This is a genomic window from Xanthomonas sp. NCPPB 3569 (assembly GCF_041475645.2).
GTDB classification, from domain to species: Bacteria; Pseudomonadota; Gammaproteobacteria; order Xanthomonadales; family Xanthomonadaceae; genus Xanthomonas; species Xanthomonas phaseoli.
Genome location: NZ_CM192969.1, coordinates 2799414 through 3030099 on the forward strand (window position 1 = coordinate 2799414; position 230686 = coordinate 3030099).

The following is a 230686-nucleotide window of genomic DNA, read 5'->3' on the forward strand; positions in this document are numbered from 1 at the left end:
GGCCATGCCGACAGTTTCGCGCCGATGCGCCACGATGATCCGGGTGACCTGCATTGCCTGGATTGCGCGATTGACGCGCTGCTCGTTCATCACGTCCAGATGGCTGGTCGCCTCGTCCAGCACCAGGATACGTGGCGACCTGTACAGCGCGCGTGCCAGCAAGACGCGTTGCCGCTGCCCGCCCGACAACCCGTTACCCGCCTCGCTCAACAACGAGGCGTAGCCGAGCGGCATCTGCTCCACCTCCTGATGCACGCCGGCGATGCGCGCGCAACGTTCGACCTGCGCCTGGTCCGGCTCCGGGTCGAAGAAACTGATGTTTTCGCTGACCGATCCGGTGAACAGTAGATCGTCCTGCATCACCGTGCCGACGATGGCGCGATAGTGCGTCAGCGCCGCCTCGCTCAGCGGGCGCCCGCCGATCTTTACGTGTCCGACGCTGGGTTTCAGCAGCCCGAGGATCACCTTGACCAAGGTGGTCTTGCCGCACCCGGACGCGCCGGTGATGGCCACGCATTCGCCGCTGGCGATGTGCACGCTGACGTCTTCGAGCACCGCCGGGGTATCGTCGGCGTAGCGGAAGCCGATGCCGCACAGTTCGATGGTGGTGTCGTTCCAGGCCGGCGCATCGATGCGCTGATCGGCCTCCTCGCGCGGCTGGTGGACGATGTCGGCCACCCGCTCCAGATGGACGCGCAACAGGCGGAACTCCACCAGCCGATCGATCAGCTCGGACAAGCGCATGGCGAACTGCTCGCGATAGGCCATGAATGCCAGCAGCATGCCCAGCGAAAGCTCTGCGCGCAGGATCGCGAACGCGGCGAGCCAGATCACCAGCACCCGCTCGCATCCGAACAGCAGGCGCTTGAGTGACGACTGCCAGACCTCGCCCTGCGCCAGGCGCAGTTGTGCATTGGTCTGTTCGGCCAGCAGATGGGTCCAGTCCATGCGCCGCACCTGCTGGCGCCCGAACAGCCGCACGCCCTGGATGCCGCGCACGCTCTCCAGCAGGTGGGTGTGCTGGCGCGCGTCCCACAACAACTGCTCGGCGGCGGCTTCGCGCATCCTCCGCAGCCACAGCCAGCGTGTCGCCGCATACAGCGCTACCGCCACCAGCGTGATCGCGCTGAGGCCGACGCTGTAGACCAGCATCAGGCCAAGGGTGCCGATCACCAGCACGCCATCGACCAGGGTCTGGGTGAATCCGGTCGTCAAGGTGCGTTGCACCTGCACGATCGAGGCGAAGCGCGACTGGATGCCGCCGAGGTGACGCTTCTCGAAATACGCCAATGGGAGCGCGAGCAGGTGCGCAAACACCTGCCCCATCCATTGAAAACCCAGCTGTGCCGACACGCTGGCGATCAGCCATCCGCGCAGCAGGGCGATGCAGGATTGCAGGACCACCAGCAACAGGAACCCGGCGCCAAGGACATGGATCAACCCGATGTCGGCCGACGGCACCGCCTGATCGACGATCCACTGCAGTTGGAACGGCATGCCCAGGCTGAGCACCTCGAGCGCGAATGCCAACGCAAGCACCTGCCAGACCGCACGTCCAAGTCCGTGGACACGACCGATCAACGAGGACAACGCCACTGCCGGCGCCGCAGCTTGCGGACGGAAGTCGGCGGCCGGGCTGAGTTCCAGCGCGATCCCGGAGAAATGCCGGGCGAATTCGCCCGGCGTCAGGCTCCGCGGCCCGCTGGCCGGATCGTGGATCTGCAGACGACGGGCGCCCACCCGCTTGAGCACGACGAAATGATTGAGATCCCAATGCACGATGCAGGGCAGCTGCAACTCCGGCAGCGCGTCCATTTCCAGCCGCAACGCGCGCGCCTGCAGACCGAGCGCCTGCGCGATCGCCACCAGATTGGCCAGGTTGGTGCCCTGCCGCGACAGCAGGAACCGGTGGCGCAGCTCGGCCAGGCCGATGTGGCAACCGTGATAGTGGGCGATCATGGCCATGGCGGCCAATCCGCATTCGCCGACCTGGCCCTGCAGGATCATCGGCAAGCCACGCACGGCGGACGCGCGACGCAACTGCGCCCGCCAGCGGCTCATCGCAGCGTACCGTGCAAGCTGGACAGCGGCTCGAAGGCCCACTGCGAGAAGCGCCGCCATTCCAATGCCAGCGTGCCCTGCACGCGCATACCCGGTCGCAGGACCGCGGTGCGTCCTGCACGCAGCGCGGCATCCCCGGCCAGGCGCACCCGCACGCGGTATAACGGTTCGCTCGCCGACGTGGAGTCGACACGCGGCGGTTCGGGCGCGGCGGCGATCTCGACCACCTGCCCGGCAAACTGACCGTAATGCTGGTAGGGCAAGGCGTCGAAGCGCAGTTGCACCGGCATGCCGGGCCCAATCAGCCCGGCGGCCCGGGAGGGCGCATACAACACGACCTCGGTCGCCATCGACGTCGGCAGTAGATCGGCCAGCCGTTGCCCCTGCGCGACCGCCTGCCCGCGCTGCAGCGGTCGCAGCGCCACCCGCCCGGCACGCGGCGCGCGCACTTCCCAACGCGACGCGGCCGCCTGCTCGATCGCCGCACGCCGATCCTCCTGCAGGCCGGCACCGGCCATCGCCAATTGCTGGTGCACGCTCAATGGCAGTTGCTGCACCTCGGCCTGGGCCTGCGCAAGCGCATCGGCCAAGGCCATGCGCTCGCGCTGCAGCTCCAGGGTATGCGCGCGTTGGTCGAGCACGTCGGCCTGTTTCTCATCGACGAATTGCTGGCTGACCAGGCCGCGCGTCAACGCGGTGCGGTAACGCTGCTCGATCGATTGGGTCAGTTGCTGCCAATGGCGCAGCAAGTCCAGCTCGGCGTCGATCTGCTGCAGGCGGTCGCGCAGGCCGGCCAGCGCCCGCGCAGCCGCCTGCTGCTGCACGCGCCCCTGGGCACGCAACTGCGCCATCGCCTCGACGGCCAGGCGCTGCTGTTCGGCCAGCACCGCAGCAGCGCGCTGGGTCGGCCGCCCGCGATCGTCGCGATGTTCGGCCGACAACACGAACAGCAGCTGGCCCGCAGCGACGCGCTGGCCCTGCGCGGCGCCGACCTGCACCACCACGCCCGACTGCGGTGTGGTGACGGCGATCAGTCCGCCCGCCGGGACGACCGTGCCATACAAGGTCTCGCTGCGCGCGAAGCCCAGGCGGAAGAATCCGACCAGCAGCAGGATCACGGTCGTCATCAGCAGGCCTACGCACCAACGCAGCGCGCCATGCTGGCGCAGCACCACCGGCCCGAGCCGACTGCGCTGCCGGTAGTCCACCGCCTCGCGTCGGAACAGGGTCGTCATCCGCTGGCGGCCGCCGACGCCCGCCCGTGCTGCCTGCCTGCTCGGTGCTGCCGCGTCGCCGTGTGCTGCCAAGCCACGCGCCTGCTCATACCAGCAGGGCTCCATGCGAGGGCCCGCGTTCCCAGAAGGCCAGCTCCTGCAACCGTTCGAACAGCGCCGGCGGCAACACGCTGCGCCGGGGGACGTACTGCACCCCGCGACGGACGCGATGCAGGCCCGGCATCTGCAACGCGGCATCGAAGCGTTCGGCCTCGGCCTGGACACCGGCATAGTCGTGCGCGAACGCCGGCAGTTGCAGGAAAGCGTAGACCTGCTCCATCGCCTGCGCCGGCCGTTGCGCCAGCGTGTCGTAGCGCAACAGCAGCAGTCGATCGGCATGTTCGCCGTAGAACGCCTGGCGCAGCCCATCCAGCGCATAGCCCACCACGCCGCGCGGTGCGGTCAGCAGGTCCGCGCGCATCGAGACCGAGTCTTCCGGGTCGTAGCCGAACAACGCCGACAAGCGCAGCGGCTGGGTCTGCGCCAGGCGCTCGAAGCTATCGACGACCCAGCCAACATCGCGAACGCAACAGATGACACGGCTGTGCGGAAATAGCGTCGCCAGCCCTGCCAGGCGACTGCACCAGGCGCGATTGGTGTCGAACACCGTGCCCAGCCCCTGGCGATCCTGGTAATAGGCGTCGAAGACCGAACGCAGCAGCCGTACCCGCTGTGCGTCATCGATCTGCACGTTGGAAGGATGTTCCTCGCTCATGCCCATCAGCATCGCCGCGTACAGTCGCGCGACCGGCGAGGTGACATCGGCGTGCACGTGCGGGTTCTGTCGCAGCAACGCGGCCAGCAAGGACGAGCCCGCCCGCGGCAGCCCGGAAATGAAATGGTAGTCCACCTCGCGCCTCCCCTATCCAATGCTGGTCGGCGGCGGCATGCCGGCGAGACGCATCGCCGGCCAAGCCTGCATCGCGTGCCACTGCACACGCGGACACGCTGCGCAAAGGCGCTGCGCTTTGCGAATGCCAGCGCTCCGACCGGGTGGTCGGGAGCGCTTGCCGTGACCGGCATCACATCGGCACGTGCCGGCACTCACCTGGCGGATGCGACGTTCGTTACCGCGCACACAGCGTCGTGCGCCGGCCCTGGGTCGCAACGGCACCCGCGCACGCTGGATCGCATGGTGCTGTCCCCGGCTCTGCGGTCCGGCGACCACTGTCGCCTCACCGGCCAACGGGCAGATGGCCGAGGCGGTCACGCAGTCGTCCCTTCGGGCGGCGTGACGCTGCGTACGAAGGGAAAACCCGTGAGGACGTCAACATGAATCTGTCGAAAAAATCGCCAACCAATGGTGCGCAAGCGCTGCAGCGGCCCGCCGGGGCCAAGGGCCAGCTGGAGCCCCTGGACCAGCGTCTGTGGAAGCATGTCGGCGGTGGGGACTATCCCCCGCCGGGCGCCAATACCAAGCACGATCCGCCGCCCAAGAACGGGCACCACTGATCCGCCTGCGCGGGCAGGAGCGAGCGGGCGCTGCCGTTGCCGGACCGCCCGGTAGCGGTGGGAACAGCGGCCGCTCAAACCCCGGAGGCCGGACGAGGCGACTCGCCCGGCCTCCGGCATTTCATGCCGCCGAAAAGCGTTTCGCCAAGCGGCCGGGCGCTGGCTATACTAGCCAGGCAACACGGTGGGAGAAGCGGCACTGCCGCTGCCGAAGGCGCAACAGCCCGTAATCGCTCAGGCCCGATACCATCTTCAACACAACTCTGGAGAGACCGGCCGCGGCCGGCGCCGAAGGGGCACGGAATGCAGGCAGGCCAGGTGCCATGCCGCGTTCCTAAACTCTCAGGCAAAAGGACAGAGGGGCGCGAGGAAGACCGCCGCTGCGGCAGGTCGTGGCGCGCGCATGCGCGTCAGACCGGTCGTGGTGCTTCCGACCTTTCGCATGCCCTCTGCTCCGGATGCCCGCCATGTCCCAGACCCCGTCTTCCCTGCGCGACCTCGAACACCACAGCGCGTTCGTCGAACGCCATATCGGCCCCAACGACGCGGAAATCGCCCAGATGCTGGACGTGGTCGGCCACGCCTGCCTGGATGCGCTGACCGATGCCATCGTGCCGGGCAACATCAAGTCGCCGGCGCCGCTGGCGCTGCCCGAGGCGATCACCGAAGAAGAAGCGCTGGCCAAGATCCGCGCCATCGCCGACAAGAACACCGTGTATCGCAACTTCATCGGCCAGGGCTATTACGGTACCCACACGCCGAAGGTGATCCTGCGCAACATCCTGGAGAACCCGGCCTGGTACACCGCCTACACGCCGTACCAGGCGGAAATCTCGCAAGGCCGCATGGAAGCGCTGATCAACTTCCAGACCCTGTGCGCCGACCTCACCGGCATGCAGATCGCCAACGCCTCGCTGCTGGACGAAGCCACCGCCGCGGCCGAGGCGATGACGCTGGCCAAGCGTTCGGCCAAATCCAAGTCCAACACCTTCTTCGTGCACGACGCGGTGCACCCGCAGACGCTGGAACTGCTGCGCACGCGCGCCGAGCCACTGGACATCGTGCTGCGCGTCGGCACGCCGGAAGAAGCGCTGCAGGCCGAGTGCTTCGGCGTGCTGCTGCAGTACCCGGACAGCTTCGGTCATATCGGCGATCACGCTGCACTGGCCGAGGCCGTGCACGCGCAAGGCGGCCTGGTCGCGGTGGCCACCGACCTGCTGGCGCTGACCTTGATCGCCGCCCCGGGCGAATGGGGTGCGGATATCGTGGTCGGCAACTCGCAGCGCTTCGGTGTGCCGTTCGGTTTCGGCGGCCCGCATGCCGCCTTCATGGCGTGCCGCGATGCCTACAAGCGCTCGATGCCGGGCCGCTTGATCGGCGTGTCGATCGATGCCGCCGGCAACCCGGCGTATCGCCTGACCCTGCAGACCCGCGAGCAACATATCCGCCGCGAAAAGGCCACCTCCAACATCTGCACTGCGCAGGTGCTGCTGGCGGTGATGGCGTCGATGTACGCGGTCTACCACGGCCCCGACGGCCTGACCCGCATCGCGCGCCGCACCCATCGCCTGGCGGCGATCCTGGCCGCCGCACTGCGCAGCGCCGGCGTCACCGTGGGCGAGCGCTTCTTCGACACCCTGCACGTCAAGGCGATCGATGCCGATGCCATCCACGCCCGTGCGCGTGCGGCCGGCATCAACCTGCGCGCCATCGACAGCGAAGCGGTGGGCATCAGCCTGGACGAAACCACCACCCGCGCCGACGTGGTTGCGCTGGCGCAGCTGTTCGGTGCCACGGCCGATGTGGACGCGCTGGATGCCGCCACCGCCGATGCCCTGCCGCAGGGCCTGCTGCGCACCACCCCGTTCCTGACCCACCCGGTATTCAACACCCATCACAGCGAACACGAACTGCTGCGCTACATGCGCTCGCTGGCCGACAAGGACCTGGCGATGGATCGCACCATGATCCCGCTGGGCAGCTGCACCATGAAGCTCAACGCCACCGCCGAGATGATTCCGGTGACCTGGCCGGAGTTCGGAGCGATCCATCCGCTTGCACCGGCCGAACAGTCCGCCGGCTACGCGCAGCTGATCGAAGAATTGGAAGCGATGCTGGTCGAGTGCACCGGCTACGACGCGGTGAGCCTGCAGCCCAACTCCGGCGCGCAGGGCGAATATGCCGGCCTGCTGGCGATCCGCGCCTATCACCGCGCACGCGGCGAAGGCCATCGCGACATCTGCCTGATCCCCGAGTCGGCGCACGGCACCAACCCGGCCTCCGCACAGATGTGCGGCATGACCGTGGTGGTGACCAAGTGCGATGCCAACGGCAACGTGGACGTGGACGACATCCGCGCCAAGGCGGAAAAATATTCCGATCGCCTGGCCGCACTGATGATCACCTACCCGTCCACCCACGGCGTGTTCGAAGAAGACGTGGTGGCGATCTGCGAAGCGGTGCATGCGCATGGCGGCCAGGTCTATACCGATGGCGCCAACATGAACGCGCTGGTCGGCGTGGCCAAGCCCGGCAAGTGGGGCTCGGACGTGTCGCACCTCAACCTGCACAAGACCTTCTGCATTCCGCATGGCGGCGGCGGCCCGGGCGTGGGCCCGTGTGCGGTGAAGTCGCACTTGGCCCCGTATTTGCCGAAGACGCTCGGCGGCGAAGGCGACGTCGGCATGGTCAGCGCTGCCAGTTATGGCTCGGCCTCGATCCTGCCGATCAGCTGGATGTACGTGACCATGATGGGCAGCGCCGGTCTGCGCAAGGCCACGCAAGTGGCATTGCTCAACGCCAACTACATCGCCAAGCGCCTGGCACCGCACTACAAGACGCTGTACACCGGCCGCAATGGCCTGGTCGCGCACGAATGCATCCTCGACGTACGCCCGCTGGAGAAGACCAGCGGCATCGGCGCCGAAGACATCGCCAAGCGGCTGATCGACTTCGGCTTCCACGCACCGACGCTGAGCTTTCCGGTCGCCGGCACGCTGATGGTGGAGCCGACCGAAAGCGAATCGCAGCACGAACTGGACCGCTTCATCGACGCGATGATCCAGATCCGCCAAGAGATCCGCGCCATCGAAGACGGCCGCCTGGACCGCGAGGACAACCCGCTCAAGCACGCCCCACATACCGCAACCCAGGTCTCGGCCAGCGAGTGGACGCATGCCTACCCGCGCGAACTGGCCGCCTTCCCGCTGCCCAGCCTCAAGCAGCAGAAGTACTGGCCGCCGGTGGCACGCGTGGACAACGTCTACGGCGACAAGAACGTGATGTGCGCGTGCATCCCGGTCGATGCCTACAAGGAAGACGCCGAGGCCTGATCGCCGCACCGCGACGGCCAACACAACCCAGCCGGTAACGCGGCTGGGTTTTTTATTGCGCTGCGATTGAATGCCCAGATGCCATCGCACTGCCAGCCGTTTTCCTGGCCTACACGTGCCACCAGGATGATGGCGGACGCTCTCATTCCACAGCAGACCCTGGCGCATGCGTGAACCGAACTTCCTTGCTGCCGCCCTGTTGGCAGCCTGCCTGCTGGTTGGCTGCGCACCGCGCCGCCCCGGCGAGGTACCGGCGCTGGTGCACGCGCCCGATGCGCGTGCAGAGGTGGTGCAGACGACAGCCGGCCCGGTGCGCGGGGTGGCCAGTGCACAGGGTCGCGCGTTCCTGGGCGTGCCGTTCGCAGCGCCGCCGGTAGGTGCACTGCGCTTTCGCGCACCGCAACCGCCAGCCGCATGGACCCAGGTCCGCGACGCCACCCAGGCCGGCCCGGCCGGCCTGCCGCGCTATCGCTTCGGGCAGAAGCATGTTTCCGAAGATTGCCTCACGCTCAATGTCTACGCACCGCCCGGCCCGGCACCTGCGCATCCACGCGCGGTGATGGTGTGGATCTATGGCGGCGCGCTGGAGCTGGGCAGCAATGTCGACTACGACCTGAGCGCGTTGGCTGCACGCCAGGATGTCGTTGTGGTGGCACCCAACTATCGGCTGGGCGTGTTCGGTTTCTACGCACATCCAGGCCTGCGTGACGAAGGCGAAGGCGCCTATGCATTGCTCGACCAGCAGGCGGCCTTGCGCTGGGTGCAGGGCAATATCGCCGCATTCGGCGGCGATGCGCGCAATGTCACCGTGTTCGGTGAATCGGCCGGTGCATGGAGCATCTGTTATCAGCTCGCTTCGCCCGGCGCGGCGGGATTGTTTCAACGCGCCATCCTGCAAAGCGGCAGTTGCCTGGCGAGCGATTCCAGCGTGCCGCAGCGCGAGGCAGAAAGTGGCGGCGTACGCATGGCGCAACGCGTGGGTTGCGCGCGCACGCGCGATGTGGCCGCCTGCCTGCGCGCATTGCCGGCCGAAAGGCTGGCCGATGCAGCACCCCAGCGGCGTGGCCTGACCGGCAGCGACGCGTGGGCGCCGATGTCCGGTGGCCAGGCATTGCCGCTGCCACCGGCCGCGGCAATCGCCAGCGGCCAGCATGCGCAGGTGCCGGTACTGCTCGGCACCAATCGCGACGAAGGGCGCTTGTTTGCGCAACTGCTGTCCTACATCGGCAAGCTCAACCTGCGCAGCGGATACGAAGCGCGCGTACAACGCATGCATGCCTCGCCTGCCCCGGTCCTGACGCAATATGCAGCCGTTGCCGCGCAATCGCGCTGGGAAGCGTTCGCCGACATCGTGACTGATGGCGGCTTCGCCTGCCCCGCACGCCGGCTGGGGCAGGCATTGCGCACGCATGCGCCGGTGTACGCCTACGAGTTCGACGACCCGCACGCGCCGTACGGTCTGTTACGCCTGCCGTTTTCGCCTGCATTGGGCGCTTTCCATGCCGCCGAACTGGTGTATCTGTTTCAGCGTCCGTGGGTACTCAGTGGCCAGGCGCAGTTCAGTCCGGCGCAGCACGCGTTTGCCAATACGCTGCAGGATTACTGGGGTGCATTCGCGCGCACCGGCGATCCCAACGGTAGCGGGCGGCCGCCGTGGCCGCGCTTTGATGGCGACGCGCCGCTGACGCTGTCGCCGCACAGGATCGGCGCCACGCCCGACTTCGTGCAGCGTCATCGATGTGCATTCTGGGATGCGCGTGCAGACACTGCGACAACATCGGTGCAGCCATCGTCGCAGTGACAAGGCCACCGGTGTGATGCGGCCGTCACCCATTCCAACAAGACAGGAGCCCATCATGTCCGAATCGTCTTTATCCTCCTGCGCGCAGGTGCGCCTGCGCAACGGGCGTCACGTGCCTGCGTTAGGTCTGGGCTCCTGGAACCTGGGCCAGGGCCGGCATGCGCCCGAGCAGGAAATTGAAGCGCTGCAACTCGGTCAGCAATTGGGCATGCAGCTGATCGACACTGCCGAGATGTACGGCAATGGGCGCGCCGAGCAATTGATCGGTCAGGCCATCGGCCGCACGCAACCGCCCTACGTGGTGTCCAAGGTGTTGCCCGGCAATGCCAGTGCACGCGGGATTGCCCGCGCCTGCGAAGCCAGCCTGCAACGGCTGGGCGTGCGCGCATTGGATCTGTATCTGCTGCACTGGCGTGGCGGCAGCGATCTGGCCGAAGTGGTGGATGCGTTCGAAGCGCTCCGCGATGCCGGCAAGATCCGCGATTGGGGCGTATCGAACTTCGATGTCGATGACATGGAAGAGCTCTGGGCAATCGATGGCGGCTCGCGCTGCCTGGTCAACCAGGTGCTGTATCACGCCGGCAGCCGCGGCATCGAGTTCGACCTGCTGCCATGGTGCGCCGCGCACGAGGTGGTGGTGATGGCGTATTCGCCGCTTGGCAGCCGCTCGTTGCTGGATCATCCGGTCCTGCACGCCATCGGCGAGCGTCGCGGCGTTGCAGCCACCGCGGTGGCGCTGGCGTGGGCGATCCACAGCGGCAATGTCATCGCCATTCCCGAATCTGGAACGCCGGCGCATGTGCGTGCCAACGCCGCGGCGTGCACGCTGCAATTGCACGCAGACGATCTTGCCGAGATCGATCGCGCCTTCGCGCCGCCTACGCGCAAACAGCCGCTCGATCTTCTGTAAGACTCAGCAAGGTCGCGCCCGCTTGTTTGCGCATCTGCGTGGCGACGCGCGTGGCGTGATCGATGCAACACATGCAACTGCGACGTCGCGCAATGTTTGCGACGTATGTGAGTTTTCGTTCGCAAGCAGACACATGCAATTAACAGCGCCACTCCCAGGCTTTATGGCTCAGCCCGCATCCCAAGCCCGCCACAGTGGAGTTTCCATGGCCAAGTCCCCCAGCAAATCCGCGCAGGTCCCTGCCCTTGCACCTGTCAGCGCCACCGTCGATGGGTCGCGCGGTACTGGCGATGAGTTGCACCAGAAGGCAGGCGGCACGCACCCGCAACTGACCACCAACCAGGGCATTCCTGTCGGTGACAACCAGAACTCGCTCCGCGCCACGCCGCGCGGCCCGACGTTGCTGGAAGATTTCATCCTGCGCGAAAAGATCACCCACTTCGATCACGAACGCATTCCCGAACGCATCGTGCATGCGCGCGGCAGTGCCGCGCACGGCTACTTCGAACTCACCAAGTCGTTGAGCCAGTACACCACCGCCAAGATCTTTACCGAGGTTGGCGAAAAAACTCCGTTGTTTACGCGTTTTTCCACTGTCGCAGGTGGCGCCGGCTCGGTGGATACGCCGCGCGATGTGCGCGGCTTCGCGGTGAAGTTCTACACCAAGGAAGGCAATTGGGATCTGGTCGGCAACAATATCCCGGTGTTCTTCATCCAGGATGCGATGAAATTCCCGGACCTGATTCATGCGGTGAAGATGGAGCCGGACCGTGGTTTCCCCCAGGCTGCCAGCGCGCACGACACGTTCTGGGATTTCATTTCGCTGACACCCGAATCGATGCACATGGTGATGTGGGCGATGAGCGACCGCACCATCCCGCGCTCGCTACGCATGATCGAAGGGTTCGGCATCCACAGCTTCCGGTTCCTCAATGACAAGGGCGAAAGCACCTTCGTCAAGTTCCATTGGCGCCCCAAGCTGGGCCTGCAATCGACCATCTGGGACGAGGCGGTCAAGATCGCCGGCGCCGATCAGGATTTCCACCGCCGCGACCTGTTCGAAGCGATCCAGAACGGCGATTTCCCCGAATGGGAACTCGGCGTGCAGTTGTTCACCGAAGCGCAGGCAGCAACGTTCCCGTTCGATCATCTGGATTCGACCAAGGTCATTCCCGAGGAGCTGGTGCCGTTGCAGATCGTCGGCCGCATGGTGCTCGACCGCTGGCCGGACAACTTCTTTGCCGAAACCGAGCAGGTTGCCTACTGCCCGGCCAACATCGTGCCCGGCATCGACTTCAGCAACGACCCGCTGCTGCAAGGCCGCCTGTTCTCGTATCTGGATACGCAGCTGAGCCGTCTGGGCGGGCCGAATTTCCATCAGATTCCGGTCAACGCGCCCAAGTGCCCGTTCGCCAACAACCAGCGCGATGGTCACATGCAGATGGGCGTGCCCAAGGGCCGCGTCGCCTATGAGCCCAGCTCGCTGCAGGCCGATGCGCCGCGTGAAGCGCTGCGTGGCTTCCCCAGCCACGCAACTCCTGCCGAAGAAGGTGCCAAGGGCCGCGTACGCGCAGAAAGCTTCGCCGATCACTACAGCCAGGCGCGCCTATTCTTCCGCAGCCAGACCGCACCGGAACAGGCGCATATCGCCTCGGCATTGGTGTTCGAACTGTCGAAGGTGGAGACCGCTTACGTGCGCGAGGCCATCGTGGGGCATCTGCGCCACATCGACCAGGAGCTGGCGCAGCGTGTGGCCGATGGCATGGGCATGACCGCCCTGCCGCCAGCACCGCCGGCGGCAGTGGCGCCGATCGACATGCCGCTCTCGCCTGCCTTGCAGGTCATCGGCAAGATGAAGGACACCTTGAAAGGGCGCACGGTGGGCATCCTGATTCACGATGGCTCGGACGCAGCGGCAATCAAGGCAGTTCGCAAGGCGGCCGAAGCTGCAGGCGCGACGGTCAAGATCGTTGCGCCGAAACTCGGCGGCGCCAAGCTTAGCGACGGCAAGCAGTTGGCCGCCGATGGGCAACTGGCGGGCACGCCCTCGGTGGTCTTCGATGCGGTGGCGGTGCTGCTGTCCTCGGAGGCGGCCAAACTGCTGACACGTGAATCGGCGGCATTGGATTTCGTGAGCTTTGCCTGGGCGCATCTGAAGGCCATCGCGTTCGACGAAGGCGCGCAGGTGTTGTTGAAGGCCGGCAACGTGGGCAAGGATGCGGGCGTCGTTCCCGCTGCCGATACCAAGGCATTCATCACCGCAGCAAAAACCCGCCAATGGGCACGCGAGCCGAAGGTGCGCATGCTGGCGTAACCGCACCCAGGGAAGCTCCAATAACCCGGGTTAAAACCGAGGGACGGCACACCGGCTGCACTGGAGCGCTACGTCCCTCGGCTTTCGCCGCTACCACGCGTTTGCGGAGTAGCGGCAAGTACGGCGCGCCATTCCCACGGCAGGCGTCGATTGTTTTGTTTTAGCCGAAGCTTCGATAGCGCAAGCAGCATGAGCATCCACGCGATGTTCGCGACAAGCCGCGATAGAAGGCCCTGACGCAAGCGACTTTACATGTCGCGCGCGTCCAAGGCCGCGTGTGTCGTGTCCGGATAACGTCGATGATGACGCTCGGTCGATATTCGCTTACCGGATGACGATTACGCCAAATGGAGTTGCTCGGAATTGGCCACATTGCAAAATGTGCCGCTGGTTATTGGAGCACGGTATGGAATCCCGTATCACCCCGACCTCTGGTGCAGCAAGCTTGCCGCTCCCTGCGACCGATGACGCGGCGTTACCACGCGACCCGGCAACGGCCGACGATCGGCAACATGGCACTGACGCACGATTGGCTGGACTAACGCCACGCCGCAGCATGGCTCGGGCCGGCGCAGCCCCCGCGCCCGATTGCATGACGCCGGACACCGCGTGCACCAGGAGCATACGTGCGCCTGCCTCGGCTCCCGGCGTAAACCGGCCGGATAAGCCCATATTCTCGGTTATGCGGCCTGTCGCGTTTCTCTCAACCAAGGCCGGCATTGGCGGCCATGAACCGATGCGCCTGTCTGGAAGTGCTGTCGTCTTCTCGCGCTCCAAGGCGACATTGGGAGGCAGCGATGTTGGCATGGTCGGGATGCTCGATGGCCAGGAACACCTCGTCAAAACCGGAATTTCGCGAAGCCTGCTGGGTCAAGCAGTGGCCTGTTGCGCGAAAGGGCAAGTCGAGAAGGCCACCAAGCGTTTGGGCTACATCGTTGGCTCTGCAGCCAGGCTGCTTGAAGGCGCCATAGACAAGCAGGCCACGCAGCAACGGCTGACACTGGCCTTCCATGCCTTTCTCGATACCGAAAAAGGCAAAGAAATGGCGGAAAAGGCCAAGACAGGGGCATTGGATATCGACGATGTCTGCAGGATTCACGACAGCCTGGTGGCCGCTGATCCTCGATTACGCAATCCCCTTGGCATCCCCATCCTGTTCGACGTCATCAACGTCGCTGCCGCCCAGGATCTGGTCAATGCGCTGCAGGAATGCTATCTGTCGCGGCAACACATTCCGGACTCATCGCTGCTGACACTGCCCAGCAACGCCTTGATCGCCTCGCGACTCATCCATGATGCACAGCCGCTGGACACGTTCCTGACTAAAGCGTTTCTGCCGCCTGAGGTTTCGCTTGCACAGGCCAAGCAAGCCGCTGCCCGTGTCGAAAGCGCCGCGCCCGACAGCGGTGCGCAGGCGGATGAACTGGCCGAAGACCGCGCGCTGCTTGCGCGGATTAACGATCCGGTCAATCTCCGTGCAGGCAAACAGGCATTGGTCGACACACTGCGCCACAACGGTCTGGACGGGCTGTTCGCATCGTTGCTGGTCAGGCTGACCCTGGGTGAAGCGTCTGATCTTGGCCCGGACAATATGCTGGTCGTTTCCGGGGAAGATGCACGCCACAAGGTCATCAGCATCGACGTGACCGGCTTTCGCTACGATCGGGAGCAGGATGTGCCGTCAGATCCACGCTTTCGGCATGGTTGGGGAGACGTCATTCGGGCCCCGGCAAGCGCGCTGGACGTGCTGCTTCATAAAAGCGTGATGAGCGATCGTTATGCGACAGGCCTGAAGAGCGTGCATGCCATGGTCATCCAGGCCATAGGCGAGGCGCTTGACGGGCAAGCCAGGCCCGAAGTGGAAATGGTCAAGCAGTGGTACGCCGCGCTCGACGTGAACTCCGCCACGGCGTCCTTGCGTTCGTTGGGCGATCAATTGAAAGGCATGTCTGCCGCAGGTTGGATGCCCGATGCCGCGCTGGTGAACCAGGTGTTGGCACGCAATTCTTCTTTCCTCAACAACGTGGTTCAAACATCCCGGAAATGACGGCTGCGACCAGCGCGTTCACTGGCTAGGGCGTTTTAGACCGGCTTTCTTCCTGCGAGGCATTGGCATACAAACAGACCCCAAGCTCCCCGCCTGCCGGATCGCCTCTCTCAGATGCTTACCGGTCGCAGGTCCTTGCCAGGCCCGCTGCAACTGGCCAGTCACGTTAAGTGATTCGTGCAGCTCCGAGACCTTTGCTGCGGGGATCTCTTTGCTTGGAGAGGACAGACTCAGTGCCCTTTCTACTGGTGCCCACCAGCACCAGCCACCAAAAGCTGGCCAAGCAGCTTGGAGCCGATGGTTGCCCGGTGCACCTTGGCGCCGGTATTGCCGAGGGCGCGCATCACCTCTTCCCAGCGTGCGCCTAGGTTGACCTCCCTGGCCGTCTTCAGGTGGACGGCGGTCAACTCCTTGTAGTGAAGCGCGCGCACACCAGCGGAAGTCACCGATTTGTCGGTATGTATGTGGACGAACCAGGGCGCAGGATTGTCTCCATTGGACTGCGGCGTGTGCTCGATACGCACTTCGAATAGTCTGCCACGGTCGCCACGGTCGCCCTCTGAACGAAGCAGGTTCGGCGCCGTGACGCGTGCCAGTCCATTCATGGCCAACAGGCGCTCCAGATGCAGCGCGCGTGGCTGCGGATCGGTCTTGAGCGCATCGGCTTCGCGCCGTTCGAAATCTTGCTCGATCCTCTGGAGAAGACGCAGCCGCGTGTCGAGTTGTTCGATGCGCTCGTCGCCTGCACGGAGCTTGCCTTTGAGCTGCAGCAAGCGCTCACTCGATCCGAACCAGCCCTGCATGCGGGTCCTGGCAAAATCGAAGGCCGTCGCCGCGTCATGTCTGGAGTCGCCGATGAGGCGCTCTACGTCGACGGTGTCCTTGCCAAGGCGCTTGGCAAGCGCGATGAAATCGCCGCCGAATTCTGCCACTGGCAACGTCTCCAAGCGTGTGCTTCTCAGTACCTCGTCGGCCTGCTTTTGCGCAGCGCTGCGCTCATCGACGACCCGCTGCGCGGGCGCTGCCGCCAGCTGGACACATCAGGCGTGCGCGTGCGCGTCTTACGTGACCTGCTCGATTTGCCTGCGCTCGTTGTCGGCACGCTTGTGGTGAGCGACGCCGGTCGCTGTTCGGGCGAAGCCACTGCCGCGCCAATCAGCTGTCTGTCCTGGACGGCGAACTGGCACATGTCAACGATCGCTTGGCGTTGGTCGGTTAGCGCCTGTGCAAGATCGAACATTGTTGCCCATAGATGATCCCTGGCATGCCCCCCTTCCTCGATGAGCGCGGCGGCATCCACACACAGCTGCATCCCTGCTCGGCCGCGCATCTCGGCGTAGTCGACGACCACGCTCTTGTACATGGCCAGCCTCTCCGGTGTCAGCGAGTGCCCGGTCGAGGACATGCATTCGAGATGGACCTCGACCACATGCCTGAGCGCTTCACCCACCTCGGCATGGCGAAGGCTGTCGATTTCTTCGAGCTCTCTCAGCCGGTCAATCACCTCGAACAGGCCGTACTGGTAGGCCTGATCGTAAAGTTTCTTCGAGTGTATTTCGACGAGTATCCCGCGGACGGTCTGCATCCGCTCATGGCACGACCCCATCATCGCCCTCGCGACCGGCAGATTGTTCCTGAGCGCATCGGACGGCCTCAGCCCCGTCATCGGCGACTTGACGCGCTGGCAAACCTCTTCCATGGCTGCAAGGGCATCAAGAAGATGCGCGCGCAACGCAAGCCATGGTTCCGGTTGCTGCTGACGGATGGCGTCGGCGGACAACACCACCAACTCGGCCCTTTGATTGGGGACATGGCCCAATTCCTTGATCAGTTTCCGCTCGAGCATCTGCTCGCATGAACCGTAGTGAAGGGATGCAGCCACGGCCAGATGCGACACCACGTAATTCTCATGCTCTGCGATGCCGGCAAGCGGCATACGTTTTTGGATCTTCAGCTCGGCCAGCGCCTGCAATGCTTGTCGACCCGATTCGATCGCGGACGTTCCGGACCGGAGTCTTGCTTCCAGTACCCTGATATCCGATGTTTCGGTCGGCGCTAATTCTTTGGTCAAATCGTTGAAGCGTCGCAGCCTGGACGAGGCCCTGCTCAATACCTCGAAGGGATCTGGTCTTTGCGGGACGGACGGCCCGGCAAAGAGCGCCGCCATGACGTCCTGGGCATTGGATGCCGCCGGAGGATTGGCTCTGGAGGCCCGGCCCAGTCTTTGCGGCCTGACCGCAAGCCCGCCGAGTTGCGCGGAGACCGTCACGCTATCGGCAGGCGCGCTGGTGGCCGCTCCCGAGCCCGATGGTGTCGATGCGGCTTGAATCAATTGCGCGGGATCCGGTGAGGCCTGCTTGGTCGATCCAATCTTAGGCACGGTGCATCCTCCGATATGGCCGCTCGCACACGGCATTCTGATATCCCCCCGTCACGACATCTGCATGGAACGTGAGGGTGTCGCACACCAAACCTAGCGAGCGGGCAGCGAAGCGTGTTGCCGATGCGTAGAGCAGTCGCCGCGTCACCTATGCATGGTGCGCGATCCGTCTGCCTTATCGTGCTGCATATTGCAGTGCCTGCGTCGCTCGCTGATGAAACCGATATTTTTCATCGTTCAATTACACGTGACGTGCGCAGCGAATACGTATTGCCGTTTCAACATAAGAAACTCGACCGACTCGCTTGTCGATATGCCTGACATCGCCGCCGTAGTAAACCACCGAACGCTGCGCTGTTCGCATGCCGCGCGAATGCTTGGTGACTGATACGAAGACACCCGGCTGCGCACGCCTTTATTCAATGACCAGACAACGCGATCAAGGCAGCTCCCCGATCATTTGTGCACCTATCAATACCGGTTACCGCATCCGACGCCCTTGGGAGCGTGTCATGGACTTTGAGGTGACTGCGCAGCATCCTGTGGCGCGTCGAGACGAGGCAAGGGCCTTGCATGGGCTGCCCCTTTGCAAGGCGCGCAACGCGGTATCGGCGCGCAACAGGGCGCTTGTTTGAAGCACCTCATCAGGCAGTTCAAGATAATTCAGGCTCAACTCACGTCTCGTGCAGGCACGTTGAGATTGCCCCGCATCTACACTGTTTCGGCTGAAAACTGCTGCGCATTCGCCAATGCACGATATTCGCGCGGCGTCATGCCCACCGCTTGCTTGAATTGCCGCGCGAACGCGCTTTGATCGCTGAAGCCGCACGCGTGGCCGATTTCGGTGAGGCTCTTGTTCCCGTGCAGCAGGTGCATCGCCATCTGCAGGCGCAGCTTGGCCAATACCTGTTGCGGCGTGAGCTGGAAGACCTTGCGGAACGAGCGTTGCAGCTTGGACATGGAAAACCCGGTGATCTCCACCAGAGCCTGCATGCGGACGTTCTGCGCGTAATTGGCGTTGAGATACGCCAGCGCAAGTCGCAGCTTTTCGTATTGCGATTCGTGCCCGTCCTGCGGGCCCAGATCGCGCGAGATGCCGATGATGCCCTGCACCTTGCCATTCACCACCAACGGCCGCTTGCAGGTCAGGCACCAGCCAGGCTCACGGTTGGCGAACAGGTGGAGCTCCAGCAGGTTGTCGATCACCTCGCCGGCCAGCACCTGCTCGTCCTGATTGGCGTAATTGGCGCCCAGTCCGCTGGGATAGACCTCGGCAACACGCTTGCCGATCAGGTCCTTGCGCGATTTCAGCCCCAGCCGCCGCAGCATGGTCTGGTTGACGTGGGTGTAGCGGCCCTCGCGATCCTTGACGAAGAACAACACGTCCGGCACCGCATCGAACAACGCTTCAAGATCGGCAGGATCGATGCTCTTCATGCGAGAGGGTTCATGCAGGGCAAGGTGCTCGAGACCGGGAAAAGCGCATCAAACCAGGTGTGCGATCGAAACGATCCGACCCTGCCGCGACATGATACGCCGCAGGCGCGATCGGCCTGCGGCCGGAGGACTCAGCGCGCGTTGTTGCCTGCGTCCACTGCCGCCGGTGCAGGCTTGGCATCTCCCGCCGCAGCGGTCGGGTTACCGATGCGATCCAGCGGCACCTGTCGCGCACGCCAGCTCTGCACCACCGCCGCACCGGCCTGTGAGCCCACCTGCACGCGCAGCCGCGCGCTGCCGCCGGGCGCAATGAACTCGATCTCACAGTCGCCAGCAGCCATGCAGCTATCGGCCGCAAGGGGATCCACCAGCTGCCAGCCTTGCTCCATCACTGCCTGGGCGAACGCGCGATACCCCATGCCGGATTTCAGCACGGCCGGCAATGGCACGCTCGCATCGCCGCCTAGCTCGGACGACGCAGCCGCCGCCACCGGGGCGCGCGCAGGCGCAACGGCGGGCCGCGACGCGGCGCCCAGGGCGGGACTGCAGATCAGGGCGATTGCCCACAATGCGGGGCGGAACGACGTGCGCATGCAAACGGTCCTTGCGGTCCTGGCAGGGAACTGGGAAGAGGAAGATGCGCTAGTTTGACATGCCTGTGATGCGCTGCGGCAATCGCATTTGGGATGCATTGGCCCGTGATCCGGACGGCGGCGTTGCAGCCGGTTCACGCCAAGCGTGCTCATCCAGTGCGCGTGATGTCGTTGGAACTGCCAACGCTTCAGGTCGATAGTCGTCGCCGGCATCGGTCATTGCGACCGCGGGCGGAGGCATCGATACCAGCGCGCCCACCGCCGTGCCGGTCGCCATCGTCGCACGCAAGCTGCATCATTGCGGTTTGCTCGCGGAGTTTTCGATGGCCATCGCCAACGCTTCAACCACGACGTCTTCACCGTATGCAGTCGGCCAGCTGTGGCGCTGCCGCGGGCGCAGTGCCGCCGAAACGCCGCTGTTGCTGATCAACCAGATCGATACGCATCCGCAGGGTGGCCAGATCCTGCATGTGACCATCAGCGACGTCCAGGTGCGTCATGCGGGAATGCTCAACGGGACGCTGGACACGCTGCCGCACATACCGGTCATTGCACAGACGCTGGAGCGCAGCGCTGCCGAACATGTCGGCGACAGCACGCCCAATCAGGCCTATCTGCCCGGGTATGCCGAGTGGAAGGCGGCGTTCGACGCCGGGCGTGCCGGCTCGTTCGGGATTGCGGTGTCGGAAATTCTGGACATCGTGGAAGGCCAGCTGGCCAAGCGCGGCTAGCACCGAGCAGATGTCAGGTGGGCATGGACCGCCGGGAAGAATGCAGTGCACGCACGGCAGATGGGATGTGGAATAACGGCAGCGTGCCTCTGGCAGTGCGCACAACCGCTCGCTAGCATTCCAGCCGCAACGGGCAGGATGCGACTGCCGAACGGTGACTTCGACAGCGCCCATCACCCAGAGAACGCAATCGCTCAAGCAACCGACACGCCGCGCCTGGCGGCGTGTCGGTCGTTCATCACTGGCCGATATGCTGCTTCAGCCAGCCATTGACGGTGTCATGCCACAAGATGCTGTTATCCGGCTTGAGCACCCAGTGGTTCTCGTCCGGGAAATACAGGAACTTGGAATCGATGCCCTTGCGCTGCAGCGCGGTGAACGCAGCCAGGCCCTGTTCGACCGGAATGCGGAAATCCTGCTGACCGTGGATGACCAGCATCGGCACCTTCCACTTGTCCACGTGCAGCACCGGGTTGAACTTCTCGTAACCGGCCGGGTTCTGCCACGGCGTGCCGCCGTTTTCCCACTCGCTGAACCAGAGTTCCTCGGTGGCATAGCCCATGGTGCGGTTGTCGAACACGCCGTCGTGGTCGACCAGGCACTTCCATGGTTGATTCCAGTTGCCCGCCAACCAATAGACCATGTAGCCGCCATAGCTGGCGCCCAATGCGCAGGCCTTGTCGCCGTTGAGGAAGCCGTATTGCTTCTGCGCGGCGGCCCAGCCTTTTTGCAGATCTTCCAGCGGGCGGTCGCCCCAATGCTGGCTGATGGCGTCGGTGAACTCCTGGCCGTAGCCGGTGGAGCCGTGGAAGTCGATCATCACCACCGCATAGCCCTGCCCGGCGTAGGTCTGCGGATTCCAGCGGTTGCTCCAGCCATTGCCGAAGCTGCCCTGCGGGCCGCCGTGGATCAGGAACGCCACCGGATAGGTCTTGCCCTGCTGATAGTTATACGGCTTGACCACGTAGCCATGCACGGTGTCGTTGTTCCAGCCCTTGAACTGGAACTGCTCGTAATCGCCGAACTGCACGTCGGGCAGCATTTCGCCAGCGCTCTGGCTGATCGCGCGCAGGCCCTGGCCTTGCGCATCGCTGACGAAGACCTGGTCGCCGCTCTTGAGCGAGCTGCGCGTAAACGCCAGCGTATTGCCGGCCAGCGTCGGGGCGTGCACGCTGCCCTCGCCCACCAGCTTGGTCGCCTCGCCGCTGGCGATATCGATCTTGAACAGCGGATGCTCGCCGAGATCATCGGCACTGGTGTACAGGCTGCTGCCGTCGGCGCTCAGCACGATTTCGCCGGCCGAGCGGTCCCACTTCGGCGCGATCTCGCGGGTCTTGCCGCTGGCCACATCCATCGCCATCAGGCCGAAGCGGTCGGCCTCGAAGCCCGGGCGCTTCATGGCGCGGTAGTACAGGGTCTTGCCGTCGGTGCTGAACACCGGGCCGGCATCCCAGGCCGGGTTGGCCGCGGTCAGGTTGACCGGCGCGGACTTGCCGCTCGCATCCAGGCGGTACAGATCGAAGTTGGTCTGCCAGGGCTCGTCGTTGCCGGTGGGCTTGCCGCCGGCCTTGGGGTTCTTCCCTGCTTCCGGGCCATGCGGCTGCGGAATGCGCACGCTGGCCACCACGCTGCTGCCGTCGGGCGACCAGGTGTAATCGTCGTTGCCACCGAACGGCTTAGACGGCGCGTCGCCGGCCAGCGTGGCGCTGATCGCCGATGCCCCGACCACTGCCTTCGCACCAGCCGCAGGCAACTCGGCCACGAACAAGGTATTGCGGCGACCATCGTTCCAGGTGTCCCAATGACGCACGAACAACTGGTCGTACACCACGCCGCTGACCTTGTTGTTCTTGAGCTCGCTCAGCTTCTTCTTGGTGCAGCCCAGGTCCGAACCGCAGTCCTGGAACACCCCCGCGCTGAAGGCGATGCGCTTGCCGTCCGGCGAGAGCTTGTAGCTGTCCACGTCTACTGCAAATGCGGTGAGTTGCTGCGGGGTGCCGCCGGCCATCGGCTGCGCGTAGAGCTGCTGGCTGCCGGATTTGCTGCTGAGGAAGTACACCGTCTTGCCGTCCGGCGACAACGTCGGGCTGTTGACGTTCCATCCTTCCGGGGTGAGCCGCTTGGGCGGCGCCAGATCGCGCGTACGCAGATTGCGCACCCACAGGCTGGTGGCCGGCTTGCCATTGGCGGTCTTGGCCTGGCGCTTGGCGAACAGCACCACGCTGCCATCCGGGCTGAGCGTGGGCGAGGACACCCGGTCCAGCGCCACCATGTCGCGCACATCGAAACCGCGCGCGGCGGCAAGGCTTGGCAAGGCAGCCAGCAAACACAAGGGCAATACGGCGTGACGCAGCTTCATCGAGATCTCCGGCAACGGCAAAACGTCGATGGTAGGCGTTGCTGCGGCGCACGCGCAAAGGCAGCAGGTCATGCGGCGCGACGCAGTGCGCCGCGCACGCATGCGTCCGCCCATGCCGCCTATACGCAACATGGGCGGCTGAGCGCTTTGGAGCGGCTAACAGAACGCAGCGCGCTGTCGTCAGGTGGGTGCGGACGGGGCACTCAGAACCGGAGTGTACGCGTGGCACATGCCGATTCCGAGCACCGGCCGCGCCCGCCTGGTGGCTGCGCAGCTGTTTTGTTCGCTGCCCTTAGAAGCAGTGCGACAGGCCGACGTAGACCTGCGTATCGGGCGTGCGGTCGTTGAGGCCGAAATTGGCACCCACGTCCAGCTGCAACAGCGGGTTGAGCAGATACGACGCCGCGATATCGGCCGAGTACTGCTCGACGGTCCGCGCCGGGTCGCGGTTGATCGAGGACCACAGTTCCACGGCCATCGATAACTTCGGCGTGATCGGGCGCGCGAGATTGATCACGTTGACGATGGCGACATGCTTGCCGCTGCCATCGCTGTCGGCCAACCAATCCAGCTCCGGACCGAACGTCAGCGAGAAGCTGCTGGGCAGCACGAAGTTGACCGGCAGCGCCAGGCCGCCTTCCCAGGTGTCGTTGCCCAGGCCGGTACGCGCGGTGGGTGCTTTGACGAACGGCAGCAGCGCCACGCTGGCGGTGTCGCTCTCGTACACACGCGCCTTCATGCGCAGATACAGATCGCCGCCGCCGCTCAGGCTGCTGCGCGCGCCGGTGGCGCGGTCGGTGGTCTTGACCTGCAGCTGCGGTGCCCAGTTGAGTTGCAGATCGATACGGTCGCTGACGCCGTACTTGAGCGTGGGATTGGTGAAGTACGCCGTCTCTGTGCGTGTGCCGGGCTGGCTGTCGCGCGTGTAATTGCCGATGTCGGTTTCCAGCTGCCAGTCGCCGGCCGGCACGGTGCAGGTGGCATTGGCCTTGGTCGGCCGATCGGTGCAAAGCGCCGCGTCGGTGGCGTCTTGCGCCTGCGCCTGAACTGCAAGGCTGCTCAGCGCTGCAGTAACGATGACGGCGAGCAGAGTCCTGCGGGAAGACGAGCGCGAGGTGATGGTGGGCATTGCGGTGATTCCAGGGCAAAGCGCGGCACGAATCGCATGACCGTGCAGCGTTGAAGAGTGGGATGAGTAAGGCGTTACGACGCGCGGCATGGCGGCGCTGCGCTTGGTCGGCAGTGCCGCGACTGCAGGTTTTTCAGGGCGGCGCCAGCACGGTCGCGATGCGTTAAGCACGCTTGCTGGAGAGCAGTGCGCGTGTTTGCACTGGCAGACACTTGCCTGGCGTTACGAACGTCAAGTAAAGCGCGTAAGCGCGCCACGGTTTCCAGCGTGGTTGGGATCAGGTCAGTCCAGGCATGCAGCACTCGTGGCGCACCGTTGTGCAGGAGACGGCACGATAAGGAGCGGCGGCATAAAGTCGCTATGCACGGCAGCGGCGCAGGGCGTAAAGCCGGCGCAAAGACATTGCCTGGCGATGCGGGTAGCCGGTAGCTGTGCAGGCAGCGATGCCCCGCATGCGGCAGTGCTACACGGTTCGCATGCGGTGTGACGGACGCAGTGGCCACGATGCAATCGAAACGGCGAATCGACAGCCGTCGTGCGGAGCACCTGGCGCCATTGCAGCGCTGGTGTGTAAACCATCCGTCTTAGCCGGCTAGAGGCAGTGGCCCAGCCAGCGGGTTCCCGAGCCATCAAATCTGCGCTGGATCAAGCTGCGCATGCCACCAAGCGCAGCTTGCAGATGGCGCATGCCGAGCGCATGCGCCATCGGGTATCACACTCAGGCGGCCTGTTCGCCGCGCTTGCCGACGCGATACAGCAGCCAGCCGACCAGGGCCAGAATCGCCAGACCGACCCATTGGTTGAGCTGCAGCGCGGCCGGCAATGCCAGCACATCGGCGCGGCTGGACAGTACGATCGGCACCGCAATGGCGATGCCCATCAGCGCCTCGCCGGTGATCAGGCCAGCGGCAAACAGCACGCCCGGGCGATGCACGCGGTCACGGCCGTCTTCGTCGTCGGCACGGATGTTGTGGAAGCGTTCCACCAGATGCGCGATCAGCCCGCCCAGGAAGATCGGCACCATCAGTTCCAGCGGCAGATAGATACCGATGGCCGCGGCCAGCACCGGCACGCGGAAGCGCTTGCCGGTAGCCTTCAACCATTCGTCCAGCGCGATGATGGCCGCGCCCACGCCGGCACCGATCGCGATCATGCTCCACGGCAGCTGGCCGCCGAACAGGCCCTTGGCCACCGAGGCCATCAGCGTGGCCTGCGGCGCGCCCAGCGAGTTGGGATGCTGGGGCGTGGCCGGGCCGATGCCATAGGCCTGGGCCAGCAGGTTCAGCACGGGCGCCATGATCAATGCGCACGAGAACGCGCCGATGCCCAGCATCAGCTGCTGTTTCCACGGTGTGGCACCGACCAGATAACCGGCCTTGAGATCCTGCAGGTTATCCCCGCCCACCGCCGCCGCGCAGCACACCACCGCGCCGATCATGATCGCGGCCACCGCGCCCAGCGGCGCGGCGCCGATGCCCACCGGCACCAGGCCGCTCTTGCCGAGCAGCAACACCAGCACCGCCGAGGCGAACAGGATGGTGGAGATGGTGATGCCCGACACCGGGTTGTTGGACGAACCGATCAAACCCGCCAGATAGCCCGAAACGGATACGAACAGGAAGCCGGCCACGATCATGATGATGGTCATCGGGATCGACACATGCCACTGCTGCACGATGGCCTGATACAGGCCCAGCAGCGGTAGCGTGCACAGCACCAGCGCTACCAGCATCCACTTCATCGGCAGATCGCGCTCGGTCTCTGCGACCACGCCGCCGCCACTCTTGCGCGCAGCCGCAAAACCGCTCTTGACGCCGGAAAACAGCGATTTGCGCAGCGAAAACAGGGTCCACACACCACCGATCAACATCGCGCCGACACCGAGGTAGCGGATCTTCGCGCCCCAGATGCCGAACGCTGCATCGGCAGCCGATGCACCGACCAGGCTCTGCGCCAGGGCCGGGTCCGAGCCCATGAAGAACTGCTGATACAACGGGATGGCGATGTGCCAGGACAGGATCGAACCGGACAGCACCACGATGCCCACGTTCAAACCGACGATGTAGCCCACGCCCAGCAGCGCCGGCGACAGGTTGGTGCCGATATAGCCCACCAGCCGGCTGCTGCCCAAGTAGGTGGCCTGCGCCCAGGTGTCCGGAATCACGCGCAGGCCGCTGGCCGCAGCCAGCTTGACCAGCGCACCGATAGCGCCGGAAATGGCCAGAATCTTCAGGCCCGGGCCGGGATTTTCGCCGGCTTTGAGCACTTCGGCCGCCGCCTTGCCTTCGGGGAACGGCAGCGGGTCTTCGACGATCATCGAGCGACGCAGCGGCACCGAGAACAACACGCCCAGCAGGCCGCCCATGCCGGCGATGCCCAGCACCCACCAGTACTTGAAGTCCGGCCAATAGCCCATGATCACCAGCGCGGGGATGGTGAAGATCACCCCGGCCGCGATCGACGAGCCGGCCGACGCCCCGGTCTGGACGATGTTGTTTTCCAGGATGGTGCCGCCGCCCAACAGGCGCAGCACACCCATCGACACGACGGCTGCCGGGATGGCGGTGGCGATGGTCAAGCCGGCAAACAGGCCGAGGTAGGCATTGGCGGCCGAAAGCACGACCGCCAGCACGATGGCCAGCGCGACGGCACGGAAGGTGAGCTGGCGCGGCTGCGCGTCGTGGCTCATTGGGCATTCCCCTGTAGGCAAAAAATCCGCACCACGCTAGCGCCTGTGTCCACGCGAGTCCAGCTGCGACGCGGCGTGACAGTGTGCGTGCTGTGGCGGGTGGACTTCACCGGGGCGACCCGACGCATGCGCTGCTGCCTGGGGTGCAACTGTCCAATCGCAGCGGCATCCGGCACGTTTGCTGCTAAGCGCGCGGGCACGTTTCCAAACACGTTCACCCCAGCGTCGATACATGTGCGCCGTGCCTGCCGCCTGGCGCCAGCTGCTGCGAAGCGGAGCGTAGTCGCGCTGACGCCTCCCGGAATCTGCGCCCGACGCGGCGATCACTGCATGGCAGCAGCGGGCACCGCGCGTGCAATGCAAGACGCACACGACTGCGCATGCGCCGCTGCGCCGGCAATGACGCAGCAGCGCGTCCTGCCGAGGGTCAGTGCAGCAACTCGGCAAAGGCGCGATCGGCCTCGATGACTTCCGGCAGCGCGGCGAACAACCCGTCCAGATCCACGCCCTCCATCAGCGGGCTGCGTACTGCTTCCAATGCCTCCGCGGTGGCGCCGCCATGCGCATGCAGCGCATCGCAGACCAGTACCGCCTGGGCCACCAGCAATGGCATGCGTGCACCGTCCGGGGCCGCGGCGGGCCGGACCTGGTACGCGATGGCTTCCTGGATCACCACGGGCAGCTGCCAGCGCCGTGCCAGCTCGGCTCCGACTTCCGGGTAACCGAAGCCCAGTTGCAGGGTTTCTTCGGCCGCATGACCGGCAGCGGAGGTTTCGTGATTGATGCGGCTGGCGTATTCCGGCGCACCGGACTGGATCAAGAGCTCGCCGATGTTGTGCATCATCCCGCAGGTGAAGGCCGTCTCCGGGTCCAGCCCCTGCTGGCGCGCCAGCAGGCGGCAGATGCCGGCCACTTCGAAACTGTGCCGCCAGAAGGCCTTGAGGTCGAAGCCCGGGCCGGCCCGGAACGCGCCCGTCATCGCCGACGCCAGCACCAGCGTGCGCAGCGTGTTGAAGCCCAGGCGCATGGCCGCGTCTTCCACGCTGGTGGAATCGCGCAAGCCATGGAAGCGCGCCGAATTGGCCAGCCGCAACACTTTGGCGGCAATCACCGGATCGCGCTCGATACTGTGCGCCAGCGTATCGATATCGGTCTGCGGATCGTCGAATTGACGGATCAGGTCTTGCGCCACCTTGGGCACGGTGGGCAAGGTGTGCAACTGGTCGAACAACGCCTCCAACTTCATGATCGCCTCGTGGGTGAAAGACAAGCCAGCGCGGCCGCGCGGACCTGCATGGTGTAACACGGACCGGTTCACTGCCAATGACCGACGGCAGGACGATTCACTCAGGCTTCTGGCTGGGTCTGTACAGCGCACGGCCTCACCGGCTGGCCCGGCCGACAGGGAAGGCAAGCGAACTCGGCAGTTCGACAAGGCGACCGTCTCGATGACGCTCAGTCGGCCTTGGCGCCACCCAGCGATCTGGACAGAAATGCCAGCAGCTGGGTGTAGAACGCGCGTCGATGGGGTTCGGTGTAGAAGCCGTGGCCTTCCGTGTCGAAGTACAGCGTTTCCACTGGCGTGCCGGCCTGGCGTAATGCCGCTTCCATTCGCTTGCTGTGCTGGATGGGCGCGCGCTCGTCTTCGCCCCCTGCGGCCAGGAACACCGGCACCTTGATCTGCTTGGCCAGATTGACCGGCGAACGTGCGGCCAGGGTGGCCGGATCACCCAACCACTGCTTGAGGTAGTTCTCGCCGGAACCGCGCTTCTGGATGTCGCCGCTGGTGAACATCATCGGCAAGTCGTAGACGCCCACATAACCGGCCGCGCACGCATACAGGCCCGATTCCTTTGCCGCACCCATCAAGGCTGCGTACGCACCGTAACTGGCGCCAAAGATGCAGATCTTGCGTGCATCGGCATACCCCTGGCCAATCGCCCAGCGCGTTGCGTCGGTCACATCGTCCTGCATGGTGCCGCCCCACTGACGCGCGCCGGCGTGCTGGAAGTGGCGCCCATAATTGCCAGAGCCACGGAAATTGATCTGCAGCACCGCATAGCCCGCTTGCGCCAGCAGCTGCGCATCGTCGTCGAACTGCCAGCTGTCGAAGATCTCGAAGGGACCGCCATGGGGCATCACCACCATTGGCAGCTGTTTGTCGCCCCCGCTGCGCGGCAGCGTGAGATACCCATGCAACGGCGCTCCGTCACGTGCCTGCAGCGCAATCGGCTGCACGGTGGCCGTGCGCTCGGGGTCGAACCAGTCGCGCCGACTGATCACATGCTGGGCTTTGTTCTGTTGCGTGTCGAACACGTAGAAGTCGCCAGGATTACTGCCCGAATAGGCTTCCAGCATCACGTAGCGACCGTCCTTGGTGCTGGAGGTCACGCGCACCGCATTGCCGGCGAAGGCCGCCTCCAGACTGTGATACATCCGCGCCTCGACACCATGCTCGTCGAAAAAGCGGGTGCGGGGGCGGTCGGCCATGAAAGTGGCGCCGACCGGGATGCTGGTGCCGTTGCGGTAGATGATCTCCAGTGGGTCGGCCACCGCGTCGCGCAATACCTGCTCACGGCGATCGGCCTGGATGTCCCAGCCGACGATCGCATCGGGGCCGTTGGCGCTTTGCACGCGCAAGTAGGCAATGCGCTCGTCTTGCGAAAAACCCAGCGGTGTTTCGACATGGCCACTGACCTGCTCGTCGTTGATCAGCGCCCATTCGTCGCCCGCGCCCTTGCGGTAATACAGCTTGCTCACGTTGTCCGAGCCCGCCCCCTGCGCAAAGCGCACCTGCCCATGATGGTCGGTGGTGAAACTGGCGCGCTGAATCGGCGCACGCGCCAGCGGGAGACGGCGGCCGGTGGTGACGTCGAGTTTTTCTGCGCGGGTGTAGGGATCCTGCCCCGACATCGGCCAGATCGCCACGATCACGCTGCGGTCGTCGTCGGGCAAGGGATCGGTCAGGAATGCGGCCACCGCTTCGGTCTTCTTGACCTTGATGTTGGTGCCAAGGCCGGTGCCGCGTGCGCGGTAGCCCACCAGCAACTCGACTCCGGTGCCATCGGCATTGATGGCATACAGCTCGCCGGTCGGCAGCGGCTTGTCGAGCAGGCCGTACTTCTGTGCAATGGAAATCAACACGCGGGTGTCGCTGACCCAGGCGAAATCGCTCACGTACGTGTTCTTTTCCAGCACGAAGGTGGCGCCGATGCTGTTGTCCGAACGCCGCATGATCGCAAGGGCGGTCTTGTCTTCCATCGGCACGGTCGCGGCGAAATACACGCCGCTGGGCGATAGCCTGATGTCGGCGAACTTGTCTTTCTTGATGTAGGCGCCGACATCCACCTGGGCCGTGGCAGTGCCGGCCGCCATCAGCAGCACCAGGGCCGCAGGAATGATCCATTTCCGCATGTACGACTCCGTGTTGTAGGCAAACCGAGTGCGGAATCTAGCAGCAATGCATGCACCTAAAAAGGCGTCAATGGAAATCGCGCGAGGGCAGCTGCATGTCGCCGAGCAGGTTGCTGAGGTCGTACAGGTCGCCGGCGATGAGATGCTCTACGCCGTCCACGCGTTCCCAGCGACCGCGCACGGCAAGCAGGCGCGATTCCAGCAGCGCACGGCGGCGACGCAGCGCAAGGTGCGACCAGACGATGACGTTGATCATGCCCTGCTCGTCTTCCAGGGTGACGAAGATGGTGCCCTTGGCGGTAGCCGGGCGCTGGCGCTGGGTGACCAGGCCGGCCACATGCACGCCGCTGCCGTGGCGGCGGCCCTGCAACTCGCGCAGGCCCAGGATGCGTCGCTGGCGCATCTGCGGCCGTAGCAGCGCCATTGGATGCTGGCGCAGACTCAGGCCGACCGAGCGGTAATCGGCAAGAATTTCTTCGCCCGCGCGCGGCGCCTCGAACTCCACCGGGCGCTCCTCCGGGCTGCCCGGCAACAGGGGGCGGCGCGCCTCCACACCGGCCATGGCCCAGCGCGCGGCATTGCGGTTGCCCACCATGCCTTGCAGAGCGCCGGCTTCTGCCAATGCCAGGCGTGCTTTTTCGTCGAGTGCGGCGCGCAGGCACAGATCGCCGATATCGGCGAACGCCCGCTGCGTGCGTGCGGCAACGATGCGCTGCGCCACCACTTGCGACAGTCCGGCGACCTGCCGCATGCCCAGCCGGATCGCCGGTTGTTCGCCTGGGTCTTGGTCGCTGCACCAGGGCCGGCCACCGACCAGGGTGTTGTCCCAGTCGCTGTGCAACACATCCACCGGCAGCACCTCCACACGCTCGCGCTCGGGGCTGCCGCGGCGCGCATCCTGCACGATCTGGCTGGCCGAATAGAAACCCATCGGCTGCGCGTTGAGCAGCCCGCAGGCGAAGGCAGCCGGCTCGTGGCGTTTGAGCCAGCAACTGGCATAGACGAGTTTGGCGAACGAGGCGGCGTGACTCTGCGGAAAACCGTAGGAACCGAAACCCTTGATCTGTTCGAAGATCTGGTCGATGAAGCTGGAGGCGTAGCCTTTGCCTTCCATCAATGCACGAATGCGCACGCGATGCGATTCCATATCGCCACCGCGGCGCCAGGCCGCCATCGAGCGGCGTAGCTTGTCGGCCTCGTCAGGATCGTAGCCGGCGTGGATCACCAACTCCATGACCTGCTCCTGGAACAGCGGGATCCCCAATGTCGGCCCGAGAATTTTCTCGACGCCTTCGGAGGGATAGTTGATCAGGCTCTTGTCTTTGCGACGTTGCAGGTACGGATGCACCATGTCGCCCTGGATCGGGCCAGGGCGCACGATCGCCACTTCGATGACCAGGTCGTAGAACTCTGCCGGTTTGAGCCTTGGCAGCATCGCCATCTGCGCACGAGACTCGATCTGGAACACGCCGACCGTATCGGCGCGCTGGATCATCTTGTAGGTCGCCGCATCCTCATCCGGCAAGGTGGCCAACGCATAGTCGCGATGACGGTGGCCACGCACCAGGTCCAGCGTCTTGCGAATGCAGGTCAGCATGCCCAGGGCCAGGCAATCGACCTTGAGCAACTTCATGGTTTCCAGATCGTCCTTGTCCCACTGGATGATGGTGCGGTCTGCCATCGCGGCGTTTTCCACCGGCACCAGTAGCGACAAGGGCTCGTCGGAGATGACGAACCCGCCCACGTGCTGGGACAGATGCCGTGGGTGATCGCGCAAGTGCTCTGTCACGTCCAGGATCTTGTTGATCAACGGGTTGGCCAGATCGAAGCCGGCTTCTTCGATGCGCTGTTCCATCGGTGTTTCGCCATTGCCCCAGCCATAGCAATTGGCCAGCAACGCAATCTGGTCCGGCGGCAGGCCAAAGGCCTTGGCCACATCGCGCACCGCGCTCTTGCCGCGATAGCAGATCACCGTCGCCGCCAGCGCCGCGCGTTCGCGCCCGTACTTGCTGTAGACGTACTGCAGCACTTCCTCGCGGCGTTCATGTTCGAAGTCCACGTCGATATCCGGCGGCTCATCGCGTTTTTCGGACAGGAAGCGCGCCATCAACAGACGCGTCTCGTCGGGATTGACTGCGGTGATGCCCAGCGCATAACACACCGCCGAATTGGCCGATGAGCCACGGCCCTGGCAGAGAATGTCCTGTTCGCGTGCGAAGCGCACCACATCTTGCACAGTGAGGAAGAAAGCTTCGTACTTCTTGAGCGCGATCAGCGCCAACTCTTTTTCGATGTCCTCTCGCACCTTGGCCGAGATGCCGCCCGGCCAGCGCTTGCGGATGCCGGCTTCGGTGAGCTGGCGTAGATAGCTGGTGGGCGTGTGGCCTTCCGGCACCAGTTCTCTGGGATAGGTGTAGCTGATCTTGGAAATATCGAAGGTGCAGCGTTGCGCCAGCTCCACCGTGGCCTGCAACAACGCTTCCGGGTAGATGTTCCCCAGGGCACGCCGGGTGCGCAGATGGCGCTCGCCATTGCGAAACAGGTGCGCGCCGCAGTCCGCCAGCGGCAGCGTGTGGCGGATGGCGGTCAGGGTGTCTTGCACGATGCGCTCGCGGCGCTGCGCCATATGCACATCGCCGCTAGCCAGTGCGGTCATGCCCAGTTGCTGCGCCAGCGCTTGCAGGACCTGCAGGCGTGCGACATCGTCCTGTTCGCGATGCAATTCCACTGCCAGAAATGCGCGCTCGCCGAACACCTGCTGCAACCAGGCACCTTGCTCTGCCTGCGGCTGCGCGCCGGGCAGCCACAGTGCAAACACGCCCGGCGCCACATCACGAAACTGCGCTTCCACCTCGGCCCGCCCCAAGCGATACGCGCCCTTGCTGGCCGCGCGCCGCGCGGTGGTGATCAGCGCGCACAATTGCGGATAACCGTTCGCCTCTTCCACCAGCAGCACGAAGCGGGTGCCATCGACCAGGGCGAATTCGCTACCGACGATCAGCCGCACGCCGGTGGCGCGCGACGCTTCCAGGCCACGCACGATGCCGGCCAGCGAGCATTCGTCGGTGATGGCCAAGGCGCTGTAGCCGCAGTGTTGTGCGCGCACGAACAGCTGTTCGGCGCTGGAGGCGCCACGCAGGAACGAGAAGTCCGACAGGCAGTGCAGCTCGGCATAGGCGGGCAAGCCATCGGCAACGTGCGCATGGCTGATGTCGTCATTGGCCGCGCGCAACCGTGCGGCCACATTCCAGGCGCGCGGCATGCGCCCGCCGGGCGTGTCGCGGTCTACGCCATCGATGGCGTCATCCCAGCTCATGGGCGGCTGCCTTCAACAGCGCGCTGCGCCAGACGGTTTTTGCAGTGCGCAGCAGATCGCGCCATTGAAGATGCTGCTGCGTCTTGCCTGCAGCCCTGGCATCGGCCACGCGCGCCCCAGCCGCAACCACCAGACAGTCGGTACCTGCTCCGATACCGCGCGAACATGCGCGCGCTCACGCAAACCACCCATGCAGCATCCAGCCATCTACCCGGCCAGGTGCGGCAAAGGCCCAGCCACGCCGGCCGCGCGCAGTCTCCACCACGTAGTAATCGCGACGGGCTTCATCGTCGTCCCACCAACCGCTTTCCAGCCGTTCCGGGCCGGACACGATGCGCAGGTGCGGGTCGTGCAGCGGCACCGGCTGCGGCAGCAACCAGGTGGGGCGCGGCGGACGCGGCGGCGCAGCGGCTTCGCGCACCGCATCGCCGATGGCGCGACGCCACGCGCGCTCCGGGCGCGGGTCGTCGGCCGGCAACACACGATAGACCGCGTCATCGCCAAGCCGTGCACGCAGGCGCTCGCGCAGTTGCGGCCACTCCACCGATTGTTGCGCGCGCTGATCGAACAGGTCGCGCATGGCCGGCACGAACGGTGGTAGTTGCCGTGCCAGCAAGCGCATCGCCACCACCGGCCGTGGAATCTCCACACGCTCCAGCCGGTTGCGGGCCAGCTCGAACAGCAAGGTCGGCGCGCGCTCCGGTGTGAGCAGGCCGATCTCGACATCGGTGGCGCCTTCTTCGTGCTCCAGGCGCAGCAAAAACCGCTGCACGCCGCCATCGCGAATGGACAGATACATGCACAGGTCGCCGATCAGCCGGCGCAACGGACACAGCAGCGCCGGATGCGTTTCCACCTCATAGCCCAGCTCCACGCGATGGTCGAAGTGGTCTGGCGGCGCGTAGCACTCCAGTGGGTCGTCGACCTGCCCGTAGAGGCGATCCAGATGATCGAGCAGGCCCGCACCAAACCGCCGGCGCAACCCGTCGCGCGGCAGGCCGCGCACCGCCGCGAGCGTGCGCACGCCCATGTGCTGCAGGCGCTCGCCGGCATCGTCGGGCAATGCAGCACGGCGCACAGGCACCTTGTCGAGCGTGCTGTGCAGGGCCGGCAATTGCGTCACCACCATGCCGTCGCGCAGGCCGGCCAGCACGCGCGCGGCACGCGGCGTGGGCGCCAGCGCAAGCCGGTGCTGGAAGCCCAATGCCTGCAGCTCATCGCGCAGGCGGCGCTCGAAGCGTGGCCAGGGACCGAACAGGCGAAAGCTGGCACCGGCTTCCAGCACGATGGCGCGCGACCACTGCTGGCTGACCAGCGAACTATGCCGATACGCCCAGGCCGCAAGAAAGCGCTGCGTGCGCGCTTCGTTTTGCGCGTCGTAATCGATGGTGCGCACCTGGGTCATCAAGGCATGCGCCGCCGATAGCCGCATGCCGGCCTTCAACCCAGCTGCGCCAGCGGCAGCATTGACCGAATGCAGGCTGCGCAGCTGCGCCGGGCCTTCCACCAGCGCCAGTGGCGCCTGTGGCTCTTCCAGACGCCGAAGGACGGCGTCCAGCGCCAGCTGCGGCAGCAAGATGCAGGCCCACAACATGCGCGCGGCTCAATGCGCCAGCCGCAACGGCTGCGACGGCACCTGCCCGCCGCGGCATTTGCGCACCTGCCAGGCATCGCGCTCGGGCAGGAATTCCAGCCGCAAGGCCGCTGGCGATGCATTCACCGCATGACGGCGGTCGCGCAGTGCGAACGCGCAGCAATTGCCGCTATCGGCCGCCACCTGCACCCGGCGCAGCGCACGCGCATCGCCAGTCTGCGGCCAGCCCAGTACCGCAGCGCATGCACCGCTGCGCAAGCATTGTTCGAACGCCCATAACGCGTCGCGCGGCTCGGCCTGCACCACTTCCAGATGCTCCAGCACCACCCCGCCTGCCTGCCAGGCCGGCGCGTAAGGAATGAACGGCGGTGCGACCAGCACCACCCGGCTGCTGCTGGCGGTCATGCGTGCCAGCGTGGGCAGCAACAAGGCGATTTCGCCGATGCCATGCGCAGGCAACAGCAACTCGGTCAACGCACGCCGCGGCCAGCCGCCATCGGGCAGCAACGCATCCAACGCCGCATGCCCGGTGGATTCACCGCCATTGGCGGTGGCCGTGCCCTGGCCTGCACGCCAGACGGTGCGCGCAGCCAGCAGGGCGTCCAGCGGCAGTGCCACGGCCGCATTGCCGTCCTGTCTGATGCGCGCCGGCTCCTGGCTCATCTCAGCCCTGCCGGATCAGGCCGCAGTACAGCCCTTCGATCGCGAAGTCGGCATCGGCCGCCACCACGATCGGCGCATGCGCACGATTGCGCGGCAGCAGGCGGATCCGTTCGGCGCCGCGCTCCAGGCGCTTGATGGTGATTTCGCCATCCACCCGCGCCACCACGATCTGCCCGTCGCGCGCCTCGTTGCTGCGGTGGACGCCCACCAGGTCGCCATCCAGGATGCCGTCATCGATCATCGAATCGCCCTGCACTTTCAGCAGGTAATCCGGGCGCAGCGAGAACAGCGCGCGGTCCAGCCAGAGCTGACGCTCCAGGCCGATATCCGCACCGATCGGCAGGCCCGCGGCCACCCGCCCCAGCACCGGCAAGGCCAGCAATGCATCGCGACCGGCGCCACCCGGCATGCGGATGCCACGTTTCTGATTGGGCAGCAGCTCGATCAAACCGGCGTCGGCCAGCGCCTGCACGTGCTTTTGCGCGGCATTGCGCGAGGCAAACCCGAAGGCCTGCGCGATCTCGGCCAGGCTGGGCGAGACGCCTGCGTGGGCCTGCTCCTGTAGGAACGCCAGCACGGCGGCACGTTGGGGGGAAAGCGATGGCATCGGGGCGCGGCAGCAGCAGGAGACAAGGTGTACATTTGTACACCCATCGATCGCAGCAGGCGAGACTGCCTTGCTGAGCCGCTTCAGCACGCCGCTTGCGACCGGCCAACGACAGGGTTATAACTTTCGTACCAACGTGAGAGTGCCGCCATGAAACTCAAGATCACCGCCATCGGCAATTCCGCCGGCGTCATCCTGCCCAAGGAACTGCTGGCCCGCCTGCGGCTTGGAAAGGGCGACGAACTCTATGCACTGGAAACGCCCGACGGCATCAAGCTGACCGCATTCGACCCGACGTTGGCCGCGCAGATGGATGTGGCCGAGCAGGTGATGCGTGAGGATCGCCAAGTGCTGAACAAGCTGGCCAAGTGAACACGCGCATGCTGATCTGGATCACGCATGCGCTTGCATTGGCCATCCACGAACGCCAATTGAGCGAACACGGGGGTGCAAGCGGAGTGCGCGACGAAGCGCTACTGGATTCGGCACTTGCACGCCCGCAACAACTGTTTTCGTATGGCGACCCTGCGCCCGATCTGGTGGAGCTGACGGCCAGCCTGGCGTATGGGCTCGCGCGCAATCACCCGTTCGTGGATGGCAACAAACGGACTGCCCATGTGTGCTACCGGGTCTTCTTGCTGCTCAACGGTGCCGAGCTCATCGCCTCGCAGGAAGAAAAATACGTTGCCATGATGGGGCTGGCCAATGGCGGGTGGAGCGAAGCGGCATTCGCCCAGTGGCTACGGCCGCGCGTGCGGTTGCGTGCAGACACGCATGTGCACGAACCGCAAGGTCATTACGGCTGAAGCAACCCTGGGCAGCAACGCGCCAGTATTGGCACATGAGTGCGCAAGTAGCGGATCTAAACGTCGCAACTCGGTCAGCATCGACGTCGCTGTCTAACGCATGCCCCCTTATTCGGCACGCTTGCGCGTCGCTGCCGCTTTCTTCGCGGCGGCCTTGCGTACGGCCGGACCCTTGGTCTTTGCCGCCTTCTTTGCTGCCGTCGAACGGTCGCTGGCCGTGCGCTTTTTCGCGGCACGCGTGGTCTGTTTGGACAATGCCTGTTTGCCTACCGTCTTCTTGGCGGTCGTGTCCTTGCTGGCGGTCTTGAGGGCTTTCTTGGCACCGGCCGAGCGCGTAGGCGACACCGACTTTTTGGAGGTTGCCGCGGCCTTGTCCTGCGCGGCTTTTTTCTTGGTGGCCTTGGACGCGGAACTGCGCGGGGCAACATCCACGCCATCGCGGCGCGCCTTGGATAAGCCGATCGCAATGGCCTGCTTGGTGCTTTTCACACCATGCGCGCCGTCGCGCACCTGGTCGATTTCTTCTTTGACATATTCACCGGCCTGGGTGCTGGCCGATTTTCCTTCGCGCTTGTCCTTGGCAGCAGCGCGGCGTGTCTTGGCCTGTGGCATGGCACTTCCCCTGTTGGTGGATGGCAATTCGATGTAACAAGCATGGCGTCAATGCGCAGTGGGCGTGGTGATCACCTGGCGTTGAAGCATGCCTGCCGCCTTACCAAGTCCTGCATGCGCAGTGACCGATCCACGCAACGACAGGCACCACCGCCAGCGATCAAATGCCTCACCGGCTGGCAAGGGTTCGCCTTGGGCATCGTAGGCAGGCGGGTGATAGAAATTGACCGTCTTCAGCGGTGTATTCCCCGTATTGCGAATCGCGTGGGTTTCACCGCGCTCGATGGCGATCAGGCTACCGGCCTGCAGTGCATGGGTCTGCCCCTCGATCACTGCCTCGCCGGTGCCTTCCACCACGTACAGCCATTGATCGGCACCACGGTGGCGATTGCCGGGCCCGCCTTCGCCCTGGCCCGGTGCAATCACCATTTCGGCGGCTTGCACCTGGCGCACCGAAAACAGCACCTTGAATGCGTCGGTCAATGTCAGTTGTGCAATCTGCATAAGCCACTCCTCAGGGTTGAGGCGATGCTCAGGCCCCGCACGTCAACATGCTGGCAACATGCTCAGCGGTTGCGGCAATACCAAACCCAAATGTGTTCGGGCAGATGTTGCTGCATGGAAAAATCCAATGCGCGATAGCCATCGAGTACATCGCGCAGCGCACGTTGTGCTGGCGTAGGACCGACCAAGCCATCCAGTTCGTCCGCACTCAACTGCACCGCAGCCCAGTCGTAGAGCCGATCGATACGCTGGGCCATCGCCGCCTGCAGCCAATCGCGCAACACGAACACGCGGTACCCGCCCTGCTGCAGTTGCGCGACTGCACCTTGCAATGCATCGCCCACGCCCCGAAACCATTCGGTATGCCCACCGGCCACTGCGCGGATCGCCATCGGTGCCGGTGCGTTGTGGACAAGCAGCGGGCGCCGCAGTTGCAGTTCGAGATCGCGCGCATCGCGCTCGCGTTCGGTTTCCACCAGCAGCCCGTGCTCCAGATCGAAAAAATCGAACCAGCGCGGATGCAGGCTACCGATGCGCCCCAGCGGATCACGCGAAAAACCGATCTTGCAATGGTCTTCCCATTGGCAGGGGAACACATAGGTGAAGCAACGTCCATCGATGGCCACCGGCATGCTGCCACGTGCGCGCACGCTCATCGGCGACCTGCATGCGCTTGGGTCGGCTGCGCCGTGTGCGCATCCTCCGGCGCCGGTTCCCAGCCGAACACGCTGCGCCCGCCATAGCGATGCGACTCGCGACGTTCCTGCGCGATGTAGTTTTCCACCGTCGGCCCTTGTGCACTGGCTTCGAGCCGACGCGCCTGTGCATCCAGCCGCGCAATCGCCTGCAAGCGTTCGTCGTTGCCCAGCTTGGCCTGCTGCATCGCCTGCTTGAGTACGCCGATGGTGTGATCGAGCACGCGTGTGGGCACCGGGAACGGTTGCCGGTCCTTACCGCCATGCGCAAGCGAAAAGCGTGCCGGGTCGCTGAAACGGCATGGCGTGCCATGCATCACCTCGGCCACCATCGCCAGCGAGCGCAACGTGCGCGCTCCCACGCCGGGCACCTGCAGCAACGCGGTGAAATCGCGCGGCCCGGCTTCGGCGGCGGCGGCCAGGCTGGCGTGCAGCCGTCGTGTGATCACGTTTTCGCTGCGCACGTCATGATGGTCGGGCATGCACAGATGCGGTTGTTGTGCCGGGCCCCAGGCGTGCCCGGCGAATAGATCGCCGGTGAGCGGACCTTGCGCCGCAAGCGCCGCGCCAGGCGCCTCCACATCCGCAATCCGTTGCCATTGGCGGGCCAGCCGGTCCGGCGCTGTGCTGCGCAGCAGCTCCAACTGCGCATCGCGCGAGGCAGCGGCGCGGTGGTCGGCGAGATTGACGATATTGCCTTGATGCGCGCCATCGATGGCCGCATGCGGCGCATCCACAAAGCTGCTCAGTCCTTCGGAGAGCCAGTGATACCGGCGCGCCTGCTTGCGCTGCCCGTGCATGCCTTGTTGCACCACCACCCAGCGGCCATCGTCGCTGACGATGAAGCCATGCAGGTACAGATCGAAGCCGTCCTGCACGGCAGCGCTGTCCACCTTGGCGACCAGGCGGCTGGCCTGCGCCAACGCGGCGCCGTCCAGCCCGACCGCATCGCCCACTGCCAACAATTCGGACGGCGTGGCGCGCGAATGCCGGCCGCGCCCGCCACACACATGAATGCCCAGTTCGCCGGCCAGCGGCGTCAACCCGCGCTTGAGTGCGCCGATCACGCTGGTGGTAATGCCGGACGAGTGCCAGTCCATGCCCATGACCGCACCGAACGACTGAAACCAGAACGGGTGCGCAAGCCGCCGCAACAATTCATCGCGCCCATAGCTGTGCACGATCGCCTCGCACATCACTGCGCCAAGCCGTGTCATCCGCTCACCCAACCACCGCGGAACGCGACCTCCATGCAAGGGAAGATCCGCACTGCCACCACGCCGGCTCATTGCTGCCACCTCGTCTTCATGCCGCCAGGATAACGGCGGCACGTCGCAACAGCTGGGACACCGCCGCATTGACGCGCGCGGGAAGCTGACGAATTCAGCGCAGCATGTGGCACTCCACGCGATGCCCGCCTGCGCACGCGCGCCATGCAGGCGCGAGCGTGCAGCGGTCACGACGCCGCTCCTGAATGCGCGTACGCCGCGCCGCATCGGTGCCAATCGCAGCCGTGGTCACTTTGCGTTGACCACAGCGCCGTCAAGGTGGTGGTCCTTCTCCTCAGCCATCGCCACGGGGTTCGCATGACTGCCACACCCGCCACTTCCCATGACACGGCGCCGGCCACTGCCACCACCAGTGCGCCGACCTACCCGGTCAACCTGCGCATCAACGGTCAGCCTTATCACTTGCAACTCGAAGCCTGGGTGAGCCTGCTCGACCTGCTGCGCGACCGCCTCGACCTCACCGGCACCAAGAAGGGTTGCGACCACGGCCAGTGCGGCGCTTGCACGGTGCTGGTCGATGGCCGCCGCATCAACAGCTGCCTGACCCTGGCCGTCATGCAGGACGGTGCCGACATCACCACCGTCGAAGGGCTGGCCGATGGCGATGCACTGCATCCGCTGCAACGCGCCTTCATCGCCAACGACGCATTTCAGTGCGGGTACTGCACCCCTGGGCAGCTGTGCTCGGCGGTGGGCCTGATCAACGAAGGCAAAGCGCACGATCGCGATCAGGTGCGTGAACTGATGAGCGGCAATATCTGCCGTTGCGGTGCCTATCCGCAGATCACCGATGCCGTGATGGAAGTGATGGGCAAGCCCAGCGACAGCAGCGACAGCGCGGCCACTCCGTGGACGCCCGGGACGGTGCCGGCATGATTCCGCTCACCTACACACGCCCGGACACCGTCGATGCCGCACTCGGCGCTATGGCAGCGCGCAGCGGCGACGCGCAGCCGGTGCCCTCCGAGGCACCGGTACGCTTCATCGCCGGCGGCACCAATCTGACCGACCTGATGAAACTGCAGCTGATGCGCCCCAGCAGCCTGGTGGACATCAATCGGCTGCCGCTGGACAGCATCAGCACCCAGCCCGACGGCGGCCTGCGCCTGGGCGCGCTGGCACGCAATGCCGACACCGCGTATCACCCGGAGGTGGAGACGCGGTACCCGTTGTTGAGCGCGGCGATTCTAGCCGGCGCCTCGCCGCAGATTCGCAACATGGCCAGCAATGGCGGCAACCTGCTGCAGCGCACGCGCTGCATGTATTTCTACGACCATGCCACCCCCTGCAACAAACGCGATCCGGGCACCGGCTGCTCGGCCATTGGCGGGCTGACCAAATACAACGCCATTCTCGGCACCAGCGCGCATTGCATCGCCACGCACCCATCGGACATGTGCGTGGCATTGGCGGCGCTGGATGCCGTGGTGCATGTGCAGGGCGCCAAAGGCGAGCGCGATATTCCATTCGCGCAGTTCCACCGCCTGCCTGGCGATCACCCGGAACTGGATAGCACCTTGGCGCCGGACGAACTGATCGTGCATATCGACCTGCCCGATGCGCAGCGCTTTGTCGCGCACAGTGCCTACCTCAAGATCCGCGAGCGCCTCTCCTATGCGTTCGCGCTGGTGTCGGTGGCAGCGGCCCTGGATCTGGCCGAGGACGGCAGCATTCGCCAGGTGCGTGTGGCACTAGGCGGCGTGGCGCACAAACCCTGGCGCAATGCCGAGGCAGAGGCACAGCTGGTTGGCCAGCCGGCCAATGCCGACACCTTCGGCCGTCTGGCCGATGCGCTGCTGCAGGGTACGCAACCGCAGGGCGAAAACGCCTTCAAGCTGCCGCTGGCACGCCGCGCCATCGTGCGCGCATTGAGCGTTGCGCGCGAAGGCACCATCGACAACCGCGGGCGCACCGGTGCGCTGGAGGAATCGCCATGAACGCACGTAGCACCGACCTGTCCGACAGCGAGCTGACCCCACCGGTTGCCGACAATGGCACCGGCTATCGCCCCACCGGCACCGGCGTCACGCGCATCGACGGGCGCGCAAAAGTCACCGGACAGGCACGTTATGCCGCAGAATGGCCGGTGCCGGATCTGGCCTATGGCGTGGTGGTCAACAGCAGCATTGCCAAGGGTGAAATCGTTGCCTTCCATCTGGATGCGGCACGCGCAGTTCCCGGCGTGCTGGAGATCGTCACCCACGAAAACCGCCCGCACATGCGCGGCATGGACCTGTTCTACAAGGACATGACGGCGCCGGCCGGTTCGCCTTTCCGTCCGTTGTATAACAACAAGATCCTGTACAGCGGCCAGCCCATCGCGCTGGTGGTCGCCGAGACCTTCGAAGCGGCGCGCCTTGCCGCGCATCTGGTGGAAGTGGAGCTGCTGCAGGACCCGCACGACACCAACCTGATGACCAACCTGGACCGCGCGCACACGCCCAGGCCGCTGAAGGCCGGATTTTCGCCGCCGCCCAAGGACAAGGGCGATCCGCAGAGCGCCTTCGACAATGCCGCCTGCCAGGTACAGGCCGACTACTACAGCGGCGTGGAGCACCACAACCCGATGGAGTTGTTCGCGTCCACCGTCATCCGCGATGCCGACGGCCATTTCACCATTTACGACAAAACCCAGGGCTCGCAGAACAGCCGCTGGTATGTGTCGCATGTGTTTGGGCTGAGCAAGCGCAAGGTGACCGTGCGCAACCCATATGTGGGGGGCGCGTTCGGCTCGGGGCTGCGCCCGCAGTATCAACTGCCGCTGGCGGTGATGGCGTCGATCCTGCTGGATCGCTCGGTCCGTGTGGTGCTGACGCGGCAACAGATGTTCACCTTCGGCCACCGCCCGGAAACGCTGCAGCGGCTCAAGCTCGGCGCAGACCGCGATGGCACCTTGCGCTCGGTCTGGCATGAAGCCATCGCCGAAACCTCGCGCATCGAAGACTACGTGGAGGTGGTGGTCAACTGGAGCGGGCAGTTGTATGCCTGCGACAACGTGCACCTGGGCTACAAGCTGGTGAGCCTGGACCAATACAGCCCGATCGACATGCGTGCACCCGGCGCCGCGCACGGTGTGCATGCGCTGGAAGTGGCGATGGACGAGTTGGCCTATGAGGTCGGCATCGATCCGTTGGCACTGCGCCTGAAGAATTACGCCGAGGTCAATCCGGCCGACGACAAGCCCTACTCCACCAAGGCGCTGCGCCAGTGTTACGAGCAAGGGGCAGAGCGCTTCGGTTGGGCGCAACGACCCCTGCAACCACGCGCGCGCAAGGAAGGCAGCGAGTGGGTGGGCTGGGGCATGGCCACCGGGCAATGGGATGCGATGCAGATGTTCGCGCGCGCACATGCGGCGCTGCATGCCGACGGCCGTTTGGTGGTCAGCAGCGCGGCCAGCGATATCGGCACCGGCACCTACACGGTGATGGCGATGATCGCTGCCGAAGCGCTGGGCCTGCCATTGGAGCGGGTGACGTTTCAACTTGGCGACTCCACCTTGCCGGTCGCGCCGATCGAAGGCGGCTCCTCGCACGTCACCACGGTGGGCTCGGCGGTGGATGGCGTGTGCGGCAAGCTGCGTGGCCGGTTACTACGGCTGGCACAGGCGCTGCCCGAATCGCGCTTCGCAAAAGCCAAGCCTGACGATGTGGTCTTTGCCGACGGCAAGCTGGCATTGCGGGCCGATGCCGGCAGCGCCATCGCCTTGACCGACCTGCTGCGCACTGCAGGGCTGGAACAGATCGAAGATAAGTTCCTGCTGCTGCCGAACGTACTCAAGCAACGCAAATACACCCGTGCCACGCACGGCGCCGTTTTTGTTGAGGTGCGGGTGGACGAAGAACTGGGCACGGTGCGGGTCACCCGCGTGGTCAGCGCCGTTGCCGCCGGGCGCATCCTCAATCCGATCACCGCACGCAGCCAGATCGTGGGTGGCGTGGTTTGGGGCATTGGCCAGGCGCTGCACGAGCACACCCAATCGGACCATCGCTTCGGCCGCTTCATGAATCACGACCTGGCGCTGTATCACGTCTCCGCCAACGCCGACATCCACGACATCGACGTGATCTTCGCGGACGAAGACGACCGTGTCGTCAGCAGCCTGGGGGCGAAAGGCGTTGGCGAAATCGGCCTGGTCGGCGTTTCTGCGGCAATCTGCAACGCCATCTTCCACGCGACCGGCAAGCGCATCCGCAGCACACCGATGACACCGGACAAGGTGATGGCGGACTGACCTGCGTGGCACGTTGCGCCTGTATGAATGCATGGCGCAGCGATAAGACGGGTTACGAAAACGCAGCCACGTTGCCGCTGCTCTCATGGGTCACGACGATGGGCCCAATGCATTCGGTGCACTGGGCCCATCGTGTTATCGGAGCGGTGCAGCGTCGAGTGTGAGCGGTGCAGTACATGCCAGTCGCCGCATCAGCGTCGCGCGGACTTCTTCTTGCCTGATGTCTCGCTAGCACCTATGCGCACCGTGACCACAGCTATGGTGATCTGGCAGGCAACAGCCGCCTCAAGACCAACTCGTTGTTGGCCGACGCTTTCAGGCCGGTTGGTCGCAAGCGCAGGATTTGGTCGAATCGTCGGCCGACATTCCGCGGCCCCTGCACACATGCAGGCGCAACAGCTGCACCAGGGTGTCTTCCAGCTGCCGGTAAAGCGCATCCAATGCTTCGGGCGCATGCGCGCCGCAATTGCTGACCAGTGCCGTTTTCCGAATCGACCACCGCCGCTACGGCTTCCACCACCCGTGTATCGAACTGATGCCGTAGTTCGGTCTGCAGGTCCTTTGTGTTGCGCACGCGGTTTCGGCCACTTATCAGGTCTGTTGCGCGACCAGTGGCGAAGAACGCCACCGAATGACAAACCTCGGCCTGCCGCAGGCCGCGGAGCGCTGCACCTGCGCCCACCCGCTATCCGAGCGCTGCAGACCCCAGGTAGCAGCCGGGCGCCGTGCCGACCTGGCGCTGCTGGCGCCCGGTGAGCCGCTGAGCTACTCCGGCCACACCGCCGACCTTGGAGCGGGAGCTGTTCGATATGTGGGTGACACGGCCGCCCGACGCTACCGGTTGTGTCGGCCAGTTTTGAACAGCTGCGCTGATGCACACTGCGATGACCAGCGTGCTGCGCAGGCCATCGGTACGGTCTATCTATATAATCGCTACGTCGCGATCATCCTCGGCTACACGCGCCTGGTTGACGCTCCAACCCGCAGCGCCCCGCCGCCGGTCTCGCGCCCTCCTGTCATGCAGCGCGCCCGCGCATCGCGCGTACGCCTGCGCGGTCAGGACGGCATTCAAGCGTGCCCGGCGCATCAGGCTCATTGCTCATCGGCCAGGGTGATGTCATCGCCGGCATCGGCCGCTGGCGCGGCATCGTCGCCGAAGGGTGCGCCCAACATCGCCAGCATGGCAGCCCGCGCCTTTTCACCGAGGTCGTGCGCACGTGTCATGGTTTGCCGTGCTGCACGTGTCTGTGCATCGATGTCGCCTAACGCATCTGATTCTTCAGCCAGCCTGGCGCGCACGCCGTGCGCTAACGACATCAGCGCAACGATGCGATCGCGTGTCTCTGCCGATTGCTGCTGGACCCTGCTCAGTTTCGTTTGCGCCTCTTCGAGTACCCGCACTGCCTCATCCTCGCTGGCGGTGTCGTTCGCCAACGCATCGGTGCTCGTGGCATGCATGCGCAATACCCGCAGCGCTTGGCGTCGGATGTCGGCATCGCGCTCGGCATGTTCGATAGACTGACGCTCTAGCTCAGACACGCGCTGCAGATCCGCCAGACGCTGCAACAGGTCGTTCAACCTGTCGTCCAGGTCCTGCAGTTGCGCCTCTTGCGCGTCATACGCCTCTGCAGTCTGGCGCAGAAGGTAGTCGATCGCTGCAATCAGTGACGACTCACTTTGTGCAGCCTGCCGCAGTAATTCGAACGCATGCTGAGCTACCGCAATCTCCTCCATTGCGCTGCGCCCGGCCATCAGGTGATTTAGGCGACCGTGCGCCTGGTCAAGCGCATGCTCGGCCTGTGTCACCACCTCCCTGCAGGCGTGCAACGACGCAAGCGCTTGGCGCAAGCTCCACGGCGCGATCGCCGCTTCGGTGATGTCCTGGCCTGTTGGCGCAAGTCTGGCCAACAAGCGGTCGATGCGTTCGCCTGCCTTGGCCTGTGCGAGCCCCACTGCCTCCATCAGCGCAGCGCAGTTGCGGCGCTGCGCATCAACTCCAAGCGTTTGTTCTTCCAGGCGTGCCAATTCGCGCGTCAACGCGCGTAGATGAGGACCCTCCGGCGGCGTGCCCGTCTGCAGATGCCGTTCAAATGCAAGCTCGCGCGCCTCCTGTAACCCTGGGCGCTCGGCCCGCGGGGAGACCCTGCCCGGTTGCGGCACTTGCGCACGCTGAGGTTGCCCAAGCGCCTGCACGCCGGCCTGCTGCAGACGGTCCAGGGGGCGGCGCAGCGCACGCGCACCGGCTTCGAGGACTTCCGCCCCTTCGATGCGGTCGTACAACCCGTAACGGAACTGAATCTCCGCCTCGAACAACTGGTGCGAGGCGACCGCCGTCGACACCACATTGAGCAGCGGCAGACCGACACGACTGGTGACCGGATTTTCGTCGGTATTGTGAACGGCGATGGCCGCAAGCCGGTACAGATCCGGCGATTGCTGCGCGGCAACCAGAACGTCCTGCCAGGACATCCCGTCGCTGGACACCGGCAATCCCAGTGCAGCTGCTGACTGCGCATGCTGCCTGGCGGCTAGGGCGTCGTTGATCGCCACCATCGCCTGCGGCCGCATCTCAAACACGAAACGAACCTGATTGACATACGGGATGTCCTTGAATCTGCGCAACGCCTCATCCAGCCCGGGAATCTTGCGTCGTATCTCGGCAACGTCGCGCATCTTCTCGCCCAGCGCGCAGTGGCCGATGGCATGACTGATTACCGCGTCGAGCGATTCGCGTCCGAACATGTTGATCTCTACGCGGGCGCCGGGAATCACGCGCGCCCGCTGCTGGATGGCTGCAGCGTCCTCCTGCCGCAGCTGATGCAGCATGTCGACCACTGCCGCGCGCTCGGCCGCCGTACCGCCTTTCCACAGCGATGCCGCCGCGGCACTAGTCGCTTGCGCGGCGAGCGTCCGCTGTCGCGCCAGGGCTGCTCCGCCGAGTGCCGCGCCAGCTTCGATGGCCAGCGCGTCGGGACCCTGGATACGTTCGAGCGCCTTGCGCAGCACGACACTGCGCTCTTCCGGCGTGGACGGATACTCCATCGCGCTCAGTTCGGCGCTGCTTTCTGGAAAAACGGCCGTGAGCCGTGCGCGCAACGTGTCCCATCGATGCCGCGTCACCGGCTGCGCGGCATTCGTATCCAGGGTGCGCTTGTAGCTGGCAGTGCCCAATAACGGGCCGGTGCGCGTATCGTCCAGTATTGCGTTGGTTGGCAACTGCACGTCGCTAGACGCCACTCGCACACCGGCCAGCTGCAGCGTGCCGGCACCGGTGACGGCATTGACCAGCCGTTTGAAATTGCGTCCAAGTACCGAAGTCAATGTGCCACCTGAATTGATGCCGGCATTGACCTCGGCATTAATGCCGATGCGACCCTGGAATTCCAGGCCGATGATGTCTTGCCAGGCGTGGTCCAGATGCAATTCCATCTGGCTCCATTGCACCCCGATCTGCGCCGTCATGCCGACCGGCACCGACACCGTAATCGCGCTGCGCGGACTGCCGGTGGCTGCGCCCTGTGCGGTGGGCTGTTTCGCGCCGAAGGGATGCCTGACTGCCAGGGGATTCACAGCCAGGTTGACGTTGAGCGACGCGTTGATGTTGGTTTCAAACAGATCCAGGCCGATCGCCCCATCATTCACACCTGCACGTAACAGGCAGGTGGTATCGTCGGCGTACCGGTCGAACAACAGTCTGGCAAATTCGGGGATGGTGTCCGGCGACAGGATGACTGCCGCGCCCACGCCATGTTGATAGGTCCCCCCCACGCCTAGATTGGCCGCGCCGCCCCAGGTTGCAGACACTGTTTGCCCCGGGGCGTCCACATACACATGTCCGCCGGTCCCCGGGCCCGGTTCAAGATCAATGCTCAGGCCTGCGGTTGCGGACGCGGTCGCTTTTGCGTGGCGCACGAAGAAGGCCACCAAGCCCGCGTCGCCGTCCTTCGAATCGCCGATGCGCTCGACGCCCAGCGCGTGGATGGCCTCCCCTCCCATACCGACATTGATCGGATTTACATGCATCCATTGCACCGACCCCAGCGAGCCGCGCAGCTCGGCCGAGCGCACCCGAGTCGAGAAGAAGGTGCTGCGATTGAACAGGTCCTGCAGCACATCGATCATGCGCGATGCCATTTCATCTGGGGCGCTCCCCTGCGGCAGACCAAGACTCTTGAGCAGCTGCAGCTGGCGGGCGCTGCCGGGAGTAGTGACCTCTTGCCGAAAGGTCGACACCACGTCATCGAATGCCTCCAGTTCGCGCCAGGACGACAGCCCCAGCTTGGCCAGCGCATGCAACCCGGACTGCTGCCGCCTGGCGTCGGCTGCCTCCAGCGCCTGCGCGTCGTGAACGCCCAGCAGCGCGTCGTACTCAACCAAGCCTGCGAGCAGGCAGGCGCTGCGCAGCGCATTGGGCGCATCGGCTGCGTTGGCGGCTTGCTCCTTCTGGGCCGGCAAAGCGACCTTGGCGGTCTTGAGTCGATGGACGACCTCACGCAACTCGGCAAGCAGCGCATGCTCGATGTCGCTCAGTGCCTGCGGATGTAGCGCTGCGCCACCGGCCAGCGCAGCGATGCAACGGTCAAATGAGGGCATCAGGTCATCATCCTTCTGCACCACAGCGCGAGTGACCGCAGAACGCGCCCGCCGCCAAAGTTCGGCGACGCGATAGCTGGGAGTCGAACTTGTCCGCTGGATGGAGGCCCCGTCCGCCATGGAAAAATCGGCGGCCAGCGCGCCATCGCGGAATCCGATCTTGCGCAGATCGCGCAACAGCCCGGTCAAGGCCGTTTCGCGCAAGGCCACCAGGCGCGCATTCTGTTCAGCCGAAAGCCCATCAACCGGTTGGCGCTCAGACGCCGCAGCGGCAATACGCACCTCGGCCAGGACAGGCAAACTCTCGAACAGTTCCAGCGCAAGCGACTGGGCCTGCATCGCCTCCTGGCGGACGCCGGCAAGTCGCTGTTGCTGCGGTGTGGGTGGCTGTGTCACGCCGGTCCATCCGGCCAGCGTGCGCACAGCACCTCCGACTATGTCTGTCATCACTTGCGCGAGCGCGGTGGCCTGAGCGCGACCACTCTCGACCAGGACCTGCACATTCGAGCTCAAACTTAACGGATCGGTGGACGTGGTGCCCAGCAAGGTCGTGCTGATCGCCGCGTCGTGGTCGGGCGTACTGATCCGACTTGCCTGCTGCTGGTTTATGTGGGCATTGGTACCGGACTGGGTACTGGCAGCGGCGACTTCCTCGAGTGACGGAGACGCGGCAACGCGTGCCGCCAGGAGGGTGCCATCTGCAGCCGTCATTGCTGGCAACACGGCGTGCCAGCGCGCGCCCAACTGCACCTGGAGTCGCCCGGTACGCGTACTGCGCAGCCCACGCGGTGGCGGTAGCGTCTTTGGCAAGGTGATCTGCACCGCATCCCACTGCCCGTGTTCTGCAAGCCGGTATAGCTGCACAGGCCCTTGGTGAGGGTGGTCTAACGCATACAGCACATCGTCCAACCCGACCGCGATTGCCAGCGGGCGTTGCAGCGGGGGGATGCTGCCGCGGTTGCCTTCCGCATCCACCTTGAGCAACGTTCCCGACGCCGTCATCACTACCGCGCTGCGATCTGCATGCACTGCCGCCTGGACAAGCTCTTCGTCGAAATGGGCGATTGGCTTGCAGCGCACCTCCACTACATCCGGCACCACGATGAGCGGCCCACCGGAAGGCGTGGTGGGCACCGCATCGGCCGCCAGCCAGGTGGTCCGCCCGGGAAGCGTGATGTCGACCAGTTGCGGCGGCGAAGCCAGCAACGCAAACACTGGCCGACGGTCGACGAAGCCACGCGCTCCGGTATGCAACGAGACAACGCCGGTGAGTGGAGCGCCATCGGCAAGCTTTAGCCGCTCCCATGGCTGGTCTGGCGCGGGCGAGTAGTGCAGCACCCCGTCCAAATGCCCCAGCCGGGCATGTCCATCCAGCACCACCGGCGACTGTATCGCCTCATCGGCGGGCAGCTGCAGCCCTTCGCTGCGCATCAGCAGAAGCGGACGGTCGAGCATGAACGCCGGCTGGAATCTCGCTTGTCCTGCCGGCCGTTGCAACGCGATGCGGTGCCCGGTTCTGTCTTCCAGCACAAGATGCACACCGTTGTCGGTGACAAGCCCGATGGACGTGACCGCCCATCCCTGTGAGCGCTCCAGCCGATCCGGCAAGGTCAGGCGCCGTGCAGCGATCGGCCCGGTTCCGCGCAGATCCGCCTCATACACGCGCCCCTTGTCATCGAGCATCAACGCGGTGCCGGCGTCAGGATGCGGCAGCGGCAGCACATCGACCGGCACCGCAGGCGTCGGCTCGAAGGCTGGGCCGCCAGGCACCGGACGCAACAACTCCACCATCCGGTCGGGCATATCCTCATCGCAACGCCGGAACAGGCCATCATGCAGCAGGCATGGCCTGCCATCGGCATCGAAACGAAGCACGGCGCCGTCCGGTAGATCGTCGACGCTGACGGATATCTGCTCACTGCCGGCGCGCCAGCAGTGAGCACCCGCCTGCAGATACACAGCGCCATCGGCCTGCAGGCCGAGCATGCGGATATCGGCAGCTGCACCGCACGCGGCGGGCAGCGGAACCGGTACCCAGCGCCCACGCGCATCGGCGCGATGCAGCTGGTTAGCACGACAGGTGAAACACTGACCATCGGTCGCCTGCCAGATACCGGTCAGCAGACCAATCGGCGGCTCGGCAAGCTGGCTGGCGATCTGGTCGGCGGTCGGCGCCGTGCCGGTGCGGCGTTCGACGTCCGGATGCACGGTCAACCCTGCGATCAGTAAACCTGGCGTTGTGGTGAAGAACGCCTCGTTGCGTGGCATCCGCGGATCCTTGGGATCGGCCACATAGCGCAGCAGACGTCCACCGCCGCCTAGCGCCGATTCGCTCTGGATCGCCGGCCGACGCGCAAGACAAGCGTCAATTATGCGAGCGACCTCGCGATCCGACGCGGAGGCGCCGTCGAGCTGCACGCTGGCACGTCGGCCGTGCTGCGACGGGGAACTGCGCAGGCGGACCGCGGTGGTTGAGGTGCTGGATGCGCGTCGCCTTACCGGCAAGGCGCCCGGCGCATGCGCCGGAGACTCAGGGAAAGGCGGCCGCGGTGAGACTGTGGTCGGCACCGACGTGTCTACCGAATCTGGTGCCGGCAGCGACCGAGACGCACTTGAGGAAGCGATGGAGTGTGATGTGGTCATCGAACTATCCAAAAAAATGGGATGCTCGGCGCGACGTCTGCAGGGCGACGCCTCACACGGCGTGAAGTACCGCAGATGTGCATTCCCGATCAAGACAGGCCCACGGATGCCTGACAGTGCGCGGAGCATGCGTAGGCAATCCATTCGGCTTGATCGGAAACACTCGATGGGCGCGGGCAACGCCCAGGCCCTCACTTGGCGCACCGACGCATTGCCAGTTCAGGCCAGACGGCGAGCCCGCCAGAAACGCGAGCTCACGCGGGCGCTGGCAAACTCAGGGTGTGCACGCAATTGAACACGCTCACGCCCCGAGCGTGACGCTGTTGCCTTGCTGTGATTAAGCGCATATCGTCCTGCCTCCCAGAAGAAATGACATCCGTCAGAATGTATCGCTGCGGACACGTCGGGCATTCAACGTCCCGCTGCTCACCCCCTAAAGTAGTGCGCTGAGCATCGCGCGGAATGTCGAATGCGAAGCGCCGCGCGCGATGGCGAAACGTGGCGCACTGAAATTCCGACCGTATCGATCAGTTGCGACGTGCGTCGCCTAAACGATCAACGGCGCAAGAAATGCAGCTGTTCGGCTCTTGACATATTGAGCTACCGCAGCCGGCGTGCCTGCGACAACCACGTTGCCGCCAGCGTCACCCGCGCCCGGCCCCATCTCCAGCACCCAGTCGCTGCTGGCGGCCACGCGCATATCGTGTTCGACCACGATCACCGTGTTGCCTGCGTCGACCAGCCCTTGCAGTTGGCCCATCAAGGTATCCACGTCGGACGGATGCAGGCCGGTGGTCGGCTCGTCCAGCACGTAGACGGTGTCGCGTCGCTGCGCGCGTTGCAGCTCGGTCGCCAGCTTGATGCGCTGCGCTTCGCCACCGGATAGCTCGGTGGCCGGCTGGCCAAGACGCAGATAGCCCAGCCCCACTTCGCGCAACACCTGCAACGGGCGCAGCACGCTGGCATCGTCGGCGAAGAAACCGGCTGCCTGATCCACCGTCATTTCCAGCACCTGCGCGATGTTGCGACCGCGTAGCGCAATCTCCAACGTCTTGGCGTTATAGCGTGCGCCGTGGCAGGTGGGGCACGGTGCGTAGACGCTGGGCATGAACAGCAATTCCACGTACACCGAGCCTTCGCCCTCGCAGGTGGCACAGCGGCCCTTGGCGACGTTGAAGGAGAATTGCCCCGGGTCATAACGGCGCCGGCGTGCGGCCGACGTGGCCGCAAACAGCTTGCGCACCGGGTCGAACAGGCCGGTGTAGGTGGCCAGATTGGAGCGCGGGGTGCGGCCGATGGGCTTTTGATCCACGCGCACCAGCCGGCGCACCTGATCCAACCCGGCGACAATCGCACCGCCCAACGGCACCTGCGTGCCGCGCTCCAGCGGATCCAAGGCGTCTTCGTCCTCTGCCTGCGACTGCCCCAGATGGGCGGCCAGCAGTTCTACCAGCGCCTGACTCACCAACGACGATTTGCCCAAGCCGGACACACCGGTCACGGTGGTGAAGACACCCAACGGCAGGTCCACATCCAGCGCGCGGACGTTGTTGCGGGTGATGCCGCGCAGCTGCAGCCAAGCGCTTGCCACGCGCGCATGGCGATGCACCTGCGGCGGTGCGCCGAACAGATAGCGCCGCGTGGACGAGGCCTGCACCTGCTCCAATCCTGCGGGCGGGCCGCTGTAGAGCACCTGCCCGCCCTGCACGCCGGCTGCCGGGCCGACATCCACGATCCAGTCTGCATGGCGGATCACGTCCACTTCGTGTTCGACCACGAAGACCGAGTTTCCGGCCGCCTTGAGTTGATCCAACGCACCCAGCAGCGCCTGCGCATCGGCGGGATGCAAGCCGGCCGATGGTTCGTCCATCACGTACACCACGCCGAACAACTGCGAGCGGATCTGCGTGGCCAGCCGCAGCCGTTGCAACTCGCCCGGCGACAAGGTGGGCGTGCTGCGCTCCAGGCTGAGATAGCCCAGACCCAGCGCCTGTACGACGGCAATGCGCGCGCGCAGATCCGCGGCGATGCGTTGCGCGGCGATCACCTGTTCCGGATGCTGGCGCGCCCCCTTGCGCGTACTGTTGGAGGGCGTGGCTTCGGCGGCGGGGCGCAGCAGCTCGGCCACCTCGTCCAGCGGGCGCCGCGACAGCTCCCCGATATCCAGCCCGGCAAAGGTGACCGACAAGGCCTCGCGGCGCAGGCGCTTGCCGTCGCACTGCGGGCATTGCGTGCTGAGCAAATACTGCGCCACGCGCTTTTTCATCTGCGCGCTTTGCGTGGTGGCGAAGGTGTGCAGCACATAACGCCGCGCACTGGTGAAGGTGCCCATGTAGCTGGGCTCTTCCTTGCGCTTGAGTGCGCGCTTGACCTCGGCCAAGTTGTAACCGGCATAGACCGGCACCACCGGCTGTTCGTCGCTAAACAGGATCCAGTCGCGGGTCTTCTTCGGCAGCGTGTGCCATGGCACATCCACGTCATGGCCCAGCGTGGTGAGGATGTCGCGTTGGTTCTGCCCATGCCATGCGCCCGGCCAGGCGGCGACCGCGCGCTCGCGAATGCTCAGGCTTCGGTCCGGCACCATGGTCGCTTCGGTGGCGTCATAGATGCGCCCCAGGCCGTGGCAGGTCGGGCAGGCGCCGGCCGGCGTGTTCGGCGAAAAACCGTCGGCGTAGATGATCTCCTGCCCCGGCGGATACTGGCCGGCACGCGAATACAGCATGCGCAACGAGTTGGAAAGGTGGTGACGCTGCCCACCGAAGAGCGTGCGCTGGGCGCGCCGCGCGCCTGCTGCAGGGCCACCGCCGGTGGCAGGCCATCGATGGAATCCACCTCCGGCACACCGACCTGGTCGATCAGCCGCCGCGCATACGGCGAGATCGAATCCAGATAGCGCCGCTGCGCCTCGGCAAAAATGGTGCCGAACGCCAACGACGACTTGCCCGAGCCGGAAATGCCGGTAAACACCACCAGCGCATCGCGGGGGATGTCCACATCCACGTTCTTGAGGTTGTGCTCGCGCGCGCCGCGCACGCGCACGCGCACGCGCACCAGGCCAGTGGAAGACGTCGCGTTTGACATGACTACCGAAACCAGAGATCGACAAGACGCCAGCCTAGCGTGCGCGGCATGCAGCCGGTGTCAGCGATGCTGATCGAGCGCAGGCAACACCTGAGGTGCCAGGCGCTGCAGATGGCATGCAGTGGCCAACGAGGCGCGGGGGCGCCTTCGTCAGATGGATGTGGGCAGCGCGTAGCAGTCACATCTTTTGTGTGGTCGCTGCCGCTGCCTGGCGTGAGCCGCTCGTGCCTGAGGCGCGTACCGCCCTCTCTATGCGGCGCTTAACCTAGCGCATGCGCCGGCGACACCTGCTCGCCGGTGTCGGCCAGGGCATGCATGCGCCTCACCACGCCACTGAACAGCCGCGCGGTGGCGGCATTGCGGGTACGGAAGACCTCTTCCAGCGCGGCGTAATACCACAACGTGCCTTCGCGCCCGGCGGTAAACACATTGAAGATGTCCTGACCGACCGCAGGATTTTCCAGGTCCTGCACGATGCTGCGCGCGTTATAGAGCTTGTCGCAGCCGGACACCAGCAGCGCGCGCTCGGGCGTCTTGCGCAGGTGCGCAAGATAGGCCTGCTTGCGCTCGCGCCAATCGCGTTTGCGTGCGCGCTGGCTGTTGTCCACCTCGGCCTTGTCTTCGGCAGTGGCATCGGTGCACGCCATCACGATATCGGCCACCGCATCGCCGAACTGTGCGCGGATCGAGGCCTCGTGCCCGCCGCCGCAGTCTTCCACCACATCGTGCAGCAGGCCGGCGATGGCTTGTTCCTCATCGCCGCCGCATTCCAGCACCAGCGTCGAGACGCCCAGCAAATGACTCAGGTAGGGCACCTGCGTGCCCTTGCGCACCTGCCCGGCGTGCGCGATACGCGCGTAGTCCACGGCCAGGGCATAGCGTTCGGTGAGAGCGGTCATGGGGCATCCGATGCGAGCGATGCGCCTAGTATCGCCGAGCCCGACTGCCGACAGGTGAGGACACCGCCATGAGTGATTCAGGCTCAATGCTGCGCGATCGCGGCCGATAGGTCTAGGCTGCACCTACGCCGTTCGATGACCCAACGCCATGACCACGCTTCCTGTCTGCAACGCCTGCCGCGACGGCCAAGACTTCCCCACCGCGATCACCATGGCCTTCCAGCCGATCGTGGACGTGTCCACCCGCAGCATCTACGCAGGCGAGGCGCTGGTGCGCGGCATCAACGGCGAGTCGGCCGGCAGCATCCTGGCCGCAGTGGATGAGCGCAATCGCTACGCATTCGACCAGGCCTGCCGCATCAAGGCCATCGAATGCGCTGCGCAGATTGGCCTGCCGGCGCTGCTGTCGATCAACTTCATGCCCAACGCGGTCTATAACCCCGAGCATTGCCTGCGCGCCACGCTATCGGCCACCGCGCAACACGGTTGGCCGCTCGACGCCATCATCTTCGAGGTCAGCGAGCAGGAACATCTCACCGATCCGGCGCATCTGCTCGGTATCTTGCGCACCTATCAGGCGCGTGGCATGAAGACCGCCATCGACGACTTCGGCGCCGGCTACGCCGGGCTCGGCCTGCTGGCCGAGTTCCAGCCGGATCTGCTCAAGCTGGACATCGCCCTGGTCCGCGGGATCGACACCGACCGCAGCCGCCAGGCCATCGTGCGCCATGTCACCCGCATGTGCGAAGAACTCGGCATTGCCGTCATCGCCGAGGGCATCGAACAACCCGACGAATACCGCACCCTGCGCGACCTGGGCATCCACCTGCAGCAAGGCTATCTGTTCGCCAGACCCCAGATCGGAGAACTACCGAAGGTGCATTGGCCGCAGTGAGCGTGCGGGTGTGCGCACGAACGACGCAAATCTGCGCGCCAACCAGCAAGCGCAACACGCAGGCGCAAGCGCACAACGTCCCAACCAGCGGCAATCGAACGCGCGGAAACCGCTCTTACGATTCCCCAATCCCGATCCCGATCCCGATCCCGACACCGCCTCGCAAGCCACCAGCGACCGCCGAACACCACGCGGCGCCACTCACACATACCGCGGAATCGGCCCCAGCTGCGGCGTCTGATCCGGCAGTTCCACTTCCACCTCGTCCACATAGCACCAGCCCCAGCCTTCGGGCGGGTCGTAGCCTTCGATGATGGGATGGCCGGTGGCATGGTGATGCGCGGTGGCGTGGCGATTGGGCGAGTCGTCGCAACACCCGACATGGCCGCAGCTGCGGCACAGGCGCAGATGCACCCAGACGCTGTCGATGGCCAGGCATTCTTCGCAGCCGCGCGCACTGGGCGTGACCTGATTGATTTGATCGGTATGGCGGCAGTGCTGGCTCATGCGCTGGTCGACTCCTGGGTGGCGCTGGCAAGTTCGGAGACCGGCACCGGGTTGGCCTGATGTGCGAGGTACTGGTGGATCTGCGCGACCACGGCGGCGCCCTCGCCCACTGCGGCGGCCACGCGCTTGACCGAGCCCGCACGCACGTCACCGATGGCGAACACGCCCGGGCGATTGGTTTCCAGCGGCAAGCACGCCGGCACGCCGTCGCCACGCGCGGTGCCGGTGATGACAAAGCCGCGCTTGTCGGTGTCCACGCAATCCCGCAGCCAACCGGTGTTGGGGTCGGCACCGACGAACAGGAACAGGTGCCGCAACTCCACGCGGGTGGTTGCATCGTCCTTGCGCGTGCGCAACACCGCAGCCTGCAGGCCGCGCTCGGGGTCGCCCTCCAGCGCGGCCACTTCGGTGCCGGTGTGCAGCTGCACGTTCGGCAACGCGGCGATGCGTTCGATGAGGTATTGCGACATCGAGCTTTCCAGCCCATCGCCACGAATGATCAGATGCAGTTCCTTGACCCGAGGCGCCAGGAACGCCACCGCCTGCCCCGCAGAATTGCCGCCGCCCACCAGCGCCACCACGCCGCCCTCGCACAGGCGCGCCTCCACCGGCGAGGCCCAGTACGAGACACCGTGGCCTTCGAAGCAGTCCAGCCCCTCGATCTCCGGGCGCCGGTAGCGCGCACCCGAGGCGATCACCACCGTGCTGGCCAGCACTTGTTTGCCATCGGCCAGATCCAGCTTTAGCGCGCCATCGTCGCGGCCGCATTCCAGCGTGGCCGCCTCGATCGGAATCGCCAGTTCCGCGCCGAATTTCAGCGCCTGGTTGTACGCGCGCCCGGCCAGCGCCTGCCCGGAAATGCCGGTGGGAAAGCCGAGATAATTTTCGATGCGCGCCGACGCACCGGCCTGCCCGCCGATGGCGCGCTGGTCCAGCACCAGCACCGACAAGCCTTCGGATGCGGCATACACCGCCGTCGCCAGGCCGGCAGGGCCGGCGCCCACAATCGCCACGTCGTAACGTTTGTCCGGGTCGATGTCCGGCGTCATGCCCAGGCAATGCGCGGCTTCGGCGTCGCTGGGCTGGCGCAGCACCCGCCCGCTGGGGCACACCATCACCGGCAGATCGTGTTCCTGGATGCCCAGGCGCTCCACCAACGCGCGGCCGTCGTCGTCGGAGACATCCATCACCGTGTTGGGGTAGCCGTTGCGGGTCAAAAATCCCTGCAGACGGGTCAGATGCGGATCGTTCGGCTCGCCGATCAGCACCGAACCGGAAGCATCGCCCTCGATCAGCCCGACGCGGCGCAGGATCAACGCACGCATCACCACTTCGCCCACTTCGGCCGAACTGATCATCAGCGCGCGCAGATGCGCGGTATCGAAGGGCAGCGCCAGGCAGCCGTCCGGCCCGGCACGTCCGGCCGCCAGCGACGCGCGCCCGGCCAGCTGACTCACCTCGCCGGTGAACTGGCCGGGCGTGTGCCGGGTGATCGGCTTTTCGTTGCCCAGTCCGTCGCGGCGCACCACTTCGATGGCGCCCTCCAGCACCACCCACACCGGCGCGTGGGCATCGCCAACCTCGAACACGGGATCGCCCGCGCCGAACCGTTGCGCCGGCCCGCTGGCAAATCGCCGGGTGATCGACAGCTGGCCCGCGTCCAGCTCGGGAAACATCTGATGGTGGCGGGTCTGGTCCAAAGACATGGAGGGGCGACGCGGCTAGGGGATCACATGCAAGCATGGGCAGTGGTGATGGCAATGGCAATCACCCGAAATGGTCACGCATCGCCGCGACAGCGTGCAGACACCGGGCAAGCGTACGCGAGCGCGTGCTGCGGCCGGTCAGGCGCTTGCAGCTGGTGAAGACCGCACGCGTTCGGCGTGGGGAATCCGGCGCGGCCGATACACCCGGCAAGCAATCATCCGCCAGGTGCAGACCGCGCATGGCAAACGCAGGATCCGCATGTTGCATCCCGCGCAAAGTAACCCTTGTGCGCGTCCGACAACTGCACAGGCGTTTTGTGAGCTGCCCGATCAATCGAGCCCAAGCCTGGGCACTACGACCGCACGGGCTGCCAATGTGGCCCATGCTGCCCGGCCGCCATGCGCTGGGCCGGGCGCACGCGAAACACCACACTGATGCGCTCGCCCACCGCGCCCGTGGTTTTGGCAATGCCGTGCGCGTGCGTGTGTTGCGAAGCGTGGCTCATCGCCAGCAGGCTCCCCGGTGCCAGCTCTAGCGCAACCGCCCGCGCGTTGCCGTCCTTAGCGCGCAGTTGCATCCGGCGCGGTGCACCCAGCGACAGCAGCGCGATCGGATGCGGTGCCACCAGTGTGTGCAATGCGTCGTGATGCATTGCCACGCTGTCGCGCCCATCGCGGTACAGATTCAAGCCCGCCGCGTTATACGGCGCCGGGAGCACCGCCTGCACCGCATCGAGCAAGCGCTGCAGCGGCAATCCCGCAGGCCATGTTTCATCCAACCGATACGAGGCCAGCAGGCGCGGCACCTCCACCACCCGTTCGTACATTTCGCGGCGCTGGCTGCGCCAATCGGCGCCCTCGCGCAGTGCGTCGAACGCGGCCTGCGTCAGTGCGGGCGGCAACAGCTGCGGCCAATAGCGCACGCCACCTTGCTGGTCGTGCAGCACCTGCAGCGGTGCGATGGGAGCGTTGAACAAATCCATCAACGCAATATGCGGGCGCCTGCAGCAGATTTCAGCGCCACGCCTTCGTCGCCCATGGCGCCAGCCGACCAGTTCAGCTTCACGCTGCGGTACACAAAGCGCCGCACCGTTCTCACGTACGGCGATCAAGCATGCCTGCTCGTTTTCGTGGAGAGATCGCATGCATCGCCCCCCCTCCTGCCCACGTGGTGATTTGCGGCGTGTCCAGCGGCATCGGGCAAGCACCTGGCATTGCCGCGGCATCGACGGTGGCGACCGGCGGCGCCCCGGATTGCGCGCACGCTCTCCCCGCGACAAGGTGTTGATCGGTGCCGCCGCTGCAGCAGTGGCGGGTTTGGCGGTGCTGGCGTCACGGCGCAGGGAAATGGCTGCGGTGTGCGACTGCGTTGGCGACCGTTGCGCGTTCTCGCCGGCGATTGCCTAACGCGGACCACGCGGAGAACACAGACTAACGTCCATGCAGCACGACAGCCGCCAGATGTGCCGCGGTGCGTGCCCAAGCAACCACGTCGATCACGCGCGCCTGCTCAGCGAACCCAACCATGACCACGATGGCCATCGCATCCTCTCACCTGTAGCGCGCCCGCTCAGCTGTGCTACGGTCCGGCGCTGCATCCGCCTGGAGCACTTGGCATGTCGTCTCGCTTGATCGCCCCACGTCGGGCTCGTTGGCTGGCATTGCTTGCCGCCGTCGTCGCAGTGTTCGGCAACGCGGCGCCGCGTACGCCTGCAACTGCCTTCGACGCAGTGGACCCGTTCATTGGCACCGGTGGCGAAGGCCATACCTATCCAGGTGCCACGGTACCGTTCGGCATGGTGCAGCTGAGCCCGGATACGCAAATCAAGCCGCGCAAGGACGCCTACGGCTGGGCAGCTGGCTATCGGCATAGCGACACCACCATCGTCGGGTTCTCGCATACGCATTTTTCCGGCTCCGGGCATTCGGATCTGGGCGACATCCTGCTGATGCCGCAGGCCGGCGACATCAAGCTCGAACGCGGCGACGCCAGCAAGCCGGGCAGCGGCTATACCGCGCAGTTCGACCACGCCAGCGAACAGGCGCAGCCCGGCTATTACGCAGTGACCTTGAAAGACCGCAACATCCGCGCCGAACTCACCGCCAGCGCGCGCGTGGGCGTGCATCGCTATCAGTTTCCCAAAGGCACGCCGGCGCATGTGCTCATCGACCTGCGCACCAGCCTGTACGACTACCCCGGCAAGGTGCAGTGGTCGCGGCTGCGGGTGCGCAGCGATGGCACGGTGACCGGCTTTCGCGAAACACGCGGCTGGGCGCCCGGCCGGCAGCTGTATTTCGCCATGCGCTTCTCGCGTCCGCTCACTGCCACGCAACTGCATGACACCGAGCAGGACATCCCATACAAGGGTTTCCCACCACCGGGCGAAAAGAATCCTGCGCAGCGCGCGCAGATCGAAGGCCGGCAACTGGTCGGTGTGTTCGACGTGGCCAATGACGGCACACCGCTGGTGGTGAAGGTGGCGCTCTCGCCGGTCAGCGAGGCCGGCGCCATCGCCAACCTCGACGCCGAAGTGCCTGGCTTCGATTTCGATCGCGTACGCACCGATGCACGTGCGCAATGGACGCAGGCGCTGTCGGCGATCGATGCACAAGGCACCACGCAACAACGCACCCAGCTCTACACCGCGCTCTATCACACCCTGCTGGGGCCAACGCTGTTCATGGACAGCGACGGCCGCTACCGCGGGCCGGACAATGCGGTGCATCAGGCAAATGGCTGGACCAACTACTCCACCTTCTCGCTGTGGGACACCTACCGCGCCTTGCATCCGCTGCTCACCCTGGTGCAACCGGCGCAACGCAGCAGCGACGTGGTCAATTCCCTGCTCGCCTCGCGTCGCGAAAGCGCCTACGGCATCCTGCCGATATGGGCATTCCATGGCCTGGAAACCTGGTGCATGATCGGCTACCACGCCGTCCCGGTGATTGCCGACGCGTACATGAAAGGCATCGGCGGCTTCGACGCAGAGGAAGCCCTGCAGGCCATGGTCGCCAGCGCCAACTACGGCCCGTACGATGGCATTGCGCAATACCGCGAGCTGGGCTACGTGCCCATCGACGAAGAAGGCGAAGCCGCCTCCAAGACGCTGGAATATGCCTTCGACGACTGGACCATCGCGCGCATGGCCGACAAGCTCGGCAAGCCCGCCATCGCTGCAGAATTCAACAAGCGCGCAGGCAACTGGAAGCATGCCTTCGACCCGGCCACCGGCTACATGCGCGCGCGCACCCGCGCCGGCAACTTCCGCGAGCCATTCGACCCATCTGCCAGTGGCTACGGCAGCGACTACACCGAAGGCAATGCGTGGCAATACTCCTGGTACGTGCCGCAGGACGTGGCCGGGCTGGCTGCCGCGCATGGCGGCGACGACAACTTGCTTGCCCGGCTGGATGCAGTGTTCGATGCCAAGGTGGACCCGAAGATCTTCGAGCACATGGAAGACATCACCGGCCTGATCGGCTGGTACGCGCACGGCAACGAACCCAGCCATCACGTTGCCTATCTGTATGCGTATGCCGGCCAACCGTGGCGCACGCAGGCGCGCTTGACCCAGATCATGCGCAGCCAGTATCACGCCGGGCCCGAGGGCCTGGCCGGCAACGACGATCTCGGCCAGATGTCGGCCTGGTACGTGTTCACCACGCTGGGCTTCTACCCGGTGGCGCCCGGCAGCAATCAGTACGTCATCGGCCGCCCGTTCCTGCCGCGTGCCACGCTCAACCTGCCCAATGGCAATCGTTTCTCGATCATCGCCGAAGGCGTGAGCGATGCACGCAGCTACGTCGGCAGCGCCACGCTCAACGGCAAACCGCTGACCCGCGCTTATGTGACACACGAGGAAATCCAGGCTGGCGGCGAACTGCGTTTCCGCATTCAGGCGACACCGAATCCGCGATGGGCCACCGACCCGGCGCAGCGGCCGTATTCGATGTCGGCGCAGCTGCAATGATCCAACGCCGTTGCGAGATGTAGCGCCCGGATGATCCTGCAGGGATGCATCCCGCAGGAAATGAGGTGTCTGCGCGGCTCCACCGACCGTTCGCTACATTTGGTCAGCGCCCCCCGGAGTGGCCCTGGCTAGCTGCCTCAGTCGTGGGTCCGCATGCGCAAACCGCATGCACCGCGCTCGATCAACGCTGCCGTACATCCAGCTGTGCCAGCGTCGTCGACTCCTGCGCAACGCGTGCGTTTGTCTTCCGTCAGTTTCTGAATGCGACGTCTCCGGGGCGATGGCATTGCATGCACCGCGGTCACGTATTCACACGATGCACAACTTTCGTTCACCGATACGCATCGCCCCGCTTTCCACACTGGTCGTCATCGGTACGCACGACGACTGCGTGCCTGCCCTTCCCCCAATGCAGGAGCATGTGCATGTCCAGCACCAAGAATCAGTACGAAATGCAGAACCCGTTGACCCAGTTCCCGCAACCGCAATTTCCGGAACAAACCCAGCAAGCGCCGGGCACCATCCACGAACTGCAGCCCAAGACAGACCATGGCGAGCAGAGCTACAAGGGCTTTGGTCGCTTGCAGGGTCGCAAGGCCCTGATCACCGGCGCAGATTCCGGGATCGGGCGCGCCACCGCCATCGCATTTGCACGCGAAGGTGCCGATATCGTGCTCAATTACCTGCCGGAAGAGGAACAGGACGCAGCCGAAGTCGTGCAACTGATCCAGGCAGAAGGGCGCAAAGCCATCAGCGTTCCGGGCGATCTCAAGAACGAGGAATTTTGTACCCAACTCGTGGATCGGGCGGTGAAAGAGCTTGGCGGACTGGATGTACTGGTCAACATCGCGGGTAAACAGACCGCCGTGAAAGACATCGCGGACATCACGACCGAGCAGTTCGACGCCACCTACAAGACCAACGTCTATGCGATGTTTTGGCTGTGCAAGGCGGCCATCCCGCATTTGCCGCCGGGTGCCTCCATCATCAATACCGGTTCGATCCAGTCGTATCAGCCCTCGCCTACGCTGCTCGACTACGCTTCCACCAAGGCGGCCATCGTCAACTTCACCAAGGGGCTGGCGCAGCAGATCGCCGAGAAGGGGATTCGCGTCAACGCAGTCGCGCCTGGACCGGTGTGGACGCCGCTGCAGCCCAGCGGTGGTCAGCCGCCGGAAAAGATTCCCGATTTCGGCTCTGAAACGCCGCTCAAGCGCGCTGGCCAGCCGGTGGAAATGGCGCCGCTGTATGTGATTCTTGCATCGCAGGAATCGAGCTACGTCACCGGCGAAGTGTTCGGTGCCACTGGCGGCCTGTTGCTGTCTTGAGCCATCCCGGCGCTGAGTTTCGACGCGATGCCACCGGCGCCTTGCCGATCGCCGCTTATGCGGCGATCGGTGACGGGCGCTCGGTGGCGTTATGCGGTGCAGACGGCAGCATCGATTGGTGGTGCGTGCCGAAGATGGACTCGCCGCCGTTGTTCGATCGCCTGTTGGATGCAGGCGAAGGCGGCTATTTCGCCCTTACGCCGCAACAGCTGCAGCACGTGCAGCGCAACTACCGCGATGGCAGCAATATTCTCGAAACGACCTTCAGCACCGCCACCGGCAGCGCACGCTTGACCGAGTCACTCAACAGCGGCGAAGCCGGCCGGCTGCCGTGGTCGGAACTTGCGCGACGCATCGAAGGCATCGAAGGCCGCGTTGTCTTCGACCTGATCTACCGGCCCGGCACACGTGCCGGAGAAGCCCCCCCCTGGCAAAGCGAGACGCCGAACGGACGTGTGCATCACGTCGGTTCGCTCATGACCATGTTGCGCTACGACGAGAATGCAGCGCAGCTAGTGCGGTGCGATGACCGCGGCGTGCACGTGACGCTGGCGATCCACGCAGGCGACACCCAGGTCGTAGCACTGCTGGCCGCCGAAGAAGATGCGCTGCCAGTGCCCGCGCTGGAAGACATCGGTGGGCGCATCGAGCGCAGCGACCAGGAGTGGCGCGAGTGGAGCGGCAACCTGTCTTACGACAAGAGTTACCGCGATGCGGTCGTGCGCTCTGCGCTGGCGCTCAAGTTCCTGTGGTTTTCGCCTACCGGCGCCATCGCTGCTGCAGTCACCACGTCATTGCCGGAACAGATTGGCGCAAACGGCAATTGGGATTACCGCTATGCCTGGGTCCGCGATGCCGCCTACACCACCAAGGCCTTCCTGCGCGTGGGTGCATTGGCCGATGCCAAGGCTGCGTTTAGCTGGTTGATGCGCACCATCCGCCAGCACCGGCCCGGCGTGCGCCCCTGCTACACCCTGGATGGCGCGTTGGTGCCCGACGAACGCGTGATCGACATTCCCGGCTATCGCAACACGCGCCCGGTGCGCGTGGGCAACACCGCCAACACCCAGCTGCAGCTGTGCCTGTACGGAGATATCTTCGAAATGGCCGCGCGCTTCCTCGATGCAGGCCACATCCTGGACCAGGAAACCGCACGTCAGTTGTTCGAGCTCGGCAACGAATGCGCAGACACCTGGATGCGCAAGGACGCAGGCTTCTGGGAACTGGAAACCGCCCAACACTACACCATGTCCAAAGTGGAATGCTGGCTGGCGCTGCGCCGCGCCAGCGAGCTGGCCAAGGCCGGCCACCTCTCCACCGCGATGCTGCCACGCTGGGAGCGCGAACAGGCGCGGATTCTGGAGTGGATCGACATGCACTGCTGGTCCGACGCCAAGCAGGCATACACCTTTTAAGCGGACACCGACGACCTGGACGCAAGCCTGCTGTTGGCCTCGCGCTTTGGGCTGGGCGGGCCGCGCCGCGAGCGCATGATCGCCACCCGCGATGCCATTGCCGCAGAACTCGGCAGCGACGCATTGCTGCACCGCTACAGCGGCATGCAACAACGCGAAGGAGCATTTATCGCCTGCTCGTTCTGGCTGGTCGAAGCTTATGGGCTGCTCGGCGAGCGTGCCGAAGCCAGGCGCTTGTTCGAACAGTTGCTAGAACAGCTGGGCAACGATGTCGCACTGATGTCCGAGATGCTGGACACCAGCACTGGCGCCGCCCTGGGCAACGTACCGCAAGGCTTGAGCCACCTCGCGCTGATCCACGCAGCGCTGGCCGTAGATGGCGAATAAGCGCAGCGCAGCATCTGTCCTCGCCGGTGCATCAGGCTGCCATCAGCAGACGCCTTCTGCCGTCGGCAGAAGCGGACACCTCGCGAATGCGGCTGCGCCAGACCACAGCTCGACCCATTGCGTCGATTCGCCTACTGCGCCATTACCACCGTCTGGATCGCGTGCGCGGGAATTTCCAACGTGCTGGATGCTTCGCCCACATACAGGTTGTAGGCAATCGCCACGTCGCTGGCATTCATGACCACCATGGCCAGGCTGCCATCGGTGTTGACAAACGCGGTGGTCGCCAGATTGCTGCGGCTGCTGGCCGCGCTGACCCGCCGTGCGCCCGGCCGGATGAATTTGGAAAAGTGGCCGATATACCAATAGCTCGGCGTATAGGTCACCTCGCCGGTGCGCGTATCGGCATGCACCGGCGCAAAGCAGTAATTGCCTACATGGTTCGGCCCGCCCTGTTGGTCGAGCAGAATGTTCCAGTCCGTCCAGCCCACTGCGCCATGATTGAGGTCGTTGATGATGGCCGTGCCGTAGCGTTCGCCATTGGGCCAGTACTGCAACTTGGCCGGGTCGAACTTTTCCACCGCCGCTTCGGTCAACAGCAGGTGCTTGTCCGGGTAGGCCTGCGCCACTGCCGCCACGTTCTCCACCATCGGCTCGAATCCGGCCCAGGTTTCGTACCAGTGGAAGCCCATGCCCCACGCATATTTTGCCGCCTCCGGATCATCGAAGATCACATGCGCGCGGTGCACCATCATGTCGCGGTTGTGGTCCCACACGATGATCTTGCGATCGCCGTAGCCGGCGCTGGCCATGGTGGGCCCAAGATGATTCTTCAGGAAGTCGCGTTCGTCTTCGGCCGAAAACAGCATCGACTCCCAGGTCTGCACCGCCATCGGCTCGTTCTGCAGGCTGATGCCCCAGATGGGGATGCCCGCTTTTTCGTAGGCCGCGATAAACCGCGTGTAGTAGCTTGCCCAGGCCTGCGCGTACTCGGGCAATAGCTTGCCGCCCTTGAGCATGGTCTTGCTGTCTTTCATGAAGGCCGGCGCACTCCACGGGCTGGCGAACGTGGTGAGCTTGCCGCCGGCCGCCGCAATGGCCTGGCGCAACATCGGGATGCGGTACTTGGCATCGTGCTTGACCGAAAAACTCTTCAGCGCCGCGTCGCCCTCCTTGATGTAGGTGTAGCTGCCGCTGCTGAAATCCGAGCTATGGATGGTGGTACGCGCCAGCGTGTAGCCGATGCCCTGCTGCGGATCGTAGTAGGCCGTGAGCAACGCACGTTGCGTACGCTTGGGCAGCTTGGCAAAGGTCTCTGCGCTGGAATCGGTGATCGCACCACCAATACCCAGTACCTGCTGAAACTGCCGCTGCGGATTGACGAAGATGGAGTTTTCTTTTTCGGTCAATGCATGGCCGGCGACAGGCGCGGCCGCCGTGCTGGCGCGCATCTGTTGCGTGGCGCCTTGGGAGCTGGTGTAGATGCGCAATGCGCCAGCGCTGCGCGTCGCTGGCGAGGTTGCATCTGGCGCTGCTGCAGCCGCCGCGTGTGCCACGGCTGCCGTTGCGGCGCTCGCGCTGCTCACCGTGCCCAGCATCCCCAGCATTCCCACCACCGACCACGTCATCGCTCGCTTCACCGCGCACCCTCCCAGGTAGATCGCGCAAGCCTAACCGACCAACGCGCCGCAACATCGCACGAAAAACGAGCGCAAGCGCAACGCGGTGTGGCATTCATTGGTTCTTCCATCAGCAGGGGGGCTTGGCTGCAGCACAAGCATTCCTTTCTCCCGGCGGGACATTGCCCCCCTTCATGGGTGAGAAGGTGGCGCAGCGCCGGATGAGGGTACGGGCGCAGATGGCGGTGCCGGCAGCGCTTGATGCATCACAAACAGCGAGGAATAAGACTTCAATCTGCACCAATCCCAGTTGTCGTACCCTCACCCCAACCCCTCTCCCGGCGGGAGAGGGGCTCAGCTGCAGCGCCAACATGCACCTCTGCCGTCTGGAAAAGGGCTTGATCACCCACGCGACAAACGGTCCAGGATGCCCGGCACTTCCGGCGGAATCTCGCGCGCCAAAAAGCCCACCGTGCCGACCCGCTTTGCGAGCTGTTTGCCCGCCGCTGCATGCACGAACACGCCCCATAGCGCTGCGGTCAATGCATCGCTGCCCCGTGCAGCGAAACCTGCAATCAACCCGGCCAAGGTGTCGCCCGAACCCGAGGTGCCCAGCCCGGGCACACCGCCGCGATGCACCCACAACGCACCGTCCGGCCCGGCGATGAAACTGTCCGCGCCCTTGACGATCACCACGCTGCGCATCTTCCGCGCGAAGGTCAGCGCGTACTCGCCGGGCGCCGCTTCCACCGCGGCCTTGTCGTCGCCGGCGAGCGTTGCCATTTCGCCGGCATGCGGCGTCAGCACGAATGGGCGCCCAGGCGGCGCACGCAAGCTGCGCGACAACGCACCGGCGTCCAGCACCAAGGTACAGACCGCCTTCGCAGCGGCCAGCTTGGCCAGCGCCGTTGTCGTCGTGGTCGACGCCATGCCCGGCCCGATCACGGCCGCGTCGCAGGCGGCCAGCGCCGCGTCCAATGCACGGTGCCCGCGCGTGATCTCGCCCTGCCCGTTCTGTCCCAGCCCCAGCACCAATGCCTCGGGCACCGCCAGGGCCATGGCGGGCGCCACGCTGGCAGCGGTGGCGATCTGCAATTTGCCGGCGCCCGCGCGCAACGCAGCTTCCCCGGCCAGCAACGCCGCACCGGGCACGCGCATCGACCCACCGACCACCAACACGCGCCCCCCGCTGCTCCTTGTCGCCGCCGGGCGATGGCAGCGGCATCGCACGCAGTGCGGCAGCGGTCAGCGTGCGAAGGCGTGCGGCGGCCATCAGCGCGCTCCGGCCGGGCGGTCGGATTCGGTGGTCACCGGCTCGTCGGCCAGCTCTGGCGGCACGAACTTGGTGCGCACCAATTGCAGCGATTGCCCATCGGCCGCGGCCGCATATTCGGTGACGCCACAGTTCGGCACATCGCCTTCGCGGTCGATGGCCAGGATGGTGGCCTCGTCCATCCGCTCGATCAGGTAACGGAAGCAGTTGACGATGACCTGGTGCCCCACGATCAGCACACGCGCACCCACATGATTGCGCTGCAGGTCGCCCACGATGCTGCGCAACCGAAAGATCACATCGCACCAACTCTCGCCACCAGGCGGGCGAAAATAGAACTTGCCCACCAGCTTGCGTTGCTCGGCCAGCGCCGGAAACGTCGCCAGGATACCGGCCGTGGTGTAGCGGTCGAGCACGCCGAATTCCTTCTCGCGCAGCCGCTCGTCCACGCTGACCGCATCGGCCGGCTGGCCGAGCGCACGTGCCACCGCAGCGGCGGTTTGTCGCGCGCGCACGTAGGTGGAACTCAGGATCAAGCTCGGCCGCTCGTGTTCGGGCAGCCCAGCCATCCACGCGCCCAATGCCTCGGCCTGGCGCTCGCCCAGTTCCGAGAGCGGCACGTCCGCATCGCGATGCTCCAGGTCGATCAACGTCGCGCCATTGGATTCGGCCACATCGCGTGCCACGTTGCCTGCGCTTTGCCCATGCCGCACCACCCACAGGCGCGCCGGCCACTGCGCCGACACCCCCGCAACCGCACTGTTCTCACTCACACCCATCTCCTGCACCACGTCGGCACCACGTGTCGCACAGCCGCCGTGAACAGCTGGTCGACCATACCTGCGGCCGTGCGCGGCCGCGCCACCGGTGTCATGCATGAGCCCGCACATCGCACACGCTGCAAGAACCATGCGCCATAGCACAGACCAGCGCCGCTCCAACGGATGCGTAACCCTGGCTCGGTATACTGCAGGCCCCCGACACCTCGCTCGCCCATGTCCAACGTCCTTCAGCTGCGCACCGCAAAACAGCGCGAAGAGCTCCTGGTAGACGACGTACTGGACGCGGCCGAACGCTGTATCGACGAGATCGGCCTTTCGGCCACCAGCTTCGAGCTCATCGCCGAACGCACCCGTCTGTCATGTGGCAGCCTCCTGCAGCGTTTCGAAGACAAGGACGCGCTGGTGCGCGCATTGCTCGAGCGCAACTACATGCGCGCCATCCGTCAGATGTGGCTGGTGGAACGGCCGGCCAACGTGCACGTGGTGGACTTCATCGCCGGCCTGCTCGAAGACTGGCTGCTGCAGGAAATCAACATCAAGCGCACCCGCATCGACCTGGAGCTGCACCTGGCCACCCTGCGCGACCCGGTGCTGGCCGCCTTCATGCGCCGGCAGAGCGCATCGCTGATCGAACACCTCAGCGCACTGCTCAAGCGCCTGCTCCGCGGCCACACCGATACCGCCAGCAGCGAACACGAATTCCAGGCCCGCGTCTTCGCCGTCGCTGCCATGTGCGGCGGCCTGCACAGCGTGATGACCAGCGGCATGGAACTCAACCGCATGCATCTGCAGCTGATCCTGCGGGAGAGCTTGTCGGGCATCCTCAAGTCGGCGCCGGTGTAATCCCAAAGCAGCACTGCCCGGCGATTGCGGGCCGCGCCCGGGTATCTTGCAGGCAGGCGCGCTCAATCTGCCGACGACGTGGACGCCTCTTCCGCTGCACGGGCTCTGGCGGCCTGCAGGAGCCGGGCGACCAGACCGTACGCATCGCTGTTGTTGTCAGTGCTGCTCGCTGCTCGCCATAGGTCTGGCGGCAGACGGGAACGTTCTACCATGATGAGGTTCAGCAGATCCCTGGCCAATGCCAGCCGCTCGCCTTCGTCCATGGCAGGACCAGGATGGTCGGCGTCCAATCTGGTCACCATGTCGACCGCCTGATCCAGGCAGGCCTCGGTTGTTCCCAACTCGCTTGCCCGCTGCGCCTTGGTCGGCACGTCGTACCACCGAGCTTGCGCCTCCACGTAACGAGCGGCCATCACATCGGCCAGCCTCATCCCCAAGAATGCGGCCAGCGCTCCCACTGCCTGGCAGCTACTCACCACAGCAAGATTCTTGTAATACTGATCATCGTTGAGATAGCCGTATGCCGCCGCGGCGGGTGCCTGGAGTGCCGCAAACCCTCCGCAGAGTGCGGACCCGGCGGCGCCCACATAAGCCATCGTTCGCCCTAGATTGGCGAGGTGGACGCCACGCGGCGTGCCAGGCGCCCTCAGCGGCGCCTCACGGACCGGCCGCCGCGGCAGGCTCTGGGCCAGCTGCGTATTGGCGTGCGGGTCGCTGGCCGGTGCAGACGGGCCGGCATCTACCACGGTCGCGTCCTCTTGCTGCTCGCGCCTGGCGCCTCTGCGCGTGGCGGATGTCAACGCTAACGGTTGCATGGTCACCTCTCCGCTTTCGGTGCGCGCCATTGTTCCCCAGCGTGATCGGGCATGACGCATCCGGCCGAAAAACCATTGCCGAACACGAATCAAGCGGCGCTGCGCTTGCCAAAGCGCGCACGCGTTCCAGCCGGCACCAGTGCGTCGCTGCAGGCGAACGAGCCGGGTGGCTGGCGATCGTGTTGACATTGCGCGTCGGCCACACCCGCCGGCGCGATCCCGCCGCCCCGGATGCCAAGACACGCAGCACTGGCGCAACTTCGCCCACGCCTGCACCGCTTCGTGCATTGCTCACTACGCATGCACCACTGCCTCAATGATGATGCCGGTGACGCAGCCGACATCGCCGCTGAGTGGCTCCTGGTTGCAACGGGCTCACGCCAGCTGCCGCATGCCGTGTGTTGCAAGCGAACCGCCAGAGCCACCTCCCCTGATCGTTGACCACACTGGCCTCGACCATGAAACAGATCTCCGGCAACGTCACTCTCCCTTCCACGGCGCTGCGCGCAGACGCAGAGCGCGATGCGCCCGAAACTGCACAGGCGCCCGAGCAGCACACCCCGCCCCATCCCGTCGCAGACCATCCACTCAACCTGCTGGAAAAACGAAGAAGCACCACCGGCGTGCTCGCCGATGAAAATACGCGCCTGGAGGTCGTGGTGCCCCGCCTGCAGGCAGCGTTGGCACCGCACACCTGGTCCTCATCCAGTAGCGACTCGCCAACGACGCCTGTCACCGGCCGCAGCCCCCGTCTGGGCCCGCAGCCCGGCTCACCGACCTGGGCCTGCCTGCTGGAGACGCCGGCGCGCACATCGGCTCTTGCGGGCGCCGACAGCAATGACGCATTCCAGAACTTGCGCAACGCACGGCGTCTGGTCAGCGAGATGCGTCATGCCCGGCAGCACGTCGTGCTGAGCCCGCGTCTGGTGAAATCGCTGACCAGCCGATCCGAACGCCCGGACTTGATTCAGAAGCTCTCGGCGTTGAAGCCCGGCGCCGTGGATGTAGACACTGGTTTTCTCCAGGTGACGCTGGAAAGCGGGAACGCAGGCACTGCAGCAACGCTGCACACACTGCCAACCATCGGCACCGGCGCCTCCGCCTCGACCTACGCGGTTCGGCTGGCCGAAGATCTCTGGCAGGGCGGGCAACATTGCGGCCGCGACTTCATCTTCAAGGCCTTGTTGTGCACGGACCCGCAATGGCCGATCCCACCGACACTGTGCGACCCCGCCACCGTTGCAGACGCACCGACGCTGCAGGAGCGGATCGATGAGCGCAAAGCCATGATCTTCCAGGAGTATCAAATGATCAGGTCGGTCGATGCGGTGCCGTATATCGTCCATGCCCATGGCGTGGTGCAGATCGAACACACCTTCGGAATTTTGCTGGAGAAAATCGACGGCATCAGCGTGCGCAGCATGATTGGCCGCGCACGCACAGCGCTGCAGCAAGGCGCCATCAGCGCAATGGAGTATCTCGGCCTGGCCCGGCAGCTGATGGCCGATGTACTGGTGGGCATCGCCTGCTGCGAAGACGCCGGCATCGTGCATCAGGACATCTCGCACAACAACGTCATGTACGACCAACCCACCAGGATCTTTCGGCTGATCGACATGGGACTCGGCGCAGAAGAAGGCGATCCGGTAATCCCCCCACAGGTTAGCTGACGCCAGAAGTGGAATTTTCTCGTACCCTTTTCCGAGGAGGTTCCATGAAGACATCCCGCTTCACCGACAGCCAGATCATTGCCGTCCTCAAGCAGGCCGAGGCCGGCACGCCCGTGCCGGAGTTGTGCCGGGAACACGGCATCAGCTCGGCGACGTTCTACAAGTGGCGCAGCAAGTTCGGCGGCATGGACGCATCGCTGATGTCCCAGCTCAGGGAGCTGCAGGACGAGAACCGGCGCCTGAAGAAGATGTACGCCGATGCCCAGCTCAGCGCCGACCTGCTGAAGGAGGCGATGGCAAAAAAATGGTGAGGCCATCTCAACGCCGGGAGATGGCCCGATGGGCCGTAGATGGTGGCCACACGAACATCCGGCATGCCTGCCGGACCTTTGCGGTGAGCGAGACCTGCTTTCGCTATCAAGCCAAGGCCAGCGAGGAGAACGCCCGGATTGCCGATTGGCTGGTGCGGTTGACCACAACCTATCGTGATTGGGGGTTCGGCCTGTGCTTTCTGCACCTGCGCAACGTGAAGGGCTTTGGCTGGAATCACAAGCGGGTGTACCGCATCTATCGGGAGCTGGAGTTGAACCTGCGGATCAAGCCGAAGAAGCGGCTGGTGCGCGAGCGGCCAGAGCCGTTGGCGGTGCCGGAGACGATCAACCAGGTCTGGTCGATGGATTTCATGCACGACCAGCTGGCCGACGGCCGCAGCTTCCGGTTGTTCAATGTGCTCGATGACTTCAACCGTGAGGGTCTGGGCATCGAGGTCGACTTATCGCTGCCATCGGCCCGGGTGATCCGCTCGTTGGAACAGATCATTGACTGGCGCGGCAAGCCAAACGCCATTCGCTGCGACAACGGCCCGGAGTACATCAGCGGCGCGCTGCTAGCTTGGGCACAGCAGCGCGGGATTCGGATCGAGCACATCCAGCCAGGCAAGCCGCAGCAGAATGCCTATGTCGAACGTTACAACCGCACCGTCCGCTACGCCTGGCTGGCCACAACGTTGTTCGACACCATCGAGCAGGTTCAGGACAAGGCCACGCGCTGGCTATGGACGTACAACCATGAGCGCCCCAACATGGCGCTCGGCGGTATCACGCCAGCAATGAAATTGGCGATGGCCGCCTAGCTCCACTTTTGGCGAACGCTCAAAGCGGGGGGATTACCATCCGAACCGCGGCGGCACACCGGGCTTCTACGACTTGAGCACCCCTGCCAGGCATGCGCGCGACGTCTACAGCGTGGCGCAACTGCTGGTGCATGTGCTCAAGCGCCCCGACTACAACATGGGCATGATCGGGATCAATCGCACCAAGACTGCAGACACCTTCCCCTTCATGGATGCGTTGCAGGCTCTCCCGGCCGACCACAAGCGCACGGTGGTCCACTTCTTCAACAGCATGCTGGACGACGGAACCGGCGAGCGCACCAAGGCAGAGAGACTGCTGCGCGACCCCTTTTTCACCGAACCGCCGCTCCCGCCCCGTGATCGGATGCATCGCACCTTCGAAAAACTGAAGCGCTTGCCTTCTTTTTAGCAGCAATTATTTTTAGCAGCGCCCACGTTACAAGTGAGCGCGAACCGATAGACCATGCAGTGTGTGGTGGCTGGGTCTAGAAGCGCGGGATCGACAGACAAGTGAGGCAAGTGTGCACGCCTGCGAGCAGTCTGAGCGCTGATTCGGGCATTCAATCGGCACCGCTGCTTGCTGCCATACGTAGGCCGATCAATGCGTCCATTCGGCAGTGATCCATACGGCAAAAGATCCAGACGGCACAACACGTCATGGCAATGGATGCGCGCCTTCGATCACAGCGCACTCCACATCGTCCAGCACTCTCCCCACCTGCTCGGCCAGTAGTTCCAGACAAAACGCCAACTCGTCCATGCAGATGGTCGGCTGCCTTGCCTGCTCTTCGGCCTGCGTGCGTGGCTGCGCCAGACGCGCCAAAAAGCGCATATGGTCGCGCAATTGCTGCAGGCGGTATTGCGCGCCTTCCGGCATGTAATAGCCCGGCTGTGACTGCACATCGCGTACAACGTCCGACATGGCCTGCTCCTCATTCCATGGAATCGCCCCCGCCCGCCGCGAGGCGACGGACGGGAAGTCGGGAGGCTCGAAACCGCAAACAGCCGGCGGGCTTATTCCCCTTGCGGGTGTTGTATTCGCCGCCCTCCCGACGCAGGCATCGCGTCGGTTGTGCCTGCAAAACATGCAGGCACAAAAAACCCACCAGTATTTCGGAGGGGGGTACCGCTGTTTGAGGAGTTTCGAGGCTCCGTGCAGCAAGACTGCTACTGAAAAATCCCGACGTCAAGCATGGATATCGAACACTGCTGCGAGCAGGGAAACGCATCATTGGCCAACGGCAACGAGCTCTCCTCGTCGGAGCTCAGACGACTCGTTGCCATCAGCCCGTACCCCGAACGCCACAGGTTCATTTGAACAAGAAAGCTGCCTGTGACTTCGTCACCGCACTGTTACCCGTCGGGACAAGTCCATGATCGCGCATCCAGCCAAGCCAGTTACCCAAGATGTCCGGCGTGAAGCGCTCCTTCGCCTCATGCCAGTTGTTGCGGAACTCGCTGATCAACCACTCGTCATTGGGATGGAGCCCCCCAGCAAGCGCATCGTTCCAGACTGCGTATAGCGTTGCGACAGCCTCCAGATCGTCCGTCTTACGCCCTTCGAATAACGCGATAAGACGATCCAACTCCTTCCGACCAGCGCCAAGTGCGGCAGCCGCCATTTCGACAGAGCGACTGATGTTCGCCCCGACATGATAGGAGACCTTTTCCTGCCCAGATTTCAGCACCTCGATCGAGGCCGAATACAGCCCTTCTTGAGCGGCACGCTCCTCCATTCGATAAATCGACGTATCGAGCGGACCCGCCGCATGGCGACGATATCCATCCATCAAACCCAAGCCAAGATGGGAATCCGCCAAAAACAGCATCTTCATATGTGCCACGCGCCCAAAGGTGCGTTGTGGCGCGAGCTTTGAAATGAGGTAAGCACTGAAATCAACGACCTCGGCACCTGACTTCTTTTCACCACTTAAAGCTTGGCCAATCAATGCATTGGCCAAGTACTCATGTACTTGCCGGGCTTCGCTGAGGCGTGATTTGAGCTGATCACAAAGCGCCATTAGTTGATCGAGTTTGGCGACGATGCGGTGTTGTTCGGCAATTGGTGGCAGCGGCACAGCTATATTTTTAGATTTGGTAACCGAGATATTGTCTTGCCCTGCTGTACCAATAAGAGCGATGTTTTTTAAAAACGAACCTTCCTTCAAAAACGTATAGATGTACTGACGGCTCACTGGCGCAATCAGTCCGAAAAACACTATCGCTTGATTGCAGTTCCACTCAGGAAAAGTATCGGGAATGATCGCGACCTTGCCCAATGGTGGGCCGACAATGTTCATAACCACGTCACCAGGCACCAGAGCGGAGCGCTTCATCTTCCCCCTATGATTCTCAGGACTCACAAATTGTTTTTTGTATTCGAAATCGATTTCTTGGTTCCGAATGTTGTAGACCTTAAGGAACGGTATTCCTTCGTCGTACCGAAATAAATCTGAGGGCGGAGTGGAACCAGAAGATATAGGTCGACATATATCGCCCATGCGTACCCACACCCAGGAAGACGGAGCAGTGAACAGCTCTTCATCAGTGCTTACTGGCTCCAGGTGTGGGGTTTCTTTCATTTTTTTTTCTGCTACTAAGCGCTGCTTCTCGGCCTCGATACTTTTGCAAAGTTCACTAGCCGGCTCATCACTAGGATCTTGAGGCACAAGTTTTCCCATCACCGCCAGTTGCAGCAGAGTTTGCTTGAGGGCGTCGATGCTGGATTCTGTGGTGAACAGGGTGTGGAAGTGCTCGGCCAGGTGCTGCCAGCTTTGCGCAAAGTCCTCGGCATCGGGGGCCTGGGTCAGGCTGTCCAGCAGCGCCTGCACCAGTTGGGCGTGGGCGCTGCCGGCATCGGCCTGCCGAGCTTCCAGCCGGTCGCACAGGGCCATCAGCTCATCGACTTTGGCGACGATGCGGTATTGTTCGGCGAGTGGCGGCAGTGGGCAGAGTGTTTCATTTGCTCTGGCGATAGTGAGCGTGTGTACTGTCGTACCCATGCTCTCAGCGTGAATTTTCTCTATCCATAGCGGAGAAACGAAGTACTTAAGAAGATAGCCTGAATTATCCGCTATATGATTTTTGAAAATCAGGACGCTGGCATCCTTAAAGTAAAAACGATCTGTTTTCTGTACGCGGTATGGGACACCAATTGTCCCTACACCTGTCAGCATTATGTCTCCTACTTTCGGCGCTGACTCTCCTGTGGAAAGCTCTTGATATAGAGCCTCCGAAATAAATAATTCGTTTTCGACAAAACCATCTTTGGATAGCCGAACTATTTCCCGGGCACGGTAGAAAGGAATACCGCTAGTTTGCCAGTCTTTCTGGTGTACACGCGAACTAGACCCGACTAAACCCAACTCTCCAAGACGCGTCCACGCCCAGTTGGTAGGCACTTCAAACGGTGTCTCTTCTTCGCCAATCTCGGCAAGTGGCTTCTGCTTCTTGATCTTCCCCTCAGCCACCAACCGCGCTTTTTCCTCCGCAATCCGCTTCAGCAGCTCACTCGCCGGCTCATCATTCGGATCTTGCGGCACCAGCTTGCCACGCACCGCCAGCTCCAGAATCAGCTCGCGCAGCTTCTTGATACCATTGGGCGCGCCTGCCAGCAGCGGCAGATTGCGGGTAAGCAGCGTCGTCATACCCGGCGCTCCAGCGCTTCGGCCAGCACAGCCTTGAGCTGGTCACGCAACCCGTCAATCTCGCCTTGCAGGGCGGCATAGCCGCGCAGCAGCTCGTCCGGGTTGTGGCTGATCTGCTCGCCCACATGCGGGTTCTTGCTGTCGAGGTTCCAGTTGCGGCTTTGCAGTTCGTCGAAGCTGACCTTCCAGGCGAACTCATTTTCCTGGCGAGCAGCAAAGCCATCGGCCTCGCTGCCCCACCAGGCTTCCTCAACGGCGAACTCCTCGACGCGCATGGGCTTGGTCTTGGAGTAACTCTTGTAGCCAGCCGGGTACTGGTGCTCGTAGAACCACACATCCTTGGTGGGCGTGCCCTTGGTGAAGAACAGCAGGTTGGTCTTGATGCCGGTGTAGGGGTTGAACACGCCATTGGGCAGGCGAACGACGGTGTGCAGGTTGCACTCGGTGAGCAGCTTTTCCTTGATGCGGCTCTTGATGCCTTCGCCAAAGAGGAAGCCATCGGGCAGCACCACGGCGGCGCGGCCACCGTCCTTGAGCAGGTGCATGATCAGCACCAGGAACAGGTCGGCGGTTTCACGGGTGCGGAAGGCAGCGGGGAAGTTGCTTTCGATGCCGTCTTCTTCCATACCGCCGAATGGTGGATTGGCGACAATGCAGTCGACCCGCTCGCCCGGCCCCCAGCTGATCAGCGGGCGCGCCAGGGTGTTGTCGTGCTTGATCTGGCTGGGCACCTCGATGCCGTGCAGCACCATGTTAGTGGTAGCCAGCAGGTGCGGCAGCGGCTTCTTCTCCACGCCGAAGATGCTGGCCTGCAGGATGGCCTCGTCCTCGGCGGTGCGCACATAGCGCTGGCGCTTGTGCTCGATGGCGCAGGTGAGGAAGCCGCCGGTGCCACAGGCCGGGTCCATGACCTTTTCATGCAGCTTGGGGTCGACCATGCGCACCATGAACTCGGTGACCGGGCGCGGCGTATAGAACTCGCCTGCATTACCGGCGCTCTGCAGGTCGCGCAGCAGCTGCTCGTACATGTCGCCGAACGCATGGCGTTCCTGCGCCTTGTTGAAGTCCACGCCGCTCTGGATCTTGTTGAGCACCTGGCGGATCAGCTGCCCGGACTTCATGTAGTTGTAGGCGTCCTGGAACACATCGCGCACGACAAAGCCCAGCGGCTTGCTGTGGCGAGGTGTCAGGTCGCGTAGATTAGGAAACAGCTCAAGGTCGATGAAGTCTTTGAGATCCCCGCCAGTCATGCCTTCCGGATTGGCGGCCCAGTTACGCCAACGCAGGCGCTGCGGCAATGGCGACCGGTAGTCCTCGTGGATGAGCTCCCATTCCTGCTCACTGTCATCGAGAATCTTGAGGAACAACATCCACACCAGCTGGCCGATGCGCTGCGCGTCTCCGTCGACGCCGGAGTCCTTGCGCATGATGTCCTGGATGGATTTGATGGTGCTGCTGATCGACATCGTGTTACCTGTTGAATGATGCAAGTGCGTCCAGCCGCGTGAAGATCAACTCCTCGCGCTGGCGGTTGTTGTTGGAAGTGGCCTGAACGGCGTAGTTGAAGTCGCGGTGGCGCAGGAGTTCGGCGATCCCCTGAGCGATATCCAACTGCAATGCTGTGGACGCCTGCGCGACCTCATCGCACAGGGTGGCGCGGCCATCCACGACATTGAGGATGTCCTCGACATCCCGGCTGGCCAATGGATCGCGGTTGCCGCGACCCCGGTAGGCCTCCAGCTTGGTGCCCAGAAAATAGGCTGGAGCGACCACGCGGATTGTCACACCTGACGGCAGTGCGTGATCGTACGCCTCACGCAGCGCATCGGCGTACCAGCGATTGCTGAAGCCGAGGACGGCAGCGTCATCAGGCATGAAATCGACGATCAGTTCGCTGGCATGTTGATCGCGCAGGCGGGTACGGCAGACGACGTCGTCGTTGGGCGAGGTGCGAAAGCCCTTACCGGCCAGCACCTGCTGCAGACGGTACCAACTGCCCAAGCCCATGACGTGCACGATCAAGTCGACGTCTTCGGTAAAGCGAACAGCTTCCCGGCTGACCGCGTCTGTCATCAGCAGACCGGTGGTGCAGCCACCGACGAAGGCAACTTCCGGCAGCAGATCCGGCCCAAGCGCTTCGGCCACGCGTGCCAGCATGTGCTGCTGGATATCCCAGTTTCCAGGCGTGCCCATTACGGTACCTCTCGCAGGTGTTGGGTCAGCACACTGCCGGCAAGCGCCGACTCACGCTCACGCCCCAGCCGGATCGCGTCCACCAGCGCCAGCATGGCGTACAGCTCCGCATCGCGACGTACGGCACGCGGCACGCTTTTGTAGAGCGGTTCCACGCGCTGGCCCTGCTCGCTGCCGTAGCCGTCCTCCCAGACGTAGATGTGTTCGCCTGCGGACAACAGGCGATCGACCAGCACTGGCGCCGCGTGTGCTGTGGGAATGCCGCGGACAATCGGGCCCGGGCGCGCCGGAAACACATACTTCAGCCCGTTCAACACAAAGCCCAGCAGCGCGCGCGTGTTGGCGCGCGGGATGCCACTGCCGCGCTCGGCCAGCACCAGCCCCACGTCGGCGCAACGCCGGAGCGCCTGACTGACTTCCGATTTGCTGATGCCGGTGGATTCCTCAAGGCCGCGCACGGAGAACGCATCTTCGGCCAAGCCTGCTGCCCCCCGATCCTCTTGAGCCGCCGACACGGCCCAGCCACGCCAGTCATCGGGAATGCCGAGCGCTGCTTTCTCGCCGCCTACATGGACCGATTGCTGGCGCTCAAGGCTGACCAGCTTCAGCAAGAGCAGGATATCTTGACTTTTCATGAGTAACGGAAAGGTCCCGTCCCCCGTCCTGAAACAGAGGACAAGAATACTATGGAACGCAGGTCAGGCAACGTCCGCACTGCTATATAGCTGGCTTTCCAGGTCCAGGATGGCGCGCTGGTAATTCGTCTTGCCGCCAAAGGCCGCCACAAGTTCGACCGGTGCTCCAAGGGCACGAAACGGATCGAGCTGCAGGATCCTGATGTCCTCGATGTGCTCCACCCCGGTGTCGGCGTACTTGTCCAACAAGCCTTCGAGCACTTGCCGCGCCTTGCCCTGATACCTGGCGAAGTAATTGCGCTTGCGCACACCCTCCGCTCGCTCCCTGCGCGACAGCGGCGGTTGATCGAAGGCCACGTGACAGATCAGATCGAACGGATCGAGCGACTGACCGAGCTTCTTCTCGACCTCGCCGGCCAGTTCCTCCCAAAGCACGCCCTGCGTAGCCAGCTCATCGATTATGGCCTTCTTCTGCTGGGCATCGCTCCAGCGCCGCAGGAAGTCATCGAGCGACGCAAACTGGCGCAGGACGCGCTCGCGGGTATAGTCGCGCAGCGACTCAGTGATGAGCTTGCCATCGGACCCGTAATACAGGACGCGCTCGGCCACGACCGATACCGGCAGTTTGTCGATGACGTATTTGATGCGCTTCGGCCCATCTTCACCGCCAGTGGTGACGTCATCACCGCCCTCTGGAGGATCGACGATCCCACCGCCGTCGCCACCGTCGCCGCCCCCGATCTCAGGCGGTACCGGACTGTCATTGGGCGAGGGGTTGTAGATCACCTCGGGGTCTCCATCGAATGATGGATCAGCGAACAGTTCGGTCGCCTTCTTGAAATCCATGATGGTGAACCAGTACTTGCCGTAATCCTCATTGATACGGGTCCCGCGACCGATGATCTGCTTGAACTCGGTCATCGACCTGATGTGCTGGTCCAGCACGACGAGCGTGCAGGTTTGCGCGTCAACGCCGGTTGTCATCAGCTTGCTGGTGGTCGCGATGACGGGGTAACGCATTTCAGGATTGATGAAATTGTCCAGTTCGGCCTTTCCCTCGTTGTCATCGCCGGTGATGCGCATGACGTACTTGCGATTTTCCGCGACACGCTTTGGATTGAGATTTACCAAGGCCTGGCGCATACGCTCGGCATGATCGATGTCGTCGCAGAACACAATGGTCTTCTGGAATGGACCGGTGGCAGTGAGGAATTCGGTGACTTTCTGCGCGACCAGATACGTCCGCGCTTCGACCACAAGCTGGCGATCCATATCCCGCAGGTTGTAGATGCGATCTTCGATCAACTCGCCGTTTTTGTCGCGCATCCCTTTAGGTGGCCGCCAGCCCTGCAGATCGACATCGAAGTCGATGCGCACCACTTTGTACGGTGCCAGGAAGCCGTCATCGATGCCCTGCTTCAGCGTGTAGCTGTAGACGGGTTCTCCAAAGTAAGTACTGCTAGAGACTTCCTTGGTCTCCTTTGGCGTTGCGGTCAAACCGATATGCGTGGCACCAGAGAAATACTCCAGGATCTCCCGCCACGCAGAATCCTCGGCCGCGCTGCCACGATGGCATTCATCGATGACGACAAGATCAAAGAATTCCCGAGAGAACTGCTTGTAGATGTTCTTGACGTCCTCTACGCCGGTTACCGCCTGGTACAGCGACAGGTAGATCTCGTAAGACGTATCAATCTGGCGCTTGGTGATCTTGGTCATCGCCGTGCCGAACGGCTTGAAATCGTTGTTTTTTGTCTGATCGACCAAGATGTTGCGATCAGCCAGGAACAAGATGCGCTTCTTCTGGCGCGACTTCCAAAGCCGCCAAATGATCTGGAAAGCGGTATAGGTTTTGCCGGTTCCGGTGGCCATCACCAGCAGGATGCGGTTTTGACCATTGGCCACAGCTTCGATCGTTCGATTGATCGCATTGATCTGGTAGTAGCGCGGCGAGCGACTGCTGCCATCATCGTAATACGGGGACTCGACCACCTGCCGCGCGTCCTCACCAAGCCCCTTCCAGATGCAATAGCGACGCCAAAGTTCCTCTGGCGAGGGAAACTGGTCCAACGTTAATTCGGATTCGATCTTGTCGCCGGTCGCGGTTCTATCATGGAAAAGGAATCCGTCGCCGTTGCTCGAGAACACAAACGGAACATCCAGCGCATCTGCATATCCCAGTGCCTGTTGCATACCGGAACCAACGGTGTGCCTGTTGTCCTTTGCCTCGATCACGGCCAAAGGAAGATTGGCTCGGTGGTATAGCACGACGTCGGCACGACGCGCCAACCCCCGGCTGTGCAGCTTGCCGCGAACTACGACACGCCCCTTGGTAAAAGCGACCTCTTCGCGCACCTGGAAATCCAGATCCCAGCCCGCGGCGACGATCGAAGGAATGATGAATTTCGTGCAGATATCGCGCTCGGTTAACGACGACTTGTCCATCCAATCCCCTGTGTCTCCATCTTCCCGCAATTGGCGACGCGCCCCGAGGCACAGACGCCACTTCTCGATTGACTCGCCGCCTAATGATAGTCGTCTTCACGCTGATGCCTGACTGCGAAAGATGCCTGACTGCTAAAACGGTGACGACTTGATCGCTTTCAATCTCAAACAACAGGACGTAACGCTGGCGCCGAAACCGATCACCAACTCGCGCAAGAACGAATCTGACACTCCCGCTTTGCGGCAGCTCACACCATCGAAAGCCTTCTGCCCACCCGCTACCTGCACTACCCGCGCAACGCCGCCCGAATCCCCTCCCCCGCCAACCGCGCACTCGCCAACAGACGCTCCAGGCTCTGCCCATGCCGGGCGCTGGCGGACAGGCCGGCCATGGTGGTGCTGACGAAATCGGCCAGCCGGTCTGCGTCGTGCGGGCACTGCTGGGCGATGTGGGAGCGGATCAACGCCTGGGCGGCGACATGAAAGCCGCAGGCGGCCTCGCGCGCCTGCGCGTCGTTGCTGCGCGTGCCCTCCAGCACCAGGCAGCCGGTGGCGGCGGGGTCTGCGGCGTAGCAGCGGGCGGCGTGCTCCAGTACATCGGCCAGCGCGTCGGCCAGCGGTCGGTCGGCGTCCAGGAGTTGCGGCAGCGGGATCGCGCCGGTCTGCGCATAGCGGTCGAGGATGCGCGCGTACAGGCCCGCCTTGCTGCCGAAGGCGGCGTAGAAACTGGGTGGGTTGATGCCCAGCGCCGCGGTGAGATCGGCCACGCTCAATGCGTCGTAGCCGCTTGCATGGAACAGCCACTGCGCGGTGGCGACCGCTTGCTCCGCGTCGAACGCCCGCGGCCGGCCGCGGGCCCGTGAGATTTCTGTAGTCATTGTTACAAAACCCTTGACGGCAACCGAAATCTATTATGTATTACTCGCTATATTAATAGCGAGGTAGGTACATGTCAGCGTTCAAGAACAAGTCGGTGTTGGTGCTTGGTGGCAGCCGGGGAATTGGGGCCGCGATCGTGCGGCGCTTCGTGGCCGAAGGTGCGCGAGTGACGTTTACCTATGCTGGCTCTGCCGAGGCGGCGCAGCGCCTGGCCGGCGAAACCGGCAGCACCGCGGTGCTGGCAGACAGCGCCGATCGCGATGCGGTCATCGCCACGGTGCGCCGCAGCGGGCCGCTGGATGTGCTGGTGGTGAACTCCGGCATTGCGTTGTTCGGCGATGCGCTGGACCAGGATCCGGACGCGGTCGACCGGCTGTTCCGCATCAACGTGCACGCGCCCTACCACGCCGCTGTCGAGGCCGCGCGGCAGATGCCATCGGGTGGCCGCATCATCGTCATCGGCTCGGTCAACGGCGACCGCATGCCGCTGCCCGGCATGGCCTCTTACGCGCTAAGCAAATCCGCGCTGCAAGGGCTGGCCCGCGGGCTGGCGCGCGACTTCGGGCCGCGCGGCATCACCATCAACGTGGTGCAACCCGGCCCGATCGATACCGACGCCAATCCGGAAAACGGACCGATGAAAGACCTGATGCACAGCTTCATGGCGATCAAGCGCCACGGCCGCGCCGAGGAAGTGGCTGGCATGGTGGCCTGGCTGGCGGGCCCGGAAGCGAGCTTTGTGACTGGCGCGATGCATACGATCGACGGTGCGTTCGGGGCATGACGCGGCCACATTTGTACTGATGGCACTGCAGCTCTCCACGTCGTGCAGCCCACGCCTCTGGACGACACCCAAAGGGACCTCGCTGCAGTTGGATCGACACATCGGCGAAGGAGTACTGACCTCGATCAGCGCGTTACGGCAACGGGCTAACACGCCATTCCCACGACAGATGGCGGCAAATGCCATCCTTCAGCACATATAGCGAGCTGCCGCTGCACGGCCGACCTTGTGTCCGCGCGTATCTCCTGCTGGCAGTGCGCCGCATTCCGATGTCATGCGGCGCACTGCACGTGCACTAACTGGGCTTGCTGTCGCCTTGATCGTGATTTGCCTATAGTTCGGGACGAACCCTGCAATGGATTGACCAATGTACATGATGTCATCCGGCCGATCCCTGGCCCTTGCACTCGCCATCGCCGTGACCGGCAGTGCATGTGCACGGACGCCATCACCCGAACATAAAAGGACTTCCCCCATGTCGGACACCGTCACCACCGGTCGCACCATCAACGGGCATACCTATTCGGACGCTCCGGTTGACGTAAAGCTGGGGCCGAATACCTTCCGCATCCCCGCCAACTACCTGGACAGCCAGATCGCACCATGGCCGGGCGAAGGCGTGACGCTTGTCATCGAGTGGCCGGATATGACCCCCACGCCGCCTGGCGCACGGGCCAACCCGCGTACGAATGATTTCCGGAAGGAAATCCATGCCTCGGTTGACTATGTCGACCGCGTCCCCATCGAGGCATTGCTGGCACGCTACTCATCCAATGAAGCAATCACCGAGCCTGATTCGGTCGAACGAGGTGATCCCGTCGACAGACTCGATCTGCGTATTGCACAGCCTGAAACACTCGGATTGACGCCGTATGCCATCGATGAAGAAAAGATGGCGGTGTACGTTAAAGCGTACGAGGCCCGCTACAGCAAACCTCCGACACGCAACCCCGCGTTTGAGGACGATTGGTATGTCGCGCGCGATTCCGGCGGCAATCTCACCACTTTCATCAAGTGCGATAGCGTCAAGTTTCGTAAGGACGGCATCCGGCTTGAGGGCGACCAAGTCATTGACGAAGAAGGGCCAGTTGTCGCCGGATGCACGCACTACCTTGTGGATGTCGAGAATAAACTATCCATCACGCTCAACTACCATCGCGCGTTTCTAAGGGACTGGAAACGTATGGAAAAAGCGATTCGGGACGTTTTGGCACGCACTAAAGTTGGGTGATCCAGACTTTTTGCAAGGAGTAAATCATGGGTGGATTAACTCAGCAGGACTTGACGATCCTGCGCAGCTACGCAAAAGCAGGCAATCGTGAGCTGTACTGGAACTACCTCTCGCAACTGCCCGATGCAGACGGCTACGGGACGCTCGCGCTTGGTGTCGTGCGTAATGACAGTTTGCCGGGGCGCGTTGCGAATAGTTACGCGCAGGATTACGCGAATACGCAGCACGACAGCGGCTCGCGCTTTGCTAATGCTCAACTGAGCGAACGTCAGTGGGAGAGCTTCGGACAGACGTTGCTGGAGAGGGATTTGGAACTTCGGCAAGCATGGCTCCGTCGAGACCGTCCGGATCTGGCACTGAACCTACCAGGCGCCTCCGTCATGCTCGCGCACGACCGCGCGTTTGAGCAGCATCGTCTCGACCCCAACTGCTGGACTCCACGCGTCCTCCTGCAAGCGGCCCTGGAAAAAAGCGGTCCCCAGAAGCTCGAACAAATCTGGACCAACATGCTCGACAACGAGTACGTCGGCGCCACTCGCATCAGCAATACCGGCTACGAGACCTTCGCGCAGATGGGCGTGGCGGCCGGCAGCCAGTACTTGGCCAAGCTCGGCACCACCGAAGCGATCCAAATGCTGGAGGGCCGCTCCGCGGTCGACCCCAACGTCATCGGCAGCAACAGCTTCTACGCGATGTACTTCGAAAAAGAACACAAGTGGGTGAACGTCAGCGCAGGCGGCGGGCATCTTTCCATGCGCGAAGAAACCAATCCCGCCCGCATTGCAGAACTCAACGATGCGCGCGAAGTACGCCTGGAACGGCAGCAGAAAGCCACGCAGTTCCATGCCGATGATCCGTACCGCTCCATCACCCGCAGTCCGTTCACCGCGTCGACCGACGGCGTGCCCGATCGGATGCTGCCGCCCACCAAGCTGGCCGATATCGGCCCGGATCACCGGGACTACGCGTTGCTGCAGCAGGTACGCGCGGGCGTGAGTGCCATCGATGCGCAAGCCGGGCGGACGCATGACGACACTAGCGACCGCCTGATCGCCAGCGTGATGACCCTCGCCCGCCAGAACAATCTGGATCGCGCCGATCATGTTGTGCTGAGCAACCAGACCACCGAACACCCGGCAGGGCGCACGGTCTTCGTGGTGCAGGGAGAATTGAACAACCCTGCCCATTTGCGTGCTGCCATGCCCACCGATGTGGCGGTGCGCACGCCGGTTGAGCAGTCGCTGCAGCAGCTGGAAATGGCCAGCGTGGAGCGGCAACCAACCCTGGCGCAGAGCCAGCAGCAAGACATGGACAATCGGGTTCGCGAGAACATGTCGATGCGCATGGCGTGATGCACGCAGCCAACCGCAGCCGGTCGGCAGGCGCGCCGAAGCCAGACGCGGCGCGCAGAGCGGCAGCACGACTCGGAAACACGCGACCCCGGCTTCGGCAGTCACCACGCGCACGCTGCGCTTTTCAGGCAGTTGCTCATCGGATCCCTTCGCTACTGTTGCTGTTCAATCCGCTTCACCTGCAATGGCGGCCTCTGCACCGAACAAAAAAGCCCGGAATTACCGGGCTTTTTTGTTTTTCCACGCAACTGCTTAGCTCTTCTGCTTCTTCAACCATGCCGCAATCTGCGGCACGCGCCGTTCGCGCAAGGTCACCCGCGTCTGGATGGTGCTGATGGCGGTTTCGGCATCGCGGCGCGAGGTGGGAGCGAGGTACTTGTCGGCGTACGCCTTGATCTTGTCGATGGTCTCCAGCTTGCTGGAGCCTGCGGCCAGGTGCGGGTAGTAGCGGGCGCGCGAGGTGGAGTCGATCAACGTGTCCACCTGGGCGCGATGCGCCAGTGCGAAGTCGAATGCCAGCTCCGGGTGCTCGCTGGCGACATCGCCGATCATGCTGGCACCGGTGGTGGCGCCGGGCTCGTCGGTGAGTGCAAGTTCAAGGGCGCGCTGCGCCAATGCCGGGTCCTTGGCGTAGGCGAGTAACGCATACGACTGGTCGCGCAGCATCGAGGAGGTTTCCTTCTTTGCCATGGCATGCAACGCGTCCCACGTGGCCGCGTCGGCATGGCGGGCGACGATGCGCAGCACCGTGCTACGCAACTCCGGCGACAACGTGCCCGGGTCGGCCTGAAACGCAGCGAAACGACGCTGCGCTTCGGCAATCACCTGTGCATCGTCCAGCGCGCTCAGGCTGTTGAGCAGGCTGGCGCGCAACTGCTTGGTCTGCGCACTATCGTCCTTGCGCTCGTCCCAGCCGAGCGTGGCGAACTCGGGCGCAAGCCGTGCCCGCGCGAAGCGCCGCCAGCCGGCCTGCGCCTTGAGGTCGTCGGCGAACAGGCGATCGATGCTGGAATACGTCTCAGACACCACTTTCCACAGATCCGGCGAGCCACCCACCGGCACCTTGGCGGTGAGCTCGAGCAGGTCCGCCTCGGGCTGCAGGCCCACCGGTGCCAGGGCAGCGGTATCCATCAGCACACCCAGCTGATCGACCACCGGCAACGCGTCGAACCCCTTGCTGAGCGCGGTGAATTGCGCCGGTGCATACAGCGTGCGGAAGTACCCCTTCTGCCCGGCATTGACTACAACAGGCGCATCGCAGCCGGGTAGCTGCATCTGCGCGCTGGCATCCACCAACACGCGCACCGGCGTGCCATTGGCGCCCCGCACCGTGACGGGCACATGCCAGCGCAATGGCGGTTTGGCGGGGCGGTCGACGGTGTATTCGCCTTGTTTCAGCTGCACGGTGGTGGTGCCTGCCGTGCAGCTGGCGCTGACCTTGATCAACGGCACGCCCGGCTGCAAGGTGAAGTCGTGCGCCACCTGGGTGAACTGCTTGCCCGGTTCCACCGCATCGATCTGCTGCCACAACGCATCGGTGACGGCATTGCCGTATTGATGCTGCTTGATGTAACTGCGCACACCGCTGCGCCAGTTGTCTGCGCCCACATAGTCTTCGAGCATGGCGATCACCGCTTCGCCCTTGTCGTAGGTGATCTGGTCGAATGCCTGGCTGGCCTGCTCCACCGTGGCGACGTGCTGCACCACCGGGTGGGTGGTGACATACGCATCGCGCTGCATCGCCGCGCGGCTCTTGAAGGCTGCGCCGGTGTTGTCGATGTCCCACTCCGGGTGCAGCTTGTGCGTGGTGCGCGCCTCCATCCAGTTGGCGAACCCTTCGTTGAGCCACAGGTCGTCCCACCACGCCATGGTCACCAGGTTGCCGAACCACTGATGCGCGATCTCGTGCGCGGCAACGGTGAAAACGCCCTGTTTGTCGTCGATGTTGGAGGTGGCCGGGTCGAGCAGCAGCGAGTATTCGAAGGTGAAGATCGCTCCCCAGTTTTCCATTGCACTGAAGAACTGGCTTTGCCCGGGTGCGGCGATGTTGTCCAGCTTCGGCAATGGGTATGGAATGCCGAAATAAGCGTTGTATTCGTGCAGCACATCGCGGCCCGAATCCAGTGCGAACTGCGCCTGGTCCACCTTGCCCTTCTGCGCGATCACGCCGATCTCGGTGCCGTTGTCGGCCTTGCGCGCCGCCCGCTCGAAGTCGCCGACACTCAGGAACAGCAGGTACGTGGACATCCTGGGCGTGGTCTGGAAGACCACGCGCTTCATGCCGCCGGCACCATTGCTGGACGAGGCAACCGGCATGTTGCTCACCGCCATCTGCGTGGCCGGCGCATTGACTGCCAGGTCGAAGGTGGCTTTGAAATTAGGCTCGTCCCACGACGGAAGGAAGCGGCGTGCATCGGAGTTTTCGAACTGGGTGAACAACGCGCGGCGCTGGCCTTGCGGAGTGGCGTAATCCAGTGCGAACAGGCCGTTGGCCTGGGTGTTGATCACACCGCTGTAGTCGATGGACAACACGTAGTTGCCCGGTGCCAGCGGTTTGTCGAAAGCGAAGGTGGCGGTCTGCGCCTGCGCGTCGGTGCTGACCTTGGCCGTCTGCGGCGTGCCACCCTTGCGCTGCGCCAATGTACTGCGCGCGAAGCTGAGGTTGGCCGCCTGCAACACGATGCGGTCGGTGGCTTGTAGCACCACGACGTCGATGGCCGCTTTGCCGTCGAAGGTCATCTTGTCGGCATGCGGGGTGATTTCCACCGCGTAGTGGGTGGGCTTGGCCGTGCGCGGCAACTGGCTGGTGACCTGCGCGACCGATGCGCTGGCCGCCTCCGGTGCAGCCACAGCAGCGTGAGCCGGCGAAACGGCGCAGGTGCTGGCCAGGGCCAGCGCAATAGCAGTCACCAGGATCTGGCGCATGAGATTCCTAAAATGAGTAATGAAGTAAACGACGTCGTAAAGCGGCCAGCATCATCGCGCCGACATGCAAGACCACACACGGCCGAAAGTCATGCGCCTGCCTGACAGATGCGAAGACACACACGTCAAAGAGAAGCCACGGCAACGACAGGGCACGCGTGCGTCAAACCAAGGCAATCCCGATTGGCGGAGCATGCTACACCGCCCTGCTGAACCCGCCCCGCATCGATCAGGCCTGGGCGGGCAATAACACCTGATCAGCGACGTCAGGCAGATGCGGGCACATGGACGAGGCAACGCAATGGCGTTTTGCAAACAAAAGCCCCGCTTTCGCAGGGCTTTCGTCGGTTCAATCACGCATCAGCCGATCAGGCGAACGGATCCTGCAGCACCATCGTATGGTCGCGATCCGGGCCGGTGGAGACGATCGAGATGGGGCAGCCGGCCAGTTCTTCCAGCGCGCGCAGGTAGGCGCGAGCGGCGGGCGGCAGTTCGTCCCACACGGTGATGCCGTGGGTGTTCTCGCTCCAACCCGGGAACTCCAGGTACACGGGGGTGCACTCTTCCCAGCCTTGCGCGTCCAGCGGCGCGTACTCGGTGCGCTTGCCGTGATATTCGTAGGCGATGCAGATCTTCAGCTTCTCCATGCCGTCGAGCACGTCGAGCTTGGTGATGCACAGGCCCGAAATGCCGTTGATGGCCACCGCACGCTTGAGCGCCACGATGTCCATCCAGCCGCAGCGACGCGGGCGACCGGTGGACGCGCCGTACTCGGCGCCGCGGTCGCGGATGCCCTGGCCCACTTCGTCGTCCAGTTCGGTCGGGAACGGGCCGCCGCCGACACGCGTGGCGTACGCCTTGGCAATGCCGAGGACGTAGTCGATCGCATCGGCGCCAACGCCGGTACCGGCCAGTGCGCCGCCCACGGTGGTGTTGGAGCTGGTGACGTACGGATAGGTGCCGTGGTCGATGTCCAGCAACGCACCCTGCGCGCCCTCGAACAGCACGCGCTTACCCTGCTTGCGCAGGTCGTGCAGGATGCCGGCCACGTCCGACTTCATCGGCTGCACGTACTCGCCGAAGGCCAGCGCCTCGTCGTAGGTCTTCTGGAAATCGACCGCTTCCACGCCCAGGTACTTGGTCAGCACGAAGTTGTGGTAGTCCAGCGCGGTGCGCAGCAGCTCTTCCAGCTGCGGCGGGTAATGCAGGTCGGCGATGCGGATGCCGCGACGCGCCACCTTGTCTTCGTAGGCCGGGCCGATGCCGCGGCCGGTAGTGCCGATGGCCTTGCCGCCAGCGGCCTTCTCGCGCGCCTGATCCAGCGCGATGTGGTAGGGCATGATCAACGGCGCAGCCGGAGAAATCTTCAGGCGCGAACGCACTTCCACGCCGGCGTCTTCCAGCTCGCTGATTTCCTTGATCAAGGCGGCCGGGGAGATCACCACGCCATTGCCGATCAGGCACAGCGCGTCCTCGCGCAGGATGCCGGACGGAATCAGATGCAAGACGGTCTTTTTGCCGTTGATGACGAGCGTGTGGCCAGCGTTGTGGCCGCCCTGGAAGCGGACCACCGCACCGATTTCCTCGGTGAGCAGATCGACGATCTTGCCTTTGCCTTCATCGCCCCACTGGGCACCGAGCACGACAACTGACTGACCCATGACGGGTGAACTCCTAAGTTTTGCTGCGGCCATCGGGGCCGCGGGATGGGACCGCTGCAGGGTTGGCCGCGACACCCTGCGCGCGGCTCCATCGGGGAGCGTTGCAGTGGCGCGATAGCCCTGACACGGAAAAAGCCGAACCGAGTGCTCTGGTTGGAGCGTGCCCGGCCGGCTTTTGTGCATTATCCGGGTTTCCGGTGGCGTGCACTACCCCTGGCGCCGATACCCCGGGGGCAGGTCGGTGCCCGCACTACCGGCTCTGGCCTCGGTAGTGAACGGGCCGCGCCCTGCCGCCATCGCTCAATGGCGGACGATCCAGAGCGCGATAGCGCCAAGCGCCAGGGTGACCCCGCCAATGGCACGCAGATGGGCCGTAGGCAAGCTGAACAGTTGCTCGACCATGAGTTTCCACTGCCTAGGCGCGGCGAACAGCAGCAGGCCTTCAATCACAACAATCAGGCATAGGGCGGTCAATAGGTCATGCATGAGGGAGCACCGCATCAGGGCTCCGAAGTGTGCCTACTTGCCAGGTCCACGGAAATGGCGTTACCGCCCAATTCTGCTCCTGCCGGCACTGGTCGATCCTGGCTTCAAGACACAATGCTCGACTCAACCCGGAAGGACTCAACCAGAAAGTAACAGCCTTCAGCTGCTCCATAAAAAGTGTGTCCGCAGTAAAAAGTGTGTCCGCAGTAGCGAGATACGGGCGCGCCATGCAAGGACACCACTAAGGTCGCATTGAGCGGTCACGACCGTGCACGAGTTGCTCCTCTTTCCATGACGCTCGGCCGTCTTGCAGTACGCGCCATTTGAGCTGACGCGCCGCAACGCCTATCGTTGCGTGTTTTCTCATTGGCAAGGACGCATGCTTACGAACAATCGGCTGGTCTTCTTGGACGCACTTCGCGGGTTGGCCGCGCTGTATGTGCTGCTATTTCATGTCATGGCCATGCCGACCCCGGCAATTTCGCCTGGCCATGCACTCACACCTGTGCTGATGGCAGGCGGCAGCGGAGTGGCATTGTTCTTTGTCATCAGCGCTTTCTCGCTGTGCTACACGATGCCACGCCATGCCGCAACCGGCCGACCGCTGGCGAGCTTCTATCTGCATCGCTTTTTTCGCATTGCGCCACTATTTTATTGTTGGCTGGCCTTTTCTGTTTATCGGGATGGACGCGGCCCCCATGCCGGACACCATTGGGCGGAAATCGCAGCAAATCTGACTTTCACCTTCAACTTCGTCCGCGGCTGGGAGGACGGCATTGTCTGGGCCAGTTGGGCCATCGGTGTGGAAATGCTGTTCTATGCGGTGTTTCCGCTACTTTTCCTGGTTGTCAGAACCATGCGCGATGCCTCGGTGCTGGCGCTTTGCGCCATCACTGCCGCCGGCCTGGCGGGAGCGGGAGTTCTTGGAGACGCAGGCACCGCAATGATCGGCGACTACGGGCTACTGCGTCATTTCCCAGTATTTGCAATTGGCTTGTGTACTTTCTTTGCCTACCGGAAATTCTGCGAGACAACGCCAGTCACCGCGAAGCATTGGGGCGCGGTGTCGATCGCTGTCGGTTCGGCCGGTTTGGCTGGAACGATCACCTTGCTGGCGTTGGCCATGATCGGCCCCACCACTTACTGGATCGCTAGCGGGCTGATGTATGCATTGTTATTGGTCGGCATGTCGCAGTCGCCTCCTCGCCTGGTAGTTAATCCGGTAACGGCTTTTCTAGGCAAGATCAGCTATTCGGTCTACCTGGGCCACCCCGTGGTGATTGCGATACTGGCGCCGCTGTTTCGGCGCATCCAGGACGCAACGCCGAACCCCTCGGTCGCCTACGCAGGCTGTGCCGCCTTGACCTTGCTGGTTACGTTACCGATGGCGGCACTGACCTATCGCTTCATCGAGGCGCCGGCCATCGCCCTAGGCAAACGACTAGGCCCCAAGGTCGTGCGCGCTTCTGCAACCGCGGTATCCGTCTGATTGATTTGGCTGGGCCCGACGACGGGTGCAAGAGTAGCCTCAGCTTGATTGGCTGACAGCGCATACAAGAACGCCCGCATTACGCGGGCGTTCTTGTTTCAAGGCAGAGCGTTGTTTCAAGGCAGAACGATCAACGGTCGCTCTTGAGGTACTGCAGGAACGGGTCGTTCTTGTCCAGCACCACCACGCCATTGCCGTCGGTCATGGAGCTGCGGTAGGCCTCCAGGCTGCGGTAGAACGCATAGAACGACGGATCCTTGGAACCGGCCTGGCCGTAGATGCGGGCTGCTTCGGCATCGCCTTCACCACGCAGTTTCTGCGCGTCGCGCTCGGCGTCGGCCACGATCACGGTGGACTCGCGGTCGGCTTGTGCGCGGATGGTCAGCGCCTGCTCTTCGCCTTCGGCGCGCAGCTTGCTCGCTTCCTGCTTGCGCTGGGCGCGCATGCGCTCGTACACGTCGGTGATCACCTGGCTGTCGGTCGGCAGGTCGATCTGCTTGATGCGCAGGTCGGTGATCTGCATCCCCAGGCCCTTGATGGCGCCATTGATGCCCTTGAGCTGGTTGGCGATCAGTTCGCTGCGGTCGCCGGAAACCAACTGTTGCAGAGTGCGCGAGTTGATCTGGTTGCGCAGCGAATCGGTGATGATCGGGGCCAGGCGCGAGTTGGCCACCGATTCCTCGCCACCGGTCGCACGATAGAACGCCCGCACATCGGAGATGTAGCCGATGGCGAAGAAATCCACGCTCACGTCTTTCTGCTCGGCAGTGAAGTAACGCGCAGGAGCGGTGTCCAGCACCTGGAAGCGGCGGTCGAACACGCGTACCGATTCCACCACGGGAATCTTGAAATGCAAACCGGGCTTGAGGTCGGCACGCACGACACGGCCCAGGTTGAGCACCATGGCGGTCTGGTCTTCGCGCACGACGAACACCGAGCCCATCAGGGTCAGCAAGACGGCAATGATCAGGCCGATCACTAGCGAATTCTTCATTATTCGGTTCCCTCACGGCCGGTCGGGCGCGGGCCGCGCTCCGGGTTGCGGATGGCCTCGCTACTGGCGCTTTGCGGCGGATTCAACAGCACGTCCTGCGGCACCATCGACGGCATGCCGACATTGCCAGCGGAAGTGGCCGGCTTGCTGGCGTCGGCCGGCAGCGGGACGTAGATGACCTGGCGGCCATCGCTACCGATGACCTTGCGGTTCTCCGACAGCACCTTCTGCACGGTTTCCAGCCACAGCCGCTTGCGGGTGACTTCCGGCGCGCCGGCGTACTGGGCCTGCAACAGCGTGAAGCGATCGGCGTCGCCCTCGGCCTTGGAAATGGTGGCCTGCTTGTAGCCTTCGGCGCCGGTACGGGTGCGGGCACCCTGGCCGCGCGCTTCGGGCACCACCTTGGCGGCGTACGCCTGGGCTTCGTTGATCAGGCGCTCGCGCACCTGCTGGGCACCGTTGACCTCGTCGAAGGCCGGCTTCACTTCTTCCGGCGGGCGCGCATCCGGCAGGGTCACGCCGGTGACGGCCAGGCCGGTGTTATAGGCATCCAGCGCCGCCTGCAGCCGGTCCTTGGAGGCGATCGCCAGCGGGCCGCGATTGTTGAGCACGGTATTGAGGTCCGAACGCCCCACCTGCTCGCGCACGGCACTTTGCGCAGCCTGCTCCAGCACCAGATCGGCATTGCGCGAACCGAACAGGTATTTGCGCGGGTCGTTGATCTGGTACTGCACGTTGAGCGAGACGTTGACGATGTTCTCGTCGCGCGTCAGCACCGGCACCTGGTTGCTGAAGGTCTTGATCTCGGTGGCATTGACCTTGCGCACCGACTCGATCGGCCAGGGCAGCTTGAAGTTCGGGCCGGGCTGCAGGATGCGCGAGAACTGGCCGAAGCGCAGCACCACGCCACGCTGCTGCTCGCCGATGAGCTGGAAGCTGGAGAACAGCACCATCAGCACCACCGCGACCAGGATCCAGCGCCCCACGCCGCCGTCGAACAGCTCCTTCAACGGAGCGGGCAGATTGCCCCAACCGCCGCCGTTGCCACCACCACGCGGTCCCCAGGACCTGCGACGGTTGGGGTCCGGGCCGTCTCCGCCCTTGTTGCCGGGTGTGTTCCAGGCCATGCACGCTCCATGATCGAGGGGCTGTGCGGGCCAGTCCCGCAGTGCCGCCATGTTGTTTGATTCGCCGATTCTACTAGATGGGGCAGACCCGCCGTTTTGAAAGACCCGGTGCGATGCATGGTTGGTTTAGCCGGCGGGGCGGATCGGGCTGCTGGGACACACGCAGCGGCCGACCGGCGGGGGCCTTTGCGCCGAGGACCTGGAGACAAGGATGCACGTGGCTGCAACAGGCATGGATGCGCCTGCCGAGCGCTGCGTGCGCATCTGTTGGACGCAGCCGGCCACCTGATGGGTCTTGGGCGGTTGAAGACCGCTGACCGGGCGCGTGCCTGGATGGCAGGGGTCGAGCGCGGACGGTGATGGGAGATCGCACGCGTGCGGCCCAGCGGCGATTGCGTCCTGGGCGCTCATCCTTTCAACCATAGGGTGTTCCCGGGCGACGACGGCTGCGCCGCGCGCTTCACCCCGACTGCGCTTCCACGGCCCATCGGCAGAAGGTAGCGCTCGGCACAGCCTGAAGGTGCAGCTGCGATGCGATGGCGAACGACGACGTGGACTTCCGCATGGCCGGTCTGCCGAACCCTCAGCGGGCTCCCCAGCGCGCAAGAGAGGGTTGGCACATCCCACCCTAATCCCCCATCTGCGTTGCCGAAATCCGCCCTCGATCACGGCTCGCCGGTGCACTTACGCTTGCGGGGGCTCGTCCTTCTGGTTGAACACTCGCTCCATCACTTCCAGCAGCTCGTCTTCGGAGAACGGCTTGGTGATGTAGGCGCGGGCCCCCTGGCGCATGCCCCACATGCGGTCGGTGTCCTGATCCTTGGTGGTGACCAGGATGACCGGAATATGCTGGGTGGTGGGCTCGCGCTTGAGCGTGCGCGTGGCCTGGAACCCGTTGAGGTTGGGCATCACTACGTCCATCAGCACCAGATCCGGCAGCGATTCCTTGGCCGCTTCCACGCCGGCGGCACCATCGGTGGCGGTGATGGTTTCGTGCCCCAGCTTCTCGACGATGCGCTGAATCCCCAGCAGCTGCGACGGCGAGTCGTCGACGATCAAAATGCGTGCCATGTGTTTCCCCTAGTGTGCGCGGCGAGTGTAGTGCGCCCGCCGCGCTTTCGATAGCTGGGCCAGGTGAGTTGTGTGACGGTTCGTGGTTTGTGAGCGAGGCCAGAGGTGATGGAGCATGCGCTGTTTTGCCAGTCGCTGGAGCCACTACGTTGGATAGGACAGGCTGGATTCAATACAGGACGCACCGAGCGACCGCGTCGATTCGCTCTCCTGTCCCCTTTCATCGCAGACAAGGGGCGCATGCGCTGGATGGGGCGGGGTCCCGATGCGAGGGATGCAGATCGAGTTGATGATCAGGTTGCGGAGCACCCAACCCTCACCCCTCTCCCAAAGGAGAGGGGCTAGCTCCCCCTCTCCAGGGCCGAATGAGGGGGGGCCAAGATTCGATGATGCGGGCCGACATCACCTGCCGCATCGCTGGGCGAGCGTGGCCTCGCCCAACCCTCGTGCGCGCACAGCTGATCCGGCCCTTCGATCAATTCAGCCTACGGTCTCGCCGAATGCCTTGGCCAGGTTGCGGTAGGCCTTCTTCTGCGCATCGTCGGTGGGGGCGGGAGCGAGGATTTCCAGTTCCACGATCTGGTCGCCCTGGGTGGCGCCCGGCAGGCCGCGGCCGCGCAGGCGCAGCTTGCGCCCGGCGTCCGAATCGGCCGGCACCTTCAATTCGACCGAGCCGCCCAGGGTGGGCACGCTGATGGTGGTGCCCAGCGCGGCCTGCCAGGGCATGACCTGCAAGGTGTACAGGATGTTGCGCCCGTCCACTTCGAAATGCGGATGCGCCGCGTATTCGATCTCCAGCAACAGGTTGCCGCCGCCGTTGCCCTGCCCGCTCAGGCGGATCACCTGGCCGGGCTGCACGCCCTTGGGCACGCGCACGTCCAATTGCTTGCCATTGATGGTGATGCGCACGCTGTCGCCCGAATGCACCGCTTCCAACGGCACCGCAAGCTTGGCGCGGGTGTCGCCGCGCGCCTGCGGGCCGGCCCCGGCACCAGGCCCGGCGCCGGGGCCGCGCGGCCGGCCACCGCGCTGGCCGGCGAACAGGCTTTCGAAGAAATCGCTGAAGCCGCCGCCGGCGCCGCCATTGCCGAACACCTCCTCGAAATCGAAGCCCTGCCCGCCGCCGTAATTAGGCGGGGCCTGGAACTCGTCGCCCGGCCGGAATCCCTGCGCCTTCAACTGGTCGTAGGCCTTGCGCTTGGCCGGGTCGCGCAGCGCTTCGTAGGCTTCGTTGATCGCCTTGAACTTGTCTTCGGCGCCGGCTTCCTTGCTGACATCGGGGTGATATTTGCGTGCGAGCCGGCGGTAGGCGGTCTTGATCTCCGCATCGCCTGCACTGGGCTCCACGCCGAGCGTTGCGTAGTAATCCTTGAATTCCATCTAATCACCTCTGGAAAAAAAATGGCCCGCAGCCGAGGCCACGAGCCAGTTCGAACGGCCAGCGCTCCGGCGGACAGCGCGTATGCAGGGCGGAAGGCGTGCAACCCTGCCCCGTACCGATGTACGTGCCGGGTTTGCATACCAGCCGCGTCCGCAAGCGGTCACGCCTGGGAGCTGTTGGCCAATCTATTCGCAGCCGGGCGGGCAACCGCGCCTATTCTACGGCGCGACTGTCGCCGGAGAGCGAAGCGGTGGCCTCGCTCCAGGGTCAGCGTCTTGCGGCGGCCAGTTTCGGCTGGCAGAGGGGCCAGTCGGAACTGCCGGTCGCCTGGCCAGCCTGCACGCACAGGACAGGCCGGCCAGGCGAACATTGCGCGCCTGCACGGCGCACCGCCGCGCGGTTCATTGCGCTTACTGCACCGTGCTGCCGTTGGGGTTCTGACCGTTGCCCACCTGGATACGGCGCGGCGTGGCGGCCGGGCGCTTGGGAATGCGGATTTCCAGCACGCCGTTATGGCCCGCAGCCGTGATGCCATCGGCATCGGCGCTATCGGGCAGCGCGAAGCGGCGATGGAAGCTGCCGTGGCGGCGCTCAATCCGCGAGAAGCGCTCGGTCTCGGTGCTGGATTCGCTCTTGCGCTCCCCCTTAATCGACAGGATGCCCTTGTCCATCTGCACCTCGATCTGGCTCGGATCGATGCCCGGCAAATCGGCGTACAGCACGAAGTGATTCGGCTCTTCCTTGATGTCGACGCGTGGCACCCACTGCGCGGTCACCACCGCCGATTCGTCGGTGTCGCCGTTCTGCTCGAAGAAGCGATCGAACACATGCTTGATCTCGTTCTGCAGCGCGTGGGTGGGAAATTGGGGATAACGAACGATGTTCATTGAAAGCCTCCAAAAGGTTGATGACGGGGCCGGCGACTGCAGGATGCGCAGGTGCGCCGGCCATGTGCGTCAGATAGGCGTGGCCGGACGGATTTCAAGCGCGTTGACGCGCTTTTCCCCTGCCCCTTTCTAGAATCCGTTCAGCCACAGGAGCCCGCCGCATGACCATCCACGTTGGTGACCGCATTCCCGAAGTCGTGCTCAAGCGCCTGCGCGAGGGCATCGAGGCCGTCGACACCCACAGCCTGTTCGCAGGCCGCAAGGTGCTGATGTTCGCGGTGCCGGGGGCCTTTACTCCCACCTGCTCGGCCAAGCACCTGCCGGGCTATGTGGAACACTTCGAGCAATTCCGCAAGCGCGGTATCGACGTGCTGTGCACCGCGGTCAACGACCCGTTCGTGATGCAGGCCTGGGGACGCAGCCAGTTGATCCCCGACGGCCTGCACCTGTTACCCGACGGCAACGCCGAACTGGCGCGCGCCCTGGGCCTTGAAATCGACGCCAGCGGCTCGGGCATGGGCCTGCGCTCGCGCCGCTATGCGCTGTATGCAGACGACGCCGTGGTCAAGGCGTTGTTTGTTGAAGAACCCGGCGAGTTCAAAGTCTCTGCAGCCGATTACGTGCTGCAGCATCTGCCGGATTGAGCACCCATTTCTCCCATCCACTCAGAAGGAACACGGCCAGCCATGTCTGATCAGCCAGCCACCAAAACCCCCGCCGGTATCACCGACACTGCCACCTTGCGCGCCCGCGCGCGCCAGAGCATCGAAGACGGCGCCATCACCGAGAGCTACCACGCCGATCGTGAGAAGGTGATCGAATTGCTCAACACCGCGCTTGCCACCGAATACGTGTGCACCTTGCGCTACTACCGCCACTACTTCATGGCCAAGGGCATGCTTGCCGACGCAGTGAAGGGCGAGTTCCTGGAACATGCGCAACAGGAACAAGAGCACGCACACAAGCTGGCCGAGCGCATCGTGCAGCTGGGTGGCGAACCGGACCTCAATCCGGACACGCTGACCAAGCGCTCGCATGCCGAATACAAGGAAGGCACCGATCTGCGCGACATGGTGAAGGAAAACCTCATCGCCGAACGCATCGCCATCGATAGCTACCGGGAGATGATCGATTTCATCGGCGACAAGGACACCACCACCAAGCGCATTCTGGAAAGCATCCTGGCCCAGGAAGAAGAACATGCCGATGAATTCGCCGACATGCTGGAAGGCTGGATCGGCGAGTGAGTTTTTGATTTCTGCGATGTAGCGCTGCGTTGCGATGAACGATCGCAGCGAGTTGAAATTGAAATCGACTCGGTGATGAGGCAGACAGGTCAGCGCTTAGAGCGCGCTGTCTGTCTTTTTTTGTGCCGCCAGCTTGCGCGTATACGATCGCGCCCCGTGAGCCACGCCCCTACGAGGCGGACAGATCCCGACGCAGCCGCCGCCCTCGTCAACGCCTCTGTAGGAGCGCACCTGGGCGCGATGACGCATTCCCGGCAAGGCCTCTTCGCGCCCGGGTGCGCTCCTACCCGTTTGTCGCGCGCAGCAGGTCTGCCGCCAAGCACGGGGCGGTCGCACTTGGTTGGTGATCCGGTCAGCGCAATACCCGAAAGCGCACCTGCGTCCATGCGCCATCGCTGGCCATTGCGGTGAGCGTATGCAACCCGGCTTCTTCGAAATCGCGCTGAAATCCTTGCCTTCCGCTGGTTTGCGCAATCCAGCGGCCATCCAGCAGCCAATCGATTCGCGCCTCGCTGCCCAGCGCACGTAACTGCAGCCGTACCGGGCGCGCGGCGTCATTGGCCCGCGCAAGCGTGGCGCGGTCACTCAACCCGTCGATGCGTAGCACCCCGCCACCGGTCATGCGCCCGTCCGGCACGCAATCGTCAGCCAAGGGCGGCAGTTGCGCGGCGGCGCGTTCGGATGTACTGAGCCAGGGCGAGACCAATGCCGGCCAGCGCGCCACCGCGCGCGGCACACGCGCATGCGGTTGGCTGCATTCCTGCGACAACCGCTGACCGCTGCGCGCATCGACCTCGAAGCGCACCTGCCCGCTTTGCCAAAGACGCGCGTCGCGCTCGGCAAAGGTGGGCGGCACGGCACCGTCGAGTGCATACGCATCGGCACGACGTGCGCACAGAGGCGGTGGCGTCTGATCGGCGGCGCCGCCCAGCGGCCAGCAGATGTTGATTGCCTGCACCGTGGCTGGCATCGGCAACGGCGCACTGTCGCCAGCGCTACGGGGCAAGGCATCGATGACTTCGAACATCAATGGCAATGCGGTGACCGCACCGTATTGGCCCGGCAGCGGGGTGCCGTCCGGCCGTCCTACCCAGACGCCGACGGTGTAACGCCGCGTTCCGCCAAGGGCCCATGCATCGCGGTAGCCGTAACTGGTGCCGGTCTTCCACGCCACGCCGGGGCGTGCGGTGGTATCGAACGTGCCGCTGCCGTAGCCGGGCCGCGGATTGCTTTGCAAGATTTCGCGCACGATCCAGGCCGCACCCGGCGACATCAAGCGGCGATCAATATGCGCATCGTCCGGCGTATAGCGCACACGTCCAGCAATGCCGCTGCGATTGAGCGCGGCGAACGCGCCCACCAACTCCTGTAACTGTGCGCCGGTACCGCCCAATATCAACGCCAGCGACGGCGTACTGCCGGAGGGAAAATGCAGCGCAATCCCGGCATTGGACAGTCGCGCAGCAAAGCGCGCCGGGCCGATGCGCTCGAGCAGATCCACTGCCGGCACGTTCAACGACAGCCGCAACGCCGTGGCCGCGCTCACCGGGCCGTTGAACGCCGCATCGAAGTTGCCGGGCCGGTAGTCGCCAAAACTCTGCGGCGCATCCACCAACAGGCTTTCGGAATGGATCAGGCCATCGTCCAGCGCCATGCCATACAGGAAGGGCTTGAGCGTGGAGCCCGGCGAGCGCCACGCCTGCACCATGTCGACATGACCCAGGCGCTTGCGGTCGCCGAAACTGGCCGAGCCCACGTAGGCGCGCGCCTCCATCGTGGCGTTATCCACCACCAGCAATGCCGCGGAGGTGCGCTCCGGCAGCTGCGAAAAATACGTGGACACGCGCTCTTCCAGCGTGCGCTGCAATTCCGCATCCAGCGTGGTGACGATACGCGCCGCACGCGGCTGCGCGCTGTGCAGGCGCTGCGCCAGCAGGGCCGCATGCAGGGGCGGCTTGAGCGAGCGGGTGACCACCGGTTCGATGCGCGCATCGTCCACCTGTGCGCGCGACCACACGCCCAGCTCGACCATGCGGTCGAGCACCTTGTCGCGTGCGCGTTGCGCCGCTTCCGGGTGCCGGTCCGGGCGCAGGCGGCTGGGCGACTGCGGCAATACCGCCAGCAACGCGGCCTCGGCATGCGACAAGGCCTTGGCCGGCTTGCCCAGATACGCCCAGCTGGCCGCCTCCACCCCTTCGATGGTGCCGCCGTAGGGCGCGCGCTCCAGATACAGCATGAGAATCTCATGCTTGCTCAGGTGCGCTTCCAGCTGCAACGCGCGCAACAACTGCTTGGCCTTGCCCCATGGCGTGCGCGTATGCGGGTCCAGGATGCGTGCCACCTGCATGGTCAGGGTGGAGCCGCCGGACACGATGCGGCCCTGCTCGATCCACTGCCCCCCGGCACGCAGCAGACCCCACGGATTGACGCCTGGGTGGCGCCAGAACCAGCGATCTTCGTAGTTCAGCAGCGCCTGCAGATACAGCGGCGACACGCTCTGCGGCGTGGCGGGGTAACGCCATACGCCATTACGGTCGGCGAAGGCGCGTAACGGCGTGCCATCGCGCGCGACCACCAGGGTGGAGGTGTCGCGGGATTTGGGCAACGGCAGCGGGAAGGCCAGGTCCAACAGCAACAGCGCGCTCAACAGCACCACCGTACCCCAGCGCAGCCAAGGCAGCAGGCGCGTCCAGCGCCGGGTTCGCCGCGCGGGATGCGTGGCGGCGGTGTCGTCCTGCAGCATGCGTGCTCCCAATGGAAGCCGCTATTTTGCCCGTTGCGGCAACGTCATGGGCAAGGCGGCGTGCTGGCGCGACGTTTCCGCACAGGCCGATCCGATGGCAGGCCATGGCACCGGCATCACACCGCGCCGTCCGCCGCCAGCGGCAGCCACAACTTGGCACCACTGCCCGGCGCATCGCTGCGTGGTCTAAGCTCCAGGCTGCCGCCCTGTGCGTCTACGATCTGCCGCGACAGCACCAGACCAATCCCCGAGCCGCCGGGCTTGGTGGTGAAGAACGGCACAAACAAATTGTCGCTAGGCGGCAATCCGACACCGCCATCGAGCACCTCGATGCGTGCCATCGCGCCATCGGCGCACGCCCGCAGAACGACCGGCGCATCGCCACCGGACTCCAACGCGTTGCGCAACAGATTGATCAACACCTGCTCGAGCTGGTCGGTATCGGCGCGCAGCCGCAACCCGGCGCCAGCGCGAGTGCTGCCGGCACCGGCGCCGGTAGTCGCGCCAGCCGCGCATAGCCGCCGAGAAAGCGCTGCAAGGCCATGCTCCGCCACGCGCTGGGTTTCGATGCTGGCGCGGCTACGCTGCTGCGCCTCGACGATCTCGCTATGGGTCAGGCCAGCGCGGCGTGGGCGCGATCCAGTGCGGCGTCCAGCTCGGGATTGCGCAGCTGCAGGATCAGCGTTTGGCCTGGACCCGCGCGTGGCGGCATCGATCCACAGCTACCGCCACAGCAGCGAGGACAATGACGCCAATGGCCAGTGACAGCCAACCGCGTTGGTGGCGCCAGAACGAACGCGGTGGAGACTTCGCGCTATCCATGGCCATTGCAAAGCAGATGGCATGCCAGGTCGCAAAGCGTGATAAGTCATTGAAACCGCTACACAGCGCTCTCGCCAGTCAGGGGCACAGCGTCCGCAAGTAGACGCGCACCGACCGATTGCGGACGGTTGCGCGGCAAAGTGCGTGCTCAGTGTTGTTCGAGCGAGGCGCGGTAATGCAGCAGCGCTTCGGGTTCGTCGGTCTGGAACGCGCTGATGCCGGCGCGATGCAGCCGTCCCCACACCGCATCCGGATCGCGCACCGCATCCGCGTCGCCGCCGGCACCGGCGACGAAGCCATCCCACAGCGTGTTGACCAGCAGCCGCACGTGCTGCTGCTTGGCCAGTGTAGCCAGCGCGGGCAACTGCTCGCCGCTGATCCGTGGCAGTTCGATCGCCACCGGCCGCACCTTGCCGCTCAGCTAGGTACGCAAGGTCTTCAGCAAGTCGTCGGTACCCGGCGGATTGAGCAGGATCGGGGTGAAGTTGATACGGTCGAACGGCGGCAGCGATGCCAGCGGCTGGCTGTACACGCCGACCTCGGTCTTGAGGACCACCTGGCGCTCCATACCGGCGCGCCGCACCGCGTCCGCGACTTCGGCATAGATCGGTGCCTTGACGTCCAGATTGAGCATGATGCGGCCCTTGGCCGCGGCCAGCATCTGATCCAGCCGCACCGGATGCTGGTCGGTGAGTGCGGCATCGGCGCCGCCCTCGTCGTCGCGCAGCCGCAGTCGCGATAGCTGCGCCCAGGTCAACTCGGCGACTTTGCCGCTGCCGTCGGTGGTGCGCTCGACGGTGGCGTCATGGAACATCACCAGGGTGCCATCGCCGCGCGGCGGATATCGGTTTCGACCATATCCACGCCCATCGCCACGCAGCGCTCCAGGCCGGCCAGCGAGTTCTCCGGCGCATGGCCGGGGAAGCCGTGCGCAGGAGCAGGGTTGTGGCAGCCGCGATGGGCGACGACGAAGATCCCACCGTCGGGATTGGCCAGGCGCGCCTGGATCGCCGTACCGGCGCCGGTACTGGATGCTGCAGCGGCAGGGCCGGTCAGGCCACTGGCCAGCAACAGTATCGGCAACAAAGAGGATTTCATGGGCAGCGCAATCCGAAGGAAGAAAGGAGGGAAGGTGGTCAAAACGCCGGTGTAAACCGCAAACCAACCCAATAGGTGGTGGGAACCGAATAGCTGTCCTTGAGCAGATTCTCGCCCGGGCCGGTCACGCTGGTGATGCGGCTGTGGGTGAGATTGCTGACCTGGCCGATCAGGCTCAACTGCTTGCTCACCGCATAGGTGGCGGTGAAATCCAGTTGCGAACGCGGCGACCAGTACAGGTCCTGCCAATCGATATTGCTGACGATGGAGCGCAGCGCCTTGCCTTGCCGGTTGTAGGCCGCGCGCAGCTCCAGCCCACCGGTGTTGTAGAACAGCGTTGCGTTGGCGGTGTAATCGGGCTGACCAACCAGATTGTCGAGCTTGCGCTCGCGCTGGGTCAGGCTGCTGCCGCTGCCGACGCTGTAGGGCACATCCAGACTGCCATCGAGCAACGCGAGGTTGGCGCTGAAGCCGACGCCACGCAACCACGGCACGATCGGCCCTAGTGTGTTGACGATGCCGTTGAGCTCCACACCGCGGATGCGCGCCTTGGCGGCATTGGCCGGCGTGCTGATGAACGCATTCGCATAGGTGGTGCCGTCGAAAGTGAAGCTGTCGGTGCGCGAGAGCGTAAAGATCTCGTCCTGGATGTGCTTGTCGAAGACGGCGGCGGAGGCGAACGCATCGAAATCGCCGGGCAGTCGCCATTCCAGCGACAGATCCAGGTTGTTGGACACGCGCGGCTTGATATCCGGGTTGCCGATGGTGACGGTGACGCCCTGCGCATTCGGGTTGCCCGCGTCTGTCGCATTGACGAAGCCGATCGAGGTACGCGCCGCATAGGCATCGTACGGCGGGCGGCCCAGCGTGCGGCTTGCACCGGCACGCAGGTCCAGCGCATCGGTCAGGTGATAGGTCATCACCGCCGATGGCAGCAGATAGTCGTAATCCGCACTGGTCGGGTTATCGACGTACACGTAGTGATTGGTTGCCGCATCCAGCTGCCGCTGGCGGCCCACCGTGTCGAGCTTGGTGCTGTCGAAATGCACACCGGCCTGCACGTTCAAACGATCGCTGCGATAGCTCACCAAGCCATAGCTGCCGAAGGTTTTTTCGGTATGCGTGAAGTTGTCCTGATTGCTGAAGGCCTGCTGGTCGGTGCTGTTGAACGCGCTCAACGGCACGGCTGCCAGCACGCGATTGGCCTTGTTCGGGTCGATGCTCAGCAGGTTCAAGCCGGCATAGCGCATCGGCGCCCTGCCGGTACCCACGACGTCGGCCAGACCGAGCGTTGGCGCCGTCGTATTGGGCTGGTACTCGACGCGATAGATCTCATAGGACGGCTTGTCGGTGGTGTACGACACGCCTGCCGCAAAGCCAATGCCCTGATCGCTTTCGCCTTGATTGAAGCCGTAATCGAGCCGACCGGTGAGGATGCGATCGGCGGCGGTGCGTTTATAGTCCGGGCGCCAGTACGACAGGCTGTAATTGTCCAGGTTGTTGTAGGCCTGCGGCGACACGCCGAAGCGCTGGTCGAACCCGGACGTGTCGTAGTTGAACGCATAATCGGGCGTGGCATTGATGGTCACGCCACTGCCGGTCTGGCCCACCGGCACCGGTGCCGGGCGCGTGATGCCGGTAGCGTACTTGATCATGCGAATCGGCTCGTCGTAGGTCGCATCCGACCACGCACCACGCGCGGAAAACTGTTGGCGATCGGTGGGCCGCCAGATCGCTCCCAGCTGCGCAACCTTGGTACGCGTGGTGACGATCTGGTTCGAATAGCCCACCTCGATGTCGCCACCGGGATAACTGCCGGAGGTGGCGGTCTGATTGAAGACCCGGCCACGGTTGCGCGGATCGATGATGACTTCGTTGCGCTCCATGTCGTCCTTGAAATAGTAGTAGCCGGCCATGGCATAGGCTTCCAGCGCCGCGCTGGGCCGCATCTCGAACTTGCCAGTGAGGCCATAACGGTCGCGCTGATCCTGCACGTACCAGTATTTATCCTGCTGCGGCACCGCCCAGCCATTGCCCAGGCTGTCGCCGGTCTGCAAGACACCGCTGTTGTCGTAGAACCCGTAATGCACCGTGTCGGTGGTCATATGGGTTTCGGTGTAGCTGCTCAGCGTTTGATAGTTGGCAGACAGGGTGACACCGTACTGCTGCTCGCTCCCGAAGGTGCGGCTGCCGGTGGCGTTCAAGCGATAACCGGGATCGTCCTGATCGCGCGGCTTGCCTACATCGTTGGCGTGGCCTAGCGCTGCCTCGGCGCTGAAGAACGGCTTGCCACCGTTTTCGAACGCGCTGCGGGTTTTCAGGTTGATCGCACCGCCGGTGGCGTTGGGGTCCAGGTCGGGGGCGAAGGTCTTGACGACCTGCAATTCGCTGACCATCGAGGCCGGCAACAGGTCCAGGCGCACGCCGCGGGTGATCGAACCGAGCGTGCCGTTCGGTGTACCGGGCGAGGCGATGGTGAGCCCGTCGATGGTGACGTTGTTGTACGACGGCCCCAGGCCACGCAAGACCGGCGTGGCTGCTTCATCGCGCGGATGCTCGTTGTCGGTGGCAGGCAAGACGGACAAGCCCGGCACGCGCCGCAATGCCTCGACGATGGTGCTGTCGGGCAAGGCACGCACATCGGTGGCGCTGATCACATCGGTGATATTGGTCGCCGCGCGCTTGCTTTCCACCGCAGCCGCGTTGGCGCGGCGCACGCCGGTGACCTGCATGGCATCGAGGGTTTTTACGCCGCTTTCCGGCGCGTCTGCGGCGGGCGCATCGCTGCCGGCTGCATCGCTGCGCGTCTCTGTAGCGTCGGTGTTGGAGCGGTGCTCTACCTCCGATGCTGTCTCTGTACGACGCTGGCTCTCGTTGGATGATGCCGTGTCCGGAGGCATTGGCGAGGCAAGGCGCGCAGCATCGGATGATGCGCCGACGGTTTGCGCCTGCACTGCAGGCGAACATGCGGCGATGGCCACGGCGAGAACGGACAGGTGCACACGGTACGGATCGAAGCGCTGCATGGAATCCCGTTATTTGCGCGGCACCAACGCCGCGCCGATGAGAAAGCACGCCACCGTAGAGTTGAAAAATGACCTTCGTATGTCGCCCAGGTCGCACCGAAAAGACAATGCGCAGCGATGTCGCGGTGTGCGAAGTTAGGGCTACTTGGGAGCGCGCTTGTGCTCCTGGCAGCGCGGCGATGAACGCACGGGACGCTGATGCGGCCAGCTGAAAATCGTCGACTAGGCGTTGCCGCTAGCGGGCCGTGACGGCGAGGAGGTAGCAGTGATTCGCAAGCGAGTGCCGACCACGACCAAGCGCACGATGTCCCGCGGAAATAGCGTTGATCATCGCTGCACGCTGGCCCAGCCACGCAAACGCTGGCATCGGAGCCGGACACTCGCTTCGGTGAAAAACACCGTACGTAGATGGGGCGTTACCGGTACGCCCCATCGCGCGAGCGCGCTCCTTGTCGCCCTACGGCTGCACCACCGTCATCGTGGCTGGCGTGCTGCGGCCTACACCGCGCAGCTCCGGCCGGTACATGTCTTCCACCAGCGACGGCGGCACCGTGTAGGTGCCCGGGGTGACGGCACGCACCAGGTAGTACACCTGCGCCTTGCTGCCGGAAGAGAGCGCCAGCGCGGCTACATAGCGGTCGTCGCGGAATTCTTCGTGCTTGACGTCGGCGGCGCTGGACCGCTCGCTGATGCCGATGCCGTCCACCACCACGTCGGCCCATTGCTTGGCATCGCCGAGATTGAAATTCTCGATTTCCAAACCGGCCGGCAACAGGTCGGTGAGCAAGGCGTCGGGCATGCTGCTGTTGGCAGTGATGCTGACGCGCACGATCAACGCTTCGCCTTCCTTGAGTGGACGCGGGGTCCACGGCTTGCCATCGGTGGTGTACCAGCTGCGCTCCACGCTGAGATTGCGCGTGTCCGGTTCCGGTGCGCTGCGCGGAATGCCGGCCACTTCCAGGCTGGCGTACATCGGCGCCTCGCCTTGCGGTGCGAACTGCACGCCGCGCGCCAGGGCAGCACTGTCGAAACTGCGCCCGAACACACGTGCCGGTGCGATCTGCTGCACCTGGTCGCCCACCGTCAAGCTGCCGGACACCTGCTTGCCCTGCCCGACCATCAACGCCTTGCCCAACCTGGCAAGCGCCACTTGCTCCTGCGTGCTCAGCCACAACCAATCGCTCGCGCGACGTGCATCCAGCGCGCGGCCCAGGGCCACCGCGCGGGTGTCGTACTCGGGCTTGGACAAACCGCGTTCGTGCAGCAACGCCATCATCAACGCGTCGTCGCGGATCGCGCTGCCGTAATCGCCGAAGTACGGCGGACGCTCGCTGCTGTCCTTGGCAAACCCGGCCTTGATCGCCGCTTCGCCACGCTTGGTATCGCCCTGCAGCGACAAGGCGATGCCCAGATGCACCAACGACAGGCCCGTCAGCGCCTTGTCGCGCTGGTTGTCGTACAGCGCGCGCAGCGTGCCCAGCGGCGCGCGGTTGACGCGTGCCAGCACGTAGCCGGACCAGGCCTGATTGGCGAACTTCAGGTTGTCGCGACGGTCCTGCCCATAGAACTCGTTGCCACCGGACAACAGATCTTCGCTCAGGCGATTGAGCGCCTTCTGCAGCACCGTGTCGGGCACCGCAAAACCGGCGTCCTTGGCGTCGAGCAGGAACTCGGCGATGTATGGGGTCAGTCCCGGGTTGACGTAGCCATCGTCGCCCCACATCGAAAAATGCCCGCTGGCGATCTGCATCGACGCCAGACGCCCGAACGCGCCTTCCATGCGCTCGCGGCGCTTGGCCGCTTCCAGCCCCTTGGTGCCGAGCGCCCTGGCGGTGGCATCGTCGAGCAGCAGCGCCGCATAGCCCTTGCTGGTGGTCTGCTCGGCGCAGCCGTACGGATACTCCAACGCGCCCTGCAATGCGCTGGCGAACGGAATCGGCGGCAACGCACTGACCACCATGCGCGCGGTCACCGACCCGGCCATCAGGCCATCGGCAAAGCCGCTGTCCAGGGTGATCGGCGCCAGCGGATCGAGCACGCGGGTCTGCGCACGCAGCACCTGCGGCCAGCCGGCACGCACCGGCAGCTCGTAGCTGCGGTCGGCCTTGAACCCGTTGCCGTCCACGCGCACGCGCACCTTGGCCACGCTATAGCCTTCGGTGGCGCTCAGCGGGAAGCTCAGCGTCTGCTTGGCGTCCACGCCGAGCTTGACGCTGCGCGACGCTTCGCCGATGGCCAGCGGGCCCATGCCCTCCACACGCACGTCGAATTCGCCCGGCTTGCCGGTGAAATTCTGCACGTCCAGCGTCACCGTGCTGCGGTCGCCCGGGGCCATCACGCGCGGCATGCTGGCCTCGGCCAGGATTGGTGCACGCACGACGGTTTCCATGTCGCGGTTGCCGTACCGCGTGTCCGAGTACACCAGCGCCGACACCCGCAAGGTGCCGTTGAAATCCGGCACCGGCAGTTGCACGCGCGCGTTGCCACGGGCGTCGAGTTTGACCGAGCCGGAAAACAGGTCGACGGTCTGTACGCGCGCGGTCGGGCGCTTGGCCTGCGGCAAGGCTTCCAGCGCCATGTCGCCGCCGAACTTGAGCTTGCCGCTGGCGCCTTCGAAACTTTCGATCACCCGCCCATAGATGTCGTACGCATCGGTCCCCAGACGACGCTGCGCAAAGAACTGCGCATTGGCATCGGGCACCGGGAAACGGGTGATGTTGAGGATGCCCACGTCCACTGCCGAAATGGTCACGTGCGCGGCCTGGCCTGCCAGCTCGGGCACGCTCACCGTTACCGGCAAGGGCTGCTCGGGGCGCATCTGCTTGGGTGCGGACAAGCCCACCGCCACGCGCCGCGCCTTGCGATCCATCGGCACATAGGCCACGCCCACCGCGCGTGCCGGGGTGATCTTGCTGGGCGCACTGCCGCCGCGGAAGACCAGTGCGGTGACATACACATCGTGGCGCTCCCACGCCTCGGTCACCGGAATCTCGAAGCTGCTGCCCGGCTTGACGTCGATGTCCTGCACGTACAGCAGCTTGTCGCTTTCCACCAGCAACACGCCCTTGCCGGCATGCGGCGGAGTCAGCGTCACCTTGAGCGTGTCGCCGGCGCGGTAGCCGGTCTTGTCCAGCGCCAGCTTGACCTTGTCCGGGCGCGCGTCCAGGCCACGGTTTTCATCGTTCCAGCTCCAGCCGGCGCGGAACGGGTAACGCGTGGTCAGCCCGCTGGCCGGGTCGAACACATCCAGGCGGTATTCGCCCCATTCCACCGGGAAATCGATCTTGGCATTGACGCTGCCCACATCGAGCGTGCGCGTGTCCTTGTTTTCGAAGCGGCGGGTGAAGTCGTAATCCCAGTGGTTGTCGGTGTAGTTCCAGTGGTAATCGCGCAGCTCGCGCACCAGCGTGACCTTCAGGCCCTTGGCCGGCTGCGGCTTGCCATCGGCATCCACGCGGGTCACTTCGAAGCGCGCCGTCCCATTGGCATCGGTGCCGTCTTTGTCGTCGAACAATGGCCGCACGCCGACCAGGGCCTTGGCCGGCCACAGCACGCGCTTGAGGGTGCGGGTGACCGTGCGCCCGCCGGTTTCGTACACGCTGCCGGAAACGACGGCGGCAATCGTGCTGACCGGCTTGGCTTCGGCCGGCAATGCGATGTCTTCGCGCAGGATGCCGTCGCCACCGAACTCGGTGTCGATCACGTCCTTGGCTTCGCGCGGCAGCTCCAGCGTGGGGTCGCCGAAGAACCAGCCGGGCAACGCTTCCAGCGGATGCTGCTCGACGCTGACCGCCAGCTTGGCGGTGAAACGGTTGCCGGCGGCCGGTGCGCCGTACAGGTACGCGGCATTGGCCACCAGCTTGAACGGCTGGCCGGCGCTCAAGGTTTTTTGCGTACTGTCCAGGTCCAGCTTCATGCGCTCGGGCAGGAACTCTTCCACGCGCACGGTCATGCCCTGCACGGCGTCCTTGCTGGCCGGATCGGTGCGGAATTCCACCTGCCAGCGGCCGGTCGGCGCATCGGCCGGAATCTGCTGGGCGAATTCGAAATAGCCCTGCTCGCCCGGCAGCAGCTTGGTCTCGCGGAAGGTCTTGCCGTCCGGCTGCTTCAGACGCAGGAACACCGGTTGCGGCTTGGTCGGTTTGCCATCGTTGTCGCGCAGGATCGCCGACACCCGCATGGTTTCGCCGGGGCGATACAGATCGCGACCGGCCCAGGCGAACACATCGAACCACGCGCCCTGGCGCCCGGCCACGGCGAACTCGCTCAAATCCAATGCGGGCTGGTTGAACGGCAGCAGCGAAATGTCGGTCTTGCTGCGGGCGGTCAGCACATGGCCGGCGTCGAGCGTGTAGTTGAGCAGCGCATTGCCGTTACCGTCGGTCGCACCTTTCAGGAACAACTCGCCCTTGGCATCGAGGATGCGCAGCTCCACGTTCTTGATCGGCTCGCCGCTCTGCAACGAGGCGGTGTGCACGAACAACTTGTCCTTGTAGGCGCGCGTATGCAGGCCGATGTCGCTGACGGTAAAGAACGCGGTGTCGAATTCGTTCTCGAAACTGCCAGCACGCTTCATCACCGCGAAATACAGGCAAGGTTCCTGCAGTTCCTTGATGTCCTGCGTCGGCAGGTAGGTCAGCACGCGCTCGTTCTTCTTGCCGCCAAGGATGAAGCGATTGACATACACCGGGTCGGCCAGCTTGGACAGCGGCTGGTTGCCGCTGTATTCGCTCTCCAGATCCCAGCTGCCACGGCGCCCGCCACGCTGGAACTGCTGGAAGAACGCCGGCAGCGATTTTTCGCGCACGCGCAGGAACTCCACGTCCACTTCCGACACGTTGACCGACACCACCGGCAGGCCGCGGCTTTCGCGCGCCGGCAACACGCTGCCCTGCGAAGCGAACCCGGCCACAGGCTTGAGTTCGCCGGTGTAGACCTTTTGCTTGAGCGGCGTGCTCAGGCGGCTGCCGTCGGCGGCCAGCAGGTTGGCGTCGACCAGCACGGTGTAGTCCTTGGCCGCTTCGACGTACGGGTAGCGCAGCGTCTTGCCGTCCTCGGACAGCGTCCAGCTGCTGTCGCCCGTGCCGACCTTTTCTTCGAAGCGCACCAGCGCATCGAAATCCTGCGTGCCGACCAGTGGCCGCGAGAATTCCAGTGCCAGCGACAGGCCGTCGCTGGTCTGGTCGGGATAGGCACGCGCCAACGCGAAACCGGTGATGGCCTGCTTTTCGGCCTTGATCGCCTCGCCGCTGGCGGCGGGCAGCTGACCGCTTTCGTTGCGCTTGCACGCCACCGCGCCGATTGCCACGGCCAGCAACACCACCCACAGCAGCATGCGCCGCGTGCCCGACCGCATCATCCGTGATCCCTGGCTGTCCATTCGTGCTACTCGCAATGTGAGAATGCAAGTATAGCGACGCTGCGCATCTGGCTGATGGCGCCAATGCGACGACGTGGCTGCTTGCCGATGGGCGGCAAGCGTGCCCTGCTGGCGAGCGTTGCGATGGCCGACTGGCAGTGAGCGCAGTGGTCTGGTACCCGCGCTTGGAGCGACCGCCAAACCACGGTATGCCGCCTAGCGCAGGCAGCTGGACTGCGGCGTTGGCTGCAGGCCCTCGCTCGTTCTGTTGTCGCGTCCATCGAGTGCCAAACAATCGATCCGCGGCAGCACGCGAGCCGAGTGACCCGCTTTCAGTTGGCCACCAGCCAACTGTCTAGCGCGATGCCCTCACCGCCTGCGGGACCGTTGGCGGCATGAATGCCGCCATCGAGCCTCCACGGATGGATTCACGGCGTGTCCCGCAGGCGGTGAGGGCACCGCGCACTCGATGTCTTCGCAGTTGCTGCAGGGCCAAACGCAGCAAATTAGCGGCGCGGTCTGCCGTTTTTTCAACAAAGTCACCAGCCAACTGCCTGGGCGCGCTGCCCTTGCCGATTGCGGGCGCGGTGGCGGCATGGATGCCGCCATCGCATCCGCATGGACCGGTTCACGCCGTGTCCGGCGAGCGGTGAGGGCATCGCGCGCACGACCAAACAGACTTTTGACTGCATCCCAAATTGCGGCCAATAAAACCACTGCGCTCGCCACCAAGCGGGTGCCCACCACATTTTGACAGCCACTCCTAGCGCAACTGCAGCACCGTGCGCATGTACAGGTCGATCAACGCCGGCTTGTCCACGCGCAGACAGGCCTGCACATTGGGCGTACCGGCACCTTCGCGGGTATAGCCTTGCGCATCCACGTCCAGATGCAGTGGCGTGATCGGGCACAGGTCGGGGCGCAGCAGCCAGGCCACCGGCACCACATCGAATAACGTGGGCGTGGCACTGGCCCAGGGCTGGTCGGTGTTGCGCCACTGGTAGTACAGCTGCGTGAGCGCATCGGTGAGCCCGTCGCCGTGCGCAAACAGCGCGATGCGCTCGGGTTCTTCCAGCGTGATCTGGGTGGCGTCCAAGGGCAGCAATACGATCGGCACGCCGGTCGCGAACACCCGCTGCGCCGCCGGCACATCGGCCAGGATGTTGTACTCCGGCGCCGGCGCGCTGGCCGGCCGATAGGCCGACTTTCCGTAGCCGACGCGCACCGAACCGCCCATCGCCACGATGCGCTTGAGCTTGGCAAAGCCGGCCGGGTCGCGCTGCTGCGCCACTGCGGCGTCGGTCATCGGCCCCAATACCAGCAAGGTCACCTTGCCAGGGTACAGGCGCGCCTGCTGCAGGATCATCGCGGCCGCATCCGGCAGCTTGTCGGGCAACTGTCCCCTGGCGGCCCAGCGCGCCTGGCTGAAGGGGATCGCGCTGGTGGTGCGTGCGCCCACCGCCAACGCAATTTCGCTGCGCCCGGCCTGCTGCAACAGGCGCTGCAGCAGCTGTGCCCGCAAGCTGGTGTCGCCCCATGCCGATGCAATGCCCAGCACCTGCAGCTGCGGGCTACGCAACAGCAGCCCGAGCGCGAACGCATCGTCGATGTCGTCGCCAATATCGGTAGAGACCACCAGCAACTCGGGGGACGTCGATGTCGATGTCGATGTCGATGTCGAAGTGGGCGTGGGCGCCGGCTGCGCGGCAGTGGCGGCAGGTGTCTGCGCCCATGCCACTGCCGACGCACACCACAGCCCCAGCATCCACCACATGTTTGGCCATCCACGCTGCATGCATCCACTCCTGCGACCATAAAAAAACCGCCGGCATGATAGCCGGCGGCTCGATAGTGCTACGCCAAAACGCCGATCAGAAGTTGGCGCGGAACTGCGCACCCACGATGCGCGGGTCGTTGATGAAGCCGGTGAGGTTGTTGAAGTCGATTGCACCGGTCACGCGGATCTGGTTGGTGCAGTTGCGGCAGAACACCGACAACTCGTACGCACCCGCGCCCCAGTTGTAGCCGATCTTGGCGCCACCTTCGACCAGCGGCTGGCCGGTGAACTCCTTGGAATCGTACAGGAAGAAGTTCACTTCGCTGCGGTAGGACCAGTCGGTGTAGAAGAACAGCTCGCCGTCGTTGCCCATCGGAATGCCGTAACGCAAGGTCGCATTGGCCATCCACTTGGCTGCCTGCGGCAAATCGTTGCCGTCGATCACCGCGCGGCCTGCCGCGTTGATCGGGTCGGTGACGGTGCAGGTGCGGCAGATGCCCACCGACAGGTTGGGGTCGTCGATGCGGGTCCAGTTGTAGGCGCCGCCGGCGGTCACGCGCAGGTTCTGGGTGAGCAGCGCCTCGAAATCGAACTCGGCGCCGCGCGCCTTGGTCTTGTCGGCGTTGAGCAGGCGGATGTCGTTGGACGCGCCGCCCACCGCGGTGAGCTGCTGGTTCTTCACCCGGAAATCGTAGATGTCGTAGCTCAGGCGCGCGCGATTGTCGAACAGATCCGACTTGATGCCGACCTCGAACGAATCCACCGTCTCCGGCTCGGCTACCGTCAGCGGCGCGGTGCCCGACGGCACGCCGAAACTGGCGCCGCGGAAACCGCGTGCGGCACGTGCATACACGTTGACGTCGTCGTTGATCGAGAACGTGGCCGCCAGATCGCCGGTGACCTTGGAGTTGTCGGTCTCGCCGCTGGACGGTTCGACCAGGGTGACGCGATCCAGCGCCAGCACGTCGAAGGTCTTCTTGTCGTAGGTGTAGCGGATGCCGGCGCGCAGGTTCAAACGGTCGCTGGCCGCGTAGTTCAACGAGCCGAACGCCGCCCAGGAGGTGTTACGCTGGCGGGTCAGCTGATAGCTGGCCAGATCACCGCCACTGAGGGTGTTGTAGGTGTAGTTTTCGCCTTCCACATCGTCGTGGAAGTAGTACAGGCCGGCCTGCCAGTTGAGCGGGCCGTCGTACTGCGATTCGGCGCGCACCTCCTGGCTGTACTGATCCAGGCTCTTGATGCCGCCGGCGGTTTCCACCGGGAACGGAATCACGCCCGGGCCCGACGGCGGTGCGAACACCGCGCCGAAGCCACCGTCGATATCGCCACGGCTGTAGTACTTGCCGATCCCTTCGTAGGCGGTGATCGAGTGCAGCGCGACGTCGCCCAGATCCCAGGTCAGGTTGGCGCTGCCGCCGTAGGTCTGCAGTTCCTGCGTGTTGGCACCATCGATGAAGGATTTTTCCGCATCGAAGCCATCCACCAGCTGGTTGGTGCCGGGCTGGATGATGTTGGCGCGGAACAGCCGCGCGGTGCCGTCCAGATGGCGCGCATGCGCATTGAACAAGGCGCTGAAGTCGTCGCTGGCCTGGTACAGCAGCTGCAGGCGCACGGCCGAATCGGTATAGCCTTCCAGATCGCGGCCGTCGCGGTTTTCCACCCAATCGTCGCGGCGTTGGCCCAGGGTCGACAGACGCGCTGCCCAATGGTCGCCCATCGCGATGCTCAGGCCGCTTTCCAGGGTCATGGTGCCGTAGGTGCCGTACGACAGGCTCGCGTAGCCGTCATTGGCGCCGATGGTCGGCTTGACCGAATTGAACTTGACCACGCCGGCCGGCGTATTGCGGCCGAACAGCGTGCCTTGCGGGCCGCGCAGCACTTCCAGGCCTTCCAGATCGAAGATCGGGAAGCCCTTCAGGAAGGCGTTTTCCTGCACCACGTCGTCATAGATCAGCGACACCGGCTGCGAGGCATAGGTGTTGAAGTCCGTATTGCCGTAGCCGCGGATGTACACGCGCGGGAACACACGGCCGTTGGACGATTCGATGTTCAGGCTGGGCGCCTTGCCGGCCAGCACGCGGATGTCCGAGCCGCTGGTGGAGATGGCATCCAGGAATTCCGGGCGCAATACCGATGCGGAAACCGGCACGTCCTTGGAGTCTTCCGAACGCCGCTCGACCGTGACCTTGACCGCATCCAGACGCACGACGCCGTCGCCGCCGGGCGCCTGCTGGGCAGCGGCTTGGAGCGGAAGAAAGGAAACGATGGCAACGGCAAGCGCGCTGATCTTGAGCGACCGGCTGGCGGACATGGGAAGAACTCCGGATTCTGGTGGCGGGGCGGCCCGGCCTGCGTGCCGCGGTGCAACAGAATTAACACGATTTACACAAATATGGCAGAGCGCGTGCGAAAAAGTTTCCAGAATTCGAAAAAGCGTTCGAATTAATGCAACAGCACCGTGCGTTTTTCACGACGACGAGAAAGCACGCTCGGTTAGCGATGCTGGCCATGTTGTCCTGCGCTGTATGGCCTGCGCCAGTTGCCTAGGGCGCAACCCAGCAACATCGATCAATGGCATCGGAATCACATCCAGCATGAGGAGACACGCCGCACTCAAACGCAGCTGCGTTGGCTTCCAACGCGTCCGCCCGGACATGCCGATGCGGAGCAGATCCGGCTGACGCGGGCAGCGCGACGCCGGCTCCGCATTCGCGACCGGGCGCGCCCGACCGACGCGATGCACATCTCGCACACCAGCACCAAGCAAGCGCCTCGCACGCCAGGCATGTATCGCGTGCAGCCACGCACGCCAACACCTTGCGCAGGCTTACCCAACCTCGGCAACAGGCGCCGGTACCCTGACCCACCCCTCCATCAGCACCCGCGCACTGCGGCTCATCAGCGCCTTTGTCACCTGCCACTGGCCCTCGACCAGCTGCGCCTGCGCACCAACCCGCAAGGTGCCGGACGGATGCCCGAAGCGCACCGCCGAGCGCGCCGCACCGCCGGCAGCCAGATTGACCAGCGTGCCCGGCACGGCCGCAGCGGTGCCGATCGCAACTGCTGCAGTGCCCATCATCGCGTGATGCAATTTGCCCATCGACATCGCACGCACCAGCAGATCGATTTCGGCCGCGTGCACCGGCTTGCCGCTGGATGCGGTGTAGTCGGCTGGCGGTGCCACGAAGGCGACCTTGGGCGTGTGCTGCCGCGTCGCGGCGTCTTCCACCTTCGCAATCAACCCCATCCGCACCGCCCCATGCGCGCGCAATGTCTCGAACATGGTCAAGGCGCGCGGGTCGCCGTTGATGGCGTCCTGCAGCTCGGCCCCGGTGTAACCCAGGTCTCTCGCGTTGACGAAGATGGTGGGAATGCCCGCGTTGATCAGCGTGGCATCGAGCGTGCCCAGCCCGGGAATTTGCAGTTGATCGATGACGTTGCCGGTGGGAAACATCGCCCCGCCCTCGCCTTCGGCATCGTCGGCCGGGTCGAGAAATTCCAGCTGCACTTCGGCCGCGGGAAAGGTCACGCCATCCAGTTCGAAGTCGCCGGTTTCCTGCACCACCCCATCGGTCATAGGCACATGCGCCACGATGGTCTTGCCGATATTGGCCTGCCAGATCCGCACCGTGGCCACCCCATCGCGTGGCACGCGTGCGGGATCGACCAAGCCGCTGGCGATGGCGAACGGCCCCACCGCCGCCGACAGATTGCCGCAGTTGCCGCTCCAATCCACGAACGCACTCTCGATGGACACCTGCCCGAACAGGTAGTCCACATCGTGCCCATCGCGCGTGCTGGCCGAGACAATGACGCTCTTGCTGGTGCTCGAAGTGGCCCCGCCCATGCCATCGATCTGCTTGGCATACGGATCCGGGCTGCCGATCACCCGCAACAACAGCGCATCGCGTGCAGCCCCTGGTTGCTGCGCGGCCACGGGCAGATCCTGCAGACGGAAAAACACGCCCTTGCTGGTGCCCCCGCGCATGTAGGTGGCGGGGATGCGGAGTTGGGGAGCGAATGCCATGAATATTCCTTGGAAAACGACGTGCGGACGTGATGTGAAACATGTTGCGTGATGCATCTGTACGAACTGGCCAAGCATCACCATAAGGATCGCAACACGCCTTCCGACTCAGGTCATAGCGGTAGTTGCGCCTGCTCCGGCATGAGGCCCTCAGGTTGCAATGGCCAAGATCCGATGGGTACATAGCGGTACGGTCGCCCACCGCCTTCGACCAATAGCACCTCAGTGGCGTGCCAGGTGATGGGCACAATTGGCTGGTTGAGCTTACCGGGCGCTGCATAGCTAATCGTTACGTGCGGCGTATGTCCGCCCCCTGCGTGTAGGCCTTCCGCACGCAGCGCCGCTGTGATGGCAGCCTGCAATGCAACGAAGGCAAATGGAACGCCCTCTGCCCGGAATGCCCAATGCACCGGGTCTGTTCCGCGACTGGTGATCCGGTTCAAGCACAACGTAACGGCCTGGGCATCGAGACGATCGCCAGCGCGCAGCATTGCCGCACGCGCAACTGACCCTTCAAACCGATCCGAAACCGACTGATGCCAGTTGCCTGGATCGAAGTACGCGTCACCAAGCAGTGCATCGAGGCGGTGTGCGGCCACGGCACCGGCCATCGCTTCAAGCACCTGCGGTGGCGGCTTGAGCATGAAGATCAATCGCGAAGAATCGGCCATGATGCTGCCCTATGCCGCCTTGTTTGCCTCGAGAAAATCCTGCGCAAACCGCTGCAAGACACCACCGGCTTCGTAAATCGACACTTCCTCTGCAGTATCCAGACGGCAGGTCACCGGCACCTGCAGTTGCTCGCCATTGCGCCGGTGGATCGACAACGTCAGCGTGGCGCCGGGCGTGCGCTCACCCACCACGTCGAAGGTTTCGCTGCCATCGATGCCCAGGGTCTTGCGATCGGTGCCCGGCTTGAACTCCAGCGGCAGCACGCCCATGCCGATCAGGTTGGTGCGGTGGATCCGCTCGAAGCCTTCGGCGACGATCACTTCCACGCCGGCAAGCCGCACGCCCTTGGCTGCCCAGTCGCGCGAAGACCCCTGCCCGTAATCGGCGCCGGCAATGATGATCAGCGGCTGCTTGCGCGTCATGTAGGTTTCGATCGCCTCCCACATGCGCAGCACCTGGCCTTCCGGCTCAAGACGCGCCAGCGAACCAGCCTTGACCTGCCCATCGACCACCGCCATTTCGTTGATCAGTTTGGGATTGGCAAAGGTGGCGCGCTGTGCGGTGAGATGGTCGCCGCGATGGGTGGCGTAGGAATTGAAGTCCTCCTCCGGCACGCCCATCTGCGCCAGGTATTGCCCGGCCGCACTGCCGGCCATGATCGCGTTCGACGGCGACAAATGGTCGGTGGTGATGTTGTCGCCCAGAACGGCCAACGGGCGCATGCCGCGCAGCGTGCGCGCACCGGCCAACGCGCCTTCCCAATACGGCGGGCGCCGAATATACGTGCTGGCCGGGCGCCAATCGTACAACGGGTTCACGCTGATTCCGTGCCCCACGCTGCGCTTGAACATCGGGTCGTACACGCTGCGGAAGTGTTCCGGCTTGACGCTGCGCGCCACCACCGCATCGATCTCGGCATCGCTCGGCCACAGGTCCTTGAGCGTGACCGGCACGCCGTCGGCGTCGATGCCCAGGACATCCTTTTCGATATCGAAGCGCACCGTACCGGCAATGGCATAGGCAATCACCAGCGGCGGCGATGCGAGAAACGCCTGCTTGGCATACGGATGGATGCGGCCATCGAAATTGCGGTTGCCCGAGAGCACTGCCGTGGCATACAGATCGCGATCGATGATCTCCTGCTGGATCGCAGGATCCAGCGCACCGCTCATGCCGTTGCAGGTGGTGCAGGCAAACGCCACGATGCCGAAGCCCAACTGCTCCAGCTCGCGCAGTAAACCGGCTTCTTCCAGGTACAGCTGCACTGCCTTGGAGCCCGGCGCCAGCGAGCTCTTCACCCACGGCTTGCGGGTCAAGCCACGCGCATTGGCATTGCGCGCCAGCAAACCGGCCGCGATGACATTGCGCGGGTTGGAGGTATTGGTGCACGAGGTGATCGCTGCAATGATCACGGCGCCGTCAGGCATCTGCCCCGGCACCTGCTCCCACGCACGGGCAATCCCACGCTCTGACAGTTCGGTGGTGGCCACGCGCTTGTGCGGATTGGACGACCCGGCCATGTTGCGCACTACGCTCGCCAGATCGAACTGCAGCACGCGCTCGTAGTGCGCGGTGGCCAGATCGTCGGCCCATAGGCCGGTATGCCGCGCATAGATTTCCACCAATGCGACCTGCGCATCGTCGCGACCGGTCAAGCGCAGGTAATCGATGGTTTGCTGGTCGATGTAGAACATCGCCGCCGTCGCACCGAATTCCGGCGTCATGTTGGAGATGGTCGCGCGGTCGCCGATGGTCAGCCCACGCGCACCATCGCCATAGAACTCGAGATACGCCCCAACCACGCGTTGCGCGCGCAGGAATTCGGTCAATGCCAGCACGATGTCGGTGGCAGTGATGCCCGGCGCCGGCCGGCCGGTCAATTCCACGCCGATGATGTCCGGCAGGCGCATCCACGAGGCGCGCCCCAGCATCACGTTCTCCGCCTCCAATCCGCCCACACCCACCGCGATCACGCCCAGCGCATCCACATGCGGCGTATGACTGTCGGTGCCCACACAGGTATCCGGAAACGCCACGCCGTCCAGCGTGTAGATCACCGGCGACATCTTCTCCAGATTGATCTGATGCATGATGCCGTTGCCTGGCGGGATCACTTCCATGTTTTCGAACGCGCGCTTGGTCCATTCGATGAAGTGGAAGCGATCGGCATTACGCCGATCCTCCACGCTACGATTCTTGGCAAAGGCCTGCTTGTCGAAGCCGGCGTATTCCACTGCCAGCGAGTGATCCACGATCAACTGCACCGGCACCACCGGATTGACCTGTGCCGGGTCGCCGCCCTGCTCGGCAATGGCATCGCGCAAGCCCGCAAGATCCACCAATGCGGTCTGGCCCAGGATGTCGTGACACACCACCCGTGCCGGAAACCACGGAAAATCCAGATCGCGCTTGCGCTCGATCAACTGCCCCAGGTACGCCTCCAGCATGTGTGGCTCTGCACGCCGCACCAGATTCTCGGCATGCACGCGTGCGGTATACGGCAAGCTCGCATACGCACCGGGCTGCAGCGTATCGACGGCGGCGCGTGCATCGAAGTAATCCAACGAGGTGCCCGGCAAGGGCTTGCGGTACTGGCTATTCATGGCTGGCGATATCACAAGGCGGCCGAGGAGTTTGCATTCACTTTGTCCTTCTCCCGCAAGCGGGAGAAGGTGCCCGACGGGCGGATGAGGGAACGGGGAAACCAGGGAATAAGGCAATGAGGGCCGGTATCGCCCTCATAGCGACTCAAGAACGCTGATCCAGCGGCACGAACACCTGATCTTCCGGCCCGGTGTAATTGGCCGAGGGCCGAATGATCTTGCCGTCCACGCGCTGCTCGATGATGTGCGCGCTCCAGCCGGCCGTGCGCGCCAGCACGAACAGCGGGGTGAACATCGCCGTCGGCACACCCATCATGTGGTAGCTCACCGCACTGAACCAGTCCAGGTTCGGAAACATCTTCTTGATGTCCCACATCACGCTTTCCAGACGTTCGGCGATGTCGTACATCTTGCGGCTGCCCTGTTCGTCGGAGAGCTCGCGCGCCACGTCCTTGATCACCTTGTTGCGCGGGTCGGACACCGTATACACCGGGTGCCCGAAGCCGATCACCACTTCCTTGCGCTCCACCCGCGCCTTGATGTCGGCCTCGGCTTCGTCCGGCGTGTCGTAGCGCTTCTGCACTTCGAACGCGACTTCATTGGCGCCGCCATGCTTGGGACCACGCAGCGCGCCGATACCACCGGCGATGGCGCTGTACATGTCGCTGCCGGTGCCGGCAATCACGCGGCAGGCAAACGTGGATGCATTGAACTCGTGCTCTGCATACAGGATCAGGCTGGTGTGCATCGCGCGCACCCACGAGTCCTTGGGCGCAAACCCGTGCAGCAAATGCAGGAAATGCCCACCGATGGAATCGTCGTCGGTCTCCACCTCGATGCGCTTGCCGTTGTGGCTGTAGTGATACCAGTACAGCAGCATCGAACCGAGTGAGGCCATCAACTTGTCGGCGATGTCGCGCGCACCCGGGTGGTTGTGGTCGTCTTTTTCCGGCTGCAGGCAGCCCAGCACCGACACGCCGGTGCGCATCACATCCATCGGATGCGCTGACGGCGGCAACTGTTCCAGCGCAATTTTCACCGCTGCCGGCACACCGCGCAGCGAGCGCAGCTTGGCCTTGTAGCCGCGCAGTTCGCCGCTGTTGGGCAGCTTGCCGTGCACCAGCAGGTACGCAATCTCTTCGAACTCGCTGGTGCTGGCCAGGTCGAGAATGTCGTAACCGCGGTAATGCAGATCGTTACCGCTGCGCCCCACCGTGCACAGGGCCGTGTTACCGGCGGCAGTGCCGGACAAGGCAACGGATTTTTTCGGCTTGAAACCAGGAGTGACAGTGTCGTTCATGCGATGAGCTCCCAAACTGTGTGGTGTCGCGGCGTGGCGTGCGAGGTGGCAATGAAGTTGGTCAGCAGCGCGTAATCATGCGCCTTTGCGCGCAAACAACGCATCCAGGCGCTGCTCGTAATCGTGATAGCCGATGCGTTCGTACAGCTCTTCGCGCGTCTGCATGCTGTCCAGCACGCCCTGCTGATGGCCGTCGCGCCGAATTGCGGCATAGACCGCCTCGGCGGCCTTGTTGGCCGCGCGAAATGCCGACAGCGGAAACAGCTGGATCGCCACGCCGGCTTGCGCCAGCTGGTCGCGCGTAAACAGCGGGGTCTTGCCGAATTCGGTGATGTTGGCCAGCACCGGCACGCCTACCGCATCGACGAAGCGTTTGTAGGTCTCCAGGTCGTAGGCAGCTTCGGCGAAGATGCCGTCCGCACCCGCTTCCACGCAGGCGATGGCGCGTTCGATCGCCGCATCCACGCCTTCCATCTGGATTGCATCGGTGCGCGCAATGAGGAAGAACGCCGCATCGGTCTTGGCATCGGCCGCGGCCTTGACCCGATCCACCATCTCGCCCTGGCTCACGATCTCCTTGCCCGGCCGGTGACCGCAGCGCTTGGCACCAACCTGGTCTTCGATATGGCAGCCGCCCGCGCCCGCCTTGATCAGCGACTTGATGGTGCGCTCGATATTGAACGCGCTCGGGCCAAAACCGGTGTCCACATCCACCAACAGCGGCAACTCGCACACGTCGGTGATACGCCGCACGTCGATCAGCACATCTTCCAGCGTGTTGATGCCCAGGTCCGGCAACCCCAGCGACCCGGCCGCCACGCCGCCGCCTGACAGGTAGATCGCCTGATAGCCGGCGCGTTGCGCCAACAGCGCATGGTTGGCATTGATCGCACCGATCACCTGCAACGGCGATTCGGCAGCCAGTGCTGCGCGAAACCGCGTGCCAGCGGAGGGAGTGGACGAGGGCGTCATGGCGGTTCCTTGAGTGGGATAACCGTACAGGCGCAAACACCATGCCAAGTGCAAGCCATTGATTCCTATGGACCTCTGCCGACCGTTCGTTGCACTCATGCAACAAATGGCCCACCATGAAACACCTTTGAAACGCGGCAACGTCATGCGCAGCCCTGTCCTTCCGGAAACCGCAGACGCCTCCTTGCCCATCATCTGGACCGTCAGCGTCTCGCGCCTGACCGGCCTGCTGGCCGATGTCATTCCCGAGTTCGACCAGCGCGCGCGCATCGAGCAGATCAACCTCGGCTTTGCCGAAGCGGTCGAGGTCATCGGCCAGCGCCTGCGCCGCGAGCGCTGCGACGCGCTGGTGGCCGGCGGATCCAATGCGGCGTACCTGCGCAGCCGGCTCGCGCTGCCCTTGGCGCCCATCCAGGCCACCGGGTTCGATCTGATGGAAGCGCTGGCGCGTGCGCGCCGCATTGCGCCACGCATCGGCGTGGTCACCCACGCCACCGATGTGCCGTCGTTCCGCGCGTTTCAGCACAGCTTCGATCTGGAAATCGAACACCGCCGTTTCGTCACCGCCGAAGACGCACGCCACTGCATCGCCGATCTGCGCGCCAGCGGCATCCAGGTCATTGTCGGCACCGGCATGGCGATCGATTTCGCCGAGCAGGCCGGGCTGCCTGGCGTGCTGCTGTATTCGGCCGATTCGGTGCGTCACGCGCTGGAACAGGCCATCACGCTGGGCGTCGCTCCAGGCACCGATCGCTTCGCCGGCCGTACCGCGCCTCGCCGCGCGCGACGCGCCGACGCCCTGCTGGGCGAAGACAGCGCAATGCGGGGCGTGCGCGAGCTGGTGCAGCTCTACGCACCGCATGCCGGCACCGTGTTGATCAGCGGCGAAACCGGCACCGGCAAGGAACTGGTCGCGCGACAACTGCATGCCGGCAGTCGTCGCCGCGGCCGTTTCGTGGCGATCAACTGTGGCGCCATCAGCGAATCGTTGCTGGAGGCGGAACTGTTCGGCTACAGCGACGGCGCCTTTACCGGTGCCCGTCGCGGCGGCCACACCGGTCTGATCGAAGCTGCGCAGGACGGCACGCTGTTCCTCGACGAAATCGGCGAATTGCCCATGCCGTTGCAGACCCGGCTACTGCGCGTCCTGGAAGAACGTGAAGTGCTGCGCGTCGGCGCAACTGTGCCCGTTGCGATCGACGTGCGCGTGGTTGCCGCCAGCCTGCAGGAACTGCAGCAGTTGGTCGAACAGGGCCGCTTCCGCCGCGACCTGTTCTATCGTCTTGCCGCGCTGCGCATTGCACTACCGCCGCTACGACACCGCCACCGCGACATTGCCTTATTGCTTGCGCATTTTTTCCAGCAACTCGGCAGCATGCCATCGCCGCTATCGCCAGCTGCACTGCAATGCCTGCAACAACACAGCTGGCCCGGCAATGTGCGCGAGCTGCGCAATTTGGTGGAACGGCTATGCATTCACTGGAAAGCCCAACCGCACGACAGCCTGAGTTTGGAGCAACTCGGACGCTGGGCGCCGGAATTATTCGATACTCCTCCCGACAACCGCGGCGCACCGCTTGAGCATGCCGATTTGGCGACCTCTCGCCTGCAGCTCACCGCCAGCGCAGTCCGCGCAGCGCTCGACCGCGCCAACGGCAACCGCACCCTCGCCGCGCAAGCGCTCGGCGTCTCGCGCACCACGCTGTGGCGCTGGATGCAGGCGCAGGCGGTGGCGTCGCGTACATAGTGCAAGCGCGAACTCGCACGACTGATCAGACCACACAGGCATGCGCGACCTTCCACACTCAAGCGGCAGATGACGGCATGGCATGCGCGCTCGGCGCATGGATGCCCAGCCCACGCTGACCACCGTGTGCGCCGCAATCAGAAGACATGAGGCAGCTAGCTGGTGACACGATCAACTCGCCTGCCGCAACACCGCGCCTCCATCGCATGCCGTTGACCAAGCGTCTTGCCGTCACTTGACCCGCGTGTACTCGGTATCGCCCGTGCTCAACTTGCCGGTCGCATCATCGATCGCGTAGTTGACCGTGCCCACCCCGTTGGATACCTGCAGCACGCCCTTGGTCAGCAATGCCGGATGATTGCGGGTCTTGACGCCATTGCCGAACAGCTCCGGTTGGGTGTCGCGAATGATGAAGCTCTCGCCATTGTGCTCGATGCTCAGCACGTGCTTTTCCGACTTCACATTGACCCACTTGCCCACGAATTGCTCGCCCACGTCGCGCGCACACCCGGCCAACAGCAACGTCGCAACCAGCGCACTTCCAAGCAGCGTCTTCATCGCCACTCCATCTCGATCCGGGGCCTTGCAGGATGGCAAGTCCCTGTCGAGCTCGCAAGGCACCCGTCCTAGCGAAAAGTGCTTAAACGCAGCGTCTGGCGCGAATGGTGCCGGACTCCGCTCTCAGTTAAGCACGGCGATACCAGCACCGCAGCTGGTTGCTCTCGCAGTCGATAGGCCAAGCAAACCGTGTAGCGCCCAGTTCAACGATGAACCTGCCTCGTCAAAGTGCTGTCGGGATCGAGCAGATAGATCGCGTCGTTGATGAGTAACAGTTGTTCATTGAGAAAAATGGTCTCGCTGACTGGTAGACCCTGCATCCCAGGAACAAGATCCAGCTGCCGCCACCGAAGCGGCAGCTCAGCCTTACCGAAAGCCCAGTCATCCCTACGATGGGCATATGCGTTACGCAAGGCGCGCAGCAAGACAACCGCGGGCTCACTTTCATCGCTCCGCTTGAGGTCTGATGCCAACGCATACCTCCACATGGCATCAGAGATTTCGACGATTGCTTGACGCGCGGTATATCGAACCACTTCCTGCGCGCGCTCCCGCAACTGTTCCGGGTAAACCTTAAGGAAACTCTGAACAATCCATCGTGATCTGCCACAATCGATCAACGACCCGAGTAGACGATTTCGATGCAGCTGACCTTCGGCGACGCGGAGTACAACGGCAAGCGCAAGCGGACGCGGCGTGAGGTGTTCTTGGCCGAGATGGACCAGGTCGTGCCGTGGAAGGACCTGCTGGCGCTGATCGAGCCGCACTACCCGAAGTCGGGGCAGCCGGGGCGACAGCCGTATCGGCTGGAGACCATGCTGCGCATCCACTTTTTGCAGCAGTGGTATGCACTGAGCGATCCATCGGCGGAAGAAGCGCTGTACGACACGGTGTCGATGCGCCGTTTCGCCAAGATCGGCGGGCTGGATGAGGTGCCGGACGAGACGACGATTCTCAACTTCCGCCATCTGTTGGAGCAGCACGATTTGGCGCGCAAGCTGTTCAATCGGGTCAACGCGCACCTGTCGCGCAAGGGGCAGAGCTTGCGCGGCGGGACGATCGTGGACGCCACGATCATCGCTGCGCCCAGCTCGACCAAGAACAAGGATGGCGAGCGCGATCCGGAGATGCACCAAACCAAGAAGGGCAACCAGTACTACTTCGGGATGAAGGCGCACATCGGGGTGGACGATGACTCCGGGCTGGTGCACCACGTGGAGTGCACGGCGGCCAACGTGGCCGATATCACACAAGCGCACAAGCTGCTGCACGGCAAGGAGGACACGCTGTGCGCGGACAGCGGCTACACCGGGCTTGAGAAACGCGAGGAGATGAAGCGCAAGCGCAAACTGCGCTACCTGATCGCGGAGAAGCCCTCGAAGCTGAAGCAGATTAAGAACAAGCGCGAACTGAAGTTGGCCAAGCGCTGGGAGCACACAAAAGCCAGCCTGCGTGCAAAGGTGGAACACCCGTTTCGGGTGATCAAGCGCCAGTTTGGCTACGTCAAGGTGCGCTATCGCGGTTTGGCGAAGAACACCGCACAGATGCTGATGCTGTTTGCGCTGTCGAATCTGTGGCTGAAGCGCAAAGAGTTCATTACCGCCGCGGGGTAGGTGCGCCCGTAATCGGGACGATACCCCGAAAAAGCGCCAAAAACGGCGAAAAACCGAGGATCTGAGCGCGGTCACCGCGACCGATATGGCTTACCACATCCTCCGATCGCGTTGTTCAGACCTTCCTTAAAGGTCCAGTTCACGCCAAGACCGGGAAATGGCTCGGTAGCAATGTAGTCGCCATCGATAATGAGCTCAAAGGGGACCCCTGCGTCCCCAGCCTCCCGCATGTCACGGAAGCCAGCGATCGCATGCCATACCGCCGAGTTGGCGGTGGTGACCGCCTGTATCGCTGCATCGAAAGGTGACTGCGCGCAGTCATATCACCAAGCCTGTGCTTGATGCGCTGCAACTACGAAAAAACCGGCTTTCGCCGGCTTTCGTTTGACACTGAATTCATGGTGGGCGGTACAGGGTTCGAACCTGTGACCCTTGCCGTGTGAAGGCAATGCTCTACCGCTGAGCTAACCGCCCGGTGACGCGAGCCGCACATTATAGGGCAGCGGCGGCGGTCGTCAACAACTGTTTACCTGCTCTCTTTCACGCCAGCCAGATCGCACATTCATCGCACCGGTCTGCCGCGATGACCTAGCAGCTCTACCGCGAGCCTCACTGGCATCTCGCCCTGCCCCTGCCGCTTACATCGTATGCGTCGGCTTGTCCGAGGTGGTCAATCCGGCCAGCAGCGTCTCGATCTTGTTGCGTACCGCCTCGCCTTCCGGGCCGTCGGGGAACTGCACGCCGATGCCGGCGGCGCGGTTGCCCTGCGCGCCGGCAGGCGTGGTCCAGATGACCTTGCCGGCGACCGGCAGACGCTCGCTGGAGTCCGGCAGGGTCAGCAGCAGGAAGACTTCGTCGCCCAGCATGTAGCGCTTGGGCGTGGGCACGAAGATGCCGCCGCCTTTCACGAACGGCATGTAGGCGCTGTAGAGCGCTGGCTTGTCTTTCAACGCCAGCGACAAAATGCCTTGGCGTGCATTCATTGCACTCATCGAGTTCCCCTAGGACGTGGCTGGCGCTCTCCCTCGCGCCAGGACAGCAATAATTCCGTCACTGCCAGGTCGGCGCGGACGGTGGTGCGCAGCAGATCGCGGGTGCGGTTGGCAGCGTCGAACCAGGTCGCCAGCTTGTGCAACCGCGATGGATCGGTCAAGCCGGCCGATGCCTGTGCCAATGCCAGATCGGCAGCATGGCGCAGGCGTTGGTCGGCCTGGCCATCGTTGGTCCACCGCTGCGCGACATCGACGGCGCCAGCGCGCCCACTGGCGATCTGCTCCAGATCCTGCGCAACCGCACGCCGCACGGCCAGGCCATCTTCGCGCAACCACTGCGCGGCCAGGCCGGGGTGGCCGCGCGCGGCGTCCAGCGCTTCCTGCGCGGCGCGCTCGCTCACACCCTGGGACAGCAACCAGGCCAGCGCCTCGTGCGCGGGCGGCAGCTTGAATTCCAGGCGCTGGCAACGGCTGCGGATGGTCGCCGGCAGACGCGCTGGCTGCGCGCTGATCAACCACAGGTAGCGCCCTGGCGAGGGTTCTTCCAGGGTCTTGAGCAAGGCATTGCAGGCCGAGCGATTGATCGCATCGGCCGGGTCGACGATCACGACCTGCGCGATGCCGTACTGCGGGGTCAGCGCGAGTTTCTGCGAAATTTCGCGCACCTGCTCGATGATGATCTCGGTACGCAGTTTGTCGCCGGTGCGATTGGGAATGAACGAGACCAGTTGCAGGTCCGGATGGGTACCGGCGGCAATCAGCTGGCGTGTGCGCTGCGCCAGCGCCGGGTCTGGCGAACTGGCCAGGACGTGCTCGGCCAGGGCCAGGGCGACCGCGCGCTTGCCCAGACCTTGCGGGCCGCAGATCAGCAACCCATGTCCGAGCCGCCCCGCATCCAGCGCAGCCACGGTCTGGTCGAAGGCGCGCTGCTGCCAGGGCGAAAATGCGGCGGTCATGGCGTGGTCTCCGTCTGCGGCGTGCTCGGCAGCCGGCGGCGCTGCAGATAGCGCGCTACCGCTGCGTTATGTTCGGCCAACGTGGCCGAAAACGCGTGCGCGCCGGTGCCATCGCCCACCGCCACGAAATACAGCGCTTCGCCGGGCGCCGGCCGCACCGCCGCCAGCAGCGCCTCGCGCCCCGGCATGGCGATCGGCGTCGGCGTCAGGCCGGTGCGGGTGTAGGTGTTGTACGGCGTATCGGTGGTCAGGTCGCGGCGACGGATATTGCCGTCGTAGCTGCTGCCGATGCCATAGATCACGGTGGGGTCGGTCTGCAGCTTCATGCCCAGCTGCAAGCGGCGCAGGAACACCCCGGCGATGAGCGGGCGCTCGGAGGCCAGCGCCGTTTCCTTTTCGATGATCGAGGCCAGGATCAATGCCTGCTCCGGCGAGGCGAGCGGCAGGTTCGGGGCGCGCTGCTCCCAGGCCTGCGCCAATGCCTTGTCCATGGCCGCATGCGCGCGCTTGAGCACATCGATGTCGCTGTCGCCACGCTGGTACACATAGGTCTCCGGCAGGAAGCGTCCTTCCGGATGCTGCTTGGCAAATCCCAGCCGGGCCATCAGTGCCGCATCGTCCAGCGCATTGATGGAATGTTGCAGCGGCGTGGCAGTCGCCAGGGCGGCGCGCAGCTGACGGAAATTCCAGCCTTCCACGATCGTGAAGCGGTATTGGATCACCCGCCCCTGGCGCATGCGCGTCAGCAGCTCACGCGGCGACAGCGCCGGCGACAGCGCATACTCGCCCACCTTGAGCTTGCCGGCCGCACCGACCTGGCGCGCCAACAGCTGCCATTCCAGCTCGGTGCCCTGCGCCAGGCCGGCAGCACGCAGTTTGCGCAACGTGGCCTTGAGCGAATCGCCGGGCGCAATCACCACGCTGGGCGCGCTCGCGGCCACGGGGGTATCGGCGAAGTGCAGGTAATGCCGCCACGCCACCACGGCGGCAATCGCCAGTAGCGCTGCAAGCAGCAACACCGTGCCCAGCACGGCCAGACATCCGCGTTTGCCAGTCACCGCCACACCCACCTCGTCATTGCCCCTGCGCCGCGCAGGATACCGCGCGCCGGTGATGTCCCGTTGAAGCGCTCATGTCTGCTCGATCGCACGCAACACGCCACGCGCCTTGGCGCGGGTTTCGTCCAGCTCGCGCTGCGGATCCGAATCCACCACGATCCCGGCCCCGGTGCGGAACCGCACCTGGCGACCGGCCACCTCGGCAGTGCGGATCAGGATATTCAGATCCATGTCGCCATCGCGATTGAGCCAGCCCAATGCGCCGGTATAGGCCCCACGCGCAGTCTGTTCGAGCTCGGCGATGACCTGCATGCAGCGCACCTTCGGGCAACCGGTAATGGTGCCACCGGGAAACACCGCGGCAATTACCTCACCGGGCGTTACCCCGGCGCGCAGGCGCCCGCGCACGTTGCTGACGATGTGATGCACATGCGCATAGCTCTCCACGCACATCAACTCGTCCACCTCCACGGTGCCCGGCGCGCAAAGGCGGCCCAGGTCGTTGCGCTCCAGATCGATCAGCATCACGTGCTCGGCGCGCTCTTTCGGATGCCCCACCAGCTCACGAATACGTGCAGCATCGTCGTCGCCGGCAAACCGCGCGCGTGTTCCGGCGATCGGACGCGTCTGCACCACATCGCCCTGTACCGAGACCAGCCGTTCGGGCGAGGAACTGGCCACTGCACGCCCGGCTGCCACGAACAGGCCGGCGAACGGCGCCGGATTGGCTGCACGCAGGCGCGTATGCAAGGCGGCAGGATCGACCACCGCAGCGAATGCCGCGTGCCAGGCGCGCGAGATATTGGCCTGGAACACATCGCCGGCGCGCAGGTAATCGAGCACGCGCTCCACTGCCGCGGTAAAACGCTCGGGGGCATCTTCGTCCACCGCAAGCGGCCCGGCCCAGGCAGGCAGCGGCGGCAGTGCGGCGCAGGCAGCAATGTCCTCGCCGATCTGCTGCAACAACTCCTCCCGACCCGGCTCTGCCAGCGCCACGCAGCGCCCGTGCAGGCGATCGCGCAGCACCGCTGCCGGCGCGCGCAAGGCCAGCGCGGTGGGCACGCCATCGCTGCGCGTCGGCAACTGCAGAATCGGTTCGACCTGCGCTGCCAACTCGTAATCCAGCAATAGCGCCCAACCGCCGCGAAATGGCCAGGGGCTCGCAGGCGCGTGCGGCACCCGCTCGGCCTGCCAGGCGGCATCCAGCGCCGCCAGGAAACCGCCCTCCAGCACTTGCCCAGTGCCATCGCGCGTGCGTCCGTCCGGATCCAGCCGCAGGCATGGCCCCTCCGCCAGCAGCAGGACATCCCAGCGACCGTGCTCGGTGCCGGAAGCGCTGGATTCCAGCAGGGCCGGATAGCGCTGCGGTGACAGCCGATGCAGCGCCAGCAGGTCGATGTCCGCATGCAGTGATCGGGTAAGCGTCATCGGTCCGGCATGGCGTGAGGTACAGGCGCGCCGCTGCCGTACGCAGCGCACGCGAGGAGTGGATCAACGGTTGATCGCAGGATGGAACATCAACCCGCACGCCGGCAGTGCATGCGGCAGCCAGGCAGATCGCGCGCCAATGACGGCCACGCGACCGATTTGCAGAGTCAAACGCGCTTGAACACCAGCGTGCCGTTGGTGCCGCCAAAGCCGAAGCCGTTGGACATCACCGCATCCACCTGCACCTCGCGCGCGACGTTCGGCACGTAATCCAGGTCGCAGCCGTCGCTTGGCTCTTCCAGGTTGATGGTCGGCGGGATGATGCCGGTGTGCAGCGCCATCACCGAGAAGATCGCTTCCACACCGCCAGCCGCGCCGAGCAGGTGTCCGGTCATCGACTTGGTCGAGCTCACCATGGTCTTGTAGGCGTGATCGCCCAGCGCGCGCTTCATCGCCATCGTTTCGGCCAGGTCGCCCAGCGGCGTGGAGGTGCCGTGCGCGTTGAGGTAGCCGATCTGCTCGGGATTGAGCTTGGCATCGCGCAACGCTGCCGCCATGCTGCGCGCCGCGCCCTCGCCGTCTTCGCTGGGGGCGGTCATGTGGAACGCATCGGAGCTGGCACCGAAGCCGACCAGTTCGGCATAGATGCGCGCGCCACGCGCCTTGGCGTGTTCGTACTCTTCCAGCACCAGCACGCCGGCGCCGTCGCCCAGCACGAAGCCATCGCGCTGCTTGTCCCATGGCCGCGAGGCGCCGGTGGGATCATCGTTACGGGTGGACATCGCTTTCATCGCGCAAAAGCCGCCCACCGAACTCGGCGAGGAGCCGCGCTCGGCACCGCCCGCCAGCATCACGTCGGCATCGCCGTGCTGGATCATGCGCATCGCGGTGCCGATCGAATGATTGGACGTGGCGCAGGCCGATACCGCCGAGAACGTCGGGCCCTTCAGCCCTTTGATCAGGCTCACCTGGCCGGGCAGCATGTTGATGATGGTGCTGGGCACATAGAACGGCGAAATCTTGCGTGCGCCGCCCTCATGGAATTTGATGGTCTGCTCTTCAATGCCGAGCAGGCCGCCGATGCCGGAGCCGAGAATGGCGCCCACGCGTTCGGCATTGCTTTCGTCGATTTCCAGGCCGGAATCGTCCAGCGCCATGAACGAGGCGCCGACACCGTAGTGGATGAACGAATCCATCTTCTTGACGTCCTTGGCGGACACAAAAAGCGTGGGGTCGAAATTCTTGATTTCACCGGCGATCTTGGTGGTGAACTGCGAGGCATCGATCTGCGTGATCGGGCCAATGCCCGAGCGGCCGTGGACGATTCCATCCCAGCTGGTGGCCAGATCATTGCCCAGCGGCGACACCATGCCCATGCCGGTAACGACAACACGACGACTCATTGCAGATCTCCTCACCACGGAACGGACGGTGCTTGGGGTTTGCGGGTGACACTTGAAAAACACAGGGCCGCATCAGCGGCCCCATGGAATGTCTGATGCGGCAGCGGCTCGATGCACGCCGCCGCGATCAGGAACAACGCATCAGCTCTTGACGTGAGCCTTGACGTAGTCGATCGCCTGCTGCACCGAGGTGATCTTCTCGGCTTCTTCGTCCGGGATCTCGCACTCGAACTCTTCTTCCAGCGCCATCACCAGCTCGACGGTGTCCAGCGAGTCGGCACCCAGGTCATCGACGAACGATGCGCTGGTGGTGACTTCCTCTTCCTTGACGCCGAGTTGTTCGACGACGATTTTCTTGACGCGTTCTTCGATGGTGCTCATTGGGGATATCGCTCCAGCTGGAGTAGTGGTGGTTCGAGTTTCAGGATCCCCGCACACGATGTGCGGTGCTCCTGTGAGGGACTCACAAAATGCCATCGCTGCTGCGATGGCCGCGTTGGATAGTGTAGTGGAAGCGACCGGGCCTTGCATTGCATCACAACTCCCGGCCGATCAGCCACTTAGCGCCTCCCGGCGCCGCACGCTTACGGCATGTACATGCCGCCGTTGACGTGCAGGGTCTCACCGGTGATGTAGCGGGCCGTCGGGCCGGCCAGAAACGCCACCGCATTGGCGATGTCTTCCGGCTGGCCCAGATGACCCAGCGCAATCTGTTGCAACAAGGCGGTCCTGGCCTCGTCCGGCAGCGCCTTGGTCATGTCGGTGTCGATAAAACCGGGCGCCACCACATTCACGGTCACCCCGCGCGAGCCAATTTCCTTGGCCAGCGATTTGGAGAACGCGATGATGCCGGCCTTGGCGGCGGCATAGTTGGTCTGGCCCGGATTGCCGGTCACGCCCACCACCGAGGCGATATTGATGATGCGGCCCTTGCGCGCCTTCATCATGCCGCGCATGACCGCCTTGGAGGTGCGGAACACGCTGGTCAGGTTGGTGTCGATAATCGCCTGCCAGTCGTCGTCCTTCATCCGCATCAACAGATTGTCGCGGGTGATGCCGGCGTTGTTGACCAGGATCGAGATGGCGCCGAACTCCTTGCCGATGGCATCGATCAGGCCATCGACCGCAACCGCGTCGGTGACGTTCAGTTCACGGCCGTGTCCGCCGTGGGCCGCCAGACGCTCGCCGATCGCCGCAGCGCCGGAGGTCGAGGTGGCGGTGCCGATGACCGTGGCGCCCTGGGCGGCCAGGGTGTCGGCAATGGCCGCACCGATGCCGCGACTGGCGCCGGTGACGAGGGCGATTTCGCCCTGCAGGGGCTTGCTCATGATTGCTGTTCCTCGATGGGGGACGCCGCAACCGTGGCCGCGAACGTCGAGGGGTGCCGGCACCACCGGCAGCGGCGTTGGATCAGTGCGCCCACGCGTCGAGCGCGCCGGCATAGTCGGCAGGCGTTGCCAGCGGCCGTGCGTCCAGACTCTTGTCGATCCGCTTGATCAGCCCGCTCAGCACCTTGCCCGGGCCGCATTCGGCAACGCGGGTGATGCCCCGGCTGGCGAGCGCCTGCACGCAGCCGGTCCATTGCACCGGCAGGTAGAGCTGCTCCACCAACGCCTGGCGGATGGCCGTGTTGCCTTCATGTACGCGCGCGTCCACGTTCTGCACCACCGGAATCTGCGGGGCGTGCCAGGTCAGCCCGGCCATTGCCTCGCCGAGCTGGTTGGCGGCATCGCGCATCAGCGGGGTGTGCGATGGCACGCTCACGGCCAGCTTGACCGCCTTGCGCACGCCGCGTTCGGCCAGCAGTGCCAGCGCGCGATCCACCGCCGCAGCGTGGCCGCCAATCACGATCTGACCGGGCGAATTGAAGTTGGCCGGCACCACGACGTCGCTACCGGACGCCTGCTCACAGACCTCCTGTACCACGGCATCTTCTGCGCCCAGCACCGCAGCCATCGCGCCGACGCCCGCCGGTGCCGCAGCCTGCATGAACTGGCCGCGCAACCGCACCAGATGCGCACCATCGTGCAGCGACAAGGCGCCGGCCGCGACCAGCGCGGTGTATTCGCCCAAGCTGTGTCCCGCCAGCAGCGTCGGGCGCTGCCCGCGCTGGGCAGTCCACAGCCGCCACACCGCCACGCCCGCGGCCAACAAGGCGGGCTGGGTGTATTCGGTGCGATTGAGCATTTCTTCCGGGCCGCCCTGGGACAAGGCCCATAAGTCGACGCCAGCGCCTTCGGAGGCTTCGGCAAACGTGTCGCGAATCTGCGGGTGCAGTTCGGACAATTCGGCCAGCATGCCCAAGGACTGCGAGCCCTGGCCGGGAAACACGAAGGCGAGAGTGGATTCGGTCACGCGTTGCTGCCTACAAAAATCGAGCCGGGATCATACGTGCGAAATCGCCCCGGCGTCTGTACTGCCGCGTATGCAGATGGCCGCGCGGACGTGTCGCCACTTCGCAAAACCGCACACCGGGCGGGGTCGGGCCGTGCGCGCAACGGCAGCAGTCGCGCTGACGCGCCGCTATTCGGGTTCGATGATGAAAGCGCTGCCGGCGAAGGCGGCGCGGCCAGCGCCCGCAACGCCAGCGAGGAAGCTGAAGGGCCGGGCGCACCCGGTGCTGCCAGCTGCGCCTTGCCTACCCCGGCAGCGGAAATGCCGCCGCTTGTCCACGCAGCACCCCGTCCTCATCGACCAGCTGCCAGACCACACCCCCGGCGATCCGGAAGCGTGAACCATCCTTCGCGATCCGCACACCCGCGTAGCCGCTTACGACGCCGTCGCGGGTGACCGCATCGAGCAACCGCTGACGTTCCGCTCGTTCCGGCAATTCTGCCGATAGCCGCGATGGCATGCCGACGAACTCGCCCCAGCTATAGCCGAAAACGCGCTGCGCCGCCTGGTTCGCATAGACAAACCGCGGGTCTGCATCGGTATCGTGCGCAAGCAGGGCGAAAGGCGCATCGCGATATAGCCAATCGGGCTCGATCGGTCGATCTGCGACCAACGGGCGGCCTGCAAACCGCCGGTAACTACCGGTGAGCAAGGCGACGAAGTCGGGGTCGTGGGCGGGGTGCATGCGCTGAATTTACCTGCCCGCCGGCCTGCCCGACGCCCTGGCCCGCAAACGGGTCGCATCTGGCGAATCAAGCGAATCACGCGACCTAAGACCGGGCGCTGCCCGTCACGGAAATTCAAACGCTCCGAAACCGTACACACGCCCCGGGAGGCAAGATTGCCACCACCGCAAGGTAAAGACGCGCGCCCCCGCCATGCACGAATCCGCTTGAGTGGACGTGCGCACCTATTTGCGCGCAGGACGCAGAAACGTCAGTAGCGCAGCAGCGCCGAGCCCCAGGTGAAGCCGCCACCGAAGGCTTCCAGCAACAGCAACTGCCCACGCTGCACGCGACCGGAGCGGACCGCCTCGTCCAGTGCCAGCGGCACCGACGCAGACGACGTATTGCCATGGCGATCCACGGTAACGACCACCTGCTCCATCGGCAGCTCCAGCCGCTTGGCAGTGGCTTCAATGATGCGCAGGTTGGCCTGATGCGGAATCAGCCAATCCAGGTCGTGCTTGTCGTAGCCATTTGCCGCCAGAGTCTCGTCGACCACCGAGTCCAGCGCCTTGACCGCATACTTGAAGACGTCGTTGCCCTTCATCAGCAACGCGCCGCCGCCATTCTTGCCTTCGCCGAACCCCACCGAGACCCCCACCGGATCCCACAGCAGCTCTTTCTTGCTGCCATCAGCGTGCAAATGGGTGCTGAGGATGCCGGTTTCTTCGTCGGCCTTGAGGATCACCGCGCCGGCGCCATCGCCGAACAGCACGCAGGTGGTGCGATCAGTCCAGTCGACGATGCGGGTCAGGGTTTCTGCGCCAACCACCAGTACGGTCTTGGCGTCGCCACTGCGTACGAACTTGTCGGCCACGCTGAGCGCGTAGACAAAACCCGAGCAGGCAGCATTGACGTCCATCGCACCGCAACCGACGTTACCCAGCCGGGCCTGCAACAAGCAGGCGGTCGACGGAAAGATCAGGTCCGGGGTGGTGGTACCGATGACGATCAGATCGATCTCGTCGGCGGTCACACCGGCCGCTTCCATCGCCTTCAGCGAGGCGAAATACGCCAGATCGCTGGTGGTCTGGTCGTCGGCAACGATGTGACGTTCACGGATGCCAGTGCGCGAGAAGATCCATTCATCGCTGGTGTCGACGATCTTCGACATGTCGTCGTTGGTCAACACCTTTTCGGGCAAATAGCTACCCGTGCCCGCGATTCTGGAATAGATCCGCTTGCTCATACTGTTCCCTGTTGCAAGAGCCGCGGTGACCGGCGGCTCCTGAAGAAGCGAGAGTCACCCGGCCGCGTCGAACGCGGCGGGCGCCACGGATCAATCTTCTTGGACGGCCGACGACTTGGTCGCGATCACCTTCTTGCCGCGGTAATAACCGTCAGCGGTGATGTGGTGGCGCAGATGGATCTCGCCGCTGGTCGGGTCGGTCGACAGCTGCTTGGCGGTCAGGGCATCGTGCGAACGACGCTGGCCGCGGCGGGACGGGGTGACACGGGATTTCTGCACAGCCATGGGATTGCTCCAACTTTAGTTCGATAACTTGTCTGTTGAGTCGAACAGCACGCTCTACGCCCGCCTCGACCTGTCTTACCGCCCTTAACAGCGGCGGTTACTGTTTCTTCAACGCTGCCAGCGCCGCGAACGGACTGGCCTTGTCTTGCTCTTCCTGGGTCGGAACCCATTCGGCGTCGATCGCTTCGCTACCCGGCGCCACCGGCACCACTGGCACTGACAGCACCAGTTCGTCCTCGATCATGTCGACTGCCCGCAGCATGCCATCTTCCGGCACCAGCAACGCTTCGTACTCGGCCGGCAATGCAGCTTCGTCGGCCTCGTCACGGATCAAACCAAGACGCTGTCTGATTTGCACCGGATACAGAAAGCGTTGCAGGCTGCGCTGGCAGGCCAGCGGAAGCTCCACATCGATACCGAGTTCGACATAGGCGACCTTGAGCAGAGGGTCTTGATCGAATTGAAGCGAATAGACACATTCGCCGTCGGTATCGACAAGACTTCCCTGCAGACGGGTCATCGCAGAGAGCGGGATGCGGCCGTCGAAGCGCCTGCGCGCTGCGACCATCCGCCAAGCATCCAGCATTTCGGGCACGTTTGCGGACATAAGCCGCAGAATGTTAAAGACCCGCGGCAGCCCTGTCAAATGACTCCATTCACGCGATTGCCGCAGGGGCCGCGGGACGGCAGACTCCCCTGCCCACCCCGGTAGCGCGCCATGATGCCACGCCTGATCCTTGCTTCCACGTCTGTCTATCGGCGCGAGCTGCTCGGGCGCCTGCAGCTCGAGTTCGACACCGTCCAGCCGGAGGTCGATGAGCAGGCACAGCCGGGCGAATCCCCGAGCGCACTGGCCAGCCGCCTGGCTGTGGAAAAAGCCGCCGCGGTGGCAGCCCGCTTCCCGGCCGCCTGGGTGATCGGCTCGGACCAGGTCGCCGACCTGGACGGCCAGGCGTTGGGCAAACCCGGCACGCGCGAGCGTGCCCGGATGCAGCTGACTGCCATGTCCGGCCAAACCGTGCGCTTCCATACCGCCGTCAGCCTGGTCGGCCCGGAACGCCAGCTGCACGCGCTGGACCTGACCGAGGTGCAGCTCCGCGCGCTGACCATCGCCGAGATCGAACGCTACCTGGACGCCGAACCGGCCCTGGATTGCGCCGGCAGCTTCAAATGCGAAGGCCTCGGCATGAGCCTGTTCGACGCGGTCCGCTCGCAAGACCCCACCGCCTTGGTGGGCCTACCGCTGATTGCGCTGGCGCGGTTGTTACGGCAAGCGGAATTTGACCTGCCTTGAGTGATCGACAGCGATGACCCAATAGAAGGCAAGACCTCGTTTGCAATCAGGGCGCCAGAATCGAGTCAACCGCTTGAACCACCAGACGCGAAGGCAAGCCCAAAACCCAGGGGTTACCTCTTACCCTGGGAGCACGAAGACATGAGGGAGCAACGTCTGCATGCGCCAATGCCCGTTCGTTCCCAGCCAGAAGACACTCAGGGTTCCAATCAGTCCGGCGGCGTATGCCGTAGCACCCAGACGCTCAGTTTGAACCAGACGTCGCAGCATCCACACTGCCAGCAACGCCGACGCAACACCCGCCCGAATCTGCAGCCATTGATCTCGATAAAACCATCTGAGCTCGGCAAGACGCAGCAGGCTGGGCAAGACCTCACGATGTCCGTTGTCCCACCGCAAGTACAGTCCGTGGCCAAGGCTGGCTCAGGAGGTTGTTTGCGAATCGCCATGGATCGGCTTAGAGCACCCTGGGCGACAACGACCATTGCCAGCACGCCGACCACTCAATAGAACCACTTGGCACCAACGGTGGCGTCAGCGATCCCCACGTCACGCCGGCAGTGGAGACCTAATTGAGAAGGCGTGTGCCTGCAAAAAATCCAACAACTGGTGCGAGAGCTTGCCCTAAGCCCGGCCTGCTCCCAGCCGGTCGCCGGAGTCGCTGGATAAAGCCCTATATTTGCGCGGCAATTGCTTTTCCTTCATTGCCTTGTCGGCTAGCAGCGGCCGTTTCACGACGGGGAGCCAAGCACATGGCCTGTGGGTGCATTTTAGCGACCGCCAGCGCGACCAACCGTTTTTGGTTCGTCCGTTACCTCTGACAGGTTTGCAAAACTCCTCACCGACAGCTACGTCTTCGGTCCGAGAAGCAGGACGACGTAGAAGATTGCTTGAACAGCGTGGCGACTCTTGCGGACCGCTCTAGTGGGCGCTTGATCGCTGCAACTGGGCATTATCTCTGACAGTGAGGGGTTGCTCCCACCAATCTTCCACGCTGCCGTCTCGGCCGTGCAGGCGCAGTCCCAACCAGTGCGTGCCGGGCGGCAAGGCGTGGGCGTCGAGCGTGGCGGTGAAGCCGACGTTGGGGTGCTGTGGGTCGTTGGAGATTTTCCAATACGGGCGCACGTCCAGCGCACTGCCATATTCGGCGTTCGCCACCGGGCGGCCGTCGAGTAGCAGCTCGACATTCGCCAGCCCGACGCCATCCTTGAAGGCCCAGCCGCGCACCTCAAACGTGCCGGACACCGAGACGTTCGGCAGCGGTGCGTCGATCCAGGCCATCGCCGGGGTCACGCACGGCCCGGGCTGGCGTTTTGCAGGCAGTGCGAACAGCAGGAAGCGCTGATAACCATGGTCGGTAGAGACCACCGTCGGTGGCGGTAGCGGGCCGACCATGTCGCAGATGGCGTGATAGCGCTTCAACAGATCGCGGTAGCGCTGATCGCTGGGCGAGAGCACCAGCAGCCGTGGCCCGGTGCGCGCGCCATCGCTGAGCAGGCCCCACTGCTGCAGCTGCGCGCTGCGCCCGTGCTTATCATTCAAGTCGGCACGCAGCACCTCGATCTTGGCGTCGTGCAACTGGAAGCCGAGCTCGGCGCCCACCTTGAAATTTTCTGCCAGCACGCGCGTGCCTGGCGGCATCTGCGCCAACCGGGATTTGACCGCATGCGCCAGATCGTTCCAGCCGGCGAAGTTGCGCGGGTAGTATTTTTCGCCAGCGGCATGGGCGCGAATCGACGGCACCGACACCGCCAGGTAGTAGCCGTATGCGCCGAGCATGCCGAGCAGCGCAAGCAGCCAGGCGGCACGCCGCAGCGCATGCGGCCACCGCATCAGGATCATCGGCACTGCCACCAGCAGCGCCAGATAGCCGGGCAGCGGCCAATGGAAGCTGATCCGCTCGGCATCGCTGAAGAAGCCCAGCACGAAGATCGCCACGGTCGAAATGCCGCCGAGCAGACCGAAATAGCGCCATTGCGCGCGCGAGCCGCCACCGCTGCGGGTGCCGGCCAGACCCACCTTGACCATCGCCCAGGCCAGTAGCGGCGTCACCGCCACCGTCTGGATCAGCAGGAACCACAGCCCGCCGATCTGGAACCGCCACGGGTGCCGGTCGACCAATTGAAAACGCAACCCGGCATCGTCGTGGTCGGTATTCCAGAACAGCAGCGGCAGCCAGCTCACCGCGCCGACGGTCAGTGCCATCCAGATGCGTGGGTCGCGCATCACCGCACGCCCCTGCGGGATGCACAGCAATGCAATGCAGCCCACCCCGATCACCCCGACAAAGCGGTAGTGGCTGAGTGCGCCGATGGCCAGGCCAATGGCGAGCTCCAGCGCGCTGGTGGCATCGACCTCGCGCAGCAGGCGCGCGCCAGCGTCCATGCACAACACCGCCGCCAATGCCATCGGCACATCCGGCACGGCCAGAATGCCCAGCGTGGCCGACAGCGGCATCAGCAAGGTCAGGCTGCCAGCTTGCCACCCCAGCGTGGAGCCGAACCAGCGCGTGGCGATATGCGCGATCAACCAGGGAATCAGCGCGGAAATGGCCAGAAACGGCAGCCGCAACGCCAACAGATGATGTCCGCCCAGCTCCACGCCCAGCCGCGCCAGCCAGGCGGTCATGCCCGGCAGATCCGAATACGCCGCCGCCAGATGCTGGCCTTCCTGCCAGTAGAAGGCCTCGTCGACGAAGAGCGGCAAGCGTGCGGCGATCAATAGCTTGACGGCTGTCGCCAGTGTCCACAGGATCACGAAGGTGCGATGTGCGCGTTGGTCCCCCTGCATTGCCCTGTGCACTCTTCTTTTCCACCTACGGAATTGTGATGTCGACACCGCTGCGTTCCACGGAAATGCTAACCGATGCGCTGCGCCAATCGCTGCGGCGCGCGCAAGACCAGGTCAATTCGCTGCTGCTGGGCAAGGCGCAGGAAGTGCGGCTGGCGTTCGTGGCCTTGCTGTCCGGAGGACATTTATTGATCGAGGACCTGCCCGGCCTGGGCAAGACCACGCTCGCCCATGCGATGGCCTCCAGCCTGGGGCTGGGCTTCCAGCGCGTGCAGTTCACCTCCGATCTGCTGCCGGCCGATGTGCTGGGCGTATCGGTATACGACGCTGCCTCGCGGCAGTTCCAGTTCCACCCCGGACCGGTGTTCACCAACGTACTGCTGGCCGACGAGATCAACCGGGCTCCGCCGCGTACGCAAAGCTCGCTGCTGGAAGCGATGGCCGAGCAGCAGGTGACGCTGGATGGCGTGACGCATGCCTTGCCGGAGCCGTTTTTCGTGATTGCCACGCAGAACCCGGTCGATCTGTCCGGCACCTTCCCGCTGCCGGATTCGCAGCTGGACCGCTTCCTGCTGCGGCTGAGCCTGGGCTACCCCAGCGCCGATGCCGAGCGTGCGCTGCTGTCGGGCACGGATCGGCGCGAACTGATTGCCCAGGCCGCCCCGCAACTGAGCGACGCCGACGTGGTCGCGCTGCGCGGGGTGGTCAACCAGATCCATACCAGCGATGCGCTGATCGGCTATGTGCAGGCCCTGTTGCTGCGTAGCCGCCAGCATGCCGGGGTGCGCGTAGGCCTGTCGCCACGCGCCGGTATCGCCTTGCTGCGCGCGGCCAAGGCCTATGCACTGCTGCTTGGGCGCGAGCATGTGCTGCCCGAAGACGTGCAGGCGTTGTTTGTGGCCGTGGCCGGGCACCGGCTGGTGCCGGAAGCCGAATCGTCGTCCGGGCCGACACTGGCCAAGGCGTTGCTGCACAGCGTGCCGGTGGACTGACCCAGGTGCGTGCGCACCTGCGCGGCATCGTCCGCCGACTCAGCCTGCTGGTGCGGCCGCGGGGCGCGGAAGGCGTGCCGATCGTGCTGGATCGGCGGCGCATCTACGTGTTGCCGACCCGCTTCGGGCTGTTTGTCAGCGCATTGTTGCTGGCGATGCTGCTGGGCGCACTGAACTACAACAACAACCCGGCGCTGCTGCTGGCGCTGTTGCTGGCCACGGCCGGGATCGCCAGCAGCATCATGGCGCACCTGCAGCTGTCGGCGCTGCGTATCGAAGCGGTATCGGCCGAACCGGTGGTCGCCGGCGAGCCGCTGCGCATGCGGGTGTCGTTGGCGCGTCGCGATACCCGCGCGCGGCGCGGGCTGCGGCTGGATCATCTGGACAGCAGCGGCTTCTGCGCGTTGATCGAGCACGACATGGCCGAGGTCGATCTGCTGGTGCCGACCGAGCGCCGCGGCTGGCAGGATATCGAGCGCATCCGCCTGTCCAGCACCCAGCCGCTGGGCCTGGTGCGCGCCTGGTCGTGGGTCTGGCCGGAAACGCCATTGCTGGCCTACCCCAGGCCCGAACAACAGGGTCCGGCGCTGCCCGATGGGACGGGCTCGCCCAACAAGACGCGCCTGCATGCGCAAGGCGAAGAGCTGCACCAGCTGCGCCCGTATCGCGCTGGCGACGCCCCGCGCACGATTTCCTGGAAACACTCGGCCCGTCGCGACACGCTCCTGGTGCGCGAATACGAACAGCCACTGGGAGTCGACGTCACGCTGGACTGGCGTGCGCTCAATGCGCTGCCGTACGAGCGCCGCATTGCGCGCCTTGCCCGCTGGGTCAACCTGGCCGAGCGCGACGGGCGCCGTTATCGCCTGCTGCTGCCCGGCCAGCCACCGTTAGGTCCCGCGCAAGGACCGTCGCACCACCACCTGTGCCAACGCGCCCTGGCCCTGCTTCCGCATGACTGAGCCCGCCCTCCCGATCAGCCAGGCCAGCCGCGCCTGGGTGCTGGCCACCAGTTGGCTGGCATTGACGCCGCTGCTGTTGCAGTTGCCCGGCCTGCTTGCGGCCACTGTCGCCGTGGCCGCGGTGCTGGTCGGCGTGCTGAGCTGGCGCGGCACCTTGATGGCGCCGGTGCGGCTGTTGTTGGTGATCGCCATGCTGGCGGCGGTGTATTGGCAGATCGGCATGCGCTTTGGCCGCGACACCGGCTGCGCGGTGCTGGCATCGATGCTGGCGATCAAGGCCTCCGAACTGCGTACCTTGCGCGATGCACGCAGCCTGTTGGGTTTTGTGTTGTTCGCACCGTTTGCCGCCTTTCTGCTCGACCAGGGCCCGGCAACGATGAGCCTGGCATTGTTGGCAGTGGTCAGCGCATTGCTGAGCATGCAGCGGCTGGCCGACGAAGAACACCACGCCGCCACGCCGGCCCTGCGCCTGCAATTGCGTGGTATCGGCAAGCTGGTTGCCATCGGCGTGCCGCTGGCGCTGGCCACGTTCTGGTTGCTGCCGCGCCTGAGTGCACCGCTGTGGGGCGTGCCCGAGCGCGCGCTCTCCCGGCCTGGCCTGTCGGACAACATGTCGCCGGGCGAATGGATCGACCTGATGGCCGACGACAGCCCGGCCTTGCGCGTGCAATTCGCCGGCAAGGCGCCGCCACCGCAACAGCGCTACTGGCGCGGCCCGGTGATGTGGGACTTCGACGGCCGCACCTGGCAGCGCGCGCGCTGGACCGGCCGCGGCCAGCCCGCTTCGGTCACCGCAGGTCCGCAAACCTACCGTTATCGCCTAGATTACGAACCGACCGATCGCCGCCAGCTGGTGTCGCTGGATCTGCCTACCCAGGGCGTGCCCAACGCCGAGTTATCTCCGGACTACGAACTGTTCGCGCAACGGCCGTTGAGCGCACTGACCCGCTGGGACCTGCAATCGGCACCGCCAACGCGCTTCGATACCGATCTGCCCGATCAGTTGCGCAAGCGTGCACTTGCCCTGCCGCCCGGTTTCAATCCGCGCACGCTGACGCTGGCACGGCAATGGCGTCGCGAGGCCGGCGACAACGACGATGCGGTGGTGCAGCGCGCGCTGCAGTGGATCACCCGCGAATTCGCCTACACGCTGGACACGCCGCTGCTCGGCCGCAACAGCGTCGACGAGTTCCTGTTCCAGCAGAAGGCCGGTTTCTGCGAACACTTCAGCTCCTCGTTCGTGGTGCTGATGCGCGCGGCCGGCATCCCGGCGCGCGTGGTGACCGGGTACGCCGGCGGCACCTACAACCGGCTGGGCAATTACTGGGTGGTACGCCGCATGGACGCGCACGCCTGGACCGAAGTCTGGCTGGCCGGGCGCGGCTGGGTACGCGTGGACCCCACTGCCGCGGTGGCGCCGGAACGCATCTACGACACGCTCGAAGATCGCCTGCAAGCCGGCAGCGGCAACGACTTCGCCGACCTCGGTACATGGGCCAGCCTGGGCCAGGTCAGCGACTGGCTGCGGCGCGGCTGGAACGAGCTGGTGCTGTCCTTCGACGCCGACCGCCAGCAACGGCTGCTGCAACCCTTCGGCATCGATCGCCTGGACACCTCGCAACTGGCCGCCATCTTCGGCGTGTTCGCGGTGAGCGCGCTGGCGTGGATGGGCTGGCTACTGGCACGTGGCGAACGTGAGCGCGATCCGTTGCTGCGCGCCTGGCACCGACTGAGCCGCCGCTACCGCAAGCTCGGCCTTGCCCGTGAACCGCACGAACCGGCCGGTGTGTGGGCGCAACGTGTCGCCCGCGCACACCCCAATACGCCACTGTTGGCACTCAGCCAACGTTTCGCTGCCGCGCGATACGCTGGCGCTGATTCGGACAGCGCCACTCTCTTGAAAGATTTGCTGCAGCATCGCCCGCGAACCGGAGCTTCCTCATGAGTACCCGTTTTCTTGTTCCTCTTATCGCTGTGCTCGGGCTCGCAGCCTGCGCCACCGCCCCCAAGCCGCTGCAGGGCCAGTTCCCCGCGGTCAGTCCGAGCGATTCCACCGCCAGCGCGCAGGTCGGCACGTCCGTGCGCTGGGGTGGCAAGATCATCAAGACCACGCCTGGCCAGGGCCAGGCCTGCTTCGAGCTGATCTCGCGCCCGCTCAATGCCAGCGGTCGTCCCGACCGTAATGCCGTGGATGCCAGCGATGGCCGTTTCCTGGCCTGCCGCTCGGGCTTCTACGATCCGGCGGTGTTCGAGCCGGGCCGTGAAGTGACCTTCATCGGCAAGATCGACGGCTACGAAACCACCAAGATCGGCGAGTACGACTACAAGCTGCCCAAGGTCAATGCCGATGTGGTCTACCTGTGGCCGGTCGTGCGCGACGTGGAAGTCGTGCCGGCTTACCCGTATGGCCCGTGGGGCGATCCGTGGGGTCCGCGCTGGGGCGGCGGTTGGGGCTGGGGCCGCGGCTGGTGGTAATGCGCCGCTAACCTACGTTACTCGCAAAAACGCCGCTCGCAGGGAGCGGCGTTTTTGTCTCTGCGCGACGATCGCCGCCTGACGCGGCTTGCGCGCCACGCGTGATCCAACGACGCATCATGGCGTGCCGAAGCGGCCCAGCGGCGCACCGGCCAGCAGATGCAGATGGATATGGAACACCGTCTGGCCGGCATGCTCGCGGCAATTCATCACGATGCGGTAGCCGTCTTGCGCCAAGCCTTGCGCACGCGCATAGGTCGCCGCCGCGATTGCCAGCTTGCCAACCAGCAGCGCCTGCTCGGGTGGCACATCGTCCAGGGTGGGAAAGGCATGCTGCTTGGGAATGAAGAGCACATGCACCGGCGCCTGCGGCGCGATGTCTTCGAAGCCCAGCACCTCGTCGTCTTCATAAACGATGGTGGCCGGAATTTCGCGACGAATGATTTTGCCGAAGAGGGTGTCAGTCATAGACGGGATTCGGGATTCGGGATTGGCCAAAGCTTACCGCGCGTGCTTCTGACTTTGCTTCTCCGATTCCCTATTCACCATTCGCGATTCCCCGCCCTCAAAGCACCTCACTGCGGGTGCCGAAGGCATGCGACAGGGTGCCCCGGTCCACATACTCCAGCTCGCCACCCAGCGGCATGCCCTGGGCAAGCCGGCTCGGGCGTACTGCGTGCTGACGCGCCAGTTGCGCCAGGTAATGGGCCGTGGCTTCGCCTTCGACCGTGGCGTTGGTGGCGATGATCATTTCGGTCACTTCGCCGGCAGCCAGCCGTTCGCCGAGCCGATCCAGCCCCAGTTCGCGCGGGCCGATGCCATCCAGCGGCGACAGGCGCCCTTGCAGAATGAAATACAGCCCGCGGTAGCCGGTGGCGTGCTCGATCGCTAGGCGGTCGGCCGGCGACTCCACCACACATAGCTGCTGCCGATCGCGGCTGCTGCTGGCGCAAATGGTGCAGATTTCAGATTCGGTGAAATCGCGGCACTGCACGCAATGCCCGACCTTTTCCACCGCGTTGCCCAAGGCCGCGGCCAGCCGACGCCCGCCCTCACGCTCGCGCTCGAGCACGTGATAGGCCATACGTTGCGCCGATTTCTGGCCTACGCCGGGCAATACCCGAAAGGCCTCGATCAGTTGTTCGAGCAGAGTGGACATTGGGTCGGGAATTGGGAATCGGGATTGGGGAATCGCAACAGCAAAGCCAGCTCGCTCTACGATTCCCGATTCCCTACTCCCGATTCCCCGCCTTTCAGAACGGCAGCTTCATGCCCGGCGGCAACTGCATGCCGGCGGTCGCCGAGCCCATGCGATCCTTGGATTCGGCGTCGATCTTGTTGGAGGCGTCGTTGAAGGCGGCGGCGATCAGATCCTCGGCCATCTCCTGGTCGGAGAGGATGCTTGGGTCGATGCGCACCTTGCGGCACTCCTTGGCGCCGGTCAGCGTCACGCTGACCATGCCACCGCCAGCGGTGCCGGTGACTTCCAGCTTGGCCAGTTCTTCCTGGGCGCGCTGCAGGTTTTCCTGCATCTTTTGCGCCTGCTGCATCAGTTGGGCAATGTTTCCACGCATGGGTCGTCACTCGTCGTAAGGGCGGATGGAATCGGGCACGATCCGCGCGCCTTGCTGCTGAATCAGCAGCTGCACCGTCGGGTCGTTCATGAAGGCTGTTTCGGCCGCGCTCTGGCGCTCGCCTTTCTGGCGGTTGGCACGCTCATGCAAGGTTTCGACATCGGCACTACCGGTTTCGATGACGATGCGCGGCGGATTTCCCAACACCGGTGCCAGCGCCTGCGCAAGGTTGGCGATGGAGCGCTCGGAGTGGAGATATTCGAAGCCCGGCGCCAGCGCCAGCCGCAGCACGCCATCGCGATGGCCGATAAAGGCGGCGTTGGCGGCCAACTGGCGCGACGGGCCATTCAAGCCACTGCGCGTGACCAGTTCCAGCCATTGCTCGGCATCGGCGATGCGGCCGTCATCGAGCAGGGCCGTCGCGTCGGTTGCCGAGTCCGATGCGGGCGCTGCCGTTGTCGGTGGCGCAACCAGCGTTGACTCTTCAAATGATGAGGGATCGACCAGCGCGGTCGGCAAAGACACGACAAGCGAAGCCGGAGCTTCAACCGCAGCGTCAGACGCAATCGCATCGGGCTGCGCGAGCTCGGCGGGTGCAGACGGCGGAGCCATCGCCGCTTCGGGCGCAAGCACGGCCATGGTGTCGTGCGCCGGCGCGGCCTGCGCCCGCACCGGTGCATCGTCCACGGCCCACGGCGGCGTGTCGTCATTACGTGCACTGGCTGCCGACGCGCGGCCGGCCGGAGGAGGCGCTTGGGAGGGAAGCATGACGACAGGAGCCGCAGCCGGAGTCGGGATTGCCTGGGTCGCTGATGCCGGCAAGGACGCCTCCGCTGCGGCAGCAGGCATCGTAGCGGTCACCGCAGCAGGCGCGGCCACTACGGCGGGCGCAGCCGTCACCGGCGCTACCGCTGCCGGCGCAGCAGCCTGACCGCCGGCAGGGGCCGAACGCGCGCTACCGCCTGCGCTGGCGCCGCGCCCGTCATCCGAGCCGCCAGCGGGCACCGCCGCTGCGGGGCGGAAGGCAAGCATGCGCAGCACTGCCATTTCGAAACCGGCGCGTGGACTGGGCGCCAGATACAGGTCGCGCCGCCCGTTGAGCGCCATCTGATACCACAGCTGCACCACTTCCGGTCGCAGCTGCGCCGCAAACGGCGTCGGGTCGATGCCGTCGCCGACAAAGGCCACCGACGGCACCAGCTGCTGCACCTGCACCCGGTGCAACGCCTCGGCCAGGGCCTCCAGCACGCCGCTCCAATCGGGCGAAAATTCGGCCAGCGCGGCCACCACCTGCAACAGGCGCGCGCCATCGCCATCGGCCAGCGACTGCAGCATCGCGCCGACCTGGGTGCGGTCCACCGTGCCGAGCATCGTGCGCACCACATCCTCGCGCAGCGCACCGCCGGCGTAGGCAATCGCCTGATCCAGCAGCGACAGGCCATCGCGCAGCGAGCCGTCGGCCGCCTTGGACAGCTGCACGATCGCCGACGGGTCCGATTCGATCTGCTCGGCGGCCAGGATGCGAGTCATCTGCCCCTGAATCTGGTCTTCGTCCAGGCGCTTGAGGTTGAACTGCAGGCAGCGCGACAGCACCGTCACCGGCAATTTCTGCGGGTCGGTGGTGGCCAGCAGGAACTTCACGTGCTCGGGCGGCTCTTCCAGGGTCTTCAGCAGCGCATTGAACGCCGCCTTGGACAGCATGTGCACTTCGTCGATCAGGTAGACCTTGAACTTGCCGCGCGAGGGCATGTACTGCGCGTTCTCGATCACCTCGCGCACATCGTCCACGCCGGTGTTGGACGCGGCATCGATCTCCAACAGGTCGATGTAGCGCCCGGCGTCGATGTCCAGGCAGGCCGGGCACGTCCCGCACGGATCGGCACTGGTGCCGGTCTCGCAATTGAGCGATTTGGCGAAAATGCGCGCAATGGTGGTCTTGCCCACGCCACGGGTGCCGGTGAACAGGAACGCGTGATGCACGCGCCCACTGTCGAGCGCGTTACTGAGCGCGCGGACCACGTGTTCCTGGCCTACGAGTTCGGCAAAACGCTTCGGGCGCCACTTGCGGGCGAGAACAAGATAAGACATCGGGCAACCGGCTTTGTTTGAGCCGATATTGTGCCACGCCCGGTCTCAACGACTGCGGCTGGAAGATTCAGCTTGTGATACGGGCCGGCGACCGCTAGAATTTGCGGCCCTGTTCGACCACAGTCGTGCAGGCACGGAGAGGTGTCCGAGTGGTTGAAGGAGCACGCCTGGAAAGTGTGTAAGCGTCTAAACCGCGCTTCGGGGGTTCGAATCCCCCTCTCTCCGCCAGAATACGCAAACCCCTGAGAAATCAGGGGTTTTTTGTTAGCGTAAAAACTGGCTGCAGCTGCGCACGTCGGAACACACGACACTTATGCGCATTCCTCATCATCTCGTTCGAGCTCCCTCCGGACTCTGGTCCTACCGCCAACGTGTCCCGGTCGATTTGCAGCCCATCGTGGGTCGCCAGACCTTTAAACGCACCCTGCACACCTACGACATGCGGGAGGCGAGATTGCGCGCGCTGACCCTGGCTGCCCGGTATGCTCAGGTCTTCACTGTGTTGAAGGAACGACGCATGCAAAACCGAGACGACGACTTGGACGCGCTCCTGGCGCGCTTGACCGGCACCCGTCCGCAGGAGCTGACGCTGAATCGGACGCGCTCTCCGGATGGGTCGATTACCGAGCAATGGCAGATCGACACCCCCGAGGACGTCACGCTCTACCAGCAACTTATGGCGCTCACGGCCCCGCAGCCCAGCGCGTTGGGAGAGCTGATTCACCAGCATGTGCCGCCTCTCCCCACGCCGAGGCGGGTAACCAGACCCTCCCTCGAATCAATCACGCTCGGGAAGGCCCGAGACGCCTGGCTGAACAGCCTCAAGGGCAGCACCTTGCCCAAGACCTGGACCATCAAGCGGACCGCTGTCGAACTGCTGACCAGCTTTCTCGGCGATAAGACCAAGCTGCACACGGTCACCCGTTCGGACCTGGCCCGGTGGTATCAAGACATGCGCGACAAAGGCGCCTCCACCCCGACACTGACCAATAAGCAGAGCTATATCGGCGGCAAGGGCGGGTTCTTCGAATGGGCCCAAGCGTCCGGCCACTACCCCCGGGGCGACAACCCCGCCTCCGGGCACGTGAGCTACTCCACCCGGGAAAAGCGCGCTCGGCGCAAGTTCGGATTCAAAGCCTACGACGCCCACCAGGTCCAGGCCTTGTTCGCGCCGGCCGCCTTCGAAGCATTGCCCTTGGCCGCGCGATGGGCCTCCCTCCTCGGGCTGTATACCGGCGCCCGCGCCTCGGAGGTCGGCCAACTGCTGACCGCCGACGTGGTTACGGATGGTAATCCCCCCACAGGTTAGCTGACGCCAGAAGTGGAATTTTCTCGTACCCTTTTCCGAGGAGGTTCCATGAAGACATCCCGCTTCACCGACAGCCAGATCATTGCCGTCCTCAAGCAGGCCGAGGCCGGCACGCCCGTGCCGGAGTTGTGCCGGGAACACGGCATCAGCTCGGCGACGTTCTACAAGTGGCGCAGCAAGTTCGGCGGCATGGACGCATCGCTGATGTCCCAGCTCAGGGAGCTGCAGGACGAGAACCGGCGCCTGAAGAAGATGTACGCCGATGCCCAGCTCAGCGCCGACCTGCTGAAGGAGGCGATGGCAAAAAAATGGTGAGGCCATCTCAACGCCGGGAGATGGCCCGATGGGCCGTAGATGGTGGCCACACGAACATCCGGCATGCCTGCCGGACCTTTGCGGTGAGCGAGACCTGCTTTCGCTATCAAGCCAAGGCCAGCGAGGAGAACGCCCGGATTGCCGATTGGCTGGTGCGGTTGACCACAACCTATCGTGATTGGGGGTTCGGCCTGTGCTTTCTGCACCTGCGCAACGTGAAGGGCTTTGGCTGGAATCACAAGCGGGTGTACCGCATCTATCGGGAGCTGGAGTTGAACCTGCGGATCAAGCCGAAGAAGCGGCTGGTGCGCGAGCGGCCAGAGCCGTTGGCGGTGCCGGAGACGATCAACCAGGTCTGGTCGATGGATTTCATGCACGACCAGCTGGCCGACGGCCGCAGCTTCCGGTTGTTCAATGTGCTCGATGACTTCAACCGTGAGGGTCTGGGCATCGAGGTCGACTTATCGCTGCCATCGGCCCGGGTGATCCGCTCGTTGGAACAGATCATTGACTGGCGCGGCAAGCCAAACGCCATTCGCTGCGACAACGGCCCGGAGTACATCAGCGGCGCGCTGCTAGCTTGGGCACAGCAGCGCGGGATTCGGATCGAGCACATCCAGCCAGGCAAGCCGCAGCAGAATGCCTATGTCGAACGTTACAACCGCACCGTCCGCTACGCCTGGCTGGCCACAACGTTGTTCGACACCATCGAGCAGGTTCAGGACAAGGCCACGCGCTGGCTATGGACGTACAACCATGAGCGCCCCAACATGGCGCTCGGCGGTATCACGCCAGCAATGAAATTGGCGATGGCCGCCTAGCTCCACTTTTGGCGAACGCTCAAAGCGGGGGGATTACCCCACGACAGGATTTCCTCTGCTCGACGGCCGTCAGGCCCAGCCTCAGACCAGATTTTTGTGGGCGTTGGCCGTCAAGTGTGACCGAGCTCTACATTCCAAAATTACGACTGAATTTAGGTTTGACGATAGGAGGTGGCGGGGGTGAACCTGCCATGGCAGGGGATTAAAAAGGGGTTCTTGACGATTAAGACGATTGTGATGGCTGGCAGCCTAGTGCTCGCAGGATATGTCGGACAAGCCACTGCGAATGACATCCACTTCTGTGATGCCTGCACACAGGCGCAACGAGGAGCGCTTGCAAATCAGCTGACTTCGGGTCTCGGTCAAGCCTACATCGGTGATCGTTCGACCGGCATTCCATACCTCTACACGGTCAATACTGTAAACGGTCCCGTCTCTGTGGCGCCGCCGGGGATTCAAGAGCGACCTGTGGCACAAGCAGATATCGACCAGTTCGCCGTTTATTCGTCTGTATATCGGAGTTACGGAAATATCGGCACTCTCAACGTGAAGATTGACTTAGCTAATGGAACTGTCACACCCAGCTCAGTCAGGAAGATGGCCACGCCTGCAGCAGACCAGTCAGCAGCATTTGCTAGTGCATTTGATGTGCGTCGGGAAGGCGCAACGCGTCAGCAGGTCATACAGTGGCTTGAAGCAAACGACTGGCAAGTGCCCAACACCGGCGAAAATTTCATCTTCTTCATTCAACAGGTTCTGTCCAACGCTTACAAATGGAGGAGCTCGGAGGATTACAGCATCCGCATTGACACAACGTTCAATGATAAAAGCAGGGCGATTTTCGCTTACGACTCTGCTAAGCGAGCCATTGTTTACGTTGAAGCCTACGATTCAGCAGGCAACCTCATTGGGACATCTAGCAGCGAGCCTATCAACGTCGATTACAGTTCTTACGAAAGCCCGGACGCGGCGTCTCGACCTGATTACCAGCGTGGGATAGACTGGCTCACGTCAAGTGGCGCAGCGACCATTTCTGGAGGCACAGTGACTGTAGGCAGCGGAACCGTCCTTGTCGGCGATGTAGTGCAAGTTAAGTAATGAGCACAGTCCATTTCAGGGAGCGCAGGCTTAGCCTGCGCTCCCGCGAAGTAACTCTTCTCCTTGGGACAGTGGCTTGCTCGGCCCTTTTTCTGGTGACTCAAAACCAATTTGGGCTACTTGGCTACGCAGTAGCGCCACTTTTGCTGTTAGCATTCTTCGTGTTGCAAGCAGATTTGGTGTGGCGTGGACACAAAACACCAGGGGCAGCCTTCGCTATCTCCGGCGCGGCTTGGCTGGCGTTCTCAGTCCTAGCCACCTACGTCTTCACTGGTCCCGGACGAACACAGGTTTTCTTGGAAACTTGGCTAAAGGCGCTTGCGGGTGCAGGATTCTTTGCCGCCCTTTTCTTTTTGTCGGTGCTGACCGCTAGAAAGCGATCAGTGAACCTGTATTGGTGTCTGGCCGGAAGCTTAGCGGTAGCAACTGCAGCCGCAGCAGTTCATCTTGATAAATCTGGAAAAATAGAAATCCAATGCGAGCGAGGCACCTGTGCTGCGGGTGCTATTGCCTTTTGGCCTGGCGCATTTCAGGCCTCAAATGGCAAAAGATCGATTTCCGTTGTCCTTCCTCAATCCAATGGCAAGGCACAGTAAGCACTTGTCAGGTCGGCCACCGTCTTCCACTGTTTAAGACACATCGTCACAAGTCAACACTACCAGCCCCCTAGCAGATGCCAGCACGACGCTGCTCAAGCGCCTGCAGGGGAAGCGGTCATTGGGGTCCACGCCCGGCAAGGTCAGATTGCGCTCCTGCCATTCGTCGGACCATCGGTGTCGCGCCCCATCGGATGTCAGAAAGTTCTGAACCAAGCAGATCGCTGCTTTTAATATAAATCAGACTAACAATAACAGGCTAACATTTAACTTAAATTCATTTTCAAAATCGAGAAATAAGGTCATTTAGTTAGCTTATTTACTGCAAACAGTACGCAATTGACTGCGATAAATCGACACAAATTCTCTTGAAACCCTTGGTTTACAAGGCTTCTCGCCGGATAACGAATTGGCGGACCCGGGAAGCACTTCATTGGGAATATCCCAACACCTAAGGACTGCGCCGCCGCCGCAAATTTTTGTATCGACCCCGTTGACGAATTTTCGTCCTGTCATATCCCTACTTCCATCTCCGATGGAAGTGACCCATGACCGCTCTACCCTCCGCTGCACTCAACGATTACATCGCTTCGCCCTTCGGCCTCCTGCACTTGGAAGGCATCCACATCGGACGGTTCCGTATCGACCGCGCCATCATCCGAGGCCGGGAAGCCGCCATCAATCTCCAAGAATGCATCCTCGCCGCTCTCGACGAAACCGGACGAAAGAGCGGCCTGAAGAACAACACACGCTACCCAGCGCAACTGCCCATGGGCACGCCTTCGCGCCCCTTGGTCAAGGAGATCGAAGATCATCTGGAGGACATGCGTCGCCGCCAGCTCGACCCGAAGACCGTGCAGTCCACCGAGCGCACGTTGAAGCTGCTGCTTCTTACCTGCGGCAACATCTCCGCGTCCCGTGTCGACTACCACCACATCCAAGCGCTCTGGAAGCTCCTACGCTGGGCCCCCAGGAACTTGACGTCGGACCCGCTGTTGAAGGATCTCACCTTCGACGAAGCCATCGCCATGGGGAAAGAGCAGGACGTGCCGCCGCTGGCCCCGGCCACCGAGGAGCGTCATCGCCGGTTCCTCGTCGCTTTCTTCAACCACTTGGTCAACGGACAGGCCATCGTTTCTTCGCCCATGAAAGCCTCCCGGAAGATCAAGCAGGACGACACCATCGATCCAGAGAAGGCCATCCGGCTGTTCGAGGACGAAGACCTGCAGGCCATTTTCGACCCCGAGACATTCATCCCCTGGGCCAAGAAACCCCAGTATTGGTGGGCGCCGATGATCGGCTTGTATACCGGCGCCAGGGTCAACGAGGTCTGCCAGCTGAAGCTGACCGACATCATCGAGGAACGCGGGGTGTGGTGCATCTCTTTCCAGAAGACGTTGGACCAAGACTTGGCCGCGGACCCGAAACGCCGTCGGCGCAGCCGGCAAAGCATGAAGGGCGCGGGGTGCATGCGCATCATCCCTATCGCCAAGCCGCTCTTGGAGGCCGGATTCCTGGAGTTCGTGGAAGACATGAAAGCGATCGGCCACCCTCGGCTGTTCCCCCTGCTCTCCGCCGGCGTGAACCGCACGACAGGGGAAACGAATGCGCGTTACAGCCAGCAGTTCGTGGTGGACTTTGGGCGCTACCTAAAGAGCCTGGGCTTCCCCAAGGGCGTCGGGTTCCATGCTTTCCGCCATACGCTGGCCACTGAGCTCGACGTCAACGACGTGCCGGAGAAGGAGATTGCCTTGGTCACCGGCCACAGCACCGATCCCCGCGACCGGGTCCAGGTCTTGCGCCAGCACTACCTGCACAAGAAACCGCAGGTGACACGAAGCAAGCAAATCAGCGCCTTGGAGCTCTATCAGCCAAACATGGAACTGCCGCGCTACCACCGGGGGCAGTTTGCCAAGTGCTTGGCAGCTTCGAGCAAGTTCTACCCTTGACCTCCAACCAACCCCAAACCAATACATTGCTGCGCAGCTTTCAAGGCTGCGCTATGCGAAGCGGCCTCAGGACCTCATCGACTCTGCTGCGGAGCACTACCCGCCACCACAGCCAAGTCGATTTCAAAGCGCTCATCGAACTGGTCCCATAGTTCGTCGTGGACCGTGTTTCCGGGCCCCCTGATGTGGGGGCCGTGCCACAGCACAGTAAGCACCCCATGGCGCTTCACTGCCTCAATAGCCGGAACAAAGTCACTATCCCCGGCAATTAGAATTGCCTTCTGGATCTGGCGAGTCGCTGCGAGCTCAACCATGTCCACTCCGAGGAGAATATCTACCCGCTTCTGCTGAAACACAAAGTTTGGTGCAGTCCCGCGACGCTCCAACTTACCCTGCCTGACTTGGAAGCGAGGAAGGCGAGACAGCGCGTTGAAGAACTTTTCCTTCCCTGCAAATCGCTGGGCTTCTTCTTCTGTCGGGTGGGATGATTGATACGGCGGGCAGTCGTAGTAATAAGTGCGCAACACGTCAGATCCCTGCAGGACGTGCTGCACAAATTTACTGTAGTCAATCCTTGCCCCATCAAAGTTGTTGCTGAGCAGCTTGGCTACATAGCCACCATCAATGAAAACCGCACAACGATCCATGTCCACCCCTGAATTGGATACAAAAATGGACGCCGAAGCGCCCATTTTTGCTTTTTTTACATTAAATCCGGACAGCGTTACCACCGCCGGCGAAGATTAATACCCGCTCATCCACCAGGAACGACGGGGTGCATTACAAGCCTGGAACTATACCAGCAAAAAAAAGGTTTGCAACCGCTTCATCACCATTTTCTGCTCCACTCGGCAAATCTAATGCCGCCTCCCTGCCAAGTCAATCCTTCTCAACATGTGCTTGCGGCTGGGTCAGGTAGCCCTTGATGACACCTAGAAGCCTTTCCTGACGGTCTACAGGCAATCTGGCGACAAGCAGGATGATCTCTGCCAGCACGTCCGAACTTGCATGGAAGTAGGCCGGAGGCACGTCCAGCACCTTGCTTAAAGCCGCCAGCGTCTCGTGGTCGGGCTCCCTCTCCCCCCGCTCGTAGCGGGAGAGTCGTGACGAGGCAGATTTCTCATTCATCCCCAGCAGCGCTCCCAGTTCGACTTGCGACAGGCCTGCCACGCGCCTGGCCGCACGTAGGCGACGACCGAAGACGGAACTTGTGGGCAGAGATGCGGGCATGGAGATCTAACTGATGGCTGACCTCCAAGTCTGCACCGAGTAGCATCCTAGCGCACTTATCTGCCAATATGGCAGATAGAACCACATCTATCTGAGGCCACATGGAACTTTCAGGACAAGGAGTGTTCGCAGCGCTCCTGGCATTGACACTCATCAGGCCTTTCACCACCCACGCCCAGGACGTGCCGGAACAAAAACCCGGCTTCTTCCGTCAGCTCCGAAAGAGCCTGGCCGACTCTGGGAGGCAGCTGGTCGGCATCCAGCCGAACTCGGGCAGCAAAACCAGCGCGCAAGGCACTGGCGCCATCTACGCGCCCCTCAGCGGTGCAGGAAAGCTGCCCGGGCTCTTCAAAGGCGACAACCACCAGCAGGCCCAGCACGGGAAGCTGGAGTGGCCCCGAGTCACGTTGACCTTCACCGAATGGGGCGCCTCGCTGCCCTGCTGGACGGTCGAAGCTCGCATCTGGACCAGTCCGACCGCCTCAAGCGTCGAAACCTTCCGCACCTGCTTCGATGCCGCGGTGACGGAAACGGACGACCTGGGCGAAACCGCTGAGCTCAATACCTCCGCTCTGTGGAAAGGCAGGGATACCCTCAACGGCGTCCGCGTGCCTTCCAGCAAGCCCAACACGGGCGTCCAGCGCTCCAGCGGCCCCAACCCGCCAGCGCAGCCTTTTGTCGTCAACGTGAGCCGGCCCGGCGTGGCTGACCGTGCCGTCGATGTCGCCCTGCGCGTCGCCTGGGTCTCGGGATTCCTCCAGACCTCTGACCTGCACCCGGGACCGTCAGGAATGCTGACGCCTTTCAAAGACACCAGGCTCTGGATCGCGGGCTTTAAGCCCGACGGCAACCGCGACAAGTAAGAGCCCGCTCGCCCTCACTTCCTCCCTTTTTACCCAGCAAAGGAACGACATGAAAAACGCATGGATTGGCTTGGTCGCGTTGACCATGGCCCTGGGCCTGAGTGCCTGCAGCGGCAAGCCGTCGAGCGACAGCGCCAAGCAGGCGCTGGTCGCGCTGCTTCAGCAGAGCGGCGCCGGCCAGGTCACGGACATTCAAAACTTCGAGCTCTCCGGCTGTGTGGAAGCCGAGGGCGCCGACGGCTACCGCTGCGACACGCGCGGCCAAGTGGTCCTGGTGATTGCCGGTCGGCAGGTCCCCGTGCCGGTCAACAAGAACTTGCGCTATGCCAAAGCCGACGGCACTTGGAGGGCCTACGCCAAATGAGCACGAAGACTGATTCGATGGCAGGAACGTCCGTCGACGCCGTGGGGGCTGGCGGGGACGCCGCGCTCCGCGCTGCTCCCAGGAAGGTCATGACTCCGCACAACCGCTTCTTCTGGTGGTTCTCGCTGAGCCTGCTCTTCCTGGGCCCGTTTGGTTTCATCGTCGGACCGCTAATGGCTCGACGGGGTCTGCGGAAAGCGGAGCGGCTCTATCCGCAGCAGGCTGACGCGGCTCGGCGGCGCGACCAAGGGTTCACCGCTGCACAGTGGTGGGTCATGACCCCGCTGACCGTCATGGGGGCTTTTTGGGTCACCTCGATGCTTAGCGGGCTGCCCATGGTACTGCTCGTGGCATGGATGCAGCTGACGGAATGATCGCCATCTCAAGAACGAACACTTGGCTCCCATATGGCTTCAACAAAAAAGCTCCCTTTCGGGAGCTTTTTTTTTCAATCCATCCCAAGTGGGACATTCGCGTAAACGCGACTTCTCTTCATTTCTTCGGAATTCGTTATCTGCCTAGCACCCTTCTCTCTGTGCACGCTGTAGACAGGCAAACTGGCACCAGCCTTTATTTTTTTGGTCGACTGAAAGCGCCCTAGCACACGTGCTATCAAACCCTGTTTGACCTTCATATCTTTCTCCAGTCCTGAAGGAACTTGCCTAGCGTTTCGCGTGATTTCGAATTCTTCGCCAAGTCAAAGTTCATATAGGAACCTTCACCAGCAATTTTCCAAAAATCCCTTCCGCCAACTAACGATAACACATCAGAAACCTTCAGGCAAGAGGCGAGTCCAGCCGGATAGTAGGGGAAGTGTGCGAACAGCGCTCTTGTGGGGCTCGGGACAATGCAATCGAAGCCGTATTTTGGCCATGCGAAATATCCGCCCCACCTCACGCCAGGGCTCATATCGTCCCATAAAAGGCCGCCCGCAGCCCAGAGCTTCAGCCTAGAGGTGCCGGGAATCTTCAACGCGGCCCCTGCCATGACATGAATCATGTGCCCAGCAAGCCCTTTCAGCGCAGGGTCATCTTTGAAGACAATTAGCTTCAGATAAACACCAATCTTGTCTCTTAGACCATCCAAAAATACGACCACTTCGGCGGGCTCATCGAAATATTTATCGTTTTCCACAAGAAACAAAATACCCGGGGGCACGTCCTCCCCATCAGGAATTTCTTCCTCAGACCACTCCCATTTCACCACGACCCTGATTTTCGATTTTGTCGGCGCTCCGATTAGCCCAATCAACAAATCAGTTTCGATCCCGCAACCGAGCGCATCCACCACTTCTTGGCCCAGTCCTTCAATAACACAAGTGCTGCAATCGAAATGTTCGCTCTGATATTCGACCACGCGATCATTGCTCAACTCTATCCCCTTCCTTTATTTGAAACTGCTGCGCTGCCCTGCGCTACTTGAAGTAGGTGCATAAACCGACTACAGACTACGGACAGCGCGGCCCCTTAGGCAACAGGTTCGATGTCTTGCAGCTGGACTAGCGCCCAAGACACTGCACCCGCTACAATGGCGGACCACAAAGCAGGACACCCTCCTGGTTTGCGTGGCTGTAGGAGAGTCAGGACGTTCGAGTGGGATCAGTACCTCCCCCCCCCCCCCCCCCCCCCCCCCTCTCTCTCCGCCAGTTTTATGACTCTGCAAGCTGATTGCACGGGTCCAGGGCCACGGCATCGTGGCCCACGTCTTATGGTGGCCCCGTCGGTCCCTCGCGACGCTAGATCGAGAATCCCGCCAGGGCCGGAAGGCAGCAACGGTATCGATTGATGCGGGCGCCGAGGTCAACCGGCGGGGACACCACCCTAACGTTCGACAGACGCCAAGCGAACCAGCTGGAACCTCTGGCTTGCGCACGATTGATCGAGCAGCAAATAGCGATCACCTCGTACAGCGCTGTGCGCCCATACGCAAAGCCGATGCGAAAAGCCGACCCATCATTCGTGCCCGCCGTGGCGACGGCGCATGCATCCCGCAGCGTTAGGGAAGGTCTGAACAACGCGATCGGAGGATGTGGTAAGCCATATCGGTCGCGGTGACCGCGCTCAGATCCTCGGTTTTTCGCCGTTTTTGGCGCTTTTTCGGGGTATCGTCCCGATTACGGGCGCACCTACCCCGCGGCGGTAATGAACTCTTTGCGCTTCAGCCACAGATTCGACAGCGCAAACAGCATCAGCATCTGTGCGGTGTTCTTCGCCAAACCGCGATAGCGCACCTTGACGTAGCCAAACTGGCGCTTGATCACCCGAAACGGGTGTTCCACCTTTGCACGCAGGCTGGCTTTTGTGTGCTCCCAGCGCTTGGCCAACTTCAGTTCGCGCTTGTTCTTAATCTGCTTCAGCTTCGAGGGCTTCTCCGCGATCAGGTAGCGCAGTTTGCGCTTGCGCTTCATCTCCTCGCGTTTCTCAAGCCCGGTGTAGCCGCTGTCCGCGCACAGCGTGTCCTCCTTGCCGTGCAGCAGCTTGTGCGCTTGTGTGATATCGGCCACGTTGGCCGCCGTGCACTCCACGTGGTGCACCAGCCCGGAGTCATCGTCCACCCCGATGTGCGCCTTCATCCCGAAGTAGTACTGGTTGCCCTTCTTGGTTTGGTGCATCTCCGGATCGCGCTCGCCATCCTTGTTCTTGGTCGAGCTGGGCGCAGCGATGATCGTGGCGTCCACGATCGTCCCGCCGCGCAAGCTCTGCCCCTTGCGCGACAGGTGCGCGTTGACCCGATTGAACAGCTTGCGCGCCAAATCGTGCTGCTCCAACAGATGGCGGAAGTTGAGAATCGTCGTCTCGTCCGGCACCTCATCCAGCCCGCCGATCTTGGCGAAACGGCGCATCGACACCGTGTCGTACAGCGCTTCTTCCGCCGATGGATCGCTCAGTGCATACCACTGCTGCAAAAAGTGGATGCGCAGCATGGTCTCCAGCCGATACGGCTGTCGCCCCGGCTGCCCCGACTTCGGGTAGTGCGGCTCGATCAGCGCCAGCAGGTCCTTCCACGGCACGACCTGGTCCATCTCGGCCAAGAACACCTCACGCCGCGTCCGCTTGCGCTTGCCGTTGTACTCCGCGTCGCCGAAGGTCAGCTGCATCGAAATCGTCTACTCGGGTCGTTGATCGATTGTGGCAGATCACGATGGATTGTTCAGAGTTTCCCTAACGCTGGACTTAAGCGGCGGCGTAGCCCTCCGGCTTGAACGAATTGTTAGGCCTAGGCCACGAAATCCATGACCTAGCCCGCGAGGATATCCTTTGCCTTTTTGATGAAGTAAGCACGAAGCTCATCGTCTTGGATGAATTGCTTGGCGCGTTGCTCGACTTCGGGCATGGAGCGATATTCATTTTTCCCCAAGAGGTCACTCAGATATGCATCTGCCTCAGCCTCGCTTTCAATTCTGTATGGCTCGATCATTTTTGATCCTTTTGCTTAACGCCTGAGTTAAGCCGTGCCGCGAAGCCGCATCGGCTTGAATGAATTGTTAGGGCGCACTAGCCGCACCGTTTTGTAGCCGTTCTAGCTTTCTCAGCTTGTGGACCAAAAGCCTAGCCCCACTCTCATCCACGAAGTCTTCGTACATAACCGTGCTGTCTCTGAAATGCTGCTCCAAGCGGTTTAGAACAGCGCGCAACGCCGCTAGCATTTGCTCCACGATCGCCCTGCTTATGCCGCTCAGGGGGTCGGAACCTCGATTGCTGAGGTAGTTGTGATCCTGATGAGCAATGCGTTTATTACGATGTTCGCGCGCAAACTCCGCTGAGTCCAACGCCTTGTCGCAAAGTGATTGAAGCTCGGTTCGTAGCACCAGATCCGTTATCAACGGAGGCAGCGACTGTATTGTCAGGTTCCTTTTCTTGCCTGTTGCCTGCGGATCTGTCATCCGTGAGACTCCAAGCAAGACACTGTCCCACAGCTCGTCTTGCACGATCTTGAAGAACAGACCAGCGGTTCTATTAAGCAGGTGGACCGTCCCCGTGTCATTTCCAAACAGCTGACGATATTGCTGCCAAAGGATGTGGAGCTCGACGAGCTTTCGATAGAGCTCGTAGAAGCTGGCGCCTAACTCCTCTCCCATTGAGGAAATGTACTCGGCACGTATCTCATCCATGGATCGCGTGGTCATCCGCGTTCGCCCTAACTACATTGGACCGCCGAAATGCGGTGTTGCGTTGAGTATCTTGGATCGCTGCCGCTTTGTGAAGGAGGAAATCCTATCCGGGGTCACGGGATTGCACGATGGCAAGCGGACGCGACCATTCGGATGCTTTCAGTGTTATCCAGCAAGGATGCAGGCGTATGAGATACGCCCCAAAAAGCACGGCGTAACAGTGCTTCCACCGCTCTGGCTACTCGAACAGATGCGCGATCGCCCGCGCATACGGCACTACAGCCTGCGCACCGAGCAGCCTATCTGGGCTGGATACGGCGCTTCATCCTTGCCAGCGGCAAGCGTTATCCGGCGCAGACGGGCCAAATGGAGGTCGCGGTGTTCCTCACCCGCATGGCGGCCGATGCGCAGGTGACTACGGGCATACAGAACCAGGCGTTTGACGTCGCTGTTGTTTCTCTAACGCGACGTATTGCGTATCGATCGGCATCACGTGCCCCAGGAAATCCTAGCGTTGAAAATCTTGAGTAATAACGTCGCAGTGCACGATCATGAAGTCACGACGTTCACCGCCAGAAACAAAAAAACCGCGCAATGCGCGGTTTTTTCGTCAGACCTTTTGCCAACCCATCAAGGACGACGCGCCAGCGCCTCCACGTCCTTGGCCTTCGGCAGCAGGTCCTGCTTGGTCACCGCAAACGGACCGATGCTCAGCATCGGTACGGCCACGATCACCGAGGAGATCACCACGATCACTGCGCCGATCATGTGGGTTTCGGCCAGGCCCTCCATCGATTCGCCGCCGTAGATGTACAGCGCCAATGCCGACAGGAAGAACATCACCGCGGTGATCACCGTGCGCGAGAGCGTCTGGTTGATCGAGCGGTTCAGCACTTCCAGCGGCTCCACGCGCAGTGCGCGGAAGTTTTCGCGCACGCGGTCGAACACCACGATGATGTCGTTGATCGCAAAGCCCATCACCGACAGCAGGCCGGCCAGCACGGTCAGGTCGAACTCGCGACCGGTCAGCGACACGAAGGCCACGGTGACCAGCAAGTCGAACAAGGCGGTCAGGCTGGCGACCACCGCGAACTTCCACTCGAAGCGGAACGCGATGTAGATCAAAAAGCCCACCAGCATGAACACCGTGGCATACACGCCATTCAAGGCCAGATCCTTGCCGACCTGCGGGCCGACGAATTCGCCAGGCTGCACGGTGGCCGGATTCTCGTCGCTGGTCACTGCCTTGCGCACATCTTCGGCAACGGTGCGCGCGGCATCGTCGCGATTGTTGTTCTGCCCATGCGGCTGCAGGCGAATCATGACTTCATTGCCGCCGCGCGCGTTCTGCACCTGGGCGTTTTCGAAGCCGGCCTTGGACAGCTTCTCGCGCACCTGGTCCACGTCCACGGTCTTCTGGAACGAGGTCTGCACCAGCGTGCCGCCGGTGAATTCCAGCGCGTAATTGAAACCCTTGCCGACGATGATGCCGACCGAGGCGACTGCCAGCACCAGCATCAAGATCAGCACCGGCTTGCGCCAGCTCATGAAATCGATCTTGGTGTCGTTGGGAATGAGATGGAGCGGGAACAATTTCATGGAAAAGATCTTCCGTTTAAGACGTTTGCGCCATTGGGGCGCAGACGCTTGCAAAGGGATTCATTCCCCGACCGCGTGCAGCTGGGCTGCACCGGCCAGGGCCGGACTCGCATCTCAGATAGCGACAGACTTCAGCTTCTTGCGGCTGCCATAGATCAACACCGCCAGCGCGCGCGAGACCGTGATCGCGGTGAACATCGAGGCGAAAATACCGATCATCATGGTCAGCGCGAAGCCCTTCAGCGGGCCGGTACCGAACGCGTACAAGGCCACCGCCACGATCAGACCGGTGAGGTTGGCGTCGAGGATGGTGCCGCCCGCCTTTTCATAACCGGCCGCGATCGCCGACTTGGCCGGCACGCCCAGGCGCAACTCTTCGCGGATACGCTCGTTGATCAACACGTTGGCGTCCACCGACAGACCCACCGACAGGGCAAGGCCGGCAAAGCCCGGCAGCGTCATGGTGGCGCCGAACAGCGACATCACCGCCACCACGATCAGCAGGTTGAACAGCAGCGCCACCGAGGTGATCGCGCCGAACACGCGGTAGTAGATGGTGAAGAACACCAGGGTGAACAGGAACGAGTAGACCACCGCGGTGACGCCACGCTCCACGTTCTCCGCACCCAGGCTCGGACCGATCACGTATTCCTCGACGAAATCCATCGGCGCGGCCAGCGAGCCGGACTTCAGCAGCTTGGCCAGGTTCTCGGCTTCGGTCTTTTCCAGGCCGGTGGTCTGGAAGTTCTTGCCGAATACGCCGGCAATGCGGGTCGGCGACAAGGCTTCTTCCTTGACCCGCACGCTGCGCACTTCCTTGCCGTCGACCATGGTCACGGTGGGGATGCGCTCGATGTAGACCACCGACATCAGCTTGCCGACGTTGGCGCTGGTGTAGTCGAACATGCGCTGGCCGGCGACGTTGTTGAGCGTCACCGCCACTGCCGGCATGCCGTTCTGGTCGGTGCTGACCGATGCGCTGACCATCTGGTCGCCGGTCACCAGCGCGCGCTTGTTCAACAACACCGGAGCGTTGCTGTCGCGCAGGCGATAGACCTTGGCCTCCGGCGGAATGTTGCCGCTACGCACGGCGTCGTCGGCGTTGCCGTCGACCACGGCGCGGAATTCCAGCGAGGCGGTAGCACCGATCAGGCGCTTGGCTTCGGCGGTGTCCTGCAGACCGGGCAGTTCGACCACGATGCGGTCCTCGCCCTGGCGCTGGATGGTGGGCTCGGACACGCCCAGCGCGTTGACGCGGTTGCGCAAGGTGGTGAGGTTTTGCTCGATCGCACCGCTGGCGATCTGCTTGAGCTCGGCCTCCGGCACCTTGACTGCGATGTTCTGGCCGCTGACGTCGTAAGTCAGGGTCGGCTGCGCCTTGGCCAGCGTCACGCGCGCGGCGTCGGCATTGGCGCCCTCGCCCAGGTTGACCTGGATACTGTTGTCGGCGCGACGCTCCACCGAGCGGTACGGGATACGCGCATCGCGCAAGGTGGTGCGGATGTCTTCGGCAAAGCCGTCCAGGCGCTTTTCCAGCGCGGCCTTCTGATCGACCTGCATGGCGAAGTGCACACCGCCCACCAGGTCCAGACCCAGCACCATCGGCCGGCCGCCCAGCTTGGCCAGCCAGTCCGGCACGGTGGAGGCCAGGTTCAGCGCCACGGTGTAGTTCTCGCCCAGCTGCTGACGCAACACGTCGTTGGCGCGGGTCTGCGCCTGCAGCGAAGGCAACCGCACCATCAGGCTGTCGCCTTCCTTGGTGATCGCCTTCGGGGTGATGCCGGCGCTCTTGAGCTCGCCGTCGATGCGGCTGCGCAATGCGTCGTCGAGCTGCGCACCGCGGCTGGCGGTGATCTGCACGGACGGGTCCTTCTGGTACACGTTGGGCAGCGCATACAGCGCACTGACGGCCAGTACCAGCAGGATCAGGAAATACTTCCAGCGAGGAAATTCGAGCATTGCGACAGTCCCGCGTGGCACCATCCCGGCGCCGCGCCTAGCAGTGAGAACGACTTCAAGCGACCGGTACAACGTCGCCAATGGTCTTCAGATGGATACGGGCGGTACGGCAGAACCGGTGGGTCACAATCTCCGGCTCCACTTTGCGACTGCGCCTACCTGACGGCGGCGCAGCCGTTGCAAGACGCGTTTAGCTCGCCGACTTCAGCGTGCCCTTCGGCAGCACATGGCCCACCGCGCTCTTCTGCACGCGGATACGCACGTTGTCGGCCACTTCCACGCTGATGAAGTTGTCGCCGATGTCGGTGATCACGCCGGCCACGCCGCCGGAAGTGATCACTTCATCGCCGCGCGCCAGCTTGTCCAGCAGCGCCTTGTGCTCTTTCTGACGCTTCATCTGCGGGCGGATCATCAGGAAGTACATCACCGCGATCAGGATGATCGGCAGCGCGAAGGTGGACAGGCCGCCCATCGGGCCGGGTGCCGGCGCGCCGCCAGCGGCCTGCGCCTGGGCAGCGGGGATCAGGAAATCGAGCAGATTCATTCAGTGCATCCTAGTTTGGTGCCAGCGCGACCATGGGCCCGCTCGCTATTCAGGTACCGCCGGAGCGGAACAGCCGGGAATTATGCCACGCAGGTTCCACGCCGTCCGCGCCAGGGCGCGGGCGGCCGGTCTCAGCTGGCTTCCCCCGGCAACGGCGGCGTGGTGGCGCCGCGTGCCGCATAGAAGGACCGCCGGAACTCCACAAAGGTTCCCGCCGCGATCGCCGCGCGCATGTCGGCCATCAGTTTTTCGTAGTACCAGAGGTTGTGCAGGGTGCCCAGCATCGGCGCCAGCATTTCGTTGCAGCGGTCCAGATGGCGCAGGTAGGCGCGCGTATAGCCGCTGCTGCAGGCATGGCAGCCGCAGCCCGGCTCGATGGTGTCCAGGTCGCGTTCGTACTTGGCGTTGCGGATGCGCACGGTGCCGAACGAGGTGAAATAGTGGCCGTTGCGCGCATTGCGGGTGGGCATGACGCAGTCGAACATGTCCACCCCCCGGGCCACGCCTTCCACCAGATCCTCCGGTCGGCCCACGCCCATCAGGTAGCGCGGGCGCTCGGCCGGAAGGCGTGGATGCAGGTGTTCGAGCATGGCGTTGCGCTCGTGCTCGGGCTCGCCCACTGCCAGCCCGCCAATCGCATAGCCGTCGAAACCGATGCCTTGCAGGCCCTCCAGCGAGCGGCTGCGCAGGTCCGGATGCACCCCGCCCTGCACGATGCCGAACAGCGCCGCATCGTTGCCCAGCCCGTCGTGCGCATCGCGCGAGCGCTGCGCCCAGCGCAGGCTCAGCTCCATCGAGCGGCGCGCCACCTCTTCGGTGGCCGGGTACGGCGTGCACTCGTCGAAGATCATCACGATGTCCGAATCGAGCACCTTCTGGATCTGCATGCTCTCTTCGGGGCCCAGGAACACCCGCGCACCATCGGTGGGCGAGGAAAAGGTCACGCCCTGCTCGGTGATCTTGCGCCGGTGCGCCAGCGAAAACACCTGGAACCCGCCGGAATCGGTCAGGATGGGGCCATCCCAGCGCGCAAACCCGTGCAGCCCGCCGTGATCGCCGATCACCTCCAGGCCGGGGCGCAGATACAGATGGAAGGTGTTGCCCAGGATGATCTCCGCACCCAGGGCACGGATCTGCTCGGGCAGGATGCCCTTGACCGACCCATAGGTCCCGACCGGCATGAACGCAGGGGTCTGGACCGTGCCGCGCGGAAAGGTCAGGCGCCCACGCCGGGCATGCCCGTCGGTGGCTTGGAGTTGGAACTGGAGTCGGGACATTGAAAGGCCGGGAATGGGGAATCGGGAATGGAGAATCGGAAAAGCGGTTGGCAGGCGGCTGATCGTTTGGCGGATACCGCCTTACGATTCTCCATTCCCGATTCCCGATTCCCTGCCCCACAACAACATCGCATCGCCGTACGAAAAGAAGCGATAGCGCTGCGCGATGGCATGGTGGTAGGCCTCGAAGATGCGCTCGCGGCCGGCGAAGGCGGAGACCATCATCATCAAGGTGCTTTCGGGCAGATGGAAGTTGGTGACCATCGCATCGACGCTGCGGATGCGGTAGCCGGGCAGGATGAAGATCTGGGTTTCGCCGGCGAACGGCTGCAATTCGCCTTCGGGCGCGGCCTCGGTGGTGCGCCAGGCGCTTTCCAGCGAGCGCACCACCGTCGTGCCCACCGCGATGACGCGGCCACCGCGGGCGCGGGTGCGCCGCACCTGTTCCACCAGCGCCGCACCCACGTTGAGCCACTCCTTGTGCATGACGTGCTGGTCGAGCTTGTCCACCCGTACCGGCTGGAAGGTGCCGGCCCCCACATGCAAGGTGACGTGGCCGAACTCCACCCCGCGCTCGCGCAAGCGCGCCAGCAGTGGCTGGTCGAAGTGCAGCCCGGCGGTGGGCGCGGCGACCGCGCCGACTTCGCGCGCGAATACGGTCTGATAGCGCTCGCGGTCTTCCACGCCCGGCTCGCGGCGGATGTAGGGCGGCAGCGGCAGGCGACCAGCCTCCAGCAGCCAGTGCTCCAGCGGGGTCGGGATCTGAAAACGCAGCAGATAGAACTCGCCATCGCGGCCAAGCACCTCGGCCTGGCCGCCGGCATCGAGCGCAATCACGCTGCCGGCCTTGGGCGACTTGCTGGCGCCGATCTGCACGCGCGCCTCGCGTTCGCCAAGCAGGCGCTCGATCAGGATTTCCACCCGCCCGCCACTGGCTTTCTGCCCGAACAAGCGTGCCGGAATGACCCGGGTATCGTTGAAGATCAGCAGATCGCCGGGCTGCAGCAGCTCGGGCAGATCGCGCACCTGGCGGTCGGCCAGCGCCTGAGGCGACGGCGGCACCACCAGCAACCGGCTCGCCGCGCGCTCGGCCAGCGGCGCCTGGGCGATCAGTTCGTCGGGCAGGTCGTAATGGAAATCGGACTTCTTCAAGGCCGCAGGATCGTTGTCTGAGTAGCCGCATAGTGTAACTGCGGCCGGGAATGGAGAATTGGGAATGGGGAATCGGACGAGCGGCAGGGCTTCATCGTCGCCTTTCCGCCCCCGATTCGCTGCTCTTACGATTCCCTATTCCCGATTCTCCATTCACCGCTCGAACTTGGTCGACAGGATGATCGCGCTGGTCGTGCGCTCCACGCCGTCGATGGCGCCGATGGCGTCGGTGAGTACGTCCATCTCGTTGACGCCACCGACCACGCCCAGGGCGACCAGGTCGTACGCACCGCTGACCGAGTGCAGCAGGCGCACTTGCGGGATATCGCGCAGCGCCTTCACCACGGCCGGCATCTTCTTGGGCAGCACGGTGATCAGGATGTGCGCGCGGATGCGGCCCTGCTCGTAGTCGTCATGCGTGCGCACGGTGTAGCCGCTGATCACGCCATCGCGTTCGAGCTTTTCGATGCGGCTTTGCACGGTCGTGCGCGAGAGCCCGAGCCGCCGCGCGATCTGGGCGGTGGAAGCGCGCGCGTCCTCGCGCAGCAGCGACAACAGGCGTTCGTCGGAGGGGTTGATCTTCACTATTGCGCATTGGTTTCGGCGATTCGCCGAAAATACCGCACTTCCTGCCCAGATTCACGCTGCCAAATGCCGATCTTCTGCCGATAATAGAAAGGGAACGCCACCTTAAAGGAGATGCGCCATGTCCGTCCTTGCCCCGCTCGCCCCGCTGCGTGCCCATGCCGGCCGCCGCCTGACCGAAGGCCTGGACGACGCGACCATCGCGCGCCTGGCCGCCAACCACCCAGACCTGCAGCACGCCATCCAGGCCGCCGCTGCCGAATACGCGCTGGTGCGCGACGATGCCGCCGACCTGCTGGACCTGGACGAAGAGGCGCAGATCGGCGCGGTGCAGGAAGGGTTCATCAATTTCTACGCCGACGATGCAGTGACGCCATATGTGGCACTGGCCGCACGCGGGCCATGGGTGGTCACGCTCAAGGGCGCAGTGCTCTACGACGCCGGCGGCTACGGCATGCTCGGCTTCGGCCATACGCCGGCCGCGGTGCTCGAGGCCATGGCGCGCCCGCAGGTGATGGCAAACGTGATGACGCCCAGCCTGGCGCAACGCCGGCTCGATCGCGCCCTGCGTGCGGAGATCGGCCACAGCCGCGGCGGCTGCCCGTTCGCACGCTTCATGTGTCTCAATTCCGGCTCCGAAGCGGTGGGCCTGGCCGCGCGTCTCGTCGATACCAATGCCAAGCTGCACACCGACCCGGGCGCACGGCACGCCGGCGCCACCATCAAGCGCCTGGTGGTGAAGGGCAGCTTCCATGGCCGCACCGATCGCCCGGGGCTGTATTCCGATTCCAGCCGCAAGACCTACACCAAGTACCTGGCCAGCTATCGCGACGAAGATTCGGTGATCGCGATCGCGCCGTACGACGTGGCCGCATTGCAACGCGCCTTCGATGAGGCCGCGCGCAATCATTGGTTCATCGAAGCGGTGTTCCTGGAGCCGGTAATGGGCGAAGGCGACCCGGGGCGCGCGTTGCCGGCCGAGTTCTACGCCGCTGCGCGCGCGCTCACCCGGACCCATGGCAGCCTGTTGCTGGTCGATTCCATCCAGGCCGGGCTGCGCGCGCATGGCGTGCTCTCGGTGGTGGACTACCCCGGATTCGAGCAGCTCGACCCGCCGGATCTGGAAACCTATTCCAAGGCGCTCAACGCGGCCCAGTACCCGCTGTCGGTGCTGGCGGTGACCGAGCACGCTGCGCAGGTGTACCGCAAGGGCACCTACGGCAACACCATGACCACCAACCCGCGCGCGCTCGACGTGGCCTGCGCCACGCTGGCGTTGTTCACGCCGCAGGTGCGCGAGAACATCCGCATCCGCGGTGCGCAGGCGATTGCCAAGCTGGAAGCGCTGCAAGCCGAACTCGGCGGCTTGATCACCAAGGTGCAAGGCACCGGCCTGTTGTTCTCTTGCGAACTGGCGCCGCAATTCAAGTGCTACGGCGCCGGTTCCACCGAGGAGTGGTTGCGCCATCGCGGCGTCAACGTGATCCACGGCGGCGAGAATTCGCTGCGTTTCACCCCGCACTTCGCGATGGACGAAGACGAGCTCGATCTGCTGGTCGGCCTGATCGCCCGTGCGCTCAAGGAAGGTCCACGTCAGGTGCAGGCCGAGGCGGCCTGAGTCGCTCCATGCGGCACGCCGGCGCGCATGGCGTCGGCGTGCACCCCGGCAGACGGCGAGTCTGCTCCGCCCACATGCTGTGGAGCCTGGCGGTCTGATCAGCGCCAGCGCCGCTGGCGTTCAATCGAGCCAGGTCGCGCCATCAGCGAACGCGCGCCATCTGCACTGCTTGCCAGACTTCGCGCAACACCGGCAACACATGATGCGAAGCCAATTGAACATGCAAGCTTGCGCTTGCATAAATCGCCTACTGCATGCAGGGCAATGACCTCACTCGGTTTCGACCTGGGCGACCCTGCCCCAGGTCGATTGCCGTATCACCGCGCATGCTGCCATTCAAATCGGCACCGCATTCAACTTGCGGCGCAGGTAGTTGGTCAGCGCACGCCGCGGCGACTTGCCGCGCCACGATGCCCAGCACAGGTGCGAGCCGACCGCGATCTTGCCGCCACGATGGCCAAGCCCGAACCAGGTGCGATCCGGATGGAAGGCGTCGCGTGGGGGGAACAGGATGTCGGCGAACTGCCCACCGTGCGCGTTGTAGAAACGCGTCAGCCCACGCGGGCCCGAAATCATCGGAATCTCGCGATGGTCCTTTAGCGTTTCCGGGGCGTGCGCGGTAAAGATGTGTTCGATGAACGCGCGCCAGAACGGATGCCCGGGCTCTGAGCCGAACACGGCATTGCCGATCTTGAAGTCTTCCTGGCCCGGCGCACCTTCCTCGACGGGCAGCACGCAATGCTACGACAGCACCTGCGCATCGAGTGGTCGCAGCAGTTTGTAGTCGGTGTCGAAGTAGAAGCCGCCATGCGCGTGCATGTACGCGCAGCGGGCGATGTCGGCTTTCATCACGCCGAAGCGGATCTGCTCGTAGCGCGCGGCAAACTCGGGGAACGCACGCCGCATCAGTTCTGCGTTATCGGCGTCGTCCCAGACGTAACAGGTCCATCCAGGCAACAGGCGCTGCAGGCGATCGCAGATCCTGCGCTCTTCCCACAGCAACTGCTTGGTGGGTGCGGTCAGGTGAATCAGTTGGGGAATCATGGGGGCGACTCGGGCTGTGGGGGAGCCAAGCCGCCCCCGCAGCGCCGCATCGATTCGGTTACCTGGTTGCTGGCTCGGCCGTACCAACCGTAGTCGCACTATCGACGTGACATAAATCGCAGTACATGATGATCAACCGCACGATCATAGAAATCATCTATGCGGATGCGAAGTTCTGAAACAGCGCGTAAATGCAGTCGAAATCCGGCTTAAACCGCTTGCTGACTTGTCATATTCAAGGCGGCGATCAGGCACGTCGAAGTAGCTGGCAGCGTGCATGCAACCAGGTACGCGCAGCTTGCAGATCGTCTGCGCACTGCTGGCTCCGCCCACCGGCAGCACGGCATTGCCGGGCAGGCGGTTGCCTGCCCTGGCTCATTCCCAGCATCGATCCGCACGCCCCTTGAGCGTTGCGCTGCGCGGACAATTACGCGGCGCGATGCGCCCGGTTTCGCGTTCGATCAAGCGTTTGCTGCCGTTGCTGTCGCGTTGCAGTTCGAACGCGTCGTAGAGACGTCCGGTGGCAGTACGCGATTCATACACCAAATGCCGTTGGTCGAGCCGCAGCACCTGGTAAAGCTGGGTATCTTCGCCTACCGGGCGCATGGTAGTGCGCGCCATGTCCGACAGGCGGTACTGCTTGGGCCCGGCGACCGAGACCACGAAGACCGGCGTCGCCTGCCCTGCCGCATCGCCACGTCGGCCATAGGTGTGGTCGTGGCCCTGCAGCACCAGATCCACCTTGTGGCGGCGGATCACCGGCAGCACCTGCTCGACCAACTTTTCGTTTTCGCGATCGGCACGCGGCGAAAAGAATGGCTGATGGATCAGGACGATCGACCAGGGATGCGGGTTGTCGGCCAGCACCTTGTCCAGCCACTGCGCCTGCGCGGGGCCGGTCCCCAGGCCCAGCGCCGAGGTACCGTCGAGCACGGCAATGCGCACGCCCTGGTAGTCGAACCAGTAGCTGGTACGCGCGGCGGCCGAAGGTCCGTTGCGCGGCAATGCAAAGGTCACCGGCCAATGGCTAGCGAGCACGCGGGTTGCCTGCGGCGTGTCTTCGCCCTCTTCGCGATATTCGTGATTGCCCGGCGCCGGCGCCACTGCAGTGCCTTCCAGCAGCCAGCGCCCGGCCTCGAACCACTCGGCCCATTCGTTGTCGTCCTGGCCGTCCTTGCCGCTGACCAGGTCGCCGGCGAACAAGGCCAGCCGCGCGTCCGGTGCCGAGCGCCAGGCCTGACGGATCACCCGCGAGACCAGACTGAGGTTCTTGTTCTGGGTGTCGCCGAAATACAGCAAGGTCAGCGGCGTGGTGGCTGCGGCAGCCGTGCGGAAGTGATTCCAGGCGCCCCACGTTCCCTGCCCCTGCACGCGGTAGGCGTACATCGTGTCCGGCTGCAGCCCGTCCACATCGGCGCGATGGTGATGCGAGCTGCCGTTTTCGCTGGCGAGCACCAGCGTGCTCGCCCGGATGCGTCGTGGCGACCCTACATCCGGCGAATCGCCGGCGACCACCAGTTCCAGCCAGGGTCTGTCGACGCTGGCATCGGTGCGCCAGGCCACCGCAAACCCGGTGGCCGCGTCTTGCGCCGGCGTGGCGACGATGCGGTCCGGGAAGCCATCGGCAACGTAATGCGTCGAACCCGCCGGCACCTGCGTATTGGGTTCGGCAGCACGGTCGGCAGCCGACGCGGGAACACTCATGGTTGCGACCGCCGCAAGCAACGAAGAGACCGATCTGCGCGCGGCCATCATGGCGTGCACTCTTTCAGGCGCAATGTACGCGCGATATCGCGCCAATCGAAGGCGGCCACTGCCTGGTCGTCATGCAACGCGTAGAACACGCCGCCCGGAAAGCGCGCATCGCCGCGTTGATCCAGCCACACGCCATCGGTGTTGGCGGTCACACGGCCGGCGAAGGCGCCGACATGCGCCAACGTCTTGCGATCGAAGAGCTGGAACACGCTGCGGTCCTTGAACTGATCGGTGGCGATCCAGTAGCCGCTCCCGTCGCTGCATGCGAACAAGCTGATGCCCTCGGCCTGCGCCTTGAACAGCCCGCTGCCGACGTTGCGGCCGCGATACCGCCCGTCCATGCCGTACTCGCGCAACTGGGTGCCCACGGCCACGTCTTCTTCGGCAATCATCAGCCGCGCATTGGCTTCGTCGCCGAACACCGATTCGGCAATTCGCACCGCACCGGCTTCGCTGGTGTCGCCAAAACTCTGTGTCAGGCGTGCCTGCCAGCCCTGCCCTGCAGCATCGAGCTGATAACGCCGAAAGCGCTGGCCAAGTTCGGCCAGCGGCGGCGGCAGATCCTTGTTGGCCGGCGACATGTAGTTGTCGCTGACCACTACCTCGTAGCCGCCATCGTGCTTGCGTACCCACAGGCCGTAGGGCTCGCGCAGTTCGTTCTGGCCGAATGCCGTCACCGGCGTGAGATCGGGTAACGAGAACACCTGCACGCGCCGGTTGTCGCGCTCCACCACGAACACCAGGTCATCGACCACCGAGATGCCATTGGGGCGGTCGAGCTTGCCCAGCGCCTTGCCCTTGCCGCCGACCACGCGCAGCCGCTGGCCGCTGTCGCCGTCGAACACCACCAGCGCATGCGTGCCCTTGGCGGTGGCGATCACCCAACGGCGGCCATCCGGCGCCATCCAGCTGGCCGGCGAATCCAGGTTGTCCGCTGGCGTCAGCGCGGTGATGAAGGCTTCCGGCACCACTTCATGCGCTACGTTGGCCTGACTGAGCAAGGGATCCTTCAGCAGCGCTTCGTCGGCTTCGCGGCCGGCCGGGGCGGTGGCGCAACCGACCAGTGCGGCGGCGGCGGACAGCAGCGTGATCTGCACCAGGGTGCGCGGTGCGATCACAGCGCCACCTTCAGGCCAAGCGCATAGGTGCGGCCGTACTCTTCATTTTGCAGGGTGCGCGAACGGATGCCCTGATACAGCTCCAACGGCTCGTCCAGCAGGTTCTGCGCTTCCAGATACAGGCTGACGCGGCTGTTGAATTGATAGTTCATGCTGAAATCCAGCTGCGTGTGCGGGGCAACGTAGATATCGTACGCACGGCTCTGCCCGATGGTGTCCAGATATTGGCTGCGATACACCGCCGCCACGCGCGCACTGAAGCCGTATTTTTCGTAGCCCAGGTGGCCGCTGTAGATGCGCTTGGACGAACGCGGCAAGGTGAAGTCATCGCCGGCACGATTTTCCAGCCCCGGATTGAAATCGCTATCCAGCACCGTGGCGCTGGCACCCACCAGAAAGCCATTCCAGCCCTCGGGCAGGAAGTCCAGGGTCTGCTGCCAATTGAATTCCGCGCCGCGCACCTTGGCGGTGTCGCCATTGATCGAGCGTGTGACCTGCAGGCCCGGAAATTCCGCATCGTTGGTGTTGATGGCCTGCACGATGTAGTCGTCGATCGACTTGTGGAACACGCCCAGCGAGATCACGCCGGTACTGCCGATGTATTTTTCGAACGACAGGTCCAGATTCTGCGAGCGGTATGGATCGAGATCGGGGTTGCCCAGGCTCACCTCGTTATCGCCACGGTTGATGCTCACGCGCGGCGACACGTCGCCGAACGCCGGGCGCGCCAAGGTCTTGTTGGCCGCAAAGCGCAGCACCCAGTCATTGCCGCTGTCGTAACGCAGATGCAGGCCGGGCAGCACGTTGGTGTAGCTGCTGGACGCCTCGCGCGGCGTCACCGTGGCGGTGCGGCCATTGGCTGACACGTCCACCTGGTTGCCGGTGGCATTGAACTGGGTATTTTCCACGCGCACGCCGGCAATAATGCGCAGCGCACCGATGTCCCAGGTGCCCATCGCATAGGTGGCGAAGACATCTTCGGTGGCCGTGTAATCGTCCTGCAGCGAGGTCTGCAGGTTGCCGCCCACGTCTTGCGGGCGTGCACTGTACAGATCGCCGGACGTATTCCAGTAACGGCGCATGCCGTCCGAGCTGATGCTCTGGCCCAAGGTGCCGCCACGGTGTTCGGGCGCGGCGGTGGTCCAGTCGCTCAGGTCGATGGCCGGCCCACGACGCAGCTCGCTTTCGTCCACGTTCACCCCGCGCTCGCGCCAGCGGCCCAGCACGCCCATCTTCAGGCTGGAATGCTCGCCGTCAAAGCGCACATTGATCTGCGCGCTGCGCTCGCTGTCGTCCACCTGCGTGGGCGCAATCACGAAGCGATCGAACACGAAGTCATCGTTGCTCTGCCAACCGTTGTCGGAGAAGCCCAGCTTCGGAATGCCGCTACGCTGATCCACCGTGGCAGACAGATCGTCGCCGTCGTAATTGAAGCGCGCTTCCTTTTCATCGTTCACGCGCTCGCGGGTCTTGGTGTAGCCCAGCTTGTAGTCCACGGTGGCAGCGCTCAGGCGGTTTTCGCCACCCACGCTCAACGCCATGGTGTCTTCCTTCTTGGTGCGGTAGCGCACGCGCTTGGAAATGCTGTCGGCCGGCAAGTCGGCCACGTTGTAGGTGCCGTCGCCGTTGGCACTGACCTCGCCATCGCTCAACCCGAAGATGGTGCGCTGGCGCGTTTCCGCGTCGTCGAAGCGGCTGTAGAGCGTGCGCAGGTAGTAGCGGTTATCCGCATCCGGGCGCCAGTCCAGATTGAGGTTCGCGCCCATGCGGATGCGTTCGATGAAGTATTTGCGGCGTTGCACTTCGCCGGCGAACAGATCGTCGTCGGCGCCACCGTCGAAGGTGTCGTAGGCCACTTCGGTATTGTCCGATTCGAACTCGCGGTCCTGATAGTTCACACCCACTGCCACCCCGAAGGTGCCATTGAAGATGTCGCTGTAGTTGAACGCACCTTTCGGGCTGGTCTTGCCCGACAGCGATTGGTGGCTGGCTTCGATGGAGCCGCGCACCGTGCGCCCGTCGCGATCGAAGGCGGAGGTGGATTCCACCTGGATCGCGCCGCCGATGGAGTCGCCCGGCATGTCCGGGGTCGGCGACTTGACCACCTTCAGGCGCTCGGTGGAATCGGAAGGAATCACATCCAGCGGTGCAGAGCGCGTACCGTCTTCCGGCGTGCCCATGGTCATGCCGTCGATGGTGACGCTGTTGAGCGACGAATCCAGGCCGCGGATGACGACAAAACGGCCTTCGCCCTGGTCGCGCGTAACGCTGACACCGGGCAGGCGCTGCAAGGATTCTGCAACATTCTTGTCCGGGTAACGTCCCATCGCATCGGAGGCAACCGCGTCCTGGATGGCATCGGAGGCGCGCTTGAGATCCACTGCGCGCTCCTGCGCTTCCAGCTGCGGACGCACCTCCAGCCGCTCCAGGTCGATTGCCGCAGCGCTGGCAGCGCCGCCGGTGGCCGCACCCTCGGCCGCGTGCGCCAGCGGACTCCACGTGGCCGCAGCCAACGTCAGCGTGATCGCCAGGCAGAGTGGAGTCTTGTTCAACACGGGTGCTTCCCCAATCGGTTAAGAATGGGTGGGCACACTATGTCTACGACGTTTCACTGACATGACATATGCATCGGCGATCACATCCGAAGTGTGGCGACACACTGCGCGGCTGCGGCACACTGTGCCCCTCCCCCGCCTGCCACTGCCCATGAAAATCGTCGAAGTCCGCCACCCCCTCGTCCAGCACAAGATCGGCCTGCTGCGCGATGCCGCCTTGAGCACCAAGGGCTTCCGCGAACTGGTCACCGAACTGGGCACGCTGCTGGCCTACGAGGCCACCGCCAACCTGGACACCGAATCGCACACCCAGCCGGGCTGGGCGGGCCCGGTGACGGTGCAGCGCATCGCCGGCGCCAAGATCACCTTGGTACCGATCCTGCGCGCCGGCCTGGGCATGCTGCCCGGCGTACTGGCATTGATTCCTGCCGCGCGCGTGAGCGTGGTCGGTCTGCAGCGCGATGAAGAGACCCTGCAACCGGTGCCCTATTTCGAACGCCTCACTGGCCGCCTGGAAGAACGCGACGCCCTGATCCTGGACCCGATGCTGGCCACCGGCGGCACCCTGATTGCCACCATCGACATGCTCAAGCGCGCGGGCGCACGGCGCATCAAAGGCATCTTCCTTGTCGCTGCGCCGGAGGGCCTGAAAGCGCTGGAAGCGGCGCACCCGGATGTCGAGGTCTATACCGCGGCCATCGACGACCACCTCAACGACAAGGGCTACATCCTGCCCGGCCTGGGCGATGCAGGCGACCGGATTTTTGGGACGCGGATGGAGTGAGTTCAAGCCCCTCTCCCCCCGGGAGAGGGATTGGGGTGAGGGTACGGCATGCCAGTGTTCTTGCTGACGCCCTACCCTCATCCGGCGCTACGCGCCACCTTCTCCCGACGGCAGCAGGAAATGCCGCAGCGCGTCCGATCTCGATCATGTTGCTGGCATGGCTAAAAGCGTCATTCAGAGCTGCTGGTGACCGAACCTTTGGTCCGCAGGCAGCATGAATTGCAGCAGCTTGAGCCCTCTCCTGCGGGAGAGGGGTTAGATGAGGGGACGGTGTATCAGTGTTCCTGCCGACGCCGTACCCTCATCCGGCGCTGCGCGCCACCTTCTCCCGACGGGAGAAGGAACAGCCGCGGCATCAGGCATTTCGTTGAAAAACGCCCGCCTCAACGCGTCGACGCCTCGATCGCCGCGCTCACATACACCAGCGGCGCATTCCAGTTGATCGCCACCTCGTTGGTGGAGTAGCTGCAGAAGTTGTCCAGGTACGACAACGCCGGCTGCTTGGAGGGATACGACACCTTGCACTCCTTGGCATCCTGCTGCCCTGGCTGCGGACCGCCGACCAGCCAACCCGGCACCGGCGCTTCGATCCCATCGGCCTCTGAGGGGCGGTGATGGATATGCATCGGGGAGTGCCTGCCTATCCCGGTCACGAACGACAGCCCCAGCGGATTGCGGCCCAGGATGTAGTCCAGCTGCGATTGCGCCGCATCCAGAAATTGCCGCTGCTGCGTCAGCCGGTAGCCCTGCAGCAGCATCATCGCGCGGTTGAGCACCCCTGCATTGCTGCCCCACACGAAATCGCCGTCATTCATCGCCAGCCGCCATGCCGATGATTGCCAGGTGTCGGCCAGCCGCTGTGCCAGCCCGGTGATCTCGCGTTCGATCCGCGCGCGGTCGGCATGCGCCGTGAGTTGGTCGCGATGCCCGGCCAACGACATCCAGGCCAGTCCACCGACATTGCCCCACGACGGCACGGTGGCCGGCACGTTGCGCGCGATCATCGCGTCGTAGAACCCATCCTCGCCGGTGGCGATGTACAACTCGGCCGCCGCCCAGGCGAATTCGTCATCCAGGTGCGCATCGTCGTAACCGCCGGTACGCACGTCGCTGGGCTGATGGTAGATCACATCCGGATGCTGCTTCGCCCATGCCCACGCAGCCCGCGCGGCGTTCAACATGCGCGCCGACAGACCTGGATACTGCTTTTCGAACGGCGCATACACGCGACTGGCCACGGCCATCACGGCAGCGAAGTCCAAGGTCGCGGCAGTGGTCTTCATCACCACGTAGCGTGGCTGCGTGGCCTGATCGGGCATCACCAGGCCATCGAATTGCTTGTCGGTGAGCTTGTGGTACACGCCGCCATCGGCCGGGTCCTGCATGGCGAGCATCCAGTCCAGATTCCACCAAGCCTCCTGCAGGATGCCGGGCACGCCGGGCGCATCGTCAGGGATGGTCAGCGGCTTGGACTTAAAGAACGCCGGATACTGCTCGTAGGCCGCCAGCAAGGTATAGGTGCTGATGCCGGAATTGACGATGTACTTGTTGTAGTCGCCCGCGTCGTACCAGCCTTTGGGCGCGCTGATCACGCTATCGGTTGGGCGCGTCGCAGACGCTGCGGACGGATGGATGCGCACCTGCGTATCCGGGTGCCCGGCCGCACGCGCATAGCGCCCGGCGTAGCGTGCCGGCAGCGCGGTGCTGGCACGGTTGAAGTAGAACGCCTTCAACGCTGCATCGACCAGGGGCTGATAGGCATGCGCGTTGATGGCGAAGGTCTCCGATGCCGGCAGCCCGTCGATCTTCAGCCGATAGGTTCCGACCGCACGCAGCGCGGAAAAATCCGCCACCCGCGCCTGCTTACCGGCCGGCGACCACATCGCGGCCGGCTGCAGGGTTCCCTGCAACACGCTGCGTCCTTGGGCATCTTCGACCGTGAAGCGGTCCGAACGCTGCGCGGCGTCCTGCTGCGGCAACCCGATGACGGCCAGTTTTGCCGAGCCCGGCAGGTAGCCCAGCTGGTTGACGTGGATGGTGTTGCTGGTCGCCACGGTTTCCTGCCTGCCGGGCGTCTCCGCGGCGCAGGCGAGCACGGGCGAAACGATCATCAGGCTGGTGAGCAGAGTCTTGAAGATAGTCATGCCACGATGGTCGCCGCATTATCTTGCAGCGACAAGTCCAATGCCGGCATCGCCCATGCGTCGATCCGCATCGCTGCAATGATGCGCCCGTTGCGCGGACCGCCTCGCACGCCGCCATGCTGCGCGCATCGTCACTGCTTGCCGGCGCTCAGGCGCATGCCCGGCTGCCGACAAATGCGCCAACCTCAGGTAACCACGGCCGCACTGCATCTGCTGCGATTGATCCAGACCACGCACGACGCCCGGCCGGGGTGCCGGTTACCGGGCGTCGATGCAATGGGCTTCACGCCTCAGCGTGCCGCCGCGTCCAATTGCACTTGCGCCTTGCCCACCGGGTTGCGCGGGTCGCTGCCGCCGCTGAGCACGTTGCTGCGCTTGTCCCACTCCACCGTCTGCAGGTTGCCCCACACATGGCTGGAGCCGCGGCCGCCTTCGGCGGTGTCGCCGGGCAGTTTCAGTGCATGCCCCATCGCTTGCAGGCCCTTGGCGGTCTGCGCCGAAAACGCGTCGGTCTCGGCGTCGATGACGTCCGGCAGCCATTGGTGGTGATAGCGCGGCAGCGCACTGACCGCCTGCGCGTCCAGGCCGGCGTCGTAGCCCAGGATTCCCAGCAGCACCATGGTGATGATGCGGCTGCCGCCCGGGGTGCCGAGCACGATCGCCTTGTCGGCCGATTCCATGAAGGTGGGCGTCATCGAGCTGAGCATGCGCTTGCCCGGCTTGGGCGCATTGGCGGCATAGCCCATCACGCCGAAGGCATTCGGCGTGCCCGGCTTGAGCGCGAAGTCGTCCATCTCGTTGTTGAGCAGCACGCCGGTGCCCTTGGGAATCAGGCCCGAGCCGTACAGCAGGTTCACCGTCTGGGTGGCGCCGACCCGGTTGCCTTCGCCATCGATGATGGAGAAGTGCGTGGTCTCGTCGTCTTCCAGCGGCGTGGGATTGCCCGAAAGCAGATCGCTGGGGGTCGCCTTGTCCGGGTTGATGGTGGCACGCAGGCCTTGCGCGTAATCCTTGCTGGTCAGCACGCGCTGCGGCACGTCCACAAAGTCCGGGTCGCCCAGGAAGAAGGTGCGATCGCGGTAGGCGCGGCGCATCGATTCCACCACCAGATGGGCGCGGTGCACGTCGTCGAGTTTGTTCAAGTCCCAGCCTTCCAGGATCTGCAGCATCGCCGCCAGCGCGATACCACCGGACGACGGCGGCGGCGCCGTGGTGATCTTCCAGCCGCGGTAGTCGAACTGGATCGGCGTGCGCTCCTTGACCCGGTACCCGGCCAGCTCGGCCGCGCTCCACTGGCCGCCGGCCTGCTTCACGCCGGCCAGCAACTTCTTGGCAGTCTCGCCCTTGTAGAAGCCGTCGAAGCCCTTGTCGCCGAGCAGCTGCAGCGTATGCGCCAGCTCCGGCTGCTTGAAGGTGTCGCCTTCGGCAATGGGTTTGCCGCCGCGCAGATACACCTCGCGCGTCCCGGGGTAACGCTCCATCACCTCGCGCCTGAAGGCATAGCCCTTGGCCATGCGCGCGTAGACCGGAAAACCTTCGGTCGCGATAAGGATCGATGGCGCCAGCGACTGCTTCAGCGGCAGGCGGCCGTGCTTGGCGGCCAGCTCCACCAGCGCTGCAGGCAAGCCCGGAATGCCTGCCGACCACGGTCCGTTGACCGAGCGGTCGCGGTCCAGCTCGCCTTTCTTGTTGAGAAATTGCGCTTCGGTGGCCGACGCGGGCGCGGTTTCGCGCGCGTCCAGCATCACGTCCCTGCCGGTCTTGGCGTCGTGCAGCAGGAAGAAACCGCCGCCGCCCAGCCCCGAGCTGATCGGCTCGACCACCGCCAGCGTGGACGACACCGCCACCGCGGCATCGAACGCATTGCCACCTTCGCGCAGGATCTGCAGGCCGGCATCGGTGGCCAACGCATGACCGCTGGCGATCGCCGCGCCGGGCGGATGCGCGGCAACCGCTGCGGTGGTGGCTGTCGCCGGCTTGGCGGCATCGGCGCACCAGGCCGCTGGCGCCAGCACGAAGGCCAGCAGCAACACGCCGCGCGAAGAAAAACGTCGGGAAAAAGTGCTCACGGGGCGGGGGGCTCCTGTTCGTACAGTTCGGGATGATCGCGCTGCAACTGCATCAGCTTGGCCAGCAACTGATCATGGGTTTCCGGAATGGCCGGATCCGGGTCGATGCATTCGACCGGGCACACCACCACGCACTGCGCTTCGTCGAAATGGCCCACGCATTCGGTGCAACGTGCCGGGTCGATGACGTAGATGGTTTCTCCCATCGAGATGGCCCGGTTCGGGCACGCCGGCTCGCAGACGTCGCAGTTGACGCAGAGCTCGTTGATTTTCAGAGACATATCGGCACTACGATGCGACGCGACACGGCGCGCTGCAACCGCAGGCGCTGGAACGTAATGTGCTGCTGCAGCCGGGCGCAGATGGCGCGAAGCGGCAGGTGGACAACGCCGTGGGCGCTGTCGGACACCGGCCTGACACGGCCGGCTCCGGTGGAGTGCGAACTCGGCAGCATGGTGCATTCCCAGGCTGCGGCCGGATGCGCCCTCCCGCGCATCCGGCCTGGCACGGCATTACTTGGCTTCAACGAAGATGTATTCCGCGCCCTTGGGCTGGACGATGGTCTGCACACGCGCGTTGTCGGCAGCGTTGCCGATGAACAGCACGCGCACACCCTTCATCGAGTCCGGTGCCACGTCCTTGAACGCTGCATCGATCAGGTCGGCCATCTTGCCGGACGCCGACGAACCGAAGGCCAGCATGTTGCCCGGCTGCACGCCGCGTGCCAGTGCGGTCTTGACGCTTTCCAGCTGACGTTCGTAGCTGCCGGCAAATTCGGCGTCGGACTCCGGCGGCAAGTAGTACAGGAACGGGCTGTTGGTGGTGGTGCCCAGGTTCTGGCCGACCACTTCCTGCAGGTACTTCTTCCAGCCGGCGTTGTCGTCCTTGCCCGGTGCGGTCAACGGGGCCGGTGCGGCGGCAGCGGTCGGTGCCGGCTCTTCCTTCTTGCAGGCGGTGACCGCCAGAGCGGCGATCGAAGCGAGCGCCAGAGCGCGCATGGTGTGTTTCATGAAACTCCTCCCTTTGAAATGCGTGTGGTGATGTGACTGCAACTCTTCAGGCCTGCGCGCGGGACTGCCGCACCTGCCGCAAGGCCTCGACAACCGATGCCGGCACGAAGCCGGACACATCCCCGCCCAGCCGCGCGATTTCGCGCACCAGCGAGGACGAGATGAAGCTGTATTGCTCGGCCGGGGTAAGAAACAGCGTTTCCACCTCCGGGATCAGATGGCGGTTCATGCTGGCCATCTGGAATTCGTATTCGAAGTCGGACACCGCACGCAGGCCGCGCAGCAGCACGCCGGCACCCATCTCGCGCACGAAATGGGCCAGCAGGGTATCGAAACCGCGCACTTCCACATTGGTATGCGCCGCCAGCGCTTCCTGGGCCAGCGCCACGCGGCGCTCCAGCGACAGCGCCGGGCCCTTGGAGGGGCTGTACGCCACGCCCACCACCACGCGCTCGAACAACGGCGCGGCGCGATTCACCAGGTCGATATGGCCATTGGTGATCGGGTCGAAGGTACCGGGATAGACGGCGGTGCGGCTATTGGCAACGCTCATACGGAGACTACCGGGGTCGGATCGCTCTTCAGTGTAGCAGCGGCCCGGCGGTACAGCGCATAGCGCACCTCACGGGTGGCGCCCTCGCGGTGCAGATGCCAGCCGGCCGGCAGCAGCGGCGGCGCATCGGCCGGCGCTTCCAGATAGAGCCAGGCGTCGGCGGCCACATGCGCCGGCAGGCGCTCCAGCACAGCCGGCCACAGGTCGGCCGCGAATGGCGGGTCGACGAAGACGATATCGGCCAGCGCTGCGGGTGCACGCTCCAGCCAGCGCAGCGCATCTTCCTGCAGCACCTGCACCTGGGTGGCGGCGTCGAGCCGGGCCACGTGCTCGCGCAGCCGCTGCACCAGGCCGGGGTCGCGTTCGATCAGGGTGGCATGCGCAGCGCCGCGCGACACTGCCTCCAGGCCCAGCGCGCCCGAGCCGGCGAACAGATCCAGCACGCGCGCGCCGGGCAGGCGCGGCATCAACCAGTTGAATACCGTTTCGCGCACGCGGTCGCTGCTGGGGCGCAGGCCGGGCAAATCCGGCACTGCCAGCCTGGTATTGCGCCAGCGCCCGCCGACGATGCGCACTTGCCCTTCCGTGCCACGTGGCACCGGCCGCGGCGGGCGGCTCATCGCCACGCACCTGTCGATGGTGGGCGGGTGCAGCACGGCAGCAGCGCAGTTGGCGACATGGCTCAAGGCAGGACGAATGGCCGGCCATGATACCGCTGCCGTTGCTGCAGCCGCCCTCCCCCGCACCGGCCGCCACGCGCGGGACATGCGTGCAGGCCGCCTTGAAAAATCGGCAGAAGCCCGCATCCCCCAGGCCATCGGCCGCGTTGCGGCCTGGACCACCACGGAGCACGACCCCAATGACCGTTGAAACCGATAAGCAGACGCTCGGCTTCCAGACCGAGGTCAAGCAGCTGCTGCAGCTGATGATCCATTCGTTGTACTCGAACAAGGAAATCTTCCTGCGCGAGCTGGTCTCCAATGCCGCCGATGCCGCCGACAAGCTGCGCTTCGAAGCCTTGGTCAAGCCCGAGCTGCTGGAAGGCAGCGGCGAGCTGCGCATTCGCGTCGACTACGACAAGGACGCGCGCACCGTCACCATCGACGACAACGGCATCGGCATGAGCCGCGAGGATGCGGTCTCGCACCTGGGCACCATCGCCAAGTCCGGCACTGCCGATTTCCTCAAGCACCTGAGCGGCGACCAGAAGAAGGACGCCAACCTCATCGGCCAATTCGGCGTGGGCTTCTATAGCGCTTTCATCGTCGCAGACCAGGTGGACGTGTATTCGCGTCGCGCCGGCCTTCCGGCCAGCGAAGGCGTGCATTGGTCCTCGCGCGGCGAGGGCGAATTCGAGGTCGCCAGCGTCGACAAGCCCGAGCGCGGCACCCGCATCGTGCTGCACCTGAAGGAAGGCGAAGAATCGTTCGCCGATGGCTGGACGCTGCGCGGCATCCTCAAGAAATACTCCGACCACATCGGCCTGCCGATCGAGATGCGCAAGGAGCATTACGGCGATGAGGCCGACAAGCCGGCAGAGCCGGAGTGGGAAGCGGTCAACCGCGCCAGTGCGCTGTGGACGCGCCCCAAGTCCGAGATCAAGGACGAGGAGTATCAAGAGTTCTACAAGCACATCGCCCACGACGCGGGCAACCCGCTGGCGTGGAGCCACAACAAGGTCGAAGGCAAGCTGGAATACACCTCGCTGCTGTTCGTACCAGGCCGCGCGCCGTTCGACCTGTACCACCGCGATTCGGCCAAGGGCCTGAAGCTGTACGTGCAGCGCGTTTTCATCATGGACCAGGCCGAGCAGTTCCTGCCGCTGTACCTGCGTTTCATCAAGGGCGTGGTGGATTCGTCGGACCTCTCGCTCAACGTCTCGCGCGAAATCCTGCAGTCCGGCCCCGTGGTCGACTCGATGAAGTCGGCGCTGACCAAGCGCTCGCTGGACATGCTGGAGAAGCTGGCCAAGGACAAGCCTGAGGACTACGCGACTTTCTGGCGCAACTTCGGCCAGGCATTGAAGGAAGGCCCGGCCGAGGATTATGCAAACCGCGAAAAGATCGCTGGCCTGCTGCGTTTTTCGTCCACGCACGACACCACCGGCGCGCAGAGCGTGGGCCTGGCCGATTACGTCAGCCGGTTGGCCGAAGGCCAGGACAAGCTGTATTACCTCACCGGCGAGAGCTACGCGCAGATCAAGGACAGCCCGCACCTGGAGGTGTTCCGCAAGAAGGGCATCGAAGTGCTGCTGCTCACAGACCGCATTGACGAATGGCTGATGAGCTACCTCACCGAATTCGACGGCAAGTCGTTCGTGGACGTGGCCCGCGGCGACCTGGACCTGGGCAAGCTGGATTCGGAAGAGGACAAGAAGGCGCAGGAAGACCTCGCCAAGTCCAAGGAAGGCCTGGCCTCGCGCATCAAGGCAACACTGGGCGACGACGTGGCCGAAGTACGCGTCTCGCACCGCCTGACCGATTCCCCCGCCATCCTGGCGATTGGCCAGGGCGACCTGGGCCTGCAGATGCGCCAGCTGCTGGAAGCCAGCGGCCAGGCGGTGCCCGAAAGCAAGCCGGTGTTCGAATTCAACCCCACCCACCCGCTGATCGAAAAGCTGGATGCGGAACAGGATATGGATCGCTTCGGTGACCTGAGTCGGGTGTTGTTCGACCAGGCTGCTTTGGCTGCGGGCGATAGCCTCAAGGATCCGGCTGGGTATGTAAGGCGATTGAATAAGTTGTTGTTGGAGTTGTCGGTGTAAGCGACGAGATGGTGGAATGAAGAGCATAGGCCGGCGTCATCGCCGGCCTTTGCGTTTCAGGCTGGGGAGGGGCACCCAACTTCGCTGACCGGAATTATCAGCGCTCACCCATAACATCCGTCGATGATACTGTAGGATCCAGAGCATTCGAGACAGCGGCAACCAAGGTTGAAAACCTCAGCGGTTGCCGGGAAGCCTGGGGTGTAACAGATTGCATTTCTCCATTCAGTTAAAGCGGCGGGATGCCGATGGCAACCTTGGAGCAGCAACATATAGCAGTGACCGATTCCCTCTCAAGGATTAAAACTGGATGCGTATAATTTCGTTATTTTTGGCACTCGCGCTCCTAGCGGGGAACGCATGGATCGGCAATGCCTCTGCGCAGACTCTAAATTTCGACCGCATTCCGGCACTGACGAAATATTCAATTCAGATCAATCTTCCTAAGGAAACTCTGAACAATCCATCGTGATCTGCCACAATCGATCAACGACCCGAGTAGACGATTTCGATGCAGCTGACCTTCGGCGACGCGGAGTACAACGGCAAGCGCAAGCGGACGCGGCGTGAGGTGTTCTTGGCCGAGATGGACCAGGTCGTGCCGTGGAAGGACCTGCTGGCGCTGATCGAGCCGCACTACCCGAAGTCGGGGCAGCCGGGGCGACAGCCGTATCGGCTGGAGACCATGCTGCGCATCCACTTTTTGCAGCAGTGGTATGCACTGAGCGATCCATCGGCGGAAGAAGCGCTGTACGACACGGTGTCGATGCGCCGTTTCGCCAAGATCGGCGGGCTGGATGAGGTGCCGGACGAGACGACGATTCTCAACTTCCGCCATCTGTTGGAGCAGCACGATTTGGCGCGCAAGCTGTTCAATCGGGTCAACGCGCACCTGTCGCGCAAGGGGCAGAGCTTGCGCGGCGGGACGATCGTGGACGCCACGATCATCGCTGCGCCCAGCTCGACCAAGAACAAGGATGGCGAGCGCGATCCGGAGATGCACCAAACCAAGAAGGGCAACCAGTACTACTTCGGGATGAAGGCGCACATCGGGGTGGACGATGACTCCGGGCTGGTGCACCACGTGGAGTGCACGGCGGCCAACGTGGCCGATATCACACAAGCGCACAAGCTGCTGCACGGCAAGGAGGACACGCTGTGCGCGGACAGCGGCTACACCGGGCTTGAGAAACGCGAGGAGATGAAGCGCAAGCGCAAACTGCGCTACCTGATCGCGGAGAAGCCCTCGAAGCTGAAGCAGATTAAGAACAAGCGCGAACTGAAGTTGGCCAAGCGCTGGGAGCACACAAAAGCCAGCCTGCGTGCAAAGGTGGAACACCCGTTTCGGGTGATCAAGCGCCAGTTTGGCTACGTCAAGGTGCGCTATCGCGGTTTGGCGAAGAACACCGCACAGATGCTGATGCTGTTTGCGCTGTCGAATCTGTGGCTGAAGCGCAAAGAGTTCATTACCGCCGCGGGGTAGGTGCGCCCGTAATCGGGACGATACCCCGAAAAAGCGCCAAAAACGGCGAAAAACCGAGGATCTGAGCGCGGTCACCGCGACCGATATGGCTTACCACATCCTCCGATCGCGTTGTTCAGACCTTCCCTAAGGAAACTCTGAACAATCCATCGTGATCTGCCACAATCGATCAACGACCCGAGTAGACGATTTCGATGCAGCTGACCTTCGGCGACGCGGAGTACAACGGCAAGCGCAAGCGGACGCGGCGTGAGGTGTTCTTGGCCGAGATGGACCAGGTCGTGCCGTGGAAGGACCTGCTGGCGCTGATCGAGCCGCACTACCCGAAGTCGGGGCAGCCGGGGCGACAGCCGTATCGGCTGGAGACCATGCTGCGCATCCACTTTTTGCAGCAGTGGTATGCACTGAGCGATCCATCGGCGGAAGAAGCGCTGTACGACACGGTGTCGATGCGCCGTTTCGCCAAGATCGGCGGGCTGGATGAGGTGCCGGACGAGACGACGATTCTCAACTTCCGCCATCTGTTGGAGCAGCACGATTTGGCGCGCAAGCTGTTCAATCGGGTCAACGCGCACCTGTCGCGCAAGGGGCAGAGCTTGCGCGGCGGGACGATCGTGGACGCCACGATCATCGCTGCGCCCAGCTCGACCAAGAACAAGGATGGCGAGCGCGATCCGGAGATGCACCAAACCAAGAAGGGCAACCAGTACTACTTCGGGATGAAGGCGCACATCGGGGTGGACGATGACTCCGGGCTGGTGCACCACGTGGAGTGCACGGCGGCCAACGTGGCCGATATCACACAAGCGCACAAGCTGCTGCACGGCAAGGAGGACACGCTGTGCGCGGACAGCGGCTACACCGGGCTTGAGAAACGCGAGGAGATGAAGCGCAAGCGCAAACTGCGCTACCTGATCGCGGAGAAGCCCTCGAAGCTGAAGCAGATTAAGAACAAGCGCGAACTGAAGTTGGCCAAGCGCTGGGAGCACACAAAAGCCAGCCTGCGTGCAAAGGTGGAACACCCGTTTCGGGTGATCAAGCGCCAGTTTGGCTACGTCAAGGTGCGCTATCGCGGTTTGGCGAAGAACACCGCACAGATGCTGATGCTGTGTGCGCTGTCGAATCTGTGGCTGAAGCGCAAAGAGTTCATTACCGCCGCGGGGTAGGTGCGCCCGTAATCGGGACGATACCCCGAAAAAGCGCCAAAAACGGCGAAAAACCGAGGATCTGAGCGCGGTCACCGCGACCGATATGGCTTACCACATCCTCCGATCGCGTTGTTCAGACCTTCCCTAACACATTTCCCAGACTTTCAGATGGAACCACGGCCTGCGAAATTGCGATCAATGCATTTCCCAAGTCGGACAATGGCTATATTTACACAAGTATCCACTATGTGGAAGACGATTATACCGGATGTCACCACACCATTGTATACACCGGCCCCAATATCGGGGGTTATCCGGTAGGGTCGACGATTGATGGATACGGGCAGAACTGGGTTATCCCAGTTCCCGCGTGCCCCGCAAGCTATACGCTGATTCGAATTTATAATCCGGATTCATGGATCTGCAGCAGACCGATTGGCCAAGCCGATCCGGCCAAACCAATGCAATGCACGGGGATGAGCACAGAGGTCGGCAACCCCATTTCCTGCTCAGGCGCAAACAAGGTTGAACGTCGAGCCGATGGAGTGTCTGCAGATTTCTCGCTCGAGCAAACCTTTTCCTCATCGCCCAGCTCCGAATTATTTCCATTTGGCAAAAACTGGAGCAGTATCGTCACCTCCCGCGTTGAAGTGGACAAGCAGAAGACCGCCGCATTTGTCTTTCTAAGGAAGGTCTGAACAACGCGATCGGAGGATGTGGTAAGCCATATCGGTCGCGGTGACCGCGCTCAGATCCTCGGTTTTTCGCCGTTTTTGGCGCTTTTTCGGGGTATCGTCCCGATTACGGGCGCACCTACCCCGCGGCGGTAATGAACTCTTTGCGCTTCAGCCACAGATTCGACAGCGCAAACAGCATCAGCATCTGTGCGGTGTTCTTCGCCAAACCGCGATAGCGCACCTTGACGTAGCCAAACTGGCGCTTGATCACCCGAAACGGGTGTTCCACCTTTGCACGCAGGCTGGCTTTTGTGTGCTCCCAGCGCTTGGCCAACTTCAGTTCGCGCTTGTTCTTAATCTGCTTCAGCTTCGAGGGCTTCTCCGCGATCAGGTAGCGCAGTTTGCGCTTGCGCTTCATCTCCTCGCGTTTCTCAAGCCCGGTGTAGCCGCTGTCCGCGCACAGCGTGTCCTCCTTGCCGTGCAGCAGCTTGTGCGCTTGTGTGATATCGGCCACGTTGGCCGCCGTGCACTCCACGTGGTGCACCAGCCCGGAGTCATCGTCCACCCCGATGTGCGCCTTCATCCCGAAGTAGTACTGGTTGCCCTTCTTGGTTTGGTGCATCTCCGGATCGCGCTCGCCATCCTTGTTCTTGGTCGAGCTGGGCGCAGCGATGATCGTGGCGTCCACGATCGTCCCGCCGCGCAAGCTCTGCCCCTTGCGCGACAGGTGCGCGTTGACCCGATTGAACAGCTTGCGCGCCAAATCGTGCTGCTCCAACAGATGGCGGAAGTTGAGAATCGTCGTCTCGTCCGGCACCTCATCCAGCCCGCCGATCTTGGCGAAACGGCGCATCGACACCGTGTCGTACAGCGCTTCTTCCGCCGATGGATCGCTCAGTGCATACCACTGCTGCAAAAAGTGGATGCGCAGCATGGTCTCCAGCCGATACGGCTGTCGCCCCGGCTGCCCCGACTTCGGGTAGTGCGGCTCGATCAGCGCCAGCAGGTCCTTCCACGGCACGACCTGGTCCATCTCGGCCAAGAACACCTCACGCCGCGTCCGCTTGCGCTTGCCGTTGTACTCCGCGTCGCCGAAGGTCAGCTGCATCGAAATCGTCTACTCGGGTCGTTGATCGATTGTGGCAGATCACGATGGATTGTTCAGAGTTTCCCTAAAGGACGGCAAGGTCGTTCCTTTTCTCAAAGATCCCGGTGGCGCCTGGATGACGCAGTCGGATCTGAAGCACTATCATCTTTCAGAGATTTCAGGAGTCGACGGCTCTATCGCTGGATGGCAGTTGCGTACTGGAGCGCAGACCAGCGTCTTTGATAGCCAGGGGCGTTTTTCCAGGAGTGAAAGCTTTGGCGAAATACTGATCTCAGTCATCTACGATGCAATGGGCCAGCCGATCAAGCTGATTGATCGAAAAGGCCGTGAAGCAGTGATTCACTACATGGACTACATGCAGGCAAGCAGTCTCGACCTACCTGATGGAGGACGCATCGATTACGCATACGATGCGCAAGGGCGCTTGATATTGGCTGGCCCGGACGGTGATGCGATGGTTTATCGCTATGCTGGCAATGATGCGGTGTGGTTGACGGAGAAACTGGATCAGACCGGCGCTGTAGTCGGCCAGTATGCCTATGATGAGCAAGGGCGGGCCACAGCCACGGGAGATGGCATCGGCGGCAATTACTTCTCTGTGGCTTATGCGGAAAACGGCAATAAAGCGGTCGTCACAAATCCTTTGGGATCGACCAAGGAATTCTCTTTCGATGTATTCAACAACGGTCGGCGGCTACGCAGCGCCGTCGATACATGTGTGGATTGTCCGCGCCTGGAAACGTCCTACATCTATGGGGATGATGGCTATCTGAGTCGATCTGATAATGGGACACTAATAAAGAACTTTACCCGTGATCAGAGCGGACGTATGCTTTCCATCGTGGAAAGTCGCCAAGACGGCGGCCATCTCCGAACTACACGAACAGAATGGCATCCCGACCGTGATATCCCACTGACGCGGCGTGTGGATGACCCAACGAACACACTGATCGAAACATCGACCTGGACTTACAACACACGTGGTCAAAAGCTGACATCCTCCCGTACCGATGCAGCCACCGGGACCACCCGGATCGCGACCACAGCATACTGCGAGCAAACCGACGTCGATGCAGGCACCTGCCCATTGCTGGGGCTGATGACCTCGGTCGATGGTCCACGCAGCGATCTCTCCGACCTACTGCGCTACACGTATTACCTCGCCGACGATAGCGCCTGCGCCGCGACACCGACCACCTGCCCGCACCGCAAGGGCGACCTACAAACGATCACCAACGCCATCGGACAGATCACCGAATATCTCGCCTACGACGGCGCTGGCCGCCCGCTGTCCATCAAGGACGCCAACGGCATCGTCACCGACTACACCTATCACCCGCGCGGTTGGCTGACGGCCACCAAGGTGCGCGGCGCCGATGCCTCCAGCGAGGCCGATGACCGCATTACCCGCATCGACTACTGGCCCACCGGCCTGGTCAAGCAGGTCACCCAGCCCGATGGCGCGTTCACTGCCTTCACCTACGATGCGGCGCATCGGCTGACCGACATTACCGACAACGCGGGCAATACCGTCCACTACACGCTCGACAACGCCGGCAATCGCATCAAGGAAGACACCAGCGATGCGTCGGGCACGTTGAAGCGCACGCTCTCGCGCGTCTATAACCAGCTCGGCCAGCTCAAGACGCAGGCCACTGCCGCCAGCGACCCGACCGACTTCGCGTACGACGCCAACGGCAATGCCACCACCGTGACCGATGCGCTGGCAACCGCGACGCAGAACGAGTACGACCCGCTCAATCGCCTGTCGCGCACGCTGCGGGATGTCGCCGGCATCAAGGCCGACACGAAGTTCGAATACGACGCACTCGACAACCTGACCAAGGTCACCGACCCCAAGGGCTTGAACACCACCTACGACTACAACGGGTTTGGCGATCTGGTGAAACTCACCAGCCCGGACACCGGCGTCACCAGCTACACCTACGACAGCGCCGGCAACCGCGCCACCCAGACCGACGCGCGCGGCAACACCACCGCCTACAGCTACGACGCGCTCAATCGCCCGACCAAGGTCACCTACCCCACCACCAGCCTCAACGTCACCTACACCTACGACGCGACGCAGACGGCCTGCGCCAGCGGGGAGACGTTTTCGATCGGCCGCCTGACCAAGATGCAGGACGGCGGCGCCATCACCCAGTACTGCTACAACCGCTTCGGCGACTTGGTGCGCAAGGTGCAGACCAGCAACGGCACCGCGTTGGTGCTGCGTTACGACTACACCATTGGCGGCCAGTTGCGGCGGATGACCTATCCCGACGGGGCGGTGGTCGATTACGTGCGCAATGCACAAGGCCAGACCACCGAAGTCGGCGTGACCTCTGCCGGCGGCAGCCGGCAGGTGCTGTTGGACAACGCCAGCTACTACCCGTTCGGCCCGGCTGCCGGCTGGACCTACGGCAACGGCCGCACCCTCGCCCGCCAGTACGATCTGGACTACCGCCCGCAGGCAATCCAGGACACCCGCCCGGGCGGTCTTGACGTGGGCTTCGGCTTCGACCCGGCCGGCAACCTCACCGCATTGACGCCCGCTGGCAACACAACACCCGAGATCGCGCTGGGCTACGACACCCTGAGCCGCCTGACCGGCCTGACGGACGGCCGCACCGGCACCCTGATCGATGGCTACAGCTACGATGCCACCGGCAACCGCCTCAGCGCCAAGGTCGGCGCCGCCACGCAGAGTTACACCTACCCAACCGACAGCCACCGCCTGAGCGCAGTGGCCGGCGTGGCGCGTACCTACGATGCCACCGGCAACACCACCGCCATCGGCGGCACCGCGCGCCAGTACACCTACGACACCACCGGCCGCATGACCCAGGCTCGCCGCGCCGGCGCGGTGACCATGAACTACCGCTACAACGGCCGTGGCGAGCAGGTGCGCCGCTTCCTCGGCACCACCGATACCTACACGCTCTACGACGAAGCCGGCCACTGGCTGGGCGACTACGACACCAATGGCGCGCCCAAGCAGCAGGCGATCTGGCTGGACGATCTCCCGGTCGGCCTGCTGGCCAACGCCAACAAACTGCACTACATCGAACCGGACCACCTGGGCAGCCCGCGCGTGGTGATCGACCCGACCCGCGATGTGGCGGTGTGGACGTGGAGCCTGAAGGGGGAAGCCTTCGGGAATACTGCGCCGAACCAGGATCCGGATGGTGACGGTGCGGCGTTGGTGTTAGATATGCGGTTTCCGGGGCAGCGGTACGATGCGGCGAGTGGATTGAATCAGAACTACTTCCGGGATTACGACGCCATGACAGGGCGGTATGCGCAGAGTGATCCGATTGGATTTCGCGGAGGGATCGGCACCTACGTATATGTCCGATCAAGCCCATTCCGTTGGTCGGACAAACTTGGCCTGCTTCCCGGTGATTGTTACAGGACAGAAAATTTAGCAGCAGCTCAGGCGCTTAAGGAAGGTCTGAACAACGCGATCGGAGGATGTGGTAAGCCATATCGGTCGCGGTGACCGCGCTCAGATCCTCGGTTTTTCGCCGTTTTTGGCGCTTTTTCGGGGTATCGTCCCGATTACGGGCGCACCTACCCCGCGGCGGTAATGAACTCTTTGCGCTTCAGCCACAGATTCGACAGCGCAAACAGCATCAGCATCTGTGCGGTGTTCTTCGCCAAACCGCGATAGCGCACCTTGACGTAGCCAAACTGGCGCTTGATCACCCGAAACGGGTGTTCCACCTTTGCACGCAGGCTGGCTTTTGTGTGCTCCCAGCGCTTGGCCAACTTCAGTTCGCGCTTGTTCTTAATCTGCTTCAGCTTCGAGGGCTTCTCCGCGATCAGGTAGCGCAGTTTGCGCTTGCGCTTCATCTCCTCGCGTTTCTCAAGCCCGGTGTAGCCGCTGTCCGCGCACAGCGTGTCCTCCTTGCCGTGCAGCAGCTTGTGCGCTTGTGTGATATCGGCCACGTTGGCCGCCGTGCACTCCACGTGGTGCACCAGCCCGGAGTCATCGTCCACCCCGATGTGCGCCTTCATCCCGAAGTAGTACTGGTTGCCCTTCGTTGGTTTGGTGCATCTCCGGATCGCGCTCGCCATCCTTGTTCTTGGTCGAGCTGGGCGCAGCGATGATCGTGGCGTCCACGATCGTCCCGCCGCGCAAGCTCTGCCCCTTGCGCGACAGGTGCGCGTTGACCCGATTGAACAGCTTGCGCGCCAAATCGTGCTGCTCCAACAGATGGCGGAAGTTGAGAATCGTCGTCTCGTCCGGCACCTCATCCAGCCCGCCGATCTTGGCGAAACGGCGCATCGACACCGTGTCGTACAGCGCTTCTTCCGCCGATGGATCGCTCAGTGCATACCACTGCTGCAAAAAGTGGATGCGCAGCATGGTCTCCAGCCGATACGGCTGTCGCCCCGGCTGCCCCGACTTCGGGTAGTGCGGCTCGATCAGCGCCAGCAGGTCCTTCCACGGCACGACCTGGTCCATCTCGGCCAAGAACACCTCACGCCGCGTCCGCTTGCGCTTGCCGTTGTACTCCGCGTCGCCGAAGGTCAGCTGCATCGAAATCGTCTACTCGGGTCGTTGATCGATTGTGGCAGATCACGATGGATTGTTCAGAGTTTCCTTAAAGACATCCTACCGACGTCGATAAAGGAAGACTTGGAATACGGCGGCTGGGTATATCAAAAATCGAACGGGTACTATAGTTACATGGCGCCACGTCGCGGGCTGACCTCTTCAGTGAATCCTGGCCCGCGGCCAGATGGAGCAACTGGCGCGTACCACACGCACGGAGATGTAACTCCCGGCTATGTGGGGGAAGCGTTCTCAAAGGCTGACACAAGAATACCGTATGGGGATGCCGCCTACTTAGGAACACCCTCGGGTAAGTTATTGAGATTTTCCAGTTCAGGCTCGCCTTACAGTGATCTCCCTGACGCGATTTCGAGTTCCGGCTGTGGATGTGACGGCAACAACGATAAGCTTCTGGAATTTCTCAGCAATGCATTTGGATGGCAATTATGAAATTTAAATTCTTCATGCTATTTTTATCTTTGTTCTTAGCCGGCGCTTCTGGCGCCGAAGCCAATAATTCAGAAACCATTAAGGCGATTGAAGTAGCAAGCAAAGATTTTCAAAATCGAATAATGGGAATGTACCCACCCAGCGGCGATTACTCGCCGCTGCGAAACCTCGACTCTTACTCAATGGGAATTGCCAAAACACACTCAAAAATAATAGTCGTTTTTTTAGTGGATAAGCGCCTAGGAATTATAGGTGGCGGCGGAGAATACACGCTAAGCAAAAAGGACTCAGAAATCATAAGCTTTAAGGGGTATGAATAAATCCTTGCCGAACAGGGCCTTGGTCGTTTACGTGCACAACGCCCAGGGCCAGACCACCCAGGTTGATGTAACACCCGCCGGCGGCAGCCGTGAGGTGCTACTCGGCAATGCGACTTACTACCCATTCGGCCCCGCTGCCGGCTGGACCTACGGCAATGGCCGTACCCTCGCCCGCCAGTACGATCTGGACTACCGCCCGCAGGCGATCCAGGACACCCGCCCAGGCGGGCTGGACGTGGGCTTCGGCTTCGATCCGGCCGGCAACCTCACCGCACTGACACCTGCCGGCAATCCCACGCTGGAGATCGGTCTTGGCTACGACACCCTGGGCCGCCTGACCGGCCTGACGGACGGCCGCACCGGCACCCTGATCGATGGCTACAGCTACGATGCCACCGGCAACCGCCTCAGCGCCAAGGTCGGCACGGCCACGCAGATCTATAGCTATCCGGCCGACAGCCACCGCCTCAGCGCCGTCGTAAGCTCCCCAGCCTGACAGACACCGCATAAGTGGATATTTCTGGCATCGTTACCTCAGCCAGGAGGTTCTATGCGCACCTCAAAGTTCACCGAGACGCAGATCGTCGCGACGCTCAAGCAGGCCGACGCCGGCGTGCCGGTCAAGGACGTCTGTCGCCAGGTTGGTATCAGCACAGCGACGTACTACCAGTGGAAGAGTAAGTACGGAGGCCTGGAGGCTTCGGAGCTGCGGCGGGTCAAGGAGCTTGAGTCGGAGAACGCCAAGCTCAAGCGGATGTACGCCGAGTTGGCGCTCGACAATGCGGCCATGAAGGATCTCATCGCAAAAAAACTCTAGGGCCGGCGCGCAAGCGCGAGGCCGTGCGGTACCTGATCGAGGTACGCGCGCGGCCGCTGCGTCGGTCCTGTGCATGCGTCGGGCTTGCACGTGCGGCGTGGTATGCGCCACCGCTCGACTGGACAGTACGCGATGCCGAGTTGATCGCGGCGATCGCACGTGTCGTCGAAGACCGCCCCAGTCGCGGCTTTTGGAAATGCAGCGACGTACTGCGCAGGACGCGACCTGACTGGAACCCGAAGCGAATCTATCGCGTGTACAAGGCCATGCGGCTCAACCTGCGCCGCGCTGCGAAGCGGCGGCTTCCCAAGCGCGAGCGTGTCGCGCTGTATGTCCCAAGGTTGCCTGATACCGTCTGGTCGGTCGACTTCATGAGCGACGCTCTGGCGTGCGGCCGACGCTTCCGCACCTTCAACGTGGTCGACGACTTCAACCGCGAGGTGCTCCACATCGAGGTGGATACGTCGATCAACTCGCATCGTCTGGTGCGCGTGTTCGAGCAGATCAAGCACGATCATGGCCTGCCGCAGGTCGTGCGTTCCGACAACGGACCAGAGTTTCTGGGCGACGCATTTACCAGCTGGCTGAAGGTCAATGGCGTGGCGATCCAGTACATCCAGCCCGGCAAGCCGAACCAGAACGCCTTCATCGAACGTTTCAACCGCACCTTCCGGGAAGAAGTGCTCGACCAGCACCTCTTCACCCGCCTCGACGATATCCGCGAAGCTACCCATTGGTGGATGATCGATTACAACGAACAGCGGCCCCATGACGCGCTCGGCGGCCTAACGCCGACCGAGTACCGCAACCAACACGCCAGAAGGTCTACTTTTGGACTGTCTGCTTGACGGGGGAGCTTACGCCCCCACCCCCTCTCCCGAAGGGAGAGGGGCTTTGTTTTGCGCGCCGGAAAGTTCGTGCGGGGTTACTGTGCGCTTTCACTTTGCCGTCTGTAGTAGACCTTCCCCCCTCTACAAGACACGCTGCAGCAAGATCGACAGCGCGCAGACTTCAGCATTCACGCCGACTCCAGCACCCAGCACCCAAACGCAGGCCCCGCCGAATAACCGGTTTCCGGTTCAATGCGGATCTGCAAGTTGTCGCGGCCGGCGACTGCTGCTGGGAGTGCGTAATCCACATCGACGAAATCCAGGCCGCGGTTGCCGTCCAGGCGTTCGTTGGCGATGAGTTCGCCGTCGGCGACGATGCGGAAGCGGCGGCGGGTTTCGTCGCCCCAGTAGCGTAGGCGCAGGATGCGGGCTTGGGCGGTATTGCGCAGAGTGAAGGCCATGAAGCCGCCAGTGCGCACGTCGCGGCCGGGGCGGCGGCGGTAGCTGAGCGGGTTGGAATTTTCCCCGTGCAGGGCATGTGCCTTTTCCGAGGCATCGTCGCCTAGCACGATGCGATCGAGCGCGCGGGTGTCGAGTGCTTCTTGCGCCGCCGCCGCTGCCGCCCGTTCGGTCTGGCGTTGTTGCCACGCAGCGGCGTCGCGGTGCTCCAGGTAGACCGCGCTGCGGCGGTCGAACTGGGCGTAGAACGGGGACAACTGCCACTGCTGCGCGCCATCGCTGTAGACGAAGGCTGTCTTGCCGGGCATCGGCTGCAGGCGTTGCAGGATATCCTGCCCCCCGATCAATGCCGGGGTCTTGCCCGACCATGGCTTGGCGGCATCGCCCAGATCCACGGCAAGCACCAGCGGCCCACGCAGCACCGAGACCCAGGCGGGATCGTCCGCGGTCGCTTCCAGGCGCAGCGGCATGTCGAACGCCAGACTCAGCGTGTCGCCGCGCTGCCACGTGCGCGTGATGCGCAGATAGCCATCGCTAGCGGTGCCATCGACAAGCTGGCCATTGAGTTGCAACCGCGGCTGTTGCGCCCAGCCTGGCACGCGCAGTGCGAGCGTGCGTTGCTCTGGCGGCGCGGCATCGATGCGCAGCGAGGCGCTGCCCTGTTCCGGCAACCCGCTGTGCAAGGTCATGTCCAGCCCGGCGGCACCGCGGACCGTGGAGGGCACATAGAGATTGACGTAGACGCCCTGCCCGTCTTCCCAATAGATCGAATCGCCGAACTGCGCGTGCGCTTCCATGCCGCTGCCGACGCAACACCAGAAATCGTCGAACGGCGACGACCAGCCGCGCGCTTCGCCGGCCAGCAGCGGCGTCATATAGGTAAACATGCCGGTGCGTGGGTGCTGCTGCGCCATCACGTGATTGAGCAAGGTGCGCTCGTAGTAATCGAACAACTCCGCCTGCGGTCCCCATTGATACAGTTGCCGGGTGAGCTTGAGCATGTTGTAGCTGGCGCAATGCTCGCAGGTCTGTTCGGTGAGGAACTTCGAGATGCTGTCCGGCTGCTGGAAATATTCGCGGTCGCCGTTGCCGCCGATTACATAGGTGTGGTGGTCGGTAACGGTGTGCCAGAAGAAGCGCGCCGCAGCGCCCGATGCGGCATCGCCGGTGACCTCGTACTCGCGGGCCACACCGATCAGCTTTGGGATGCTGGTATTGGAATGCTGGTGCGCCAATTCGTCACGCTGTGCGACCAGCGGGTCGAGTACGGCGTGGTGATGCAGGCGCTGCGCCAGCGCCAGCCATTGTGCATCATCCGTACGTACATGCAGTTCGACGAACGATTCGTTGAGGCCGCCGAATTCGCACGACAGTACCTTTTGCAATTGCGCCTCGTCGAGCGCGGAGAAGATACCCTGCAGATACCCGGCCAGATCCACCGCGACCTGCAGCGCTTGCGCGTCATCGCAATGCGCATGCACGTCGAGCAAACCGGCGAACAGTTTGTGCCAGGTGTACAGCGGCGCCCAGCTGCCGTTGAGGTAGAACGGCGCCGGGTCGATCTTGCCGCGCTTGAGTTCGTCGAAGACCGCGCGCCCGCTTTCGATCTGCCCGGCCGCGTTCTTGCGCGTGAAGCCGGCCACGTAGCCATCGCCCGCCTGTGCCTGGCAGCGCGCCAGTTCGCTGACGATATAGGCCGCGCGCGTGCGGCATTGCGCGTCGCCGGTCTGTGCGTGCATCAGTGCCAGCGCACTGAGATAGTGGCCGAGCGTATGCCCGGCGATGGTGTCCGCTTCCCAGCCGCCATAGGCCGGCGCCTTCGGGTCGAGGCCGGCATACAGCACGAAGTTGTGCAACAGCCGGTCCGGCTGCAGCCGCATCAGATAGCGCCGGTTGGTCTGCAGCGCATCCAGGAACAACGACGGCGCAAGCCTGACCTGCGTAAGCGGCACCGCGCGCACGCTGCCCGGCTGCGCAGCGCTGGCCTGGGCCGGAAAGCGCAGGAAGCCGGCCGCAACCGCCAGGCTGCTCCAGGCCAGAAAGCGCCGCCGCGACAACAACGGCGTGTGGTTGCAGGTCGATTCGCTCGGGTGCGCTTCCGTCATGGGATCAGCTTAACTCCTGAGAGCGCGCACGCTCGCGCGCGTGGTCGCAACAATACGATCGGAACTCCCCTGGCAACGCTTGCGGTGACGTGGCATCTGCACAAGCGATCGCACCCGGCCACGCAGCGCAGCGAGACAACGGCGCACTCAAAACTTCACCGTCGCGCGTGCCCAGTAAAAACGCCCAAGCAGATCGTAGGTGGCCACATCGGTGTTCGCATTGCCCACGTTATTGGAGTAATACAACGGCGGCTGCTTGTTGGCGATGTTGTCTACGCCGACTTCGAAGCGCGTATGCCACGGCTCCACGTTATAACCAAGCTGCAGGTTGTTGTAGACGTAGGCGCCGATATCGCGCACCACGGTCGGTTCGCTGGCATCGGCCGACAGACTCTGGTCCGGATCCGAATTACCGATGGCGGTGTGGCCCACATAGCGGATGCGCCAGGTAGCGCTCCAGTCGTCCAGCGCCCAGTTGACCGTGCCAAGTGCGCGCCAGCGTGGAAAATTGCCGTAGGCCTGGGTGTAGCGGCCGACGTTGTGGATGGTGACCGAGCTGGGATCGGTGGTGTCGGGCAGCACGTCGTAACGGGTGAGATAGGTGCCGTTGAGGCCGGCGGTGACATTACCCCACGTCATTGCAGGCAAGCGGTAGGTCAGGTTGAAGTCCATGCCCTTGGCCCACAGCTTGCCCAGGTTGACGGTGGGCTCGGCGATGTAATTGATGGTGCCATTGCCGTTGCGATGGATGAGCGCGCAGAACGCGCTGGCGGAATTGGCGAAGCATTGATTGAGCACAGTCTGCGCCGACACCGTGGTGATGGTGTCTTCCAGGTCGATGCGCCACCAGTCCGCGCTCAGCGACAAGCCCTCGATCCATTGCGGGTCGTACACGAATCCGACGTCGTAGGACTTACCGGTTTCCGGCTTGAGCTGGTAGCCCGCCACTGCCGCGCCGGAGACCTTGCCCGACACCTGCCCGTCTGATTGCTGGTAGCTGCCGTCAGTGGGCACATTGGCGCAGGCCACCGTATTGCCGCCGGTATAGCCATTGCACGGGTCGTTGACGGTGGCCGCATCGCCGGCTACGCCGGCATACAACTCGTTGATGTTGGGTGCGCGAAACACCTGAGAAACGGTGCCGCGCAGCAGCAGGTTTTCGATGGGGCGGTATTCCAGCGAGAGCTTGCTATTGGTCTTGCTGCCCACCGAGCTGTAGTCGGAAAAACGCGTGCCCACGGTGATGTTCAGCGCATTGATGCCGGGCAGATCCTTGAGCAGCGGGAACAGCGCTTCGGCATAGGCCTCCTTGACATCGAAACTGCCGCTCAAGCTGGACGAGCAGAATTCGATGACCCCGCACAGGCCGTTTTCATCGCCGGTCCATAACGGATCCGAGGCGGTGGTGGAGCGTTCCTTGCGGTACGAAATGCCCGCTGCCAGGCTGGCCTCGCCGGCCGGCAACGCAAAGAGCGTGCCGTTGGCATTGGCCTCGAATTGCTTGACCGTGTACACGCTGGTGACGATGGGGTTGACCACCATGCCCTGCAACGTGGCCAGATTGGCGCTGTCGTTGAGGTTGAAGAAATTCAACGGCGTACAGCCGGCAATCGCTGCGCCCGCACTGCCGCACTTGACCGTGCCATCGCTATCCAGAAACGAGGGACCGATGGCTTGATTGAACGCCGCATAGTCGAGAAAGCCGTTGTTGATCGACTTCTGCTTGACCTTGCCGTAGTTGAAGGTGGCATCCCATTGCCAGGAGCTGTCGCCGAAACGGCCGCGCAGACCCGGGCTGATCTGGAAGTTGTAGGTGTTGTACTGGTAGCGGCGGTTGCCCAACACGGTGGCGCGCGTATTGAGGTCGTTGTAGGAAGTGCCGGTGGTGCGGTCGGTGCCGAAGTTGACGCCGAACGGGTTGTAGTAACTCTGCGCCGACACCAGGATGTTGTCGCCGTTGGAAAAGATCGGAATCGGCGCAATGATCGAAGCCGACTCGGTTTTGCTGAACCAGGTATTGACGTAGCCCTCGACGCTGTCGCTGAAGCGGTAGGTCCCCAGCAGGAAGGCATTGGTGCGTTTTTGCGGGGTCTGCAACAGGTTGAACGGCTGATAGTTGTAGGAATCTGCAGCGGCGTTATAACAATGGAAATCGCCAGGACCGGCACGCCCACTAACACCGCTGTTGAGCGTGACGCGCCCGCAGCCATTGGACTGTGCAAGCAGCTGCGATTGATCCGACCCGTCATTGAAGTTCACTGTGCCGGTGGGCGTGGCGGAGGAGCCCTGTTTCACCGGTTGGCCATTGGTCAGGGCGAGCGCGTCCTTGGAGTAGTCGCGCGCCGCTGCCGAGACGGCATCGATGTTGTGATACGACAGGCCGCCGATCAGGCTGCCGCGCTCCCAGGTCTTGCCGGCGGTCAAGGTGAAGTTGCGGCGGTTGCCATCGCCTTCGCTGCTGGTGCCGAAGTCGCTGCTGAACTGCACGCCGTCGAAGCGCGAGCGCAGGATGAAGTTGACCACGCCACCAATCGCATCGGAGCCGTACACCGCAGACGCGCCATCGCTAAGCACCTCGATGCGTTCGATCATGCTGGAAGGGATGGCGTTGACGTCGTTGTAGGCCAGCCGGATGCCGTTGACCAGCACCAGCGTGCGCTTGTCGCCCAGGCCGCGCAGCGAGATCGCCGAGGCGCCGGTGCCGCCGCCGTTGTTGGTGTAGGGATTGGTGGCATTGCCGGCGATGGATGGCAATTCCTGCAGCAAATCGCCCACGGTCGCCTTGCCGGTGGCAGCGATCTGCTCCTGGCTGACGGTGACCACCGGGTTGGCGGTTTCGGTGTCCACGCGGCGCAGGCGCGAGCCGGTGACGACCACGCTGTCCAGCGTCTGCGTCGCATCGCCACCCGCCGCCTGCTGCGCAGCCACCGGCGCGACCGCACCTGCCGACAGCGCCAGCAACAGCGCGGAGGTGAGCATGCTCGGCAACGGCCGCGTGGTGGCGCTGGTCGTGCGGGAGAGAGGCAACGGCAACATCGGCATGCAAGGCTCCTGAGTGTGACGAAAGACAAACAGTGGGCAATACCTGCCCGTGCCGACGTACAGCGGCGCAGGGCGACGTAGATGGCAGACGCACGCTGCAACGGACCGCTGGCACGGTCGTGTTGCAGACACGCAGACAACGTGCGACGCAGGCGACCCGAAAATCGCGCAGCAACGCGTATTGCCAGGAAGGTGGTGCATTCCACACTGGATGCGCGTTTGCGCTCCAGTTTTCATCAGCTGGTCACAATGTGCCTGTGCGCGGACGCTACGTCTTGTCGCATTTGGCGAACGCGCATGCGGAAAACAGCATGGTTCGCAACTGAACGATCATGCGTGGCGGCACGAGCGCGCTCGAGCCCGCACGCTTGCGCACTGCTTGCGGCGATTGGAGTGCAGATCAAGCTGACCAGGATCGGTGCGCGGACCGGGGCATCGGGCTGGGTGTGCCGCGCACGTCAAATCGACGCACGCGAACGGCAGCGTACGCGCATCACGGCGCCGGTGCGGCTGGCGCTGCTGCATTGCGATTCCACTCCGGGGTGGGTGCCTGCTGCATCCAGCGCAGGAAGAAATCCAGCAGACGGCGCCTGCCGTAGTCGCCACCGGCACCGTGGTCGCCGCCCGGCACGACCAGCAGATCGAAGTCCTTGCCGGCCTTGATCAGGCGATCGGCCACCTGGAAGGTACTGGCCGGGTCGACATTCATATCCATGTCGCCGGTGACCAGCAACAGATGCCCCTGCAGGCGCGCGGCGTTCTCCACGTTCGACGAGGCGGCGTACCACGGCCCGACCGGCCAGCCCATCCACTGTTCGTTCCACCAGATCTTGTCCATGCGGTTGTCGTGACACCCGGAATTGGCCACACCCGTCACATAGAACTCCGGATGAAACAACAGCGCGCCCAACGCGTTCTGCCCGCCGGCGGAGGTGCCGTACACGCCGACACCGCCGCCGATGTCGTACCACGGGTACTGCGCCGCGGCGGCCTTGTGCCAGGCGATACGATCCGGCAAGCCGGCGTCCTTGAGGTTGCGCCAGGCCACATCGTGGAAGGCGCGCGAGCGGTTGTTGGTGCCCATGCCATCGATTTGCGCCACCGCAAACCCCATCCCGGTGAGCGACGGTGTGGCGGTGCTAAAGCGCTTGGGGACGAACGAGCCCTGCGGGCCGGCATAGATGTCTTCGACGACCCGGTAGCGCCGCTGCGGATCGAGCTGCTGCGGGCGATGGATGACGCCCCAGATCTCGGTCTTGCCATCGCGCCCGGTGGTGTGGAACGGCAGCGGCGCCTGCCATCCAGCCGCCAGCAGGCGGCTCAGGTCGGTGCGCTCCACCGTGCGTGCCAGCCCGCCATCTGCGCTGCGCCGCAGTTCCAGCACCGGGCCCAGATCCACGCGCGAATACAGATCCAGTAGCCACGTTCCATCAGGCGAATAGCGCACCTCATGATCGGCAGCCAGCGGGGTCAATGCGGTGAGCCCGCGGCCATCCAGGCCGACGCGATAGGCATGGCGATAGTACGGGTCCTCGCCGGGCTGCATGCCCGAGGCGGTGAAATACACCTGCCCTGCGGCTTCGTCGATGCGATCGAGCTTGCGCACTGCCCAGTCGCCACGGGTGATCTGGCGGATCACCTCGCCGCGGTGGCCATCGTACAGATACAGATGCTCCCAGCCATCGCGCTCGGAGGCCCACACGATTTGCCCGCCATCGTCCAGATCCTGGCGCGCGTGCTTGCCGCCGTCTTCATGCTCGCCACTGAGCTCGGAGTATTCGATGAAGGTGGGCGATGTCTCTTCGATGAGCGTGCGCGCGGTGGCGGTGCGTGCGTCCACCTCGATCACCCGATACAGCTGGTGCCCGCGCGCGTTGTATTCGAAGGTGAAGCCGCGGCTGTCGTTCCACCAGACCATCTCGCTCAAGGTGAAGGCATTGGGCAGCAAGGTCATCGCCACCGGATGCGCTGCGTGCGTGGCGATGTCGAACAGCACCGGTTGCATCACCGGCAATGCATCGCCCGGCTTGGGGTAGACCTGCTGATGCAACTTCGGCTGCAGCTGATCAGCGGGCGCCGACTCGATGTAATAGACCATCCGCGGCGGCGGTGCCTTGACCCGATACGCCGCCAGATGCTGCGAATCCGGCGACCACACCACGCTGTCGAGTGCGTAGTAGTCCTGCGCACTGCCATCTTGGCTGAGCACGCTGCGTTCGTGACTGCCGACCGGTGCGATGACCAGGTTGCCCTGCTCCACCCAGGCGCGCCAGCGGCCATCCGGCGATTGCTTGGCCTGCTGCTCGCCCTGTTTGTGCGGCAGGCGCATGTCCATCGATTCGGCTGGCAGGTCGCGTTCGGGCAGATGTGCGCAGCGATAGCGCCGCAGATCGCATTGCCAGCCCAGTTTCGCCAGCTGGAAGCTCAGGCGCTGCTGTTCCAGGGTGGGCTCCTCGAGCTGCAGTCGCGCTGCGTCGACTGCCTTGGCACCAGCCTGCGTCAACGCGGCGGCCAGTCGCGCGTGATCGAAGGCCAGTGTGTTGCGGCCACTGGCCGCCTCTACCAGGCGGTATTCGATGGCCGGCAACTGGTTGCTGCGTGCCACCCCACGCCGATACAGAAAATGCCCGGCATCCACCCACACCGGCGCCGTAGGCTGCCGGTCCACCAGCGAGGCATAGCGATCGGACAAGCCCATCGCTTGCGTGTACTGCGCTGGCGTGGGGGCGGCGAGTGGTGCCGCAGTCGCCGACACGATGTGCGCGAGGGCGAGCGACACGCACCAGGTGGCGATGGTGCGAAAGCGCATGACGGGGATCTGTGGCACCTGCGACCTCATCGAAGCGTTGGAAAGACAGTGCGGCGTTGATGGACGATGGCCGAGCCGCTGGCCGCAACCGCTGCGGCAGGCATACGCCAAGGACGCTGCGACAGGCCGGCCAGGAGAGCAGACGCGACGGCTGCGCGGGGCGACACAACTGCTTGCAATGTGGAGCAACGCACGTCAGCGCGCCTGAACCACTTGGGACACGTTCGCAAGGCATGCGCGGCCAGTGCGCGCAAGCCAGTTCGTTGTACCCCGCCAGTGCACTGCACTGCTCGCGCACCCTCAGCCATCGTTCGGCTGCCGCACGCGGTGCCTTGTCAGTTGCTTCACGGCGCATCGCAATGCGTGCTGTCGGCGGCTGTGGCAGATGGCAGCCGTTGTGGCTGTGGCGCCAGCACTTCCCATTCCTGCACTGCCAGCGCGGCGTAGCTGGCCGGGTTGCCGGAGGCGTCCATGACCACGCGCACGCAGCGCGTCGTCACCGGCGCGAACGACACCGCTTCATCGTGATCGGGACGCTTGCCATACCCATCGCGCGGCTGCACGGGCTGCCATCGCCCCGCGCTCCGGTATTCCAGATGCCAACGCGCCGGCGGTGCCACGCCGACGTCGGCACCGGCCGGGTGGTCGGCCCAGAACACGATGCGCGTGCGATCCACGGTGATCGGTTGCGCCCAGCTGTATTGGATCCACTGCTGCGATGGGTTGTGGTCCGTCCAGCTGCCCCACATCTCCGGCGGCAAGGGATTGGCCTTGACGATGCCGTCGTTGAGCGCGGCGATCCAGTACTGCACCGGGATATCCGGGCCATTGGATGCAGTTGCATAGGCCGACGGCGCTTGATTGCGCGTGGGCGGCGCAGGTGGCGTTGGACGCCGCGTCGGCACCACGGTGCGGATGCTGGCCGGCTGGGTGCTGTCGTCCCATTCCAGCCGGTCGATCGCCACGCTGCGGCGGAAATGCCCGCCGTGCGCATCGGCGGTGTGATACACCAGATACCACTGCCGCTGAAATTCGACGATGCCCGGATGCGAGGTGGTCGAGGACACCGGCCGCAGCACGATGCCGCGATATGTCCACGGACCCAGCGGGGTTGGCGCGCTCGCATAGGCAATGCAGGCGTGATACAGCGTGGGCGTGCATGGCGAAAGACGCCCGGCGTTGTTGGCCGAGTAGGCCAGATAATAGGTGCCGTTGCGCTTGAACAGCCAGGGCGCCTCGAAATAACCGTCCAGCGTGTCCACGCGGATCGGCGTGCCCTTGAAGCTGATCATGTCGCGCTGCAGCTCCACGCCGTACAACGCACCGAAGGTGCCCCAATACAGATACGCCCGTCCGTCGTCGTCGACCAGCACGGTCGGGTCGATGTTCTGGATGTCGTTGTGGCCCGGCACCGACTGCGAGACCACCGGACCCTGCGGATGCGCGTCGGTCCAAGGGCCGAGCGGACTATCGGCCACCGCCACGCCGATCGCGAATGGGTCGGCATTGGGCGAATCGCGCTGCTGCACCGGCGCATACAGGTAATAGCGCCCATCCGGGCCCTGCACGATCTGCGCCGCGTAGGCATGACGCTTGTCTGCCCAGGCAAAGACCTGCTGCGGCCGCAATAGATCGCGGTAGTGGGTCCAGTCGCCGCTGGCCGGATCGCTGCTGACGAACAGTTGCCAGCCAGGCATGACGAACGCATTGAGATTGGGAGCCGCGGTGTCGCGGCCGGCAATGATGTACAGCTTGCCATCGGCCACCAGCGGCGCAGGGTCGGCGGAATATGTGCTGCCGTCGGCGAGGATGGGATTGCCGGGTGCATGCAGCCGCGTTGCCTGCGGCGGCTGTAAGGCACAGGCCGGAGCGCTGGCCAGCAACAACCCGCACGTCACCACCAGCAACCGTAAAAACGTGCGCATCATGGCGCAGCCGCCTTGATCTGCACCAGCAGCGTCACCGACACGTGTCCGGTGGGTGCACGCCCTTGCGCGGTGCCGGTGAGCTGGAGTTCGCCAGGCTGTGCGTAACGCTCCGCTTGCAAGGTTGGCCATTGCACCGGCAAGCGTTCGCGCGAGCCGTCGTTGTATTGCACCGTCACAAAGCCCGGTAGCGTCGGTGCATGCCCAACCACCGCGCTCACCGTCGGCAACGGCTGCACGGTGTTGATCTGAGCCGGCGGCGTCGCGCGTACCCAGATGGTGGCCCTGACGGGAATCGCGCCTTCCACCAAGCCCTGCAGTTCCACCGTACCTTCGTGGCCCAGGCGGCTGGCGGCCAGCTCTGACCACTGCACCGCCACCGGCAGCACACTGCCATCGGCAAAGAACGCGGTGATCTCCTGTGGCAGCGTCGGCAGTTGCCCGGGAGCAGTCCGCAGATCGATCGTCTCCAACTGTTTGGGCAGATCAGACAGCGCCTGCCATTCGTCCACACCGATGGCGGCATGTCCGTCGCCCTTGGTCTGCGTCGTCAACACCACGCGCAGCCTGGTGGTTACGACCGGCACAAAGCTGGCGGTGCTCGCCGCACCTGTCGCCCCCGCGGCAATCGGGTAGCCGCTCTTGCTGACGATGTCCTGCCAACGTCCGTCCTGCAGCATCTGCAACTTCCAGCCAGCAGGCGCTGCCACCCCGCCATTGGGCTGGTCGTTCCACAGATAGAGCGTGCTCGACGACAAGCGCACCGGACGTGGCCATTGATACTGCAACCACACTGTCGCTGGCTGGTCGAGCCCATAGCTGCCCCAGCGCAGGCTACCACTGGGAAAGCTGCCCGGCTGCGGGATGAAGCCATCGTTCAAGGCCTGCACGCGGTATTGCATGCCGGTGAGTTGCGCACTGACAGCGGCCACGGCCTGCAACGGGATGCTCTGCAGCGGGCGCGAGGCGGCGGCGCTGACCTGCACATCGGCATGCCCCATCAGCGCCCCATCGTTGGCGACCAATCGCAAGATGTATTGCCCGGCACGGGTGAAACGTACCGAAGTCTGTAGCGCGGCGGCATCGGCAAACACCGCATCGCCACCTTCCGGGGCCTGCTGCACGCGCCAGCGCACCTGCAGCGTGCCAGTGGGCAAGCCGTCATCACCAACGCGGCCTTGCACCGCCACCGCGCCATCGGCGCCCGGCGTGTCCAGCTGCCATGCCTGCACCTGCGGCGGCGTGTTGCCCGCAAATGCCGGCGCCGGCAAGCCGCTATCGAACAGCTGGATTTCCTTGATGCCGGTGCGCGCCGTGCCAGCGTGCGTCACCACCACGCGCAGCGCGGCAGTGCGGATGGCCGGAAAGCGCACCCGATTGCGATTGCCCTCCGCCAGCGTGGCATCGCGGACCTGGCCGGGAACGTTCTTCCATCCACCGCTGCCGTCCTGATATTGCACGGTGTAGATCCACGGTGCCGCGTAGCCAGGCAGCGTTCCGGAGGGAAAGCCGTTCTGATCGCCGCCCGGCGACGAGCTGCGATAGAAGTACAGCACGACCTGATCCACGGTTTGCAGGCTGCCCAGGTCCAGCGCGATCCAGTCGCTGGCCGACGGCGAGCCGGCGGTACCCCAGAACGGCGTACTGGCAGTACTGCCGTCTACCGCCGCCGTCGCCGGCAAACCTGCGGCAGCGAAACTGGCGCTGACACGGGCACCCTCGGCAAGATCGCGACTGTGCGCGGGCGGCAGCGTCACATCCACACCGGCCTTGGCCAGGATCTGCGCGATCCGCGAGCCGGCCGCGAACGGCACCTGCGTCATCGACGCCAGCGGCGCGGGATGCGCTTCCAGCACCTGCGCGGTGCCATTGCGGTTGACCGCGTCCGGCGCGGCACTGACCTGGCCGCTGGCCGGGTCGTACACCACATGCGCCAACCGGTCCACACGGAACGCCAGGCGGCCATCCAGATAGACGCTATAGCCCTTCGGCAGCCGGCCACCGTAATGGCTGCCATCACGATCCCAGACGATGCTCAGATTGCGGTCGCGATAGCGCAGATTGTCGGCGGCGAAATGGTCCCAGCCGATATCGATCGGATACAACTCGATCTTGCCGTCGCTGCGCGGGCGAAAGCCCATCGCATCCTCGATCATGCTGAAGTTGGTCGCCCCCAGCTGGGTATGGTGGATCCAGGAGCGATAACCGATCTTGCCGCCGTTCTTGGCACTGCCCTTGGCCCAGAATTCGTTCTGGTCGGGGTAGCGATTGTCGCCATTGATAAAGGGCGCCCAGGCATTCCAGTACAGCAGCTTGCGGTAGCTCTGCGCGTTCAGATACGGGCTGGGGTAATCGCGCAGGGCCGAGCCGAATAGACGGAATGCCACCGTCGCATTGATGGTGGAAAAGTTGTTGCTGCCCACATCGGTGCCGCTGCCGCGCGCCTGCATGTCCACCTGGTTGGCGGTATAGAACGGGAACAGCGGGTATTGCGCTGCGTCGGCGAACAGCCGCAAGGCGCGCACATACTTGGGGGCGTAGTCGGAATCGCCCTGCTTGGGCATCAAGCCCACGCTGAACGGGTAGTAGTTGTTGGTTTCCTTCCAGTCGACCGCCAGCCGCGGCCCGTCGGCCTGGCGATGCTTGAGCAGATCGCCATACAGGCCAACTGAGTCGGGCGCGTCGCTGTGGTCCTGCCACAGCACGTCCAGCACAGCCTTGCGGATACGGCGCGCGGTGGCCTGCATGCGCTGCGCGGTAGCGGTGTCGCCCGCGAGCATCGCTGCCTGCGCCGCCGCCTGCGCATTGGCGTAGACGTAGGCGCTCTCGGTGCGGTCCATGCGGATCTGGCCGTGCTGGTCGGCCCAGTCGAACGACACCGCGTCGGCGTCGTTGCCGGTCATCGCCGCCCAGTCGTATTCGATCAAACCGTTGTGATTGAGATCGTAGGCCGCCAGTACGCCGTCCACGTCACCGCTGCCATAGCGTGCCAGCTTGCCCGCCAGCGCCGCTGGCCCACCATGGATCTGCATCGACCGCCATGCCGCGGCCGTGATGTATTGCGCATAGGAGTTGGACCAGTTCTCCGGCGAGCCGGGGTTGTCGGTGTACTTGCCACCGCCCGCGGTCTCGCCCGCGCTGAGCCAGGTGCCATAGGCGTACAGCGGATTGCGCAGGTATTTCAGATCGTCCAGGAACATCCCGGCGGTCAGCACGATGGCATTGTCGTAGCCAAGCACACCCTCGATGGCGACCGGGAACTGGTAGTCGTTGCCGGGGACGTTGGCATCGAGGAAGTTGAAGCGCAGCACCCACCAGCGATAGAACAGGCTCTTACTGATGTTCTCGTCGGGCGTATCCAGGTACGGCAGATTGTCCACCCACCAGCGGTTATAGCTGGCCACGTGCTGCTGGTAGGCCTGCTGCGGCGTCTGCGCGGCAATCCGCGTGTACTCGGCGCGGGCTTCGGGCAATTCGCGGGTAAGCATGCCGAGCTGCAGCTTGATTGCCGCCGTTTCGCCACTGGCAGGAATCTCCACATCGCGCACCAGCTGCTGCCCCTCGACGCGGAAGCCATCGCCGGACAGACGGGGGAAGACCGTCGTGATGTGGTTGTAGGCGTCGAATGCACCGGTCAACTCGTTGCCGTCGGCATGCTGGGCGATCGGCGACACCGCTTGCAGCGATAGCGTGTGCGCTGCGCCATCCAGACTGGACAGCACGACGCTGGCGACCGCCACGTTCTGCTCGGTGATGTACTTGACCAAGCGCATGCGCACGCCCGCGTCGGCATCTTCGAACACTGTGGTGAAATAGCTCGGCGTCTGACGCCGCTGCTGCGACACCTCCTTCCAGTGGATACGACGCTTGCCCAGCGTGGAGTGGATGTGGAACAGCGCGTCGTAGTCGGTGGCATGCCAATACGCCACCTGCCCAACGAATCCCGGCGCATCGGGCGCGTGATAGGTCAGATACGCGGCACGGCCGCGGGTAAACAGCCAGTCGTTGCGATCGTCGAAACCGCCGCCGGTTCCCTCGCGCACCAGCATGCGGTCGATCCAGAAATCGTTGCCCGGCACCTGCCCTGCCCCATGCGCGACATCGGCCGCGTAGATCCGTGCCAGTTGTCCGCCGGGCGCAAACGGCACCGCGCTGTCGGGCATCGGGTGGTCCAGCCCGTGGAACAGCGGCTCGCCGATCATCGCGTTGGGCTGGGCGATCGGCGCTTCCTGGGCGACTGCAAGCGGCCAGCCCAGCATGACGCATGTCCACAACAGCGCAGCAGCGCCGGGTCAAACGCAACCAGCGCCGGTGCCGCGCCAGGAACAACTTCCAGCGTAAATTCCTCATGCATCCATCTCATTAGCGTGCAAGGCAGCGCGATCGATGCGGCGGCTGGTGCGCATCGGACAATAAACAGCGGCGATACTCCCTATTGCATCGCAAGCGATGTAACGCAGCCGCCTCACTATAGTTGTTTGCGCCGGCAACACCTGCGTCAACACGAAGTGCAGCGATGCAATGCGAACCTTGCTGTGCGTCGTCTGCCGCCACGCGTAGCGATCGTGGCGACAGATGACGCGAACCGCCGGCCGCGCACCCACCGGCTGACGCAGGCCATGCAGGGCAACCCCAGCCTTGCGCCAACTTGGCGCGCCATTGCTCGGTGCGGCATGTACCGCGCGTCCACTGCGTTCCAAGGGCGGTGCGCCGTCTACGTTGCCTGACATCTGTTTGCTGCCTTGTTAGCCGCCCTAAAACTCCACGCGCAGCCGGCTCCAGACATACCGCCCGAGCGTGTCGTAGGTGCTCGCTTCGGTATTGGCCGCATTGGAGTAGCTATAGAACCGTGGCGGCTTGCGGTCGCCCAGGTTGTCGATGCCCACCGCCAGCGTGCTATGCAGCGATGCGATCTTCCGGCTCAGCGAGGCGTCGTGATACACCACCGAGCCGATTGGGAAGTAGGCGCAGCTACCATCGGCATTGGTGTCGACGCAGAAATTTTCGTACTGGCTACCGTTGACCGTGCGGCCCAGGTAACGGGCGTTCCAGCTCGCATGCCACGGGCCCTTGTCCCAGGCCAGATTGGCCACGGCGCGCCAGCGCGGCATGTTGCCCCAGCTGGAATTTTCGCCAACGTAATTATGCGAATCGCCCGCAAAGCGATAGCTGGAGAAGAACGTCGCATCCAGCCCCAGCGCAAACGTGCCCCAGGCAGTATCGGCCAGCGTGTAGTGAATGCCGGCATCGTAGCCGCGAATATCGACCTTGCCGCTGTTGTACGCGAACGGCACCGACACCCGCGTCAGCTGTCCGGTGGCATCGCGTTGAATCAGCGGACAGAAGGCGGCTTCGCTGCCGTCGAAGCAATCGCTGACCACCTGCTGATAGCCGACACCGCTCAGCATGTCGTCCAGCACGACTCGCCAGCTGTCCACGTTGAGCGACAGCCCGCGCAACCGATCCGGGGCGTAGACCACGCCCACATTGTAGGAGCGGCCACGCTCGGGCTTGAGCTTGAAGCCCACGTTATTGGCGCCGGAGGTCACCACGTTGAACTGCGCAGTGTTGGTGAAGCTGCCATCGTTGGGCACGTTCGCGCAGGCCGGATTCGGCGCGCCGGTCAAGCCTGTGCACGGGTCCTCGAAATCGCCGGTGTTGTCGACCACGCTGTTGTAGGGCGAGCCATACAAATCGCCCAATGCCGGCGCCCGGAACACCTGCGAGCCGGTGGCGCGGACCAGCAGATTCGCAATTGGCCGCCACTCGATCGCAAGCTTGCTGTTGGTGGTGCTGCCCCAGGCGTCGTAGTTGGAATAGCGCGAGCCCAGATTCAGGTTCAACACATGGGCGAACGGCACATCCTTCAACAGTGGCAGCAGCAATTCCGCATAGGCTTCCCTGACCGACTCATCGCGCCCCTGCTTGAGGATGCAGCCATCGTTGTAGTCGCAATTGCCATCGGCATCGGCAGCGGCCACCTCGCTCGTCGTGCCCTGCGCGAACGTGTTGGTGCGATACACCAGGCCGATGGCCGCCTGCACCATTCCGGCCGGCAGCTTGAACAGATCGCCATTGGCGCTGATATCGACAAAGCGCATCTGGCTTTTGTCAATCAGGTCCACCGGCCGCTGCGTGCCACGCAATGCGGCGATGGTGGCCGGGTCGTTGGGGTTGAAGACATTGATCGGCGTGCAACCGGCGATCACTGCGTCCGGCGCGCCGCACTTCACTCCTCCGTCGCTGTCCAGGAACGAAGCACCGACTGCGTTGTTCAACGCCGAGGTGATCGAAAAACCGGTGCGCACCAAGGTGTCCTTGTAGCGTGCATGGCCGGCCGCCGCATCCCACTGCCAACTGGTGCCATCCACGCGCCCGCGCAAGCCAGCCACGATATTGGTCTGGAACATGGTGGAGGTGTAGACGCGCGTATTGGCCTGCGGAGAGCGCAGATAGTAGGCGTCCAGTTGATCGCCGAACGGGTTGTAGTAGTTGTCTACCGCGTCCGGCATTTCCAGCCCGTAGGCATCCAAGCGCGAGACCGTCTTGCTGCGCGTCAAGAACACGTCCATGTAGCCCTGCACGCTGGGGTTGAAGTCGAAACTGCCGTGCAGCGAGGCATTGGTGCGTTTGATCGGGGTGATCAGGTACTGCGCGTCGTAGACGTTGTAGCTGTCGGTGGCGCGATTGTAGGGGCGAAACGCCTCTTCGCCGACCGGCCCCGGCGCGACGCCATCCACCGGCGTCAGCACGCGCCCGTCGGTCAGGAAGGCGCGGGTGTTGGCTCCGCGAACCTCGCTGACCTGCCCATCGAGATATTCCACCTGCTTTGCCGCATAACTGCGGTCGCGATTGAACACCGGGTTCATCGAGTTTCGGCTGAGCCCTACGATCAGCCTACCGCGGTCCCAGGTCTTGCCCCATTCCAGCCCGTGCGTGCGTCGATTGGCATCGCCATGGGTGCTCTGCGCGTAGTCCGCGGTGGCAGCGAATCCGTCGTATTTGTCCTTGAGGATGACGTTGACCACCCCGCCGATCGCATCGGAGCCGTATACCGACGACGCACCGTCGGTGAGCACTTCCACGCGCTCCACCATCGCTGCGGGGATTGCATTGACGTCCACGCCGGGCGCCGACGCCACGCTGCTGGCAGGCCCTGCCATGCGATGGCCGTTGACCAACACCAAGGTGCGCTCGGGCCCGAGATTGCGTAGCGACACCAGCGCGCGGCCGTGACTGAAGTTGGAATTGAGCGCGGGCCCGGTCTGGAAGCCGGCCATCATCGGCAAGCGTTGCAGCAGCTGCCCCAGCGTGCTCTGCCCGCTGTCTTCGATACGCTGCCGGTCGATCACTACGACCGGGCTGGCGGTTTCGGCGTCGACGCGGCGCAGATGGGTGCCGGTGACGTTGATCTGATCCAAGGTCTGGGTGGCATCGTCTGCGCCATCGCCACGCTGTTGCGCGGCGGCCGGCACGGCGGCGACCGCCAGTGCAAACAACACAGCGTTGACGAGCCTGGTGGTCTGCAAGACGCGTCGTTGGGGAGCAACAGCAGTGCGGCTGGACGACATCGGAAATCCTCGTGCTGACGCAGGGTACGGGCCACCTTCCTGCACGACCGCGCACGGCCAAGCCGCACCGGCACAGCGCACAGATGGAGGGATCGATCACGACAGAAACTGCACCGGCCTGCCGTCTCAGCGGCAGGTCTCTACGCATGCAAGGACGGCACCTGCTACGGCACCGCTCTCCCCTGAGAGCACACGTTGTGACACACGCGTTACGTTAAAAAAATCTTGCGACAACGGCACTGCGCCGTCTTGACGAATTTAGTCGGGGCGCATGCGGAAAATCGCGTGCTTGCGCCTGCTTTCGGGCATGCCTGGATTGCCCAAGCAGCGACATACCGACACGATCATCCGATGTGCCCTGGTCTCTACGATCGACTACAGCACCTGCATGCGATCAGCAAAGCGGCACTGTGGCACGCCATGTCCAGCAACACTGCAGCAAGGCGATGCTTGCGCATCGCGTCGCGGTTGTCAGACGTACCACGCCTGCACCTTCACCAGTGCAGCAGCACCGGGCAAGGCCACCCGATCCGCATGCGAGCCCTGCACTCGCGCCGGTTTTCCATCGACCAGCACGCGCTGCAGGCGTGTGCCTGCGGGCGTGCGCAAGGTGAGCCAGGTGCGTGCAGGTGCGCGTTCCGGCAATTGCACATCGGCACTGATGCAACGCGCCGCAGTGTCGGTGCGCAGCGTCAAGGTGACCGTGCCCCAGCGCGTTGGCGCTGCGGTGATGCCAACAGGCGCACCGCTGCCCAGCCACGCGCGCGGTACCGCACGCGCGAGAAACAACTGCTCGCCGGCGCTGTCGTCGCTGACCAGCATCCAGCGCAGCAGCAAGGGAATGGTCATCTGCGCCGGGATGCAGAACAACGGCATGCCGCCGGTGATGCCGCTGACTTCCCCGGCGGTCCAACTACCGCGCGTGTGCACTTGATAGCGATGCGCGTAGACGAACAACAGGTATTCTTCGATGCGATCCAGCCGCAGCAGTTGTTGCGCGTAGCCGTAGGAAATGAAACCGAGCAGATCGCGGCTGCCCGGCTCCGGCGGTGCGATGTTGGCCACCACGCCAATGCTGGTGCCGCCGTGGCCACGCAGGCAATCGATCACCAGGTGGGCCAGATCGTCCGGCAACACATCGGCCTGCAGCAGTTCGGCATATGCACGATGCGGCCATTGCTGTTCGCTGGGCTTTTCCTGCAGCAGCGATTGGCGGAAGGTCAATGTGGTCCCGGGCAACGGACCCACGTACGGCGGCGAAAGGTCGCGACGCACGTTGGCACGCAGGCTGGCCTCCAGCCGCGTACGCAGCTGCTTGGCGCGGCGTTGCCATTGCGCGGCCTGGCCGGCATCGCCATCGAGCGTGCTCCACACCTGTGCGATGTCTTCCCAGCCGCGAATGGTCAGCGCGCTATTGGCGAAATACGGTTTCCACCATAGCGATGGATCGGGAAACAGGCAGGCATCGGATTCGTTCCAGCCGTGCAGCAACCCATGGCCATGCGCCGTGCGCGGCAGTGCCAGCGCCTGGTCGTGCAAGGCGCACAACAGCTGCGCGGTGGCGGCGATCTTGGGCAGCACGCGGCGCAGCCGTGGCGCATCGCCGGTGTAACGCAGGTACCGCGCCAGCAACGACAAGGTGAGCCCGAACTGCCCGACTTCCGGCCCACGCATGTTCGGCAGGCCATCGTCCTGCACGAAGGCGTCGAAGTAGTTGTCGAGCACCGCCGCGGCTTGTGCAAAGCGTCCCCACTCCAGGTTGGCGTACAACGAGCTGGTAAAGGTGTCCTGAAAACCGTCGTATTCGTTGCCGTAGTAGTCGCGTTCCACCGCGCCATACTTCGGGTAGTCGCCGCCAGGGCGCACCACCAGCTCGCGCGCGAACGCGAACTGCGCCATGTCGTTCCAGCTCGCATCGGGAAACTGCGCCTGCACGGTGCCCTGCAGCGCCTGCTGCCAATACGCAGCGAAATCGATCAGTGCGGCGTAGAACTGTTCGGCCGTGGCGGCGCTGCGCGAGGGGGCAAATTCGGGGTAGCTGTTCGTGTAGTGCACCGCGACGATGGCGCCGGCCTTGACCTTCATGGTGCGGTGCCAGGTCTGCACCACGAAGCGGTCGCTTGCCCGCACGTCGGCAAACACCAGCACGTCGTACCAGCTGTCGGGCTCGCCCTCACGGCGCATCACCTTGCGCACCGCCGGCATCCAGCCGCCGAGCATGCCTTCTTCGCGGCGCTTGATCAGCGCTTCCTCGCCCAGCTCGGCGAAGGCTTGTTCCGGACGCGAGGTGCGGCTGCGACCGTTGGGGAGGATGGGCATGGTGTCCAGGCTTTCGCGTGTGCCCACAAAGGTGGTCCACGGCCAGCGGCCGCCGTTGTCCTTGGGGTCGAGCAAGGAGGCAGGCGGCGGCGCGGCATCGCGCACCTGTGCCTCGTCCGGGTCGCCGTCGCGCAGCAGGCGGTCGGCCAGCAGGTCGGCTTCGGCCATTGCCACCTGCGCCAGCGGCAGCCCGAAATACGGCGTGCCCCCGGCCGGATAGGCCGGCTCGGTGCGTTTGTCCAGGCGCAACATGCCGCTGTCGGTGCACAACGTGAGCTGGCCTTGCGCGTCGTCCAGATGCTCGTAGACCGTCCAATGCCGCTGCAGGTGGGTGAAGCTGCACAGCGTGCTGCCGACATGCGCGGCCGAAGGCAGCGGTTCCAGACGGGGCAGCGTCGGCGCCGGCAGCGTGCTTGCAGCCGACGACGTGGCCAGCGTGGCACCTGCACCGACCGCCGCGGTGGCCGCCACGCCCCGACGCAGAAAGGTTCTACGGTCCATCGTTACTCCCTCGAATGATCGTGGCCCATCGTGCGCGCGTTGCTGCACGGCGTCTTGTGACGGCGGTCAGACACCGGTGCGGAAATCTGCACATCGCCCCGACGCGTGGACCGCTGACGGTTGGGCGCGCGGCGGCCCTGAGTGCGCCAGGACGCTGGCCCCGCAAACCACGCGGCATGCTGTCGCAGGATTTGAGGCGCACGCGGGCGATGCTGATCTTGCTGCAACCGCTTGCCATTGCGTGCCATTGGCCGGTGGCCCAGCGATCGATGCGTCCGTGCTTCGTATTGCAGTCCATCGCACGCGGTACCCCGCTGCACGGACAACCCGCGCATGGCGTTGAATGCACACGCTGGCAGTCGTGCGCGCCGCGCTGGTCGCGCAGCACGCGGCGGCGACATTGGATCTGCACCAACCCACGTTGTCCCACCCACCTCGATGGAGTTCTCCCCCGCATGCACACGATCCTGGCCGGCAGTGAGCGCCGTACCGCCCCCTCCACCATCCAAGCCGGACGACCGCCGCAGGACGAACGCCTGCGCGTCCTGCTCGCGGTGCGGATGCCGGCATTGAATGCCGCTGCCGATGCGCTGCTGCAACTGCAGCCCGATACGCTACCGAGTGCATGCACGCGCGCGGAGTTCAGCGAGCGCTTCGCTGCCAGTGCGACCGATCTGCAGGCCGTTGCCGACTTTGCCGCCAGCTATGGCTTGACGATCGAGCACGCGCACGCAGACAGCGGCAATGTGATCGCGGAAGGCACCGTGCAGCAATGCGAGGCCGCATTCCAGGTCAGCTTGCGCGACTATATCGATGGCGCATTGCGCTATCGCGGACGCACCGGCCCGGTATCGATTCCACAGACCCTGGGCGGCATCGTCACCGCCGTGCTCGGGCTGGACGCACGCCCGCAGGCTCAGACGCTGCCCAGCGTGCCCGAGGCGACTGCCTCCTCGCCGCCCGCGATGCGGCCCATTGCAACGGCGGACAGTCAGGATGGTCCGATCATGCAATACACGCCACCGCAGCTGGCGCAGCTCTACGGCTTTCCCGAGCACGACGGGCACGGTCAATGCATCGGCATCATCGTGTTGGGCGGCGGCTATGCACGCGAACAGGTGGCGGCCTATTTCGCGCAGCTGCGCGTGCCCATGCCGACACTGGTCGATGTGCTGTTGCCCGGGGCCACCAATACCGTCAGTCGCGGCAATGCTGATGCCGATGTCGAAGCGCAGATGGATATCCAGATCGCCGGGGCAATCGCGCCGGGCGCCAAACTGGTGGTGTATTTCGCGCCCAACACCGACAACGGTTTTCTGGAAGCGATCAACGCCGCCATCCACGATGCAGAGCATTCTCCTGGCGTCATCGCCATCAGCTGGGGCTTCACCGAATCGCAATGGACGCCGCAATCGCGGCAGGCGTACGACTGTGCGTTTCAGGCCGCTGCACTGATGGGCATCACCGTGTGCATTGCCGCTGGCGACGATGGCGCCAGCGACGGGCAGCCAGGATTGAATGTCTGCTTTCCGGCATCCAGCCCGTTCGTGCTTGCCTGCGGCGGCACTCGGCTCCAGGTAACGGCCGACAGCGCCAACGAACAAGCCTGGACGAACGGCGGCGGCGGAGAAAGCAGGTTCTTTGCTCGCCCTGCCTGGCAGATGGGTCTGCGCATCACCAATGCGCAGCATCAGTCACGCCAGTTGGGCATGCGTGGTGTCCCCGATGTCGCAGCCAATGCCGATGCGCAGACCGGTTACTACCTGTTGATCAACGGGCAGCCCGCCGTGATGGGCGGCACCAGCGCCGCTGCGCCGTTATGGGCGGCCTTGCTGGCACGCATCTACGGCGCAAACCGCATGCAACCCCGCTTCGTGTTGCCGCGTCTGTACGGTCGACCGGGTGCATTCCGCGACATCGTCGCCGGCGATAACGCCGGCTTCCGTGCATCCACCGGCTGGGACGCCAATACCGGGTTGGGCGTGCCCGACGGCGCACGTTTGGCCGAGGCGCTGCGACCGGACTGAGTGTGGCATGGGCGATGCTGCAAGCAGCCATCACCGCGCGCGGAATGCCCCGATATCCGCGTACAAGCGCGGTGGCTGCCGCTCGCCTCGCTGCGTCGCTCCAGCTCCCCTGCAGGTTTGCCGCCACGCACGCTCAGGCCACTTGCATGCGGCACGTGCGACCCACCGTGGCCGACGTTTCACCACCAGGCAAAACCTCGCAGGGTGGGCGCACTGCCGCCCCTGCCATTTGACCGCATGACTTTCCGGCCGGGCCCGCCGCCCGCTGCCTCGGCCACACTCGCCGCACGTCCACCGCCGCAGGGTGCGCTTGCGGTGGCGCGGACACGATCATTCCACAAGGAGCGTCATGCAGACCCCAGTCCCTTGCGAACCGAACGGCGTCAACGCTGCGGCATCCCGTTCGGCCGTGACCGCGCCATGGCGACATCGCATGGTGTGCTCCGCATTGCTGACGCTCATCGCGCCCAGCGTAGCGCAGGCGCAAGTGGATCTGTCGCAGCTGGATGCGGAGATGGCCGCGCCACGCACGCAGGTGCTGGTACTCGGCAGCGTGCATCTATCGCAGGTGCCCAAGGGCAGCGACATCAGTGCCGCGCGCCTGCAACCGCTGATGGACCGACTGGCCGCTTACCGCCCCACCATCATCACCGTCGAAAACCTGTCTGGCGAAAGCTGCGATCTGATGCGCCGGCATCCTGCGGTCTATCTGCCCGAAGACACCACTAACTATTGTCCGGACACCGCCGACGCTGCGCGTGCCACCGGACTGGATGTGCCAGCCGCCGTTGGCCAGGTACGCAGCGCATTGAAGACCTGGCCGCAGACGCCCATGCCGGCACAACGTCGCCATCTGGCAGCGCTGTTCCTGGCCTCCGGCGACCCGTCATCTGCGTTGGTGCAATGGCTGCAGCTTGCACCCGCCGACCAACGTGCCGGCGACGGGCTGGATGCTGCGCTGGTTGCTCGCTTGCGCAAGGCAGAGGAGCGCCCCAACGAGAGTCACCAGATCGCCGCGCGGCTGGCGGCACGGCTTGGTTTGCAGCGTGTGTATTCGGCCGACGATCACACCGGCGACAACATCGATATAGGCGATCCGGTGTCCTACGGCAAGGCGATTCAGGCGGCCTGGGACAAGGCCGCGCCGCGTGCACGTACCATGCGCGAACACGAAGACCAGTTGGCAAGCGAAGGCAAACTGCTGGAGTTGTACCGCGCGATCAATCTACCTGCCAGCCAGCAGCTGGCGATTGCAGTGGATTTTCGCGCTGCGTTGAGCGAGGACTCGCCGGAGCACTACGGCTATCGCTACGTGTCCGGGTGGGAAATCCGCAACCTGCGCATGGTGTCTAACGTGCGTGCCAGCTTTGCCGACCAACCCGGCGCACGGGTATTGGCGGTGGTCGGCGCGATGCACAAACCCTGGTTCGACAACTGGCTGGGACAGCTACAGGGCGTGGATATCATAAATGCGGCACAGGTGCTGGGCACTGACGGGCAATGAGTTGTGAGTACAGCGATTTCAGTATGACGCTCCAGACCAACGCCTGTTTATTTGAATACGTGATGCCCTCACCGCGTCTGCGTTGCGAGGAGATCGACGCGTCGCGTGTGCGGTGCCCTCACCGCTCGCGGGACACGCCGTCAAACCGTCCATGGGGGCTCGATGGCGGCATCCATGCCGCCAACGGTCCCGCAATCGGCGACGGCACCGCACCAGACAGTTGGCGGGTGGTTTTGATGAAAGCGAAGGAGAAGGGCAAAGCCCTCTGCCGGTTGCTTTGCCGAACCATGCGCACCGACCATCTCGACTGGTCCTTGCCCGCCCACCGTCGCGGGACCCTTGGCGGCATGGATGCCGCCACGGAGCTTACATGGACATACTTGCAGCATGCCCCGCGATGGTGGGCGGGCAAGGGCCCTGCAGCAAAACGCGAAGACCTTGAGTGCGCGGTGCACTCACCGCACCTGAGAGTTGGCTGGTTATTTTCGACGGCGTCGCATTGATGGTTGCTTGTTGAAACGCTGCGCACCGACCAGTTTGGCCGGTCCTTGCCCGCTCACCGTCGCGGGACCCTTGGCGGCATGGATGCCGCCACGGAGCTTACAAGGACGTACTTGCAGCGTGTCCTGCGATGGTGGGCGGGCAAGGGCCCTGCAGAAAACACGAAGACCTTGAGTGCGCGGCATCCTTGCCGCTCGCAGGACACGCCGTGCACACAATGCAACAGGTCGACGACCGTCGTCGTGTAGGCCAACCGCTTAGGTCAATACATCCAACAAGCTACCCAGCATCTCGTCGGAGCGCCGCAACACGTTGGCATTTGCCTGGAAGTCATTGCGTGCCGATAGACCTTCCACCAGATCGGTGGCCGGTGCAGATGGATCGGCGCTGGCATCGACGACGCTGGCGGCCACGCCGGCATTGGCCTGGGTGCTGGCCGCGACAGACTGACGTGGGCTGCCATCCACGGGCTGGCGGGCTACATTGCTGGCCGCGACCTGCTGACGCAGCGCGGCGACCTGCATTCCGGAACTGTCGATGCTGCTGATGCTCATGATGGCTCCGCTGTAGAAACTGAGAACTAACCGATGACGTTTGTTGACAACCCACCAACACACTCGCAGCTGGCAACTGCGTTCTACTGTTTTGGCACTTGCATCAACAAATATGTGTCAGTGGCACTGCTCGGAACACTAGAACCGGCGGACAGCAGCCGCAATGTCCTGCCCAGCTCGTCGATTCCCCCAACGCCCGCCTTACAGCCGCGTCACGCGCGCTCAGTAAGTACCCACCCGCACCCGCAACACCACGGGCACATTGCCAGCCGCATCCACACGCCCGAAGTTGAGGCCGTAATCGGTCTGGTCGCCGTTGAGCTGCCTTTCCATCTGCCAGCGCCCATCGACATACCGCCCCTGCTCCACCCGCAACAGTTGTCCATGACGGGTATCGGCCGCGTCGCGGAAAAATTCAATGCGTGCGGCCATACCGGTCACCAGAAATTCCTCCGGCCCCAGTTGCGCCACCAGTAGCCTGCCGGCGTGGTCGTCGTTGCCCGGCAGAATGGGCGGCGCATCGCCCCACATGGGCGCACCGAACGACACCTTGGCCTCCCAGTCGCCGAAGCGCAGCGTCCGCTGTGGCGCGCCGGGCTGCTCGGTCACCGCCTGCAGGCGGCCGTCGAAGGCCGCCTGCGCCAGAATCCGCTGCATCGGCGCGAGCAGTGTGAAGTTGGCCGCATGGGCTGCAGCCGCTGCGCGGTTGGCCTCGCTGTCGGGGTTGCCATCCATGCCGAACACCGAAAAGCCCATCCCGCCCTGCCCCAGCACATGGAACAGATACGGCGCGGTGGCCGCTTCGAAGCCGGTTTCCGACACCCAGGCCGGGTTGTCGGGCGGCGCGTACTGGCCGATGACCTTGGTGTATTCGTTGTAATCGTTGGTGTAGATGTCGGTGCCGATGAAATCGATCGACGGCGTGGCCGCGCGCCACAGCGCGAAGACGTTCACCGTCGCACCGCCGGACGGATAGTCCATGCCCGGATAGCGCTTGCCCTTGTAGCGCAGCCAGGTGTTGACGTAGAACGGCAGCGGATACACACGCTTGCCGGCGGCGGCCACCTGTTCGATATACGCGGCGGTGGCATACGCATTGAACGCTTCGGCTGCTTCGGCACCGAACAGTTGCTGCCAGCTGCCCTGCGGCTTGCCCAGCGCGCGCGCAATCTGGGCCGGCACCGGTTGTGCGAACGCGGCCTCCCCTGCGGGGCCGTGATCGCGCACGGTACCGATGGCGCCCGGCTCGTTTTCCACCTGCACCAGGATCACGGTATGGCGGTCGCCATCCACCTTGCGCAGGTGCTGCATCAACGCAGTGAATGCACGCGCATCGGCCTGCATATTGGCGGCCACATGGGGCGACAACACATCCACCGGCTCGCCATTGGCGTCGCGCATGCGCGGGTAGGTCGCTTCGTCGCGCTTGATCCATTCCGGCACGTAATGCATCTGGCCATTCTTCCAGCTGCCGAACCACAGCAAGGCCACGCGCAGGCCCCGCTTGCGGGCGCCGGCAATCAGCGCGTCCACATTGCTCGTGTCGAAGCGGCCCTGTTCCGGCTCGAACTGCTCCCAGTACACCGGCGCTTCCACCGTGTTGGCATGCAGGGCAACCACCTCGTCCAACGCCTTGGGCAATACCGCCGGCCATGCGCTGGAGTTGTGCAATTGCGCGGACAGGATCGTATACGGCGCACCATCGACAAACAGCGCGTGGCGGCCGTTCTGGGTGACCAAGCGCGGCAGCTGCTCTGCAGCAAGCAACGGTGTGCTGCCAGCCAGCAATGCCAGCGACCACAGCAGACCCGCCACCCGGCCGCGCCCCTGTGTCTTGAATCGAACAAACAAACCCATCATTGCGCCTCCGATGGCAGGGAATTCCAGTGCGGCGTGGATTCGTTGCGCAGATGGCGCACGAAGAAGTCGTACTGGCGACGTTGCACGTAATCGATCGGCCCGCTGGAGCGGCCGACCGAATGCTCGCCACCCGGTACGGTGAGCAGGTCGAATTCCTTGCCGGCCTTGATCAGTGCGTCGACGACTTGTGCGGTGGACGCCGGATCCACATTGCTGTCCTGCTCGCCGACGATCAGCAGCAGGTCGCCCTGCACCTTGCTTGCATTGGCCACGCCGGACGCCTGCGCATAGTGCGCATCCACCGGCCAGCCCATCCATTGCTCGTTCCAGCTGATCTTGTCCATGCGGTTGTCGTAGCACCCGGCAAACGCAACGCCCACCTTGTAGAACTCCGGATGACGCTCGAGCGCTCCCAGCGTGCTCTGCCCGCCGGCCGATGCACCGTAGATACCGACGCGGCTGATGTCGTAAGACGGGTCCTTGGTCGCCAGCGCACGATGCCAGGCAATGCGGTCGGCAAACCCGGAATCGCCCAGATTTCTCCACGCCACATCATGAAACGCCTTGGAGCGATTTGCGGTCCCCATGCCGTCGATCATCACCACGATGAAACCCAGATCGGCCTGCGCCTGCATGCCGATCTGCTTGTCGCCGCCGGAGTGATAACCGAACGGCCAGAACGTCTTGGGGACGAAGGAATCGTGTGGCCCGGCATAGATGTTTTCGATCACCGGATAGGTCTTGCGCGGATCGTAGTCGCGCGGACGCACCACCATGCCCCAGATATCGGTGGTGCCATCGCGGCCCTTGGCCACGAAGGTCTCCGGCGCGCGCCAGCCGGCGGCCTGCAGCTTGTCGATCGTGCCACGCTCCACGGTGTGCAGCAGCTGGCCATCGATGGCGTGCAGCTCCATCACCGGCGGCAGGTCCGGCCGCGAATAGACATCGACGTAATGCAGGCCGTCATCGGCAATCGCCACATCGTGGTCGGCCTCGGCGTGGGTCAAGCGGGTCAACCGGCGGCCGTCGAAATCCACGCTGTAGAGCTGGCGGTCGTACGGATCCTTGCCCGCATCCATCCCGCTGGCCGTGAACCAGATGCGGCGTTGCGCATCGTCCACGCGCAGCACATCGCGCACCACCCACGGCCCGCGGGTGAGCTGGCGTTTCAGCTTGCCGCTGCGTCCATCGAACAGATACAGGTGCCGCCAGCCGTCACGTTCGGAAATCCACAGCACCTCATCGCCACGCCCGTCTACGTCGTGGCGAAAGCTGCGGTCGGCATACACGAAGGTGCGCGCGTCTTCACCGACTGCCACGCGCGCGCGCCCACTGATTGCATCCACCGCAATCACGCGCATGCGTTGAAAACCACGCTGCACATACTCGAACGCCACACTGCGCCCATCGCTGCGCCACTGCAGCGGCGACAACGAATACGGGTTGTCGAACAACGCGGTGTCCACGTCGCGACGTGTTCCGTCCAGCGCAAATAGCACCGGCCGCTCCACATCCACCGCATCGCCCGGCTTGGGATACAACTGGGTATGCACCACCGGTTGCCCGCCGCCGGCAGGCGCGGCTTCGACGCGGGTGACACGGCGAGCCAGCCCCGGACGCACGCGGTACACCGCCAGCTGCCGCGAATCAGGCGACCAGGCAACACTCTCCAGATCGAAATAGTCATCGGCACGGCCGTCGCTGCTGAGCCGGGTGACCTGCCCGTCGGCGACATGGCGCAACACCAGGTTCCAACCATCGGCCAGCACCTCCCACTTGGCATCGGGCGAGCGACGCGGCGTGGTGTCTGCCGGCACCAGCGGGTCACGCACCACGCCGAAACCGCGTGGGCGTGCCGGCTGCAGCCGAGCATCGGGTGCGCAGTGGTAGGTGGTCAGCGTGCAACGCCAGGGCGCATCGTCCAGTGCAAAGACAATGGCGCCATCGCTGCGTTCGCCCTCGGTTGAAAACCAGAACTGCTCGAACGGCAGGCGCAGCGGCGCATAGGGTTGTCCGGTTGCCGCACGCAGGCCCTGTGCCAGGCGCGCCTGATCGAAGGCCGGCTGCTTCTGCAACGTGGCCACATCGGTACTGACGAACGCAAAACCACCCGGCACCGTCTTGCGGTAATGGAACCTGCCATTGTCCTGCCATTGCGCCGGCCAGGCGACATTCTCCGTCAGAGTGATCCACTGCTCGCGCAACCCCAGCGAGCGTTGGTAATCGGCAACGCTTGGCGCAGCCTGCACAGCACCGGACAACAGCATCACCGAGGCGACTAGCGCAGACCATGGACGCAAACCAAGTGCGCTGCGGCGCGCCTCACTCACCATCGTCCTCCTCCAGCGCAAGCTCGTCGCTGCGCAAACCGCTGCGCGCGCCCCAGTGGTAAATGAAGAACGCAATGGCCGCCACGGCCAGCGTATCGAACGGATGCGCAATCCAGCCATGTCCGCCGAACGTCCCCGCCCACGACACCAGCATCACCAGCACGAAGAACACGATCAGCCACAACGATGCGTGCACCTGCCGCACCAGGCGCGCGCGGCCTTCGCGCGAAGGCAGGCGGTACAGCACATACAGCACGAACGCGAGCACCTGCAAGCCCAGCAACCACGACAAGGTCGGCCAGGTGGACCAGTACACGATCAACGCCGCCACCATGAACGACAGCGGCCCCAGCACCGGCAGGCCACGCACGAAAAATGGGCGCGGCAAGTCCGGCGCGCTGCGGCGCAGGGCCGCCACCGTGATCGGCGCCACCGCATAGCTCAGCACCAGGGCCGCCGACACCACGCCGATCAGCGTCTCCCACGAGGGAAACGGCAGCGTCCAGAAGATCGACAAGCCCAGGCTCAACCACAGTGCCGGACGCGGGATGCCCGACGCCGGATCCACCCGCGTCAGCACTGGCAAGAATCCACCGCTGCGCGCCCAGCCATACACCACGCGCGGCGTGGCATTCATGTAGATGTTGCCGGTGCCGCTGGGCGAGACCATCGCATCGCAGATCACCAGTGCCGCCAGCCACGCCATGCCCAGCGCCAGAGCGATGTCGTGGTACGGCAGCGAGAAGGCCTTGTCGATACCCGCCCAGCCGTGTGCGAGCTGCGCGGCCGGGATGCTGCCCAGGAACGCCAGCTGCAGCAGCACGTAAATCACCGTGGACAGCGCCACCGACAGGATCAGCGCAATCGGAATATTGCGCTGCGGGTCGCGCACTTCGCTGGCCACCGACACGATCGGGGTCAATCCCAGGTACGCGAAGATGATGCCGCCGGCCGAGATCGCCGCTTCCACGCCTGCCATGCCAGATGGCGCGAACCCATGCACGCTCAGATTGCCGGCATCGAAGTGCTGCATCAGCAGCACGATCACCAGGATCGGCACCAGAAACTTGAAGATGCTGACGATGTTGTTGGCCAGCGCAAAGGTCTTGACGCTGAAATAGTTGAGCACGAAGAACAGCACCAGCAACGCCAGCTGCACCAGCCAACCCACGACGCTGGGATGGGTGCTGTTCGGCTGGCTCAACCACGGGAACCACGCCGCTGCGTATTGCCGCGCCGCCTCCACTTCGATCGCGATCAGGCTGGAGAACGCGATCAAGGTGATGAAGCCGGTCAGCGAGCCGAGCAAGGCGCCATGCGAATACTCCGGGTAGCGCACCACTCCGCCGGCGCGCGGCAATGCCGCACCGAGTTCGCAATACACCAGCCCAAGCAACAGCACCGCGATGCCGCCGAGGATCCACGACACGATGCCGGCCGGCCC

The 230686-nt window shown here is 64.0% G+C and carries 157 protein-coding genes, 2 tRNA genes, 2 other RNA genes, 14 pseudogenes and 1 riboswitch (2 of these 176 only partly in view); of the genes and pseudogenes, 60 read left to right on the forward strand and 115 right to left on the reverse strand.

Annotation, left to right across the window (positions count from 1 at the left end):
• The 3 genes in view from raxB to raxST are tightly spaced (each overlapping or abutting the next) and all read right to left on the reverse strand, a layout consistent with a single transcriptional unit that may run on beyond the window.
• Positions 1-2061 carry the 5' portion of a peptidase domain-containing ABC transporter RaxB gene (raxB, locus tag ACCQ03_RS12335; RefSeq protein WP_057677408.1) on the reverse strand. 96 nt of this gene lie to the left of the window's left edge, so the window shows 2061 of its 2157 coding nt (coding positions 1-2061); its start codon is at positions 2059-2061; its stop codon lies beyond the left edge, outside the window.
• Positions 2058-3401 (reverse strand): HlyD family secretion protein, encoded by a 1344-nt coding sequence (locus ACCQ03_RS12340; protein ID WP_081022820.1) that lies wholly within the window; start codon positions 3399-3401, stop codon positions 2058-2060. Before ACCQ03_RS12340 ends, raxB begins: the two co-directional genes overlap by 4 nt.
• Positions 3382-4185 (reverse strand): RiPP modification sulfotransferase RaxST, encoded by an 804-nt coding sequence (raxST, locus tag ACCQ03_RS12345; RefSeq protein WP_057677409.1) that lies wholly within the window; start codon positions 4183-4185, stop codon positions 3382-3384. Before raxST ends, ACCQ03_RS12340 begins: the two co-directional genes overlap by 20 nt.
• Before the next feature lie 422 nt (positions 4186-4607).
• On the opposite strand from raxST, the gene raxX reads away from it, so the two are divergent.
• From raxX to ACCQ03_RS12375, 6 genes are all read left to right on the forward strand, one after another.
• Positions 4608-4787: a RaxX family RiPP gene (gene raxX / locus ACCQ03_RS12350; protein ID WP_014089614.1), complete on the forward strand. Its 180-nt coding sequence runs from the start codon at positions 4608-4610 to the stop codon at positions 4785-4787.
• Positions 4788-5040: 253 nt separating this feature from the next.
• Positions 5041-5155: riboswitch (glycine riboswitch) on the forward strand.
• Positions 5156-5245: 90 nt separating this feature from the next.
• Positions 5246-8119, forward strand: a complete 2874-nt coding sequence (gene gcvP / locus ACCQ03_RS12355) for an aminomethyl-transferring glycine dehydrogenase (protein ID WP_170922303.1) — start codon at positions 5246-5248, stop codon at positions 8117-8119.
• Between the two features lie 166 nt (positions 8120-8285).
• Entirely contained in the window at positions 8286-9920 is a 1635-nt protein-coding gene (locus tag ACCQ03_RS12360; protein WP_209227350.1) for a carboxylesterase/lipase family protein, read from the forward strand.
• Between the two features lie 55 nt (positions 9921-9975).
• Positions 9976-10830 (forward strand): aldo/keto reductase, encoded by an 855-nt coding sequence (locus tag ACCQ03_RS12365; protein WP_057677411.1) that lies wholly within the window; start codon positions 9976-9978, stop codon positions 10828-10830.
• A 205-nt stretch (positions 10831-11035) separates the two neighbouring features.
• Positions 11036-13144, forward strand: coding sequence for a catalase (locus ACCQ03_RS12370; RefSeq protein WP_150145666.1), 2109 nt, complete (start codon positions 11036-11038; stop codon positions 13142-13144).
• 814 nt (positions 13145-13958) lie between these two features.
• Positions 13959-15191 (forward strand): type III secretion system effector protein, encoded by a 1233-nt coding sequence (locus ACCQ03_RS12375; RefSeq protein WP_150147580.1) that lies wholly within the window; start codon positions 13959-13961, stop codon positions 15189-15191.
• A 242-nt stretch (positions 15192-15433) separates the two neighbouring features.
• Here ACCQ03_RS12375 and xopP read toward each other — a convergent pair.
• The 3 genes and pseudogenes from xopP to ACCQ03_RS12390 all read right to left on the reverse strand — a co-directional run bounded on the left by xopP (position 15434) and on the right by ACCQ03_RS12390 (position 19601).
• A pseudogene (xopP, locus tag ACCQ03_RS12380) lies at positions 15434-17571 on the reverse strand (type III secretion system effector XopP).
• 711 nt (positions 17572-18282) lie between these two features.
• Complete coding sequence (locus ACCQ03_RS12385; RefSeq protein ID WP_057677416.1) at positions 18283-19008, reverse strand: AraC family transcriptional regulator; 726 nt, start codon at positions 19006-19008, stop codon at positions 18283-18285.
• 131 nt (positions 19009-19139) lie between these two features.
• The gene (locus ACCQ03_RS12390) at positions 19140-19601 is read right to left on the reverse strand and encodes a hypothetical protein (protein ID WP_057677417.1); all 462 of its coding nucleotides are present in this window, start codon (positions 19599-19601) and stop codon (positions 19140-19142) included.
• A gap of 323 nt (positions 19602-19924) precedes the next feature.
• Between ACCQ03_RS12390 and ACCQ03_RS12395 the strand changes: the two genes are divergently transcribed.
• Positions 19925-20332: a hypothetical protein gene (locus ACCQ03_RS12395; RefSeq protein WP_209228663.1), complete on the forward strand. Its 408-nt coding sequence runs from the start codon at positions 19925-19927 to the stop codon at positions 20330-20332.
• Positions 20333-20570: 238 nt separating this feature from the next.
• Here ACCQ03_RS12395 and ACCQ03_RS12400 read toward each other — a convergent pair whose 3' ends face one another.
• The 6 genes from ACCQ03_RS12400 to ACCQ03_RS12425 form a co-directional block, all read right to left on the reverse strand.
• A complete protein-coding gene (locus ACCQ03_RS12400) occupies positions 20571-22691 on the reverse strand; it encodes an alpha/beta hydrolase family protein (RefSeq protein WP_209227346.1) in 2121 nt (706 codons plus the stop codon).
• A 154-nt stretch (positions 22692-22845) separates the two neighbouring features.
• A non-coding RNA gene (locus tag ACCQ03_RS12405) (sX9 sRNA) lies at positions 22846-22922 on the reverse strand.
• A 61-nt stretch (positions 22923-22983) separates the two neighbouring features.
• Positions 22984-23820 (reverse strand): transporter, encoded by an 837-nt coding sequence (locus tag ACCQ03_RS12410; RefSeq protein ID WP_057677421.1) that lies wholly within the window; start codon positions 23818-23820, stop codon positions 22984-22986.
• Positions 23821-24538: 718 nt separating this feature from the next.
• Positions 24539-26509: an OPT family oligopeptide transporter gene (locus ACCQ03_RS12415; protein WP_017157890.1), complete on the reverse strand. Its 1971-nt coding sequence runs from the start codon at positions 26507-26509 to the stop codon at positions 24539-24541.
• A gap of 427 nt (positions 26510-26936) precedes the next feature.
• Positions 26937-27755 (reverse strand): HDOD domain-containing protein, encoded by an 819-nt coding sequence (locus ACCQ03_RS12420; RefSeq protein WP_150145660.1) that lies wholly within the window; start codon positions 27753-27755, stop codon positions 26937-26939.
• A gap of 209 nt (positions 27756-27964) precedes the next feature.
• A complete protein-coding gene (locus ACCQ03_RS12425; protein ID WP_209227354.1) occupies positions 27965-29557 on the reverse strand; it encodes an alpha/beta hydrolase family protein in 1593 nt (530 codons plus the stop codon).
• 100 nt (positions 29558-29657) lie between these two features.
• On the opposite strand from ACCQ03_RS12425, the gene ACCQ03_RS12430 reads away from it, so the two are divergent.
• Entirely contained in the window at positions 29658-29843 is a 186-nt protein-coding gene (locus ACCQ03_RS12430; protein ID WP_081022823.1) for a hypothetical protein, read from the forward strand.
• Positions 29844-29990: 147 nt separating this feature from the next.
• Here ACCQ03_RS12430 and ACCQ03_RS12435 read toward each other — a convergent pair whose 3' ends face one another.
• The 4 genes from ACCQ03_RS12435 to lexA form a co-directional block, all read right to left on the reverse strand.
• Positions 29991-33239, reverse strand: coding sequence for an error-prone DNA polymerase (locus ACCQ03_RS12435; protein WP_209227344.1), 3249 nt, complete (start codon positions 33237-33239; stop codon positions 29991-29993).
• Between the two features lie 175 nt (positions 33240-33414).
• A complete protein-coding gene (locus ACCQ03_RS12440) occupies positions 33415-34833 on the reverse strand; it encodes a Y-family DNA polymerase (RefSeq protein ID WP_209227342.1) in 1419 nt (472 codons plus the stop codon).
• A 9-nt stretch (positions 34834-34842) separates the two neighbouring features.
• Entirely contained in the window at positions 34843-35496 is a 654-nt protein-coding gene (imuA, locus tag ACCQ03_RS12445) for a translesion DNA synthesis-associated protein ImuA (protein ID WP_209227340.1), read from the reverse strand.
• Position 35497: 1 nt separating this feature from the next.
• Positions 35498-36103 carry a transcriptional repressor LexA gene (gene lexA / locus ACCQ03_RS12450; RefSeq protein WP_150145658.1) on the reverse strand — a complete coding sequence of 202 codons (606 nt, stop codon included), beginning with the start codon at positions 36101-36103 and terminating at the stop codon, positions 35498-35500.
• A gap of 150 nt (positions 36104-36253) precedes the next feature.
• Between lexA and ACCQ03_RS12455 the strand changes: the two genes are divergently transcribed.
• On the forward strand, positions 36254-36475 hold the full coding sequence (locus ACCQ03_RS12455) for an AbrB/MazE/SpoVT family DNA-binding domain-containing protein (protein WP_003490241.1): 222 nt from the start codon (positions 36254-36256) through the stop codon (positions 36473-36475).
• An 8-nt stretch (positions 36476-36483) separates the two neighbouring features.
• Positions 36484-36909: a type II toxin-antitoxin system death-on-curing family toxin gene (locus tag ACCQ03_RS12460; RefSeq protein ID WP_057678224.1), complete on the forward strand. Its 426-nt coding sequence runs from the start codon at positions 36484-36486 to the stop codon at positions 36907-36909.
• Positions 36910-37017: 108 nt separating this feature from the next.
• Here the strand turns inward: ACCQ03_RS12460 and ACCQ03_RS12465 are convergent, their stop codons facing one another.
• The 4 genes and pseudogenes from ACCQ03_RS12465 to ACCQ03_RS12480 all read right to left on the reverse strand — a co-directional run bounded on the left by ACCQ03_RS12465 (position 37018) and on the right by ACCQ03_RS12480 (position 40009).
• The gene (locus ACCQ03_RS12465; RefSeq protein ID WP_209227338.1) at positions 37018-37521 is read right to left on the reverse strand and encodes a DUF6496 domain-containing protein; all 504 of its coding nucleotides are present in this window, start codon (positions 37519-37521) and stop codon (positions 37018-37020) included.
• Positions 37522-37686: 165 nt separating this feature from the next.
• Positions 37687-38025: pseudogene (locus ACCQ03_RS12470) on the reverse strand (cupin domain-containing protein); the annotation flags it as partial.
• Positions 38026-38087: 62 nt separating this feature from the next.
• Positions 38088-38681 (reverse strand): GIY-YIG nuclease family protein, encoded by a 594-nt coding sequence (locus tag ACCQ03_RS12475; protein ID WP_057678217.1) that lies wholly within the window; start codon positions 38679-38681, stop codon positions 38088-38090.
• Positions 38678-40009 (reverse strand): DUF763 domain-containing protein, encoded by a 1332-nt coding sequence (locus ACCQ03_RS12480; protein WP_057678216.1) that lies wholly within the window; start codon positions 40007-40009, stop codon positions 38678-38680. Before ACCQ03_RS12480 ends, ACCQ03_RS12475 begins: the two co-directional genes overlap by 4 nt.
• A 297-nt stretch (positions 40010-40306) precedes the next feature.
• Between ACCQ03_RS12480 and ACCQ03_RS12485 the strand changes: the two genes are divergently transcribed.
• From ACCQ03_RS12485 to ACCQ03_RS12495, 3 genes are read left to right on the forward strand one after another with little or no spacing between them, the layout of a single operon-like run.
• Positions 40307-40885, forward strand: a complete 579-nt coding sequence (locus tag ACCQ03_RS12485) for a (2Fe-2S)-binding protein (protein ID WP_057678215.1) — start codon at positions 40307-40309, stop codon at positions 40883-40885.
• Positions 40858-41946 carry an FAD binding domain-containing protein gene (locus ACCQ03_RS12490; protein ID WP_209227336.1) on the forward strand — a complete coding sequence of 363 codons (1089 nt, stop codon included), beginning with the start codon at positions 40858-40860 and terminating at the stop codon, positions 41944-41946. The genes ACCQ03_RS12485 and ACCQ03_RS12490 overlap by 28 nt, the downstream gene beginning before the upstream one ends.
• Entirely contained in the window at positions 41943-44240 is a 2298-nt protein-coding gene (locus ACCQ03_RS12495; RefSeq protein ID WP_209227335.1) for a xanthine dehydrogenase family protein molybdopterin-binding subunit, read from the forward strand. Before ACCQ03_RS12490 ends, ACCQ03_RS12495 begins: the two co-directional genes overlap by 4 nt.
• Positions 44241-45332: 1092 nt before the next feature.
• Here ACCQ03_RS12495 and ACCQ03_RS12500 read toward each other — a convergent pair.
• The 3 genes and pseudogenes from ACCQ03_RS12500 to ACCQ03_RS12510 all read right to left on the reverse strand — a co-directional run bounded on the left by ACCQ03_RS12500 (position 45333) and on the right by ACCQ03_RS12510 (position 55456).
• On the reverse strand, positions 45333-51338 hold the full coding sequence (locus tag ACCQ03_RS12500; protein WP_209227333.1) for a coiled-coil domain-containing protein: 6006 nt from the start codon (positions 51336-51338) through the stop codon (positions 45333-45335).
• A 685-nt stretch (positions 51339-52023) separates the two neighbouring features.
• A pseudogene (locus tag ACCQ03_RS12505) lies at positions 52024-54557 on the reverse strand (excinuclease ABC subunit UvrA).
• Between the two features lie 260 nt (positions 54558-54817).
• Positions 54818-55456: an HD domain-containing protein gene (locus tag ACCQ03_RS12510; protein WP_209227331.1), complete on the reverse strand. Its 639-nt coding sequence runs from the start codon at positions 55454-55456 to the stop codon at positions 54818-54820.
• 148 nt (positions 55457-55604) lie between these two features.
• Between ACCQ03_RS12510 and ACCQ03_RS12515 the strand changes: the two genes are divergently transcribed.
• Entirely contained in the window at positions 55605-56351 is a 747-nt protein-coding gene (locus ACCQ03_RS12515; protein WP_057678210.1) for an EAL domain-containing protein, read from the forward strand.
• A 201-nt stretch (positions 56352-56552) separates the two neighbouring features.
• On the opposite strand, the gene ACCQ03_RS12520 is transcribed toward ACCQ03_RS12515, so the two are convergent.
• From ACCQ03_RS12520 to ACCQ03_RS12540, 5 genes and pseudogenes are all read right to left on the reverse strand, one after another.
• Positions 56553-56858, reverse strand: coding sequence for a UBP-type zinc finger domain-containing protein (locus ACCQ03_RS12520; RefSeq protein ID WP_209227329.1), 306 nt, complete (start codon positions 56856-56858; stop codon positions 56553-56555).
• Positions 56855-58564: an FAD-dependent oxidoreductase gene (locus ACCQ03_RS12525; protein WP_209227327.1), complete on the reverse strand. Its 1710-nt coding sequence runs from the start codon at positions 58562-58564 to the stop codon at positions 56855-56857. The genes ACCQ03_RS12520 and ACCQ03_RS12525 overlap by 4 nt, the downstream gene beginning before the upstream one ends.
• Before the next feature lie 61 nt (positions 58565-58625).
• Positions 58626-58832, reverse strand: a complete 207-nt coding sequence (locus ACCQ03_RS12530; RefSeq protein ID WP_057679936.1) for a hypothetical protein — start codon at positions 58830-58832, stop codon at positions 58626-58628.
• 85 nt (positions 58833-58917) lie between these two features.
• Complete coding sequence (locus tag ACCQ03_RS12535) at positions 58918-59547, reverse strand: alpha-ketoglutarate-dependent dioxygenase AlkB (protein WP_209227325.1); 630 nt, start codon at positions 59545-59547, stop codon at positions 58918-58920.
• Positions 59548-59578: 31 nt separating this feature from the next.
• Positions 59579-59761: pseudogene (locus tag ACCQ03_RS12540) on the reverse strand (hypothetical protein).
• A gap of 419 nt (positions 59762-60180) precedes the next feature.
• Here ACCQ03_RS12540 and ACCQ03_RS12545 point away from each other — a divergent pair.
• The 3 genes and pseudogenes from ACCQ03_RS12545 (at position 60181) to ACCQ03_RS12555 (ending at position 65665) form a co-directional block, all read left to right on the forward strand.
• Positions 60181-62535, forward strand: a complete 2355-nt coding sequence (locus tag ACCQ03_RS12545) for a GH92 family glycosyl hydrolase (RefSeq protein WP_209227323.1) — start codon at positions 60181-60183, stop codon at positions 62533-62535.
• Positions 62536-62960: 425 nt separating this feature from the next.
• Complete coding sequence (locus tag ACCQ03_RS12550; RefSeq protein ID WP_209227322.1) at positions 62961-63863, forward strand: SDR family oxidoreductase; 903 nt, start codon at positions 62961-62963, stop codon at positions 63861-63863.
• A pseudogene (locus ACCQ03_RS12555) lies at positions 63860-65665 on the forward strand (glycoside hydrolase family 15 protein). The gene ACCQ03_RS12550 and the pseudogene ACCQ03_RS12555 overlap by 4 nt, the downstream one beginning before the upstream one ends.
• Before the next feature lie 131 nt (positions 65666-65796).
• On the opposite strand, the gene ACCQ03_RS12560 reads toward ACCQ03_RS12555, so the two are convergent.
• The 3 genes and pseudogenes from ACCQ03_RS12560 to ACCQ03_RS12570 form a co-directional block, all read right to left on the reverse strand.
• Positions 65797-67272: a glycoside hydrolase family 30 protein gene (locus ACCQ03_RS12560; protein ID WP_057679930.1), complete on the reverse strand. Its 1476-nt coding sequence runs from the start codon at positions 67270-67272 to the stop codon at positions 65797-65799.
• 414 nt (positions 67273-67686) lie between these two features.
• Positions 67687-68557 (reverse strand): annotated as a pseudogene (locus tag ACCQ03_RS12565) (NAD(P)H-hydrate dehydratase).
• The gene (locus ACCQ03_RS12570) at positions 68557-69336 is read right to left on the reverse strand and encodes a histidine phosphatase family protein (protein WP_017157920.1); all 780 of its coding nucleotides are present in this window, start codon (positions 69334-69336) and stop codon (positions 68557-68559) included. The pseudogene ACCQ03_RS12565 and the gene ACCQ03_RS12570 overlap by 1 nt, the downstream one beginning before the upstream one ends.
• 216 nt (positions 69337-69552) lie before the next feature.
• Here ACCQ03_RS12570 and ACCQ03_RS12575 point away from each other — a divergent pair, with 216 nt between their 5' ends.
• On the forward strand, positions 69553-70182 hold the full coding sequence (locus ACCQ03_RS12575) for a TetR/AcrR family transcriptional regulator (protein WP_003490630.1): 630 nt from the start codon (positions 69553-69555) through the stop codon (positions 70180-70182).
• A gap of 62 nt (positions 70183-70244) precedes the next feature.
• Here the strand turns inward: ACCQ03_RS12575 and xopAV are convergent, their stop codons facing one another.
• Positions 70245-71027: a type III secretion system effector XopAV gene (gene xopAV, locus ACCQ03_RS12580; protein ID WP_209227320.1), complete on the reverse strand. Its 783-nt coding sequence runs from the start codon at positions 71025-71027 to the stop codon at positions 70245-70247.
• 407 nt (positions 71028-71434) lie between these two features.
• On the opposite strand from xopAV, the pseudogene xopAU reads away from it, so the two are divergent.
• The 3 genes and pseudogenes from xopAU to ACCQ03_RS12595 all read left to right on the forward strand — a co-directional run.
• Positions 71435-72643 (forward strand): annotated as a pseudogene (gene xopAU, locus ACCQ03_RS12585) (XopAU family type III secretion system effector serine/threonine kinase); the annotation flags it as partial.
• 68 nt (positions 72644-72711) lie between these two features.
• Positions 72712-73799 (forward strand): IS3-like element ISXcd1 family transposase gene (locus tag ACCQ03_RS12590; RefSeq protein ID WP_223842567.1). Its coding sequence is split into 2 segments (ribosomal slippage): positions 72712-72964 and positions 72964-73799, totalling 1089 coding nucleotides; the frame shifts between segments, so codons are not numbered across the junction.
• 10 nt (positions 73800-73809) lie between these two features.
• Positions 73810-74208, forward strand: a pseudogene (locus ACCQ03_RS12595) (serine/threonine protein kinase); the annotation flags it as partial.
• Positions 74209-74454: 246 nt separating this feature from the next.
• Here ACCQ03_RS12595 and ACCQ03_RS12600 read toward each other — a convergent pair.
• The 7 genes from ACCQ03_RS12600 to ACCQ03_RS12630 form a co-directional block, all read right to left on the reverse strand.
• Positions 74455-74721, reverse strand: a complete 267-nt coding sequence (locus tag ACCQ03_RS12600) for an XAC0095 family protein (protein ID WP_150147569.1) — start codon at positions 74719-74721, stop codon at positions 74455-74457.
• A gap of 388 nt (positions 74722-75109) precedes the next feature.
• Positions 75110-77446 carry a restriction endonuclease subunit S gene (locus ACCQ03_RS12605; RefSeq protein ID WP_057679218.1) on the reverse strand — a complete coding sequence of 779 codons (2337 nt, stop codon included), beginning with the start codon at positions 77444-77446 and terminating at the stop codon, positions 75110-75112.
• A complete protein-coding gene (locus tag ACCQ03_RS12610) occupies positions 77443-78912 on the reverse strand; it encodes a type I restriction-modification system subunit M (RefSeq protein ID WP_209227201.1) in 1470 nt (489 codons plus the stop codon). Before ACCQ03_RS12610 ends, ACCQ03_RS12605 begins: the two co-directional genes overlap by 4 nt.
• 4 nt (positions 78913-78916) lie before the next feature.
• Positions 78917-79603, reverse strand: a complete 687-nt coding sequence (locus ACCQ03_RS12615; RefSeq protein WP_244664128.1) for a nucleotidyl transferase AbiEii/AbiGii toxin family protein — start codon at positions 79601-79603, stop codon at positions 78917-78919.
• A 35-nt stretch (positions 79604-79638) separates the two neighbouring features.
• Positions 79639-80274 (reverse strand): helix-turn-helix domain-containing protein, encoded by a 636-nt coding sequence (locus ACCQ03_RS12620; protein ID WP_209227205.1) that lies wholly within the window; start codon positions 80272-80274, stop codon positions 79639-79641.
• Positions 80275-80337: 63 nt separating this feature from the next.
• Complete coding sequence (gene hsdR, locus ACCQ03_RS12625) at positions 80338-82719, reverse strand: EcoAI/FtnUII family type I restriction enzme subunit R (RefSeq protein WP_209227207.1); 2382 nt, start codon at positions 82717-82719, stop codon at positions 80338-80340.
• Positions 82720-83006: 287 nt separating this feature from the next.
• Entirely contained in the window at positions 83007-83597 is a 591-nt protein-coding gene (locus ACCQ03_RS12630) for a TetR/AcrR family transcriptional regulator (RefSeq protein ID WP_209227209.1), read from the reverse strand.
• A 71-nt stretch (positions 83598-83668) separates the two neighbouring features.
• Here ACCQ03_RS12630 and bdcA point away from each other — a divergent pair, with 71 nt between their 5' ends.
• The 3 genes from bdcA to ACCQ03_RS12645 all read left to right on the forward strand — a co-directional run bounded on the left by bdcA (position 83669) and on the right by ACCQ03_RS12645 (position 86965).
• Entirely contained in the window at positions 83669-84382 is a 714-nt protein-coding gene (bdcA, locus tag ACCQ03_RS12635) for an SDR family oxidoreductase (RefSeq protein WP_017154930.1), read from the forward strand.
• Between the two features lie 367 nt (positions 84383-84749).
• Positions 84750-85613: a Smlt3025 familytype IV secretion system inhibitor gene (locus tag ACCQ03_RS12640; protein ID WP_057679224.1), complete on the forward strand. Its 864-nt coding sequence runs from the start codon at positions 84750-84752 to the stop codon at positions 85611-85613.
• Between the two features lie 26 nt (positions 85614-85639).
• Positions 85640-86965 carry a Smlt3024 family type IV secretion system effector gene (locus tag ACCQ03_RS12645; protein WP_057679225.1) on the forward strand — a complete coding sequence of 442 codons (1326 nt, stop codon included), beginning with the start codon at positions 85640-85642 and terminating at the stop codon, positions 86963-86965.
• 252 nt (positions 86966-87217) lie between these two features.
• Here the strand turns inward: ACCQ03_RS12645 and ACCQ03_RS12650 are convergent, their stop codons facing one another.
• The 3 genes from ACCQ03_RS12650 to ACCQ03_RS12660 form a co-directional block, all read right to left on the reverse strand.
• Complete coding sequence (locus ACCQ03_RS12650) at positions 87218-89890, reverse strand: M1 family metallopeptidase (RefSeq protein ID WP_057679226.1); 2673 nt, start codon at positions 89888-89890, stop codon at positions 87218-87220.
• Positions 89891-90258: 368 nt separating this feature from the next.
• On the reverse strand, positions 90259-91551 hold the full coding sequence (locus ACCQ03_RS12655) for an adenylosuccinate synthase (protein ID WP_017154927.1): 1293 nt from the start codon (positions 91549-91551) through the stop codon (positions 90259-90261).
• Positions 91552-91851: 300 nt separating this feature from the next.
• The gene (locus tag ACCQ03_RS12660; RefSeq protein ID WP_017155761.1) at positions 91852-92052 is read right to left on the reverse strand and encodes a DUF2065 domain-containing protein; all 201 of its coding nucleotides are present in this window, start codon (positions 92050-92052) and stop codon (positions 91852-91854) included.
• A 364-nt stretch (positions 92053-92416) separates the two neighbouring features.
• On the opposite strand from ACCQ03_RS12660, the gene ACCQ03_RS12665 reads away from it, so the two are divergent.
• Positions 92417-93526 carry an acyltransferase family protein gene (locus tag ACCQ03_RS12665; protein WP_209227211.1) on the forward strand — a complete coding sequence of 370 codons (1110 nt, stop codon included), beginning with the start codon at positions 92417-92419 and terminating at the stop codon, positions 93524-93526.
• Between the two features lie 130 nt (positions 93527-93656).
• On the opposite strand, the gene hflC is transcribed toward ACCQ03_RS12665, so the two are convergent.
• The 5 genes from hflC to ACCQ03_RS12690 all read right to left on the reverse strand — a co-directional run bounded on the left by hflC (position 93657) and on the right by ACCQ03_RS12690 (position 98986).
• Positions 93657-94520, reverse strand: a complete 864-nt coding sequence (hflC, locus tag ACCQ03_RS12670; RefSeq protein WP_003483929.1) for a protease modulator HflC — start codon at positions 94518-94520, stop codon at positions 93657-93659.
• On the reverse strand, positions 94520-95647 hold the full coding sequence (gene hflK, locus ACCQ03_RS12675; protein WP_209227213.1) for an FtsH protease activity modulator HflK: 1128 nt from the start codon (positions 95645-95647) through the stop codon (positions 94520-94522). The genes hflC and hflK overlap by 1 nt, the downstream gene beginning before the upstream one ends.
• A gap of 684 nt (positions 95648-96331) precedes the next feature.
• Positions 96332-96718 carry a twitching motility response regulator PilH gene (gene pilH / locus ACCQ03_RS12680; protein WP_017155764.1) on the reverse strand — a complete coding sequence of 129 codons (387 nt, stop codon included), beginning with the start codon at positions 96716-96718 and terminating at the stop codon, positions 96332-96334.
• 480 nt (positions 96719-97198) lie between these two features.
• On the reverse strand, positions 97199-98098 hold the full coding sequence (locus ACCQ03_RS12685; RefSeq protein ID WP_057679227.1) for a DnaJ C-terminal domain-containing protein: 900 nt from the start codon (positions 98096-98098) through the stop codon (positions 97199-97201).
• A gap of 411 nt (positions 98099-98509) precedes the next feature.
• Complete coding sequence (locus tag ACCQ03_RS12690; protein WP_057679228.1) at positions 98510-98986, reverse strand: Hsp20/alpha crystallin family protein; 477 nt, start codon at positions 98984-98986, stop codon at positions 98510-98512.
• Between the two features lie 161 nt (positions 98987-99147).
• Here ACCQ03_RS12690 and ACCQ03_RS12695 point away from each other — a divergent pair, with 161 nt between their 5' ends.
• Positions 99148-99630, forward strand: a complete 483-nt coding sequence (locus ACCQ03_RS12695) for a peroxiredoxin (protein WP_057679229.1) — start codon at positions 99148-99150, stop codon at positions 99628-99630.
• A 42-nt stretch (positions 99631-99672) separates the two neighbouring features.
• Positions 99673-100233, forward strand: coding sequence for a ferritin-like domain-containing protein (locus ACCQ03_RS12700; protein ID WP_008571580.1), 561 nt, complete (start codon positions 99673-99675; stop codon positions 100231-100233).
• Positions 100234-100585: 352 nt separating this feature from the next.
• On the opposite strand, the gene pbpC is transcribed toward ACCQ03_RS12700, so the two are convergent.
• The 5 genes and pseudogenes from pbpC to ACCQ03_RS12725 form a co-directional block, all read right to left on the reverse strand.
• Positions 100586-102976, reverse strand: coding sequence for a penicillin-binding protein 1C (pbpC, locus tag ACCQ03_RS12705; RefSeq protein ID WP_057679230.1), 2391 nt, complete (start codon positions 102974-102976; stop codon positions 100586-100588).
• A 116-nt stretch (positions 102977-103092) separates the two neighbouring features.
• Positions 103093-103520 (reverse strand): annotated as a pseudogene (locus ACCQ03_RS12710) (ATP-binding protein).
• Positions 103521-103946: 426 nt separating this feature from the next.
• Positions 103947-104896 (reverse strand): annotated as a pseudogene (locus ACCQ03_RS12715) (glycerophosphodiester phosphodiesterase family protein).
• A gap of 38 nt (positions 104897-104934) precedes the next feature.
• Complete coding sequence (locus tag ACCQ03_RS12720; protein ID WP_209227215.1) at positions 104935-107922, reverse strand: TonB-dependent receptor; 2988 nt, start codon at positions 107920-107922, stop codon at positions 104935-104937.
• Positions 107923-108379: 457 nt separating this feature from the next.
• The gene (locus ACCQ03_RS12725) at positions 108380-113281 is read right to left on the reverse strand and encodes an alpha-2-macroglobulin family protein (protein ID WP_209227217.1); all 4902 of its coding nucleotides are present in this window, start codon (positions 113279-113281) and stop codon (positions 108380-108382) included.
• 469 nt (positions 113282-113750) lie between these two features.
• Between ACCQ03_RS12725 and ACCQ03_RS12730 the strand changes: the two are divergent.
• A pseudogene (locus ACCQ03_RS12730) lies at positions 113751-113992 on the forward strand (hypothetical protein).
• A gap of 52 nt (positions 113993-114044) precedes the next feature.
• On the opposite strand, the gene ACCQ03_RS12735 reads toward ACCQ03_RS12730, so the two are convergent.
• The 7 genes from ACCQ03_RS12735 to prpB form a co-directional block, all read right to left on the reverse strand.
• Entirely contained in the window at positions 114045-115046 is a 1002-nt protein-coding gene (locus tag ACCQ03_RS12735; RefSeq protein ID WP_209227226.1) for a nucleoside hydrolase, read from the reverse strand.
• Positions 115047-115152: 106 nt separating this feature from the next.
• Complete coding sequence (locus tag ACCQ03_RS12740) at positions 115153-117369, reverse strand: TonB-dependent receptor (protein ID WP_209227219.1); 2217 nt, start codon at positions 117367-117369, stop codon at positions 115153-115155.
• A 516-nt stretch (positions 117370-117885) separates the two neighbouring features.
• On the reverse strand, positions 117886-119085 hold the full coding sequence (prpF, locus tag ACCQ03_RS12745) for a 2-methylaconitate cis-trans isomerase PrpF (RefSeq protein WP_057679234.1): 1200 nt from the start codon (positions 119083-119085) through the stop codon (positions 117886-117888).
• Between the two features lie 113 nt (positions 119086-119198).
• Positions 119199-119756, reverse strand: coding sequence for a 2'-5' RNA ligase family protein (locus tag ACCQ03_RS12750; RefSeq protein ID WP_057679235.1), 558 nt, complete (start codon positions 119754-119756; stop codon positions 119199-119201).
• A 9-nt stretch (positions 119757-119765) separates the two neighbouring features.
• Positions 119766-122360 carry a Fe/S-dependent 2-methylisocitrate dehydratase AcnD gene (gene acnD / locus ACCQ03_RS12755; RefSeq protein ID WP_209227222.1) on the reverse strand — a complete coding sequence of 865 codons (2595 nt, stop codon included), beginning with the start codon at positions 122358-122360 and terminating at the stop codon, positions 119766-119768.
• Between the two features lie 145 nt (positions 122361-122505).
• Positions 122506-123660: a bifunctional 2-methylcitrate synthase/citrate synthase gene (prpC, locus tag ACCQ03_RS12760; protein ID WP_057677867.1), complete on the reverse strand. Its 1155-nt coding sequence runs from the start codon at positions 123658-123660 to the stop codon at positions 122506-122508.
• A gap of 75 nt (positions 123661-123735) precedes the next feature.
• Positions 123736-124632, reverse strand: coding sequence for a methylisocitrate lyase (gene prpB, locus ACCQ03_RS12765; RefSeq protein WP_039572867.1), 897 nt, complete (start codon positions 124630-124632; stop codon positions 123736-123738).
• A gap of 127 nt (positions 124633-124759) precedes the next feature.
• Here prpB and prpR point away from each other — a divergent pair, with 127 nt between their 5' ends.
• On the forward strand, positions 124760-126379 hold the full coding sequence (prpR, locus tag ACCQ03_RS12770) for a propionate catabolism operon regulatory protein PrpR (protein WP_061112160.1): 1620 nt from the start codon (positions 124760-124762) through the stop codon (positions 126377-126379).
• 231 nt (positions 126380-126610) lie between these two features.
• Here the strand turns inward: prpR and ACCQ03_RS12775 are convergent, their stop codons facing one another.
• Positions 126611-126937 (reverse strand): hypothetical protein, encoded by a 327-nt coding sequence (locus tag ACCQ03_RS12775; RefSeq protein WP_209227224.1) that lies wholly within the window; start codon positions 126935-126937, stop codon positions 126611-126613.
• A 203-nt stretch (positions 126938-127140) separates the two neighbouring features.
• Entirely contained in the window at positions 127141-127557 is a 417-nt protein-coding gene (locus tag ACCQ03_RS12780) for a hypothetical protein (RefSeq protein ID WP_244664129.1), read from the reverse strand.
• A 21-nt stretch (positions 127558-127578) separates the two neighbouring features.
• On the opposite strand from ACCQ03_RS12780, the gene ACCQ03_RS12785 reads away from it, so the two are divergent.
• Complete coding sequence (locus tag ACCQ03_RS12785) at positions 127579-128550, forward strand: IS5 family transposase (protein WP_150147813.1); 972 nt, start codon at positions 127579-127581, stop codon at positions 128548-128550.
• A 399-nt stretch (positions 128551-128949) separates the two neighbouring features.
• On the opposite strand, the gene ACCQ03_RS12790 is transcribed toward ACCQ03_RS12785, so the two are convergent.
• The 13 genes from ACCQ03_RS12790 to ACCQ03_RS12850 all read right to left on the reverse strand — a co-directional run bounded on the left by ACCQ03_RS12790 (position 128950) and on the right by ACCQ03_RS12850 (position 139587).
• A tRNA-Val gene (locus tag ACCQ03_RS12790) sits at positions 128950-129024 on the reverse strand.
• A gap of 164 nt (positions 129025-129188) precedes the next feature.
• Positions 129189-129542: a PilZ domain-containing protein gene (locus tag ACCQ03_RS12795; RefSeq protein ID WP_003483889.1), complete on the reverse strand. Its 354-nt coding sequence runs from the start codon at positions 129540-129542 to the stop codon at positions 129189-129191.
• A complete protein-coding gene (locus ACCQ03_RS12800) occupies positions 129539-130498 on the reverse strand; it encodes a DNA polymerase III subunit delta' (protein WP_150145637.1) in 960 nt (319 codons plus the stop codon). Before ACCQ03_RS12800 ends, ACCQ03_RS12795 begins: the two co-directional genes overlap by 4 nt.
• Entirely contained in the window at positions 130495-131568 is a 1074-nt protein-coding gene (mltG, locus tag ACCQ03_RS12805) for an endolytic transglycosylase MltG (RefSeq protein ID WP_017159644.1), read from the reverse strand. Before mltG ends, ACCQ03_RS12800 begins: the two co-directional genes overlap by 4 nt.
• Before the next feature lie 60 nt (positions 131569-131628).
• Complete coding sequence (locus ACCQ03_RS12810; protein WP_057677870.1) at positions 131629-132984, reverse strand: aminodeoxychorismate synthase component I; 1356 nt, start codon at positions 132982-132984, stop codon at positions 131629-131631.
• 167 nt (positions 132985-133151) lie between these two features.
• Positions 133152-134387 (reverse strand): beta-ketoacyl-ACP synthase II, encoded by a 1236-nt coding sequence (gene fabF, locus ACCQ03_RS12815; protein WP_017155788.1) that lies wholly within the window; start codon positions 134385-134387, stop codon positions 133152-133154.
• A 141-nt stretch (positions 134388-134528) separates the two neighbouring features.
• A complete protein-coding gene (acpP, locus tag ACCQ03_RS12820) occupies positions 134529-134768 on the reverse strand; it encodes an acyl carrier protein (RefSeq protein WP_002814322.1) in 240 nt (79 codons plus the stop codon).
• 203 nt (positions 134769-134971) lie between these two features.
• Positions 134972-135715: a 3-oxoacyl-ACP reductase FabG gene (fabG, locus tag ACCQ03_RS12825; RefSeq protein WP_057677871.1), complete on the reverse strand. Its 744-nt coding sequence runs from the start codon at positions 135713-135715 to the stop codon at positions 134972-134974.
• 82 nt (positions 135716-135797) lie between these two features.
• Positions 135798-136742, reverse strand: coding sequence for an ACP S-malonyltransferase (fabD, locus tag ACCQ03_RS12830; RefSeq protein WP_057677872.1), 945 nt, complete (start codon positions 136740-136742; stop codon positions 135798-135800).
• A gap of 283 nt (positions 136743-137025) precedes the next feature.
• Positions 137026-137466, reverse strand: a complete 441-nt coding sequence (locus ACCQ03_RS12835) for an MEKHLA domain-containing protein (protein WP_057677873.1) — start codon at positions 137464-137466, stop codon at positions 137026-137028.
• A 251-nt stretch (positions 137467-137717) separates the two neighbouring features.
• Positions 137718-138695, reverse strand: coding sequence for a beta-ketoacyl-ACP synthase III (locus ACCQ03_RS12840; RefSeq protein WP_031421440.1), 978 nt, complete (start codon positions 138693-138695; stop codon positions 137718-137720).
• Positions 138696-138785: 90 nt separating this feature from the next.
• Positions 138786-138980 (reverse strand): 50S ribosomal protein L32, encoded by a 195-nt coding sequence (gene rpmF, locus ACCQ03_RS12845; RefSeq protein WP_003483870.1) that lies wholly within the window; start codon positions 138978-138980, stop codon positions 138786-138788.
• 97 nt (positions 138981-139077) lie between these two features.
• Positions 139078-139587: a YceD family protein gene (locus ACCQ03_RS12850; protein ID WP_150147563.1), complete on the reverse strand. Its 510-nt coding sequence runs from the start codon at positions 139585-139587 to the stop codon at positions 139078-139080.
• Between the two features lie 111 nt (positions 139588-139698).
• Between ACCQ03_RS12850 and ACCQ03_RS12855 the strand changes: the two genes are divergently transcribed.
• A complete protein-coding gene (locus ACCQ03_RS12855) occupies positions 139699-140274 on the forward strand; it encodes a Maf family protein (protein WP_209227049.1) in 576 nt (191 codons plus the stop codon).
• 921 nt (positions 140275-141195) lie between these two features.
• Here the strand turns inward: ACCQ03_RS12855 and ACCQ03_RS12860 are convergent.
• Positions 141196-143064, reverse strand: coding sequence for a glycosyltransferase family 39 protein (locus ACCQ03_RS12860; RefSeq protein ID WP_057677876.1), 1869 nt, complete (start codon positions 143062-143064; stop codon positions 141196-141198).
• Between the two features lie 38 nt (positions 143065-143102).
• On the opposite strand from ACCQ03_RS12860, the gene ACCQ03_RS12865 reads away from it, so the two are divergent.
• Genes ACCQ03_RS12865 through ACCQ03_RS12880 form a run of 4 tightly spaced genes read left to right on the forward strand, consistent with a single transcriptional unit; the run spans position 143103 to position 147493 of the window.
• Positions 143103-144056 (forward strand): AAA family ATPase, encoded by a 954-nt coding sequence (locus ACCQ03_RS12865; protein WP_057677877.1) that lies wholly within the window; start codon positions 143103-143105, stop codon positions 144054-144056.
• 5 nt (positions 144057-144061) lie between these two features.
• Positions 144062-145018 carry a DUF58 domain-containing protein gene (locus tag ACCQ03_RS12870; protein WP_057677878.1) on the forward strand — a complete coding sequence of 319 codons (957 nt, stop codon included), beginning with the start codon at positions 144062-144064 and terminating at the stop codon, positions 145016-145018.
• Positions 145011-146963, forward strand: a complete 1953-nt coding sequence (locus ACCQ03_RS12875; RefSeq protein WP_057677879.1) for a transglutaminase TgpA family protein — start codon at positions 145011-145013, stop codon at positions 146961-146963. Before ACCQ03_RS12870 ends, ACCQ03_RS12875 begins: the two co-directional genes overlap by 8 nt.
• The gene (locus ACCQ03_RS12880) at positions 146960-147493 is read left to right on the forward strand and encodes a Slp family lipoprotein (protein ID WP_372359819.1); all 534 of its coding nucleotides are present in this window, start codon (positions 146960-146962) and stop codon (positions 147491-147493) included. The genes ACCQ03_RS12875 and ACCQ03_RS12880 overlap by 4 nt, the downstream gene beginning before the upstream one ends.
• Positions 147494-147610: 117 nt before the next feature.
• Here ACCQ03_RS12880 and ACCQ03_RS12885 read toward each other — a convergent pair whose 3' ends face one another.
• The 4 genes from ACCQ03_RS12885 to dnaX all read right to left on the reverse strand — a co-directional run bounded on the left by ACCQ03_RS12885 (position 147611) and on the right by dnaX (position 151155).
• Entirely contained in the window at positions 147611-147961 is a 351-nt protein-coding gene (locus tag ACCQ03_RS12885; protein WP_057677880.1) for a histidine triad nucleotide-binding protein, read from the reverse strand.
• 97 nt (positions 147962-148058) lie between these two features.
• Positions 148059-148652 (reverse strand): recombination mediator RecR, encoded by a 594-nt coding sequence (recR, locus tag ACCQ03_RS12890; protein ID WP_011346623.1) that lies wholly within the window; start codon positions 148650-148652, stop codon positions 148059-148061.
• Positions 148653-148746: 94 nt separating this feature from the next.
• Positions 148747-149067, reverse strand: a complete 321-nt coding sequence (locus tag ACCQ03_RS12895; protein ID WP_005913896.1) for a YbaB/EbfC family nucleoid-associated protein — start codon at positions 149065-149067, stop codon at positions 148747-148749.
• A gap of 6 nt (positions 149068-149073) precedes the next feature.
• Entirely contained in the window at positions 149074-151155 is a 2082-nt protein-coding gene (dnaX, locus tag ACCQ03_RS12900; RefSeq protein WP_150145627.1) for a DNA polymerase III subunit gamma/tau, read from the reverse strand.
• Between the two features lie 135 nt (positions 151156-151290).
• Between dnaX and ACCQ03_RS12905 the strand changes: the two genes are divergently transcribed.
• The 6 genes and pseudogenes from ACCQ03_RS12905 (at position 151291) to ACCQ03_RS12930 (ending at position 157243) form a co-directional block, all read left to right on the forward strand.
• Positions 151291-151383 (forward strand) — tRNA-Ser (locus ACCQ03_RS12905).
• Between the two features lie 85 nt (positions 151384-151468).
• Positions 151469-152452, forward strand: a pseudogene (locus tag ACCQ03_RS12910) (DUF6538 domain-containing protein); the annotation flags it as partial.
• Between the two features lie 60 nt (positions 152453-152512).
• A protein-coding gene (locus ACCQ03_RS12915) for an IS3-like element ISXcd1 family transposase (protein WP_223842567.1) occupies positions 152513-153600 on the forward strand; the annotation gives its coding sequence in 2 pieces (ribosomal slippage) (positions 152513-152765 and positions 152765-153600; 1089 coding nt in all).
• 468 nt (positions 153601-154068) lie between these two features.
• Positions 154069-154698 carry a hypothetical protein gene (locus tag ACCQ03_RS12920; RefSeq protein WP_029217237.1) on the forward strand — a complete coding sequence of 210 codons (630 nt, stop codon included), beginning with the start codon at positions 154069-154071 and terminating at the stop codon, positions 154696-154698.
• The gene (locus ACCQ03_RS12925; RefSeq protein WP_005997165.1) at positions 154698-155294 is read left to right on the forward strand and encodes a hypothetical protein; all 597 of its coding nucleotides are present in this window, start codon (positions 154698-154700) and stop codon (positions 155292-155294) included. Before ACCQ03_RS12920 ends, ACCQ03_RS12925 begins: the two co-directional genes overlap by 1 nt.
• Positions 155295-155842: 548 nt before the next feature.
• A complete protein-coding gene (locus ACCQ03_RS12930) occupies positions 155843-157243 on the forward strand; it encodes a site-specific integrase (RefSeq protein ID WP_209227951.1) in 1401 nt (466 codons plus the stop codon).
• 74 nt (positions 157244-157317) lie between these two features.
• On the opposite strand, the gene ACCQ03_RS12935 is transcribed toward ACCQ03_RS12930, so the two are convergent.
• Both ACCQ03_RS12935 and ACCQ03_RS12940 read right to left on the reverse strand, forming a co-directional pair.
• Complete coding sequence (locus tag ACCQ03_RS12935; RefSeq protein ID WP_139791022.1) at positions 157318-157974, reverse strand: NYN domain-containing protein; 657 nt, start codon at positions 157972-157974, stop codon at positions 157318-157320.
• Between the two features lie 148 nt (positions 157975-158122).
• A complete protein-coding gene (locus tag ACCQ03_RS12940) occupies positions 158123-158413 on the reverse strand; it encodes a helix-turn-helix domain-containing protein (protein ID WP_057679996.1) in 291 nt (96 codons plus the stop codon).
• Between the two features lie 161 nt (positions 158414-158574).
• Here ACCQ03_RS12940 and ACCQ03_RS12945 point away from each other — a divergent pair, with 161 nt between their 5' ends.
• Genes ACCQ03_RS12945 through ACCQ03_RS12955 form a run of 3 tightly spaced genes read left to right on the forward strand, consistent with a single transcriptional unit; the run spans position 158575 to position 160074 of the window.
• Positions 158575-159336 carry a hypothetical protein gene (locus tag ACCQ03_RS12945; protein ID WP_057679997.1) on the forward strand — a complete coding sequence of 254 codons (762 nt, stop codon included), beginning with the start codon at positions 158575-158577 and terminating at the stop codon, positions 159334-159336.
• A gap of 49 nt (positions 159337-159385) precedes the next feature.
• A complete protein-coding gene (locus tag ACCQ03_RS12950) occupies positions 159386-159700 on the forward strand; it encodes a hypothetical protein (RefSeq protein WP_150145610.1) in 315 nt (104 codons plus the stop codon).
• On the forward strand, positions 159697-160074 hold the full coding sequence (locus ACCQ03_RS12955; RefSeq protein WP_209227950.1) for a hypothetical protein: 378 nt from the start codon (positions 159697-159699) through the stop codon (positions 160072-160074). Before ACCQ03_RS12950 ends, ACCQ03_RS12955 begins: the two co-directional genes overlap by 4 nt.
• A gap of 256 nt (positions 160075-160330) precedes the next feature.
• On the opposite strand, the gene ACCQ03_RS12960 is transcribed toward ACCQ03_RS12955, so the two are convergent.
• Positions 160331-161071 (reverse strand): hypothetical protein, encoded by a 741-nt coding sequence (locus ACCQ03_RS12960; protein WP_150145608.1) that lies wholly within the window; start codon positions 161069-161071, stop codon positions 160331-160333.
• Between the two features lie 345 nt (positions 161072-161416).
• On the opposite strand from ACCQ03_RS12960, the gene ffs reads away from it, so the two are divergent.
• Positions 161417-161513: signal recognition particle sRNA small type (gene ffs / locus ACCQ03_RS12965), an RNA gene on the forward strand.
• 312 nt (positions 161514-161825) lie between these two features.
• Here ffs and ACCQ03_RS12970 read toward each other — a convergent pair.
• The 3 genes from ACCQ03_RS12970 to ACCQ03_RS12980 all read right to left on the reverse strand — a co-directional run bounded on the left by ACCQ03_RS12970 (position 161826) and on the right by ACCQ03_RS12980 (position 163826).
• On the reverse strand, positions 161826-162797 hold the full coding sequence (locus tag ACCQ03_RS12970) for an IS5 family transposase (RefSeq protein WP_150147813.1): 972 nt from the start codon (positions 162795-162797) through the stop codon (positions 161826-161828).
• Positions 162798-162937: 140 nt separating this feature from the next.
• The gene (locus ACCQ03_RS12975) at positions 162938-163117 is read right to left on the reverse strand and encodes a hypothetical protein (RefSeq protein WP_057659538.1); all 180 of its coding nucleotides are present in this window, start codon (positions 163115-163117) and stop codon (positions 162938-162940) included.
• A 67-nt stretch (positions 163118-163184) separates the two neighbouring features.
• The gene (locus tag ACCQ03_RS12980; protein ID WP_057677863.1) at positions 163185-163826 is read right to left on the reverse strand and encodes an AbiU2 domain-containing protein; all 642 of its coding nucleotides are present in this window, start codon (positions 163824-163826) and stop codon (positions 163185-163187) included.
• A gap of 309 nt (positions 163827-164135) precedes the next feature.
• On the opposite strand from ACCQ03_RS12980, the gene ACCQ03_RS12985 reads away from it, so the two are divergent.
• Complete coding sequence (locus ACCQ03_RS12985) at positions 164136-164342, forward strand: hypothetical protein (RefSeq protein WP_342343559.1); 207 nt, start codon at positions 164136-164138, stop codon at positions 164340-164342.
• A gap of 99 nt (positions 164343-164441) precedes the next feature.
• On the opposite strand, the gene secF is transcribed toward ACCQ03_RS12985, so the two are convergent.
• The 6 genes from secF to ACCQ03_RS13015 all read right to left on the reverse strand — a co-directional run bounded on the left by secF (position 164442) and on the right by ACCQ03_RS13015 (position 170927).
• Entirely contained in the window at positions 164442-165410 is a 969-nt protein-coding gene (gene secF / locus ACCQ03_RS12990) for a protein translocase subunit SecF (protein WP_057661353.1), read from the reverse strand.
• Between the two features lie 114 nt (positions 165411-165524).
• A complete protein-coding gene (gene secD, locus ACCQ03_RS12995) occupies positions 165525-167369 on the reverse strand; it encodes a protein translocase subunit SecD (RefSeq protein WP_014090428.1) in 1845 nt (614 codons plus the stop codon).
• A 190-nt stretch (positions 167370-167559) separates the two neighbouring features.
• Positions 167560-167913, reverse strand: a complete 354-nt coding sequence (gene yajC / locus ACCQ03_RS13000; protein WP_003489768.1) for a preprotein translocase subunit YajC — start codon at positions 167911-167913, stop codon at positions 167560-167562.
• Between the two features lie 131 nt (positions 167914-168044).
• Positions 168045-169190, reverse strand: coding sequence for a tRNA guanosine(34) transglycosylase Tgt (gene tgt / locus ACCQ03_RS13005; RefSeq protein WP_057677861.1), 1146 nt, complete (start codon positions 169188-169190; stop codon positions 168045-168047).
• An 81-nt stretch (positions 169191-169271) separates the two neighbouring features.
• Positions 169272-170342 carry a tRNA preQ1(34) S-adenosylmethionine ribosyltransferase-isomerase QueA gene (gene queA / locus ACCQ03_RS13010; protein ID WP_057677860.1) on the reverse strand — a complete coding sequence of 357 codons (1071 nt, stop codon included), beginning with the start codon at positions 170340-170342 and terminating at the stop codon, positions 169272-169274.
• 153 nt (positions 170343-170495) lie between these two features.
• Positions 170496-170927: an Lrp/AsnC family transcriptional regulator gene (locus ACCQ03_RS13015; protein WP_209227794.1), complete on the reverse strand. Its 432-nt coding sequence runs from the start codon at positions 170925-170927 to the stop codon at positions 170496-170498.
• A gap of 121 nt (positions 170928-171048) precedes the next feature.
• On the opposite strand from ACCQ03_RS13015, the gene ACCQ03_RS13020 reads away from it, so the two are divergent.
• Complete coding sequence (locus tag ACCQ03_RS13020; RefSeq protein WP_209227796.1) at positions 171049-172545, forward strand: aminotransferase class III-fold pyridoxal phosphate-dependent enzyme; 1497 nt, start codon at positions 171049-171051, stop codon at positions 172543-172545.
• A 336-nt stretch (positions 172546-172881) separates the two neighbouring features.
• On the opposite strand, the gene ACCQ03_RS13025 is transcribed toward ACCQ03_RS13020, so the two are convergent.
• The 5 genes from ACCQ03_RS13025 to ACCQ03_RS13045 all read right to left on the reverse strand — a co-directional run bounded on the left by ACCQ03_RS13025 (position 172882) and on the right by ACCQ03_RS13045 (position 179017).
• A complete protein-coding gene (locus tag ACCQ03_RS13025) occupies positions 172882-173280 on the reverse strand; it encodes a hypothetical protein (protein WP_139790927.1) in 399 nt (132 codons plus the stop codon).
• A 6-nt stretch (positions 173281-173286) separates the two neighbouring features.
• Complete coding sequence (locus ACCQ03_RS13030; protein ID WP_057677858.1) at positions 173287-173589, reverse strand: glycosyltransferase family 32 protein; 303 nt, start codon at positions 173587-173589, stop codon at positions 173287-173289.
• Between the two features lie 375 nt (positions 173590-173964).
• Positions 173965-175344 (reverse strand): purple acid phosphatase family protein, encoded by a 1380-nt coding sequence (locus ACCQ03_RS13035; protein WP_209227798.1) that lies wholly within the window; start codon positions 175342-175344, stop codon positions 173965-173967.
• Entirely contained in the window at positions 175341-176462 is a 1122-nt protein-coding gene (locus ACCQ03_RS13040; RefSeq protein ID WP_209227800.1) for a phytase, read from the reverse strand. Before ACCQ03_RS13040 ends, ACCQ03_RS13035 begins: the two co-directional genes overlap by 4 nt.
• Positions 176459-179017 carry a TonB-dependent receptor gene (locus ACCQ03_RS13045; protein WP_209227802.1) on the reverse strand — a complete coding sequence of 853 codons (2559 nt, stop codon included), beginning with the start codon at positions 179015-179017 and terminating at the stop codon, positions 176459-176461. The genes ACCQ03_RS13040 and ACCQ03_RS13045 overlap by 4 nt, the downstream gene beginning before the upstream one ends.
• Before the next feature lie 151 nt (positions 179018-179168).
• Between ACCQ03_RS13045 and upp the strand changes: the two genes are divergently transcribed.
• On the forward strand, positions 179169-179801 hold the full coding sequence (gene upp / locus ACCQ03_RS13050) for a uracil phosphoribosyltransferase (protein ID WP_039571797.1): 633 nt from the start codon (positions 179169-179171) through the stop codon (positions 179799-179801).
• Between the two features lie 383 nt (positions 179802-180184).
• Here upp and ACCQ03_RS13055 read toward each other — a convergent pair whose 3' ends face one another.
• The 6 genes from ACCQ03_RS13055 to rsmD all read right to left on the reverse strand — a co-directional run bounded on the left by ACCQ03_RS13055 (position 180185) and on the right by rsmD (position 186263).
• Positions 180185-181945 (reverse strand): glycoside hydrolase family 9 protein, encoded by a 1761-nt coding sequence (locus tag ACCQ03_RS13055; protein WP_057677854.1) that lies wholly within the window; start codon positions 181943-181945, stop codon positions 180185-180187.
• A 290-nt stretch (positions 181946-182235) separates the two neighbouring features.
• Positions 182236-184014 carry a gamma-glutamyltransferase gene (gene ggt, locus ACCQ03_RS13060; protein ID WP_209227804.1) on the reverse strand — a complete coding sequence of 593 codons (1779 nt, stop codon included), beginning with the start codon at positions 184012-184014 and terminating at the stop codon, positions 182236-182238.
• Entirely contained in the window at positions 184011-184295 is a 285-nt protein-coding gene (locus ACCQ03_RS13065; protein ID WP_057677852.1) for a YfhL family 4Fe-4S dicluster ferredoxin, read from the reverse strand. Before ACCQ03_RS13065 ends, ggt begins: the two co-directional genes overlap by 4 nt.
• Before the next feature lie 231 nt (positions 184296-184526).
• Positions 184527-185024, reverse strand: coding sequence for a hypothetical protein (locus tag ACCQ03_RS13070; RefSeq protein ID WP_209227806.1), 498 nt, complete (start codon positions 185022-185024; stop codon positions 184527-184529).
• Between the two features lie 46 nt (positions 185025-185070).
• Positions 185071-185577: a pantetheine-phosphate adenylyltransferase gene (gene coaD / locus ACCQ03_RS13075; RefSeq protein WP_008574388.1), complete on the reverse strand. Its 507-nt coding sequence runs from the start codon at positions 185575-185577 to the stop codon at positions 185071-185073.
• The gene (rsmD, locus tag ACCQ03_RS13080; protein WP_209227808.1) at positions 185574-186263 is read right to left on the reverse strand and encodes a 16S rRNA (guanine(966)-N(2))-methyltransferase RsmD; all 690 of its coding nucleotides are present in this window, start codon (positions 186261-186263) and stop codon (positions 185574-185576) included. The genes coaD and rsmD overlap by 4 nt, the downstream gene beginning before the upstream one ends.
• Positions 186264-186436: 173 nt before the next feature.
• Here rsmD and htpG point away from each other — a divergent pair, with 173 nt between their 5' ends.
• The 4 genes from htpG to ACCQ03_RS13100 all read left to right on the forward strand — a co-directional run bounded on the left by htpG (position 186437) and on the right by ACCQ03_RS13100 (position 191670).
• Positions 186437-188341 carry a molecular chaperone HtpG gene (gene htpG, locus ACCQ03_RS13085; RefSeq protein WP_057680038.1) on the forward strand — a complete coding sequence of 635 codons (1905 nt, stop codon included), beginning with the start codon at positions 186437-186439 and terminating at the stop codon, positions 188339-188341.
• Positions 188342-188852: 511 nt separating this feature from the next.
• Positions 188853-189824 (forward strand): IS5 family transposase, encoded by a 972-nt coding sequence (locus ACCQ03_RS13090; RefSeq protein ID WP_150147813.1) that lies wholly within the window; start codon positions 188853-188855, stop codon positions 189822-189824.
• A 194-nt stretch (positions 189825-190018) separates the two neighbouring features.
• Positions 190019-190990 carry an IS5 family transposase gene (locus ACCQ03_RS13095; protein ID WP_372359820.1) on the forward strand — a complete coding sequence of 324 codons (972 nt, stop codon included), beginning with the start codon at positions 190019-190021 and terminating at the stop codon, positions 190988-190990.
• 230 nt (positions 190991-191220) lie between these two features.
• Positions 191221-191670: a hypothetical protein gene (locus ACCQ03_RS13100; protein ID WP_372359821.1), complete on the forward strand. Its 450-nt coding sequence runs from the start codon at positions 191221-191223 to the stop codon at positions 191668-191670.
• A gap of 115 nt (positions 191671-191785) precedes the next feature.
• Here the strand turns inward: ACCQ03_RS13100 and ACCQ03_RS13105 are convergent, their stop codons facing one another.
• Positions 191786-192757, reverse strand: coding sequence for an IS5 family transposase (locus tag ACCQ03_RS13105; protein WP_150147813.1), 972 nt, complete (start codon positions 192755-192757; stop codon positions 191786-191788).
• A gap of 115 nt (positions 192758-192872) precedes the next feature.
• Here ACCQ03_RS13105 and ACCQ03_RS13110 point away from each other — a divergent pair, with 115 nt between their 5' ends.
• Positions 192873-196259, forward strand: coding sequence for an RHS repeat-associated core domain-containing protein (locus ACCQ03_RS13110; protein WP_372359845.1), 3387 nt, complete (start codon positions 192873-192875; stop codon positions 196257-196259).
• A 71-nt stretch (positions 196260-196330) separates the two neighbouring features.
• Here ACCQ03_RS13110 and ACCQ03_RS13115 read toward each other — a convergent pair.
• Positions 196331-197303 (reverse strand): IS5 family transposase gene (locus ACCQ03_RS13115; RefSeq protein WP_412566716.1). Its coding sequence is split into 2 segments (ribosomal slippage): positions 196331-196801 and positions 196803-197303, totalling 972 coding nucleotides; the frame shifts between segments, so codons are not numbered across the junction.
• A gap of 99 nt (positions 197304-197402) precedes the next feature.
• On the opposite strand from ACCQ03_RS13115, the gene ACCQ03_RS13120 reads away from it, so the two are divergent.
• The 4 genes and pseudogenes from ACCQ03_RS13120 (at position 197403) to ACCQ03_RS13135 (ending at position 199753) form a co-directional block, all read left to right on the forward strand.
• Entirely contained in the window at positions 197403-197768 is a 366-nt protein-coding gene (locus tag ACCQ03_RS13120; protein WP_244664310.1) for a DUF4329 domain-containing protein, read from the forward strand.
• Positions 197765-198088, forward strand: coding sequence for a hypothetical protein (locus ACCQ03_RS13125; protein ID WP_081023199.1), 324 nt, complete (start codon positions 197765-197767; stop codon positions 198086-198088). The genes ACCQ03_RS13120 and ACCQ03_RS13125 overlap by 4 nt, the downstream gene beginning before the upstream one ends.
• Before the next feature lie 7 nt (positions 198089-198095).
• Positions 198096-198566, forward strand: a pseudogene (locus ACCQ03_RS13130) (RHS repeat-associated core domain-containing protein); the annotation flags it as partial.
• 72 nt (positions 198567-198638) lie between these two features.
• Positions 198639-199753, forward strand: a protein-coding gene (locus tag ACCQ03_RS13135; protein WP_412566717.1) for an IS3 family transposase whose coding sequence is annotated in 2 segments (ribosomal slippage) — positions 198639-198891 and positions 198891-199753 — 1116 coding nt in all. Because the reading frame shifts where the segments join, the coding sequence is not laid out codon by codon here.
• A gap of 170 nt (positions 199754-199923) precedes the next feature.
• On the opposite strand, the gene ACCQ03_RS13140 is transcribed toward ACCQ03_RS13135, so the two are convergent.
• From ACCQ03_RS13140 to ACCQ03_RS13170, 7 genes and pseudogenes are all read right to left on the reverse strand, one after another.
• Positions 199924-202299, reverse strand: coding sequence for a glycoside hydrolase family 127 protein (locus ACCQ03_RS13140; protein ID WP_057678039.1), 2376 nt, complete (start codon positions 202297-202299; stop codon positions 199924-199926).
• Positions 202300-202446: 147 nt separating this feature from the next.
• Entirely contained in the window at positions 202447-205341 is a 2895-nt protein-coding gene (locus tag ACCQ03_RS13145; RefSeq protein ID WP_057678038.1) for a TonB-dependent receptor domain-containing protein, read from the reverse strand.
• A 493-nt stretch (positions 205342-205834) separates the two neighbouring features.
• The gene (locus ACCQ03_RS13150) at positions 205835-208180 is read right to left on the reverse strand and encodes a S9 family peptidase (RefSeq protein WP_209227228.1); all 2346 of its coding nucleotides are present in this window, start codon (positions 208178-208180) and stop codon (positions 205835-205837) included.
• A 314-nt stretch (positions 208181-208494) separates the two neighbouring features.
• Positions 208495-210078 carry a family 43 glycosylhydrolase gene (locus ACCQ03_RS13155; protein ID WP_209227230.1) on the reverse strand — a complete coding sequence of 528 codons (1584 nt, stop codon included), beginning with the start codon at positions 210076-210078 and terminating at the stop codon, positions 208495-208497.
• Positions 210075-214425: pseudogene (locus ACCQ03_RS13160) on the reverse strand (Ig-like domain-containing protein). Before ACCQ03_RS13160 ends, ACCQ03_RS13155 begins: the two are co-directional and overlap by 4 nt.
• A gap of 404 nt (positions 214426-214829) precedes the next feature.
• Positions 214830-217646, reverse strand: a complete 2817-nt coding sequence (locus tag ACCQ03_RS13165; RefSeq protein ID WP_209227234.1) for a TonB-dependent receptor domain-containing protein — start codon at positions 217644-217646, stop codon at positions 214830-214832.
• A 471-nt stretch (positions 217647-218117) separates the two neighbouring features.
• Positions 218118-220466, reverse strand: a complete 2349-nt coding sequence (locus tag ACCQ03_RS13170) for a glucosidase family protein (protein ID WP_209227236.1) — start codon at positions 220464-220466, stop codon at positions 218118-218120.
• Positions 220467-220921: 455 nt separating this feature from the next.
• Here ACCQ03_RS13170 and ACCQ03_RS13175 point away from each other — a divergent pair, with 455 nt between their 5' ends.
• The 3 genes from ACCQ03_RS13175 to ACCQ03_RS13185 all read left to right on the forward strand — a co-directional run bounded on the left by ACCQ03_RS13175 (position 220922) and on the right by ACCQ03_RS13185 (position 224500).
• A complete protein-coding gene (locus ACCQ03_RS13175) occupies positions 220922-222493 on the forward strand; it encodes a S53 family peptidase (protein WP_209227238.1) in 1572 nt (523 codons plus the stop codon).
• Between the two features lie 433 nt (positions 222494-222926).
• Entirely contained in the window at positions 222927-223997 is a 1071-nt protein-coding gene (locus ACCQ03_RS13180; RefSeq protein WP_057678878.1) for a DUF5694 domain-containing protein, read from the forward strand.
• A gap of 23 nt (positions 223998-224020) precedes the next feature.
• Positions 224021-224500: a hypothetical protein gene (locus ACCQ03_RS13185; protein ID WP_209227270.1), complete on the forward strand. Its 480-nt coding sequence runs from the start codon at positions 224021-224023 to the stop codon at positions 224498-224500.
• Positions 224501-224755: 255 nt separating this feature from the next.
• Here the strand turns inward: ACCQ03_RS13185 and ACCQ03_RS13190 are convergent, their stop codons facing one another.
• From ACCQ03_RS13190 to ACCQ03_RS13205, 4 genes are all read right to left on the reverse strand, one after another.
• Positions 224756-225052, reverse strand: coding sequence for a hypothetical protein (locus tag ACCQ03_RS13190; RefSeq protein WP_209227240.1), 297 nt, complete (start codon positions 225050-225052; stop codon positions 224756-224758).
• A gap of 222 nt (positions 225053-225274) precedes the next feature.
• The gene (locus tag ACCQ03_RS13195) at positions 225275-226909 is read right to left on the reverse strand and encodes a DUF5597 domain-containing protein (protein WP_209227242.1); all 1635 of its coding nucleotides are present in this window, start codon (positions 226907-226909) and stop codon (positions 225275-225277) included.
• Entirely contained in the window at positions 226909-229245 is a 2337-nt protein-coding gene (locus ACCQ03_RS13200) for a S9 family peptidase (RefSeq protein WP_057680139.1), read from the reverse strand. Before ACCQ03_RS13200 ends, ACCQ03_RS13195 begins: the two co-directional genes overlap by 1 nt.
• Positions 229235-230686, reverse strand: partial view of an APC family permease gene (locus ACCQ03_RS13205; RefSeq protein WP_057680140.1) — the 3' portion only. 120 nt of this gene lie beyond the right edge of the window; only the last 1452 of its 1572 coding nucleotides appear in the window; its start codon lies beyond the right edge, outside the window — the gene reads right to left on this strand; the stop codon is at positions 229235-229237. The genes ACCQ03_RS13200 and ACCQ03_RS13205 overlap by 11 nt, the downstream gene beginning before the upstream one ends.

Coding starts and splice junctions, on each gene's coding strand:
- ACCQ03_RS12340 (WP_081022820.1), bottom strand. CDS start 3,401: ATGGAGCCCTGCTGGTATGAGCAGGCGCGTGGCTTGGCAGCACACGGC.
- raxX (WP_014089614.1), top strand. CDS start 4,608: ATGAATCTGTCGAAAAAATCGCCAACCAATGGTGCGCAAGCGCTGCAG.
- gcvP (WP_170922303.1), top strand. CDS start 5,246: ATGCCCGCCATGTCCCAGACCCCGTCTTCCCTGCGCGACCTCGAACAC.
- ACCQ03_RS12360 (WP_209227350.1), top strand. CDS start 8,286: ATGCGTGAACCGAACTTCCTTGCTGCCGCCCTGTTGGCAGCCTGCCTG.
- ACCQ03_RS12365 (WP_057677411.1), top strand. CDS start 9,976: ATGTCCGAATCGTCTTTATCCTCCTGCGCGCAGGTGCGCCTGCGCAAC.
- ACCQ03_RS12370 (WP_150145666.1), top strand. CDS start 11,036: ATGGCCAAGTCCCCCAGCAAATCCGCGCAGGTCCCTGCCCTTGCACCT.
- ACCQ03_RS12375 (WP_150147580.1), top strand. CDS start 13,959: ATGCTCGATGGCCAGGAACACCTCGTCAAAACCGGAATTTCGCGAAGC.
- ACCQ03_RS12385 (WP_057677416.1), bottom strand. CDS start 19,008: ATGAAGAGCATCGATCCTGCCGATCTTGAAGCGTTGTTCGATGCGGTG.
- ACCQ03_RS12390 (WP_057677417.1), bottom strand. CDS start 19,601: ATGCGCACGTCGTTCCGCCCCGCATTGTGGGCAATCGCCCTGATCTGC.
- ACCQ03_RS12395 (WP_209228663.1), top strand. CDS start 19,925: ATGGCCATCGCCAACGCTTCAACCACGACGTCTTCACCGTATGCAGTC.
- ACCQ03_RS12400 (WP_209227346.1), bottom strand. CDS start 22,691: ATGAAGCTGCGTCACGCCGTATTGCCCTTGTGTTTGCTGGCTGCCTTG.
- ACCQ03_RS12410 (WP_057677421.1), bottom strand. CDS start 23,820: ATGCCCACCATCACCTCGCGCTCGTCTTCCCGCAGGACTCTGCTCGCC.
- ACCQ03_RS12415 (WP_017157890.1), bottom strand. CDS start 26,509: ATGAGCCACGACGCGCAGCCGCGCCAGCTCACCTTCCGTGCCGTCGCG.
- ACCQ03_RS12420 (WP_150145660.1), bottom strand. CDS start 27,755: ATGAAGTTGGAGGCGTTGTTCGACCAGTTGCACACCTTGCCCACCGTG.
- ACCQ03_RS12435 (WP_209227344.1), bottom strand. CDS start 33,239: ATGAGCTGGGATGACGCCATCGATGGCGTAGACCGCGACACGCCCGGC.
- ACCQ03_RS12440 (WP_209227342.1), bottom strand. CDS start 34,833: ATGTTGTGGGCCTGCATCTTGCTGCCGCAGCTGGCGCTGGACGCCGTC.
- imuA (WP_209227340.1), bottom strand. CDS start 35,496: ATGAGCCAGGAGCCGGCGCGCATCAGACAGGACGGCAATGCGGCCGTG.
- lexA (WP_150145658.1), bottom strand. CDS start 36,103: ATGCCATCGCTTTCCCCCCAACGTGCCGCCGTGCTGGCGTTCCTACAG.
- ACCQ03_RS12455 (WP_003490241.1), top strand. CDS start 36,254: ATGAAACTCAAGATCACCGCCATCGGCAATTCCGCCGGCGTCATCCTG.
- ACCQ03_RS12460 (WP_057678224.1), top strand. CDS start 36,484: ATGCTGATCTGGATCACGCATGCGCTTGCATTGGCCATCCACGAACGC.
- ACCQ03_RS12465 (WP_209227338.1), bottom strand. CDS start 37,521: ATGCCACAGGCCAAGACACGCCGCGCTGCTGCCAAGGACAAGCGCGAA.
- ACCQ03_RS12475 (WP_057678217.1), bottom strand. CDS start 38,681: ATGAGCGTGCGCGCACGTGGCAGCATGCCGGTGGCCATCGATGGACGT.
- ACCQ03_RS12480 (WP_057678216.1), bottom strand. CDS start 40,009: ATGAGCCGGCGTGGTGGCAGTGCGGATCTTCCCTTGCATGGAGGTCGC.
- ACCQ03_RS12485 (WP_057678215.1), top strand. CDS start 40,307: ATGACTGCCACACCCGCCACTTCCCATGACACGGCGCCGGCCACTGCC.
- ACCQ03_RS12495 (WP_209227335.1), top strand. CDS start 41,943: ATGAACGCACGTAGCACCGACCTGTCCGACAGCGAGCTGACCCCACCG.
- ACCQ03_RS12510 (WP_209227331.1), bottom strand. CDS start 55,456: ATGACCGCTCTCACCGAACGCTATGCCCTGGCCGTGGACTACGCGCGT.
- ACCQ03_RS12515 (WP_057678210.1), top strand. CDS start 55,605: ATGACCACGCTTCCTGTCTGCAACGCCTGCCGCGACGGCCAAGACTTC.
- ACCQ03_RS12520 (WP_209227329.1), bottom strand. CDS start 56,858: ATGAGCCAGCACTGCCGCCATACCGATCAAATCAATCAGGTCACGCCC.
- ACCQ03_RS12525 (WP_209227327.1), bottom strand. CDS start 58,564: ATGTCTTTGGACCAGACCCGCCACCATCAGATGTTTCCCGAGCTGGAC.
- ACCQ03_RS12530 (WP_057679936.1), bottom strand. CDS start 58,832: ATGCAACATGCGGATCCTGCGTTTGCCATGCGCGGTCTGCACCTGGCG.
- ACCQ03_RS12535 (WP_209227325.1), bottom strand. CDS start 59,547: ATGGATTTGTTCAACGCTCCCATCGCACCGCTGCAGGTGCTGCACGAC.
- ACCQ03_RS12545 (WP_209227323.1), top strand. CDS start 60,181: ATGTCGTCTCGCTTGATCGCCCCACGTCGGGCTCGTTGGCTGGCATTG.
- ACCQ03_RS12550 (WP_209227322.1), top strand. CDS start 62,961: ATGTCCAGCACCAAGAATCAGTACGAAATGCAGAACCCGTTGACCCAG.
- ACCQ03_RS12560 (WP_057679930.1), bottom strand. CDS start 67,272: ATGCTGGGGATGCTGGGCACGGTGAGCAGCGCGAGCGCCGCAACGGCA.
- ACCQ03_RS12570 (WP_017157920.1), bottom strand. CDS start 69,336: ATGGGTGTGAGTGAGAACAGTGCGGTTGCGGGGGTGTCGGCGCAGTGG.
- ACCQ03_RS12575 (WP_003490630.1), top strand. CDS start 69,553: ATGTCCAACGTCCTTCAGCTGCGCACCGCAAAACAGCGCGAAGAGCTC.
- xopAV (WP_209227320.1), bottom strand. CDS start 71,027: ATGGCGCGCACCGAAAGCGGAGAGGTGACCATGCAACCGTTAGCGTTG.
- ACCQ03_RS12600 (WP_150147569.1), bottom strand. CDS start 74,721: ATGTCGGACGTTGTACGCGATGTGCAGTCACAGCCGGGCTATTACATG.
- ACCQ03_RS12605 (WP_057679218.1), bottom strand. CDS start 77,446: ATGACGACGCTGCTTACCCGCAATCTGCCGCTGCTGGCAGGCGCGCCC.
- ACCQ03_RS12610 (WP_209227201.1), bottom strand. CDS start 78,912: ATGTCGATCAGCAGCACCATCAAATCCATCCAGGACATCATGCGCAAG.
- ACCQ03_RS12615 (WP_244664128.1), bottom strand. CDS start 79,603: ATGCTGGCACGCGTGGCCGAAGCGCTTGGGCCGGATCTGCTGCCGGAA.
- ACCQ03_RS12620 (WP_209227205.1), bottom strand. CDS start 80,274: ATGAAAAGTCAAGATATCCTGCTCTTGCTGAAGCTGGTCAGCCTTGAG.
- hsdR (WP_209227207.1), bottom strand. CDS start 82,719: ATGGACAAGTCGTCGTTAACCGAGCGCGATATCTGCACGAAATTCATC.
- ACCQ03_RS12630 (WP_209227209.1), bottom strand. CDS start 83,597: ATGACTACAGAAATCTCACGGGCCCGCGGCCGGCCGCGGGCGTTCGAC.
- bdcA (WP_017154930.1), top strand. CDS start 83,669: ATGTCAGCGTTCAAGAACAAGTCGGTGTTGGTGCTTGGTGGCAGCCGG.
- ACCQ03_RS12640 (WP_057679224.1), top strand. CDS start 84,750: ATGTACATGATGTCATCCGGCCGATCCCTGGCCCTTGCACTCGCCATC.
- ACCQ03_RS12645 (WP_057679225.1), top strand. CDS start 85,640: ATGGGTGGATTAACTCAGCAGGACTTGACGATCCTGCGCAGCTACGCA.
- ACCQ03_RS12650 (WP_057679226.1), bottom strand. CDS start 89,890: ATGCGCCAGATCCTGGTGACTGCTATTGCGCTGGCCCTGGCCAGCACC.
- ACCQ03_RS12655 (WP_017154927.1), bottom strand. CDS start 91,551: ATGGGTCAGTCAGTTGTCGTGCTCGGTGCCCAGTGGGGCGATGAAGGC.
- ACCQ03_RS12660 (WP_017155761.1), bottom strand. CDS start 92,052: ATGCGGTGCTCCCTCATGCATGACCTATTGACCGCCCTATGCCTGATT.
- ACCQ03_RS12665 (WP_209227211.1), top strand. CDS start 92,417: ATGCTTACGAACAATCGGCTGGTCTTCTTGGACGCACTTCGCGGGTTG.
- hflC (WP_003483929.1), bottom strand. CDS start 94,520: ATGAAGAATTCGCTAGTGATCGGCCTGATCATTGCCGTCTTGCTGACC.
- hflK (WP_209227213.1), bottom strand. CDS start 95,647: ATGGCCTGGAACACACCCGGCAACAAGGGCGGAGACGGCCCGGACCCC.
- pilH (WP_017155764.1), bottom strand. CDS start 96,718: ATGGCACGCATTTTGATCGTCGACGACTCGCCGTCGCAGCTGCTGGGG.
- ACCQ03_RS12685 (WP_057679227.1), bottom strand. CDS start 98,098: ATGGAATTCAAGGATTACTACGCAACGCTCGGCGTGGAGCCCAGTGCA.
- ACCQ03_RS12690 (WP_057679228.1), bottom strand. CDS start 98,986: ATGAACATCGTTCGTTATCCCCAATTTCCCACCCACGCGCTGCAGAAC.
- ACCQ03_RS12695 (WP_057679229.1), top strand. CDS start 99,148: ATGACCATCCACGTTGGTGACCGCATTCCCGAAGTCGTGCTCAAGCGC.
- ACCQ03_RS12700 (WP_008571580.1), top strand. CDS start 99,673: ATGTCTGATCAGCCAGCCACCAAAACCCCCGCCGGTATCACCGACACT.
- pbpC (WP_057679230.1), bottom strand. CDS start 102,976: ATGCTGCAGGACGACACCGCCGCCACGCATCCCGCGCGGCGAACCCGG.
- ACCQ03_RS12720 (WP_209227215.1), bottom strand. CDS start 107,922: ATGCAGCGCTTCGATCCGTACCGTGTGCACCTGTCCGTTCTCGCCGTG.
- ACCQ03_RS12725 (WP_209227217.1), bottom strand. CDS start 113,281: ATGATGCGGTCGGGCACGCGGCGCATGCTGCTGTGGGTGGTGTTGCTG.
- ACCQ03_RS12735 (WP_209227226.1), bottom strand. CDS start 115,046: ATGCTGGGGCTGTGGTGTGCGTCGGCAGTGGCATGGGCGCAGACACCT.
- ACCQ03_RS12740 (WP_209227219.1), bottom strand. CDS start 117,369: ATGTCCGCCAGCCGGTCGCTCAAGATCAGCGCGCTTGCCGTTGCCATC.
- prpF (WP_057679234.1), bottom strand. CDS start 119,085: ATGGCATTCGCTCCCCAACTCCGCATCCCCGCCACCTACATGCGCGGG.
- ACCQ03_RS12750 (WP_057679235.1), bottom strand. CDS start 119,756: ATGGCCGATTCTTCGCGATTGATCTTCATGCTCAAGCCGCCACCGCAG.
- acnD (WP_209227222.1), bottom strand. CDS start 122,360: ATGAATAGCCAGTACCGCAAGCCCTTGCCGGGCACCTCGTTGGATTAC.
- prpC (WP_057677867.1), bottom strand. CDS start 123,660: ATGAACGACACTGTCACTCCTGGTTTCAAGCCGAAAAAATCCGTTGCC.
- prpB (WP_039572867.1), bottom strand. CDS start 124,632: ATGACGCCCTCGTCCACTCCCTCCGCTGGCACGCGGTTTCGCGCAGCA.
- ACCQ03_RS12775 (WP_209227224.1), bottom strand. CDS start 126,937: ATGAAGACGCTGCTTGGAAGTGCGCTGGTTGCGACGTTGCTGTTGGCC.
- ACCQ03_RS12785 (WP_150147813.1), top strand. CDS start 127,579: ATGCAGCTGACCTTCGGCGACGCGGAGTACAACGGCAAGCGCAAGCGG.
- ACCQ03_RS12795 (WP_003483889.1), bottom strand. CDS start 129,542: ATGAGTGCAATGAATGCACGCCAAGGCATTTTGTCGCTGGCGTTGAAA.
- ACCQ03_RS12800 (WP_150145637.1), bottom strand. CDS start 130,498: ATGACCGCCGCATTTTCGCCCTGGCAGCAGCGCGCCTTCGACCAGACC.
- ACCQ03_RS12810 (WP_057677870.1), bottom strand. CDS start 132,984: ATGACGCTTACCCGATCACTGCATGCGGACATCGACCTGCTGGCGCTG.
- fabF (WP_017155788.1), bottom strand. CDS start 134,387: ATGAGTCGTCGTGTTGTCGTTACCGGCATGGGCATGGTGTCGCCGCTG.
- acpP (WP_002814322.1), bottom strand. CDS start 134,768: ATGAGCACCATCGAAGAACGCGTCAAGAAAATCGTCGTCGAACAACTC.
- fabG (WP_057677871.1), bottom strand. CDS start 135,715: ATGAGCAAGCCCCTGCAGGGCGAAATCGCCCTCGTCACCGGCGCCAGT.
- ACCQ03_RS12835 (WP_057677873.1), bottom strand. CDS start 137,466: ATGCACCCCGCCCACGACCCCGACTTCGTCGCCTTGCTCACCGGTAGT.
- ACCQ03_RS12840 (WP_031421440.1), bottom strand. CDS start 138,695: ATGAGCAAGCGGATCTATTCCAGAATCGCGGGCACGGGTAGCTATTTG.
- rpmF (WP_003483870.1), bottom strand. CDS start 138,980: ATGGCTGTGCAGAAATCCCGTGTCACCCCGTCCCGCCGCGGCCAGCGT.
- ACCQ03_RS12850 (WP_150147563.1), bottom strand. CDS start 139,587: ATGTCCGCAAACGTGCCCGAAATGCTGGATGCTTGGCGGATGGTCGCA.
- ACCQ03_RS12855 (WP_209227049.1), top strand. CDS start 139,699: ATGATGCCACGCCTGATCCTTGCTTCCACGTCTGTCTATCGGCGCGAG.
- ACCQ03_RS12860 (WP_057677876.1), bottom strand. CDS start 143,064: ATGCAGGGGGACCAACGCGCACATCGCACCTTCGTGATCCTGTGGACA.
- ACCQ03_RS12865 (WP_057677877.1), top strand. CDS start 143,103: ATGTCGACACCGCTGCGTTCCACGGAAATGCTAACCGATGCGCTGCGC.
- ACCQ03_RS12875 (WP_057677879.1), top strand. CDS start 145,011: ATGACTGAGCCCGCCCTCCCGATCAGCCAGGCCAGCCGCGCCTGGGTG.
- ACCQ03_RS12880 (WP_372359819.1), top strand. CDS start 146,960: ATGAGTACCCGTTTTCTTGTTCCTCTTATCGCTGTGCTCGGGCTCGCA.
- ACCQ03_RS12885 (WP_057677880.1), bottom strand. CDS start 147,961: ATGACTGACACCCTCTTCGGCAAAATCATTCGTCGCGAAATTCCGGCC.
- recR (WP_011346623.1), bottom strand. CDS start 148,652: ATGTCCACTCTGCTCGAACAACTGATCGAGGCCTTTCGGGTATTGCCC.
- ACCQ03_RS12895 (WP_005913896.1), bottom strand. CDS start 149,067: ATGCGTGGAAACATTGCCCAACTGATGCAGCAGGCGCAAAAGATGCAG.
- dnaX (WP_150145627.1), bottom strand. CDS start 151,155: ATGTCTTATCTTGTTCTCGCCCGCAAGTGGCGCCCGAAGCGTTTTGCC.
- ACCQ03_RS12925 (WP_005997165.1), top strand. CDS start 154,698: ATGAGCACAGTCCATTTCAGGGAGCGCAGGCTTAGCCTGCGCTCCCGC.
- ACCQ03_RS12930 (WP_209227951.1), top strand. CDS start 155,843: ATGACCGCTCTACCCTCCGCTGCACTCAACGATTACATCGCTTCGCCC.
- ACCQ03_RS12945 (WP_057679997.1), top strand. CDS start 158,575: ATGGAACTTTCAGGACAAGGAGTGTTCGCAGCGCTCCTGGCATTGACA.
- ACCQ03_RS12950 (WP_150145610.1), top strand. CDS start 159,386: ATGAAAAACGCATGGATTGGCTTGGTCGCGTTGACCATGGCCCTGGGC.
- ACCQ03_RS12955 (WP_209227950.1), top strand. CDS start 159,697: ATGAGCACGAAGACTGATTCGATGGCAGGAACGTCCGTCGACGCCGTG.
- ACCQ03_RS12970 (WP_150147813.1), bottom strand. CDS start 162,797: ATGCAGCTGACCTTCGGCGACGCGGAGTACAACGGCAAGCGCAAGCGG.
- ACCQ03_RS12975 (WP_057659538.1), bottom strand. CDS start 163,117: ATGATCGAGCCATACAGAATTGAAAGCGAGGCTGAGGCAGATGCATAT.
- ACCQ03_RS12980 (WP_057677863.1), bottom strand. CDS start 163,826: ATGACCACGCGATCCATGGATGAGATACGTGCCGAGTACATTTCCTCA.
- secF (WP_057661353.1), bottom strand. CDS start 165,410: ATGAAATTGTTCCCGCTCCATCTCATTCCCAACGACACCAAGATCGAT.
- secD (WP_014090428.1), bottom strand. CDS start 167,369: ATGCTCGAATTTCCTCGCTGGAAGTATTTCCTGATCCTGCTGGTACTG.
- yajC (WP_003489768.1), bottom strand. CDS start 167,913: ATGAATCTGCTCGATTTCCTGATCCCCGCTGCCCAGGCGCAGGCCGCT.
- tgt (WP_057677861.1), bottom strand. CDS start 169,190: ATGTCCCGACTCCAGTTCCAACTCCAAGCCACCGACGGGCATGCCCGG.
- ACCQ03_RS13020 (WP_209227796.1), top strand. CDS start 171,049: ATGTCCGTCCTTGCCCCGCTCGCCCCGCTGCGTGCCCATGCCGGCCGC.
- ACCQ03_RS13030 (WP_057677858.1), bottom strand. CDS start 173,589: ATGATTCCCCAACTGATTCACCTGACCGCACCCACCAAGCAGTTGCTG.
- ACCQ03_RS13035 (WP_209227798.1), bottom strand. CDS start 175,344: ATGATGGCCGCGCGCAGATCGGTCTCTTCGTTGCTTGCGGCGGTCGCA.
- upp (WP_039571797.1), top strand. CDS start 179,169: ATGAAAATCGTCGAAGTCCGCCACCCCCTCGTCCAGCACAAGATCGGC.
- ACCQ03_RS13055 (WP_057677854.1), bottom strand. CDS start 181,945: ATGACTATCTTCAAGACTCTGCTCACCAGCCTGATGATCGTTTCGCCC.
- ACCQ03_RS13065 (WP_057677852.1), bottom strand. CDS start 184,295: ATGTCTCTGAAAATCAACGAGCTCTGCGTCAACTGCGACGTCTGCGAG.
- ACCQ03_RS13070 (WP_209227806.1), bottom strand. CDS start 185,024: ATGAAACACACCATGCGCGCTCTGGCGCTCGCTTCGATCGCCGCTCTG.
- coaD (WP_008574388.1), bottom strand. CDS start 185,577: ATGAGCGTTGCCAATAGCCGCACCGCCGTCTATCCCGGTACCTTCGAC.
- htpG (WP_057680038.1), top strand. CDS start 186,437: ATGACCGTTGAAACCGATAAGCAGACGCTCGGCTTCCAGACCGAGGTC.
- ACCQ03_RS13090 (WP_150147813.1), top strand. CDS start 188,853: ATGCAGCTGACCTTCGGCGACGCGGAGTACAACGGCAAGCGCAAGCGG.
- ACCQ03_RS13095 (WP_372359820.1), top strand. CDS start 190,019: ATGCAGCTGACCTTCGGCGACGCGGAGTACAACGGCAAGCGCAAGCGG.
- ACCQ03_RS13105 (WP_150147813.1), bottom strand. CDS start 192,757: ATGCAGCTGACCTTCGGCGACGCGGAGTACAACGGCAAGCGCAAGCGG.
- ACCQ03_RS13110 (WP_372359845.1), top strand. CDS start 192,873: ATGACGCAGTCGGATCTGAAGCACTATCATCTTTCAGAGATTTCAGGA.
- ACCQ03_RS13125 (WP_081023199.1), top strand. CDS start 197,765: ATGAAATTTAAATTCTTCATGCTATTTTTATCTTTGTTCTTAGCCGGC.
- ACCQ03_RS13140 (WP_057678039.1), bottom strand. CDS start 202,299: ATGACGGAAGCGCACCCGAGCGAATCGACCTGCAACCACACGCCGTTG.
- ACCQ03_RS13145 (WP_057678038.1), bottom strand. CDS start 205,341: ATGCCGATGTTGCCGTTGCCTCTCTCCCGCACGACCAGCGCCACCACG.
- ACCQ03_RS13150 (WP_209227228.1), bottom strand. CDS start 208,180: ATGAGGTCGCAGGTGCCACAGATCCCCGTCATGCGCTTTCGCACCATC.
- ACCQ03_RS13155 (WP_209227230.1), bottom strand. CDS start 210,078: ATGATGCGCACGTTTTTACGGTTGCTGGTGGTGACGTGCGGGTTGTTG.
- ACCQ03_RS13165 (WP_209227234.1), bottom strand. CDS start 217,646: ATGTCGTCCAGCCGCACTGCTGTTGCTCCCCAACGACGCGTCTTGCAG.
- ACCQ03_RS13170 (WP_209227236.1), bottom strand. CDS start 220,466: ATGGACCGTAGAACCTTTCTGCGTCGGGGCGTGGCGGCCACCGCGGCG.
- ACCQ03_RS13175 (WP_209227238.1), top strand. CDS start 220,922: ATGCACACGATCCTGGCCGGCAGTGAGCGCCGTACCGCCCCCTCCACC.
- ACCQ03_RS13180 (WP_057678878.1), top strand. CDS start 222,927: ATGGTGTGCTCCGCATTGCTGACGCTCATCGCGCCCAGCGTAGCGCAG.
- ACCQ03_RS13185 (WP_209227270.1), top strand. CDS start 224,021: ATGACGCTCCAGACCAACGCCTGTTTATTTGAATACGTGATGCCCTCA.
- ACCQ03_RS13190 (WP_209227240.1), bottom strand. CDS start 225,052: ATGAGCATCAGCAGCATCGACAGTTCCGGAATGCAGGTCGCCGCGCTG.
- ACCQ03_RS13195 (WP_209227242.1), bottom strand. CDS start 226,909: ATGGGTTTGTTTGTTCGATTCAAGACACAGGGGCGCGGCCGGGTGGCG.
- ACCQ03_RS13200 (WP_057680139.1), bottom strand. CDS start 229,245: ATGGTGAGTGAGGCGCGCCGCAGCGCACTTGGTTTGCGTCCATGGTCT.